Annotated in this window: 196 protein-coding genes, 1 tRNA gene and 6 pseudogenes (1 of these 203 cut by a window edge); 97 read left to right on the top strand and 106 right to left on the bottom strand. The window is 70.4% G+C overall.

Annotated elements, in window-relative coordinates; translation table 11 throughout:
- Together ACW4TU_RS37035 and ACW4TU_RS37030 are read left to right on the top strand one after the other, a co-directional pair.
- A protein-coding gene (locus ACW4TU_RS37035) for a FadR/GntR family transcriptional regulator (protein ID WP_457420570.1) crosses the window boundary here: on the top strand, positions 1-570 show its 3' portion. 165 nt of this gene lie to the left of the window's left edge; 570 of the gene's 735 nt are visible here — the last part of the coding sequence; the start codon falls outside the window, past its left edge; its stop codon occupies positions 568-570.
- A 104-nt stretch (positions 571-674) separates the two neighbouring features.
- On the top strand, positions 675-1,403 hold the full coding sequence (locus ACW4TU_RS37030; protein WP_457420568.1) for a gamma-glutamyl-gamma-aminobutyrate hydrolase family protein: 729 nt from the start codon (positions 675-677) through the stop codon (positions 1,401-1,403).
- A 110-nt stretch (positions 1,404-1,513) separates the two neighbouring features.
- Here ACW4TU_RS37030 and ACW4TU_RS37025 read toward each other — a convergent pair whose 3' ends face one another.
- Positions 1,514-2,437, bottom strand: a complete 924-nt coding sequence (locus tag ACW4TU_RS37025; RefSeq protein WP_457420566.1) for a LysR family transcriptional regulator — start codon at positions 2,435-2,437, stop codon at positions 1,514-1,516.
- A gap of 70 nt (positions 2,438-2,507) precedes the next feature.
- Between ACW4TU_RS37025 and ACW4TU_RS37020 the strand changes: the two genes are divergently transcribed.
- The gene (locus tag ACW4TU_RS37020) at positions 2,508-3,665 is read left to right on the top strand and encodes a TDT family transporter (RefSeq protein WP_457420564.1); all 1,158 of its coding nucleotides are present in this window, start codon (positions 2,508-2,510) and stop codon (positions 3,663-3,665) included.
- Here ACW4TU_RS37020 and ACW4TU_RS37015 read toward each other — a convergent pair.
- The 4 genes and pseudogenes from ACW4TU_RS37015 to ACW4TU_RS37000 all read right to left on the bottom strand — a co-directional run.
- Positions 3,592-4,335 (bottom strand): helical backbone metal receptor, encoded by a 744-nt coding sequence (locus ACW4TU_RS37015; protein WP_457420562.1) that lies wholly within the window; start codon positions 4,333-4,335, stop codon positions 3,592-3,594. The two genes, ACW4TU_RS37020 and ACW4TU_RS37015, sit on opposite strands and share 74 nt — an antisense overlap.
- Positions 4,336-4,350: 15 nt before the next feature.
- Entirely contained in the window at positions 4,351-4,920 is a 570-nt protein-coding gene (locus ACW4TU_RS37010) for a helix-turn-helix domain-containing protein (RefSeq protein ID WP_457420560.1), read from the bottom strand.
- A gap of 477 nt (positions 4,921-5,397) precedes the next feature.
- Positions 5,398-6,423 (bottom strand): annotated as a pseudogene (locus tag ACW4TU_RS37005) (glycine betaine ABC transporter substrate-binding protein); the annotation flags it as partial.
- Positions 6,422-7,471 (bottom strand): annotated as a pseudogene (locus ACW4TU_RS37000) (quaternary amine ABC transporter ATP-binding protein); the annotation flags it as partial. The pseudogenes ACW4TU_RS37000 and ACW4TU_RS37005, both read right to left, overlap by 2 nt.
- Positions 7,472-7,729: 258 nt before the next feature.
- On the opposite strand from ACW4TU_RS37000, the gene ACW4TU_RS36995 reads away from it, so the two are divergent.
- The 5 genes from ACW4TU_RS36995 (at position 7,730) to ACW4TU_RS36975 (ending at position 14,648) form a co-directional block, all read left to right on the top strand.
- Complete coding sequence (locus ACW4TU_RS36995; protein WP_457430508.1) at positions 7,730-8,659, top strand: 5'-3' exonuclease; 930 nt, start codon at positions 7,730-7,732, stop codon at positions 8,657-8,659.
- A 218-nt stretch (positions 8,660-8,877) separates the two neighbouring features.
- Positions 8,878-9,726, top strand: a complete 849-nt coding sequence (locus ACW4TU_RS36990; RefSeq protein WP_457420558.1) for a siderophore-interacting protein — start codon at positions 8,878-8,880, stop codon at positions 9,724-9,726.
- A 420-nt stretch (positions 9,727-10,146) separates the two neighbouring features.
- Entirely contained in the window at positions 10,147-11,691 is a 1,545-nt protein-coding gene (locus ACW4TU_RS36985) for an amino acid permease (protein WP_457420556.1), read from the top strand.
- Between the two features lie 1,217 nt (positions 11,692-12,908).
- Positions 12,909-13,856 (top strand): terpene synthase family protein, encoded by a 948-nt coding sequence (locus ACW4TU_RS36980; RefSeq protein ID WP_457420554.1) that lies wholly within the window; start codon positions 12,909-12,911, stop codon positions 13,854-13,856.
- 567 nt (positions 13,857-14,423) lie between these two features.
- Positions 14,424-14,648: a hypothetical protein gene (locus ACW4TU_RS36975; RefSeq protein WP_457420552.1), complete on the top strand. Its 225-nt coding sequence runs from the start codon at positions 14,424-14,426 to the stop codon at positions 14,646-14,648.
- 42 nt (positions 14,649-14,690) lie between these two features.
- Here ACW4TU_RS36975 and ACW4TU_RS36970 read toward each other — a convergent pair whose 3' ends face one another.
- From ACW4TU_RS36970 to ACW4TU_RS36960, 3 genes are all read right to left on the bottom strand, one after another.
- On the bottom strand, positions 14,691-15,137 hold the full coding sequence (locus tag ACW4TU_RS36970) for a hypothetical protein (RefSeq protein ID WP_457420550.1): 447 nt from the start codon (positions 15,135-15,137) through the stop codon (positions 14,691-14,693).
- Positions 15,138-15,367: 230 nt separating this feature from the next.
- Complete coding sequence (locus ACW4TU_RS36965) at positions 15,368-15,532, bottom strand: hypothetical protein (protein WP_457420548.1); 165 nt, start codon at positions 15,530-15,532, stop codon at positions 15,368-15,370.
- A gap of 329 nt (positions 15,533-15,861) precedes the next feature.
- The gene (locus ACW4TU_RS36960) at positions 15,862-16,635 is read right to left on the bottom strand and encodes a glucose 1-dehydrogenase (protein WP_457420546.1); all 774 of its coding nucleotides are present in this window, start codon (positions 16,633-16,635) and stop codon (positions 15,862-15,864) included.
- A 510-nt stretch (positions 16,636-17,145) separates the two neighbouring features.
- On the opposite strand from ACW4TU_RS36960, the gene ACW4TU_RS36955 reads away from it, so the two are divergent.
- Complete coding sequence (locus ACW4TU_RS36955) at positions 17,146-18,087, top strand: pseudouridine synthase (protein WP_457420544.1); 942 nt, start codon at positions 17,146-17,148, stop codon at positions 18,085-18,087.
- An 18-nt stretch (positions 18,088-18,105) separates the two neighbouring features.
- On the opposite strand, the gene ACW4TU_RS36950 is transcribed toward ACW4TU_RS36955, so the two are convergent.
- The 6 genes from ACW4TU_RS36950 to ACW4TU_RS36925 form a co-directional block, all read right to left on the bottom strand.
- Positions 18,106-19,587: a cytochrome P450 gene (locus tag ACW4TU_RS36950; protein WP_457420542.1), complete on the bottom strand. Its 1,482-nt coding sequence runs from the start codon at positions 19,585-19,587 to the stop codon at positions 18,106-18,108.
- 73 nt (positions 19,588-19,660) lie between these two features.
- A complete protein-coding gene (locus tag ACW4TU_RS36945) occupies positions 19,661-20,281 on the bottom strand; it encodes a GTP-binding protein (protein ID WP_457420540.1) in 621 nt (206 codons plus the stop codon).
- Positions 20,262-20,720, bottom strand: coding sequence for a DUF742 domain-containing protein (locus ACW4TU_RS36940; protein ID WP_457420538.1), 459 nt, complete (start codon positions 20,718-20,720; stop codon positions 20,262-20,264). Before ACW4TU_RS36940 ends, ACW4TU_RS36945 begins: the two co-directional genes overlap by 20 nt.
- Positions 20,717-21,124 (bottom strand): roadblock/LC7 domain-containing protein, encoded by a 408-nt coding sequence (locus ACW4TU_RS36935; RefSeq protein WP_457420536.1) that lies wholly within the window; start codon positions 21,122-21,124, stop codon positions 20,717-20,719. Before ACW4TU_RS36935 ends, ACW4TU_RS36940 begins: the two co-directional genes overlap by 4 nt.
- Complete coding sequence (locus tag ACW4TU_RS36930) at positions 21,121-22,866, bottom strand: sensor histidine kinase (RefSeq protein ID WP_457420534.1); 1,746 nt, start codon at positions 22,864-22,866, stop codon at positions 21,121-21,123. The genes ACW4TU_RS36935 and ACW4TU_RS36930 overlap by 4 nt, the downstream gene beginning before the upstream one ends.
- Before the next feature lie 328 nt (positions 22,867-23,194).
- Positions 23,195-23,830 carry a TetR/AcrR family transcriptional regulator gene (locus ACW4TU_RS36925; protein ID WP_457420532.1) on the bottom strand — a complete coding sequence of 212 codons (636 nt, stop codon included), beginning with the start codon at positions 23,828-23,830 and terminating at the stop codon, positions 23,195-23,197.
- Between the two features lie 203 nt (positions 23,831-24,033).
- On the opposite strand from ACW4TU_RS36925, the gene ACW4TU_RS36920 reads away from it, so the two are divergent.
- The 4 genes from ACW4TU_RS36920 (at position 24,034) to atzF (ending at position 30,939) form a co-directional block, all read left to right on the top strand.
- The gene (locus ACW4TU_RS36920; RefSeq protein ID WP_457420530.1) at positions 24,034-24,858 is read left to right on the top strand and encodes an urea amidolyase associated protein UAAP1; all 825 of its coding nucleotides are present in this window, start codon (positions 24,034-24,036) and stop codon (positions 24,856-24,858) included.
- A complete protein-coding gene (locus tag ACW4TU_RS36915) occupies positions 24,855-25,475 on the top strand; it encodes an urea amidolyase associated protein UAAP2 (protein WP_457420528.1) in 621 nt (206 codons plus the stop codon). Before ACW4TU_RS36920 ends, ACW4TU_RS36915 begins: the two co-directional genes overlap by 4 nt.
- Positions 25,472-28,987, top strand: coding sequence for a 5-oxoprolinase/urea amidolyase family protein (locus ACW4TU_RS36910; RefSeq protein WP_457420526.1), 3,516 nt, complete (start codon positions 25,472-25,474; stop codon positions 28,985-28,987). Before ACW4TU_RS36915 ends, ACW4TU_RS36910 begins: the two co-directional genes overlap by 4 nt.
- A 278-nt stretch (positions 28,988-29,265) precedes the next feature.
- The gene (gene atzF, locus ACW4TU_RS36905; RefSeq protein WP_457420524.1) at positions 29,266-30,939 is read left to right on the top strand and encodes an allophanate hydrolase; all 1,674 of its coding nucleotides are present in this window, start codon (positions 29,266-29,268) and stop codon (positions 30,937-30,939) included.
- A gap of 190 nt (positions 30,940-31,129) precedes the next feature.
- On the opposite strand, the gene ACW4TU_RS36900 is transcribed toward atzF, so the two are convergent.
- The 11 genes from ACW4TU_RS36900 to ACW4TU_RS36850 form a co-directional block, all read right to left on the bottom strand.
- Positions 31,130-33,991, bottom strand: coding sequence for a DEAD/DEAH box helicase (locus ACW4TU_RS36900; protein WP_457420522.1), 2,862 nt, complete (start codon positions 33,989-33,991; stop codon positions 31,130-31,132).
- Between the two features lie 113 nt (positions 33,992-34,104).
- Entirely contained in the window at positions 34,105-35,067 is a 963-nt protein-coding gene (tatC, locus tag ACW4TU_RS36895) for a twin-arginine translocase subunit TatC (protein ID WP_457420520.1), read from the bottom strand.
- A 53-nt stretch (positions 35,068-35,120) separates the two neighbouring features.
- Positions 35,121-35,405, bottom strand: a complete 285-nt coding sequence (tatA, locus tag ACW4TU_RS36890) for a Sec-independent protein translocase subunit TatA (RefSeq protein WP_329279193.1) — start codon at positions 35,403-35,405, stop codon at positions 35,121-35,123.
- A gap of 258 nt (positions 35,406-35,663) precedes the next feature.
- Positions 35,664-35,858 carry a hypothetical protein gene (locus ACW4TU_RS36885; RefSeq protein ID WP_330292221.1) on the bottom strand — a complete coding sequence of 65 codons (195 nt, stop codon included), beginning with the start codon at positions 35,856-35,858 and terminating at the stop codon, positions 35,664-35,666.
- Positions 35,859-35,909: 51 nt separating this feature from the next.
- Entirely contained in the window at positions 35,910-36,203 is a 294-nt protein-coding gene (locus ACW4TU_RS36880) for a hypothetical protein (protein WP_457420517.1), read from the bottom strand.
- An 11-nt stretch (positions 36,204-36,214) separates the two neighbouring features.
- Entirely contained in the window at positions 36,215-37,279 is a 1,065-nt protein-coding gene (locus tag ACW4TU_RS36875) for a helix-turn-helix transcriptional regulator (protein WP_457420515.1), read from the bottom strand.
- A gap of 16 nt (positions 37,280-37,295) precedes the next feature.
- On the bottom strand, positions 37,296-38,249 hold the full coding sequence (locus tag ACW4TU_RS36870; protein WP_457420513.1) for a helix-turn-helix transcriptional regulator: 954 nt from the start codon (positions 38,247-38,249) through the stop codon (positions 37,296-37,298).
- A 200-nt stretch (positions 38,250-38,449) separates the two neighbouring features.
- Complete coding sequence (locus ACW4TU_RS36865) at positions 38,450-38,821, bottom strand: FKBP-type peptidyl-prolyl cis-trans isomerase (RefSeq protein ID WP_457420511.1); 372 nt, start codon at positions 38,819-38,821, stop codon at positions 38,450-38,452.
- A 56-nt stretch (positions 38,822-38,877) separates the two neighbouring features.
- A complete protein-coding gene (locus tag ACW4TU_RS36860; RefSeq protein ID WP_457420509.1) occupies positions 38,878-39,861 on the bottom strand; it encodes an FKBP-type peptidyl-prolyl cis-trans isomerase in 984 nt (327 codons plus the stop codon).
- Between the two features lie 198 nt (positions 39,862-40,059).
- Complete coding sequence (gene pafA, locus ACW4TU_RS36855) at positions 40,060-41,421, bottom strand: Pup--protein ligase (protein ID WP_329279181.1); 1,362 nt, start codon at positions 41,419-41,421, stop codon at positions 40,060-40,062.
- Between the two features lie 9 nt (positions 41,422-41,430).
- Positions 41,431-42,690 carry an MFS transporter gene (locus ACW4TU_RS36850; RefSeq protein ID WP_457420507.1) on the bottom strand — a complete coding sequence of 420 codons (1,260 nt, stop codon included), beginning with the start codon at positions 42,688-42,690 and terminating at the stop codon, positions 41,431-41,433.
- Positions 42,691-42,806: 116 nt separating this feature from the next.
- Between ACW4TU_RS36850 and ACW4TU_RS36845 the strand changes: the two genes are divergently transcribed.
- Positions 42,807-43,826 carry a LacI family DNA-binding transcriptional regulator gene (locus ACW4TU_RS36845; protein WP_457420505.1) on the top strand — a complete coding sequence of 340 codons (1,020 nt, stop codon included), beginning with the start codon at positions 42,807-42,809 and terminating at the stop codon, positions 43,824-43,826.
- 86 nt (positions 43,827-43,912) lie between these two features.
- On the opposite strand, the gene prcA is transcribed toward ACW4TU_RS36845, so the two are convergent.
- From prcA to arc, 6 genes are all read right to left on the bottom strand, one after another.
- Positions 43,913-44,650, bottom strand: coding sequence for a proteasome subunit alpha (gene prcA / locus ACW4TU_RS36840; RefSeq protein ID WP_457420503.1), 738 nt, complete (start codon positions 44,648-44,650; stop codon positions 43,913-43,915).
- 56 nt (positions 44,651-44,706) lie between these two features.
- The gene (gene prcB, locus ACW4TU_RS36835) at positions 44,707-45,552 is read right to left on the bottom strand and encodes a proteasome subunit beta (RefSeq protein ID WP_329279173.1); all 846 of its coding nucleotides are present in this window, start codon (positions 45,550-45,552) and stop codon (positions 44,707-44,709) included.
- On the bottom strand, positions 45,504-45,737 hold the full coding sequence (locus ACW4TU_RS36830; RefSeq protein WP_457430506.1) for an endonuclease VII domain-containing protein: 234 nt from the start codon (positions 45,735-45,737) through the stop codon (positions 45,504-45,506). Before ACW4TU_RS36830 ends, prcB begins: the two co-directional genes overlap by 49 nt.
- 408 nt (positions 45,738-46,145) lie before the next feature.
- On the bottom strand, positions 46,146-46,361 hold the full coding sequence (locus tag ACW4TU_RS36825) for a ubiquitin-like protein Pup (protein ID WP_161064777.1): 216 nt from the start codon (positions 46,359-46,361) through the stop codon (positions 46,146-46,148).
- A gap of 155 nt (positions 46,362-46,516) precedes the next feature.
- Positions 46,517-48,028 carry a depupylase/deamidase Dop gene (gene dop, locus ACW4TU_RS36820; protein ID WP_457420500.1) on the bottom strand — a complete coding sequence of 504 codons (1,512 nt, stop codon included), beginning with the start codon at positions 48,026-48,028 and terminating at the stop codon, positions 46,517-46,519.
- Positions 48,029-48,262: 234 nt separating this feature from the next.
- Positions 48,263-50,029 (bottom strand): proteasome ATPase, encoded by a 1,767-nt coding sequence (gene arc / locus ACW4TU_RS36815; RefSeq protein WP_457420498.1) that lies wholly within the window; start codon positions 50,027-50,029, stop codon positions 48,263-48,265.
- Positions 50,030-50,282: 253 nt separating this feature from the next.
- Between arc and ACW4TU_RS36810 the strand changes: the two genes are divergently transcribed.
- Positions 50,283-50,588 carry a ferredoxin gene (locus ACW4TU_RS36810; protein ID WP_457420496.1) on the top strand — a complete coding sequence of 102 codons (306 nt, stop codon included), beginning with the start codon at positions 50,283-50,285 and terminating at the stop codon, positions 50,586-50,588.
- A 121-nt stretch (positions 50,589-50,709) separates the two neighbouring features.
- On the opposite strand, the gene ACW4TU_RS36805 is transcribed toward ACW4TU_RS36810, so the two are convergent.
- Positions 50,710-51,285 (bottom strand): hypothetical protein, encoded by a 576-nt coding sequence (locus ACW4TU_RS36805; RefSeq protein ID WP_457420494.1) that lies wholly within the window; start codon positions 51,283-51,285, stop codon positions 50,710-50,712.
- Positions 51,286-51,480: 195 nt separating this feature from the next.
- Positions 51,481-52,383: a tRNA (adenine-N1)-methyltransferase gene (locus ACW4TU_RS36800; protein WP_164320531.1), complete on the bottom strand. Its 903-nt coding sequence runs from the start codon at positions 52,381-52,383 to the stop codon at positions 51,481-51,483.
- Positions 52,384-52,598: 215 nt separating this feature from the next.
- Between ACW4TU_RS36800 and ACW4TU_RS36795 the strand changes: the two genes are divergently transcribed.
- From ACW4TU_RS36795 to ACW4TU_RS36785, 3 genes are all read left to right on the top strand, one after another.
- Positions 52,599-54,047, top strand: coding sequence for a glycosyltransferase family 2 protein (locus ACW4TU_RS36795; RefSeq protein ID WP_457420491.1), 1,449 nt, complete (start codon positions 52,599-52,601; stop codon positions 54,045-54,047).
- Positions 54,048-54,125: 78 nt separating this feature from the next.
- A complete protein-coding gene (locus ACW4TU_RS36790; RefSeq protein ID WP_457420489.1) occupies positions 54,126-55,178 on the top strand; it encodes a glycoside hydrolase family 113 in 1,053 nt (350 codons plus the stop codon).
- A complete protein-coding gene (locus tag ACW4TU_RS36785; RefSeq protein ID WP_457420487.1) occupies positions 55,175-56,533 on the top strand; it encodes an acyltransferase family protein in 1,359 nt (452 codons plus the stop codon). The genes ACW4TU_RS36790 and ACW4TU_RS36785 overlap by 4 nt, the downstream gene beginning before the upstream one ends.
- A gap of 169 nt (positions 56,534-56,702) precedes the next feature.
- On the opposite strand, the gene ACW4TU_RS36780 is transcribed toward ACW4TU_RS36785, so the two are convergent.
- Positions 56,703-58,166, bottom strand: coding sequence for a site-2 protease family protein (locus ACW4TU_RS36780; protein WP_457420485.1), 1,464 nt, complete (start codon positions 58,164-58,166; stop codon positions 56,703-56,705).
- Between the two features lie 178 nt (positions 58,167-58,344).
- Between ACW4TU_RS36780 and ACW4TU_RS36775 the strand changes: the two genes are divergently transcribed.
- On the top strand, positions 58,345-59,223 hold the full coding sequence (locus ACW4TU_RS36775) for a RecB family exonuclease (RefSeq protein WP_457420483.1): 879 nt from the start codon (positions 58,345-58,347) through the stop codon (positions 59,221-59,223).
- 107 nt (positions 59,224-59,330) lie between these two features.
- Positions 59,331-60,002: a response regulator gene (locus ACW4TU_RS36770; RefSeq protein WP_006375930.1), complete on the top strand. Its 672-nt coding sequence runs from the start codon at positions 59,331-59,333 to the stop codon at positions 60,000-60,002.
- Positions 60,003-60,078: 76 nt separating this feature from the next.
- Here the strand turns inward: ACW4TU_RS36770 and ACW4TU_RS36765 are convergent, their stop codons facing one another.
- The 4 genes from ACW4TU_RS36765 to metH form a co-directional block, all read right to left on the bottom strand.
- Positions 60,079-61,659 (bottom strand): ABC transporter substrate-binding protein, encoded by a 1,581-nt coding sequence (locus ACW4TU_RS36765; RefSeq protein ID WP_457420481.1) that lies wholly within the window; start codon positions 61,657-61,659, stop codon positions 60,079-60,081.
- 83 nt (positions 61,660-61,742) lie between these two features.
- The gene (locus ACW4TU_RS36760; RefSeq protein ID WP_457420479.1) at positions 61,743-63,347 is read right to left on the bottom strand and encodes an ABC transporter substrate-binding protein; all 1,605 of its coding nucleotides are present in this window, start codon (positions 63,345-63,347) and stop codon (positions 61,743-61,745) included.
- 653 nt (positions 63,348-64,000) lie between these two features.
- Positions 64,001-64,699 carry an HAD family hydrolase gene (locus tag ACW4TU_RS36755; protein WP_457420478.1) on the bottom strand — a complete coding sequence of 233 codons (699 nt, stop codon included), beginning with the start codon at positions 64,697-64,699 and terminating at the stop codon, positions 64,001-64,003.
- A 116-nt stretch (positions 64,700-64,815) separates the two neighbouring features.
- The gene (metH, locus tag ACW4TU_RS36750) at positions 64,816-68,331 is read right to left on the bottom strand and encodes a methionine synthase (RefSeq protein WP_457420476.1); all 3,516 of its coding nucleotides are present in this window, start codon (positions 68,329-68,331) and stop codon (positions 64,816-64,818) included.
- A gap of 308 nt (positions 68,332-68,639) precedes the next feature.
- On the opposite strand from metH, the gene ACW4TU_RS36745 reads away from it, so the two are divergent.
- The 4 genes from ACW4TU_RS36745 to ACW4TU_RS36730 all read left to right on the top strand — a co-directional run bounded on the left by ACW4TU_RS36745 (position 68,640) and on the right by ACW4TU_RS36730 (position 73,750).
- A complete protein-coding gene (locus ACW4TU_RS36745; protein ID WP_457420474.1) occupies positions 68,640-69,404 on the top strand; it encodes an IclR family transcriptional regulator in 765 nt (254 codons plus the stop codon).
- 304 nt (positions 69,405-69,708) lie between these two features.
- A complete protein-coding gene (locus tag ACW4TU_RS36740) occupies positions 69,709-70,494 on the top strand; it encodes an MIP/aquaporin family protein (protein WP_457420472.1) in 786 nt (261 codons plus the stop codon).
- An 81-nt stretch (positions 70,495-70,575) separates the two neighbouring features.
- The gene (glpK, locus tag ACW4TU_RS36735; protein WP_457420470.1) at positions 70,576-72,126 is read left to right on the top strand and encodes a glycerol kinase GlpK; all 1,551 of its coding nucleotides are present in this window, start codon (positions 70,576-70,578) and stop codon (positions 72,124-72,126) included.
- Positions 72,127-72,133: 7 nt separating this feature from the next.
- The gene (locus ACW4TU_RS36730) at positions 72,134-73,750 is read left to right on the top strand and encodes a glycerol-3-phosphate dehydrogenase/oxidase (RefSeq protein ID WP_457420468.1); all 1,617 of its coding nucleotides are present in this window, start codon (positions 72,134-72,136) and stop codon (positions 73,748-73,750) included.
- Between the two features lie 57 nt (positions 73,751-73,807).
- Here ACW4TU_RS36730 and mtnK read toward each other — a convergent pair whose 3' ends face one another.
- From mtnK to ACW4TU_RS36710, 4 genes are all read right to left on the bottom strand, one after another.
- Entirely contained in the window at positions 73,808-74,977 is a 1,170-nt protein-coding gene (gene mtnK, locus ACW4TU_RS36725) for an S-methyl-5-thioribose kinase (protein ID WP_457420466.1), read from the bottom strand.
- A gap of 11 nt (positions 74,978-74,988) precedes the next feature.
- The gene (locus ACW4TU_RS36720; protein WP_457420464.1) at positions 74,989-76,029 is read right to left on the bottom strand and encodes an ABC transporter permease; all 1,041 of its coding nucleotides are present in this window, start codon (positions 76,027-76,029) and stop codon (positions 74,989-74,991) included.
- 64 nt (positions 76,030-76,093) lie between these two features.
- The gene (locus ACW4TU_RS36715; protein WP_457420462.1) at positions 76,094-77,659 is read right to left on the bottom strand and encodes a sugar ABC transporter ATP-binding protein; all 1,566 of its coding nucleotides are present in this window, start codon (positions 77,657-77,659) and stop codon (positions 76,094-76,096) included.
- On the bottom strand, positions 77,646-78,743 hold the full coding sequence (locus ACW4TU_RS36710) for a substrate-binding domain-containing protein (RefSeq protein ID WP_457420460.1): 1,098 nt from the start codon (positions 78,741-78,743) through the stop codon (positions 77,646-77,648). Before ACW4TU_RS36710 ends, ACW4TU_RS36715 begins: the two co-directional genes overlap by 14 nt.
- Before the next feature lie 592 nt (positions 78,744-79,335).
- Between ACW4TU_RS36710 and ACW4TU_RS36705 the strand changes: the two genes are divergently transcribed.
- The 3 genes from ACW4TU_RS36705 to mtnB are packed head-to-tail and all read left to right on the top strand — an operon-like array spanning position 79,336 to position 81,310.
- Complete coding sequence (locus ACW4TU_RS36705) at positions 79,336-79,935, top strand: 1,2-dihydroxy-3-keto-5-methylthiopentene dioxygenase (protein ID WP_457420458.1); 600 nt, start codon at positions 79,336-79,338, stop codon at positions 79,933-79,935.
- Positions 79,932-80,705, top strand: a complete 774-nt coding sequence (gene mtnC, locus ACW4TU_RS36700) for an acireductone synthase (protein WP_457420456.1) — start codon at positions 79,932-79,934, stop codon at positions 80,703-80,705. Before ACW4TU_RS36705 ends, mtnC begins: the two co-directional genes overlap by 4 nt.
- Positions 80,702-81,310 carry a methylthioribulose 1-phosphate dehydratase gene (gene mtnB, locus ACW4TU_RS36695; protein WP_457420454.1) on the top strand — a complete coding sequence of 203 codons (609 nt, stop codon included), beginning with the start codon at positions 80,702-80,704 and terminating at the stop codon, positions 81,308-81,310. Before mtnC ends, mtnB begins: the two co-directional genes overlap by 4 nt.
- Positions 81,311-81,375: 65 nt before the next feature.
- Here mtnB and mtnA read toward each other — a convergent pair whose 3' ends face one another.
- On the bottom strand, positions 81,376-82,416 hold the full coding sequence (gene mtnA / locus ACW4TU_RS36690) for an S-methyl-5-thioribose-1-phosphate isomerase (protein ID WP_457420452.1): 1,041 nt from the start codon (positions 82,414-82,416) through the stop codon (positions 81,376-81,378).
- A 316-nt stretch (positions 82,417-82,732) separates the two neighbouring features.
- On the opposite strand from mtnA, the gene ACW4TU_RS36685 reads away from it, so the two are divergent.
- From ACW4TU_RS36685 to ACW4TU_RS36645, 9 genes are all read left to right on the top strand, one after another.
- Positions 82,733-83,785: a BMP family ABC transporter substrate-binding protein gene (locus tag ACW4TU_RS36685; RefSeq protein WP_457420450.1), complete on the top strand. Its 1,053-nt coding sequence runs from the start codon at positions 82,733-82,735 to the stop codon at positions 83,783-83,785.
- On the top strand, positions 83,763-85,313 hold the full coding sequence (locus ACW4TU_RS36680) for an ABC transporter ATP-binding protein (protein ID WP_457420448.1): 1,551 nt from the start codon (positions 83,763-83,765) through the stop codon (positions 85,311-85,313). The genes ACW4TU_RS36685 and ACW4TU_RS36680 overlap by 23 nt, the downstream gene beginning before the upstream one ends.
- A 1-nt stretch (position 85,314) precedes the next feature.
- Complete coding sequence (locus ACW4TU_RS36675) at positions 85,315-86,424, top strand: ABC transporter permease (protein ID WP_457420446.1); 1,110 nt, start codon at positions 85,315-85,317, stop codon at positions 86,422-86,424.
- On the top strand, positions 86,424-87,332 hold the full coding sequence (locus tag ACW4TU_RS36670) for an ABC transporter permease (RefSeq protein WP_457420444.1): 909 nt from the start codon (positions 86,424-86,426) through the stop codon (positions 87,330-87,332). Before ACW4TU_RS36675 ends, ACW4TU_RS36670 begins: the two co-directional genes overlap by 1 nt.
- Positions 87,329-88,114 carry a nucleoside phosphorylase gene (locus tag ACW4TU_RS36665; protein ID WP_457420442.1) on the top strand — a complete coding sequence of 262 codons (786 nt, stop codon included), beginning with the start codon at positions 87,329-87,331 and terminating at the stop codon, positions 88,112-88,114. Before ACW4TU_RS36670 ends, ACW4TU_RS36665 begins: the two co-directional genes overlap by 4 nt.
- Positions 88,111-89,412: an amidohydrolase gene (locus tag ACW4TU_RS36660; protein ID WP_457420440.1), complete on the top strand. Its 1,302-nt coding sequence runs from the start codon at positions 88,111-88,113 to the stop codon at positions 89,410-89,412. Before ACW4TU_RS36665 ends, ACW4TU_RS36660 begins: the two co-directional genes overlap by 4 nt.
- 218 nt (positions 89,413-89,630) lie before the next feature.
- Positions 89,631-90,302 (top strand): FadR/GntR family transcriptional regulator, encoded by a 672-nt coding sequence (locus ACW4TU_RS36655; protein WP_457420438.1) that lies wholly within the window; start codon positions 89,631-89,633, stop codon positions 90,300-90,302.
- Positions 90,303-90,493: 191 nt separating this feature from the next.
- Positions 90,494-91,498: a PAC2 family protein gene (locus ACW4TU_RS36650; protein ID WP_457420436.1), complete on the top strand. Its 1,005-nt coding sequence runs from the start codon at positions 90,494-90,496 to the stop codon at positions 91,496-91,498.
- A 317-nt stretch (positions 91,499-91,815) separates the two neighbouring features.
- On the top strand, positions 91,816-92,139 hold the full coding sequence (locus ACW4TU_RS36645; protein ID WP_457420434.1) for a hypothetical protein: 324 nt from the start codon (positions 91,816-91,818) through the stop codon (positions 92,137-92,139).
- 118 nt (positions 92,140-92,257) lie between these two features.
- On the opposite strand, the gene mshC is transcribed toward ACW4TU_RS36645, so the two are convergent.
- From mshC to ACW4TU_RS36625, 4 genes are all read right to left on the bottom strand, one after another.
- Complete coding sequence (mshC, locus tag ACW4TU_RS36640; protein ID WP_457420432.1) at positions 92,258-93,487, bottom strand: cysteine--1-D-myo-inosityl 2-amino-2-deoxy-alpha-D-glucopyranoside ligase; 1,230 nt, start codon at positions 93,485-93,487, stop codon at positions 92,258-92,260.
- Positions 93,488-93,620: 133 nt separating this feature from the next.
- Positions 93,621-94,457: an SCO1664 family protein gene (locus ACW4TU_RS36635; RefSeq protein WP_457420430.1), complete on the bottom strand. Its 837-nt coding sequence runs from the start codon at positions 94,455-94,457 to the stop codon at positions 93,621-93,623.
- The gene (locus ACW4TU_RS36630) at positions 94,421-95,011 is read right to left on the bottom strand and encodes a DUF3090 family protein (protein WP_164408796.1); all 591 of its coding nucleotides are present in this window, start codon (positions 95,009-95,011) and stop codon (positions 94,421-94,423) included. The genes ACW4TU_RS36635 and ACW4TU_RS36630 overlap by 37 nt, the downstream gene beginning before the upstream one ends.
- Positions 95,012-95,103: 92 nt before the next feature.
- Entirely contained in the window at positions 95,104-95,790 is a 687-nt protein-coding gene (locus tag ACW4TU_RS36625; RefSeq protein ID WP_457420427.1) for a histidine phosphatase family protein, read from the bottom strand.
- A gap of 77 nt (positions 95,791-95,867) precedes the next feature.
- Here ACW4TU_RS36625 and corA point away from each other — a divergent pair, with 77 nt between their 5' ends.
- Complete coding sequence (gene corA / locus ACW4TU_RS36620) at positions 95,868-96,872, top strand: magnesium/cobalt transporter CorA (protein ID WP_457430504.1); 1,005 nt, start codon at positions 95,868-95,870, stop codon at positions 96,870-96,872.
- A gap of 43 nt (positions 96,873-96,915) precedes the next feature.
- On the opposite strand, the gene ACW4TU_RS36615 is transcribed toward corA, so the two are convergent.
- Together ACW4TU_RS36615 and ACW4TU_RS36610 are read right to left on the bottom strand one after the other, a co-directional pair.
- A complete protein-coding gene (locus tag ACW4TU_RS36615) occupies positions 96,916-97,704 on the bottom strand; it encodes a ferritin-like domain-containing protein (RefSeq protein WP_457420425.1) in 789 nt (262 codons plus the stop codon).
- Between the two features lie 303 nt (positions 97,705-98,007).
- Positions 98,008-99,063, bottom strand: a complete 1,056-nt coding sequence (locus ACW4TU_RS36610) for an LLM class F420-dependent oxidoreductase (RefSeq protein WP_457420423.1) — start codon at positions 99,061-99,063, stop codon at positions 98,008-98,010.
- 343 nt (positions 99,064-99,406) lie between these two features.
- Here ACW4TU_RS36610 and ACW4TU_RS36605 point away from each other — a divergent pair, with 343 nt between their 5' ends.
- Complete coding sequence (locus ACW4TU_RS36605; RefSeq protein ID WP_457420421.1) at positions 99,407-100,390, top strand: aldo/keto reductase; 984 nt, start codon at positions 99,407-99,409, stop codon at positions 100,388-100,390.
- A complete protein-coding gene (locus tag ACW4TU_RS36600; protein WP_457420419.1) occupies positions 100,387-102,690 on the top strand; it encodes a helix-hairpin-helix domain-containing protein in 2,304 nt (767 codons plus the stop codon). The genes ACW4TU_RS36605 and ACW4TU_RS36600 overlap by 4 nt, the downstream gene beginning before the upstream one ends.
- A gap of 92 nt (positions 102,691-102,782) precedes the next feature.
- Here the strand turns inward: ACW4TU_RS36600 and ACW4TU_RS36595 are convergent, their stop codons facing one another.
- Complete coding sequence (locus ACW4TU_RS36595; RefSeq protein ID WP_457420417.1) at positions 102,783-103,505, bottom strand: hypothetical protein; 723 nt, start codon at positions 103,503-103,505, stop codon at positions 102,783-102,785.
- 47 nt (positions 103,506-103,552) lie between these two features.
- Between ACW4TU_RS36595 and ACW4TU_RS36590 the strand changes: the two genes are divergently transcribed.
- Positions 103,553-103,741 carry a DUF5703 family protein gene (locus tag ACW4TU_RS36590; protein ID WP_018549191.1) on the top strand — a complete coding sequence of 63 codons (189 nt, stop codon included), beginning with the start codon at positions 103,553-103,555 and terminating at the stop codon, positions 103,739-103,741.
- 114 nt (positions 103,742-103,855) lie between these two features.
- On the opposite strand, the gene ACW4TU_RS36585 is transcribed toward ACW4TU_RS36590, so the two are convergent.
- The 3 genes from ACW4TU_RS36585 to ACW4TU_RS36575 form a co-directional block, all read right to left on the bottom strand.
- A complete protein-coding gene (locus ACW4TU_RS36585; RefSeq protein ID WP_457420415.1) occupies positions 103,856-105,076 on the bottom strand; it encodes a chaplin in 1,221 nt (406 codons plus the stop codon).
- Positions 105,077-105,212: 136 nt separating this feature from the next.
- Positions 105,213-105,446, bottom strand: a complete 234-nt coding sequence (chpH, locus tag ACW4TU_RS36580; protein ID WP_457420413.1) for a chaplin ChpH — start codon at positions 105,444-105,446, stop codon at positions 105,213-105,215.
- 222 nt (positions 105,447-105,668) lie between these two features.
- Positions 105,669-107,003 carry a M20/M25/M40 family metallo-hydrolase gene (locus ACW4TU_RS36575; RefSeq protein ID WP_457420411.1) on the bottom strand — a complete coding sequence of 445 codons (1,335 nt, stop codon included), beginning with the start codon at positions 107,001-107,003 and terminating at the stop codon, positions 105,669-105,671.
- Between the two features lie 188 nt (positions 107,004-107,191).
- Here ACW4TU_RS36575 and ACW4TU_RS36570 point away from each other — a divergent pair.
- The 5 genes from ACW4TU_RS36570 (at position 107,192) to ACW4TU_RS36550 (ending at position 114,809) form a co-directional block, all read left to right on the top strand.
- Positions 107,192-107,276 (top strand) — tRNA-Leu (locus tag ACW4TU_RS36570).
- Between the two features lie 251 nt (positions 107,277-107,527).
- Complete coding sequence (locus tag ACW4TU_RS36565) at positions 107,528-108,691, top strand: ricin-type beta-trefoil lectin domain protein (RefSeq protein WP_457420409.1); 1,164 nt, start codon at positions 107,528-107,530, stop codon at positions 108,689-108,691.
- 271 nt (positions 108,692-108,962) lie between these two features.
- Positions 108,963-112,838: a Pls/PosA family non-ribosomal peptide synthetase gene (locus tag ACW4TU_RS36560; protein ID WP_457420407.1), complete on the top strand. Its 3,876-nt coding sequence runs from the start codon at positions 108,963-108,965 to the stop codon at positions 112,836-112,838.
- 92 nt (positions 112,839-112,930) lie between these two features.
- Complete coding sequence (locus tag ACW4TU_RS36555; RefSeq protein WP_457420405.1) at positions 112,931-114,331, top strand: M1 family metallopeptidase; 1,401 nt, start codon at positions 112,931-112,933, stop codon at positions 114,329-114,331.
- A 31-nt stretch (positions 114,332-114,362) separates the two neighbouring features.
- Positions 114,363-114,809 carry a YchJ family protein gene (locus ACW4TU_RS36550; RefSeq protein WP_457420403.1) on the top strand — a complete coding sequence of 149 codons (447 nt, stop codon included), beginning with the start codon at positions 114,363-114,365 and terminating at the stop codon, positions 114,807-114,809.
- Here the strand turns inward: ACW4TU_RS36550 and ACW4TU_RS36545 are convergent.
- A complete protein-coding gene (locus tag ACW4TU_RS36545; protein ID WP_457420401.1) occupies positions 114,806-115,507 on the bottom strand; it encodes a FadR/GntR family transcriptional regulator in 702 nt (233 codons plus the stop codon). The two genes, ACW4TU_RS36550 and ACW4TU_RS36545, sit on opposite strands and share 4 nt — an antisense overlap.
- Before the next feature lie 96 nt (positions 115,508-115,603).
- On the opposite strand from ACW4TU_RS36545, the gene ACW4TU_RS36540 reads away from it, so the two are divergent.
- Genes ACW4TU_RS36540 through ACW4TU_RS36525 form a run of 4 tightly spaced genes read left to right on the top strand, consistent with a single transcriptional unit; the run spans position 115,604 to position 119,492 of the window.
- Positions 115,604-116,173, top strand: a complete 570-nt coding sequence (locus ACW4TU_RS36540) for a gluconokinase (RefSeq protein WP_457420399.1) — start codon at positions 115,604-115,606, stop codon at positions 116,171-116,173.
- A gap of 45 nt (positions 116,174-116,218) precedes the next feature.
- Positions 116,219-117,646 (top strand): GntT/GntP/DsdX family permease, encoded by a 1,428-nt coding sequence (locus ACW4TU_RS36535; RefSeq protein ID WP_457420397.1) that lies wholly within the window; start codon positions 116,219-116,221, stop codon positions 117,644-117,646.
- 10 nt (positions 117,647-117,656) lie between these two features.
- Complete coding sequence (locus tag ACW4TU_RS36530) at positions 117,657-118,415, top strand: SDR family oxidoreductase (RefSeq protein WP_457420395.1); 759 nt, start codon at positions 117,657-117,659, stop codon at positions 118,413-118,415.
- Between the two features lie 48 nt (positions 118,416-118,463).
- The gene (locus tag ACW4TU_RS36525) at positions 118,464-119,492 is read left to right on the top strand and encodes an L-idonate 5-dehydrogenase (RefSeq protein WP_457420393.1); all 1,029 of its coding nucleotides are present in this window, start codon (positions 118,464-118,466) and stop codon (positions 119,490-119,492) included.
- Between the two features lie 308 nt (positions 119,493-119,800).
- Here the strand turns inward: ACW4TU_RS36525 and ACW4TU_RS36520 are convergent, their stop codons facing one another.
- The 4 genes from ACW4TU_RS36520 to ACW4TU_RS36505 all read right to left on the bottom strand — a co-directional run bounded on the left by ACW4TU_RS36520 (position 119,801) and on the right by ACW4TU_RS36505 (position 123,868).
- Complete coding sequence (locus tag ACW4TU_RS36520) at positions 119,801-120,427, bottom strand: cytochrome b/b6 domain-containing protein (protein ID WP_457420391.1); 627 nt, start codon at positions 120,425-120,427, stop codon at positions 119,801-119,803.
- On the bottom strand, positions 120,411-121,178 hold the full coding sequence (locus ACW4TU_RS36515; protein ID WP_457420389.1) for a molybdopterin-dependent oxidoreductase: 768 nt from the start codon (positions 121,176-121,178) through the stop codon (positions 120,411-120,413). The genes ACW4TU_RS36520 and ACW4TU_RS36515 overlap by 17 nt, the downstream gene beginning before the upstream one ends.
- Before the next feature lie 112 nt (positions 121,179-121,290).
- Positions 121,291-122,847 carry an APC family permease gene (locus tag ACW4TU_RS36510; RefSeq protein WP_457420387.1) on the bottom strand — a complete coding sequence of 519 codons (1,557 nt, stop codon included), beginning with the start codon at positions 122,845-122,847 and terminating at the stop codon, positions 121,291-121,293.
- A 70-nt stretch (positions 122,848-122,917) separates the two neighbouring features.
- Positions 122,918-123,868: a hypothetical protein gene (locus tag ACW4TU_RS36505; RefSeq protein ID WP_457420385.1), complete on the bottom strand. Its 951-nt coding sequence runs from the start codon at positions 123,866-123,868 to the stop codon at positions 122,918-122,920.
- Between the two features lie 353 nt (positions 123,869-124,221).
- Here ACW4TU_RS36505 and ACW4TU_RS36500 point away from each other — a divergent pair, with 353 nt between their 5' ends.
- The 4 genes from ACW4TU_RS36500 to ACW4TU_RS36485 are packed head-to-tail and all read left to right on the top strand — an operon-like array spanning position 124,222 to position 126,398.
- Positions 124,222-125,142: a DMT family transporter gene (locus ACW4TU_RS36500; RefSeq protein ID WP_457420383.1), complete on the top strand. Its 921-nt coding sequence runs from the start codon at positions 124,222-124,224 to the stop codon at positions 125,140-125,142.
- Entirely contained in the window at positions 125,099-125,659 is a 561-nt protein-coding gene (locus ACW4TU_RS36495) for an NUDIX hydrolase (protein ID WP_457420381.1), read from the top strand. Before ACW4TU_RS36500 ends, ACW4TU_RS36495 begins: the two co-directional genes overlap by 44 nt.
- 11 nt (positions 125,660-125,670) lie before the next feature.
- The gene (locus tag ACW4TU_RS36490) at positions 125,671-126,063 is read left to right on the top strand and encodes a YidH family protein (RefSeq protein ID WP_457420379.1); all 393 of its coding nucleotides are present in this window, start codon (positions 125,671-125,673) and stop codon (positions 126,061-126,063) included.
- Entirely contained in the window at positions 126,060-126,398 is a 339-nt protein-coding gene (locus tag ACW4TU_RS36485) for a DUF202 domain-containing protein (RefSeq protein WP_457420377.1), read from the top strand. The genes ACW4TU_RS36490 and ACW4TU_RS36485 overlap by 4 nt, the downstream gene beginning before the upstream one ends.
- Positions 126,399-126,424: 26 nt before the next feature.
- Here ACW4TU_RS36485 and ACW4TU_RS36480 read toward each other — a convergent pair whose 3' ends face one another.
- Positions 126,425-127,375 (bottom strand): NADP-dependent oxidoreductase, encoded by a 951-nt coding sequence (locus ACW4TU_RS36480; protein WP_457420375.1) that lies wholly within the window; start codon positions 127,373-127,375, stop codon positions 126,425-126,427.
- A 160-nt stretch (positions 127,376-127,535) separates the two neighbouring features.
- Between ACW4TU_RS36480 and ACW4TU_RS36475 the strand changes: the two genes are divergently transcribed.
- The 3 genes from ACW4TU_RS36475 (at position 127,536) to ACW4TU_RS36465 (ending at position 130,264) form a co-directional block, all read left to right on the top strand.
- Complete coding sequence (locus ACW4TU_RS36475) at positions 127,536-127,838, top strand: hypothetical protein (protein WP_457420373.1); 303 nt, start codon at positions 127,536-127,538, stop codon at positions 127,836-127,838.
- Positions 127,839-127,999: 161 nt separating this feature from the next.
- A complete protein-coding gene (locus ACW4TU_RS36470; protein WP_457430502.1) occupies positions 128,000-129,043 on the top strand; it encodes a phosphotransferase family protein in 1,044 nt (347 codons plus the stop codon).
- A 6-nt stretch (positions 129,044-129,049) separates the two neighbouring features.
- Complete coding sequence (locus tag ACW4TU_RS36465) at positions 129,050-130,264, top strand: acyl-CoA dehydrogenase family protein (RefSeq protein WP_457420371.1); 1,215 nt, start codon at positions 129,050-129,052, stop codon at positions 130,262-130,264.
- 240 nt (positions 130,265-130,504) lie between these two features.
- Here the strand turns inward: ACW4TU_RS36465 and ACW4TU_RS36460 are convergent, their stop codons facing one another.
- From ACW4TU_RS36460 to ACW4TU_RS36450, 3 genes are read right to left on the bottom strand one after another with little or no spacing between them, the layout of a single operon-like run.
- Entirely contained in the window at positions 130,505-131,098 is a 594-nt protein-coding gene (locus ACW4TU_RS36460; RefSeq protein WP_457420369.1) for a TetR/AcrR family transcriptional regulator, read from the bottom strand.
- Between the two features lie 49 nt (positions 131,099-131,147).
- Entirely contained in the window at positions 131,148-132,851 is a 1,704-nt protein-coding gene (locus tag ACW4TU_RS36455) for a class I adenylate-forming enzyme family protein (protein WP_457420367.1), read from the bottom strand.
- Entirely contained in the window at positions 132,848-133,612 is a 765-nt protein-coding gene (locus tag ACW4TU_RS36450; RefSeq protein WP_457420365.1) for an SDR family oxidoreductase, read from the bottom strand. Before ACW4TU_RS36450 ends, ACW4TU_RS36455 begins: the two co-directional genes overlap by 4 nt.
- 186 nt (positions 133,613-133,798) lie before the next feature.
- Here ACW4TU_RS36450 and ACW4TU_RS36445 point away from each other — a divergent pair, with 186 nt between their 5' ends.
- A complete protein-coding gene (locus ACW4TU_RS36445) occupies positions 133,799-135,037 on the top strand; it encodes an exo-beta-N-acetylmuramidase NamZ family protein (protein ID WP_457420363.1) in 1,239 nt (412 codons plus the stop codon).
- A 78-nt stretch (positions 135,038-135,115) separates the two neighbouring features.
- Entirely contained in the window at positions 135,116-136,480 is a 1,365-nt protein-coding gene (locus tag ACW4TU_RS36440) for a serine-threonine protein kinase (RefSeq protein ID WP_457420361.1), read from the top strand.
- A 54-nt stretch (positions 136,481-136,534) separates the two neighbouring features.
- Here ACW4TU_RS36440 and ACW4TU_RS36435 read toward each other — a convergent pair whose 3' ends face one another.
- Complete coding sequence (locus ACW4TU_RS36435) at positions 136,535-139,339, bottom strand: penicillin acylase family protein (RefSeq protein WP_457420359.1); 2,805 nt, start codon at positions 139,337-139,339, stop codon at positions 136,535-136,537.
- A 416-nt stretch (positions 139,340-139,755) separates the two neighbouring features.
- On the opposite strand from ACW4TU_RS36435, the gene ACW4TU_RS36430 reads away from it, so the two are divergent.
- The 3 genes from ACW4TU_RS36430 (at position 139,756) to ACW4TU_RS36420 (ending at position 142,303) form a co-directional block, all read left to right on the top strand.
- The gene (locus ACW4TU_RS36430) at positions 139,756-140,361 is read left to right on the top strand and encodes a hypothetical protein (RefSeq protein WP_457420357.1); all 606 of its coding nucleotides are present in this window, start codon (positions 139,756-139,758) and stop codon (positions 140,359-140,361) included.
- Positions 140,362-140,450: 89 nt separating this feature from the next.
- Positions 140,451-141,176, top strand: a complete 726-nt coding sequence (locus ACW4TU_RS36425) for a 3-keto-5-aminohexanoate cleavage protein (protein ID WP_457420355.1) — start codon at positions 140,451-140,453, stop codon at positions 141,174-141,176.
- A gap of 59 nt (positions 141,177-141,235) precedes the next feature.
- Positions 141,236-142,303 carry an RNA ligase (ATP) gene (locus tag ACW4TU_RS36420; protein WP_457420353.1) on the top strand — a complete coding sequence of 356 codons (1,068 nt, stop codon included), beginning with the start codon at positions 141,236-141,238 and terminating at the stop codon, positions 142,301-142,303.
- On the opposite strand, the gene soxR is transcribed toward ACW4TU_RS36420, so the two are convergent.
- On the bottom strand, positions 142,257-142,772 hold the full coding sequence (gene soxR / locus ACW4TU_RS36415) for a redox-sensitive transcriptional activator SoxR (RefSeq protein WP_457420351.1): 516 nt from the start codon (positions 142,770-142,772) through the stop codon (positions 142,257-142,259). The two genes, ACW4TU_RS36420 and soxR, sit on opposite strands and share 47 nt — an antisense overlap.
- Before the next feature lie 135 nt (positions 142,773-142,907).
- Here soxR and ACW4TU_RS36410 point away from each other — a divergent pair, with 135 nt between their 5' ends.
- On the top strand, positions 142,908-143,369 hold the full coding sequence (locus ACW4TU_RS36410) for a MaoC family dehydratase (RefSeq protein ID WP_457420349.1): 462 nt from the start codon (positions 142,908-142,910) through the stop codon (positions 143,367-143,369).
- Here ACW4TU_RS36410 and ACW4TU_RS36405 read toward each other — a convergent pair.
- The 3 genes from ACW4TU_RS36405 to ACW4TU_RS36395 all read right to left on the bottom strand — a co-directional run bounded on the left by ACW4TU_RS36405 (position 143,360) and on the right by ACW4TU_RS36395 (position 145,701).
- Positions 143,360-144,007, bottom strand: a complete 648-nt coding sequence (locus ACW4TU_RS36405) for a TetR/AcrR family transcriptional regulator (RefSeq protein ID WP_457420347.1) — start codon at positions 144,005-144,007, stop codon at positions 143,360-143,362. The two genes, ACW4TU_RS36410 and ACW4TU_RS36405, sit on opposite strands and share 10 nt — an antisense overlap.
- A 132-nt stretch (positions 144,008-144,139) precedes the next feature.
- Positions 144,140-144,427, bottom strand: coding sequence for a YiaA/YiaB family inner membrane protein (locus ACW4TU_RS36400; RefSeq protein ID WP_189146418.1), 288 nt, complete (start codon positions 144,425-144,427; stop codon positions 144,140-144,142).
- An 86-nt stretch (positions 144,428-144,513) separates the two neighbouring features.
- The gene (locus ACW4TU_RS36395) at positions 144,514-145,701 is read right to left on the bottom strand and encodes an acyl-CoA dehydrogenase family protein (protein ID WP_457420345.1); all 1,188 of its coding nucleotides are present in this window, start codon (positions 145,699-145,701) and stop codon (positions 144,514-144,516) included.
- Between the two features lie 105 nt (positions 145,702-145,806).
- Between ACW4TU_RS36395 and ACW4TU_RS36390 the strand changes: the two genes are divergently transcribed.
- From ACW4TU_RS36390 to ACW4TU_RS36380, 3 genes are all read left to right on the top strand, one after another.
- Positions 145,807-146,448 (top strand): TetR/AcrR family transcriptional regulator, encoded by a 642-nt coding sequence (locus tag ACW4TU_RS36390; protein WP_457420343.1) that lies wholly within the window; start codon positions 145,807-145,809, stop codon positions 146,446-146,448.
- A 58-nt stretch (positions 146,449-146,506) separates the two neighbouring features.
- Positions 146,507-147,238, top strand: a complete 732-nt coding sequence (locus ACW4TU_RS36385; protein ID WP_457420341.1) for an ArsR/SmtB family transcription factor — start codon at positions 146,507-146,509, stop codon at positions 147,236-147,238.
- Positions 147,239-147,313: 75 nt separating this feature from the next.
- Complete coding sequence (locus ACW4TU_RS36380; protein WP_457420339.1) at positions 147,314-148,282, top strand: DMT family transporter; 969 nt, start codon at positions 147,314-147,316, stop codon at positions 148,280-148,282.
- Between the two features lie 46 nt (positions 148,283-148,328).
- On the opposite strand, the gene ACW4TU_RS36375 is transcribed toward ACW4TU_RS36380, so the two are convergent.
- The 6 genes from ACW4TU_RS36375 to ACW4TU_RS36350 all read right to left on the bottom strand — a co-directional run bounded on the left by ACW4TU_RS36375 (position 148,329) and on the right by ACW4TU_RS36350 (position 155,852).
- Positions 148,329-149,258: a class F sortase gene (locus ACW4TU_RS36375; RefSeq protein WP_457420338.1), complete on the bottom strand. Its 930-nt coding sequence runs from the start codon at positions 149,256-149,258 to the stop codon at positions 148,329-148,331.
- The gene (locus ACW4TU_RS36370; protein ID WP_457420336.1) at positions 149,239-149,910 is read right to left on the bottom strand and encodes a hypothetical protein; all 672 of its coding nucleotides are present in this window, start codon (positions 149,908-149,910) and stop codon (positions 149,239-149,241) included. Before ACW4TU_RS36370 ends, ACW4TU_RS36375 begins: the two co-directional genes overlap by 20 nt.
- A gap of 92 nt (positions 149,911-150,002) precedes the next feature.
- Positions 150,003-151,223 carry an MFS transporter gene (locus ACW4TU_RS36365; protein ID WP_457420334.1) on the bottom strand — a complete coding sequence of 407 codons (1,221 nt, stop codon included), beginning with the start codon at positions 151,221-151,223 and terminating at the stop codon, positions 150,003-150,005.
- Positions 151,224-151,274: 51 nt separating this feature from the next.
- A complete protein-coding gene (locus ACW4TU_RS36360; RefSeq protein ID WP_457420332.1) occupies positions 151,275-152,717 on the bottom strand; it encodes a CitMHS family transporter in 1,443 nt (480 codons plus the stop codon).
- Positions 152,718-152,839: 122 nt separating this feature from the next.
- A complete protein-coding gene (locus tag ACW4TU_RS36355) occupies positions 152,840-155,107 on the bottom strand; it encodes a molybdopterin oxidoreductase family protein (protein WP_457420330.1) in 2,268 nt (755 codons plus the stop codon).
- Between the two features lie 127 nt (positions 155,108-155,234).
- Positions 155,235-155,852, bottom strand: coding sequence for a TetR/AcrR family transcriptional regulator (locus ACW4TU_RS36350; protein WP_457430500.1), 618 nt, complete (start codon positions 155,850-155,852; stop codon positions 155,235-155,237).
- Between the two features lie 119 nt (positions 155,853-155,971).
- On the opposite strand from ACW4TU_RS36350, the gene hmgA reads away from it, so the two are divergent.
- Genes hmgA through ACW4TU_RS36335 form a run of 3 tightly spaced genes read left to right on the top strand, consistent with a single transcriptional unit; the run spans position 155,972 to position 159,268 of the window.
- A complete protein-coding gene (hmgA, locus tag ACW4TU_RS36345) occupies positions 155,972-157,288 on the top strand; it encodes a homogentisate 1,2-dioxygenase (protein ID WP_457420328.1) in 1,317 nt (438 codons plus the stop codon).
- Between the two features lie 27 nt (positions 157,289-157,315).
- Complete coding sequence (locus ACW4TU_RS36340; RefSeq protein WP_457420326.1) at positions 157,316-158,065, top strand: GntR family transcriptional regulator; 750 nt, start codon at positions 157,316-157,318, stop codon at positions 158,063-158,065.
- Between the two features lie 27 nt (positions 158,066-158,092).
- Positions 158,093-159,268 carry a type ISP restriction/modification enzyme gene (locus ACW4TU_RS36335; protein ID WP_457420324.1) on the top strand — a complete coding sequence of 392 codons (1,176 nt, stop codon included), beginning with the start codon at positions 158,093-158,095 and terminating at the stop codon, positions 159,266-159,268.
- A 91-nt stretch (positions 159,269-159,359) separates the two neighbouring features.
- Here the strand turns inward: ACW4TU_RS36335 and ACW4TU_RS36330 are convergent, their stop codons facing one another.
- Positions 159,360-160,073, bottom strand: a complete 714-nt coding sequence (locus ACW4TU_RS36330) for a TetR/AcrR family transcriptional regulator C-terminal domain-containing protein (protein WP_457420322.1) — start codon at positions 160,071-160,073, stop codon at positions 159,360-159,362.
- A gap of 64 nt (positions 160,074-160,137) precedes the next feature.
- Between ACW4TU_RS36330 and ACW4TU_RS36325 the strand changes: the two genes are divergently transcribed.
- The 3 genes from ACW4TU_RS36325 (at position 160,138) to ACW4TU_RS36315 (ending at position 163,322) form a co-directional block, all read left to right on the top strand.
- A complete protein-coding gene (locus ACW4TU_RS36325) occupies positions 160,138-161,082 on the top strand; it encodes an ATP-binding cassette domain-containing protein (RefSeq protein WP_457420320.1) in 945 nt (314 codons plus the stop codon).
- Between the two features lie 56 nt (positions 161,083-161,138).
- On the top strand, positions 161,139-161,891 hold the full coding sequence (locus tag ACW4TU_RS36320) for an ABC transporter permease (RefSeq protein ID WP_457430498.1): 753 nt from the start codon (positions 161,139-161,141) through the stop codon (positions 161,889-161,891).
- A 228-nt stretch (positions 161,892-162,119) separates the two neighbouring features.
- The gene (locus ACW4TU_RS36315) at positions 162,120-163,322 is read left to right on the top strand and encodes a CaiB/BaiF CoA transferase family protein (protein ID WP_457420318.1); all 1,203 of its coding nucleotides are present in this window, start codon (positions 162,120-162,122) and stop codon (positions 163,320-163,322) included.
- A 104-nt stretch (positions 163,323-163,426) separates the two neighbouring features.
- Here ACW4TU_RS36315 and ACW4TU_RS36310 read toward each other — a convergent pair whose 3' ends face one another.
- The 3 genes from ACW4TU_RS36310 to ACW4TU_RS36300 form a co-directional block, all read right to left on the bottom strand.
- Entirely contained in the window at positions 163,427-163,696 is a 270-nt protein-coding gene (locus ACW4TU_RS36310) for a hypothetical protein (RefSeq protein ID WP_389357649.1), read from the bottom strand.
- A gap of 115 nt (positions 163,697-163,811) precedes the next feature.
- Positions 163,812-164,660 (bottom strand): anti-sigma factor, encoded by an 849-nt coding sequence (locus ACW4TU_RS36305; protein WP_457420316.1) that lies wholly within the window; start codon positions 164,658-164,660, stop codon positions 163,812-163,814.
- Positions 164,657-165,199: an ECF RNA polymerase sigma factor SigK gene (locus tag ACW4TU_RS36300; RefSeq protein ID WP_164317835.1), complete on the bottom strand. Its 543-nt coding sequence runs from the start codon at positions 165,197-165,199 to the stop codon at positions 164,657-164,659. The genes ACW4TU_RS36305 and ACW4TU_RS36300 overlap by 4 nt, the downstream gene beginning before the upstream one ends.
- A 236-nt stretch (positions 165,200-165,435) precedes the next feature.
- Between ACW4TU_RS36300 and ACW4TU_RS36295 the strand changes: the two genes are divergently transcribed.
- From ACW4TU_RS36295 to ACW4TU_RS36280, 4 genes are all read left to right on the top strand, one after another.
- Positions 165,436-166,974, top strand: coding sequence for a DUF4331 domain-containing protein (locus tag ACW4TU_RS36295; RefSeq protein WP_457420314.1), 1,539 nt, complete (start codon positions 165,436-165,438; stop codon positions 166,972-166,974).
- Between the two features lie 156 nt (positions 166,975-167,130).
- Positions 167,131-169,206 carry a tetratricopeptide repeat protein gene (locus ACW4TU_RS36290; RefSeq protein ID WP_457420312.1) on the top strand — a complete coding sequence of 692 codons (2,076 nt, stop codon included), beginning with the start codon at positions 167,131-167,133 and terminating at the stop codon, positions 169,204-169,206.
- Entirely contained in the window at positions 169,203-170,960 is a 1,758-nt protein-coding gene (locus ACW4TU_RS36285) for a nickel transporter (RefSeq protein ID WP_457420310.1), read from the top strand. Before ACW4TU_RS36290 ends, ACW4TU_RS36285 begins: the two co-directional genes overlap by 4 nt.
- A 92-nt stretch (positions 170,961-171,052) precedes the next feature.
- On the top strand, positions 171,053-172,702 hold the full coding sequence (locus ACW4TU_RS36280) for a serine/threonine-protein kinase (protein WP_457420308.1): 1,650 nt from the start codon (positions 171,053-171,055) through the stop codon (positions 172,700-172,702).
- Positions 172,703-172,729: 27 nt separating this feature from the next.
- Here ACW4TU_RS36280 and ACW4TU_RS36275 read toward each other — a convergent pair whose 3' ends face one another.
- Positions 172,730-173,536: an SGNH/GDSL hydrolase family protein gene (locus tag ACW4TU_RS36275; RefSeq protein ID WP_457420306.1), complete on the bottom strand. Its 807-nt coding sequence runs from the start codon at positions 173,534-173,536 to the stop codon at positions 172,730-172,732.
- Between the two features lie 310 nt (positions 173,537-173,846).
- Between ACW4TU_RS36275 and ACW4TU_RS36270 the strand changes: the two genes are divergently transcribed.
- The 7 genes from ACW4TU_RS36270 (at position 173,847) to ACW4TU_RS36240 (ending at position 183,686) form a co-directional block, all read left to right on the top strand.
- Positions 173,847-175,058: a S8 family peptidase gene (locus ACW4TU_RS36270; protein ID WP_457420304.1), complete on the top strand. Its 1,212-nt coding sequence runs from the start codon at positions 173,847-173,849 to the stop codon at positions 175,056-175,058.
- Between the two features lie 218 nt (positions 175,059-175,276).
- Complete coding sequence (locus ACW4TU_RS36265; protein WP_457420302.1) at positions 175,277-175,726, top strand: hypothetical protein; 450 nt, start codon at positions 175,277-175,279, stop codon at positions 175,724-175,726.
- A 13-nt stretch (positions 175,727-175,739) separates the two neighbouring features.
- Positions 175,740-176,867 (top strand): GNAT family N-acetyltransferase, encoded by a 1,128-nt coding sequence (locus tag ACW4TU_RS36260; RefSeq protein ID WP_457420300.1) that lies wholly within the window; start codon positions 175,740-175,742, stop codon positions 176,865-176,867.
- 394 nt (positions 176,868-177,261) lie between these two features.
- Positions 177,262-178,101: a glycosyltransferase family 2 protein gene (locus ACW4TU_RS36255; protein ID WP_457420298.1), complete on the top strand. Its 840-nt coding sequence runs from the start codon at positions 177,262-177,264 to the stop codon at positions 178,099-178,101.
- A complete protein-coding gene (locus ACW4TU_RS36250; protein ID WP_457420296.1) occupies positions 178,098-179,096 on the top strand; it encodes a glycosyltransferase family 2 protein in 999 nt (332 codons plus the stop codon). The genes ACW4TU_RS36255 and ACW4TU_RS36250 overlap by 4 nt, the downstream gene beginning before the upstream one ends.
- Entirely contained in the window at positions 179,093-179,902 is an 810-nt protein-coding gene (locus ACW4TU_RS36245) for a polysaccharide deacetylase family protein (RefSeq protein ID WP_457420294.1), read from the top strand. Before ACW4TU_RS36250 ends, ACW4TU_RS36245 begins: the two co-directional genes overlap by 4 nt.
- Positions 179,895-183,686, top strand: coding sequence for a lipopolysaccharide biosynthesis protein (locus ACW4TU_RS36240; protein ID WP_457420292.1), 3,792 nt, complete (start codon positions 179,895-179,897; stop codon positions 183,684-183,686). Before ACW4TU_RS36245 ends, ACW4TU_RS36240 begins: the two co-directional genes overlap by 8 nt.
- A 34-nt stretch (positions 183,687-183,720) precedes the next feature.
- Here ACW4TU_RS36240 and ACW4TU_RS36235 read toward each other — a convergent pair whose 3' ends face one another.
- Positions 183,721-185,148, bottom strand: a complete 1,428-nt coding sequence (locus ACW4TU_RS36235) for a GH39 family glycosyl hydrolase (protein ID WP_457420290.1) — start codon at positions 185,146-185,148, stop codon at positions 183,721-183,723.
- A gap of 175 nt (positions 185,149-185,323) precedes the next feature.
- Between ACW4TU_RS36235 and ACW4TU_RS36230 the strand changes: the two genes are divergently transcribed.
- Positions 185,324-186,418 carry a DUF5925 domain-containing protein gene (locus tag ACW4TU_RS36230; RefSeq protein ID WP_457420288.1) on the top strand — a complete coding sequence of 365 codons (1,095 nt, stop codon included), beginning with the start codon at positions 185,324-185,326 and terminating at the stop codon, positions 186,416-186,418.
- Positions 186,419-186,559: 141 nt separating this feature from the next.
- Here ACW4TU_RS36230 and ACW4TU_RS36225 read toward each other — a convergent pair whose 3' ends face one another.
- The gene (locus ACW4TU_RS36225; RefSeq protein ID WP_457420286.1) at positions 186,560-186,928 is read right to left on the bottom strand and encodes a GntR family transcriptional regulator; all 369 of its coding nucleotides are present in this window, start codon (positions 186,926-186,928) and stop codon (positions 186,560-186,562) included.
- A gap of 71 nt (positions 186,929-186,999) precedes the next feature.
- On the opposite strand from ACW4TU_RS36225, the gene ACW4TU_RS36220 reads away from it, so the two are divergent.
- Both ACW4TU_RS36220 and ACW4TU_RS36215 read left to right on the top strand, forming a co-directional pair.
- Positions 187,000-187,929 (top strand): GNAT family N-acetyltransferase, encoded by a 930-nt coding sequence (locus ACW4TU_RS36220; protein WP_457420284.1) that lies wholly within the window; start codon positions 187,000-187,002, stop codon positions 187,927-187,929.
- Entirely contained in the window at positions 187,910-188,428 is a 519-nt protein-coding gene (locus ACW4TU_RS36215) for a ribonuclease FAU-1 family protein (RefSeq protein ID WP_457420282.1), read from the top strand. The genes ACW4TU_RS36220 and ACW4TU_RS36215 overlap by 20 nt, the downstream gene beginning before the upstream one ends.
- Positions 188,429-188,487: 59 nt before the next feature.
- Here the strand turns inward: ACW4TU_RS36215 and ACW4TU_RS36210 are convergent, their stop codons facing one another.
- Positions 188,488-189,075, bottom strand: coding sequence for a class I SAM-dependent methyltransferase (locus ACW4TU_RS36210; protein WP_457420280.1), 588 nt, complete (start codon positions 189,073-189,075; stop codon positions 188,488-188,490).
- A 136-nt stretch (positions 189,076-189,211) separates the two neighbouring features.
- Here ACW4TU_RS36210 and ACW4TU_RS36205 point away from each other — a divergent pair, with 136 nt between their 5' ends.
- Complete coding sequence (locus tag ACW4TU_RS36205; RefSeq protein WP_334592328.1) at positions 189,212-189,346, top strand: hypothetical protein; 135 nt, start codon at positions 189,212-189,214, stop codon at positions 189,344-189,346.
- Positions 189,347-189,493: 147 nt separating this feature from the next.
- Positions 189,494-190,525: a lytic polysaccharide monooxygenase auxiliary activity family 9 protein gene (locus ACW4TU_RS36200; protein ID WP_457420278.1), complete on the top strand. Its 1,032-nt coding sequence runs from the start codon at positions 189,494-189,496 to the stop codon at positions 190,523-190,525.
- 75 nt (positions 190,526-190,600) lie between these two features.
- Here ACW4TU_RS36200 and ACW4TU_RS36195 read toward each other — a convergent pair whose 3' ends face one another.
- On the bottom strand, positions 190,601-191,509 hold the full coding sequence (locus ACW4TU_RS36195; RefSeq protein WP_457420276.1) for an esterase/lipase family protein: 909 nt from the start codon (positions 191,507-191,509) through the stop codon (positions 190,601-190,603).
- 188 nt (positions 191,510-191,697) lie between these two features.
- Here ACW4TU_RS36195 and ACW4TU_RS36190 point away from each other — a divergent pair.
- A pseudogene (locus ACW4TU_RS36190) lies at positions 191,698-191,787 on the top strand (carbon monoxide dehydrogenase); the annotation flags it as partial.
- A gap of 49 nt (positions 191,788-191,836) precedes the next feature.
- Here the strand turns inward: ACW4TU_RS36190 and ACW4TU_RS36185 are convergent.
- Positions 191,837-192,490, bottom strand: a pseudogene (locus tag ACW4TU_RS36185) (helix-turn-helix domain-containing protein); the annotation flags it as partial.
- Between the two features lie 452 nt (positions 192,491-192,942).
- On the opposite strand from ACW4TU_RS36185, the gene ACW4TU_RS36180 reads away from it, so the two are divergent.
- The gene (locus tag ACW4TU_RS36180) at positions 192,943-194,199 is read left to right on the top strand and encodes an MFS transporter (RefSeq protein ID WP_457420274.1); all 1,257 of its coding nucleotides are present in this window, start codon (positions 192,943-192,945) and stop codon (positions 194,197-194,199) included.
- A gap of 183 nt (positions 194,200-194,382) precedes the next feature.
- A complete protein-coding gene (locus ACW4TU_RS36175; RefSeq protein ID WP_457420272.1) occupies positions 194,383-194,796 on the top strand; it encodes a (R)-mandelonitrile lyase in 414 nt (137 codons plus the stop codon).
- Positions 194,797-195,208: 412 nt separating this feature from the next.
- Here ACW4TU_RS36175 and ACW4TU_RS36170 read toward each other — a convergent pair whose 3' ends face one another.
- The 6 genes from ACW4TU_RS36170 to ACW4TU_RS36145 form a co-directional block, all read right to left on the bottom strand.
- Entirely contained in the window at positions 195,209-195,748 is a 540-nt protein-coding gene (locus tag ACW4TU_RS36170) for an NAD(P)H-dependent oxidoreductase (RefSeq protein WP_457420270.1), read from the bottom strand.
- Between the two features lie 81 nt (positions 195,749-195,829).
- Positions 195,830-196,810 (bottom strand): aldo/keto reductase, encoded by a 981-nt coding sequence (locus ACW4TU_RS36165; RefSeq protein WP_457420268.1) that lies wholly within the window; start codon positions 196,808-196,810, stop codon positions 195,830-195,832.
- A gap of 181 nt (positions 196,811-196,991) precedes the next feature.
- A complete protein-coding gene (locus ACW4TU_RS36160; RefSeq protein WP_457420266.1) occupies positions 196,992-197,438 on the bottom strand; it encodes a nitroreductase family deazaflavin-dependent oxidoreductase in 447 nt (148 codons plus the stop codon).
- 10 nt (positions 197,439-197,448) lie between these two features.
- Entirely contained in the window at positions 197,449-198,294 is an 846-nt protein-coding gene (locus ACW4TU_RS36155; protein ID WP_457420264.1) for an SDR family NAD(P)-dependent oxidoreductase, read from the bottom strand.
- Between the two features lie 120 nt (positions 198,295-198,414).
- Entirely contained in the window at positions 198,415-198,549 is a 135-nt protein-coding gene (locus ACW4TU_RS36150) for a hypothetical protein (RefSeq protein WP_457420262.1), read from the bottom strand.
- A gap of 50 nt (positions 198,550-198,599) precedes the next feature.
- On the bottom strand, positions 198,600-199,178 hold the full coding sequence (locus tag ACW4TU_RS36145) for an ester cyclase (protein WP_457420260.1): 579 nt from the start codon (positions 199,176-199,178) through the stop codon (positions 198,600-198,602).
- A gap of 214 nt (positions 199,179-199,392) precedes the next feature.
- Here ACW4TU_RS36145 and ACW4TU_RS36140 point away from each other — a divergent pair, with 214 nt between their 5' ends.
- A complete protein-coding gene (locus ACW4TU_RS36140) occupies positions 199,393-200,355 on the top strand; it encodes a helix-turn-helix domain-containing protein (RefSeq protein WP_457420258.1) in 963 nt (320 codons plus the stop codon).
- A 112-nt stretch (positions 200,356-200,467) separates the two neighbouring features.
- On the opposite strand, the gene ACW4TU_RS36135 is transcribed toward ACW4TU_RS36140, so the two are convergent.
- The 9 genes and pseudogenes from ACW4TU_RS36135 to ACW4TU_RS36095 all read right to left on the bottom strand — a co-directional run bounded on the left by ACW4TU_RS36135 (position 200,468) and on the right by ACW4TU_RS36095 (position 213,669).
- Positions 200,468-201,454 carry a DNA polymerase Y family protein gene (locus tag ACW4TU_RS36135; protein ID WP_457420256.1) on the bottom strand — a complete coding sequence of 329 codons (987 nt, stop codon included), beginning with the start codon at positions 201,452-201,454 and terminating at the stop codon, positions 200,468-200,470.
- Positions 201,451-204,915, bottom strand: coding sequence for a DNA polymerase III subunit alpha (locus ACW4TU_RS36130; RefSeq protein WP_457420254.1), 3,465 nt, complete (start codon positions 204,913-204,915; stop codon positions 201,451-201,453). The genes ACW4TU_RS36135 and ACW4TU_RS36130 overlap by 4 nt, the downstream gene beginning before the upstream one ends.
- A 294-nt stretch (positions 204,916-205,209) precedes the next feature.
- Positions 205,210-205,917, bottom strand: a pseudogene (locus ACW4TU_RS36125) (S1 family peptidase).
- Between the two features lie 57 nt (positions 205,918-205,974).
- Entirely contained in the window at positions 205,975-206,910 is a 936-nt protein-coding gene (locus ACW4TU_RS36120) for a slipin family protein (protein ID WP_457420252.1), read from the bottom strand.
- A gap of 241 nt (positions 206,911-207,151) precedes the next feature.
- Positions 207,152-208,060 carry a S1 family peptidase gene (locus tag ACW4TU_RS36115; protein WP_457420250.1) on the bottom strand — a complete coding sequence of 303 codons (909 nt, stop codon included), beginning with the start codon at positions 208,058-208,060 and terminating at the stop codon, positions 207,152-207,154.
- Positions 208,061-208,263: 203 nt separating this feature from the next.
- On the bottom strand, positions 208,264-209,064 hold the full coding sequence (locus ACW4TU_RS36110) for a DUF1684 domain-containing protein (protein WP_457420248.1): 801 nt from the start codon (positions 209,062-209,064) through the stop codon (positions 208,264-208,266).
- A gap of 133 nt (positions 209,065-209,197) precedes the next feature.
- Entirely contained in the window at positions 209,198-210,541 is a 1,344-nt protein-coding gene (locus tag ACW4TU_RS36105; protein WP_457420246.1) for an NtaA/DmoA family FMN-dependent monooxygenase, read from the bottom strand.
- 16 nt (positions 210,542-210,557) lie between these two features.
- The gene (locus ACW4TU_RS36100) at positions 210,558-211,643 is read right to left on the bottom strand and encodes an LLM class flavin-dependent oxidoreductase (RefSeq protein ID WP_457420244.1); all 1,086 of its coding nucleotides are present in this window, start codon (positions 211,641-211,643) and stop codon (positions 210,558-210,560) included.
- Positions 211,644-211,695: 52 nt separating this feature from the next.
- Complete coding sequence (locus ACW4TU_RS36095; protein ID WP_457420242.1) at positions 211,696-213,669, bottom strand: FAD/NAD(P)-binding protein; 1,974 nt, start codon at positions 213,667-213,669, stop codon at positions 211,696-211,698.
- 897 nt (positions 213,670-214,566) lie between these two features.
- Between ACW4TU_RS36095 and ACW4TU_RS36090 the strand changes: the two genes are divergently transcribed.
- On the top strand, positions 214,567-215,010 hold the full coding sequence (locus ACW4TU_RS36090) for a cell division protein SepF (protein WP_457420240.1): 444 nt from the start codon (positions 214,567-214,569) through the stop codon (positions 215,008-215,010).
- Between the two features lie 38 nt (positions 215,011-215,048).
- Here ACW4TU_RS36090 and ACW4TU_RS36085 read toward each other — a convergent pair whose 3' ends face one another.
- Together ACW4TU_RS36085 and ACW4TU_RS36080 are read right to left on the bottom strand one after the other, a co-directional pair.
- A complete protein-coding gene (locus ACW4TU_RS36085; RefSeq protein WP_457420238.1) occupies positions 215,049-216,245 on the bottom strand; it encodes an acyl-CoA dehydrogenase family protein in 1,197 nt (398 codons plus the stop codon).
- A 494-nt stretch (positions 216,246-216,739) separates the two neighbouring features.
- Positions 216,740-218,350, bottom strand: coding sequence for an MFS transporter (locus tag ACW4TU_RS36080; RefSeq protein ID WP_457420236.1), 1,611 nt, complete (start codon positions 218,348-218,350; stop codon positions 216,740-216,742).
- 262 nt (positions 218,351-218,612) lie between these two features.
- On the opposite strand from ACW4TU_RS36080, the gene ACW4TU_RS36075 reads away from it, so the two are divergent.
- Both ACW4TU_RS36075 and ACW4TU_RS36070 read left to right on the top strand, forming a co-directional pair.
- The gene (locus ACW4TU_RS36075; RefSeq protein WP_457420234.1) at positions 218,613-219,788 is read left to right on the top strand and encodes a hypothetical protein; all 1,176 of its coding nucleotides are present in this window, start codon (positions 218,613-218,615) and stop codon (positions 219,786-219,788) included.
- A gap of 220 nt (positions 219,789-220,008) precedes the next feature.
- Complete coding sequence (locus ACW4TU_RS36070; protein ID WP_457420232.1) at positions 220,009-221,046, top strand: phosphatase PAP2 family protein; 1,038 nt, start codon at positions 220,009-220,011, stop codon at positions 221,044-221,046.
- Positions 221,047-221,071: 25 nt separating this feature from the next.
- Here ACW4TU_RS36070 and ACW4TU_RS36065 read toward each other — a convergent pair whose 3' ends face one another.
- Positions 221,072-221,284, bottom strand: coding sequence for an I78 family peptidase inhibitor (locus ACW4TU_RS36065; RefSeq protein ID WP_457420230.1), 213 nt, complete (start codon positions 221,282-221,284; stop codon positions 221,072-221,074).
- Between the two features lie 398 nt (positions 221,285-221,682).
- On the bottom strand, positions 221,683-222,687 hold the full coding sequence (locus ACW4TU_RS36060; protein WP_457420228.1) for a helix-turn-helix transcriptional regulator: 1,005 nt from the start codon (positions 222,685-222,687) through the stop codon (positions 221,683-221,685).
- Between the two features lie 314 nt (positions 222,688-223,001).
- Between ACW4TU_RS36060 and ACW4TU_RS36055 the strand changes: the two are divergent.
- Positions 223,002-223,189 (top strand): annotated as a pseudogene (locus tag ACW4TU_RS36055) (hypothetical protein); the annotation flags it as partial.
- A 208-nt stretch (positions 223,190-223,397) separates the two neighbouring features.
- Here the strand turns inward: ACW4TU_RS36055 and ACW4TU_RS36050 are convergent.
- Positions 223,398-224,102: a transglycosylase family protein gene (locus ACW4TU_RS36050; protein WP_457420226.1), complete on the bottom strand. Its 705-nt coding sequence runs from the start codon at positions 224,100-224,102 to the stop codon at positions 223,398-223,400.
- A gap of 539 nt (positions 224,103-224,641) precedes the next feature.
- On the opposite strand from ACW4TU_RS36050, the gene ACW4TU_RS36045 reads away from it, so the two are divergent.
- Entirely contained in the window at positions 224,642-225,415 is a 774-nt protein-coding gene (locus tag ACW4TU_RS36045; RefSeq protein WP_457420224.1) for a hypothetical protein, read from the top strand.
- A 177-nt stretch (positions 225,416-225,592) separates the two neighbouring features.
- Entirely contained in the window at positions 225,593-226,066 is a 474-nt protein-coding gene (locus ACW4TU_RS36040) for a hypothetical protein (protein WP_457430497.1), read from the top strand.
- A gap of 92 nt (positions 226,067-226,158) precedes the next feature.
- On the opposite strand, the gene der is transcribed toward ACW4TU_RS36040, so the two are convergent.
- The 3 genes from der to cmk all read right to left on the bottom strand — a co-directional run bounded on the left by der (position 226,159) and on the right by cmk (position 229,127).
- Entirely contained in the window at positions 226,159-227,640 is a 1,482-nt protein-coding gene (der, locus tag ACW4TU_RS36035; RefSeq protein ID WP_457420222.1) for a ribosome biogenesis GTPase Der, read from the bottom strand.
- Between the two features lie 90 nt (positions 227,641-227,730).
- Positions 227,731-228,492, bottom strand: coding sequence for a lysophospholipid acyltransferase family protein (locus tag ACW4TU_RS36030; RefSeq protein ID WP_457420220.1), 762 nt, complete (start codon positions 228,490-228,492; stop codon positions 227,731-227,733).
- A complete protein-coding gene (gene cmk / locus ACW4TU_RS36025; protein ID WP_457420218.1) occupies positions 228,450-229,127 on the bottom strand; it encodes a (d)CMP kinase in 678 nt (225 codons plus the stop codon). The genes ACW4TU_RS36030 and cmk overlap by 43 nt, the downstream gene beginning before the upstream one ends.
- Positions 229,128-229,371: the final 244 nt, after the last annotated feature.

Below are 229,371 nucleotides of genomic sequence, written 5' to 3'. Positions count from 1 at the left end.
GAGCGGCTCGGGATCAGCCGGGTGACACTGCGCGAGGTGCTGAAGGTGCTCCAGGACCAGGGGCTCGTGGAATCGCGGCGCGGCCGGTACGGCGGCACGTTCGTGCTCCCCCGGGACGGCGCGGGCGGCGAGGTCGAGCTGCGGCGGCGGATCAGCGCGGTCGACATCGAGGACGTCCTTCGCTTCCGGGAGGTGCTGGAGGTGGGCGCGGCTGGCCTGTGCGCGCAGCACGGCCTGTCACCCGAGCAGGCGGACCGGCTGAGGGACGCCCTGTCCCGCACGCAGGACGCGCCGCTGCCGGACTACCGCCGGCTGGACACGCTGCTCCACCTCACCCTCTCCGAGCTGTGCGGCTCCCCGACGCTGACCTCGCAGTACGCGGCGGTACGGGCGACGGTGAACGACCTGCTGGACTGCATCCCGCTGCTGGTGCGCAACCTGGAGCACTCGCAGCGGCAGCACGCGGCGCTGGTGGACGCGGTGCTCGACGGGGACGCGGACGGGGCGCGGGAGATGATGCGGGAGCACTGCTCGGGGACGGCCGCGCTGTTGCGGGGGTTCCTGGCGTGACGCGGTGAGACATGGGTTGCCAGCCAGGACGAGGGTCGGCAAAGGTATGGCCGTACGCCATTGAAAGCCGCACCGATTGCCCGCTGGATGCCAGGGAGACCCTCGTGACGACGACCGGACGACGACCGCTCATCGGCGTCAGTACGTACCTGGAGTCCAGGACGCGCTGGGGTGCGTGGGAGCTGCCCGCGGCGCTGCTGCCGGCCGGGTATCCGCTCCTCGTGCAGCGGGCCGGGGGCATCGCCGCGATGCTCCCGCCGGACGACCCGGCACACGCCGCCGCGACGGTCGCCCGGCTCGACGGTGTCGTGATCGCGGGCGGCCCGGATGTCGATCCCGCCCGGTACGGCGAGGAGCGCGACCCGCGCACCGGCCCGCCCGCCGAGGCCCGGGACGCCTGGGAACTGGCCCTGATCGAGGCGGCGTTGGCGACCGGCACCCCGTTGCTGGGCATCTGCCGGGGTATGCAGCTGCTGAACGTCGCCCTGGGCGGCACGCTGGTCCAGCACCTCGACGGCCACGCGGAGACTCCGGGCGTCTTCGGCCACCACACCGTGAAACCGGTACCGGGCACGCGGTACGCGGAGGCGGTACCGGAGGAGACATCGGTACCGACGTTCCATCACCAGGCGGTGGACCGCCTGGGGCGGGGGCTGACGGCATCGGCCTACGCGGAGGACGGCACGGTGGAGGCGGTGGAGCCGGAGGAGACGGACCGTTGCGGGTGGGTTCTGGGCGTGCAGTGGCACCCGGAAATGGGCGAGGACATGAGGGTGATGGAGGCGCTGATCCATTCAGCACCGGCCCGCATCCCCAGCCCGTCCGGCGCTTGAGGACAAGGCCCCTTCAGGGCCGAAGCGGGGGTCTGGGGGCGGCAGCCCCCAGGAACGGGACGGGACGGGTAAGGGCGGCGGGGGCGAAACGACCCACCGCCGACCACCCCTCACCCCCGTGTCAACCCCAACAACTCCCGCGCCGGCCCCACCGGCCGATGCCCCGTGGGCCACACCGCCCGCAGCTCCCGATCCAACCGCACCCCGTCCAACGGCACACACACCAACCGCCGCGTCGCCAACTCCTCCCCCACCGCCAGTTCACTCAGCACCGCGGGCCCCGCCCCACCCACCGCCGACGCCTTCACCGCGGTCGTCGACGACAGCTCGATCAGCGGACGCGCCAACCCACCCAACGCCGTGTTCAGCACCTGCCGCGTCCCCGACCCCTCCTCCCGGAGGATCAACGGCGTCACCGCCAGCTCCTCCGCCCCCACAGGCTTCCGCCGCCGCGCCCACGGATGCCCCGGCGCCGTCACCACGATCAGCCGGTCCTTCGCGACGACCACCGAGTCCAGCCCGCTCGGTACGCCCGTCCCCTCCACGAAACCGATGTCGGCCTCGTCCGACAGGACCCGTTCGGCCACCGCCGCCGAGTTCCCCGCGAGCAGCGACACCGCCGTCTCGGGCCGCAGCACACGCAGCGCCAGCAGCCAGCCCGGCAGCAGGTACTCGGCGATCGTCATACTGGCCGCCACCCGCAGCCGGGAGTCGCGTCGCGTACGCAGGGCCTGCGCCCCGGCGTCGAACGCCTCCGCCGCCTCCACGACCCGCCGGGCCCAGTCGGTGACGAGCACACCCGCGTCCGTGAGCCGGGATCCGCGCGGCGAGCGGTCCAGGAGGGCCACGCCCAGCTGGCGTTCCATGGACCGGATGCGGCTGCTGGCGGCGGGCTGGGTGACGCCCAGCTCCTGCGCCGCCCGCCCGAGACTCCCCAGCCGCGCCACGGCCAACAGCAGCTCCATCGCCCCGAGGTCCGGCACCCGCCGCGCGACCCCCGACGGCTGCACGGCCCTGCCCTCCACATCACCCATAGATCCAGCTTATGCCCTCATTCACCGAAACCCCCTGGTGACCGCCCGCACCCCGCGCGACCGTAAGGACATGGCCACCGCAGCCCCCGCCCGTCCACTCCCCAGGACCCAGCCCCACCAGCCGCACGTCCCCGGCAGCCTCCGTCATCTCGGCCCCAACTGGTACGCCCCCGTCATGGGCACCGCCATCGTGGGCACCGCGGGCGCGGGTCTCCCCGGCGCGGACGGCATCCCCGGACTGCGTACCGTCTGCACGGCCGTGTGGGCCCTCTCCCTCGCCCTCCTCCTCGCGGTTCTCTGCGCCCGCGCCCTGCACTGGGCCCACCACCGCGACCAGGCCCGCGCCCATCTCCTGGACCCGGCGACGGCGCCCTTCTACGGCTGCCTCGCCATGGCCCTGACGGCTGTCGGCGGCGGCGCCCTCGTCGTCGGCCGGGACTGGATCGGCCTCCCGGCCGCCCTTGCCCTGGACGCGGTCCTGTTCACCGCCGGTACGGCCGTCGGACTCGTCGCCGCCGTGGCCGTGCCGTACCTCCTGGTCGTACGCCGTGGGACGCCCAGCCCCGTATGGCTGCTCCCCGTCGTCGCACCCATGGTGTCCGCGGCACTCGGTCCGCTTCTCGTCCCCCATCTCCCGCCCGGGCAGGGGCAGAAGACGCTTCTGTTCGCCTGCCTGGCCATGTTCGGGCTGAGTCTGCTCGCGACCCTCGTGATGCTGCCGGTCGTCTTCGCGCACCTCGTCACGACCGGCCCGCTGCCGCTCGCCCTCACCCCGGCCCTGTTCCTGGCCCTGGGGCCGCTCGGCCAGTCCACCACCGCCGCCGGCCACTTCGCCGACCTCGCCCCCGGCGTCGTACCCGTCCCGCACGCAACCGCCGTTGCCGCCGCCGTCCTCTACGGCGTTCCCGTCATGGGCTTCGCGCTGCTGTGGCTCGGGCTCGCCGGTGCGCTGGTGGTGCGCGCCCGGCGCCGGGGCATGGGCTTCACGATGACGTGGTGGGCCTTCACCTTCCCGGTGGGCACCTGTGTCACCGGCGCGGAGAGCCTCGGCCGGCACACCGGGCTCGCCGCCTTCGACGTCCTCGCCGTCGCCCTGTACGCGCTGCTCGTCGCGGCCTGGGCCGGCGCCGGCGCCCGTACCGTCCGGGGCCTGGTCAGCGGTGAGCTGCTCGCAGGGCCTCGCCCAGTACCCGTGGCGCCGCCGCCAGTGACGGCCCGTACCAGGTGAGGTGGCGCCCGCTGACGAGTGCGCAGGGCAGCCCTTCGAACGCCTCGGGGCCGTCCTCGGCCGTGAAACGGTACGGCTCGTCCGGCAGGACGACCAGCCCGGTCCGCGCGGCGGCCCGCAGCTCCTCGACCGGTACGCGCGGATAGCGTTCGCCGTGGTCCGCGTACGCGTTGTCGACGCCCAGCCGCGCCAGCACGTCACCCGCGAAGGTGTCCCGGCCGAGCACCATCCAGGGGCGCCGCCAGATCGGCACGACAGCGGTCGTACGACCGTCGGCTGCCGTTCTCCACCAGCGCTCCGGCGCCGACCACGCCGTCTCCGCCTCGTCCAGCCACCGGGGGCGTGATCCCGCGCCGCACGCCGTCAGCACCCGCTCCAGTTCCCGGAACGCCTGCGGCACGTCCCGCACTTCGGTGAGCAGCACCTCGATACCCGCGGTGCGCAGGGCGGCGAGGTCCGGTGCGCGGTTCTCCTCCTCGTTGGCGACGACCAGATCGGGCGCGAGTTCGACGATCCGCTCGACCTTCGGGTTCTTGGTGCCGCCGACGCGTGCGACGCCGTCGCCGAGGTCGGCAGGGTGGCTGCACCAGTCCGTGGCCCCGACCAGAACACCGGGCACCGTGACCGCCACCGCCTCCGTCAGGGACGGCACCAGCGAGATCACCCTCATGGTCGACCGGTCATCTCAGCGCCGCCCGTCCTGCACCGCCTCGATGTGTTCGGCCACCGCCACCACGATCACCCGGGTGTCCGGCACGGTCGCCCGCCAGCGGTGCCGCACCCCGCCCGTCAGATACAGCGTGTCGCCGCGGCCGAGCCGGTGTGCGCGGCCCTCCGCCTCGATCTCGACAGCGCCGTCGGCGACGTACATCAACTCGTCGTTGCGGTGCTGGAACTCGCGGCCGGTGTCGTGGTCGCCGGTGAACTCCATGGCGTGCAACTGCTGGTGGCCGCGGACGAGGGAGCGCTCGCGGGGCTCGTCGGGGGTGGGTTCGAGGGCGTCCGCGCGGACGACGTCGACGCTGCACGCCGGGTCGGCCGCCGCGAGGAGTTCGACCGCGGTGGTGCGCAGGGCGTCGGCGACCTTCTCCAGGGAGCTGCGGCTGGGCCGCGCCCGCTCGTTCTCGATCTGGCTCAGGAAGGGCACCGAAAGGCCACTGCGTTCGGCCACGACGGCGAGGGTGAGCTCCAGCGTCCGGCGCCGCCGCCGGACGGCCGCGCCCACCCGCAGGGGCTGTTCTTTGTGGTCGCCCATGGGTCCGGCTCCCTCCTCGGCTCGTCGTCGCGTCCCGGTGGTGTACGTCCCATCACAGCGCATCGCGCCGCGTGTTCGGTGGCTGTTCGCCAGATCGTCTCCGAACCATGCACGACGCGTTGTCTGATGACGTTCCCTGACGGGTTCCTTGCACCCTACGCATGTTCGTCAAACTGTTTCACGCGCCCGTCACATCGGTGTCACCCCCCGTCGGGTACGACCTCATGGTTCGCGCCAGCGGTTGAGCCGCCCGGCCCTCCCCGTGACCGTCCACGCGCGCGGGCGGGCGGAGCTGACCAGCGGGACCCACCGACGGGGCGGCCGAGCCGGGGGATGGCCTGGCGCTCCGTGGTTGGCCGGATCCCTCTCGTACGCGGAACGTGACCGTCCGGGAACGCCGCGAGGGGTGGGCCGCACCGGAGACACCCGCACGCGCGCGTGCCTCCCGGCTCGACCCACCCCTCCTGAGCGGCTCCCTCAGTTGTTCGATACCCCGTTCGCACCGCTCTTGCCCTTGGAATCGCCGACCGGTGCCCATTTCTCGGCGAGCCCCGGGTTCGCCTTCAGCCAGGTACGGACGGCGTCCTGTTCTCCGCCCTTGCCCGCCCGCTGGATGCGCGCCTCCAGACCGGTGAGCTGTTTCTCCGTCATGGCGAAGTTCTTCAGCCAGCCGCCGACCTCGGGGTTGTCGTCGGCGAAGCCCTCGCGGGCGAGCGTGTGCACGCCGTCGCCCTTGCCCCAGGCGCCCTTGGGGTCCTTGAGCTTCTTCAGGTCGTAGTCGCTGTACGCCCAGTGGGGCGACCACAGGGTGACGGAGACGGGTTCCTTCTTGGCGTACGCGCGCTTGAGTTCGGCGAGCATGGCCGGGGTGGAGCCGTCGACGACCTGGTACTCGCCGTCGAGGCCGTACTCCCCGAGGACCTTGTCCTTGAGGAGGCCCATCATTCCGGCGCTGGGTTCGATGCCGACGATCCGGCCCCTGAACCTCGACGACTGTCCCTTGAGGTCGGCGAGCGAGTCGACGCCCTTGACGTACGAGGGGACGGCCAGCTCCAGGGAGGTGGGGCCGTACCACTTGCCCAGGTCCTCGATCTGGTCGCGGTACTTCTTCCAGTACTCGGCGTGGGTGACGGGCAGCCAGGAGTCCGTCTGGAAGTCGATCTGGCCGGTGGCCAGGCCCGTGTACAGCGGGCCGGCCGCGTACTGGGTGGTCGTGACGGAGAAGCCGCGCTCCTCCAGGAGCTCCTTCCACAGGAAGGTGGTGGCGATGCCCTCGTCCCAGGGGATGTAGCCGATGCTGACCTTCCTGCCCCGGCCCACGTCCGTCCCGGTGGCCCCGGTGGTCCGCGCGGACGAGCCGAAGATACCGAGGCCGCCGGCGACGAGCGCCAGGACGACCACACCGGCCAGCGCGACGACCGGGCTGGGGCGGTGGGTCCAGAGCTTCGGAGTGCCCGCGGTACGGGCCTTGGCGGCGGCGCGGCGGCCCAGCGGGGACACCCGGGCTGCCGCAGGGCTCGGGGGCGCCCTGCCGGTCGCCCAGGAAGCCGACGAGGCGCTGTCGCCGTACGACGCCGACCAGTTCGCCGTCGTCGGTGAGCACCGCGACCGGGTGGGACAGCCGGGCGCTCAGCGCGCAGAGTTCGGTGAACGGCGTGTCGGGGGTAGCCGTCGGGCAGTCGCAGTCGGCCTCGTCGCCGCGGGTCCGCGGGTCCATGACGGCACCCGCGGTGAGCACGCGGGATCGGTCGACGTCCTTGGTGAAGGAGGCGACGTAGTCGTCGGCGGGCCGGACGAGGATGTCCTCCGCGGTGCCGGTCTGGACGATGCGGCCGTCGCGCATGACGGCGATGCGGTCGCCCAGGCGCATTGCCTCGTTGAGGTCGTGGGTGATGAACACGATGGTCTTCTTGAGGGACTTCTGCAGCTCCAGGAGCTGATCCTGCATGTCCCGGCGGATCAGCGGGTCGAGCGCGCTGAACGACTCGTCCATGAGCAGCAGGTCGGCGTCGGTGGCGAGCGCCCGGGCCAGGCCCACCCGCTGCTGCATGCCGCCGGACAGCTCGTCGGGCCACGAGTCCTCCCAGCCGGCCAGCCCGCACAGGGCGAGCGCCTCGCCGGCGCGACGCTCGCGCTCGGCGCGGGGCACGCCCTGCACGGCCAGGCCGTAGGCGGCGTTCTCACGGACGCTGCGGTGCGGGAAGAGCGCGAAGTGCTGGAAGACCATGCTGATCCTGTTCGCCCGCAGCGCACGCAGTTCGCGGTCGCCGAGCGCGGTCATGTCCTGGCCGTCGAAGCGGACATGTCCGGCGGTGGGTTCCAGCAGGCCGTTGAGCATGCGCAGCAACGTCGACTTGCCGGAGCCGGACAGGCCCATGACGACGAAGATCTCGCCGGGCTCCACGGTGAAGGACGCGTCGATGACAGCGGCGGTGGTGCCGTCTTCTCGTAGCTCGTCGCGGTCGGCTCCCTCTTCGAGCCGTGTCACCGCGTCGCCGGGTCGTCTGCCGAACACCTTGTACAGATGCCCGGCCTCAAGCCTGGATGACAAGGGTGCTCCTCGTGTACTTCGGTCGTGCTCTTTCGGTCGTGTCACTTCGTCGTGTCACTTCGGTCAAGCTCTTCGCTTTCGACGGTTGCGCGAACAACCGGGTTTGCCAGTGGCCGTACCTGCCCCGGCCCCACATGGGCAAACGGAGAAGTGGGCCAGTTCACAAGCCTTCGCATACGTAATGTGATGACCTGCGGGAAGGCCCCTGGAGTTGCCTGGAAGTGGCGCGCGGGGTGACTGTCAGTGGCGTACGGCATGATGCGAGGCGTGACCGGACGACTGATGCTTCTCGACACCGCCTCGCTCTATTTCCGCGCCTATTTCGGCGTCCCGGAGTCCGTGAAGGCTCCGGACGGCACGCCGGTGAACGCCGTGCGCGGGCTGCTCGAATTCATCGACCGGCTGGTCAAGGACCACCGGCCGGACCTCCTGGTCGCGTGCATGGACGCGGACTGGCGTCCACAGTGGCGGGTCGACCTGATCCCCTCGTACAAGGCCCACCGCGTCGCCGAGGAGCGCGAGACGGGGCCGGACGAGGAGGAGGTGCCGGACACCCTGTCGCCACAGGTACCGATCATCGAAGCGGTGCTGGACGCGGTGGGCATCGCGCGCGTGGGCGTCGCCGGATACGAGGCGGACGATGTGATCGGCACGTTCACCGGCCGGGCCGAGGGCCCCGTCGACATCGTCACCGGCGACCGGGACCTGTACCAGCTGGTCGACGACGCGCGCGGGGTGCGTGTCCTGTACCCGCTCAAGGGCGTGGGCACCCTGCAGCTGACCGACGAGGCGTGGCTGCGCGAGAAGTATGGGGTGGACGGGAAGGGGTACGCGGATCTGGCGACGCTGCGCGGCGATCCGAGCGACGGACTGCCGGGCGTGCCCGGTATCGGCGAGAAGACGGCGGCGAAGCTCCTGGCCGAGTTCGGTGACCTGGCCGGGATCATGGCCGCGGTCGACGACCCGAAGGCGAAGCTGACACCGTCGCAGCGCAAGCGGCTCGACGAGTCACGGCCGTACGTCGAGGTCGCGCCCAAGGTCGTCCTGGTGGCCGGCGATGTGCCACTGCCGGACGTCAACACAGCGGTGCCGCGCACTCCTCGCGACCCCGCGATGCTCGACGCGCTCGCTGCCCGCTGGGGACTTGGGGGATCACTGGAGAGATTGCTCACGACACTCGGACACTGAGGCGCCCGCCCGACGTCCCTGAGGCACGATGCACTCGCAGCACTCGCACCTCAGCACCAGGCACGAGGCCCTACCCGGCGCGAGCGACATCGCCGCTCCAGAGAACGCCGCTCTCGTTTTGAGGCATCTTTGCGAAATCGATCGCCTCGGATACCAGGGTTTCACCAGGGGGAGATGCTAACTTAGGTAAGCCTAAGCAGAGGAATAAGGAGGCCGTCATGGCAGAGCGCCCGGAACGCAGGGCTCCGAAGCTCCACTCCGCGCAGGTCGTCCGCACCGAGCGACTGACCCCACACATGCAGCGTGTGGTCCTGGGCGGCGACGGCCTCGCCGAGTTCTCGGCCGGCACCCGTACCGACCACTACGTGAAGCTGCAGTTCCCGGCCGAGGGCGTCACCTATCCACAGCCCTTCGACATGCAGCGCGTCCGCGAGGAGTTCCCGCGCGAGCAGTGGCCCGTGTCCCGCACGTACACGGTGCGCGCCTGGGACCCCGAACTGCGCGAGCTGACCCTCGACTTCGTCCTGCACGGCGACGAGGGCCTGGCCGGCCCCTGGGCGATGCGCGTCCAGCCGGGCGAGACCGTGGTCTTCGGCGGCCCCGGCGGCGCCTACGCCCCGGACCCCGACGCCGACTGGCATCTGCTCGCCGGTGACGAGAGCGCGCTGCCCGCGATCGCCTGCGCCCTGGAGGCACTGCCCGACGGCGCCAAGGCGTACGCCTTCGTGGAGATCGCCGGCCCCGAGGAGGAGCAGAAGATCGACTCCGACGTGGAGGTCCGCTGGCTGCACCGGGGTGAGCGAACCCCGGGCGAGGCCCTCGTCGAGGCCGTACGGGCCCTGGAGTTCCCCGCGGGCCGGGTGCACGCGTTCGTGCACGGCGAGGCGGCCTTCGTCAAGGAATTGCGCCGGCTGCTGCGGGTGGAGCGCGAGGTCCCGCGCGAGGATCTCTCGATCTCCGGCTACTGGCGCCTCGGTCACAACGAGGACGGCTGGCAGGCGTCCAAGCGGGAGTGGAACGCGCAGGTGGAGGCGGAGCAGGAGTCCGCCGAACCGGCGACCTCCTGATCCTCCGCGAGTTTCCGGGGCCCACGACCATCCGGCCCCCACCGGCCCGGCCCCTTGTGGAGCCGGGCCGACGGCGCACCGCCCCGACCGAGCGGGTTTCCCCGGTCGCGGCGACCAGGCGGCCTTGAACTCCCCTCCCCCAGCGCCAGGTTGGCGTTTTCGCTGTTTTCGCCGGCGCAGACGGCGTCGACTGCGCACACCCCCGCATCACACCTTCGCCGTGCGCCGAAGGCACCACGTGAGAGCGTCGCCCAAGCCGGCACGACGCAGCCGAACCTCATCACATCGCCCGGTCGGCGAGCCGCCGCCGGTACGTGAGGACTTGGGTCCCGACTCGACACGGCCGCGACATCCCTGCGAAACAGCGCCTCCCTAATTTCTGTCACCCGACAGGAATTCGCGCCGAAGGCAGGTCCCGCCGTGACCACGACCGCTCCCACCGACGTACGCCCCGATCCCCCGGACCCGTCCGCCGACCGTTCCCTGACCGAGTTCGGCTACCGCCAGGAACTGCACCGGAGCCTCGGCCGGTACGCCTCGTTCGCCGCCGGTTTCTCCTTCATCTCGGTGCTGACGACCGTCTTCCAGTTCTTCGCCTTCGGGTACGCCTTCGGCGGCCCCGTCTTCTTCTGGGCCTGGCCGGCCGTGCTGATCGGCCAGCTGCTGGTCGCCGCGTGCTTCGCGGAACTGGCCGCGCGCTATCCGATCTCCGGCGCGATCTACCAGTGGTCCTCCCGGCTCTCCAACCTCACCTTCGGCTGGTTCGCCGGCTGGATCATGGTGATCGGGCAGATCGTGGTGGTCGCGGCGGCGGCACTCGCGCTCCAGGTCGTCATGCCGGCCATCTGGTCCGGCTTCCAGCTGGTCGGCGACGACCCGGCCCCGACCTCGGCGAGCGGCGCGGCCAACGCGGCGATACTCGGCGTGCTCCTGCTGGCCCTGACGACCCTGGTGAACGTCCTGGACAACCGCGTGATGTCCCTGATCAACCGGGTCGGTGTGACCGCCGAGATCATCGGCGCCGTCCTGATCATCGTCCTCCTGCTCACCCACTCCGAGCGCACTCCCGGCATCACCTTCCACACGGGTACGGCCCTGGAGTCCGGCCTGACCGGGGCGCTGCTGGTGGGCTCGTTCACGGCGGCGTACGTGATGATCGGGTTCGACAGCGCGGGCGAGATGAGCGAGGAGACGCACAATCCCCGGCGCACCGCACCCCGCACCATCCTCACCGCGCTCGCCTCGGCAGGCCTGCTGGGCGGCCTGATCATCCTCGCCGGACTGCTCGCCGCGCCGAGCCTCACCGACGGCCGGCTCGGCGTCGAGGGTCTGAGCTACGTCCTGACGAGCAGTCTCGGTGACGGGGTGGGCCGCGCCCTGCTGGTCGACGTGGTGGTGGCCATCGCGGTGGCGACCCTCGCGATCCAGACGGCGGCCTGCCGGATGCTGTTCTCGATGGCCCGCGACAGCCAACTTCCCTACTCGGCCCGCCTCGCCAAGGTCAACCCGCGCACGGGCATGCCGAGCGCCCCGGCCGTGGTCGTCGGCGTCCTGGCGGCGGCGCTGCTGCTCCTCAACTTCGCCTCCCCGGAAGCCTTCCTGGCCATCGGCACCACCTGCATCGTGATGCTGTACCTGGCGTACGCGATGGTGACCGGCCCGCTCCTGATCCAGCGCCTGAAGGGCACGTTCACCGCCGACGGCACCGACGAAACCGGCAAACCCCTCTTCTCCCTCGGCCGCTGGGGCATCCCCGTCAACGCCCTCGCCCTCCTCTACGGCCTCTTCATGACCATCAACCTGGCCTGGCCCCGCGCAGCGGTGTACGACCCGGCGGGCGGGCACTGGTACTTCCAGTGGTTCACCGTGCTGTTCCTGGTGGTCACGGTGGGGGGTGGGGTGGTGTACCGGGCGGTGAGGGCGCGACGAGGTGCGCTCGGTTCACTTGTCGAGCGTGATGAGTGAGGAGACCGAACGGAATTTTGAACCCGTGGCTGAGGCTTGAGAGATTGGATCAGTCCAGGCCCCTCAACTCCGTGGACCCAGTTGTGGTCATCCGTGCACGTTCAAAGACCATGGCACACAACTCTGGGGCCAGTCCTGCTCTGTCCTGATGCTCAACAGGCCACATCAGCGCGCCACCATGTTCGAGGTCGAGATGCGCCGCCATCCCAACCAGCGTGATCGCACGCCCTGACGAACACCGAGCGGGGCAAACAGGGCGCGCCTGGCAGTACCGGTCGTCCGCGGTCGCTCGTGGTCCCGGAACACCTTCCTGGCGAGGAGAAGTACGGGACCTTCATGCACCACATGGCGGGATGCTCGGACTGCGGATGCGGAAAAGTCCAGTGCGAGGAGGCGACCGAACTCCGGCAGGCGTACACGAGAGCGAGAACCGACGCGATGAAGGTTGGGGTGACGTCCAGTTACCGGAGTGCAGCACGCCAGGGCCCGCCGAGATCGAACGTACCGCCTCAGCAACGTTCCGCTGCCCCGACTGCCGCCGAACAAGCCTGACACAGGCGGCGCAACGGGCGGAGTGGGATCTAGGGCCGCGCATGCGCCCGCTCCATGCGCCGGGGCATACGCCCTTTCCGATGACCGAAAGCCACCGCATCCTGCGAAGCAATGGGCTGTCAGGGCAAGTTGGCGACATGCTCGGGTGTCGCACCTGGGCCCGTGGGGGTGATGCCCGGATGCCCTCGACAGTCGGCAGTGTGCTCCGGGTTCGGCGCGACAAGCTGATCAAGCCGGGCGGGACCGGGTGGCCCATATGAGCAGCACAAATAGGCGTGCCGGGGATGCGACTCTGGAGATGGACCCGATGCGGTTGTATCGTATGGGGGTGCGAATCCGTCCGGGAAGGACGATCTGCTCACCCAGCGAGGCCATCCGGATGTTCGCCAAGGATGCAGTACTTGCTCAAACTCTGGTCTGTGGCGACCGGCGGGTGTCTTCGCACCGGTCGAATATGCGTCGCCGGGCGTACGTTTCGTACACCACTCGCAAGGTCCTGGCCAACATCTCCGCTGAACGTGAGCGTTACGAGGCCCCCTGCCCGACCACCGACGACGCGGCCGCTGCGGCAGTGAGGCGCCTGTCCAGTTCCGGGCTTCTATGCACTGCATTCCAGGGATGCCCACCTCAAGTTCGTCAGCTACTCGTCGTGAGGAGACATCGCTATGCCACCTCTTGAGCTCGACGTTCCATTCGCCCTACGAACAAACCCACGACTGGCGCATGCTCTGCCAGAACATGTGCAGCGGCTGCGGAACTTCTGTCTGCCGGAGAAGGTCTATCTGGCCCAGCGGTGCCCCGACATCGTCGGAGGGTGGTGGCCTGAGGCAAACGGAGAAGAACTGGACCTAGGGCTGGACTTCTTCGCCTGGCTGTTCCTGGTCGACGACGCCTTCGACGGCCTCAATGCTCAGGACGCAGAGAAACTGATCAAGACATTCACCGGCGTCATAGAGGGTGCTGGCGGCAACGGCGATGGCCGGGTCGACTTCTTCGCCGATGTGTGGGACCGCCAGTGCAAGGGGATGTCAGCCCGATACCGCAGGCGCGCGGCAGACAACTGGACAAAGGTGTTCGACGCCCTCCTGACGGAGGTTGTCAACATCGCGGAGAATCATTTCCCCACGATCGAGGAGTACCGAGATATCCGGTACCGGTCCGGATACATGCCCCCCATACTCGACATGACTGAGCGCCTACGAGGTTTCGAGTTGACGCCCGAGGTCTACGCCGATCCAGTGTTCCGAACCCTCTACGACGCGAATGTGTGGTGTCTCAACCTGGTCGATGACCTGTTCTCGTTTGAGAAAGAGGCAGCTCAGGGAGAGCCTCACAACATGGTGCTCGTCATCGAGCGTGAGCGTGGCTGCCCACGGCCGGAGGCAGTCAATGCGGTGGTGTCCATGCTGGGTGGACACCTCACTGACTTCCTCACAGCGGAATCCCATCTGTCTGCCGCGCTGGAAACTCGTGGCGTTTCGCTGACGGACAGGGCGAAGACCTACGCTTTCGTCGACGACCTGCGATCGAGCTGCGCGTCCTCCTACTACTGGTGCCGGAGTTCCCCCCGCTACACCGGGGAGATGGAGTGGCTGAGCTTCCGCGACGAATGAGCCAACACTGTTGATATCCGCTGACATCACTGGTCGGCCGCCCCCAACCAAACGCGGCCGACAACATTCGGGATCGCAACCAGCGACGTGCCACCGTCGGTACAAGGCCACGTATTGCTCGTCCTCAGGGCAGCATCGCAGGAGGTACTGACGGCTTGGGTACACCTACCCGGGCCCGCGGCCTCGCGCCGACTGCACACCTGGCCTGCTTGGACGCCCGGAAGGGGAAGCCCGACCCTGCCCCTGGCCGGGGCCGGAATGTCAGCCGATGCACGGGCTCAGAACCAGGTTCGCAGCCCTACGGCACGAGCGAGCGACCTCATCTGCGGCCGGGCCTCAGTGGAGGTTCACCCCCGCCCCGTCGGTGAACGTTTGCGCTGCCGGGACCGCGGACAGCCCGATGCGCGAGCGCCGGCCGGTACCCGACGGATACGACGGACGTCGAATCGGTCGTCGTGTGCCCGCTGCTGCCCGTGCCGGGTCGGATGTGTGGCCGGGTCGGCCGGCCCGAAGGCGGCGTTCTGCCACTGGCTCGATGGGAACCACCAAGGGGAGGGTGGAGATGCGATGCGCGTACAGAGGGTGCTGACACCCGAGTCGACGACTGAGTCTTGGACGCTGCTGGGGGATGATCTGCGGCCGGTCGGTCCGGTAGAGCCGTTCCTGGCCTACCTGACGGCGATCGAGCAGTCACCGAATACCGTCAAGGCGTACGCCCATGATCTGAAGGACTGGTGGATCTGTCTCGACGGCCGCGGTCTGGGCTGGAAGGCGGCGGAACGAACGCAGTGATCGACCCCTGCTGAACCTCAAGGAGTGCCCGCACCACTCACATCAAAGGGCCCACCAGCAATACAAGCGACATCCTGCCGAGCGTGCGCGACTGGCCAGGCCCGAAAGAAGGTACAACACCCCGGTCGCGGCTTCGGTGGTGAGTCCGTACTGCCGAAGCTCGTCGGTCTCAGACCACGGCCCGGCGGCCTCGGCCAGGGAGACATGCGTTGCCGAGGCCAGCGCCTCCTGGAGGGTGTCGGACACACTGACGATGAAGGCGCTCTCGGCTTCGGGGGAGGAGAGCAGTTGACCAGAGCGGGGACGCTCGGTTGCCTCGTCATAGGTGCAGCCGGTCAAAATCGATTCGAGCTGAACCATCACAACGACCGGATCGACGCCCTTGAGCGGCACTACGTCAAACCTTGCCGTGTCCGGACCGCCAGGCTGGTCAAGAACGCGGACAGCCGTGCCGTCGTCGGAGGCCGAGAAATATTCGCACATCACCATGCGGTGATCCTCGCATCCAGGACTGACAGGGTCGCAGTCGGCAGCAACGCCACCAACTACCGCCAGTCCGCCCAGCGACTCGCACCCGGCGACACGCCGGGCAGCTGAATTTCATGACCCCGAGCACGGGCGTGTTCTGTTGCGTCGAAGACAATATCCGCATCGCATCGCCGCAGCTCGAACGAATGGTCATCGGACAGGCTCAAGGCAACGGCCGCAAGCGGCACGTCTCAGTCGACCCGCTCGGCCCGCTGCTGGGCGTGCCGGTCACCACCGCGGATGTCGGCGACGCCGCCCGGATTCTGCTTGAGCAGGTGGCCGACGCGCACCAGGTCGGCTCTCGATCCGGGCCGCTGGCGCCACACCGGCAGACTTGTCGAGTGCTGTCTGGCCACGCTCGTCCTGGGTCGTGTCGATCGTCAGGCGCAGCGACGACATGCGCGGCTTTGTGGCGATGTCCAAACGGCGGATCGTTGAGCAATTCTTGGTCCACATGATGCGCACCCGCCGCCTGGCACGCCCATGCCCCGGGCGAGCGTGAACTGGCCCGGTGCCGACTCGACCGCTGAGCCACGGACGACCAGGCGTATCACTCGGGTGACTTCGGCGCCTCCACGCTCCCGCGGAATCACCGAACCTATACCTGACCACCGGAAACGCCGCCATCAGGTTCGGAAGACACCAGCCGCTCAGGAGAGTCCCGATCCATTCAGCTTCAGGTGCGTCATGCCGCGGTCGCGCCCCCGTCTGCTGCCAGAGCTTGCCCCGTGATGAAGGAGGCGTGATCCGAACAGAGCCAGGCTGCGGCCTGCCCGATTTCATCGGGACGGCCAACCCGGTCCAACGGCTGCATGGCGCGGGCCTGTTCCTCGCTGAGAGCGCCCAGCCGAATGGCGTCGTCAAGCATCGGAGTACGGACCACTCCGGGGCATATGGCATTCACCCGGATTTCCTGAGAAGCACACTCGAGCGCCGCGGCCCGAGTGAGCCCGACCACCCCGTGTTTAGCCGCAACGTACGCGGAAAGCCCCAAACCTAATCCGACCAGGCCGGCGAGGGAGGAAGTATTGACGATGGCGCCGCCCGTAGCGGACATCTGGCGGATCTCAGCCCGCATACACAGCCACACTCCAGTGAGGTTGACTCCGATGACCTCCTGCCAGTTTTCCATCGAGGAATCAGCCAGTGGCTTGATCTGGCCATCGATCCCGGCATTGTTGAACGCGCAGTCCAAGCGGCCGAAGTGTGTCACGGCGGCCTCGACCATGGCGGCGACCTCGTCGGGCTGCCGTACATCGGTAGTGATGAAGTGGGCCTTGCCGCCTGCTCGTTCCACGAGTTCGACGGTCTTCTTGCCGCCCGCGGGGTCGATGTCTGCCAGCAACACCTGAGCTCCATGGGCGGAGAAGACCTGTGCTGCCGCACGGCCAATGCCCGAGCTTGCTCCGGTGATGAGGGCTGTCTTGCCTTCCAACAACTGGCTCTTGTCCGAATCCATGGAATACCCCTTCGCTGCGGTGGAGGCTCAAGAGTTGCCCCATCGCTCTGGAGAGCTATTGGCAAGCACGTTCCAGGGGATTGACAGATGTGGTCAGCGGTGGCTGCGGTCGTGCCAACGCGGAGTGGCGTCTCTGGAAGACCGTGGCGGACGCGGCACCAAGGACATGCCCAACAACGGATGGTCAAAACGGCTCAGCCCTCGCCTTCCAGGGGCACTGGGCGTGTCCGGACGGCGTGCAAGATCGCCGAACGCCAGAGCACGCGGCGCATGAGCTCGTAACACGATCTTATCGAGGTGCCCTGGTCGGGCGGGACTGGTGTGACGATCCGGCATTCGTGAGCTGTGAGTACTCGGCCGTTACCTCGGCCGGCAGGATGGCTCCGTAGAACCCCACATCTCATGGGGATCGTCAGCTGGAGGTGTTGTGCAAGGGCGTCTGCGCGAGGGCGCGACGCTTTTCGACATCGCCTCGCTCCCTGTCAGTGCACCCTCGTACGCTTGATCGTGATGAGACGCAGAAGCCCGATCCCTCCATCCCCCCTGCCGCAGCACGAGGGGGTGGATCCGGTGCGCGTACGGTTGCCTGCCGGGGACGAGTGGGCGACCGTGCGAGATCATCTCGTGGCGCGGCTGGCGGCCGAGGCCGGGGTGATCGACGGAATGCTCGACGCGGGGCGGATCGTGGACGTCGCCGGTCATCCGGTGCCGCGAGACATGGCGTACGTGCCGGGTATGTTCCTGTGGTTCCACCGGGACCTGCCCGACGAGGAGCGCGTACCGTTCGAGGTCGGCATCGTGTACCGGGACGAGCACGTGGTGGTGGCCGACAAGCCGCATTTCCTGGCCACAACCCCGCGTGGAAGCCACGTCGCCGAGACGGCCTTGGCACGACTGCGGAAGCAACTGGGCGTCCCGACACTCGGCGCGGCACACCGGCTGGACCGGCTGACGGCCGGGCTGGTGCTGTTCATCGTCCGGCCCGAGGAGCGCGGCGCGTACCAGTCGCTGTTCCGGGACAGGCGAGTGGCGAAGGAGTACGAGGCCGTGGCATCGTACGACCCGGAGCTGGCCCTTCCCCGTACCGTGCGCAGCCGGATCGTCAAGGAGCGTGGGGTCTTGGCTGCCCGCGAATGCGACGGTGAGCCCAACGCCGTCAGCCGGATTGAGGTTCTGGAGCACCGGAACGGGCGTGCCCGGTACCGGCTGACACCGCGTACCGGGCAAACGCACCAGCTGAGGGTGCACATGAGCACGTTGGGGGTGCCGATTCTCGGCGATCCCCTTTACCCCGTGGTGACCGGCCCCGTAGCGGTCGGCGACTTCCGGCGCCCGCTCCAACTGCTCGCACGGGTGCTGGAGTTCACCGATCCGATCACAAGGTGCGAGCACCGGTTCGTCAGCCCGCGCGTGCTGCGGGCCCACTCGTCGTACGACGAGTGGGCCGGGTAGCCCCGGCGCCCGGTCGGCTCAGTCGCCGCGCCACCAGCGAAGGAGGCGCCGGAACACCCCTGGCCGGCGGGCCGGTTCGGGCGTCGCCGCCAGCGTCGAAGCGGCGGACTCCGAAGTTGTGAGCCCTGAAGCGGCGGGCTGTGACTGCACCGTTCCGACCTGCATGTTCTTCGAATGCTGCGGCGCGGCAGGGTTGATGGAGGGCTTCTGCGTGACGTCCTGCTGGGGCTTCGGCGCGAACTTCACAGGCAGTTCCGCCAGGTGCCGGTTCGAGATGGACGCTCGCCAGCGCAGCTCGTGCTCTTCGCAGTCGAGTTGAATGTCTGGAAGGCGGGTCAGCAGCGCATCGACGCCGACGTCGGCGATGGCGCGGCCGATGTCCTGGCCCGGACATTCATGGGGACCCCCGCTGAAGGCGAGATGGGAGCGGTTGCCCTGCATGTTGGCCTTGAGGTTGGGACGCACGCGTGGGTCGACGTTGCCCGGCGCGATGCCCAGGAGGAGGCCGTCTCCCTTGCGGATTCGCTGTCCACCCAGCTCGGTCTCCTGCTTGGCGAAGTAGCCCAGGATGGAGCTGAACGGTGGCTCGTCCCACAGGGACTGCTCGACCGCCTGGGGCACCGTCATCTGGCCACCGTTGAGCTGGGCGCGGAACCCCGGGTCGGTGAGCACGACCCGCAGTACGTTGGCGAGGAGGTTGGCGGTGGTCTCGTACGCGACGATCAGGACGACGCGCAGGTGCTGACCGACCTCCTTGTCGTTGAGCTGCGCCGGGTGGTTGATCAGCTGGCTGGTGAAGTCCTCTCTGGCTTCGGCTCGGCGGCGGACCGTGAGCCGCGTCAGCACGTCCATGATGTACGCGTTACTGGCGATGGCGGTCTCAGTGCCCTTGAGCATGTCGCGAGCGGCATGCACGATCCGGTTGTTGTACTCGTCGGGCATGCCGAGGATCTCGCACATCACCGCCATCGACAGGTGCTCGCAGAACTGGCTGACCAGGTCGGCGCTGCCCTCCTCGCAGAATTTGTTGACGAGGAGCTGAGTCGCGCGGTTGATGTGGCGGCGGAGGCCCCGGTGGTCGATGGTCGACATGGCGCCGGTGACCGCTCCGCGCAGCCGCAGGTGCTCGTCGCCCTCGGCGTGGCAGCAGATGGGCTCCCAGGCGATGTGCGGCATGAGCGGGTGATCGGGCTTGACCGTGCCGTCCTGCAACGCGGTCCACAACCGGGTGTCCCGGCTGTACTGCGAGGGGCTGCGCACCATGTGCATGTTCTCGCCATGCCCCAGCACCACCCAGATCGGCACATCGTCATGCAACAGCGCAGGCGCCACCGCACCGTGCTCGGCCCGTAGTTTCTCGTACACGGCTCCCAGGTCCTCCGCCTCGGGGCCGTACAGCCGGCGCAGTCCGCCGGGGCCGGTGCCGTGGGCGGGGCAGCCGGGGGGTGGGCTGAGGGCGGTGTCGTCCGTGTCGGTCAGGGAGTGGGGCTCAGGCGTCACAGTGATCGCTCCGAAACTGAAGTGGATCCGGGGTCAGAAGAGTTGGTGGATTGCTGGGTGCGAGGTGTCGCCCTCAGACAGACGCCTTCGTCAGCTCCAGCGAGTGCAGAAACCGCATCAGCGTCATGAGCGTGTCCCTGCTGGAGGCCCGGCGGCGCGCGTCGCACTCCACGATGGGGATCTCCGGGGCCAGGTCGAGAGCCGAGCGCAGGTCCTCGACCGGGTAACGGGGCGCGTCCGGAAAGGAGTTGACGGCGATGACGAAGGGCACGCCCCGCTCCTCCAGTCGCCCTATGACGTCGAAGCTCACTTCCAGGCGCCGGGTGTCGATCAGGACGACCGCGCCGAGGGCACCTTCGAACAGGCCGTTCCACAGGAACCAGAAGCGTTCCTGGCCCGGGGTGCCGAACAGGTACAGCACCAGTTGGTCGGTGATGCTGATGCGGCCGAAGTCCATGGCCACGGTGGTGGCGGTCTTGGAATCGGAGCCGTAGTTGTCGTCGACACCGATGCCGGCCTGCGTCATGGTCTCTTCGGTGGTCAGCGGCCTGATCTCGCTGACCGAACCGACCATGGTCGTCTTGCCGACACCGAACCCGCCCACGATCACGATCTTCACCGCGGCCCGGGTGCTGTGCGGCAGGCGGTCCTCGGTCCGTGGACCTGTGATGGTGTCAGAGCTTTTGGAGTCCATGCATCACCGCTTCGAGGAGGGAACGGTCGGCCAGCGACTGACGGATGAGCGGATCGCGCGCCTGGACCAGTTCGGCCGTCAGCAGCTCGGTGAGCAGGACGGTCACCACGCTGAACGGCAGGTTGAGGTAAGCCGAGAGCTCGGCCACCGACAGGGGTGCCTTGCAGAGGCGGAGCAGCGCCGACTGCTCCGGCGGGGCGGCGGGCGGGGGTTCGGCGCACGCCACGATTAACGTGACGAGGTCGAGCGAGGCGCGCTCGCCGCCGGGGGCCGCGCCGGTGAGCACATAGAGGCGTTCGGGGTTCTTCCGCTCCCTTTCCTTGCCCTTCGTGCCTTCCTGGCCCGTTCCGCCCTCCGCACCGGGTGCGCTCTGCTGGAGCTGCTCGGGCGGAGGTTCCTGCTTGATCGGGTAGCGCCGTCGGCGCTGCGGAGGAGTCATACGGTCTGCCCGTTCCTCCGGGGCGGACTGGTGAGGTGCTCGCCGATACGGACGACGAGGTCGCGCATGTGGTTGCTCATATTGCCGGGCTCGGCGATCACGTTGGCGAGGACCGCGAGGTAGGCGTTGGGGCCGGCTGCCATCAGGTAGAAGTAGCCGCCCTTGACCTCGATGATGACCATGCGCATGGTGCCGTCGCTGTCCGGGATCTCGTGCGCGACGGCGCCCGCGAGACTCTGCAGCCCAGCGCAGGCGGCGGCGACACGGTCGGCGGCGTCGGGGTCGCCGCCGTAGCGCGCGATGCGCAGACCGTCGGCGGAGAGCACCACGATCTGCTGGATACCTGGTACGCCGTCGGCGAGCTCCTTGAGCATCCAGTCGAAGTTGGCTCGCTGCGAGATCACTTGAGGTCCCCCTCGTCGTCGGCCTCGGCGTGGGCCGGCTGCTGGTTGGTCGCGCTGGCTGCGGTCGGGTCTTCCCGGTGGCCGCCGAAGGCCGCCCGGTCGTCCGGGTGGCCGTCGAGGCCCCTGGAGCCGGCGGCCGGGAACCCGGTGAAGTCGACCGCGTCGTCCGGATGACCCGAGAACGTCGTCGGGTCGTCGGGGTTCCTGGTAAAAGCCGTGGGGTCCGGGTCGCCCTTGAGGCCCTCCATGAACGCCTCGACCCACAGGCCCGGCAGGGGCTCCTCGTCCTGATCCTGCTTCTGCGACTCGGGCTCCCACAGCTTCCGGAGCTCCGGGTCTGCGTCCATCTCGGCCTCGGCGGCCCTGGAGCGGGCGTACCGCTCGCTGAGCGGGGTCTTGACCCGGCTGCGGCGCTGGGGCAGACCGTTCTCGGTCCACTCGGTGACCTCCGGGACGTCGTCCTCCATGGAGACCGACGCCGGGATCCGCGGGCCCGTCGTGGGGCGGCGCTTCTTGGGCGGGCGCTTGGGGCCTTCCAGCGCGCCGAGCTCGATCTGCGGTGCGGCGGTGGCGCCGATGCCGTGCGCGAGGCCCGGGGCGGGGTCGCTGGTGAGCATGTCGGACGGCACGACCAGAACGGCGCGGACACCGCCGTACGCGGACTGCCGGAGCGAGATCTGCATCTTGTACGACTCACACAGGCGCCCCACGACAGCGAGGCCGAGGCGCGGGGACTCACCGAGGTCGTTGAGGTCGAAGCCGGCCTGTGCGCGGGCGATCATGACCTCGGCGCGCTTGCGGGACTCCTCGCTGAGGCTGACGCCGGCGTCCTCGATCTCGATGGCGATGCCGGTCTGCACCTCGGTCGCGGTGACGTGCACCTTGGTGTGGGGCGGCGAGTAGCGCGTCGCGTTGTCGAGGAGTTCGGCCGCCGCGTGGATGAGCGGTTCGACGGAGTTGCCGTCGACGTTGACCTTCGCGATGGAGGTCAGCTCGATGCGGCGGTACTCCAGGATCCGGGACATCGCACCGCGCAGCACGCTGTACAGCGCGACGGGCTGGGGCCACTGGCGTCCGGGCCGGCCGCCGCCGAGCACGGAGATGGAGTCGGCGAGGCGGCCGATCAGCGCGGTGCCGTGGTCGATGCGCAGGAGGTCGTCGAAGACCTCGGGATTGCGGCCGTGGTCCTCCTCCATCTCCCGGAGTTCGTTGGCCTGCTGGTGGACGATCGCCTGAACGCGCCGGGCGATGCTGACGAACGCGCGCTGCGCGCCGTCCCGCATGGCCTCCTCGCGGTCGATGACCTCCAGGATCTGCTCCAGCAGCTTGCGCTGCGGTACCGGGAGTTCGCGGTACGGGGAGTCCGGCCCACGCAGTTCGCGAATCACCCCTGTGGGTGAACCGGCACCGCGCAGCAGATGGAGCCCGTACGGCAGGACTTCCTTGCCGAACCGGTCGAAGTCCTCGTCGTGGGCGGCGATGCGCCGCTCCAGATACGCGGTGTGACGGGCGTGCTCGGCCCGCAGGGTACGGACGGTGCGGCCACGGCGGACCACTTCGGCGGCGACCGCGACGACCAGGACCGTGGCGATGGCTCCGCACCAGCCGACGGCGGCGCGGGCCGGCCCCGTCACCAGGGCCGCAGCGGTGCCGGTCGCCCCGGCCATCGCTATGGCGGGTAGCAACAGCACGCGCGCGTAGGGAAGTTCACGGCCACCGGGAGGCGATTGAACACTCACCATGTATGCCCTCTGAGACAAATCGGCTGGGGTTGGGGGAGCTTGCTGTGGGGTACGTCTGGGGATTGTCTGGATCTTCGGTATTTTTGGGAACAAGCGCACGAATACATCCCAACTCGGTGCGCTGCGGGCGAGCTTAGTCCGACCGGATCAACGCCGTGTCATATTCGGCAAGCCTCTGAAATGCCCTTCACGGGTGGAGTACTCTCAACCCATTTACACGCTGCGGATGCAATCACACACACTGCGTCACGACATACAGGCGTACGAAAGCCACTCACCGTGATGGGTGAACGCGGGCTTCCGGAAACTCCGGGTGCCGCCGCGGGCCTCAGATACCGGCGATGCGCAGCGCCGCGTCCGCCGTGGCTTCCGCGAAGACCGAGACCGGACGCTCGGGGTCGGAGCGGTGCACGAGGATGACACCCTCGATGAGCCCGAAGAGCAGATCCGTCCGCAGGTCCAGCTCACTCTTGGCGAGCGCACCCCCGGCAGCCGTCGCGGCGAGCAACTGCCGGTAGGCGTCCTTGAGTTCGGCCCGCACCGCGTGGAAGCCGGCGAAGCGTTCGGCGCGCACCTCGGGCAGGAGGTAGAGACCGCCGAGGTTGTGCGGGCCGCCACAGAGCAACTCGACGTCGGTACGGCACAGCTCCCACAACCGGCCCTCGGCCGGGACCGCGTCGTCGGCGAGCAGCCTGCGGGCGTACGCCAACGAGGGGGTGACGGTGGACTCCAGGAGCTCGGCGAGCAGCTCCTCCTTGCCGGAGACGTAGTGGTACATGGATGCCTGGCGCATCCCCGCCCGCTCCGCGATGGTCCGGGTGGTGGTGGCCGCGTAGCCGCGGGTGGTGAACAACTCGGCGGCTGCGGCGCGCAGTTCCGCCCGCGGGGTGAGACCACTGTCCGGCCGCTGTGAGACCCGCGGCCTGCCGACCCGCCGTCCGCCCGGCCCACCCGTCGTTCCCATGTGTTCGATCCTCGCATACCGCCCGGTTCGATGATCTCGGTGAGCAATCGGTAACCGGGTGGCAACACCCGGGCAATTCCAGCGTCTCGCCCCCCGCCTAATTTCTGTCGCGCGACAGAAATTAGGCAGCAGGACAGGCACAAGCACTACGAGACGCAGTACGAGAAGCAGAAGCAGTACGACTTCGGAGCCGGAGGACCCCGATGGGGACATCGACCACGTACGGAGCCCGCGACCACGCCCGTGCCCAGGAGGGCGCCCGGGCCGAGGCCATGCCCGTAGTCCCGGCCGCCGACTGGCCGGCGCCGCCCTGTGCGGCGGGCCATCTGGTGTGGGCCGAGACGGTCGCCGGCGGCAACTACACGCACCGGGTGCTGGCCCGCGGCACCGAGCTGCGCCTGACCGATCTGCGCGGCGACGCCTGCGCCCATCTGCTGCTCTTCGCCGCGGACCGGCCCTGGGAGCGGCTGAACGTCGCCGACACGGTCAAGGTCCAGTGGAACGCCTACCTCGGCGAGGGGCAGCTGCTCCTGTCCGACCAGGGCCGTGTCCTCGCCTCGCTGGTCACCGACACCTCCGGGCGCCACGACGCGCTGTGCGGCACCTCGACCCTCGTACGCAACACGAGCCGGTACGGCGACGGCACCCCGCAGTCGCCCTCCCCGTCCGGCCGGGAGCTGTTCAAGCTGGCCGCGGCCAAGAACGGCCTGGAGCCACGCGATCTGCCGCCCTCGCTGTCCTTCTTCCAGGGCGTGGAGGTACGCGAGGACGGCGCCCTCGACTTCACCGGCTCGGCCGGACCGGGCGGCAGTGTGACGTTGCGCGCCGAGCAGGACGTCACCGTGCTGATCGCGAACGTCCCGCACCCCGCCGACCCGCGCGACGAGTACGTCAGTACCCCGCTGGAGGTGCTGGCCTGGCGTGCCGAGGCGACCCGCCCCGGCGATCCGCTGTGGGAGGCCACGCCCGAGGGCCGCCGCGCGTTCCTGAACACCGCCGAATTCCTTGCCGCGAGGGGGCTCGCATGACCACACCGATCATCCGGAAGACCGTCGTTCCGGCCCGCGCCGCCTGGTCGTCCGTCGTGCGCGCCGGCGGGACACTGACCATCACCGACCTGCACGGCAACCAGGCCGTCGACTTCCTCGTGTACGACGCCCACGACACGTCCGTGCGCTACAGCGCGCCCGACACGATCCACGCGCAGGGCGGCATCTTCCTCACCACGGGCAGTGTCCTGATGTCGAACGAGCACACGCCCCTGATGACCGTGGCCGCCGACGACGTCGGCCGGCACGACACGGTCGGTGGTGCCTGCTCCAAGGAGTCGAACACCCTGCGGTACGGCCACCACACCTGGTCGCAGCACGCGTGCGTAGACAACTTCCTCGCCGAGGGCGCCCGACACGGCCTGGGCAAGAGGGACTTGGTCTCCAACATCAACTGGTACATGAACGTGCCCGTGGAGAAGGACGGCACGCTCGGCATCGTCGACGGCCTCTCCGCGCCGGGACTCTCACTCACGCTCCGCGCCGAGTGCGACGTGCTGGTCCTCGTCTCCAACTGCCCCCAGATCAACAACCCCTGCAACGGCTTCGACCCGACCGAGGTGGAGATGACCATCACCGAGGCGGGCACGCGATGAGCTTCGACACGCTGCTGGTCGCCAACCGGGGCGAGATCGCCGTGCGCATCATCCGTACGGCACGGGAGCTGGGCCTGCGCACGGTCGCGGTCTACTCCGACCCCGACCGCTCCGCCCCGCACGTCCGGCTCGCCGACCAGGCGGTACGGCTCGGTCCGGCGCCCGCGAAGGAGTCGTATCTCGACGCCGGCCTGGTACTGGCGGCGGCCAAGGAGACGGGCGCGGGGGCGATCCATCCCGGATACGGATTCCTGTCCGAGGACGCCGACTTCGCACGGCGCTGCGAGGACGCCGGGATCGTGTTCGTGGGGCCTACGCCGGGGCAGCTGGAGCTGTTCGGCGCGAAGCACACGGCCCGGGCCGCGGCCGAGGCGGCGGGCGTGCCCCTCGCACCCGGCACAGGGCTGCTGGCCTCCCTCGACGAGGCGTACGCACAGGCCGCCGCCATCGGCTACCCCGTGATGCTCAAGGCGACCGGCGGGGGCGGTGGCATCGGCATGTCCGCCTGTGCCTCGGCCGCCGAACTCGCCGACGCCTGGGAGCGCGTACAGCGCGTCGCCGCCGCGTCCTTCTCCTCGGCCGGTGTCTTCCTGGAGCGGCTCGTCGAACGCGCCCGCCATGTCGAGGTGCAGGTCTTCGGCGACGGCGAGGGCCGGGTCGTCACCTTCGGCGACCGCGACTGTTCGCTCCAGCGCCGCAACCAGAAGGTGGTGGAGGAGGCCCCGGCACCCGGGCTTCCCGACCATGTGCGTGCCCAACTGGCCGACTCCGCACGCACGTTGTGCGCGTCCGTCGGATACCGCTCCGCCGGAACAGTGGAGTTCGTGTACGACGCCGCTCGCGAGGAGGCGTACTTCCTGGAGGTCAACACCCGCCTCCAGGTGGAACATCCGGTCACGGAGGAGATCTACGGCGTCGACCTCGTCGCCTGGATGCTGCGGCTGGCCCGCGGCGAGCGCGATGTCGTACGGGACCCGGGCACGCCCCGCGGTCACGCCGTCGAGGCACGCGTCTACGCCGAGGACCCCTCGCGCGAACACCGCCCCAGCGCGGGCCTGTTGACGCGAGTGGAGTTCCCGGGCGGGGTGCGGATCGACGGCTGGGTGGAAACGGGCACCGAGGTGACCACGTCGTACGACCCGATGCTCGCGAAGGTGATCGCGTACGGCGCCGACCGGGAGCACGCGCTGCGCCGGCTCGACGAGGCGCTGGCCCGCACCCGGGTCGACGGCATCGAGACGAACCTCGGGCTGGTGCGGGCGGCGCTGGCGAACCGGGACTTCCGCTCCGCGACGCATTCGACGGCGACCCTCACCGGGGTGAGCGATCCGACTCCGCGCATCGAGGTCGTCTCCGGCGGGACGCTCACCACGGTCCAGGACTGGCCGGGCCGCACCGGCTACTGGCAGGTGGGCGTGCCTCCGTGCGGCCCGATGGACGACCGCTCGTTCCGCCTCGGCAACCGCGCCCTGGGCAACGACGAGGGCGCCCCCGGCCTCGAATGCACCCTCCAGGGCCCGTCGTTGAGGTTCACGCATCCCACGACGGTGTGCGTGACCGGGGCCCCGGCGCCGGTCACGCTGGACGGCACGCCGGTCGCGCAGTGGGAGCCGGTGACGGTGCCGGCGGGTGCCGTACTGGCGATCGGCGCCCCGGCGGAACAGGGCCTGCGGACGTACGTGCTGTTCGCGGGCCGGGGCCTGGACGTGCCGCCGTTCCTCGGCAGCGCGGCCACCTTCACGCTGGGCAGGTTCGGCGGGCACGGCGGCCGGGCACTGCGCACGGGCGACGTTCTGCACGGCGGGGCGACGACGGCGTCGGGCGCCCCGGTCCCCCCGACCGACCGCCCGGAGTTCGCCTCCCCCTGGCACATCGGCGCCGTCGAAGGCCCGCACGCGGCACCGGAGTTCTTCACCGAGGAGGACATCCACGACTTCTACGCGGCCGACTGGAAGGTCCACTTCAACTCGGCCCGCACCGGCGTACGACTGGTAGGTCCCAAGCCCCGCTGGGCACGCACCGACGGCGGCGAGGCGGGCCTGCACCCGTCCAACATCCACGACACGCCGTACTCCGTGGGCGCCGTCGACTACACCGGCGACATGCCGGTCCTGCTGGGCCCGGACGGCCCCTCCCTCGGCGGCTTCGTGTGCCCGGCGACCGTTCTCAGCACGGAACGCTGGAAACTGGGCCAGCTGCGTCCCGGAGACACGGTCCGCTTCGCACCGGTGGACACAACGGGCGTACGACGGGCGGCGATTGTGGACGGGGGCGTACTGGCCCGGGACGGCGACATCACGTACCGCCGCAGCGGCGACGACAACCTGCTGGTCGAATTCGGGCCCATGCAACTGGACTTGGCTCTCCGGATGCGCGTCCACGCGCTGATGGAGGCGGTGACGGAGCTGGACCTGGCGGGGGTGACCGACCTGACGCCGGGCATCCGCTCCCTCCAGATCCAGGCGGACCCGGCCCTGCTCCCCCAACCGGAACTGCTCGCTGCGATACGGCAGACGGCGACCGCACTGCCTCCCGCGGACCGTCTCACGGTTCCTTCCCGCACGATCCACCTCCCCCTCTCCTGGGACGACCCGGCGACCCGCGAGGCCATCGCCCGCTACATGGCGGGCGTCCGTGACGACGCGCCCTGGTGCCCCTGGAACATCGAGTTCATCCGCCGGGTGAACGGTCTCGACTCGGTCGACGACGTGTACCGCACGGTCTTCGAGGCGGAGTACCTCGTACTGGGCCTGGGGGACGTCTACCTGGGCGCCCCGGTGGCCACCCCGCTGGACCCCCGCCACCGCCTGGTCACGACGAAGTACAACCCGGCCCGTACCTGGACCGCGGAGAACTCGGTGGGCATCGGCGGCGCCTACCTCTGCGTCTACGGCATGGAGGGGCCGGGCGGTTACCAGTTCGTCGGCCGTACGACCCAGGTGTGGTCGGGCTGGCAGCAGCGTGGCGCGTTCGAGCCGGGTTCCCCGTGGCTGCTGCGGTTCTTCGACCGCATCAAGTGGTACGCCGTCGAGCCGGACGAACTCCTCGACCTGCGTGCCGACATCACCTCGGGCCGCTTCGTCCCCCGTATCGAGGAGGGCCTCTTCTCGCTGGCGGAGTACGAGGAGTTCCTGACGGAGAACGCCGAGTCGATCGCGGAGTTCCGCTCCCGTCAGGGCGCGGCCTTCTCGACGGAACGGGACGCGTGGGAGGCGGCGGGCGAGTTCACGAGGGCGGAGGCGGCAACGGCACCCCCCACCGCGTCCCCCGAGGTGACGATCCCGGCCGGAGGGCATCTGATCGAGGCCGAATTCGCGGCGTCGGTGTGGCAGTTGAACGTCTCGCCGGGCGACGAGGTGACAGCGGGCCAGCCGCTCCTGGCCTTGGAGGCGATGAAGATGGAGTCCCGGATACACGCCCCGATAACAGGGGTGGTCCACGAAATCCTGACCAGGCCCGGCGCACAGGTGGAGGCGGGCACGGCGCTGATCGTCCTGACACCGACCGCCTGACATGCGGCCTGCGTAATTGTCCGCCCCCGCCGCCCCTACCCGTCCCGTCCTCGGGGGCTCCGCCCCCGAACCCCCGCTCCTCAAACGCCGGAGAGGCTGAATATTCAGCCCGTTGGGGGTCCCCCCTCTGGGGGAGTTTGAGGACGAGGCCCCTTCAGGGCCGAAAGCGGGGGTCTGGGGGCGCAGCCCCCAGGAACGGGACGGGTAGGGGCGGCGGGGGCGAAACAACTCACCGCGCACCCGCCGCCGACAGCACGACCCCACCCCAAGGAGCACAGATGTCGACCCTGACCCGAGTCCGCCTGGCCTACGCCCGCATCGACGCCGTAGCCCGCCCCGAGGTCTGGATCGACCTACGACCCCAGCCCGAGGTCGAGGCGGAAGCCACCCGCATCGACGAACGCCTCGCCGCAGGCGACCACCTCCCCCTCGCCGGCAAACTCTTCGCCGCCAAGGGCAACATCGACGTCCAGGGCCTCCCCACCACCGCCGGCTGCCCCGCCTACGCCTACCACCCCGAGGCCGACGCCCCGGTCGTCGCCCGCCTCAAGAACGCCGGCGCCCTCCTCCTCGGCACCACCAACCTCGACCAGTTCGCCACCGGCCTGGTAGGCACCCGCTCCCCCTACGGCCCCGTCCGCAACGCCCACGACCCCACCCGCATCAGCGGCGGATCGAGCTCCGGCTCAGCCACCGCCGTGACACTGGGCCTCGTCGACTTCGCCCTCGGCACCGACACCGCCGGCTCCGGCCGCGTCCCCGCCGCCTTCAACGGCATCGTCGGCCTCAAGCCGACCCGAGGCCTGGTCCCCACGACCGGCGTCGTCCCGGCCTGCGCCTCCCTCGACTGCGTGACCGTCTTCGCCCGTACGCTCCCCGAGGCCGAGCAGGCACTCGCGCACATGGCGTCCCCGTCCGCCCGCGACCTCCCGCCCCTGCCCCAGCGCGCCCCCGGCCCCTGGCGCGTGGCGGTCCCACCGATCGGCCAACTCGGCGAACTCGACCCCGGCTGGGCGCAGGCGTACGAGGCCGCGGTGACCCAGCTCCGCACCGCGGGCGTCTCCGTGCGCACGCTCGACCTCAAGCCGTTCACGGAGGCCGCCGCGATGCTGTACCAGGGCGCGTTCGTCGCGGAGCGCTACACAGCAGTGGGCACCTTTGTCGACAAGTTGCTCGCCGAGGGCGGTGAAGCGGGCGCGTCCCTCGACCCCACCGTCGCCGGCATCATCACCCGCGCCCGCGACATCCCCGCACACCAGCTCTACGCGGACCAGGAGCGGCTGGCCGCCCTGCGCACCCGCGCCCTCGCCGAACTGGCCGACGCGGACGCCCTGTTGCTGCCCACTGCCCCCGGCCACCCCACCCTCGCCGAGGTCGCCGCCGATCCACTGGGCGCCAACGCCCGGCTGGGCCGCTTCACCAACTCCACCAACCTCTTCGACCAGGCCGCGGTCGCCGTACCCGCGGGCCAGGTGGACGGTCTCCCGTTCGGCGTGATGCTGATCGGCCCGGCGTTCACCGATGACCGGCTCGCCACGATCGCCCGCCTGCTCCAGCCCGAGGCCCGCCTCGCGGTGGTCGGGGCGCATCTCGCGGGCCAGCCGCTCAACCCCCAACTCCTCGCCCTGGGGGCCCGGTTGGACCGTACGACCACGACGGCACCCGTCTACCGCCTGCACGCGCTCCCCACGACCCCGCCGAAGCCGGGCCTGGTCCATGTCGGCGAGGGGGAAACCGGCGGGGCGTCCATCGAGGCGGAGGTGTGGCGTCTTCCCGCCGAAGGCCTCGGCCACTTCCTGGCCGCCCTCCCCCGCCCGATGGCCCTTGGCCGTGTCGAACTCGCCGACGGCACCCACGTATCCGGCTTCCTGTGCGAACCGGCGGCCCTCGAAGGCGCCGAGGACATCACGGCGTACGGCGGCTGGCGCGCGTACCTGAACAGCCGCCCCTGAACCGCCACGGCCCCGAGAGCGCGACCGCGACCAGCACGTGGTCACCCGGGAGACCGGCAGACAGCACAGGCGGGCCCCGATGGGACGCGACACCGAGGCCACCTACGACGCACCGGGGTGGGCGCGAACGGCCACAGGGAACCCGCACGCACCCACCGAGCCGAACCACAACCCGCCGAACCACCGACGGCTACCCCACGGACGAGTACGCCACAACCCCCCGCAGCAGTCCCTCCACGGCCTTGCGCGCGTTCTTCGCGACCGTTGACCCCTCTACGCCGGAGACCGGTGCCGCGGCCGAGATCTGCCCGAGGACGTCGATGACCTGCTTGCACCACCGGACGAAGTCGCCGGCCGGCATCTCCGCCTCGCGCAGCACCTCGTCGAGGCCCTTGCCGGAGGCCCACTCGTAGGCCGCCCAGGCGAAGCCGAGGTCCGGCTCGCGCTGGCCGACGCCCTCGCTCTGGGTGATCCGGAACTCCTCCTCCAGCGCGTCGAGCCGGCCCCAGATGCGCACCATCTCGCCGAGCGCGGCCTTGGCCTTGCCGGACGGCACCTTCGGTGCCATGGCGTCGTCCGCGACCCGGGACTCGTACACCAACGCCGAGACGCAGGCGGCGAGTTCGGCGGGGGACAGTCCCTCCCACACGCCCGCGCGCAGGCATTCGCTGGCCAGCAGGTCCAGCTCGCCGTAGAGACGGGCGAGCCGCTTGCCGTGCTCGGTCACCTCGTCGGCCCGCAGATAGTCCAGCTCGGTGAGCAGGGCGACGATGCGGTCGAACGTACGGGCGATGGTGTTCGTGCGGCCCTCGATGCGCCGTTCCAGCTGCGAGGTGTCGCGCAGCAGCCGGTGGTAGCGCTCGGCCCAACGGGCGTGGTCCTCACGGTCGTTGCAGCCGTGGCAGGCGTGGGCGCGGATCGCGGTGCGCAGCCGGGCGATCTCGCGGTCGTCCGCCGCCTGGGCCCGCTGCTTGCGGGCCCGCTCGGGCGGGATGTGCCCGGCCTTGGTGCGCAGCGCGGAGGCGAGGTCGCGACGGGACTGCGGCGAACGCGGGTTGAAGGACTTGGGGACCCGCATCCGCTCCAACGGCTCGACGGGCACCGGGAAGTCCATGGACGCCAGGCGCTTCACCTGTCGTTCGGACGTCAGCACCAGCGGGCGTGGGCCGTCGTGCTGCTCGAAGCCGCGGTGGCCGTTGGACCGGCCGGCGGGCAGTCCGGGGTCGAGGACGAGCGCGAGGCCCGCGTACTTGCCCGTGGGGACGTGGATGATGTCACCGGGCTTGAGCTTCTCCAGCGCGACGGCGGCCTCGGCGCGCCGTTGGGCGGCGCCCTGCCGGGCCAGGTCGGTCTCACGGTCCTTGAGGTCGCGGCGCAGTGCCGCGTACTCCTCGAAGTCGCCCAGGTGGCAGGTCATGGACTCCTTGTAGCCGTCCAGGCCCTCCTCGTTGCGCTGCACCTGCCGGGAGATCCCGACGACCGACTTGTCGGCCTGGAACTGCGCGAACGAGGTCTCCAGCAGCTCGCGCGAGCGGTGCCGCCCGAACTGGTCCACGAGGTTGACCGCCATGTTGTACGACGGCTTGAAGCTGGAGCGCAGCGGGTACGTGCGTGTGCCGGCCAGTCCCGCCAGGTGGTCGGGGCTCATGCCGCGCTGCCACAGCACGACGGCGTGGCCCTCGACGTCGATGCCACGACGGCCGGCGCGGCCGGTCAGCTGGGTGTACTCGCCGGGGGTGATGTCGGCGTGCTGTTCGCCGTTCCACTTGACGAGCTTCTCCAGCACGACCGAGCGGGCGGGCATGTTGATGCCGAGCGCGAGGGTCTCGGTGGCGAACACGGCCTTCACGAGGCCTCGCACGAAGAGTTCCTCGACGACCTCCTTGAACGTGGGCAGCATGCCCGCGTGGTGGGCGGCGATGCCTCGCTCCAGGCCCTCCAGCCACTCGTAGTACCCGAGGACGTGCAGGTCCTCGTCGGGGATGGAGGCGGTGCGCTCCTCGACGAGGGCACGCACCCGCTCCCGCGCCTCGTCGTCGTTCAGCCGCAGTCCCGCGTACAGGCACTGCTGTACGGCGGCCTCGCAGGCCGCGCGGCTGAAGATGAACGTGATGGCGGGCAACAGGCCCTCGTTGTCGAGCCGTTCGATGACTTCGGGGCGTCCCGGCGTCCACACGCGTGAGCGCGATCTGCGCTCCCGCTCACGGTCGGCCTCGCGCATGGCACGCCCGCGTTTGCGGTCCTGGAAGGAGGGCCGCTGGGCCTCCATCCGCGCGAGCCTCGTGAGGTCGGGGTTGACGGCCTTCCTGCTGCCCTCGCCCTCCTCGAAGAGGTCGTACATCCGGCGCCCGGCGAGCACGTGCTGGAACAGGGGCACGGGCCGGTGCTCGGAGACGATCACCTGGGTGTCGCCGCGCACGGTGTCGAGCCAGTCGCCGAACTCCTCGGCGTTGGACACGGTCGCCGACAGCGAGACGAGGGTGACCGACTCGGGGAGGTGGATGATCACTTCCTCCCACACGGCGCCGCGGAAGCGGTCGGAGAGGTAGTGCACCTCGTCCATCACCACGTAGCCGAGGCCCAGGAGGGTCTGCGAGCCCGCGTACAGCATGTTCCGGAGCACCTCGGTGGTCATCACGACCACGGGGGCATCGGAGTTGACGCTGTTGTCGCCGGTGAGCAGGCCGACCTTGTCCGCGCCGTAACGACGGCACAGGTCGGAGAACTTCTGGTTCGACAGGGCCTTGATGGGCGTCGTGTAGAAGCACTTCTTGCCCTGCTGGAGGGCGAGATGGACGGCGAACTCGCCGACGATCGTCTTGCCCGAACCGGTGGGGGCGGCCACCAGCACGCCCTTCCCGGCTTCGAGCGCCTGGCAGGCCTCGATCTGGAAGGGGTCGAGGCCGAAGTCGTACATCTCGCGGAAGGACGCGAGTGCGGTGGCCTGCTCGACAGCGCGCTTGCGTGCTGCCGCATACCGCTCGGCCGGTGAGAGGTCCTCTGTCATCGTGCTTTCGAGACTACCGGCCCCCACTGACAACAGGACGATCATTATCCGGATCGATGTCCGTGAAACCCGGGATCGGCGCAGCTCAAGCAACATGAAAGCGGCCGGGGCGCCGGGTGGGCGCCCCGGCCGCCTCCGCGTCGGGGTGAGAGGAAGCCTCAGGTCACGTCGTCATAGCCGTTGACCCGTTCCGTGCCCGGCTGTTCGGGAAGTCCGGTGCGGCTGGCGGAGACGGTCTCGATCTCGCCGATGTCCTCGGGGGTGAGGTCGAGGTCGGAGGCCTCGTCGTCGTCCGGGCCCTCCGCCTCGCGGCGGCGCTTGCGCCGGTCGTTCGTCAGCGAGAAGGCAACCGCGCCGAAGTACAGGATCCAGATCGGTCCGGCGAGCGCCAGCATGGTCAGCGGGTCCGTACTGGGCGTCGCGATCGCCGCGAACACCGTGATGCCCATGATCATGCCGCGCCACCAGCCGGCCATGCGCTTGCCGGTGAGAATCCCGGTGAGATTGAGCATGATCAGCAGCAGCGGCAGCTCGAAGGAGAGACCGAAGACGAGCACCATACGCGTGACGAGGTCGAGCAGGTCGTCCAGCGGCAGCAGGTTGTCGACGCCGAACGGCGTGAACTCGATCAGCACCTTCGCGGTGGTGGGGAGCACCCGGTAGGCGAAGTAGGCGCCCCCGAGGAACAGCGGGACACCGGAGGCCACGAACGCGTACGCGTACTTCTTCTCGCTCTTGTGCAGACCCGGAGCGACGAACGCCCAGAGCTGGTAGAGCCAGATCGGCGAGGCGAGCACGACGCCGGCCATGAGCGACACCTTCAGCGCGAGCGTGAAGGGCGCGAGCAGGCCGTTGATCGTGATCTGCGCGCAGGGGTTGTCCCCCGCGCTCTGCTGCCTCGCCAGCTCGGAGAACGATGTCGGGCATCCGACCGAGTCGAGCACCGGCTTCGTGAAGAAGTTGATGATGTCGTTGTAGAAGAAGGCGGCCACGACCGTGACGATCACGATGGCCAGCATGGCCTTCGCGACCCGGTTGCGGAGCTCGCGGAGATGCTCCACGAGGGGCATCCGCCCCTCGGGATCCCTCTCCTTCTCCTTGTTGCGGGCAGACTTGAGCAACCCACGTCCTCATCTCGTGCGGCAGGCCGGAGGCATCCGGCCTTGCGTCAGCGTCAGCGCTTGGTCGTGTCCGTGGGCTCGGTGACCGGGCGCGCGCTCGTCACGTCACCGGGGGCGGCCTGGATGGTGCGCTGCACCGGGGGCTGCTCCTCGGTGTACGGCGGAGCCGCGGGGGCGGGTTCCTGACCCTCCGACTTCATCGCCTTGGCTTCGCTCTTCAGGATGCGCGCGGACTTGCCGAGCGAGCGCGCCATGTCCGGAAGCTTCTTCGCGCCGAACAGCAGGATGATGACGACGAGGATGAGAATGATCTCGGGGGCTCCGAGCCTTCCGAACATAAGTCTTTACCTTCTCACCGAGGCGGCTGGGTGGGGGTGCTGTCCGATCGTTCGGACAGGCGTCCGACCGTCGTGTTCACAGCGATCGTAACGCTCGGGGGTAAACCTGAGGCAATCCCTGTGCGTACTCCCGGTTTGCGGTCCGGGCCTCGTTTTCCGGCCGCGATCAGCAGCGTACCTGCCGACACCGACAAGGTGACAGGGCGAAGTCGCCCAAAACACATCAACCCGAGGACTCACAGGAGAGCCGTCGGACAGTCACAGTGCGTCCACAGAGCGTGCCGTGTGCGCGGCGGCCCGTTCGAGGTCCTCGGCGGCCCGGTTGATGCGCCGCGCCGAGTCCGTGACCTGCCTTCCCAGGCGCTGCGCCTCCAGGAAGACCCGGACGGCGAGCACCCCGAGAACGGCGAGTCCCAGGAACCCCACAGCGATCGCGAACATCGGCCAGAACATGGCGCCGAGCCTAGCCCCTCACCGGGCCCCGGCCGTGGGCCGCCCAGGGCCTCACGACGGCCCGGCCAGCCGCAGTGTCCTGACGCCGCCGCCGGTGAGCAGTTCGACCACGCGCTCGCCGGCCGGTTTGCGGACGGTCACGTCGCAGTCGGGGCAGGTGAAGGAGTAGAAGGTGGTACGGCTGGTGGCGCCGATGGCCAGGCGCAGGGCGCCCGCGGTGAGCTCGAAGTTGCCGCGGCAGTCCGGGCAGGCGGCCCGGAACACGACGGGGGCCACCCTTCTCATTCCGGCGAAGGCCGCGGCCACGGTCATGTCCCGGATACCTGACATCGGAGATCCTGACATCGGAGACTCGCTCAACGCCCCTGCTCCCGCCTGTCGTACAGCCCGTCCTCAACTCCGTGCGCCCCGGACGTCCGCGACCGCGTCCCATCGGCCTCCGGGGCGTCGTACGCCGCCAGCGCCTCCTGGGCGGCCTGCCGGGCGCTGTCCGCCAGGTCCTGCGGCGAGACGATGCGCCCGTCACGGCCGAGCCGCAGAGCCAGGCGCCGCAGCGACGCCGGATCGGGGGTGCGCAGGGTGATACGCAGCCCGCCGTCGGGAAGCTCATCCGCGCTGTCGTGCGGGTAGTACTCGGCGACCCAGCGCCCGCCGGGCCCGACCTCCACGACCACCTCGGGATCCTCGGCGGCGGGCTGCACCAGGCCCTCCGACAGGTCCCGCAGTTCTATCTCGGGCGGGGCGGCGGGTTCGTCCAGGATCCTGATCTCGGCGACCCGGTCGAGGCGGAAGGTACGACGCGCCTCGGAGCGCCGGCACCAGGCCTCCACGTAGGTGTGTCCGACGCTGACCAGGCGGATCGGGTCGATCTCCCGTTCGGTGAGCTCGTCGCGGGCGGGCGAGTAGTAGCGGATCCACAGACGACGGCGCTCGGAGATCGCCCGGTCGACGTCCGCGAAGACCCCGCCCTCGGACTCGAAGGTCACCGACAGCCGTGCGCTGGCCCCGGCGGCCTCGCCGGCCGCCGTCTCCACCTTTGCGGTGGCCCGCAGCAGCGCCTGCCGGTCGCCCTCGCGCAGCCCGGGCAGGGTGGACACCGCGCGGGCGGCGACCAGCAGTGCGGTCGCCTCGTCGGCGGCGAGTCTGAGCGGTTCGGCGGCCTCCTCACCGAGGGCGGCGGGGTTGTGCCACCAGATCCGCTCGCCGTCGGTGTCGATGTCGAGCAGGTCGCCGCCGCGGAAGCTGGTGCCGCACATGGGCAGCACGTCCAGGTCCGAGACCAGCTCGTCCTCGGTGATCCCGAACGCGCGGGCGACGTCGCCGACGCGCGCGCCGGGCCGCTCGCGCAGATACGTCACCAGGGACAGCATCCGCCGCGTCTGGTCGATGGCGTTCACGGGCCTGGCCGGTTTGCCTGCCACTTGTTTGTGCTCTCCCTCAGCCCTTGGCCACGGCGCGCAGCCGGTCCACCACGTCGGCACGCAGCTCGGCCGGTTCCAGGACCACCACGTCCGGCCCGAACTCCACCAGCCAGGCATCCAGCCCGTGCCCGTACGGAATCTCCAACTCGTCCCAGCCGTCGCCGAGTTCCCGCACCTGGGACGCCTTCGCCCGAAGGGGGTAGCCGGCGCTCGCCCGCAGCCGGATCAGCGCGGAACGGTCGGCGCTCTCCCCCGCCCAGCTGGCGACGGTCTCGCGGACCGTGACGACATCGGGCACATCGGCGGTGAACTTCGCGCTCCGACTGCGGACCTTGCCGGTGATCCTCGACAGCCTGAACACGCGTTCGGCGCCCCGGTCGCGGTCCCAGCCCGCCAGATACCAGTGCCCGCGCCAGCACTCCAGCGCCCACGGCTCCACCTGACGGGGCTCCGGGCGGGCGGCTGTGGCCTTGCGGTAGTCGAAGGCGACCGGGCGGCGGTCCCGGCAGGCCAGCATCAGCGGCTCGAAGGCGGCCTCGTGCACCGGAATACGCGGTTCCAGGGCGCCATGGGGCTCGTAGGGGTCGACATCCTCGGGCAGCCCGGCCGCACGCAGCTTCTGCAGCGCGCCGCTGGCCGCACCGGCGAGGCGGGCCTGCTGCCAGACCTTCGCGGCCAGGCCCAGGGCGGCGGCCTCCTCGGCGTCGAGGGTGATGGGCGGCAGCCGGTTGCTGTCACGGCCGGCGCGGTAGCCGACCTCACCGTCGAGGTTCTCCACCGTCTCGATGACGAGCCCGAGTTCGCGCAGATCGTCCTTGTCGCGCTCGAACATCCGGTTGAAGGAGTCGTCGCTGCCCGCTTCGAGGTAGGCCTCGATGGAGTCACGCAGCTCGCGCTTGCTCAGCGGCCTGCGCGTCCCGAGCAGGCACAGCGCCAGGTTCATCAGCCGCTCTGCCTTGGCAATGGCCATCGACGCCCTTCGTCTTCCCTATGGTGCTTACGACGGATGACCGTACCGCCCCGAAGTGGCGCGGCAAAAGCCGAGGGTCCATGCCCGGACAGGCATGGACCCCAAATGATCAAATCCGGTCGAACCCCGTACCTATTTCATACGACGATCCGACCCAATCCCGATCACATTCGACTGTCGTACGACGATCGGATCGGAGGTCAGACCGCGACCAGGTCCACCACGAAGATCAGCGTCTCGCCCGGCTTGATCGCCGGCGTGGGGCTCTGGTTGCCGTAGGCAAGGTGGGCCGGGATGGTCAGCTCACGCCGGCCGCCGACCTTCATGCCCTGGACACCCTGGTCCCAGCCCTTGATGACCCGGCCCCCGCCCAGCGGGAACTTGAACGGGGTACCCCGGTTCCAGCTGGCGTCGAACTCCTCGCCCGTGCTGAAGGAAACTCCCACGTAGTGGACGGTGACGTTCTGACCCGCCACCGCTTCGGCGCCGTCGCCCTCCCAGATGTCCTTGATCTGGAGATCCGCCGGGGGCTCGCCGCCGGGGAAGTCGATCTCGGGCTTCTCGATGCTCACTTCATCACTCCTTGTTACGTGACCTGCGTCGGGAACAGTCTCACAGACGAGCGCGCTCAGACGGTGCCGAGGATGTCCACCACGAAGACCAGCGTGTTCTTGGCCAGCTCACTGCTCGGGCTCGCGCCGTAGCCGAGGGAGGGCGGGATCACCAGCAGCACCCGGTCGCCCACGTTCTTGCCGACCAGGCCCTTGTCCCAGCCTGTCACCACCGAGCCGGTGCCGATCTGGAAGGCGGTGGCGCCACCGTGGTCCCAGGAGGAGTCGAACTTCTTCCCGTCCTCCCACTTGACCCCGGTGTACTGGGCGACGAGCCCCTGACCGGCCTCGACCTTCTTGCCGCTGCCCTTGATCAGCACCTGCTGCTCAAGACCTTTGGGAGCCTTGACGCCCTTGGGGATGGTGATGACCGCCGCCTTCTGCGACGGGGCCTCGACCTTGGGCAGGCCCGCCTCGGAGGCCGCCTGCTCGCCCTTGGCCTCGGCCTTGACGTCGATGGTGCCCGCACCGACCGTGTCGACCACCCACACCAGCACGTCCGTCGCGGCGAGCCCGGCGGACGTGTTCAGGTTCTGGCCGATCAGGTCACCCGCGGTGCCCTGCACCAGGATCCGGCTGCCGGGCTTCTTGCCCTTCACCGCATCGAGGATCTTCTCGGGCAGCTGCTGGCTCTGCTTGCCGACCTGCTCGACGGACTGCCTTCGGGCCGTCGCGCCGTCTGCCGCGGCGGCCCAGGTGCCACCGAGTTCCTCAGCGCCGCCCCACTTCTCAACGGTCCAGTCCAGCCGGACGAAGTCGGAGGCCTTGATCGGACTTCCGCTGCCCTCCGTAACCGTCTTGACCACGGTCTTCCCGGCCGGCTTATCGCCCTTGGGCACAGAGATCTCGGGCTTCTCCCCGACCTTCCCCTTGATCTCGGCGACGCCGCCCACCACCGCCTCGTCCTTCTTCTTGTCGTCCGATCCGCACGCGGCGGCGGTGAACAACAGGGCGGGAACGGCCAGCAGCGCGACCATGCGTCGTTTCGTGTTGTAGTTCATCAGTCCAACTGGGATCGGGGGCGGGGACAATCGCCGCCACTCTACGACCTACGCGCCCCCCGGCACGGAGCGGCACAGGACACGCCGTCGGACTGCACAGGGTCATGGCAGCGCGAGTAAACGCCGGTGCCCGGAGGCGCGAACGCCTCCGGGCACCGGGATCCCACACGGTCTACGCACCGGCCGACCAGCAGCCGGTCACATTCCGGCGATCAGTTTCTCCACCCGCTCGTCCACCGAACGGAACGGGTCCTTGCACAACACCGTGCGCTGCGCCTGGTCGTTGAGCTTCAGATGCACCCAGTCGACCGTGAAATCACGGCGCTGTTCCTGAGCCCGCCTGATGAAGTCACCGCGCAGCCGCGCCCTGGTGGTCTGCGGCGGAACCGACTTGCCCTCGAAGATCTTCAAGTCGTTGCAGATCCGCGCGGCTTGGTTCTTTCTCTCCAGCAGGTAGTAAAGACCCCGCCTGCGGTGAATGTCGTGATAGGCGAGGTCGATCTGGGCGACGCGCGGATGCGACATCGTCATGTTGTGCTTGGCCCGGTACCGCTCGATGAGCTGGTACTTCATCACCCAGTCGATCTCGGTGCCGATCCGGTCCAGATCCTCGGCCTCGATGGAGTCGAGCACCCGGCCCCACAGCTCCAGCACCTGAGCGACCGTGCCCGTGCGGATACCCCGCCGGTCGACGAAGTCCACGGCCTTCTCGTAGTACTCGCGCTGCACATCCAGCGCCGAGGCCTCCCGGCCGCTGGCCAGCCGCACCTTGCGGCGGCCCGTGATGTCATGGCTGACCTCGCGGATCGCCCGGATCGGGTTCTCCAGGGTCAGGTCCCGCATCACCGTGCCCGCCTCGATCATGCGCAGCACGAGGTCGGTGGCACCGACCTTGAGAAGCATCGTCGTCTCGGACATGTTCGAATCGCCGACGATGACATGCAGCCGGCGATAGCGCTCGGCGTCCGCGTGCGGTTCGTCACGCGTGTTGATGATCGGCCGGGACCGGGTCGTCGCCGAGGAGACGCCCTCCCAGATGTGCTCCGCCCGCTGGCTCACGCAGTACACGGCACCGCGCGGCGTCTGCAGCACCTTGCCCGCACCGCACAGAAGCTGACGGGTGACGAGGAACGGAATGAGGATGTCCGCGAGCCGGGAGAACTCCCCATGGCGGGCCACCAGATAGTTCTCGTGGCAACCGTACGAGTTGCCCGCCGAGTCCGTGTTGTTCTTGAAGAGGTAGACGTCGCCCGCGATTCCTTCCTCGTGCAGGCGTCGTTCGGCGTCCACCAGGAGTCCTTCGAGAATGCGCTCGCCGGCCTTGTCGTGAGTGACGAGTTCCGTCAGGTCGTCACATTCCGGTGTCGCGTATTCCGGATGTGACCCCACGTCAAGATAGAGGCGTGCGCCGTTTCGCAGAAAGACATTGCTGCTACGGCCCCATGACACGACACGGCGGAAGAGGTACCGAGCCACCTCGTCGGGAGACAGACGCCGCTGTCCCCTGAACGTACACGTGACGCCGTACTCGTTCTCCAGCCCGAAAATGCGGCGGTCCATGACTGAACATTACGCCCGATCCACCGAGCTGAAACGGGATCCGGCAGCACGGTTTGGATCATTTTCCGATGAGACCGCAACCACCGCACCCCCAACGGGAGCCGCCAGCACCCGCCCGGTGACCAGCAGAACCAGCAACGACACCGCCCCCGCGCCCCCCGGCACGACGAACCCCCACAGCGTTCCGCCCCACTCCACGACCGGCCCCGTGAGCCCCGTGCCCAGCGACGAACCCACGGTGAACGTCGTCACAAGCCAGGAGAAAGCCTCGGTGACCGTCCCCCGCGGAGCATGCCGGTCCACCAGCACGAACACACACGCGAGAGCCGGCGCCAGGAACACACCGGCGAGCACCATCAGCAACGTCATCGCGACCGCACCCGGCATCAGCGTCAACGGCAGATAACACACCGCCAGAAACCCCACCAGCACCGTCAACCGCCGCTCCGCCGGCCCACCCCACTGCCGCGCCCCGTACACCGACCCGCCCAGCAGCGCGCCCAGCCCGACCGCCGCCATCAGCCAGCCGTACACCGTGTCACCACCGTGCTCGTCCGCGTACGACACCGACGCCACCGTGATCGACCCCAGCGCGATCCCCACGAACAGGAACGCACCCAGCATCACCAGCAGCCCCGGCGACCGCAGCGCGCCCAGCCAGTGCGCCTCACGCGGCGCCGAACGCCACTCCCGCGAAGGCGGCGACAGCACCACGGAGAGCGCCCCCAGGACCCCGATCACGTTCAGCACGAGCAACGCAACCTGCGCCGACCACAGCGACGCGCACACCGTCACCAGCAACGGCCCCACCGTGAACAGGACTTCCTGCGCCACCGCGTCCATCGCGTACGCCGTGTGCACCTGCCCCTCCTTACGGAGGACAGAGGGCCACAGCGCCCGCAGACCGCCCTCCAGGGGCGGCGTGAACAGCCCGGCGACCGCCACCGCGGCATACGCGAACGGCAGCGGACCGGTGCCCGCGAACGCGAACGCCGCCATCCCGAACGCCGAAACGAGCGCGGACGACAACTGGACCCGAGGCTGCCCGTACAGGTCGACCAGCCGCCCCAGCAGCGGCTGTCCCACGGCATTGGCCACCCCGTAGGCCGCGGCGAGCCCGCCGGCGAGGCTGTAGGTGCCGCCCTCGGCCCGGACGAACAGCACGATCGCGATCGCCGCCGTGGCGTTCGGCAACCGGCCCACCAGGGTGCCCACGAGCAGCCGCGCCGCATGCCGTGCCCTGAGGATCTCCAGGTATCCCGCCGCCATGACCAGCCCTTCCCGTCAGCCGCGACGCCGGAAGTGTTACGTATAACGTCGCCCGTCATACGTACCATGTGCCCAGTCCACACGTCCACACATCCACCCGAAGGAGCAGGCCCACGGTGGCACGAGGCAGCACCCGACCCACCAGCCGTGACGTCGCCCGGGCCGCGGGCGTCTCCCAGGCCGCCGTCTCCCTCGTCCTCGGCGACAAATGGCGCGGTCGCGTCTCCGAGACCACCGCCGAACGCGTCCGCACCGCCGCCCGCGACCTCGGCTACCGCCCCAACCTCGCCGCCCGCAACCTACGCCTCGGCCACACCCGCACCGTCCTCCTCGTCGTCCCCGCCCTCACCACAGAGTTCTTCGCCGGCGTCTACACCGGAGCCGCCCGCATCGCCGCCGAACACGGCTTCGGCGTCGTCCTCTACCCCTCCCCCGAAGGCATCGGACCCGCCCGCGACCCCTTCCACTCCGCCCGGGCCGCCCTCGACGGCGTCCTCGCCTCCTCCATGGCCGCCGACGCCCTCACCGCCATCCGCGGCGACCAACTCCCCCTCGTCATGCTCGACAGCGACCCCCACGGCAGCCTCGGCGCCGCCACCGTCAACCTCGACATCGCCGACGGCGTACGCCAGGTCGCCGACCACCTCCTCGCCCTCGGCCACCGCCACTTCCTCCACCTCGCCGCCGACATCCCCTCCTGGACCTTCGCCGTACGCGCCCACGAACTCGCCACACGGCTCGCCACCGCCCGGGACACCCACGTACGCACCATCCACGCCCCCATCTCCATCGAAGGCGCCCAGCAGGCCACCACAGCCGCCCTCACCGGCCCCGGCCCCCACCCCACCGCCCTAGTCTGCGACGACGACAAACTCGCCGCCGGCGCCTACAAGGCCATCCGCCGCCTCGGCCTGCGCGTCCCCGACGACCTCTCCGTCACCGGCCTCGACGACCTCGCCCTCGCCACCGCCATCGACCCCGAACTCACCACAGTCCGGCTCGACGCCGAACTCTTCGGCGAACGCGGCATGCAGGCACTCCTCGCCGTACTCGACGGCCGCACCCCCACCCAGGGCGACATCCCCGTCCAACTCGTCGTACGAGGCTCCACAGCGCCGCCCCGCAGCCACCCCTGAACCCGCCAACGCCCGCACCCCGGCCGCCACAGGCAACCGGGGTGCGAAAAACAACAACACAAGGCGGAACACAACCGCCCGGCGGACTACTCCTCTTCGGCGCTCTCCGCCTCCGTGGTCGCCCCACCGGCCTCCAGCAACCGCCCCAGCTGACGACCGACGATCCGCTTGAACTTCCGCTTCTGCGGACGCGTACGGTCCAGCACCGCCACCTCCAGCCGCTCCGCCGGAATCTCCCGCTCGGTGCCGTTCGTATCGCGCGACAGAGCCTGAACCGCCAGCTTCAACGCCTCGGCCAAGGACATCCCGTCCTGATGACGCTGATCCAGATACGTGCTGATCTGCTCGGCATTACCACCGACCGCCACCGAACCATGCTCGTCGACGATCGAACCGTCATGCGGCAGCCGGTAGATCTGATCACCGTCGGCCGACTCACCGACCTCCGCGACAACCAACTCCACCTCGTACGGCTTCTCCGCCGCCGAAGAGAAGATCGTGCCCAGCGTCTGCGCGTACACGTTCGCCAGACCACGGGCCGTCACATCGGCACGGTCATACGTGTACCCGCGCATATCGGCATACCGCACACCACCGATCCGCAGGTTCTCGTACTCGTTGTACTTACCGGCGGCCGCGAAGCCGATCCGGTCATAGATCTCGCTGAACTTGTGCAGCGCACGGGACGGGTTCTCGCCGACGAACACGATGCCATCGGCATACTGCAGCACAACCAGGCTGCGACCACGGGCGATGCCTTTACGGGCATACTCCGCCCGGTCGGCCATCGCCTGCTGGGGTGAGACATAGAACGGCGTCGACACCGGATTAACCGTCCCTTTCTGTCGAAGTCACTGGACCACCTGAACAGCGAGAGGCACTACAGCAGCTCGGCACGCGGGCCGTCGGGCTGCTCCAGACGCCGCTCCAGAATCGAACGGGCGATCTCAGCACCCTCATCATCCGTCAGCCTGCGGAAACCGTCCTCGGTGATCACGGTGACAATCGGGTAGATCCGACGCGCGACATCGGGACCACCGGTCGCCGAGTCGTCGTCCGCCGCGTCGTACAACGCCTGGATGACCAGCGTCGTCGCGTCCGCCTCACTCAGATCACGGTGGTACAGCTTCTTCATCGCACCGCGCGCGAAGATCGACCCCGACCCCGTCGCGGCATAACCGTGCTCCTCGGAACGCCCACCCGTCACGTCGTACGAGAAGATGCGCCCCTTCCCCCGGTCCACATCGAACCCGGCGAACAACGGCACCACGGCAAGACCCTGCATGGCCATACCGAGGTTCGAACGAATCATGGTGGACAGCCGGTTCGCCTTGCCCTCCAGCGAGAGCTGCGCACCCTCCACCTTCTCGAAGTGCTCCAGTTCCAGCTGGAACAGCTTCACCATCTCCACGGCGAGACCGGCGGTGCCGGCGATGCCGACAGCCGAGTACTCGTCCGCCGGGAACACCTTCTCGATGTCCCGCTGCGCGATGACGTTCCCCATGGTCGCCCGCCGGTCACCGGCAAGAACCACACCACCCGGGAAGGTGACGGCCACGATGGTCGTGCCGTGGGGCGCCTCGATCGCACCCTGGGTGGGCGGCAACTGCCGCTTACCCGGGAGCATCTCGGGCTGATGGTCGGACAAGAAGTCCATGAAGGACGACGACCCGGGCGTCAGGAAGGCAGCCGGTAGACGCCCGGTGCTACGAGTGTTGGCTTCCACGCGTTTCCTTCCAGGTAATCGGCAGCTCGGTGCATCGCGTCAGGGTCATCCCTCAACAGGCCGAGGCCGGAATTGCAGTTGAAGCACACTACGCCTCGGACCCTACCCGTCTTGTGGCAGTGATCAACCTGGACAGCTGACGCTGCCAAACAGATACAGCAGACGCCCTTTTGAGAGGCGATCATCTCGTCACGCCCTGCTTCGGTGATGCCATACTTCCGACGGAGGTGGCCAGCTGGCCCGGCGGCCGCCTTGCAAGTCTTACAGCGGCTCGCCAGACCGTCGGGAGTACTGTTTCTTCGATGCCAGTCACTGTGCGGCTTGACCTCGTCGCAGCCCCGACAGTGCTTGGAGCCGGGCGGGACGGGCACCTTTGCTCGTACCAGGCGCCCTTTCGCCTCCTGGCGCTGCCGGTAGTACTCAGCAGAGCACTCCCGGCAGTACGCCTGGAGACCGTCACGCATGGACTTGTTGCTCGCGAAGACGGTTCGCGGCTTCTCCTTCTGACACCGCGAACATCGCTTCGATTCCTGCTCGTTTGCCACTCGCAAGCTCCCCCGCAGCCCTACCTTCGAATCGAAGGAAAAACGGGCTCACTGCCCACCTTTTTGCACAAATGAGCGAACGAAATCCTCGGCGTTCTCCTCAAGTACATCATCGATTTCGTCCAGGACAGAGTCCACGTCGTCGCTCAGCTTCTCCTGGCGCTCCTTGAGGTCTTCGGATACCTGTGCCTCAGGTGCCTCCTCGACCTCCTCGGTGCTGCGCGTCGCCTTCTGCTGTCCGCCGCCGGTGTCCTTGGTCGCCATAACCCTCACCCCGCTCGGTTCGACGTTCTTGATCAGACCCTACAAGCAGGGTCCGACATTGGCCCCGTTGTTGCCACAACGTCCGGGAACCACCTCGATGATTCCCGGACGCAGCACTTTCCACCCTGCCGGACCGCCTCGGCCCAGAGGCCCGCTCAGTGCCCCGACAGGACCCTGACCAGGTCTTCTGCCGTGCGGCAGCGGTCCAGGAGCTCTTTCACGTGATTACGCGTTCCGCGAAGCGGCTCCAGGGTTGGGACGCGTTGGAGCGAGTCCCTGCCCGGCAGATCGAAGATCACGGAGTCCCAGGAGGCCGCGGCGACGTCGTCCGCGTACTGCTCCAGGCAGCGTCCGCGGAAGTAGGCGCGCGTGTCCTCCGGAGGCTTCGTGCGGGCCCGCTCGACCTCGTCCTCGTCCAGCAGGCGCTTGATGCGTCCACGGGCCACGAGGCGGTTGTAGAGGCCCTTCTCGGCCCGTACGTCGGCGTACTGGAGGTCGACCAGGTGCAGCCGGGCGGCGTCCCAGTCGAGGTCGTCGCGGCGCCGGTAGCCCTCCATGAGTTCCCGCTTGGCGACCCAGTCGAGCTCGCCGGCGAGGCTCATGGGGTCGTTCTCCAGGCGGTTCAGGGTGTCTTCCCAGCGGACCAGGACGTCCTTGGTCTGGTCGTCGGCGTCGGCCCCGTACCGCTCCTCCACGTACTTGCGCGCGAGTTCGAAGTACTCCATCTGAAGCTGTACGGCGGTCAGTGTGCGTCCGCTGCGGAGCTTGACGAGGCGCTTGAGTGTCGGGTCGTGGGAGACCTGGTGGAGGGTGCGTACGGGCTGGTCGACGGCCAGGTCGACAGCGATGAAGCCGTCCTCGATCATGGACAGGACGAGGGCCGTGGTGCCCAGTTTCAGGTAGGTCGAGATCTCGGAGAGGTTCGCGTCACCGATGATCACGTGGAGGCGGCGGTACTTCTCCGCGTCCGCGTGGGGCTCGTCCCGGGTGTTGATGATCGGGCGCTTGAGGGTGGTCTCCAGGCCGACCTCGACCTCGAAGTAGTCCGCGCGCTGGCTGAGCTGGAAGCCGTGTTCGTGGCCGTCCTGGCCGATGCCGACGCGTCCGGCGCCGGTGACGACCTGGCGGGAGACGAAGAACGGCGTGAGGTGGCGCACGATGTCCGAGAAGGGGGTCTCCCGCTTCATCAGGTAGTTCTCGTGCGTGCCGTAGGAGGCGCCCTTGTTGTCGGTGTTGTTCTTGTAGAGGTGGATCGGCTGGGCGCCGGGGAGCTGTGCGGCGCGTTCGGCTGCTTCGGCCATGATGCGTTCGCCGGCCTTGTCCCAGAGGACGGCGTCGCGGGGGTTGGTGACTTCGGGGGCGCTGTACTCGGGGTGTGCGTGGTCGACGTACAGCCGCGCGCCGTTGGTGAGGATGACGTTGGCCAGGCCGATGTCCTCGTCGGTGAGCTGGCTGGAGTCGGCGACCTCGCGGGCGAGGTCGAAGCCTCGCGCGTCGCGCAGCGGGTTCTCCTCCTCGAAGTCCCAGCGGGCCCTGCGGGCCCGGTGCATCGCCGCCGCGTAGGCGTTGACGATCTGGGACGAGGTGAGCATGGCATTGGCGTTGGGGTGGCCGGGGACGGAGATCCCGTACTCCGTCTCGATGCCCATTACTCGCCGTACGGTCATGCGGCCCTCCTTGCCCGGCGGCGTCCTCGGTCGGGGACGCCGCTCAAGTACCGGTGGTGCTCCGGTGCGTGTGCGGTGCCCGTCCCCGCACTGCGCGACTCGGCGGTACGGAAGAGCCTAGAACGCCTTTGCGCTGGTGGGGAGATCATTTGCGTCATTGCCTCGCTCCGGCTGTGGCCTGAAAAACAGTTGGCTGCGGGTACCCGGTGAGGGCACCCGCAGCCACCCCGTTTTTTACAGGTACTGACCGGTGTTGGCCACCGTGTCGATGGAGCGTCCGGTGTCCGCGCCCTGTTTGCCGGTGATGAGCGTACGGATGTAGACGATCCGTTCGCCCTTCTTTCCGGAGATCCGGGCCCAGTCGTCGGGGTTGGTGGTGTTGGGGAGGTCCTCGTTCTCCTTGAACTCGTCCACACAGGCCTGGAGGAGGTGGGAGACGCGGATGCCCTTCTGCTTCTTGTCGAGGAAGTCCTTGATCGCCATTTTCTTCGCGCGGCCGACGATGTTCTCGATCATGGCGCCGGAGTTGAAGTCCTTGAAGTAGAGGACTTCCTTGTCACCGTTGGCGTAGGTGACCTCCAGGAAGCGGTTCTCGTCGGATTCCGTGTACATGTGTTCCACGGCCGTCTGAATCATGCTCTGGACGGTGACGGCCCTGTCGCCGCCGTGCTCACCCAGGTCGTCGGGGTGGAGCGGGAGGCGCGTGGTGAGGTACTTCTGGAAGATGTCCTTGGCCGATTCGGCGTCCGGGCGTTCGATCTTGATCTTCACGTCGAGGCGGCCGGGGCGCAGGATGGCGGGGTCGATCATGTCCTCGCGGTTGGAGGCACCGATCACGACCACGTTCTGCAGGCCTTCCACGCCGTCGATCTCGGCGAGCAGCTGCGGGACGATGGTGTTCTCCACGTCCGAGCTGACACCGGATCCGCGGGTGCGGAAGAGGGATTCCATCTCGTCGAAGAAGACGATGACGGGTGTGCCCTCGCTGGCCTTCTCCCTGGCACGCTGGAAGACGAGGCGGATCTGCCGCTCGGTCTCACCGACGTACTTGTTGAGGAGTTCGGGGCCCTTGATGTTGAGGAAGAAGCTCTTGCCGGTGGCCTGTCCGGTGACCTCGGCGACCTTTTTGGCCAGCGAGTTGGCGACGGCCTTGGCGATGAGCGTCTTTCCGCATCCGGGGGGCCCGTACAGCAGGACGCCCTTGGGCGGCCTGAGTTCGTGCTCCTTGAAGAGGTCGGGATGGAGATACGGGAGTTCGACCGCGTCGCGGATCATTTCGATCTGGTTGCCCAGGCCGCCGATCTGCTCGTAGCCGATGTCGGGGACTTCTTCGAGGACGAGTTCCTCGACCTCGCTCTTCGGTACGACTTCGTAGACGTACCCGGAGCGGGGTTCGAGCAGGAGGGCGTCGCCGGGGCGGATGACGACGTCCAGGAGCGGCTCGGCGAGCCGTACCACCCGTTCCTCGTCGGTGTGCCCCTGTACCAGGGCGCGCTCGCCGTCCTCGAGGATCTCCTTGAGGGTGACGATGTCGCCGACGCTCTCGTACTCCATGGCCTCGACCACGTTGAGAGCTTCGTTGAGCATCACTTCCTGGCCGCGTCGGAGCTCTTCGAGCTCGACGCTGGGGCTGACGTTCACGCGGAGTTTGCGGCCTCCGGTGAAGATGTCGGCCGTGTCGTCCTCGTTGGCCACGAGGAAGACACCGAAGCCTGCCGGGGGCTGTGCCAGCCGGTCGACTTCCTCCTTGAGGGCCACGATCTGGTCGCGGGCCTCGCGGAGTGTGTTGGCGAGCCGCTCGTTCTGTGCGGACACGCCGGCCAGATTGGTCTGCAGTTCGACGATCCGCTCTTCGAGAATCCTCGTGTGTCGCGGAGAGTCGGCGAGCTTGCGCCGCAGGACGGCGATCTCCTGCTCAAGATAGGCAATCTGCCCGGACGGGTCGTCGGACCCTCGTCCCGGGCGGATGCCGCGGTTCATGTCGTCGTCGTGGGCTGCCACGGTCCTCACCTCCTCCAAGGGGAGCTGGACGCTTCCAGACCCTACCTGGGTGGGTGTCGATTGAAACCCCTAGATCACAAAGACTCTCGAGGTGTGTCCGATCTTCACCCTTGCGCTCTCCCTCACGCCAGGGGAATACCCACAGAACATGATTGGGAAGCGGCCGGAGGTAGGGTCGAAGTGTTCAACACCCGTCAGAGCTGGGCCGACTTGCCGTCGGATTGTCTTGCTCGGGACAGAAACGGCAGGAGATGTGACCGTGCAGGAGGAGGCCGTGGCCGGCGGTGAGGCGTTGGAGGTCTGGATCGACCAGGACCTGTGCACGGGGGACGGAATCTGCGTCCAGTACGCGCCGGAGGTGTTCGAGCTGGACATCGACGGGCTGGCGTACGTGAAGAGCCCGGGGGACGAGTTGTTGCAGGCCCCGGGGGCGACGACGCCGGTGCCGCTGCCGTTGCTGACGGATGTGGTGGACTCCGCGAAGGAGTGTCCGGGCGACTGTATTCACGTACGTCGGGTTTCGGACAGGGTCGAGGTTTTCGGCCCGGACGCGGAGTGACGGTCCGACCACTCCACGCCACTGTTGGCTGATTTCGCGTGTTCGGCGTTGTCTGGTTTCTCACAGGGTCGCGGTCGTACGTACGTCCCATGATTGCCGGTCGATCAATTGTTCCCGCGCGTCATGCGCTCTGCGCGCCGGCGGGTGTCGAGCGGAGGAACGCGCCGTTCTTCCACTGCCACTTGGCGCGCTCGTCGACGTCGGGGCAGCACCGGGGGATGTCGAGGGACGAGTAGCCGAGGAGGGTGGCCGTGACGGCGCCGTCGCTGATTTTCAGGTCGGTGACGGTGAGGCGGTCCTTGGGGTCGACGAGGGTCGCGACGATGCGCGGGTGCCCGGCGTCGGCGGCCCGGGTGAGGACGTAGACACCGTTGGGCGGGGTGCCGGAGCCGGCGTCGCAGCGGACGGAAGCGACCGTTTCGGGTCTGCCGTCGCCGTCGAGGTCTCCGGTGGCCCTGTTCTGCACGAGGGTCGGGAGCGGGCCGCACTGGAGGGGGAAGTCGATTCCGGTGGGGTCGGGGGGTGCTATGGCCGCGGCGGGTCTGCCTGCGGGACCGGCTGCCTGGGCCGCGGTGGCGGAGCCCGGCTGAAAGGCCGAGGAGAGGGCGACCACACCGGCGAGAGCGGTGGCGGTGGCGAGCCAGTGGATGGGGCGGGTGTGCGTGTGTGCCAGTTCCGGGACGGCGGATTGCTGCACTCGGAGTGTCTCCCGTGGAGGGCTGTGCCGGTGGGGTGTCCCGCATAGTGCCACACGTCACAGTGCGGGGGAACGGCGGGGTCAGAGGTGTTCGGTGTCGGCATCGGTGCCGTTGTGGCGTCAACGGGAAAGCGTTGTGGCCGGGTTCCCGGCGTGCTGCGGGAACCCGGCCACGGTGTCGGTGCGTTGACGCGGTCAGCGGCCGTTGCCGCCGTCGGCGTTGGGGCCGGTGTAGTCCTCGCCGTAGGAGCCCTTGGAGGGGCGGCGGCGGCGCATGGGCGGCTCGACGCCGTCCGCGAGGCGGCGGGCGGTGAGCAGGAAGCCGGTGTGGCCGATCATGCGGTGGTCGGGGCGGACTGCGAGACCCTCGATGTGCCAGTTGCGGACCATCGACTCCCAGGCGCTCGGCTCGTTGAAGCAGCCGATCTCACGGATGGACTCGACGGTCCGGGCGAGCTGGGTGGTGGTCGCGACGTAGCAGCAGACGATGCCGCCGGGGACGAGTGCCTTGGAGACGGCCTCCAGGCATTCCCAGGGGGCGAGCATGTCGAGGACGACGCGGTCGACCTCGGTGTCGCTGAGGTTGTCCTGGAGGTCGCCGACGGTGAGCTGCCAGGCGGGGTGGGGGCCGCCGAAGTAGCGCTCGACGTTCTGCTGGGCGATCTCGGCGAAGTCCTCGCGGCGCTCGTAGGAGTGCAGCATGCCCTGGTCACCGATGGCGCGCAGCAGGAAGCTGCTGAGTGAGCCGGAGCCGACGCCCGCTTCGACGACGCGTGCGCCGGGGAAGATGTCGGCGAAGGCGAGGATCTGCCCCGCGTCCTTGGGGTAGACCACGGCGGCGCCGCGGGGCATGGACAGGACGTAGTCGGGGAGCAGGGGGCGCAGCGCGAGGTAGGCGACGTTTCCGGTGGTGCGGACAACGCTGCCCTCGGGTGCGCCGATCAGCTCGTCGTGCGGGAAGGAACCTTTGTGGGTGTGAAAGTTCTTTCCGGCTTCGAGCGTGAACGTGTAGTGGCGGCCCTTGGGGTCGGTCAGCTGAACCTGGTCCCCGACCTTGAAGGGCCCGCGCCTGCGGGCGGCACCGGTCGGTTCGGACATGTGAAGAGCCTACCGGTGTTGCCGGGAGCCGCTGACCATCGGGCTTGCCGGTGCGGGACCGGTCTCGGGAGTCCCGGCCTGTGACGGGAATCATCTTCACAAAATCTACAATCGGCATGCATGGTTCCGCTTAGTACTTCCCGTACTTCCCGTACTTCCAGGGTGTTACGGCCCTTGGTGACGAGTCGTTCCTTTACGTACGCAAGTGGGTGATCATGGCTGCCTCCGCAGACGGCGTCGACCTCTTCCGGTCCCGCCGCACCGCGCGGATGGTGAGGCGTCAGGCGGTCTGGAAGCCGGGCTTCCTGTCGTTCCTGGTCACCGCGGGCCTCGCCTACGCCTTCTCCTTCACGCTGTACTCCTCCGAGCACACGCTGATGGGCTGGGTGGTCACCGTCCTGTGGACGCTGCCCGTCGTCAGTTCGTTCGTCGGCGTGGCCGGTGCCCTGCTGACCCGGCGCCGTATCGCGCGCCAGCGCGGCTGGACGGAGGCCGCCCCGGCGCTGCACGACCGGCTCGTCGTGCTGGTTCCGACCATCGGCCGTGACGACACGTATCCGGCGCTGGAGCGGTCGGTGCTGTCGTACTGCGCGTTCCTCCCCAGCTGGTTTCCCGCTCTGCGCGTCGACGTCCTGACGGAGGAGGGCTGCGAGGCCGCCGGCCGCATCGACGCGCTGGCCGCGCGCAGTCCCCTGATTCGCGTGGTGACCGTGCCGAAGGCCTACCGCACTGCCAACGGCACCCGTTTCAAGGCCCGCGCCAACCACTACGCCCATGAGTTGCGCATCGCCGAGGGTGAGGCGCTGGACGACGTGTGGGTGCTGCACATGGACGACGACACCGGCGTCGGTCCGGACACGGCCGAGCAGCTCGCGCGCTTCATCAACGCCCAGCGCCGCGCCGGTCCCGAGGGCAAGCACCTGGCCCAGGGCATGCTGACGTATCCGCGTGAGAACGCCGTCAACCGCCTGACGTGGCTGGCCGACGCGATCCGCCCCGCCGACGACATCGCCCGCTTCGCCGTCCTCACCGGCGGCGGTACTCCGCTGGCCGGGCTGCACGGTGAGCTGCTGCTGCTCAGGGCGTCCGTCGAGGCCACGATCGGCTGGGACTTCGGCCCGGACTCCATCTGCGAGGACGCTCATCTGGCGCTGGTCTTCGCCAGCCGTTACAAGGGGCGCAGCGACTGGTTCTCCGGCCGCAGTTACGGTGCGTCCCCGGCGACCATGCGGGACTTCCTCAAGCAGCGGGAGCGCTGGTCGTGGGGTCTGGTGGGGCTGGCCTTCAACCGCGGCCTGCCGCGCCGGTCCAGGGCGCTGCTCATGTACAGCGTGACGACCTGGGTGATGGGCCCGTTCCAGCACGTCGGCGTGGTCCTGGCGGTCGGCGCGCTGCTCGGCGATCTCAACACCTCGCCGGTCACGCCGTGGATCCTGCCCCTGTGGGCGGTGACCATGGGCTACGCGGTGTGGATGTACTGGGAGGGCCTCAAGATCAACGCCTCGGTGTCGGCCAACGGCCGCCGTCTGTGGTGGGAGCCGGTCGCGGTGGTCGCCCTGATGCCGTTCTTCGCGCTGTGGGAGGCGGTCGGTTCCTTCCGGGGGCTGCTGCGGTGTCTGCGCGGCGTGGAGAACCAGTTCGTCGTGATAGCGAAGCCGGCCTGAGGGATGCGTACACGTCTTCGAAGTCTTCGTGGCCTGGTTCTTCTGCCTCTTCTGCCCCTCCTGTTGACGGCCGGGTGTGTGTCCCCGGGCGCCGGATCGCCGGCGTCGACCACGGCGTCCGCGTCCGCTGCCGGCAACCCGGCCCCCGCGCGGGTTGCCCGGCCCTGGCGGCGCGGGGACCCGCAGCTCGGGGCGCAGGTGCTCTGGTACGCCTACCGGGGCGAGACGGACTCGTCCGTACGGGCCAACGCGCTGCGCGTGGTGAACTACATGGTCGGCAGGCACATGAACGCGGTCTCGGTGACTTTGCCGTTCGCGACCACCGGCCCGACGGCGAACCGGGTCGGCGTCTCGGCCTCGACACCCTCCGTACGGCAGCTGGGGATGTTCTTGGACACCGCTGCGGCGGCCGGGCTGCGTATCACCGTGCGTCCGCTGCTCGATGAACGGAGCCTGGTGGCCCGGGATCCGCTGGCCTGGCGCGGCTCGCTCGCCCCTGCCGACAGGGCGGCCTGGTTCCGGTCGTACGAAGCCTTCCTCACGCCGTATCTCGCCCTCGCGGCCCGCCATCACGTGCGCACCTTCGTCGTGGGAGCGGAACTGACGTCGTTGGAGGACGATCCGCGCTGGCGTTCGCTGATCACCACGGCGCGCAAATCGTTCCCCGGTGAGCTGTCCTACGACGCCAACTGGGACGACTACGTCTCCCGGCATGTTCCCGTCCCCGTCGACCATCTGGGCATCGACGCGTACTTCCCGCTCACCCGGCTCGGCGACGACGCCTCCGTCGCGGAGATCGTCGAGGGCTGGCAGCGCTGGCTGGACCGCAAGAGCACCGGGAAGCTGCCCCGGATCGTCCTGAGCGAGGTCGGCATCATCGCCGAGGACGGTGCGTATCGTCACCCGGCCGTGTGGAGCGGCGGGGAGAAGCTCGACCCGACGGTGCAGCAGCGCTGGTTCGAGGCCGCCTGCCGGGTCGCGCGGGACCGGGACATGGCGGGCCTGTACTGGTGGAACCTCGACTTCCACGCCGACCCCGAGGCCGGTGCCCCCGCCGGCTCGCACACCTCCTTCCTCGGCCGTCCCGCCGAGGCCGTCATCACCTCCTGCTTCCGGACCTGGCCGCGATGAACGAAGAGCGCTACGGGCACCTGCCGCCGAACCCGGCCGGGTCGTCCCGGTACGAGAACGGTCCCCTCCCCCGGCCGCACGCCGGCCCGGCGCCATGGGGCGCAGGGTGGCCCCATGGCGGCAAGGCGGGACGGATCGTGGATCCGCGTCCGATCACCTGGCCGACGCCGGGCGCCGAGGGGGTGCCGGCCACGCTCGGAGGATCGGTCGCCGGTTCTCCCCCGGCGGACGACGGTGGACTCCCTGCCCCACTCGTCGGGCCGAGGTCGGCGAGTGGGCCGGGGCAGGAGTCGGGTGGGCGGCGGTTCTCCGCCGTGGACGGTCTGCGGGGAGCGGCTGTGCTGGCCGTTCTGTTGCACGACACCGGCGTGGACGGGCCGTATGTCTCCTGGTCCGGTGCGGGCGTCGATGTCCTGCTGGTGCTGACGGGTTTCCTCGCCACCCTGCCTCTCGTCCGCAGAGCGACGGCCACCGGCGGGACCGGCGTGGTCGGCTTCCTGGTCCGTAGGGCGAAGCGGCTGGTTCCGGCCCTGCTGGTGGCGGTCGCCCTGATCCTGACGGTGTGTTGGGCGCTGGGTTCCGCGCGCGCCGTCCGTGACCTGGCGGGGCGGATCGGTCACGGGGGCTGGGCGGAGTGGTGGCACGGGCGACCGCCGGGTGCCGTCCCCACGCTGGACTCGCCGACGGCTCCGCTGTGGTTGTGGGGCATCACCGCGCTTTCCGTGCCGGCGTGGTCACTTCTGCTGGCGTGCCTGGGCCTCGTGGTCCGGCGCCGGCTCGCTCCGGTGGCGTTCGTCTTCGCCCTGCTCGGCGGGGCGGTGGCCGTCGCTTCGGCGAACGGGGCACTGCCCGGCGTCGGCGTCGTCACCGGTGTGCGGGCGCTCGCCCTGGCGGCCGGTGCCGGTGCCGCTTGCCTCGTACACCTGGCCGAACGCGGTGGGCGTGCGGTGACCCGCCGGGTCGCCGTGCCGCTGGTGGTGACCGGCTTCGCCGCGGCGGCGGCCCTGGGGGTGTCGGCCGTCCTGCGCGGCGGCGGGGAGGGCGAGATCCGGTACGGGGTCGCGGTCGTGCTGGGCGCCGCCGCGCTGACGGCGGTGCTCTGCGGCGGCCGGGGCCCGTTGGCGCGGCTGCTGTCGGGCGACCTGCTCACGGAGGTCGGCCGGATGTCCTACAGCCTCTTCCTGCTGCACCTTCCCGTGTACTGGCTGCTGCGGCGCGGCCAGCCCGGTCTCGGCTCTCTCGGCCTGTTCCTGGTCGGGGGCGTGGTGACCTGGTTCCTGTCGCTGCTCGTCCACTACCTGCTCGTCGAGCGCCTGGCCGCCCGCCCCTGGCGTCGCGGGCGGGTGTCCCGCTGACCCTCGCGGGAGTGCCGCGCCAGGCCCTGTCCGGCGGATCCTGCCGGAGACGCGGGGCTCGGCACGTCCGTCTACGGCGTTGCCGTCGGTTGGCGACTCCCTCGTTCGCCCCGCTCACCTGCGTTTTTCGGCGCTGTGGCGGTCCTCCGGCCTGACCGCAGGACAGGCCCTAGTTCGGGCGTGCCATCGCCTTCACGAAGGCGCGTTCCACGTCGGCCGCCGAGAGGACTCCGTAGATCTCGCCGGAATCCTCCACGACCAGGTATTCGGTGGCGGGCGTCGAGCGCAGGGCGTCGAGGAGTTCCTCGCCGGAGAGTTCCGCGGAGACCCGCATGCCGTCGGTGAGGTCCTGGGCCAGGCCGCTGACGGAGACCCAGGGGCGGCGGTGTTCGGGTACGCCGACGATGGCGGCCTCGCGGACGAGGGAGAGGGGTTCTCCGTCGGGGTCGACGACGACGAGGGCGCGGGCCCCGGCGTCGTTGGCGCGGCGCAGGGCCTCGGAGAGGGGGGTGTTGGTCTCGACGGGGACGGCGCGGCGGGTGAGGTTGCGGGCGCGCAGTTCCGGGAGGTGTTCGCGCAGGCGGGCCATACGGAGGCTGTTGCCGGCGCCGGTCCAGATGATCGCGGCGAGGATCGCGGCGAGCAGGGCGTCGGTGACGGTGTCCATGCCGACGCTGTCCTCGGCGGTGGAGCCGAGGGCGCCGGACTGGGTGAGCAGCGGGAGCCCGATGAGGACGGAGACGGCGAGGGCGCGGCCGACCCAGGCGGCGGCGACCGTACCGGTCATGGGTCTGCCGGTGATCTTCCAGACGACGGCGCGGAGCATCCGGCCGCCGTCGAGGGGCAGGCCGGGCAGCAGGTTGAAGGCGGCCACGATGAGGTTGGAGATCATCAGGCCGGCCAGCAGGACGCCGGGGACGGTGCCGGGTTCGACGGTCTGGAGGGCGAGGTAGAAGACGCCCGCGAGGACCAGGGAGAGGAGCGGGCCGACGAAGGCGAGGACGAATTCGCGGCCGGGGGTCTCGGACTCCTTCTCGATCTCGGAGACGCCGCCGAAGAACTGGAGCTGGATGCGGCGTACCGGGAGTTTGAAGCGGAGGGCGGCGACGGTGTGGGCGAGTTCGTGGACGAGGACGGAGGCGTAGAAGGCGACCGCGAAGAAGAGGGAGACGAGGTAGCGGACGGCGCCGAGTTCGGGCAGTACGCGGTCCAGCTGACCGCCGAAGACCCAGGTGATGAGGGCGGCGACGAGGAACCAGCTGGGGGCGACGTAGACGGGTACGCCGAAGGGGCGTCCCATGAGGAGGCCGCCGCCGGGGTCCTTGGGTCTCCGGGGGGCGCGGGACTTGGCGAGGCGGGGGGTGGCGCCCGTGCGGCCGGGGGTGTCGGCGGGCTCGTCGGCTTCTGGGGGTTCGGCGGGTTCCGTGGCGGCCGGTTCGCCGGTGTCGGTGTGCTCGTCGGTCCGCGTGGGCTCGGGTTCCGCTTCGGGTGTCCCGGTCTCCGCGAGTCGGGTGTCGGTCGTCGTGGGTTCGGCGTGTGCGGAGTCGGTGGTCGGCGCCGTACCGCCGGTGTGGCGGTCGGTCGACTGGTCGTTGCCGGAGCGCGGCTGTCCGCTCCCGCCGCTCTCGTCCACGGTGTCCCCTTGTCGGATGCGTCTCCCTTTTCCGCTCCGGGGCGGAAGGGCCTCGGGTCGATGGTATGCGGCGGTCGCCAAGGGTTCCGCCCCGGCACCCCCTGTGTTCGCCGGGGTGCTGTGGCCGGGCGTGGCGGTGGCTGGGTCACTGTCAGTGGCGGGCCGTATGGTCGTCGTCATGGAAATGAGCACCGAGGGCGCCGCCGAGTCCGTCTCGCCGGTCGTGCTGCCCTCCGCGCCGGCGTCGCTGTCGCCCTCGCGGGCCAATGACTTCATGCAGTGTCCGTTGCTGTACCGGTTCCGGGTGATCGACCGGTTGCCGGAGAAGCCGAGTGAGGCGGCCACGAGAGGCACGCTGGTCCACGCGGTGCTCGAGCGGCTGTTCGACGCGCCGGCGGCGGAGCGGACGGCGCCGGCCGCGAAGTCGCTGATCCCCGGCCAGTGGGACCGGCTGCGGGAGTCGCGGCCGGAGGTGGTGGAGCTGTTCGCGGACGATCCGGACGGGGAGCGGCTGGCGCGGTGGCTGGGTGAGGCGGAGCGGCTGGTGGAGCGCTGGTTCGGCCTGGAGGATCCGACGCGGCTGGAGCCGGCCGAGCGTGAGCTGTTCGTCGAGGCGGAGCTGGATTCCGGGCTGAAACTGCGCGGGATCATCGACCGGGTCGACGTGGCGCCCACCGGTGAGGTGCGGATCGTCGACTACAAGACGGGGAAGGCGCCGCGTCCGGAGTATTCGGAGAGCGCGCTGTTCCAGATGAAGTTCTACGCGCTGGTCGTGTGGCGCTTGAGGAACGTGGTGCCGCGGCGGCTTCAGCTGGTGTATCTCGGCAGTGGGGATGTGCTGACGTACGACCCGGTCATGGCCGATCTGGAGCGGGTGGAGCGGAAGCTGCTGGCGTTGTGGGAGGCGATCCGGGAGGCCACGGAGACGGGGGTGTGGCGGCCCCGGCCGACGAAGCTGTGCGGTTGGTGCGATCACCAGGCGGTGTGTCCGGAGTTCGGAGGGACTCCCCCGGTCTATCCGTTGCCTGTGCGGGCGGCTCCGCCGGGTGCGCGGTGATGGACCCGCGGGCCGGTGGGGGCTGGTCGTGCCCCGCGGTGGAGCCGCGGACACGGCCCCGCGCCCCTGGCAGGGCAGAATGGGGCTGACGAGCGAAGGAGACTTACGTGGCCATCCGCGTCCTACTGGTCGACGACCAGCCGCTGCTGCGTACCGGGTTCCGGATGATTCTGGAGGCCGAGCAGGACATCGCGGTTGTCGGCGAGGCCGGAGACGGTCTTCAGGCGATCGACCAGGTGCGTGCCCTGCAGCCCGATGTGGTTCTGATGGACATCCGAATGCCGCGGATGGACGGTGTGGAAGCGACTCGGCAGATCACCGGGCCGGGGCGGGACGGGCCGGCGAAGGTGCTGGTGCTGACGACCTTCGATCTCGACGAGTACGTGGTCGAGGCCCTGCGGGCGGGTGCCAGCGGCTTCCTCCTGAAGGACGCGCCGGCGAACGAACTGGTGCAGGCGATCCGGGTGGTGGCCTCGGGTGAGGCGATGCTCGCGCCGAGCATCACGCGTCGCCTGCTGGACAAGTACGCCGGGCATCTGCCGTCGGGTGACGAGCCCGTGCCGGACGCGCTGCACACGCTGACCGAACGTGAGGTCGAGGTGCTGAAGCTGGTGGCGCGGGGGCTGTCGAACGCGGAGGTCGCCGCTGATCTGTTCGTCAGCGAGACGACGGTCAAGACGCATGTCGGTCATGTGCTGACGAAGCTGGGGCTGCGCGACCGGGTGCAGGCCGCGGTGTACGCGTACGAGAGCGGGCTGGTGCGTCCCGGCGCGCAGTAGCCGGGCAGATGTGTACGACGACGAGGGCGCCCCTTTCCGGGAACGGCGGGGGCGCCCTCGTTCGTGTGCGGCCGGCTCAGCCCTTGGTGATCTCCCAGAAGCGGAAGACGGTCGAGGCGTCGAGGCAGTACTCCAGGCCGTAGACGTTGTCGCGGACGACGGCGTACTGCTTGCCCTGCCAGATGGGGAGGACGGGGATCTCCTTGGCGACGATGTCCTGGAGTTCGCCGAAGTCCGCGTCGGTCGCGCCGCGGTCGCTCTGGGCGGCGGTGCCGGGGATGAGGGTGTCGGTGATCGTGCTGTTGGTGAAGTTGTTGCCGAGTACGTTGCCCTGGCCGAAGAAGGGGGCGGTGAAGTTGTCGGCGTCGGGGTAGTCCGGCACCCAGCCCTTCACGTACACGCCGTACTTGCCGGCCTCGATGTCCTTCTCGTACTGCGCGAAGGGCACGGACTTGACGGTCGCCTCGAACAGGCCGCTGGCGTTGAGCTGCTTGGCGATGGCCCTGAACTCGTCGTCGGTGGCGGGGCCGTAGCGGGACGGGGTCGACCAGAGGGTGAGCTTGACCCTGTCGGTGATGCCGTCGGCCTTGAGGGCCGCCTGGGCCTTGGCCCTGGAGGGGCGGGCGCCGTAGGTGTCGAAGAAGGCGGTGTTGTGACCGGCTATGCCGGCCGGGATGATCGAGTAGAGGGGGGTCGCCGTGTCCTCGTAGACCTGGTTGACAAGGGCCTCGCGGTCGAGGAGGTAGGCGATGGCCTTGCGTACGCCGATCTTTCCGGCGACCGGGTCGTCCATGTTGAAGACGAGGTGCTGGACCTCGGCGCTGGTGCCCTCGACGACGTCGATGCCCTCGTTGCCGCTGTCGTTCTCGATGTCGGCTATGTCGCCGGCGTTGAGGCCTCGGTAGGCGATGTCGATGTCCTTGTCGACGATCGCGTTCTTCAGCTTGGTCTGGTCACCGTGGAAGAACTTGAGGGTGACGCCGGAGTTCTTGACCTCGGCGGTGCCCTTGTAGTTGGGGTTGACGGAGAAGACCGCGCTGTCGTCGCCGAACGAGTCGAGCTTGTAGGGGCCCGAGCCGACGGCTTCGCCGTCCTTGCGCAGGCCGTCCTCGTCGTACTGCTCGTGGTCGACGATCGAGCCGGCGCCGGAGGCGATCTTGCTGGGGAAGGTGGCGTCGGGCACCTTGAGGCGGAAGACGACGGTCTTCTCGTCCGGGGTGTCCACCGAGCCGAGCATCGGGAACATGATCGCGGGACCGGCGTCGTCGTTGATCTTCAGCATGCGGTCGAAGGAGAACTTCACGTCCTGCGAGGTGAGCGCGTCGCCGTTGCTGAACTTCAGGCCGTCGCGCAGGGTGCACTTGTACACCTTGGTCCGCGCGTCGCTGAAGGCGCACTCCTTGGCCGCCTCGGGCTGCGGTTCGGTGCCCCCGTTGGGGAAGCTCAGCAACGACTGGAAGACGTTGTTGAACAACAGCCAGGAGCCGGGGTCGTAGCCGGAGGCGGGGTCGGTCGCCAGGACGTCGTCGGACATCCCCATGACCACGGTGGAGCCGTCGGCCCCCAGATCGCCGTTCTCCGAGCCGCAGCCGGTCAGCAGGCCGGAGGCCAGCCCCGCCACGATGGGCAGGACTGGCCAGTGGTTGCGCAGGTTCACGTGGAAGTGCCTTGTCGTCAGGTCGTGGATACCTGGGGCCCCCAGCCCCGGGTCGGGATGTGTGCGTCGGACGGGAGTGCGGGTCAGTTGCCCACACCGCGGCCCAGCTCCCAGAGCTGGAGCGTGGAGGAGGAGTTGAGGGCCCACTCGGCGCCGGTGATGCCGTCGCGTGCGGCGATGTACTGGTTGCCCTGCCACAGCGGCAGCACGGGTACGTCGTCGGCCACGATGTCCTGGATGTCCGTGAGGCTCGTGGAGGCTGTCAGGCGGTCGGCCTCGCGACGGGACTCGGGGATCAGGCTGTCGCGGATCCTCGCGTTGGCGTACGGCAGGTTGAGGAAGTTGTCCTTGTCGAGGAACGGCGCGAGGTAGTTGTCGGCGTCGGGGAAGTCGGGGAACCAGCCCATCCCGTAGACGTCGTACTCGCGCTCCTTCTCGGCCGGGCGGAAGGTGGCCCAGGGGGCGCCCTTGACGGTGACCTTGAACAGTCCGCTGGCGTTGAGCTGCTTCTGCAGTTCCTCGAACTCCTGCTTGGTGGCCGAGCCGTAGTGGTCGGTCGTGTAGTGCAGGGTCAGTTTCACCGGCGTGGTGATACCGGCGCTCTCCATCAGGGTTTTGGCCTTGGTCTCGTTCGGCTCGCCGTACTTGTTGAAGAAGGAGTTCGAGTGGCCGGTGATGGTGGCGGGGACCAGCGAGTAGAGCGGCTGGGCCTCGTCGCCGTACACCTTGGAGACGAGTTCGGCGCGGTTGATGATCTGGGCCATCGCCTGGCGGACCGCTTTCGTCTTCACCGTCGGGGCGTCGGTGTTGAAGGCGAGGTAGCGGATTTCGAGGCCGGGCATCTCGACGAGGTCGATGTCGCCGGTCGAGGCCGCGTCGAGCTTTTTGATCTGCTCCGGGGACATCGTGCGGGTCATCAGGTCGATGTCGCCCTTGGCGAGCGCGTCGCCCATGGCGGCGGCGTCCTCGAAGGAACGCATTTCGACCTTGTCGTTCTTCGGCGTCAACTGGCCCTTGTAATACGAGTTCTTGGTGAAGACGGCCTTGACGAGTTCGTCGTTCTTGACCTCGGCGTGGAGCGTGTACGGGCCGGAGCCGTCGACGTCGAAGCCGTCCCGCAATTTGTCCTTGTCGTAGTCGGCCGGGTTGACGATGCCCGCGACCGGGGTGGACAGCTTGAACGGGAAGGTGGCGTCGGCGGTCTTGAGGTGGAAGATGACCTCGCGGTCGCCCTGGGTCTCGACGGTGTCGATCGTGGACAGCAGGGCGAACACACCGCTGTCGGCCTGGATCCGCAGGGCCCGGTCGATGGAGAACTTCACATCGGACGCCTTGACGGCCTCGCCGTTGGAGAACTTGAGGTCCTTGCGCAGGGTGCAGACGTAGCGCTCGTTGCCACTGTCCGTGAACCCGCACTTCTCGGCGGCCTCGGGTACCGGTTCACCGTCGCCGCGCGGCTGGACCATGAGGGTCTGCACGGTCTGGCGCAGGATGTTCCAGGTGCCGACGTCGTAGGCGTAGGCCGGGTCGATCGGTGCCGGGGCCTCCTTCGAGGCGGTGAACGTGTCCGTGGTGCCGACGACGATCGCATCGCTGCTGCTTCCCCCGCCGTCGACTCCGCCGCAGGCGGCCAGCACCGGAGCGAGCAGGCCGACCACTGTCGGCAGCACCAAGGTCTTGCGGTTCATGCTCGGGGTTCTCCAGGCTGTCGATCCCAGTGGACCCGGCGGGCGTGGGGTGGTGCGCGCGGGCAAGGGATTGTGGCGATGTTCTCCCAATGAGGTTAGTCCGGACCGCGGAGGGGCCCGCATCCAGCAGGAGTTGGGGGCTCATCACGCTGCGAAACCAGGTGTGGACGCACCGAAAAAACCGACACCGGAAGGATTCCGCGCAGGATCTCCCCAAACGGGACACAAGGGCGCGCCGAGCACCTCCGAACGAGGTGAATGTACACAGCACTCGTCTTCTGTCGAGCCCCTGACGCGTGGCGAACCTCACACGTTCTCAACTGTTGGCGCTTAGACCGACCGGCAAATGGGGGGTGGGAGAAGGAGCGGGGCTGGGTGCGTGCAGCTGCAAGGCGGAGGATTGAGGCATGGCGGAGCCATGGTGATTGACGACAACGCGGCAGATGCGCGTGCCCAGCCCCGCGACGCCACCCCCCATTTGCCGGTCGGTCTTACGTGAATTCGCCGCCGTCGGAGATCGGCAGAAGGCCGTAATTCTCATGCGACGGCCTGCCTGTTCATCCGCGCGTTATCCCGCATTCGATCGGACACACTCGGTAAACGCGTCAGGGCATTTCCGTCAGCGGTCGTCGCCGTCAGTCGCTCGCTCGCCCTCAGCCGTTCCTCATCAGCCCGTGCAGAAAGGGCAGGTCGACTTCTTCCAGCGAGGTCACGATCGTGCGGCGCGCGCCGGGTGCGATGGGCGCGACCGACGGCACGGCCACCACGTGGCAGCCGGCGGCCTCGGCGGCCGCGACCCCGGTCGCCGTGTCCTCGACGACGGCGCATCTCGCCGGGTCGGCGCCGAGTCCGGCGGCGGCGATCAGATAGGGGTCGGGGAAGGGCTTCGTTCGCTCCACCTCGTCGCCGGCGATGCTCAGGGCGAAGTGCTGCGGGCCCAGGGAGGCCAGGACGCGGTCGATGATCCGGCGGTGCGAGGCGGAGACGAGGGCCGTCGGGATCTCGTGCGCGGAGAGTTCGGCGAGGAGGCGGGCGGCGCCCGGCATCAGGGGCAGGGCGCGGCCGATACGGTCCTCGAACCCGTCGTTGAGCAGTTCCGAGAGTTCGCCGAAGGTGATGTCGGCGCCGGTGGCCTCGATGAGGAACCCGGCGCTGCGGGTCATGGGGCCGCCGACCACGACGTGCCGCCAGGAGTCGTCGAGGGTGTGACCGAGGCCTGCGAAGATCTCGACCTCGACGTCCCACCAGAAGCCCTCGGTGTCCACCAGGGTGCCGTCCATGTCGAGGAGTACGGCCTGCAGTGCTGAGCCTTCGGCCGTACGGGTTCCGAGCGCGGGGACCGTGCTGGTCATCCTGGCGCACCTCCTTGAGGGACGATCAGGCCGGTTGCCCCTGAGTGCACAGAGGGCAACCGGCCTGCGGTGGACCGTCAAGTGTACGTCCTGTCCGATCAACGTGCGCTGGAAGCTCAGCGGGCGTTGAAGTACTTCGCCTCGGGGTGGTGGATGACGATGGCGTCGGTGGACTGTTCGGGGTGGAGCTGGAACTCCTCGGAGAGGTGGACGCCGATGCGCTCGGGCTCGAGGAGGTCGGCGATCTTGGCGCGGTCCTCCAGGTCGGGGCAGGCGCCGTAGCCGAGGGAGAAGCGGGCGCCCCGGTACTTGAGGGCGAACATGTCTTCCACGTCGGTGGGGTCCTCGCCGGCGAAGCCCAGTTCGGAGCGGACGCGTGCGTGCCAGTACTCGGCGAGGGCCTCGGCCAACTGGACGGACAGGCCGTGCAGTTCGAGGTAGTCGCGGTAGGAGTTCGACTCGAAGAGCTTGGCGGTCTCCTCGCCGATCCGGTTGCCGACCGTGACGATCTGGAGGCCGACGACGTCCGTCTCGCCGGACTCCTCCGGGCGGAAGAAGTCGGCGAGACACAGCCGGCGGCCACGGCGCTGGCGCGGGAACGTGAAGCGCGTACGCTCGTTGCCCTGGTCGTCGAGGATGATCAGGTCGTCGTCCTTGGAGACGCACGGGAAGTAGCCGTAGACGACGGCCGCCTCCAGCAGGCTCTCCGTCTGGAGCTTGTCCAGGAGGCCGCGCAGCCTGGGGCGGCCCTCGGTCTCGGCCAGTTCCTCGTAGGTGGGGCCGTCGCCGGTGCGGGCCTGCTTGAGGCCCCACTGGCCCTTGAAGAGGGCGCCCTCGTCGAGCCAGCTCGCGTACTCCTTGAGCTGGATGCCCTTGATGACACGGGTGCCCCGGAAGGGCGGGGTGGGAATGGGGTTGTCGATGGCGACGTCGGAACGGACGTGGCCCTCTTCAGGGCGCTCCTCGACCTGTACGGCGGCGCTGGGGCGGACGCGGCGCTGCTTGAGCTCGGGGAGCTTGGCGCCGGGGACGCCGCGCTTGACGCCGATCAGGGCGTCCATCAGGCGCAGCCCCTCGAAGGCGTCGCGGGCGTAGCGGACCTCGCCCTCGTAGATCTCGTGGAGGTCCTGTTCGACGTAGGCGCGGGTGAGGGCCGCGCCGCCGAGGATCACCGGGTAGTCGGCGGCCAGCTTGCGCTGGTTGAGCTCCTGGAGGTTCTCCTTCATGATCACCGTGGACTTGACCAGGAGTCCGGACATGCCGATGACGTCGGCCCTGTGCTCCTGGGCGGCTTCGAGGATCGCGGAGACCGGCTGCTTGATGCCGATGTTGACGACGTTGTAGCCGTTGTTGGTGAGGATGATGTCGACGAGGTTCTTGCCGATGTCATGGACGTCGCCGCGGACCGTGGCGAGCACGATCGTGCCCTTGCCGTCGTCGTCCGTCTTCTCCATGTGCGGTTCGAGGTAGGCGACGGCCGTCTTCATGACCTCGGCGGACTGCAGGACGAACGGGAGCTGCATCTGACCGGAGCCGAAGAGCTCGCCGACGACCTTCATGCCCTCCAGGAGGGTGTCGTTGACGATGTCGAGGGCCGGGCGGGTCGTCAGCGCCTCGTCGAGGTCGGTCTCCAGGCCGTTCTTCTCGCCGTCGATGATGCGGCGCTGCAGTCGCTCGTCCAGCGGGAGGGCGAGGAGTTCCTCGGCGCGGCCGTCCTTCATCGACTTGGTGTTGACGCCCTCGAAGAGGGCCATCAGCTTCTGCAGCGGGTCGTAGCCCTCGGTCCGCCGGTCGTGGATCAGGTCGAGGGCGGTTCCCACCTGTTCGTCGTCGAAGCGGGCGATCGGCAGGATCTTCGAGGCGTGGACGATCGCCGAGTCCAGACCGGCCTTGACGCACTCGTCGAGGAAGACGGAGTTCAGCAGGACGCGGGCGGCCGGGTTCAGGCCGAAGGAGATGTTGGACAGGCCGAGGGTGGTCTGGACGTCCGGGTGGCGGCGCTTGAGTTCGCGGATCGCCTCGATCGTGGCGATGCCGTCCTTGCGGGACTCCTCCTGACCCGTGCAGATGGTGAAGGTGAGGGTGTCGATGAGGATGTCCGACTCGTGGATCCCCCAGTTCGTCGTCAGGTCCTCGATCAGGCGCTCGGCGATGGCGACCTTGTGCTCGACGGTACGGGCCTGGCCCTCCTCGTCGATGGTGAGCGCGATCAGCGCGGCGCCGTGCTCCTGGGCCAGCTTGGTGACCTTGGCGAAGCGGGACTCCGGTCCGTCGCCGTCCTCGTAGTTCACCGAGTTGATGACGGCCCGGCCGCCGAGCTTCTCCAGGCCCGCCCGCAGGACGGGAACCTCGGTGGAGTCCAGCACGATCGGCAGCGTGGAGGCGGTGGCGAAGCGGCCCGCGAGCTCCTCCATGTCGGCGACGCCGTCGCGGCCGACGTAGTCCACGCAGAGGTCGAGCATGTGCGCGCCCTCGCGGATCTGGTCGCGGGCCATCTCGACGCAGTCGTCCCAGCGGGCGTCGAGCATGGCCTCGCGGAACTTCTTGGAGCCGTTGGCGTTGGTGCGCTCGCCGATCGCCATGTAGGCGGTGTCCTGGCGGAAGGGGACGGTCTGGTAGAGCGAGGCGGCGCCGGGTTCCGGCTGCGGGCGGCGCTCGACGGGCGAGGCACCCTGCACTCGCTCCACGAGCTTTCGCAGGTGCTCCGGGGTGGTACCGCAGCAGCCGCCGACCAGGTTCAGGCCGTAGTCGTGCACGAAGATGTCCTGGGCGTCGGCCAGGCCCTCGGGATCGAGCGGGAAGTGGGCGCCGTCCTTGGTGAGGATCGGCAGGCCCGCATTGGGCATACAGAGCAGCGGGGTGCGCGAGTGGCGGGACAGATAGCGCAGGTGCTCGCTCATCTCGGCTGGGCCGGTCGAGCAGTTCAGCCCGATCATGTCGATGCCGAGCGGTTCGAGCGCGGTCAGCGCGGCACCGATCTCCGAGCCGAGCAGCATCGTGCCGGTCGTCTCGAAGGCCATCGAGACCAGCAGAGGCACGTCGAGGCCGGTGGCCTCCATCGCGCGGCGGGCGCCCACGACCGACGACTTCGTCTGGAGAAGGTCCTGCGTGGTCTCCACGATCAGGGCATCCGCGCCACCGGCCAGGAGTCCCTCGGCGTTCGCCTGGAAGCCGTCGCGGAGGGTGACGTAGTCGATGTGTCCGAGGGACGGCAGCTTGGTGCCGGGGCCGATCGAGCCGAGGACCCAGCGCTGACGGCCGTCGCGGGCGCCGAACTCGTCGGCGGTCTCGCGGGCGATGCGGGCACCGGACTCGGACAGCTCGTACACGCGCTCCGCGATGTCGTATTCGGCCGCCGCCGTGTGGTTCGCACCGAAGGTGTTCGTCTCGACGCAGTCCACGCCCACCGAGAAGTACGCCTCGTGCACGGAGCGGACGATGTCGGGGCGGGTGATGTTCAGGATCTCGTTGCAGCCTTCGAGGTTCTCGAAGTCCTCGAGTGTCGGGTCCTGCGCCTGCAGCATGGTGCCCATCGCACCGTCGGCCACCACCACTCGGGTGGCGAGTGCGTCCCGGAGGGCGGACACACGGGTCCTGTTGTCGGTGGAAGGGGCGGACGACGAGGCGGCCATGTAAGGGCTCCCTGGAGTGCGACGGCTGTCGGCTTTGCGGCTTCTTTGGGGAAGGCGCACGCGGCCAGGGTAGCCCGCTGCGGGGCCGTATGGTCAGGGCGTCCACGGGACGGACCTACGTGGCGTGTGTGACGTGGCCGAAAGCCACCGGGTGTACGCAAGGGATCCACCCGGATGTACGCGGGATGTAACAGGTGTCGACCAGCCATTGGCGGGTGGTCGACATGGAACGGTAGTGTTCGACATTGCCGAACGGCGGCAGCGAACGCCGGGTGCGGGCGGTCGAAGGGGACGGAGGCAGGACGGCGATGGCACGGAACATCCAGTCGCTCGAACGGGCGGCGGCGATGCTGCGGCTCCTCGCGGGCGGCGAGCGTCGGCTCGGCCTCTCGGACATCGCCTCGTCCCTCGGCCTCGCCAAGGGCACCGCCCACGGCATCCTGCGCACCCTCCAGCACGAGGGCTTCGTCGAGCAGGAGGCCACGTCCGGCCGCTATCAGCTGGGCGCCGAACTGCTGCGCCTGGGCACCACCTATCTGGACGTCCACGAGCTGCGCGCGCGTGCCCTGGTGTGGACCGACGACCTGGCCCGCTCCAGCGGCGAGAGCGTCCACCTGGGCGTCCTGCACCAACACGGCGTGCTGATCGTGCACCACGTCTTCCGCCCCGACGACAGCCGGCAGGTGCTGGAGGTCGGGGCCATGCAGCCCCTGCACTCCACGGCGCTGGGCAAGGTCCTGTCGGCCTACGACCCGGTCGCCCACAGCGAGGTCCTGGAGGTCGAGCGCAAGTCGTTCACCGACCGGACGATCAGCGACCTGGAGGGCTTCGAGGGCGTACTGGACCTCACCCGCGCGCGTGGGTACGCGGCCGACGTGGAGGAGACCTGGGAGGGCGTCGCGTCGATCGCCGCCCCCATCCACGACCGGCGGCGGATGCCGGTCGGCGCGGTGGCCGTCACCGGCGCCGTGGAACGGCTCCGCCGGGAGGGCGAGCTGCGCCCGGAGCTGATCGCGGCGGTGCGGGACTGCGCCCGCGCGGTGTCACGGGATCTGGGCGCCGGGCGGTTCTGAGCCCCCGTACGAAATCTGCGCCTTCACACGAAAGCAGCCGGGACATCTTGGATGTTCCGGTCTTTTCGTGCGCGGGGCGTGTGCGGGCGGACGCGGGTCGCGACCGGTTCAAGATCGATAGCTCACAGCAATCAATAACGATCGTGTTTTCGATAACAGAGCTCTTGACGCGCCTGTAACACCACGGCAAGACTCCCGTCCATCGGTCGACATTGTCGAACACCGACCGGCAATGGGCGTTAGAGTGTGACAACGCCAAGGGCCGGCAGCTCTTCCCCTGGAACGAAGGACAAAGGAGTCGCGGGTGTCCAGCTCCGACATCTTCATCGGCGAGACCATAGGTACCGCCATACTCATCCTGCTCGGCGGCGGCGTCTGTGCCGCCGTCACGCTGAAGGCCTCCAAGGCCCGGAACGCCGGCTGGCTCGCCATCACCTTCGGGTGGGGTTTCGCCGTACTGACGGCCGTATACACCTCGGCGCCGCTCTCCGGCGCCCATCTCAACCCGGCCGTGACCCTCGCGCTCGCGCTCAAGAAGGACGGCATCGACTGGAGTGACGTCCCGGTCTACTGGGGCGGGCAGCTGCTCGGCGCCATGATCGGTGCCTCCCTGGTCTGGGTCGCCTACTACGGCCAGTTCCTCGCACACCTGACCGACAAGGAGATCGTCGGCGCTCCGGCCGAGAAGGCCGTCGAGGCGCAGGAGAAGGGCGCCGGGCCGGTCCTGGGCATCTTCTCCACCGGTCCCGAGATCCGCGTCGCCTGGCAGAACATCGCCACCGAGGTCATCGGCACGGTCGTGCTGGTGCTCGCCGTCCTCACGCAGGGCCTCAACGACAGCGGCAAGGGCCTGGGCGTCCTGGGCGCCCTGATCACCTCGCTCGTCGTCGTCTCCATCGGTCTGTCCCTCGGTGGCCCGACCGGCTATGCGATCAACCCGGCCCGTGACCTCGGTCCGCGCATCGTGCACGCACTCCTGCCCCTGCCCAACAAGGGCGGCTCCGACTGGTCCTACGCCTGGATCCCGGTGGTCGGTCCGCTGATCGGCGGCGCCATCGCTGCGGGCATCTACAACGTCGCTTTTGCTTAGAGCAGCCGGAACAATCAACGCAGCCCCGAGCAGCAACGCCGTAAGCCAGCCCTTCATCCACGGACCTCTCAGGAGCACACAGTGACCGACGACGCGCACACCGCCGGCCCGTTCATCGCGGCCATCGACCAGGGCACCACCTCCAGCCGCTGCATCGTCTTCGACCGGGACGGCCGGATCGTCTCCGTCGACCAGAAGGAGCACGAGCAGATCTTCCCGAAGCCGGGCTGGGTGGAGCACGACGCCACCGAGATCTGGACGAACGTCGAGGAGGTCGTCGCCGGAGCCATCTCCAAGGCGAACATCACCCGCGACGACATCAAGGCCATCGGCATCACCAACCAGCGCGAGACGACGCTGCTGTGGGACAAGAACACCGGTGAGCCCGTCCACAACGCCATCGTCTGGCAGGACACCCGTACCGACACGCTCTGCAAGGAGCTGGGCCGCAACGTCGGGCAGGATCGTTTCCGCCGTGAGACCGGCCTGCCGCTGGCCTCGTACTTCGCCGGCCCCAAGGCCCGCTGGCTGCTCGACAACGTCGAGGGCCTCCGCGCACGCGCCGAGGCCGGGGACATCCTCTTCGGCACCATGGACAGCTGGGTCATCTGGAACCTGACGGGCGGTGTCAACGGCGGCAAGCACTACACCGACGTCACCAACGCCTCCCGCACCATGCTGATGAACCTGCACACGCTGGAGTGGGACCCGAAGATCGCCGAGTCGATCGGCGTCCCGCTGTCGATGCTCCCGGAGATCCGCTCCTCCGCCGAGGTCTACGGCGAGGTCACCGGCGGCAAGCTGGGCGACCTGCTCGGCGGCATCCCGGTCGCCTCGGCGCTCGGCGACCAGCAGGCGGCCCTGTTCGGCCAGACCTGTTTCGCCGAGGGCGAGGCCAAGTCGACGTACGGCACCGGCACGTTCATGCTGATGAACACCGGCGACAAGATCATCAACTCCTACAGCGGCCTGCTGACCACGGTCGGCTACCGCATCGGCGACCAGGCCCCGGTCTACGCCCTGGAGGGCTCGATCGCGGTCACCGGTTCGCTGGTGCAGTGGATGCGCGACCAGATGGGCCTCATCTCCACCGCCGCCGAGATCGAGACGCTCGCGTCGTCGGTCGAGGACAACGGCGGCGCCTACTTCGTGCCGGCCTTCTCCGGTCTGTTCGCCCCGTACTGGCGCTCCGACGCCCGCGGTGTGATCGCCGGCCTGACCCGGTACGTCACCAAGGCGCACCTCGCGCGCGCCGTGCTGGAGGCGACCGCCTGGCAGACCCGTGAGATCACGGACGCCATGACCAAGGACTCGGGCGTCGAGCTCGCGGCTCTCAAGGTCGACGGCGGCATGACCTCCAACAACCTGCTGATGCAGACCCTCTCGGACTTCCTGGACGCCCCCGTGGTGCGCCCGATGGTCGCCGAGACGACCTGCCTCGGTGCCGCCTACGCCGCCGGTCTCGCCGTCGGCTTCTGGACCAACACCGACGACCTGCGCGCCAACTGGCGCCGGGCCGCCGAGTGGACCCCCAACATGGACGCGGAGAAGCGCGACCGTGAGTACAAGAGCTGGCTCAAGGCCGTCGAGCGGTCCATGGGCTGGCTCGAAGACAGCTCTGTCGAGGAGTAAGAAACACATGACCAGCCAGTCCACCCTGCAGTCCGTGCCTGCCCTCGGTACGCACCCGGCCTTCGGATCCAACCCGAGCCGTGCCGAGACCCGGGAGCAGCTCTCCAAGGCGACGTACGACCTTCTCGTGATCGGCGGTGGCATCCTCGGCATCTCGACGGCCTGGCATGCCGCGCAGTCCGGTCTGCGGGTGGCGCTGGTCGACGCCGGTGACTTCGCCGGCGCCACCTCCTCCGCTTCCTCCAAGCTTCTCCACGGCGGTCTGCGCTATCTGCAGACCGGCGCGGTGAAGCTGGTCGCGGAGAACCACTTCGAGCGCCGTGCGGTGTCCCGTCAGGTGGCTCCCCACCTGGCGAACCCGCTCACGTTCTACCTCCCCGTGTACAAGGGCGGGCCGCACGGCGCGGCGAAGCTCGGGGCGGGCGTCTTCGCCTACTCCGCCCTGTCGGCGTTCGGTGACGGTGTCGGCCACCTGCTGTCGCCGGCCAAGGCCGCGCAGGACGTGCCCGAGCTGCGCACCGAGAACCTCAAGGCCGTGGCCGTGTACGGCGACGGTCAGATGAACGACGCGCGTATGGCGCTGATGACGGTCCGTGCGGCCGTCGAGGCGGGCGCTGTCGTGCTCAACCACGCCGAGGTGTCGGGTCTGCGCTTCACCAACGGCCGGGTCACCGGTGCCGATCTGCGCGACCGGCTCTCCGGCGACGACTTCGGCGTCAACGCCCGGCTCGTGCTCAACGCCACCGGCCCCTGGGTCGACCACCTGCGCAAGATGGAGAACCCGGACGCGGCGCCGTCCATCCGGCTGTCGAAGGGCGCGCACCTGGTCCTGAAGCGGACGTCTCCGTGGAAGGCCGCGCTGGCGACCCCGATCGACAAGTACCGCATCACCTTCGCCCTCCCCTGGGAGGACATGCTGCTGCTCGGCACCACCGACGAGGTGTTCGAGGGCGACCCGGCGGATGTCGCGGTCACCGAGAAGGACACGGCGCAGATCCTCGACGAGGCCGCGTTCTCCGTGCGCGACCAGCAGTTGTCCCGGGACCTGATCACGTACTCCTTCGCGGGTCTGCGCGTGTTGCCGGGTGGCCCCGGTGACACGGCGAAGGCCAAGCGGGAGACGGTCGTGACCGAGGGCAAGGGCGGGATGCTGTCCGTCTCGGGCGGCAAGTGGACGACCTTCCGGCACATCGGCCGTACGGTCATGGAGAAGCTGGAGACGCTGCCGGGCCGTCCGCTGGGCGACGACTTCGAGCCCGTCTCGTCCCTGCCGAAGCACCTGCCGCTTCCCGGCGTCGCCAACCCGCGCGCTGTCGCGCACCGGCTGCTGGTCGACAGCCCGGCACCGGGTCCGCGCATGGCGGCCGACACGGCGAAGCACCTGGCGACGCACTACGGTTCGCTGGCGTTCGACATCGCGCGGCTGGCGAACGAGAACCCCGAGCTGGGTCAGCGGGTGCACGCCGATGCGCCGGAGATCTGGGCGCAGGTCGTGTACGCGCGGGACAGCGAGTGGGCGGAGACCGTTGACGACGTGCTGCGCCGCCGGACCACGCTGACGATTCGGGGACTTGCCACGGACGACGTCCGTGCGAAGGTTCAGGATCTGCTCGACAAGAAGTAGGGGTACGGCGTGAAGGGGCGGCTCCTCGTAGAGGGAGCCGCCCCTTTGCGTTTGTCCCTAAACGCCCTCCACTACCGCCCGTACGTCGTTCGGGGTGGTCAACTCCGCGCGGCGGAGGATCAGTTCGCGGCCGATCAGAAGTGCCCGGCGTGAGGCCGGGACCGGGTCCGGGAGCGTCGTCAGGTCTGTCAGGTGGGCGAAGCCGATGATGCGGCGGATGATCTCCGTGCCCGCGTAGCCCACCGCCTCCGTCCAGACCCTGCGCAGGAAGCGGTCCAGGTACGCGTCGTCGAAGAAGGTGTCGGTCCTCGTCGGCCACAGGGCGCGGAACTCGGACGCGAATGCCTCCCAGGACAGGGCCAGTTGGTCGGCGTGGTCGCTCGACAAGCCCAGTGCGCGCGCCCGTTCCTCCGAGACCAGGGCGTTCGCCCAGTAGAGGCCGAGGTCGTAGCCGATCGGGCCGACGAAGGAGAACTCGGGGTCGAAGACCCGTACCACCGGGGCGCCTTCGCGTTCGCCGACCATGACGCTGCCGGTGTGCAGGTCGCCGTGGAGGAGCGCCTGGGCGCTGGTCATGAAGGTGTGGCGGAGGTCGGCGACCTCCGTGCGGAGCCTCGCATCGGCGCGGAACTCCCTGGCCAGGTCGTCCACACCCTCGTGCCAGTGGTTGTGTTCGTGCTCGATGTACGGCTCGGCGAGGACCACGTCCTCGGTGATCTTGCACAGCTCCGGGCTCACCGAGGCCGCCAGCAGTGCCTTGCGGTTCGCCGACTCCATGCCGAAGTCGCTGGTCGTGAACGTCAGTTGGGCCACGAACTCGCCGATGCGGGCGGAGGTGTGGGGGCCGTACGCCGTGCCCTCGTTGAGGAGGGTGCGCAGGACCTCCAGGTCCGACATGTCCTCCATGACGAGGGCGTAGTTCTCGGGGTCGTAGCCGAGGATCGCCGGGATCTTGTCGGGGGCCACCTTCGCGACCTGCTCGTACGCCCTCGCCTCGGCGTCGGCGCGCTCCGGGCTCATCGGCCAGGAGGGGCCCGCCACCCGGACCCAGGGCAGGGCCTGCTTGACGGCGAGGCTGCGGGTGCCGTCGGTGGACCTGGCGAGGAACACGCGGTTCATGTTGCCGTCGGAGACCTCGCGGACCTGGATGTCCGACGCGTCGGGCCAGTAGCCGCGCTCGTTCAGGTACGCGGGGATGTCGGCCGGCTCCAGGATGCGGTAGCCCATCGTGAACTTCCTTATGCGGTGCGGCGCTTGGACAGGGTGAAGCTGAAGACCAGGGCGAGGATGAGGACGGCGCCCTCGACCACGTCCTGCGTGTAGTACGGCAGGCCCTTGATGGTCAGGCCGGTGGTGATGATGCCGATGAGGACCGCGCCCAGGGCGGTACCCCAGACGTTCGGTCGGCCCCGGCCGAGGACGGAGGTGCCGACCAGGGCGACGGCGACGGCTTCGAGGAGTTGCGAGGTGCCCGCGGAGACATCGCCCTGGCCGATGCGCGCCGCCAGGATCAGGCCGCCGATCGACGCGAGGACCCCGGAGAGGACGTACGCCAGGGCCCGGTACGCGCCCACGCGGATGCCCGCCAGGCGGGAGGCCTCGGGGTTGGCGCCGATCGCGTACAGCACGCGGCCCCAGCGGGTGCGGGCCAGGAAGACCCAGGCCACGACCGTCAGGGCGCCGAAGATGACCACGGAGACGGGGATGCCGAGGACCGTGCCCCGGTCGATGCGCAGGAAGCCCTCGGTGAATCTGCCGGGGGCCGTCGTGCCGTCGGACCGGGTCATGCCCGGGGTGATCGACTGGCCGTCGACCAGGATGAGTTTGGTGCCCTGGATGACGAACATCGTGCCCAGCGTGGCCAGCATGTCGGGGATCTTGAGGACCACGATGAGCAGGGCGTTGAGCAGGCCCGCGAGTGCGCCCGCGACGATCACCGCGACGATCGCGACCACGCCGACCTGGTTGTAGGTGACCATCGTCTTCGCGGCGACGGTCACGCCGAGGCCGGCCACCGCGCCGACCGACATGTCCATTCCGCCGACGGCCATGGTGAGCGTGACGCCGAGGCCGAGGATCGCGGCGACGGACACGTACCGCAGGGTGTCGAGGAGGGTCGCGGAGTCGCGGAAGGACGGCTCGCTCAGCGCGAAGTACGCGAAGAGGGTGACGGTGACGAAGATGAAGCCGTACTTGATGACCGCGTTCTGGATGCGCGGACCGGCGGCGAGCGTGGACGGGGTCGCCGTCTTCACGGGGGCGCTCTGGGTGGTGGTCATGGCGTACTTCCTGGGGTGACAGGCATCGGCGGGCGGGCGCGGAGGTGGGAGCGGGCGGCGGCCATCACACCGACGCCGAGATGGTCCGGATGACGCGGTCGCGTTCCGCGTCCTCGCCGTACGCGTCGAGGTGGATCTCGCCGGCCGCGAGGACGACGACCCGGTCGGCGACCTCCAGGACCTCGTCGACGTCGGCGGACAGGACCAGGACGGCGGCGCCCTCGGCGGCCAGGGCGCGGGCCCGGCGGCCGATGTCGCGCCGGGCGCCGATGTCCACGCCTCGGAACGGCTCGTCCAGGATGAGGACGCGGGGTCGTTCGGCGAGCCAGCGCCCGACGACGACCTTCTGCTGGTTGCCGCCGGACAGCTCCTCGACGGTGCTGTGCTCGTCGCGGGCGACGACGCCGAGGGCCTCGATGGTGTCGCGGCCGAGGGCGTCCTCCTTGGAGCGGTTCACCAGCCCGGCCGTCGAGAGCGACCTGAGGAACGGCAGGGAGATGTTCTGGGCGAGCGACCAGCCGGGGACCAGGGCGTCCGCGTGCCGGTCCTCGGGGACGAGGTGGATGCCGGCCCGGATCGCGTCGGCGGGGCGGCGGGGCGTGTACGGCCTGCCGTCGAGTTCCACGGCTCCGGTGGCGAAGGGTTCCGCGCCGAAGAGGCCGCGGGCCAGCTCCGTCTTGCCGGCACCCAACAGACCGACGACGCCGGTGACTTCGCCCGCGCGCAGGTCCAGGTCCTGGGGAGTACGGCCGTCCAGGAGCCGTACTCCGCGCAGGGAGAGCAGAATCTCGCCCTGCTCCCCCGCGGGCTGCGGACGGGCGGTGGTCACCTCCTGGGCCTGGGCGAGCATGGCGCGCAGGGCGCTGTCCCAGTCGAAGGGCTTGACCTGGTCCTCGGTGAGACGGCCGTCTCGCAGGACGACCAGCCGGTCCGCCAGCGCGTCGATCTCGCCGAGGCGGTGGGAGACGTAGAGGACCGCGATGCCGTCGTCACGCATCCTCTCGACCAGCGCGAACAGGCGCTCCGCCTCCGCCGCGGAGAGCGCGGACGTCGGTTCGTCGAGGATCAGGAGCCTCGGGCGGGTGGCCAGGGCGCGGGCCAGGATCAGCAACTGGCGGTCGGAGATGCCGAGTTCGGTGACGTCCCGCTTGAGCAGGGCGTCGCTCCAACCGAGGTCGAGGGCCGACTGGATCTCGCGGGCGCGGGCGAGCACGCGGCGCCCGTTCAGGAACGGGTTGCCGCGTGCCTGGGCCAGCTCCTCGAAGACCAGGTTCTCGGCGACGGTGAGGCCGGGCACGATGCCCTCGCCGATCCGCTGGTGCACCGTCTGGATGCCCAACTGGCGGGCGGCGAGCGGTGATGGGAGGGCGGCCTGCGCCCCGTTCACCGTCACTTCGCCGCCGTGGTCCGTGTGGACGCCGGACAGGATCTTGATGAGCGTGGACTTGCCGGCCCCGTTCGCACCGAGCAGCGCGACCACGCTGCCCGGTGCGATGTCCAGCGAGACGGACTCCAGGACCGTCTTCCCGCCGAAGGCCATGCTGACGTCCCGCAGAGCGACCGCCGGTGAGACGCCGGTCCGCTCGGACGGTTCCGGTTCGGACGGCTCAGTCGCCTCAGTGGGCGACATTGGCGATCCAGTCGGCCGTGCTGACCTGGGAGAGGTTCAGCGCGGGCAGCGCGGTGCGCAGCTGGTCCATGTTCTGGATGTTCTTGCTCTTCAGGAAGTCCTGGGTGATGGCGACGGCCGGGAACTCGACCGAGGTCTTGTTCAGCTGGCCGGCCAGCTCCAGGGCGGCCGTACGGACGACCGCGGCGCCGACGGCGGACGGGTCGGTGCCCGCGGTGGCGACCCAGGGGCTGCCCGCGGCGGTCATGTTCTGGATGTCGGCGTTGGAGACGTCCGCGCCGAACACCTTCACCTTGCCCGCGAGCTTCTTGTTCTGCACGGCGAGGACGGTGCCCTTGGCCAGCTCGTCGTAGGGGGCGAAGACGCCCGTCACGTCCGAGTGCTGGGTGAGCGCGGCGGAGACCAGCGGCACGTTGTCCGTGGCGGTGGAGTCGGTGACCTTGCCGACCTTGAAGGCCTGCTTCCAGCCGTTGGCGTCGACCGCCGACTTCCAGACACTGTCGCGCTTGTCGAGGGCCGCGTAACCGGCGACGTTGACGTAGCCGACCTTGGCGTTCTTGCCGAGGTCCTTCGCCATCACGTCGAGGACGGCCTGCGCCATGCTCGCGTCGTCCTGCTTGGTGCTGACGACGCCCTTCGTGGCGGTCTCGACGTCGTAGACGACGACCTTGATGCCTTGCTTGACGGCCTTGTCGATCTCGGGCTGGATCGTCGACGGGAAGCCGTGGTCCACGATGATCGCCTGCGCGCCGGAGTTGATCGCCGAGGACAGGTCGGTGGCCTGCTTGGCGTTGTCGGCCTGGGCGTCGTACACGGTCAGGTCGATGCCGAGGGCCTTGGCCTGCGCCTTGGCACCGTTGCCCCACTGCTCGAAGTAGTCACCGGCGCCGCTCTGGCGGACCAGCGCGACCTTCACCGTGCCCTTGTCGAAGGGCGCGGGCTTCGTGCCGGTGGCGGCGGACGCGGAGGCGGACGTGTCGCCGGTGTCCTTGGAGGCGTTCGTCGACTGCGAGCAGCCCGCGAGGAACAGCGCCGACACGGAGGCCAGCGAGAGCGCGGCAAGGGGGAGACGGGTGCGGGACATGCGGGACTCCAGGTGCAGGGCAGTACGGGAGGAAGAGAGAGAGGGGGCAAACAAGGGAGAGAGGCGAGCAAGGATGAAGGAGCGCGATGGCCGGAAGGCGTGGGCGCGGGAGTGTCCGGCCCTGGGCGCGAGGTGGCGGCGCGAGGTGGTGGCGTGCGGTGGATATCCACGGCACGGCCGGGGCGTCCCCGGTACTCCGCTTCAGGTCAGCGACAGCGGGCTGTGGTCGACCGGAGCAAGTCCACGTACAGCCGCCGCACGAGCAGCAGCGTCTTCATAGGGAGATCATGAGAACGTTTCCAGCCATTCGTCAAAGGCTTGGACACCAGATCTCAGTATATGGAACGCCGGATTCGTCACACTCTGCCGACCCTCCGACGGGAGTTACCATCACGGAACCGGCACCCGACCCGGGACAGTGAGGCTTCCGATGACGACGACACCCTGCGCCACAGCGGTACGACGCTGTACCGACGCGCTGTGTCGCGGCTGTCGCGACTGACGACCGGCCCCGGCCCCTCCTGCTCCTCCCCCACCCCCCTTGCCTTCGTTTTCGTTGTCGCATCCCTTCCAGCCATCTGGAGTTGCTCCCATGACCCTGCTGACGACCTGGCCCGAGTCCGGCCCGGAGACCGTCGTGCGCCGTACCTCCGACCCGGCCGAGATCGCCGCCGCGCTGGCCCCGATCGGGGTGCGCTACGAGCAGTGGCCGATCCGCGAGGACGTGCCCGCGGACGCCGACAGCGACACCGTGTTCGCCGCGTACGGCCCGGAGATCGACAAGCTGAACGCCGAGGAGGGCTTCACCACCGTCGACGTCCTCGGGCTGCACCCCAGTGACGACCCGGAGTTCCCCGCGAAGGCGAAGGCGGCCCGCGCGAAGTTCCTCCAGGAGCACACCCACGACGACGATGACGAGGTCCGCTTCTTCGTCTCCGGCTCCGGCATCTTCTATCTGCACGTGGGCGGCGAGGTGCACGCCGTGTACTGCGAGAAGGGCGACCTGCTGGGCGTGCCGCGCGGCACCACACACTGGTTCGACATGGGCACCAGCCCCGCTTTCACCGCGATCCGCTTCTTCCACGAGGAGGACGGCTGGATCGGCAACTTCACCGGCTCGACCATCGCCTCCCGCTTCCCTGACTACGACACGATCGACGCCGGGTTCCAGCAGGACAGGGCCGCCGCGTGACCCTGCCGGGCACGGTGTTCGACGTGGACGCCGTGGACGCAGTGGTGCTCGACATCGAGGGCACCACGAGCGCCACGGGGTTCGTCGTCGACGTGCTGTATCCGTACTCCCGCTCCCGTTTCGGAGCACTGCTCTCGGAGCGGAGCGGTGATCCGGAGGTGGCGCGGGCGGTCGCGCAGGTGCGCGAGCTGATCGAGGAGCCCGGCGCCGACGCCGTACTCGTCGAGAAGACCCTCAACGCCTGGCTCGACGAGGACCGCAAGGCGACGCCCCTCAAGACCCTCCAGGGCGTCATCTGGTCCGAGGGCTTCGCGCGCGGCGACCTCGTCTCGCACTTCTACGACGACGTCCTGCCCGCCTTGCGCACCTGGCACGCGGCGGGGCTTCGGCTGTACGTCTACTCCTCCGGGTCGGTCGCCGCGCAGCGCGCGTGGTTCGCGTCCACCCCGGAGGGCGACCTGCTGCCGCTCGTCTCGGGCCTGTACGACACCGAGAACGCGGGGCCCAAGCAGGAGCCGGAGTCGTACCGCCGTATCGCGGCGGCGACCGGGAGCACGGACCCGAGCCGTCTGCTCTTCCTGTCCGACCGGCCGGGCGAGCTGGACGCCGCGCGCGCCGCCGGGTGGCGGACCGTCGGGGTCCGGCGGCCCGGGGAGCCGTACTACGAGCAGGGCGTCGGGGACCACGCGCAGGCGGGGTCGTTCGACGAGATCAGCATCACCAGTTCCGCCGGCGCCACCGGTTCCACCGTTTCAAGGAGCACCACGTGACCGCCGACATCAGCCCGCTCGACCTTGAGGACGCGGGGGCGGTACTCGCCGCCGAGTCCGCCCGTTTCGCCTCCTTCGGCTGGATGCGGGGCACCTCCGGGAACCTGTCCGTGGTGCTGTCCCGGGATCCGCTGCTTCTCGCGGTGACCGCGAGCGGCCACGACAAGGGTGAACTGACGCCCGGCGACGTGGTGTTGGTGGACGCGCGGGGCGCGGCGGTGAACGGCGGCAAGCCGTCCGCCGAGGCCGAGCTGCACGCCCGGGTCGCCGCGCTGACCGGGGCCGGCGCGGTGGTGCACGTGCACACCGTGGCGTCCGTGGCGATGGGCCGGCGCGAGCCGGGCGGGATCGTGTTCAAGGACGTCGAGATGCTCAAGGGCGTGGGCCAGCCCGCCCACGACGTCGAGGTGACCCTGCCGGTCATCACCAACAGCCAGGACATGAAGGTGCTCGGCGACCGCCTGGAGGCGGCACGCGATCCCCGGATGCCGGCCGTCGTGGTCGCGGGACACGGGCTGTACGTGTGGGGGAACGACCCCCGTCAGGCGCGGCACCACACCGAAGTCGTGGAGTGGCTGCTGGAGTTGGAGCTCTCGCCGCGCTGAGGTCCGGTGCGGAACAGCGGGAAGGGGGTCCTCGGTGTCCGAGGACCCCCTTCCCGCTGTTGCCTCTACTTCAGGTACTCGCCCGGGAGTTCACCGGAGGACACCTCCAGCACCCCCCGCTCCGTCACCAGCCCCGTCACCAGCCGTCCCGGCGTCACGTCGAACGCCGGGTTGTGGCCGCGCGACTCGGCGGGTGCCGTCCGTACGCCCGACCACTCCAACACCTCGTCCTCGCCCCGGAGTTCGATGTGGATGTCGTCGCCGGTTGCCGTCGCCAGGTCGACCGTGGTCGTGGGCGCGGCCACCAGGAACGGGATTCCGGCGTCCGCGCAGGCCAGCGCGACCCCGACCGTGCCGACCTTGTTGGCGGTGTCGCCGTTCGCGGCGATCCGGTCCGCGCCGACGATCGCCGCGTCGACCTCGCCGCGCAGGATCGTGCCCGCCGCGGCCCCGTCGGCCTGGACGTAGTGCGGGATGCCCTCCTGGACCAGCTCCCAGGCGGTCAGCCGCGAGCCCTGGAGCAGCGGGCGCGTCTCGTCGGCGTACACGACCTCCAGCCGGCCTCGCGCGTGCAGTTCACGGATGACACCAAGTGCCGTACCCCATCCGGCCGTTGCGAGCGCGCCGGTGTTGCAGTGGGTGAGGATGCGCAGCGGGCGGTCGCCGGCGCTCGCGGCGAGGCGCTCGATCAGCCAGTCGGCGCCGTGCGCGCCCATCGCGCGGTTGCCCTCGACGTCCTCGCGCTGAACGGCTGCGGCCTCTTCGAGCACCGCCTCCAGGCCCTCGTCGAAGCGGGTCATGACCCGGTCCACGCACACCATGAGGTTGACCGCGGTCGGCCGGGCCTCGCGGATCCGTGCCACCGCCGCCCGCACCTGGTCCTCGGTCCAGCCCTCGCGCTCGCCCTGGAGCAGCGCCAGGGCGACCCCGTACGCGCCCGCCGCGCCGATCGCGGGCGCGCCACGTACGACGAGCCGCTGGATCGCGTCCACCAGGGTGTCCACATCGCGGACATCCCTGGTCTCGTTGCGGTGCGGCAGCAGGGTCTGGTCGATGAGCGCGAGGCTGTTTCCGGTCCAGCCGACGGCGCGCAGTTCCTGGGGCATGACGGGACGCTCCTGAAGTTCCGACGGTGCGCGACACCGTACATGACCTCGGCGAACCACAGTTCGAGACAGCTGGGCCGGTGGCCGAATGACGGTGTTAGAGTCCAGCACCCACACCCGTAGGGCCCATGTGAAGGAGGACGCGTGCCACTCACCTTGCGCCGCTTCCTCGACCACGGCCGGTGTGCGAGCGACGGCTGTCGACACTGACCCGTCCCCCTCGGCGTCCCTGTTCCGTCCCGCCTTCGCCACTCCCCCCTCCCGTGCTCAGCGCAGAGCGCGGGCTGTGACTGACGTACCTCCGGAAGGTCCCCCGATGCCTCGCAGATCCCGTCGCACGATCCCGCTCGCCGCCATGACCGTGCTGCTCGTCGCCGGTGCCACGGCCTGCAACGCCGCCAAGAAGGACAACGCGTCCTCCGACAGCAGTGCGGGCAGCGCGTCGTTCACGCTTGTCACGCCGGACGCCGTCGGACAGAACGAGTTCCTCAAGCTGGCCGTGACCGGCGTCAAGGCAGCCGCGAAGGCACACAACGGGTCCGAGAAGGTGTTCGAGTCCACCGACGCCGCCTCCCAGCAGCAGAACGTGCAGGCCGCCGTCGACGCGAAGCCCGATGTCGTCGTGCTGGTCGGCTTCGAGTTCGCGGACCTGGTCGCGAAGCAGGCCGCCGCGCACCCCAAGCAGCAGTTCCTGATGATCGACGCGTGCACGACGAGGGCGATCGACAACGTCAGCTGCGAGGTCTTCCGCGAGCACGAGGGCGTCTTCCTCGCCGGTGCGGAGGCCGGGCTGCTGAGCAGGAGCGGCAAGGTCGGCGCGGTGGACGTGCTGGACACGCCCGTGTTCCGCCGCTTCAGCGACCCGTTCGCGGCCGGCGCCCAGCATGTCGCCGCGAAGACGGAGACCGGCACCCGCTTCGTCGGCGGCCAGTCCCCGTTCGACGACTCGGCGCGTGCCAAGGAGCAGGCGAACGATCTGCTCTCCAAGGGCTACGACCAGCTGATGGCGGCTGCCGCGGCCGGCAACTACGGCGTGTTCGAGGCGGCGAAGGCCAAGGGCGCGTTCGCGTACGGCGTCGACGTCAACCAGTGCCCCTCGGCGCCCGGCACGGTCGTAGACAATGTGATCAAGCGCACGGACATCGCCGTGGAGAAGGGCGTCGAGCAGGTCCTCGCCGGTCAGACGGGCACGACCACCTCGTACGGCCTGAAGGAGGGCGGCATCAGCCTCACGGGCCTGGAGAAGGGCGTCGACTCGTCCCAGTGCGTGATCGCGAAGCACCCCGACGTCCTGAAGAAGATCGAGGCGCTGCGCGACCAGATCGTGTCCGGAGAGCTGACGGTCGATGACCCCGCCGCCGTCGGCTGACCCGGAGGCGGCGGCTGTCGAGCTCCGGGGAATCACCAAGCGGTTCCCCGGCACGCTCGCCAACGACGCCGTCGACCTGACCGTCCGGCGCGGCGAGATCCACGCCCTGATGGGCGAGAACGGCGCCGGCAAGTCGACGCTCATGTCCGTCCTGTACGGGATGGAGCGCCCGGACGCCGGTTCGGTACGGATCGACGGGCGTGAGGTCGCGTTCTCCGACCCCGGTGACGCGTTGGCCGCCGGGCTCGGCATGGTCCACCAGAGCTTCAAACTGTTCGACTCGCTGACGGTCGCCGAGAACGTGGTGTACGCCGCCGAGCCGCGCCGTTTCGGCCTGGTGGACCGGGGTGCGGCCCGCCGCCGGGTGCGTGAGCTGGCCGCGGAGCACGGGCTCGCGGTCGATCCGGACGCCCGGGTCGGTGACCTGCCCGTCGGGCTGCGCCAGCGCGTGGAGATCCTCAAGCTGCTGCACCGCGGTGCCCGCACGCTGATCCTCGACGAGCCGACCGCCGTCCTCACGCCCACCGAGGCGGACGCCCTGTTCGCGGTCCTCAAGTCCCTTGCCGCACAAGGCCGTACGGTCATCCTGGTCACACACAAACTCCGCGAGGTACTCGAAGGCAGCGACAACGTCACGGTGTTGCGGGACGGCCGGGTCGTCGCCCGGCTGGTCACCGCCGAGACGTCCGCCGCCGAGATCGCCGCCGCGATGACGGGCCGCGCCGTGGAACTCGACCGCGTCCACGCCCCCGGCACCCCGGGCGACGTGGTCCTGGACGTCACCGGCCTCGCGACGGACGGCGTACGGGATGTCCGGCTCACCGTGCACGCAGGGGAGATCGTCGGCATCGCGGGCGTCGCCGGCAACGGCCAGAGCGAGCTGGTGGAGGCGCTGGCCGGTCTGCGCCCGGTGCACTCCGGCCGGGTCGCGCTGCTCGGCGACGACATCACGCACGCCTCGGCGACCGAACGCCGCGCCAAGGGCCTCGCGTATGTCCCCGAGGACCGGCACGCGGTCGGTACGGCGCCCGCCGCGTCGGTCGCGGACAACCTCGCGATGGGCCACCACCGTACGTCGCTGTCGTCGCGCGGACTGCTGCCGCCCGCCGCCGTACGAGGTCACGCGCGGCGCCTTGTCGAGCGCTCCGGCATCAAGGCGGCGTCCCCGGAGGTGCCCGCGTCCGCGCTGTCCGGCGGCAATCTGCAGAAGCTGCTCATCGGGCGTGAACTCGCCCATGAAGCCCCGCTGTTGCTCGTCGAGCAGCCCACGCGCGGGGTCGACATCGGCGCCGTCCAGAACATCCACGACCAGCTGATCGCCTATCGCGACGCCGGCCACGCCGTCCTGCTCGTCTCGGCGGAGCTGAGCGAGGTCCGGGGGCTCGCGGACCGGGTCCTGGTGATGTACGAGGGCCGCGTCACGGCGTCGTACGAGAAGGCCGAGGCGGACGAGCGGACGCTCGGGCTCGCGATGGCGGGCGGCGCCGGCAGCTCGGCTGCCCCGGCCCCGGTGGAGGTCGGGGACTGATATGGAACAAGCAACCCGAATATCGCCAGTTGCCCGGATAACGAAGGCCCTCCGCTCCCCCGTCGCCTTCTCGGTGCTCGCCGGGGTCGTCATCGGCGCCGTGTTCCTCGTCGGTACCGGCGCCGATCCGGTCGCCGCGTACGGCGCGGTGCTCAGCGGTTCGCTCGGCGCCGACGGCATCGGGTCGACGCTGACCACCCTGACGAGCGTGCTGGGCCTGGCCCTCGCGCTGGCCGTGCCGCTGCGCGCCGGGCTCATCAACCTGGGCGGGGACGGGCAGATGGTGCTCGGCGGGATGGCGGCGGCCGTGACCGGGCTGTACTCGCCGCTGCCCGCGCCGCTCACGGTCGTCCTCGCGGTGCTCGCCGGCATGGCGGCCGGTGCCGGGTACGCGGCCCTGGCCGCCCTGTGCGAGAACCGGTTCGGGGTGCCGCTGCTGGTCAGCAGTCTGCTGCTCAGCTACCCGGCGGCGTCCTTCGCCTCCTACCTGGCCCGCTACCCGCTCAAGGAACCGGGCTCCAGCCTCCCCCAGACCCGGCAACTCCCGGACGGGGTCACGCTGCCCGCGTTCGGTTCGTCGACCGTGACGGTCGGGCTGCTGCTGGTCGTCGTGGCCGCCGCCGCGTACTGGTTCACCGACCGGCGCACCGCGTTCGGCTACGAGATGCGGATGACCGGCCTCAACCCCCGTTTCGCCGCGTACGCGGGCGTCGAGCGCAAGGGCCTCACGCTCCGGCTGATGGCGGTCTCGGGCGCGCTGGCCGGACTCGTGGGCGCCATAGGCGTGTTGAGCTTCCCGTACCGCTTCCTCGACGGCTCGCTCACCGCGTCCGGCTACACCTGGACGGGTCTGACAGCGGCCCTGCTGGCCGGCGCCGCACCCGTCGGGACGGTCCTCGCCTCCTTCTTCTTCGCCGTGCTGCAGGTGGGCGGGCTGTCGATGGAGCGGACGACCGAGGTACCGCGCGAGCTGACGCAGGTGCTCCAGGCGATCGTGATCGTGTTCCTGGCGGCCCGACTGCGCTTCCCGCGCTTCACCCGCAGACCCGGCAGACCCGGCAAACCCATCCACAAGCCCGTGGCGGAACGCCCGCAAGAGGAGTTGGTCTGATGTTCTTCGACTCCGATCTCCTCATGTCGGCGCTGCGCGCGCTGACGCCCATCCTGCTGGCCGCGCTCGGCGGGGCGATCTGCGAACGGGCGGGCGTCTTCAACATCGGCCTCGAAGGCATGATGCTGATGGGCTGCTTCACCGCGGTGGCCACGAGCTGGTTCACCGGCAGTCCCTGGCTCGGCGTACTGGCGGCGGCGCTCGCCTCCGCCGCGTACTCCCTGATCCTGGCCGTGGGCGCGGTGACCCTGCGCGGAGACGCGGTGGTGCTCGGAATCGCCCTGAATCTCCTGGCAGTTGGCCTGACCAGCTTCCTCCTCCGTACCGTCTTCGGCGTGCAGGGGACTTTTGACGATCCGTCACTGGCCGGGCTGCCGTTGGTCGGTGGCTTCTCGCCGCTCGCGTATCTGGCGTGGGCGGCGGTCGGCGTGGCCGCGCTGATGCTGTCCCGGCATGTGTGGGGGCTCAGGCTGCGCGGGGTCGGCGAGGCACCGGACGCGGCGGCCACGCTCGGCGTGAGTCCGGTCAGGTACCAGTACGGGGCCGTGCTCGTGTCCGGTGTCCTGTGCGGGCTCGCGGGAGCCCAACTCGCCCTCGGCAATGTGACGTTGTTCTCCGAGAACATGACGGCGGGGCGCGGCTGGATCGCGGTCGTCGCGGTCATGCTCGGCCGTGCGCTGCCGCTGGGTGTGCTGCTGGCGGCGCTGCTGTTCGGCCTCGCGGAGGCGGCCGGTTTCCGTCTCCAGGGCCTCGGTCTGCCGCAGCAGGCGACCGACGCCGCGCCGTACGTCGTCACCCTCGGCGCCCTCTTCCTGACGACGGCCCGCCGCCGTCGCCGGACACCGACCACCTCACTCTCCACGACCTCTTCCCCGTCCCCGTCCCCTTCCACCGGAGCCGTCTCATGACGCAGGACCTGTTGCCCGTCACCCGGATACCCCGCACGGGGCTGCCGCCGCGCGCGCTGGTCGTCGGCGACCCGCAGCGCGCCGCTCTCGTCGGCGCCAAGCTGGAGGGCGCGCAGGAGGTGTCGTACCACCGCGAATACCGTGTGTTCAGCGGGAGTTGGAAGGGCGTGCCGGTGGTGGTCGCCTCGCACGGGGTGGGCGCCCCGGGTGCGATCCTGCTGTTCCAGGAGCTGGCGGACGCCGGTGTGCGGACCTTCCTCCGGTTCGGTACGGCCGGTGCGATGAAGCCGGGGATCGGCGACGGCGACCTCGTCATCGCCGAGGCGGCCATCCGGGACGACGGTGTCACCCAGCAGTTGCTGCCCCCGGAGTACCCGGCGGTGTCCTCCCCCGAGGCGGTGCTCGCGCTCCAGCGGGCGGCACGCGCGGCGGGCGCCCCGCACCACCGGGGCATCGTGTGGACGCGGGCCGCCTTCCAGCCCGGCCTGCTCCCCCTCTTCTCCTACGAGGGCGCCGGACTCGCCGCCATCGAGATGGAGTTGAGCGCACTGCTGGTGACGGCCTCGCTGCGTGGACTGGTCGCGGGCGGAGTGGTCGTCATCGACGGGGCGAACGCCGACGAACTCGTCGACGAGACCGCTCCCTTGTCGACAGGTCGCTACGACCCGCACCGGGAGATCGTGGCGGAGGGCGTCGAACGCGGCGCGGTCGTGTCGCTGGAGGCGCTGCGCCTGCTGGCGGAGAACGAGGCCGGCGCCGACGACGAGGAGTGCGGGGTATGAGCGAGCGGATCGACCTGCTGGTGCACGGCGGTGACGTGCTCACCGTGGACCAGGCCGGAACCGTCGTACCGGACGGGGCGATCGCCGTGCGGGACGGCGAGATCGTGGCCGTCGGCCCCACCGAGGAGTTGACAACCCGGTTCACAGCCGACGAGTCCCTTGACGCCGCGAACTGCCTCGTCCTCCCCGGCCTGGTCAACACGCACACCCATCTCGCGATGACTTTTCTGCGCGGCCGGGCCGACGACGTCACCCTCCAGGGCTTCCTGGAGCGCGTGCTGAAGTGGGAGGCCCAGCTGATCTCGCCGGAGAACGTCGCGGCGGCCGTCCGGGTCGCGGTGGCCGAGAGCGTACGGGCCGGGGTGACCTCCGCGCTCGACATGTACTGGTTCCACGAGGCGGCCGAACAGGTCGCACGCGAGACGGGCTGGCGGCTGCACACCGGCCCCACCTTCATGGACGTACCGCAACCGCCCGACGGCATCGCCTACGAGGAACGGCTGGCCTGGGCCCGGCAGGACCTGGCCGCCCGTGGCACCCCCCGCCCCGGCCACCGACCGATCCTCTTCGCGCACTCCACCTACACCCTCTCCCCCGACCAGCTCGTCGAAATCGCCGCCCTGGCACGGGAGTTCGGCGCCCTGCTGCACATCCACGCATCCGAGAACGCGACTGAGGTCGCCACCGTCGAGGTCCGGTACGGCAAGCGCCCCGTGGAACTCCTCGACTCCCTCGGCCTCCTCGGCCCCGACCTGCTGCTGGCCCACGCCGTGGACCTGACCGGCCCGGAGATCGCGGCGCTGGCCCGCACCGGCACATCCGTCGCCCACTGTCCGGTCTCGAACCTGAAGCTCGGCTGCGGCATCGCGCCCGTACCCCGGCTGCTCAGCGCCGGTGTGACCGTCGGGCTCGGCACGGACGGGGCCGTCAGCTCCAACACCCTGGACGTGCTGGGGGCGGTGCGGCAGGCGGCCCTCGTGCACAAGGCGGACGGCGACCCCACGGCCGTCGGCGCGGAACAGGCAGTACGCATGGCGACCACCGAGGGTGCGAAGGCGCTGGGCCTGGGCGACCGGCTGGGCTCCCTGGAGGCGGGCAAGCGGGCCGACCTGATCGTGCTCGACCTCGGCGCACCGCATCTGCGGCCCCGGCACGACCCCTGGTCGACGCTCGCGTACGCGGCGCACTCGGCGGACGTCCGGGACACCGTGGTGGACGGCAGGGTCCTGATGCGGAACCGGACCCTCACCACCCTTGACGAGGCCGCCGCGCTCGCCGACCTGGAAGCACTGGCCTGACACCCGCGAGGGAGGGCGGCCCGACATCCGTACGGACTGCCGGGCCGCCACCCGAACGTGCTGCCGAACCAGCAGCCCGCAGGTACCGTTCCCGCCACCCGTAGGGCACTCTCGTACGGGCTGACATCGCATTTTGCGTGCCGTTCAGCCCACTGAACCCCCATAATGGCCTGAGACATCGGATGTCTAAACAGGTCTGAACGGCAGGGAGGCCCGCCATGGCAGTCACCGACGAGGCGATCGAAAAGATCAAGGGAATGATCGTCTCCGGGTCGCTGCGCCCCGGCGACCGGCTGCCGAAGGAGAGCGAGCTGGCCGCCGAACTGGGACTGTCCCGCAACTCCCTGCGGGAGGCGGTGCGCGCCCTGTCGCTCATCCGGATTCTCGACGTACGGCAGGGCGACGGCACCTACGTCACCAGCCTGGATCCCCAACTCCTGCTCGAAGCACTGAGCTTCGTCGTCGACTTCCACCGCGACGACACGGTCCTGGAGTTCCTGGCCGTACGCCGCATCCTGGAGCCGGCCGCCACCGCGATGGCGGCGGCACGCGTCAGCGAGCAGCAGCTGGACGCGCTGTCCGCCCAGTTGGACCGGCTGGGCGGGGAGCCGTCGGTGGAGGAACTGGTCGCCGCCGACCTGGAGTTCCACCGGGGGATCGTGCAGAGCTCCGGCAACTCGGTGCTCTGTTCCCTCCTCGACGGTCTGTCCGGGCCCACCACCCGGGCGAGGATCTGGCGCGGTCTGACCCAGGAGGACGCGGTCAGCCGCACCCTGCACGAGCACCGGGCGATCCTGGGCGCCCTGCGCGACCGGGACGCGGAGGCGGCGCGGTCATGGGCGACGGTGCACATCGCGAGCGTGGAACAGTGGCTGAGATCGACCCTCTAGGCCTGGCCCAGCCCCCTCCCGACCGCTCGGATGAATGCGGGGGTGGTGAGGGGTGACTCACGGATGGTGTTTCGGGGGGTCTATCGGGGCAGTGATCCGTTCACTCCCCCGTGCAAGGGGGCTGCGAGCGCCCCCGCCGCACGCCGTAAGGTTGGGTGGTCAAGCGAGGGCACGTCGGAAGGAGGCGCTGGGTGATCGAGCTGGAGGGGGTTCCCGAGCTGATCGACCCAGTCATGGTGGCCGCGTTCGAGGGTTGGAACGACGCAGGCGACGCCGCTTCCAGTGCGGTCGCGCATCTGGACCGGGAGTGGAAGGGCGAGGTGTTCGCGGCGCTCGACGCCGAGGACTACTACGACTTCCAGGTCAACCGCCCCACGGTGTGGTTGGACAACGGCGTACGCAAGATCACCTGGCCGACGACCAGGCTGTCCGTGGTCAGGGTCGGCGGCGACAAGCCCCGTGACCTCGTGCTGGTCCGGGGTATCGAGCCGTCGATGCGCTGGCGCTCGTTCTGCAACGAGCTGCTGGGCTTCGCGCACGAACTGGGCGTGGAGCTGGTGGTGGTCCTGGGCGCCCTGCTCGGCGACACCCCGCACACCCGTCCGGTTCCGGTCAGCGGGGTCACGTCCGACGCGGATCTGGCCCAGCGGATGGATCTGGAGGAGACCAAGTACGAGGGCCCCACGGGCATCGTCGGCATCCTCCAGGAGGCGTGCACACACGCGGGCGTACCGGCGGTGTCGCTGTGGGCGGCGGTCCCGCACTATGTGTCGCAGCCGCCCAACCCGAAGGCGACGCTGGCCCTCCTGAACCGCCTGGAGGATCTGATCGACATCCGCATCCCGCTGGGCGAGCTGCCCGAGGACGCGCGTGCCTGGCAGGTCGGTGTGGACCAGCTGGCCGCCGAGGACAGCGAGGTCGCGGAGTACGTGCAGACGCTGGAGGAGGCCCGGGACACCGCCGAGCTGCCCGAGGCGACGGGCGAGGCGATCGCCCGCGAGTTCGAACGCTATCTGCGCCGCCGCGACGGCACCGGCCCGGCGGGCCCCGGCCCGGCCCCCGGCGGCCACGCCACCGCGGACGGCACCGACAGTGCGTCGTACCTCCGGGACAACCCGACGGCCCGCCCGAAACCGCAGCCGCCGAAGCCGCCCCAGCTGCCGAGCACGGACGACGAGGACTCCCCCGAGGAGTGAGTGGTCAGGTACGGGGAAGGGCCGGTGCGCACCACGCGCACCGGCCCTTCCCCGTACCCCCGCAAGTCACGCCCAGGCGACCGTCGGCGCTCCACCGCGACCACTGCGTACGTCGTCTCGGGCGGCGTTCTCCCAGGACAGGGCCCGGGTGGACGCACAGGGCTGGGGCCACGAGGTGACGGCCACCGGCAGCTGCCGAAACCGGCCCGGCGATCTCCAGGGCGGCCACGAGGAGATCGCCTGGTACACGGACACGTTCGCCGGGACCTCCGCCGCCGTGCCGATGGTGGCAAGGCGCCCCGGCCGCCCCGCAGGGCATGCTCAAGGCCGCGTCCCAGCCCCCGCTGACCCCCGGAGCCGCTCGTGCGGTGCTGCGGGCCACCGGTTCCCCGCAGCCGGACGCGCAGGCCCGGCCCGCGTCCCAACGGATCGGCACCCGGCCGGACATGAGCGCGGCGGTCGCGCGTCTGCTGCCGGAGGCGGTCGGTTCGGGGAGCACCGAGCGCTACGGGGACGGTCTGCTCCCCTGCCCGGGCGAACTCCCGCCCAGGCTCCGGCTGTTCGTGTCCGGCGCCCGGCGCCCGGCGCAACCTCACCCGTGTGGGTCTGGCTCTCGGGCGACGAGCTCGTCGGCCTGGTGATCACTGGCTGACCTCGCGTCCAACCTCGACGGGCTCCCATGGGGCCGTGGGCCCACGCACAGGGGCGCCGGGCGGTTGAACCCGCCCGGCGCCCCACCCGCTCTCTACGGGAACTCCGTTACAACGCCACGCCCAGCAGGGCGTCCACGGCACGGGACGCGACGCCGGGCGCGCCCTCGTCCGTGCCGCCCTGCTCCGCCTGGAGGGCCGCCCAGCGGTCCACGGCGGCCAGGGCGGCCGGGGCGTCCAGGTCGTTCGCGAGAGCCTCGCGCAGCTCCTCGACCAGCGCGTCGGCGGACGGCCCGTCGGGCCGGGACACGGCGGCGCGCCAGCGCCCGAGCCGCGCGACGGCGTCCGTCAGCACCTGGTCGGTCCACTCCCAGTTGTCCCGGTAGTGGTGGGCGAGCAGGGCGAGCCGTATGGCGGCCGGGTCGACCCCGTCGCGGCGCAGGGCGGACACGAAGACGAGGTTGCCCTTGGACTTCGACATCTTCTCGCCGTCGAGCGCGACCATGCCGGCGTGGACGTACGCCTTGGCCATGGGGAACTCGCCGGTCAGCGCCTGGGCGTGGGAGGCGCCCATCTCGTGGTGCGGGAAGACGAGGTCGGAGCCGCCGCCCTGTACGTCGAAGCCCATACCGAGGTGTTCGAGGGCGATGGCGACACACTCGATGTGCCAGCCGGGGCGACCGCGGCCCAGCGAACCGCCGTCCCAGCTCGGCTCACCCTCCCGGGCGGCCATCCACAGCATCGGGTCGAGCGGGTTCTTCTTGCCGGGCCGGTCGGGGTCGCCGCCGCGCTCGGCGGACAGCAGGCGCATGGCGGCGGCGTCCAGGTGGGACACCTTGCCGAAGTTCGGGTCGGCCTCGACGGAGAAGTAGACGTCCCCTTCGAGCTCGTAGGCGGCACCCGCGTCCCGGAGCCGCTCGACGAGCGGGACGATGCCGGGTATCGCCTCGACGGCGCCGATGTAGTGCTTCGGGGGCAGCATCCGCAGCGCGGTCATGTCCTCCCGGAAGAGTGCGGTCTCCTTCTCGGCGAGCCCCACCCAGTCGATCCCGTCGCGCACGGCCCGCTCCAGCAGCGGGTCGTCGACGTCGGTCACGTTCTGGACGTAGTGAACCTGCCGCTTGGTGTCGAGCCACACGCGTTGTACGAGGTCGAACGCGTTGTAGGTCGCCGCGTGACCCATGTGGGTCGCGTCGTACGGGGTGATGCCGCAGACGTAGATACGGGCGACGGGACCGGGGTCGAGGGTCACCAGAGCACCGGTCGCGGTGTCGTGGATCCTCAGGTCGCGGCCCTGACCAGTCAGGGCGGGGACCTCGGAAGCGGGCCAGGCATGCATGTCATGAGCGTAACCGGACGGATGTTCCGTATACGAGCCGGACCGGGTCCAGATGGCCGGGAAGAGGGTCTTGTGAGATTCCTCCCTATGTGCAGGTGGGGCTACGAGCCGCCCGCACCGGCCCCGCGGACCCTCACACGGGCGGCCACGGGATCGCCGGCCACTCCCCACTGGGCTCCGGATGCCTCCCGGACTCCAGCAGGGCGTCCACACGCGCGCGCGTGGCCTCGATCTCGTCGCCGGTGACCAGCTCCGCCAGCCGCACGGCCAGCGCTCCGCCCTCACCCAGCGCGTCCTTCAGCCCTGTCAGCACCTCGACGGCCTCCGGCGTCAGAGGCTCCCCGGCCCACCCCCACAGCAACGTCCGCAACTTGTTCTCGGCGTTGAAGGTGACCCCGTGGTCGATGCCGTACAGCCGCCCCTCGTCGCCCGGCAGCAGATGCCCGCCCTTGCGGTCCGCGTTGTTGATCACCGCGTCGAGGACAGCGAGCCGCCGCAGCCGCTCGTCGTCGGCGTGGACCAGCAGTGCCGTCTTCCCCTCGCCGACCTCGGCGAACGCGATCGCCTTCCACCCGGGCCCGGGTTCCTCACCGTCGACCAGGGCGAGCAACCGGCCGCCCTCGTCCGCCTCCGCCTCGATCCACAGCTGGCACATCCCCTCGCCGTACGGCCCCTCGCGCAGCACGGTCGGCGGTACGAGCCCCCAGCCGGTCGCCTCGGACACCTCGAACGCCGCCATCTCGCGCTCGGCCAGGGTCCCGTCGGGGAAGTCCCACAGGGGCCGCTCACCGGCCACGGGCTTGTAGATGCAGGCGGCCTCCTGGCCCTCGTACGAGACCGTGCAGTACAGCGCCGCGTTCGACGCCTCACTGATCCGCCCGCGCACGGTCAGCTCACCCTCGGCGAGCAGTTCGGCGGGCGTGCGGGTGGCCGTCACGCTCCGCGGCGGTATCCGTTCTGGCGCGGACATACGTGTCCTTCCGGGTCGAGCGGGAGGCTGCACAGGGGGCACGGCGGCCGGCCGGCGTTGACGACATCGAGGGCGCGCCTGGCGAAGGCACGGGCCTGCGCGCCGGTGAGCCGGACGCGCAGCATCGGGGGGCCGTTCTCCTCGTCCTGGAGGAGCCGCTCCTCGGCCTCGACGAGGTCCTCCTCGGACTCGGCGTCCAGTTCCACCAGGGCCTGCGCCTCGACGATCATGCGCTGCTCGTCGCCGTCCCAGGCGAGCGCCATGGTGCCGACCCGGAACTCCTCCTCGACAGGGGTGTCGAGGGGACGGGTGTCGGACACCTCGGTGGGGACCACGGCCGGGACGGCGGCGTTGCCCCCGCTACGGCGTACGACCTCGTCGAGCAGTTCGTCCATGCGTTCGGCGAGCGCGGCGACCTGGGTCTTCTCCAGGGCCACGCTGGTCACCCGGGGGCCGGCGGTGGCCTGGAGGAAGAACGTACGGCGCCCGGGCAGTCCGACCGTACCGGCCACGAAGCGGTCCGGCGGGTCGTAGAGGAACACCTGACGGGACACGTCCTGTCTCCATTGAATCGAATGATGTGAATCGAATGATTTTCAGCATCCGCGGCGCTGCCGCGACCGCTTCACCCTACTGCTGCCGACGATCACGGTGCGCCCGCACCACCCCCGACCGCGGCCTCCTCGCCCGGGGGTACCTCGCGCGGCGCCAGGGAGGCGAAGTCGCCGGTGTCACCGAGGCGGACGAGAAACGGCCTGAGGCGGGTGTAACGGATCGCGGTGATGGAACACGGATCTACGGACACCCGTTGAAAGAGGTCGAGATGAAGCCCGAGCGCGTCCGCGACAAGAGACTTGATGATGTCGCCGTGGGAGCACATGAGGTAGACGGCGTCGGCGCCGTGGTCGGCCTCCACACGCGCGTTCCACTCGCGTACGGCTTCGGCCGCGCGCGTCTGCATGGCCCGCATGGACTCACCGCCGGGGAAGGCGGCGGCGGTCGGGTGGGCCTGGACGACCTGCATCAGGGGCTCGTCCGTCAGCTCGGCGAGCTTGCGCCCGGACCAGTCCCCGTAGTCGCACTCCGAGATCCGCTCCTCGGTGTGCGGGCTCAGTTCCGGCCTGGCTTCGAGAAGGGGCCGGATCGTCTCCTGGCAGCGCTGGAGCGGGCTGGTGACGATTTCGGAGATCGGCAGCTCGGCGAGGCGCCCGGGCAGCGCGGCGGCCTGCGCGGCGCCCCGCTCGTCGAGGGCGACGCCGGGTGTACGGCCGGCGAGCACTCCCGAGGTGTTGGCGGTGGAACGTCCGTGCCGGACAAGGATCAGCGTGGGCATGCGGCCCAGGGTAGGCGTACGGCACCCGGCGGGAGCCCCGGGTGCTTTTCCGGCCGGACGGCGGGAGAATGCGCATCGTGATCGTCGACTGCGCCATCTACCGCGACGGACGCCGGACGGAAGGGCCCGCGGACTTCTCCGACGCCCTCGACGAGTGCCGTGCGCACGACGTCGGTGACGCCTTCGTCTGGGTGGGGCTGTACGAGCCCACGGAGAAGGAGTTCGAGCTGGTGACGGAGGAGTTCGGACTGCACCCGCTGGCTGTCGAGGACGCCCTCAAGGCGCATCAGCGGCCGAAGCTGGAGGTGTACGACGACTCGCTGTTCATGGTGCTCAAGCCGGTCGGGTACGAGCCGAAGGCCGACATCGTCTCCTCCGGCGAGATCATGGTCTTCATCGGCGACTCCTTCGTGGTGACCGTGCGGCACGGCGAGGAGGCGCCCCTCGCGGCCGTACGGCACCGCCTGGAGGCGGAGCCCGAGATGCTGCGGCACGGCCCGACGGCGGTGCTCTACACGATCGCCGACGCCGTCGTCGACCACTACGTGGAAGTGGCGGACGAACTGGGCACCGACCTGGAGGAGCTGGAGGCGGAGGTGTTCTCACCGTCCGCCGGGGGCTCGCGCCACACGGCGTCCCGCATCTACACCTTCAAGCGGCAGATCCTGGAGTTCCGCCGCGCCACGGGCCCCCTGGCGGCACCGCTCGGCAAGCTCTCGGGGGCAGGCGTCTTCGGCTCGCGGGTGCCCTTCGTGCACGGGGAGGCCGAGCCCTTCTTCCGGGACGTCAGCGACCACCTCACGCGCGTGAACGAGTCCGTGGAGGGCCTGGACCGCCTGGTCTCCGACGTCCTGTCGGCCCACCTCGCGCAGATGAGCGTCCGGCAGAACGACGACATGCGGAAGATCTCCGCGTTCGCCGCCATGGCGGCCTTCCCCACGATGGTCGCGGGAATCTACGGCATGAACTTCGACCACATGCCGGAACTCCGCTGGGTGTGGTCGTACCCGGCGCTGATCGCGACGATGGCCGTGGTGGAGGTCCTGCTCTACCGCATGTTCAAGCGCCGGGGCTGGCTGTAGCGCGGTCGCCGTGCTGCCCTTGGGCGGCCCGGCTCAGGCGAACTCAGACGAACTCGGCTGACATGGTCGCCGGGCCGCCCAGGGCGTCGCGCCGCTCGGGCATCCGCAGGGAGACCATGCGCCGCCGGCCGACCGCGCGCTCGTGGACGTACACCGCGTGGATGACCGCCGCGAGGAGCGCCGTCCTGGGCCTCGGCCAGCCCAGGACGCGCCCCATGTGGGCCATGACCGCGAGGCTGACGTCCCGGTGGACGCGGATCTCGGCCAGCGCGCACTCGCGCAGCGCCCGCTGGATGGCGCGGCCGTGACCGGCCGCCGCGAGGCGCAGGAGTTCCTCGTGGCAGTAGGCGAGGTGGTTGTCCTCGTCACGGGAGATCATCCGCACCGCGCGGCCGAGGTCGGGGTGGTCGCCGAAGTGCCTGCGCAGCAGCTCCATCTCCTCGGAGGCGCGCTGCTCGGTGACACGGCTGTGGGCCAGGTAGGTGACGATGTCCCGCACGGTCAGCGGTTCGTCGCTCCTGAGCCTGTCGTGCGGGGGACCGATGCCCCGCCGTTCCAGCAGCATCGTGTAGTCGGTGTCGGCCGGGACGTCGACGGGCTGGAGGCCGCGCTTCTTCATGAGGGCGTTGAAGATCCGCCCGTGCTTGTCCTCGTCCGCGCCGTGGCGGCTGATCCTGGGGGCCAGTGCGCGTTCGCTCGCCGGGACGGGCGCGGCGATCCGGACGTTCTCCCAGCCGCCCTGGGACTCCCCGCCGGCCGCGATGGAGCAGAAGAGGCGGAAGGAGTCGTCGTTGTCGACGATCTCCTGGAACAGGCTCCTGGCCGAAAGCATCGAGGCACCTCTCGCAGGTCGGCGGCGTCCGCGAACATGGAAGAACGTTCAGGAACGCGGAAGAACGAATCCGCCGACGAGTCAAACGCGGTGCCGGGAACGCTGTAACAGCTGTGCCGGACGACTCCGCCGAAAGAAGGACCGGCCGGGGGGCGTCGGGACGTGAGTACGAGTGCCCGGCGGGCGCGGGGGCCGTAACCGCCGGGTCCACGGCGCGTTGTGCTCCGTGACGGCCGTGGCGGGGAAGACCCCCGAGCCCCCACCACGGCCGCGGAACTTTTCTGCCTCCGCCGCTTACGTCCCTTACGCGAGCCCGGCGCGCTCCAGGGCGTCGGTGCCCGCCCGGAGCGAGGCGAGCCGCTCGTCGAGCGTGAAGCCGGCCGGGGCGAGGGTGAGCGTGGTGACACCGGCCGCGGCGTAGGCCCGCATCCGGTCGGCGATCCGGTCCACCGAGCCGAGCAGCGTCGTCTGGTCGATCAGGTCGTGCGGAATGGCCGCCGCGGCGCCCGCCTTGTCGCCGGACAGGTACTTGTCCTGGATCTCGGCGGCTTCCTTCTCGTACCCCATGCGCTGGGCGAGCTGGTTGTAGAAGTTCTGCTTACGGCTGCCCATGCCGCCCACGTACAGGGCGGTGTACGGCCGGAAGGTGTCGGCGAGCGTCGCCACGTCCTTGTCGTCGCCGACGGCGAGCGGCAGCGTCGGGCAGACGTCGAACCCTTCCAGGGTCTTGCCGGCCTTCTCACGCCCCGCGCGCAGGTACTTGATGGCGGTGTCCTCGATGTGCGCGGCGGACGGGAAGATGAGCAGCGCCCCGTCGGCGATCTCGCCGGTCTGTTCGAGGTTCTTGGGGCCGATCGCGGCGATGTAGAGCGGGATGTGCTCGCGCTCGGGGTGCACGGTCAGCTTGATGGGCTTGCCAGGCCCGCCGGGCAGCGGAAGCGTCCAGTGCTCACCGTCGTGGGAGAGCCGTTCCCGGCTCATCGCCTTGCGTACGATCTCCACGTACTCGCGGGTACGGGAGAGCGGCTTGTCGAACTTGACCCCGTACCAGCCCTCGGAGACCTGTGGCCCCGAGACACCGAGACCGAGCCGGAACCGCCCACCGGAGAGCGAGTCCAGCGTCGCGGCGGTCATCGCGGTCATCGCGGGCTGCCGGGCCGGAATCTGGAAGATGGCCGAGCCCACGTCGATGCGCTCGGTCTGGGCGGCGACCCAGGTCAGTACGGTGGCCGCGTCCGAGCCGTAGGCCTCGGCGGCCCAGCAGACGGCGTACCCGAGGCGGTCGGCCTCCCGCGCGACAGCCAGATTGTCCGCGTCCATTCCGGCGCCCCAGTAGCCGAGGTTGATCCCGAGCTGCATGGCCGATTCCCCTTACCGATCAGTAACGTCCCTTGTACGACCGACACTAGCGCGTGGGTGGGTGAGTGGAGGTGGGGCGTTGATCTCCCTGGTCCGGCGTTTACGAGGCGAGGTCGGTGCAGCCTAAACACTGATTCCCACCCACCAGGCGCCCTTGAACCTCTTGATGCCGGCCCGCGTTTCCAGCCCGTCCGGCGTTTGAGGACGAGGCCCCTTCAGGGCCGAAGCGGGGGTCTGGGGGCGGCAGCCCCCGGGGACGGGACGGGTAGGGGCGGCGGGGGCGAGGAAACCGTTGTCCACAGGCAACCCACTTGGTCAGCTCTGGCCAGTAATCTCGGCGTCCATGGAGCAGAGGCATCTCGGCCGTACCGGCCTGCGCGTGTCCCGGATCGGACTCGGCACCCTGACATGGGGCCGGGACACCGACGAGCATGACGCCGCGGCCCTGTTGAAAGCGTTCTGGGAAGCGGGCGGAACCCTCGTCGACACCGCGGACGTGTACGGCGACGGAGAGGCCGAGTATCTGCTCGGGCAGCTCATGGAAGGGCTCGTGCCGCGCCGCGACCTGGTCATCTCGACCAAGGCCGGCAGCGTCCCCGACCCCGACCGCCGCGTCGACGGCTCCCGCGGCCACCTCCTCGCCGCCCTCGACGCCTCCCTCACCCGCCTCGGCACGGACTACGTCGACGTCTGGCACATCCACGCCTACGACCCCGACACCCCCCTGGAGGAGACCCTCCAGGCCCTCGACCTCGCCGTCAGCAGCGGACGCGCCCGATACGTCGGCGTCTCCAACTTCTGCGGCTGGCAACTGGCCAAGGCGGCGACCTGGCAGCTCGCGGCACCGGGCATACGTACGCGCCTGTCCAGCACCCAGCTGGAGTACTCCCTGCTCCAGCGCGGCATCGAACGCGAGGTGCTGCCCGGCGCACTCGACCTGGGTGTCGGCCTCCTGCCCTCCTCGCCGCTCGGCCGCGGCGTCCTCACGGGCAAGTACCGCCACTCGACCCCGGCGGACTCCCGGGGCGCCTCGGAGCATCTGGCACCGTTTGTCGCGCCGTATCTGGACGACACGGCGAGCCGCATCGTGGACGCGGTGCAGACGGCGGCGGACGGTCTGGCGGTGACACCGTTGCAGGTGGCGCTCGCCTGGATCCGCGACCGGCCCGGCGTGGCCGCCCCCATCGTCGGCGCGCGCAACGCGCAGCAGCTCACGGCCGCATTGTCAGTGGAGACCCTTAGTCTTCCTGACGAGATCTGCCGGGCGCTCGACGACGTGTCAGCGCCCGTGCACCGCTATCCCGATCACGACTGGAGCACGCTGTGACCACGGAGCCCGACACCACGGAGGAAGCCGAGCCGGGGACCCCGGGCGCCCCCGAGGAGGCCGCCCAGGACACGGCGGACGATTCGTCGACGGAGAACACCGAGACCGCCGAAAACACCGAGCAGACCGAGACCACCGAAACCGCCGACGCCAGTGGTGGCGACTCCGCGCCGCTGTCCGAGGCAGCGGCCGAGCTGGCCGCGCAGCGGGAGCTCCGGGAGCGGATCGAGCGGCGCAAGGCGGAGAAGCAGGGACCGATCGCGAGCGGCACCAAGCTCAGCGGTACGGCCGCCGATCTGATGGCGGCCGTACGGGCCGTGGAGAGCGGGGAGAAGCCCGCGGCGGCCATCGCCTTCCGCGCACCGGAGTCCAAGCCCTCGTCCGGCTCCGGGGCCCCTGCCGCACGCCCCCCGGTCTCCCCGCCCCCCGCTCCCTCCCCGTCCTCCTCCGTTCCCGCGCGGCGGCCCCAGCCCGCCGCGCCGGTCGTCGGCGACCCGGATGCCGTCGAGGCCGTGCGGGGCGTCCTGGCGGAAGGCGGCGCGCCGGACACGCTCGCGCCGCAGGTCGTCTCGGCGCTCGGCGACAGCGCGGACGGACAACTGCGCGCGGATCCCTGGCAGTTGCTCCGGGTCGCCGGGGTGCGGCCCGAGCAGGCCGACGGCTTCGCGCGGGCGTTGCTCGGCGCCGGGTGCGGTCCGGACGACGAGCGGCGGGGCCGGGCGCTCACGGTGTGGCTGCTGGAGCAGGCCGCCCTGGCCGGACACACGGTGCTGGACGCCTCCGCCCTGACCGCCGCGCTCACCCAGCGCGGCGTGCCCGACCCGGACACCGCCGTGCAGAGCGCGGTCGCGGAGGGCGAGGCCCTGGAGTTCCAGGACGCGGTCGAGGAAGCCGCAGGGGTCGCCGCGGACAGACAGGACGCCGAGGACGACACGGACGACACGGACGACGAGGACGGCGAGGCCGCCGAGCGCCCTGTCCGCGTGCTCATCGGGCTGGAGCGGTACGCGCTCGCCGAGGAGAGCCTCGCCGACGGACTCGCCCGGATCGTCAACTCGCTGCCCAAGGAGGCGTCCGAGGACTGGGAGTCGGCGGCCGGGGCGTCGGGCTCGGGTTCCGCGGCCCAGTTGATCCGTGCCGTCGCCGGGCACGGCCTCGTGCTGCACACCGGCGGTGACGCGGCGCGCGCCGAGCCGGCCGCCCTCGTCGCCGCGGCCCGTTCCCTGGGCCTGCGGGTCTGCGCGGCGGCCCACACACCCGACGGGCGCCGCCGTTTCACGGCCCTTCTCGCGCCCGAGAACACCTCCGACGCAAGCTCGGAGTCGAAATCGGGGTGGGAGTCGGAGTCCGTCGTCACCGTCGCCGGGCTGCTGGCCGGGGCTGAAGGGCCCGGACGGGACGCGGACGGGACGTTCGCGCTCGATCTGCTGGTCGTGCTGGACGCACCGCAGCTCGACGTGGAGAGCGCGGCGATGCTCGTGGAGTCGCTGCCCGACGGCGCCAGGCTGCTGCTGAGCGGTGATCCGGCGGTGCTGTGGTCGGCCGGGCCGGGGCGGGTCTTCGCCGATCTGCTCGCCGCACGCGCGTGCCCGCACATCGTCTCGCGCACGCCCGATCCCGGCCCGATCGGCGAACTCGTCTCGGGCGTCTCCGTCGGCGAGCTCACCCAGGTCGAGGCACCCGGCAAGGAGGTCGTGATCGTCCCGGTGCGGGACGCGGGCGAGGCGGTGCACCGGACCGTGCAGCTCGTCGCGGACTCGGTGCCCAGGGCGCTCGGCGTACCACCGGAGCAGACCCAGGTGATCACACCGGGACACGGGGGCGCGGCGGGCACGCGCGCGCTCAACTCGGCCCTCAAGGAGCGCCTGAACCCCGGCCCGGGCCGCTTCGGCGGCTTCGACCCGGGTGACCGGATCGCGTACTCGCCCACGCCGGGACGGACGGTGCCCGGGCAGGTCGTCAAGGCCGACGCGGAAGGGCTCCACCTGGAGTGCGGCGGCGCCCCCGTCGTCGTACCGAAGGAGCGGGTCGAACTGAGCGTGCGGCACGGGTGGGCGCTCACCGCGCACCAGGCGGTCGGGCTGCACTGGCCGGCGGCCGTCGTGGTGCTGCCCGGGGACGCGGCTTCGTCGTTGACCCGGCCCTGGGTCTACACGGCCTTCGGCCGCGGGGAGCGTCATCTCTCCGTGGTGCACGGCGTGGACCAGGCCCTGGCCCGCGCGGTCGCGGAGGTCCCGGCGAAGGCCCGGACGACGCGGCTGCCGGGCCTGCTCACAGCCCAGGTGCCGCCGGCCGCCTGAGCGGGCGGGCGAACCCGGACGAACGAGAGCGGGGGTCATGGGAAGCGCTGCTTCCCATGACCCCCGCTCTCGTTCGTCCGGTCGCCGGCCGGCTATCGCAGACGATCGGCGTCCAGTGGTTCCAGGTCCTCGTCCCCGTCCAGGCCCGCTGCCACCAGGTCCGGATCGAGTTCGTCCTCCAGCAGGTCGTCGTCCTCGATCACGTCGTCGGCGTCGTCGTCGAAGACCGCGCTGACGTCGAAACGGCAGACCACCCGCTCCGCGTCGACCTGGTCGAAGGGTGCCTCCAGCCACTCACCGGGATCGGCCGGCTCGTCCGCGGCCGTCACCCACAGTGTGGAGTCGGCCTCCTCCAGGCCGAACTCCTTGTGCCGGGAGGCGATCTCGTCGGGCTCGAACTCGCCGAACAGGATGCCCAGCGCCCCGTGCACCGTGCCGGCGGCCTCGGCGCCCGTGCCGTCGTCGTCCACGGCCTCCACCCGCTGTGCCTGCGCCAGCAGTCGTTGCGGCTCCACCACGGCGTAGTCGCGGCGGATGAGCACACTCAGCGCGTTCGGCTCCTCGGGGCCCGCGTACGGCGGCAGCGCGTCGTCCGTACCCGGGATCTCGAAGGGGGTGACCTCGTCATAGCGGTCGTAGAGCAGCTCGTCGTACACCTCGGCGGCAGCGGCCAGCTGGTTGAACGCCTCATAGACATCGGGGTCGTCCTCCCCTGACCGGCGTTCGACCGCCGCCAGGTGGCGGTCGAGCGCGGTCTTCACCGCCTCGGCGGCGGCGCGTACCTCGGCAGCGGTGGGCTGCGCAGCATCAGACATAGTGCAGACGCTATCCGTACCGGGCCTCTGCCCGCACAATAGATGCGATGCCGGAATACGAATTTGTCGACGTGTACGTACCACGCGGGGTCACCCGCAAGGAGGCGACACGTCTGCTCACGGACCATGCCGAGTACGGACACTGGGAGTTGGACCGCCTGAGCCTGCTGCGCGACGGCAGCCGCAGGGTGCGGTTGCGTCGGCGGATCATCCGCCAGGTACGGGCCACGTGGTGAGGTGACGCCGCGGAAACGGAGCGGGCCCCGCGTCTGCGGGGCCCGCTCCGTTCAGCACGCCACCGGGTGACCATGTGGCGATTTACTCCCGTTCGTACGGATTTTCCGTACGGTCTACGCCGAGGGGCGTGACTTGCGGTAGAGGACGGTGCCCGCCAGCAGCATGCCCGCGCCCATCGGCAGTGCGACGCCCAGCGGCAGGTCACCGCCGGTGTGCGCGAGCTGGGCGGCGGCCCGCGGCTGCGGAACGGTCCGGGCACCGCTCTGGTCGACGTACGTGGGGCCGGCCGGAGGGGTCACACCGTGCGCGGTACTGGGCGGCGTGAGCGGCGACGCCGGCCTGACGGGAGTCCCCGGGTGGGCCGGGGTCCCCGGGTGGTGCGGGGTGGTGGGCTGCTCCGGGTGTCCGGGCGTGTGCGGGGTCCCCGGAAGCTGGGGGCTTTCCGGCTGCTGCGGCTTTCCGGGCTGCTCGGGACCGCTCGGCCGGGGCGGGGGCGGGGTCTCGGGCCCGCCGCTGGAGTGCGTGCACGGCTCGTCGGTCTCCGGCGGCGGCGCCGGGTGGCCGCCGCCCGCGTGGTCCCCGGTGTTCGAGCAGTCGTTGCCCATCGCCGGGTTGAGCAGACCGACGACGTCGACGGTGTTGCCGCAGAGGTTGACCGGTGCGTCGACCGGGGCCTCCACGTGGTTGCCGGACCCGACCCCCGGGGAGTCGGTGGCGTACCCGCCGGCGTACGAGCCCTCCCAGCCGTGCCAGTCGGCCCAGCCACCGGAGCCACCGGGGCTGCCCGGGTACCCGAAGCCACCCGGGGCACCCGAGTCGCCGTACCCACCGTACCCACCCTGGCCGCCGTACCCGCCGTGACCGCCGCCGTATCCGCCAGGCGACCCGTGTCCGCCGTAACCACCGTCGTCGCCGTACCCACCGGACGAGCCGTGACCACCCTGGCCGCCGTAACCACCGTGGTTGCCGTAACCGCCGTGCCGGCCCTGGTCGCCGTACCCACCGGACGAGCCGTGACCGCCCTGGTCGCCATGACCACCGTGCCGGCCCTGGTTGCCGTGTCCGCCCGGTGAGGCGTGGCCGCCGCCTCCGCCGTTGGCGCACTTGTTGCCCATCGCCGGGTTGAGCAGACCGACGCCGCTGATGGTGTTGCCGCAGGCGTTGACCGGCACGCTCACCGGCGCACTCACCGAGTTCCCGGACAGCACGCCGGGTGAGTTGGCGGCGACGGCGCTGGAACCCGAGTCCGCGTGCGCCTGGGCTCCGCCGGCGGCGGCCATCACGCCTGTCGCGGCCGCCATCGTCATCAGGCCCTTGCGGGTGACCTGTCGCATTGCTGCATCCCTGCCTTCACATGATGTGTCGTGAACCTTCCGGAACGACCTGTCGGCCCCGGGGCGCACGAAGCGTTCCGGGGCCGACAGGCTCAGACTCGCTGGGAGTCAGAACCTCACGAGGTGAGGTGCAGCATCAGTTGTTGACGCAGGTGTTGCCGAAGGCGGGGTTCAGCAGCCCGATCACGGAGACCGTGTTGCCGCAGACGTTCACCGGGATGTGAACGGGAACCTGAACGACGTTGCCGGACAGGACACCCGGGGAGTGCACGGCAGCACCCTGGGCACCCGCATCGGCGACGGCCAGGCCCGCACCCGCGAGAACCAGACCACCAGTGGCAGCCGCAGCGGCGACGATCTTCTTGATCATTATTTTCTCCTTGTTGGCAATGCGATCCCGAGTAGCGGACCGCATCACCAGTAACGAGGAGGGGGCATTAGGGCTACGACCCTATGAGCGCATTCACTCTTCTCAGTCAGCCACGCACATGCGGACGATTGTTGGAGTGTCGTTCAATCGGGTAATTCCGGGCGGATTCGTGGGTGTTGAGCGCCCGGCCGAACCCCCGGGAACCCAGGCCCGGCGCGGGATTCAGGATGCCCCGATGAAGCGGTCGAGCACACGCACCCCGAATTTCAGCGCGTCGACCGGCACGCGTTCGTCAACACCGTGGAACATGCCCGCGAAGTCCAGCTCCGGCGGCAGCTTCAGCGGCGCGAAGCCGAAGCAGCGGATGCCGAGGTCCGCGAAGGACTTGGCGTCGGTGCCGGCCGAGAGCATGTAGGGCACGGCCCGGGCGATCGGGTCCTCGGCGACCAGCGCGGTCTGCATGGCGTCCACGAGCGCCCCGTCGAAGGAGGTCTCCAGGGCCTTGTCCGCGTGCACGTCCTCGCGCTTCACCTTCGGGCCGAGGATGCGGTCCAGGTCGGCGAGGAACTCCTCCTCGTAGCCGGGCAGGTAACGGGCGTCGATGTGCGCGGTGGCCTGGCCCGGAATGACGTTGACCTTGTAACCGGCGCCCAGCTGGGTCGGGTTGGCGGTGTTCTGCAGCGAGGCGCCGATCAGCTTGGCGATACCGCCGAGCTTGGCGAGCGTCGCGTCCATGTTCTCGGGGTCCAGCTCGGTGCCCAGCGCGTCACCGAGTTCGTCGAGGAAGTGCCGGAGCGTCTTGGTGACCCGGACGGGGAACTTGTGCCGGCCGAGGCGTCCGACCGCCTCCGACAGTTCGGTGATCGCGTTGTCCTTGTGGATCATCGAACCGTGTCCGGCGGTGCCGTCCACGGTCAGCTTCATCCAGTGCATGCCCTTCTGGGCCGTCTCCACCAGATACAGCCGCAGGTTCTCGTTGACGGTGAAGGAGAACCCGCCGACCTCGCCGATCGCCTCCGTCACGCCCTCGAACAGGTCGGGGTGCTTGTCCACGAGGTGCCGCGCGCCCCACGTGCCGCCCGCCTCCTCGTCCGCGAGGAAGGCGAGAACGATGTCGCGCGGGGGCTTGCGGCCGGTACGCAGCCGGTCACGGACGACCGCGAGGGTCATCGCGTCCATGTCCTTCATGTCGACCGCGCCCCGGCCCCACACGCACCCGTCCGCGATCTCGCCCGAGAAGGGGTGGTGGGTCCAGTCCGCCGCGTTGGCCGGTACGACGTCGGTGTGGCCGTGGATGAGCAGCGCCGGCCGGGACCGGTCCTCACCCTCGATACGCGCCACGGTGGAGGCGCGCCCCTGGTGCGACTCGAAGATCTGCGGCTCCAGGCCCACCTCGGCGAGCTTCTCGGCGACGTACTCGGCGGCCTTGCGTTCACCCGGCCCCGAGTGGTCGCCGAAGTTGCTGGTGTCGATCTGGATGAGCTCGCGACAGAGGTCCACGACCTCGTCCTCGCCGGTGACGCCCCTGGCCGTGTCTGTCCTGCCCGTCCCGCTCACGGTGCTACCTCCCACTGTTCCTGCTGGTGGTCATCCCTCATCCTCCCTCTCCGACCCGTCGCGCCCCAAGGCCGGTCCGGGCCCGTCACACACCGTTCACGCGGCGACAGGGGGTGACCGGCCACCCCGGAAAGCCTGGTAATGTTTCCTTCGTCGCCACGGGGGGAACCCCGCGCGACAGACACCTTGTCCGGGTGGCGGAATGGCAGACGCGCTAGCTTGAGGTGCTAGTGCCCTTTATCGGGCGTGGGGGTTCAAGTCCCCCCTCGGACACTTTCTTTCGCCGGTCGCTGAAACCCCACTCGATGTGGGGTTTTTTGCGTTTCACCACCCTGCTCCGAGTGCCTCGCGGTGGCCGCGCTCGGGGCGCCCGCCCTCGGTCGGGATATCGTGATCGCGACTGGGGCCGGACCGAACACCCGTACGGCTCCATACCTGTGCAGCTCCGCAGCCATCCCCGGACCCGGCGCCCCGGCACTCGGTGCTCCGGTCCCCCCACACTGCCGCTCCGCCAGGAGGACGTCATGACCGCCGCCCAGAGCGCCCCCCAAGGGCAGTCCGCAGCCGCCGAGCCGGACTCCGGTGCCGCCGCTCCGGCGCCGGCCCCGACCGCAACCACGCCCGCCCCCACGGCCGTTGCCCCGCCCGTGGCCGAACCGGCACCGGAGGCGGTGACCTCGCCGGAGCCTGACGCCGAGTCCGAACCACGCACAGCCGCCGCCGACGGAACCGGTGAGTCGGAGGGCGAGGCCGTGGCAGGCGCTGCCGCCGTCCCGGACGTGGTCACCGTCGGTGGCAACTCCGACGGTGGCGCCGCCGACACCGCACAGGACGGCCACCCCGGCCGTCCGTCCCGGCCGATGCTGGCCGCCGCGGCCATCGTGGGCGCACTCCTGGTGTCGGTGCCGTTCCTGATCAGCACCCGTGGCAATGACGACACCGCGGCCCGCACCGCCGCCGCGGGCAGCACGGCGGACACCGTGCTGGGCGACCCGCTGGACGGGGTGGCTCCGGACGCCTTCGAGACGGCCTCACCGAAGCCGGACGCGGTCAAAGCGACGCCGTCGAAGAAGGCCTCGAAGAGCCCCGCGACCAGCGGTGGCAAGCGCTCGACGGGCGGCGGCCCGGCCTCGGGCACCGGAACGACCGGAAGCAAGAAGCAGGCCGCGGGCTCCGGCACAGGCGGCTCCAGCACGCCCAAGAAGTCCTCCGGTTCGAAGAGCACCAGCTCGGGATCCGGCTCCAAGAACACGACCAGCGGCGGCGGCACCACCACGAAGCCCAAGACCACCCCGGCCGTCGTCCCCGGTGCGATCATCATCAGTCACGCGTCCAACAAGTGCATCGACGTCGTCGGCGACAAGGGCAAGGACGGCGCCCCGCTGGAGATCTGGTCGTGCAACGGCAAGGCCCAGCAGAAGTGGATATTCAAGTCCGACGGCACCGTGCGCGCCATGGGCCTGTGCATGGACGTCGCCTGGGGCTCCAGCGCGGACGGCGCGGTCATCCAGCTGGCCACGTGCAGTGGCAACCCGGCCCAGCAGTTCATCCTCGCCGGGCCCAACGACCTGGTCAATCCGCAGGCCAACAAGTGCGTCGACGTCAAGGACCAGAAGACCGGCAACGGCACCCGGCTCCAGCTGTGGACGTGCAACGGCCAGGACAACCAGAAATGGACCGCCCGCTGACCTGAAAGCCCGTTTTCCGCTGGGTGTGGGCGATATCTCGTCCGTCCGCGCGCCCACGAAGATCGCCAGGTCAGGGCGTCGGCCACGGTTCCGGCACCCCTGGCGCACCCCCCGCGCGGCGCTCTCATCTGGCAGGCGTACTGGCGCGAGCCTAGGCTGGTACTAAAATTTCCGGCTTGTTACGGAACGGAGCTGGAGCCGGACAACCCCAGGCATACCTGCGGGCCCCGCCAGCGACCCGGAGGTTTCCGGGAACGAGACGCGAGGACTGATGGCAGCCACACACGAGAGCAGTGCTCTCGGTCTGCTCGAAGAAGAGATCCGCGAGCGGTTCGGCGACACGGCACGTTTCTCCGCGGGGCCCGCCGCCTCGCCACGCACTCTCGTCGACGTTTTCGACGCCGCCGTACGTTCGTACCCGAACGAGCCGGCCCTCGACGACGGCACCACCGCGCTCACCTACCGGGCGCTGGCCGCCGAGGTCGAGGCCGTACGGCGCCGCCTGAGCGCCGCGGGTGTCGGGCTCGGAGACCGCGTCGGCATCCGGGTGCCGTCCGGCACCAATGACCTCTACGTCGCCATCCTGGCCGTCCTCGCCGCCGGTGCCGCCTACGTTCCCGTGGACGCCGAGGACCCGGACGAGCGGGCCGAGCTGGTGTTCGGCGAGGCGGACGTACGAGCCGTCGTCGGCGTCGACTACGAGATCACCGTTCCCGGGGCCCGCAGTGAGCTGCCCGCGCGGCGGCCCGGGGTCGAGCACGACGCCTGGATCATCTTCACCTCCGGCTCCACCGGAAAGCCCAAGGGCGTCGCCGTCAGCCACCGCAGCGCCGCCGCCTTCGTGGACGCCGAGGCCGCACTGTTCCTCACCGAGGATCCCGTGGGGCCCGGCGACCGGGTCATGGCGGGGCTCTCCGTGGCCTTCGACGCCTCCTGCGAGGAGATGTGGCTGGCCTGGCGCTACGGGGCCTGTCTGGTGCCCGTGCCGCGCTCCCAGGTCCGCAGCGGCGCCGATCTGGGGCCCTGGCTGGTGGAGCAGGAGATCTCCGTGGTCTCCACCGTGCCCACGCTGGCCGCGCTGTGGGAGCCCGAGACCCTCAACGACGTACGGCTGCTGATCTTCGGCGGGGAGGCCTGCCCGCCCGAGCTGGTGCAGCGGCTGGTGACAGAGGGGCGCGAGGTGTGGAACACCTACGGGCCCACCGAGGCCACCGTCGTCGCCTGCGCCTCCCTGATGACCGGGGAGGAACCCATTCGCATCGGGCTGCCCCTGGGCGGCTGGGAGCTCGCCGTCGTCGACGAGGCCGGGGAGCCCGTCGCCATGGGCGCCAGCGGCCAGCTGGTGATCGGCGGCGTCGGACTCGCGCGGTACCTCGACGCCGAGAAGGACGCCGAGAAGTACGCGCCGCTCGAATCCCTCGGGTGGGAGCGGGCCTATCGCAGCGGTGACCTCGTCAAGGCCGAGCCGGAGGGGCTGATCTTCCTCGGGCGGGCCGACGAGCAGATCAAGCTCGGCGGACGCCGTATCGAGCTGGGCGAGGTCGACTCGGCGCTCCAGGGGCTGCCCGGTGTCGCCGGTGCCGCCGCCGCCGTACGGACCGCACGCAGCGGCAACCAGCTGCTCGTCGGCTATGTCGTGACGCAGGAGGGCTGGGACCAGGCCGCCGCCGTGGAGCGGCTGCGCGCCGAGCTGCCCGCCGCCCTGGTGCCGATGCTCGCGCCGGTCGCCGAACTGCCGACGCGCACGTCCGGCAAGGTCGACCGCAACGCCCTGCCCTGGCCCCTCGAAGGGCTGGAGACCGGTCCCGCCGCCGTGCTGTACGGCACCGAGGCCTGGGTCGCCGAGCAGTGGAGCGAGATCCTCGGCATCCCCGTGGGCAGCGCGGACGACGACTTCTTCGCGATCGGCGGCAGCAGTCTCGGCGCCGCCCAGCTGACCACGCGGCTGCGCACGCGCTATCCGAGCGCCGCCGTCCTCGACATCTACCAGCAGCCCGTGCTGCGCAAGCTCGCCCGGCATCTGGAGGAGTCCGCGCAGGACGACACCAGCGGTCGGGTCATCGCGCCGGTTCCCCTGCGCGCGAAGGTCGTTCAGCTTCTGGTGCTGGTCCCCCTGTTCACGCTGCTCGGGCTCCGGTGGGCGGTCGCGCTGGCCGCCGCCGGGAACGTGCTGCACCTGTTCGGGGCCTATCCGTGGGCGCCGGTCACGTCGTGGTGGGCGGTGGCCGCCGGGGCCGCCGTGCTCTTCTCCCCGCCCGGGCGGCTCGCGCTCGCGGCCGGTGGGGCGCGGCTGCTGCTGCGGGGCGTGAAGCCCGGTCGGTATCCGCGCGGTGGCAGTGTGCATCTTCGCCTCTGGACCGCCGAGCGGCTCGCCGAGTTCAGCGGGGCGACCTCGCTGACCGGCGGGTGGCTGGAGCGGTACGCGCGGGCACTGGGCGGCAAGGTCGGCGCGGACGTCGACCTGCACTCGCTGCCCCCGGTCACCGGCATGCTCAAGCTGGGGCGTGGGGCCGCCGTCGAGTCCGAGGTGGACCTGTCCGGGCACTGGCTGGACGGGGACCGACTGGAGATCGGGCAGGTCAAGGTGGGTGCCGGCGCTGTCGTCGGGACGCGCAGCCTGCTCTTCCCGGGAGCGCGGGTCGGCAAGCGGGCCGAGGTGGCGCCGGGTTCGGCGGTCGTCGGAACGGTGCCGACCGGGCAGCGCTGGGCCGGGGCGCCGGCCGTCAAGCTCGGCAAGGCCAAGCGGAACTGGCCCAAGGAGCGTCCGCGGCGCGGGCGGGCCTGGGGGGCGATGTACGGCATCGCCGGGTTCGCGCTGAGTGCGCTGCCATTGCTGGCGGGGGCGGTCGCGCTGCTGGTCGCGGGCCTGTTCGTCGCCCCGGACGCCGGGCTCGGGACCGCTCTGCGGGGCATCGCGCTCGCGCTGGTACCGGCCACCCTTGCGTTCGGTCTCGCGTACGCGCTGATGCTCCTGATCGCCGTACGGCTGCTGAGTCTGGGCCTGCGCGAGGGTACGCATCCCACGCACAGCCGGATCGGCTGGCAGGCCTGGACGGTCACGCAGCTCATGGACCGCTCCCGCGAGACGCTGTTCCCGCTCTACGCCGGACTGATCACGCCGGTGTGGCTGCGGCTGCTGGGGATGCGGATCGGGCGCGGCGCCGAGGTGTCGACGGTGCTGGCGCTGCCGAGCCTGACGACCGTCGGCGAGGGCGCCTTCCTGGCCGACGACACGCTGACCGCGCCGTACGAGCTCGGTGGTGGCTGGCTGCGGATCGGGCGGGCCGAGATCGGCCGGCGGGCCTTCCTGGGCAACTCCGGGATGACCGCGCCGGGCCGGTCGGTGCCCGACGGCGGGCTGGTCGGGGTCCTCTCGGCCACGCCGAAGAAGGCCAAGAAGGGCAGCTCGTACCTGGGCCTGCCGCCGATGAAGCTGCCCCGTTCGGCGAGCGGCGGCGACCAGAGCCGTACGTACGATCCGCCTGCCCATCTGCTGTGGGCACGAGCGCTGGTCGAGCTTTTCCGGATCGTGCCGGTGTTCTGCTCGGCGGGGCTGGCCGTGCTGACGGTGGCCGCGTTCAGCGTGCTGGGCGCATGGTTCTGGCTGGCCGGCGGACTGGTGCTGCTCGCTGTCGGCGCCCTCGCCTGTGTGCTGTCCATCGTCGCCAAGTGGGCGCTCGTGGGGCGCCACCGCGCCGGTGAGCATCCGCTGTGGAGCGGGTTCGTGTGGCGCAACGAGCTGGCGGACACCTTCGTCGAGGTCGTCGCCGTACCGTGGCTGGCGGGTTCCGTGCCGGGTACGCCCGTGCTGTCGGCGTGGCTGCGGGGGCTCGGCGCGCACATCGGCAAGGGGGTCTGGGTGGAGAGCTACTGGCTGCCCGAGACCGACCTGGTGACCCTGGGCGACGGGGCCACCGTGAACCGGGGATGCGTGCTCCAGACACACCTCTTCCACGACCGGATCTTGCGGACGGATACTGTGGTCCTCCGTGAGGGCGCGACGCTGGGTCCTGGCGGGATCGTCCTGCCCGGTTCCACGGTCGGGGCCCGGTCCACTCTGGGTCCCGCGTCGCTGGTCATGGCGGCGGAGTCCGTTCCCGACGACACCCGCTGGCTGGGCAACCCGATCGAGTCATGGCGTTCCTGAAAGCGGTGCGCGCGGCTCGTTCGGGTACCGGAGCGGGGGTGGGTTCATCTCCGGCACCTCGTACGAGCACAGCGCAGGGAGCAGACTCAGTAGTGAGCGTTCAGCAGACAGTGGGTTCGGACCCGTACTTTCCGGCCAACGGTGATCCCCGTTACCGGGTGCACCGGTACGAACTCGCGCTGGACTACCGCCCCGGCCCGAACCGGCTGGCGGGTACGGCCCGTATCAACGCCATAGCGGGCCGGTCCTCGCTCGCCGAATTCCAGCTGAACCTGGGCGACTTCAAGATCGGCCGGGTGCGGGTCGACGGCAAGGCCGCGCACTACACGCACCGGGGCGGCCGGCTGCGCATCCGCCCCGCGAAGCCGCTGCGGACGGGGGCCGCGTTCACCGTCGAGGTGCACTGGGCGGGCAACCCCAAGCCGGTCAGCAGCCCCTGGGGCGGGATCGGCTGGGAGGAACTGGAGGACGGGGCGCTGGTGGCGAGCCAGCCGGTCGGGGCGCCGTCCTGGTACCCGTGCAACGACCGGCCGGCCGACAAGGCGTCCTACCAGATCTCGATCACGACGCCGTCCGCGTACTCGGTGGTGGCGGGTGGGCGCCTGCTGACCCGGACGACCAAGGCGTCGACCACCACGTGGGTGTACGAGCAGTCCGCGCCCACGTCGAGCTATCTCGTCGGGCTGTCGATCGGGAAGTACCAGACCGTCCTGCTCGGCGACCCGGGCCTGGGCGGGGTGCCCCAACACGGGCATATTCCGGCCGAGTTGCTCCCCGAGTTCTCCCGGGACTTCGCGCGCCAGCCCGCCATGATGGAGCTCTTCGAGGAACTGTTCGGGCCTTATCCGTTCGGCGAGTACGCGGTCGTGGTGACCGAGGAGGAACTCGATGTGCCCGTCGAGGCACAGGGGTTGTCACTGTTCGGCGCCAACCACGTGGACGGCGCCCGGAGTTCGGAACGGCTCGTCGCGCACGAGCTGGCCCACCAGTGGTTCGGCAACAGTGTGTCCATCGCGGACTGGCGGCACATCTGGCTGAACGAGGGGTTCGCCAAGTACGCGGAGTGGCTGTGGTCCGAGCGCTCCGGCGGGCGCAGCGCGCAGCAACTCGCGGCGGTGGCCCATCGGTTGCTGTCCGGACGGCCGCAGGATCTGCGGCTCGCGGATCCCGGTCGCAAGCTGATGTTCGACGACCGGCTGTATCAGCGCGGCGGACTCACCGTGCACGCGGTGCGGTGTGCGCTGGGCGACGAGGTGTTCTTCCGGATGCTGCGCGGGTGGGTCGGGCTGCATCGGGGCGGATCGGTGAGTACGGCCACGTTCACGTCGTACGTCGGGCGGTTCACGACCGAGCCGCTGGACGAGATGTTCGCCGCGTGGCTCTACGAGGGGGCGCTGCCCGCGCTGCCCTCACCGAGGACACAGGTGCCGCCGCCGGCCAAGGGAGGACCGCGGGTGCCTGCGCGGCCCTCCTATCCGCCCTCCACCGCATAGCGGGTACATGCGGTGCGGGAGAATGGCGGGCATGGCCCGACGTACTCCGCATCCCCGACGGCAACGCCCCTCCACCCCTGCCCAGAGCTCCGCGTGTCCGTGCGGTCTCACGGAGACGTACGAGAAGTGCTGCGGCCGGTTCCACCGGAGTGAGGCGGCGGCGCCGACCGCCGAGGCCCTGATGCGCTCCCGCTACAGCGCCTTCGTGCGGCGGGACGAGCCCTACCTCCTGCGCACCTGGCACCCGCGCACCCGCCCCGCCGGCGTCGAGTTCGATCCCGGGATGCGGTGGACGGGCCTGGAGATCATCGAAACGGGCGACGGTACGGCGTTCCACACGACCGGGACCGTGACGTTCCGGGCCTCCTACCGGGGCGGTTCGCTGGAGGAGCGGAGCCGGTTCGAGCGGGTCGACGGGGCGTGGGTGTACGTCGACGGGGACGTCAGCCCGAGCGAACAGGGCGACCGGACCGTCTAGGGCGCGAGGATGTCCAGTTCCTGAAGGGCCCCGACCGCGATCTCCCGGGTGAGCCGCTCGGCCCGCTCGCCGTCGCCCTCGCGGACCGCCTCGGCGACCTGGACATGCAGGGTGACGGCGGCCGGGTCGGGGTCCTCGAACATGACCTCGTGGTGGGTGCGGCCGGCCAGGACCTCCGCGACGACATCGCCGAGGCGGGCGAACATCTCGTTGCCGGAGGCCTCCAGGATCACCCGATGGAAGGCCATGTCGTGGACCAGGTAGCCCTCCAGCTGATGGCCGCGCGAGTTGGCCACCATGCCCAGCGCGCACTCCGTGAGCCGCGCGCACTGTTCGGCGGTGGCGAACTTGGCGGCCAGGCCGGCGGCGACCGGTTCGATCGCGGAGCGCAGCACGGTGAGGGAGCGCAGCTGCTGCGGGCGGTCGGTGCCCGCCAGACGCCAGCGGATGACCTGGGGGTCGTAGACGTTCCACTCGGCCTTGGGGCGGACCGTGACGCCGACCCGGCGGCGGGACTCGACCAGGTGCATCGACTCCAGGACCCGGACCGCCTCCCGCATCACCGAGCGTGACACGTCGAAGCGCTGGGCCAGTTCGTCCGTGCGCAGAACGCTGCCCGGCGGGTACTCGCCCGCGGTGATCGCGGGTCCGAGGGTGTCCAGTACATGGCCGTGCAGCCCTCGGCCGGGTGTGCTCATGCACTCAGCGTACGGGGCACGTCACACTCACAAAAAGTCAGACTTATTGATGCGGAGGGCTTGAATTTGTCGTACCTAATGCGTTTCATTGCGTCCATGCAGAAGACGCGTACCCCCCACGTCGTCGTGGTCATGGGCGTCTCGGGCACCGGGAAGACCACGATCGGTCCCCTGCTCGCGACACGGCTCGGCGTTCCGTACGCCGAGGCCGACGACTTCCACCCCCCGGCCAACATCGACAAGATGTCGGCCGGGACCCCGCTGACCGACGACGACCGCCGGCCCTGGCTGGACGCCATCGGCGAGTGGGCGCACGGCCGGGCCGGGCTCGGCGGGGTGGTGAGCTGCTCGGCGCTGAAGCGGTCGTACCGGGACCGGCTGCGGGCCGCCGCGCCCGACGTCGTCTTCGTGCACCTCGCCGGTGACCGGGCGCTCATCGAGGACCGGATGGCGCACCGGCAGGGTCACTTCATGCCGACGGCGCTGCTCGACTCCCAGTTCGCCACCCTCCAGCCGCTCGAAGCGGACGAGTCGGGCGTCGTGGTGAGCGTCTCCGGCACCCCCGAGGAGATCACCGCCCGCGCCGTGGCGGCGCTCGGTGAGCTGGAGGGCCCGCACGGCCCGGACGGCCCCGAGGCGCCTGGGAAAGCCGCACCTTCGCAGTAGCCCCATCACCCCCGAAAGTCCCTCTTCAGAAGCAAGGGAACCACCGTGACCAGACTCAGCGTCGAGATGCTGGCAGCGGACACCGTCGAGCCGATCACCTCGGCCGGCCATGCCCAACTGGGCGTCGCCGTGCTGGCGGGCATCGCGCTCATCGTCCTGCTGATCACCAAGTTCAAGCTGCACGCCTTCCTGGCCCTGACCATCGGCTCGCTCGCGCTGGGCGCCTTCGCGGGCGCGCCGCTCGACAAGGCCATCGCCAGCTTCACCACCGGCCTCGGCTCGACGGTGGCCGGCGTGGGTGTCCTGATCGCCCTGGGCGCGATCCTCGGCAAGCTGCTCGCCGACTCCGGCGGCGCCGACCAGATCGTCGACACGATCCTGGCCAGGGCGTCGGGCCGGACCATGCCGTGGGCGATGGTCCTGATCGCCTCCGTGATCGGCCTGCCCCTGTTCTTCGAGGTCGGCGTGGTGCTGCTGATCCCGGTCGTCCTGATGGTCGCCAAGCGCGGCAACTACTCCCTGATGCGCATCGGCATCCCGGCGCTCGCGGGCCTGTCCGTGATGCACGGCCTGGTCCCGCCGCACCCCGGCCCGCTGATCGCGATCGACGCGGTCGGCGCCAACCTCGGCGTGACACTGGCGCTCGGTGTCCTGGTCGCCATCCCGACGGTGATCATCGCCGGCCCGCTGTTCTCGCGGGTCGCCGCCCGCTGGGTCGACGTGTCCGCCCCGGACCGCATACTGAGTTCAACTGGGGGTTCCCCCCAGACCCCCGCGCAGCGCCCCTCCGAGGACCTGGCGAAGCGTCCGGGCTTCGGCGCCACCCTGGCCACCATCCTGCTCCCCGTCGTCCTGATGCTGTCCAAGGCGCTGGTCGACATCATCGTCGACGACCCCACGCACATGATGCAGCGCGTCTTCGACGTGGTCGGCTCCCCGCTGATCGCCCTGCTCGCCGCCGTCCTCGTGGGCATCTTCACGCTCGGCCGCCCGGCCGAGTTCACCAAGGAACGCATCTCCCGGATCGTCGAGACGGGCCTCGCGCCCATCGCGGGCATCCTGCTGATCGTCGGCGCGGGCGGCGGCTTCAAGCAGACGCTGATCGACTCCGGGGTCGGCAGGATGGTCCTGGACATCTCGGAGGACTGGTCGATCCCGGCCCTGCTGCTGGCCTGGCTGATCGCGGTGGCGATCCGGCTGGCGACAGGCTCGGCGACGGTCGCCACGGTCTCGGCGGCCGGCCTCGTGGCCCCGCTCGCGGCCGACATGTCGACGACCCACGCAGCCCTTCTGGTGCTGGCCATCGGCGCCGGCTCGCTCTTCTTCAGCCATGTCAACGACGCCGGGTTCTGGCTGGTCAAGGAGTACTTCGGCCTGAACGTCGGCCAGACCCTCAAGACCTGGTCGGTCATGGAGACGATCATCTCCGTGGTCGCGGGCGGCCTGGTCCTGCTGCTGTCACTCGTGATCTAGGGGTACGGAAATGAGCCACCCTCTGTTCGACATCAGCGGGCGTACGGCCCTGGTGACCGGGTCCAGCCGGGGCATTGGTCTCGCCCTGGCCCGGGGGCTGGCGGAGGCGGGCTGCACGGTCGTCCTCAACGGGCGCGACGGCGACCGGCTGACGAAGGCCGCCGCCGAACTCCCCGGGAACATCCGCACCGCCGCCTTCGACGTCACCGACGGCCCCTCGGTCGCCGCCGGGATCGCGGACATCGAGGAGCGGGTCGGCCCGCTCGACATCCTGGTCAACAACGCGGGCATGCAACTGCGGGCCCCGCTCCTGGAGTTCACCGACGCCGACTGGCATCGCATCCTCGACACCAATCTCACCAGCGCGTTCCTCGTGGGCCGGGAGGCGGCCCGGCGGATGACGGAACGCGGCCACGGCAAGATCATCAACATCTGCTCGGTACAGAGCGAGGTGGCCCGCCCGGGCATCGCGCCCTACACGGCCACCAAGGGCGCGCTGAAGATGCTCACCAAGGGCATGTGCGCGGACTGGGGCCCGTACGGAGTCCAGGTCAACGGCCTCGGCCCCGGCTACATCGAGACCGAACTCACCCAACCCCTGGTCGACGACCCGGAGTTCAGCGCCTGGGTGCGGAAACGGACCCCGGCCGGGCGGTGGGGGCGTACGGAGGACCTGGTGGGCGGGGTGCTGTTCCTCGCCTCCCCGGCGGCGGACTTCGTCGGCGGACAGATGCTGTACGTCGACGGCGGCATGACCAGCGTCCTGTGACGCGGACACGAAATCCGACACCGAAGCGGACACGAAAGGGGTTCTCCGATGCTCGGTTGCGTGATCCACGGCGAGGGTGACCTACGGGTCGACGAGCTGCCGGTGCCGTCCCCCGGCCCCGGACAGGCGCTGGTGGCCGTCCGGTACGGCGGGGTCTGCGGCTCGGACCTGCACTACTGGCGGCACGGCGGGGTAGGCGACTTCCGCCTCAAGGAACCGATGGTGCTGGGCCACGAGGTCGTGGGGACGGTCGTGTCCTACGGTGACGGCTCGTCAGGTCTTGCTGTGGGTAAGGAGGTTGCCGTGCATCCGGCGACCCCGTGCGGCGCGTGTCCGGAGTGTGTGTCCGGCCGGCGCAACGTCTGCCGGGACACGCGCTACCTCGGCAGCGCCGCCCGCACACCCCATGTCCAGGGCGGCTTCGCTGCCCGACTGGTCGTCCCCGCCGACCAGTTGAGGCCGCTGCCGGCGGGCCTGCCGCTGCGCCTGGCCGCCCTCGCCGAACCCCTCTCGGTCGCCCTGCACGCCGTCCGCCGGGCCGGGGACGTCTCCGGCCGCCACGTCCTCGTCACCGGCGCCGGGCCCATCGGGTGCCTGGTCGTCGCGGCGGCGAAGGCGGCCGGCGCGGCCCGGGTGACGGCCACGGACCTGCTCCCGCAGGCCCTGCGCTACGCGGCGGTCGCGGGCGCCGACTCGGCCGTACGGGCGGATGATCCCGGCGATCCCGGGTGGCCGGCCGAGGTGGATGTGGCCGTCGAGGCGTCGGGGGTGGCCGCCGGTCTTGACACCTGCCTGCGTCTGGTGCGCCGGGGCGGGGTCGTCGTACAGCTCGGTCTGCTGCCGCCCGGGCCCAGCCCTTTCGCGGGCAACCTCGTCGTCGCTCGGGAGATCGAACTGCGGGGCGCCTTCCGCTTCGACACGGAGTTCGACGACGCGCTGACGCTGTTGGCGGCCGAGCCGGCGCTGGACGGGCTGGTCAGTGCGGTGGTCCCGGTCGAGGAGGCGGAGTCGGCGTTCGCGTTGGCGGCGGACCGGGGCAGGTCGTGCAAGGTGCTGCTTGATTTCGGGGATACGTGAGGGGGCGCTCCGCTGGTGGGGCGGGGGTTGTCTCGGGGACATGATCTGCGGGTCCGTCGTGACTGGTCGCGCCCACGCGGCGGAGTCGCAGGTCGGATACGGCCCCGCGCCTCTTTCTGGTCACGTTGCGGCTGGGCGGGTCCACCCGGCGAAACCCCGGATCGGACACAGCCCCGCGACCCGTCAGGCGCCCGCTGAGGCTGGGCGGGCCCACCCGGAGCAGCCGCCGGCCGGATACGGTCCGCGGACCTTCAGGGCACGTCGAGCGCTCGCCCGGCACCCCGGGCACCGCGGCCCGGCCGTCGGGTTCAGGGGCGCCACAAGGGGTGCTCGGTGTCCGCCCATCTCTTGCTCACCGAGCCCGTTCTGAGGCCTCGGCGGGCCTCCGGGTCGCCCAGGGCCATGCCGATGTGGCCGGCCAGGACGATGCCGATGGTGAGCGCCAGCCAGTCGTGGACGAAGGTCGCGCTGGTGCGCCACATCAGCGGGGTGAGGTGGGTGAACCACATGAGCAGGCCCGTGCCGAGCATGACCAGGGTGGCGCCCGCGATCCAGGACGCGTAGATCTTCTGGCCCGCGTTGAACTTGGCCGCGGGGCGCGAGGTGCTGCGCCTGTCGCGCCGTAGGGCCGCGCGCAGCCAGACCCGGTCGTGCGGGCCGAAGCGGTTGAGGTGGCCCAGGTCGGCGCGGAGGGCACGGGAGGCCAGGCCGGCCAGGAGGGGTACCGGCAGCGCGAGGCCCGCCCACTCGTGGACGCGGACCACCAGTTCGCGGCGGCCGACCAGCTCGGCGAACACGGGGATGTACAGACAGGCAGCCGTCACCACGCACACGCCCATCAGCGCGGCCGTCGCGCGGTGCACCCACTTCTGGGAGCGGCCGAAGCGGACTACCTCCGTGCCGGCGGTCGCCGGGGCGTCAGCTCGTAGGCTCATCGTCGCGTCCGTTCGATTTGCCGACCCAGGCGTCGATGTCGTAGCCGCGGTTCTCCCAGTAGCCGGCCCGTACGTTCTCGGTGACCGTGATGCCGGAGAGCCACTTGGCGGACTTGTAGAAGTACATGGGGGCGACGTAGAGGCGGACCGGGCCGCCGTGGCTGTGGCTCAGGTTCTTGTCCTGCATGCGCAGCGCGACCAGGACGTCGGCGCGGCGGGCCTGGTCGAGGGTGAGGCTCTCGGTGTAGGCGCCGTCGAAGCAGGTGAAGCGCACAGCCCCGGCCGAGGAGCGCACTCCCGCCGCGTCCAGGAGCCGGGACAGCCGTACCCCTTCGAAGGGTGTGCCGGGCACCCGCCAGCCCGTGACGCACTGCACGTCCTTGACCATTCTGGTCTGGGGCATCGCACGCAGGTCGGTCAGGGTGTAGGTGGCGGGCCTGTCGACGAGACCGTCGATCTTCAGCTGGTAGTTCTCCGCGTCCTTGTGGGGTACGGAGGACGTCACCGAGTAGTAGCGGAAGCCGCCGCCGTTCGGGAGGAGGCCGGTCAGGCCGGTGGGGTCCTTCTCCGCCGCGCCGGCCAGGAAGGACTCCATGCCGCGCTGGAGGGTGGGCGCGGCGACCACGCCGAGGGCGCCCAGACCGAGGGTGCCGAGCAGCACGCGGCGGCCGATGGGCGTACCCCGGTCCCGCCCGTCGAGCCCTTCGGGTTGTTCGGGTTCTTCCGGTTTTCCGGGTTGTTCGGAGTTCACCCATCCATTCGAACACCCGCGACCCCTGTCGAGCCAGGGATCGCGGGTGCGCGTCAGACTTCCGTAACCGCTTCTCACCCTCTTCTCAGGCGGCGGCCCCGAGAAAGGGTGCTCAGGAGGCCGACTCCGCCGACTCCGCCGCCTTGTCCAGCTGGAACGCCTCGTTGCCGAGCCCGATCCGGGCGTGCACCTCGGGCTTGCGGGCGCGCAGGACCAGGCCCTGGACCAGGCCGACGACCACTGCGGCACCGATGATGCCGGGCAGCACCCAGTTGAGGGCGGAGTCCGGGCCCGTGCCGACCAGGACGTCGAAGTCCTTGATCGTGTAGCCGGCGATGACGAGCAGCGCGATGCCCGCCAGCGCGGACGTCACCAGCCGCCAGGCCTGGGCGCCCACCGCGCCGCGACGGGCGAAGAAGACGATGACCGAGAGGGAGGCCGCCGCCATCAGCACGATCACGCCCAGGGCGCCGATGTTGCCCAGCCAGGTGAACAGCTTCAGCACCGGGGTGGTCGGGTCGCCCACCGGTCCGTCGTCGGAGACCGCGAAGGCGGCCACGAGCGCCACGGCCACGACGGTCTGCAGGAGCGAACCGGTGCCGGGCGCACCGCTCGCGCCGGTGGTGCGGCCGAAGGTCGCGGGCAGCAGCCCCTCGCGGCCCATGGCGAAGGCGTACCGGGCGACGACGTTGTGGAAGCTGAGCAGCGCCGCGAACATGCCGGTCACGAACAGGACGTGCAGGATGTCCGTGAAGGTGCCGCCGAGCCGGGACTCGGTGAGGGAGAACAGCAGTCCGGCGCTCTCCTTCTGCGCGGTGCCGATGATCGCGGAGGGACCGGCGGCGACGGTGAACGCCCAAGAGCTGATCGCGAAGAAGACGGCGACGAAGCTGACGGCGAGGAACATCACGCGCGGGACCAGGACGTGCGGCCGGCTGGTCTCCTCGGCGTACACGGGGGCCTGTTCGAAGCCGGTGAAGGCGGCGATGCAGAAGCACAGGGCGGTGCCGACGCCCGCGCCGGTGAGGGTGTCCGGGTTGAAGGCGTGCAGGGACAGGCCCTCCTTCGCCGGGTCGGCGACGGCGGCGATGTCGAAGATGACGACGAGGGCGACCTCGATGACGATCAGCACGCCGAGCACCCGCGCGTTGACGTCGATCTTCAGCCAGCCGAGCGCGCCGACGGCCAGCGCGGCCAGCAACGCCGGTATCCACCAGGCGACTTCGGTGTCCAGGTAGGTGGAGAACAAACCCGACACCTCGAACCCGAAGATGCCGTAGATGCCGACCTGGAGCGCGTTGTAGGCGACGAGCGCGAGCATCGCGGCGCTCGCCCCGGCGGTGCCGCCGAGGCCGCGCGAGATGTACGCGTAGAACGCGCCCGCGTTGTGGACGTGGCGGCTCATCTCGGCGTACCCGACGCTGAAGAGGACGAGGACGACGCCGAGAAGGACGAAGAGGAGCGGCTGGCCGACGATGCCCATCACCGCGAATGTGGTGGGCATGACACCCGCGACCACCATGAGGGGTGCGGTCGCGGCGAGCACGGAGAGCAGCAGCCCTCCGGTACCGAGGCGGTCGGCGCGCAGCGCGCGGTCCTGCCCCTTGAACGTGCTGATGCCGCTGCTGTCGGCACTGGGTCTGTTCGTGCTCGAACTACCCGTCGTCATCGCGGAGTTGTCCTTTCGGGCGTACGGAAATTGTCAGTGGTGCCGGAAATTCTCAGTGGTGCGTGGGGCGTTACGCCGTGCCGAGCGCGGTGTCGCGCGCGGCACGGAAGGCGGTGTGCGCGTCGCGGTCCGGGTAGGACCACGGAACGGGCGTCTGGTGCGGGCCGATCCGGTGGAACAGGGCGGCGGCCTCCGCGCCCCGGCCCTCGCAGAACTTCGCGTGCGCAAGGAAGTTGAGGTCGATCAGGCGGCGCGGATGATCGTCGCGCTCCCACTCCAGCCACCAGTCGAAGGCCGCCTTCATCACCTGGCGGGCCCGCCGTCCGACCCAGTGCCCGGAGGACGCCGGGTCGGTGGACTCCAGGCCGGCGCCGGCGAGGACGCGGTAGCGCTCGGCGTGCGCGACGACCGGCAGAATCGCCAACGGCGAGTCGGCGGGGGCCTGTTCGACGGCCCAGTGGGCGAAGTCGTACACCTCGTGCAGCGGGTCCTGCCCGGCGGAGGTACGGCGCTCGGCGAGCCGCGCGACCATCAGATGGTGGGCGTGATGGTGGTCCGGATAGCGGTGCCGGACCTCGTCGAAAAGCTGTACGACGGTCTCCTCGGCGCCCACGTTCCGCTCCAGCTGGAGGAGCCCGAGCCAGGGCGTGGGGTCGGCGGGAGCGAGCGCGGCGGCGGCGTGGCAGGCGTCGCGGGCCCGGACCGGCTTGTCCTTGCCGGCGAGGGCCCGCTGGACGGTGGCCGCGGCGAGCAGGACGGAGGCGTCGGCGGACTCCGGCTCGGCGAGGAGCCAGTCGCGGGCCCAGGCGGCGGTGCCGGACTCCAGGGCGAGGACGGTGACCCGGTGCCCCCGGCGGTCCCAGTCGTCGCCGGTGGTGGCGAGCAGTGCGCGGACGGCCTGCCAGCGCCCCTGGGCCAGCGCGGCGCGCGCGGCGACGAGTTCGGTGTCGTCGAGCGCGGCGTCGAAGGCCTGGGCGGCACGTTTGCGGCCACGGCCCAGGGGTGGTGGAGGTGGAGACACCGCGGGGAACTTCCTCACACGACGCGGTCTGTTGACGGCGATCGATCGACGGCCATCGGTTGATCACCGACAGCAAACCCTCCATGAATGCTTCACGTCAAGGCTGGATTTGTATGCGACACGTGTCAATTAAGCATCTGTGTAGGACAGTTGACCTGACGAACGACAGATCCCTGCACGCCCCATCAACCCGGCAAAGATGACGTTAAGTCGCGACACCGCCACCCCCGGACACGGGCGTGATCCTGCCGACTCCACGATTCCGTCACATCCCCGGGGCAGGACCCGCCGGGGGCGGCTACAGTCGGCCTTTACCACACCCCACAGTCCGCCCCGTCATCGAGGTACCCCGCGTGTCCGTTCTGGTTCTGACTCTCGCCGTGAGCGCCGCCTGCTGCCTGGGCCTCGGCTTCGTCCTCCAGCAGAACGTGGCCCGACAGGCCCCCCTGAGCGACTTCCTCTCCCCGCGGCTGCTCCTGGACCTGGTGCGGGTGCCGCGCTGGCTCGGCGGCATCGGCCTGATGGTGGCGGGCATGGTGCTGGGCGCGATCGCGCTGAGCCAGGGCGAGGTGTCCCTGGTCGAGCCGCTGCTCGCGACGAACCTGCTCTTCGCGCTCGCCCTCTCCCGCAAGCAGACGAAGCAGCCGCTGGGGCGACAGGGCTGGACCGGCCTCCTCCTCCTGGCGGGCGGGGTGACGGCGTTCATCGTGGCGGGCGAACCGCGCGGCGGCACCGCCGTCCCGGACCCCTGGCGCCACTGGCTGATCATCGGCGCCATGCTGGGCCTCGCCCTGCTCCTCACGACGTACGCGAAACGCTCCCGCCTCAGCGCCGGCCCGGTCCTGCTGGCTCTGGCCGCGGGCCTCCTCTACGGCGTCCAGGACGCCCTGACCCGGGTCAGCGGCCAGCGTTTCTCGGAGGGCGGCCTGACCCATCTCTTCACCGGTTGGCAGCCGTACGGCGTACTGCTCCTCGGTCTCACCGGCCTGATCCTGGTCCAGAGCGCCTTCGAAACCGCTCCCCTGCGCATGTCCCTCCCCGCCCTCACGGCGGCCCAGCCACTGGCCGGGATCATCTGCGGCGTCGGCTTCCTCGGCGACCGGCTGCGCACCGACACCGGGGCACTCGCGTGGGAGGCGGCGGGCCTCGCGGCCGTGGTCGTGGGCATCGTCCTCCTGGGCCTGCACCCGGCGATGCCGAGCGGCTGCGCGCAGGGGTCGATGGGCTTGGATGGCAGACATGAGCACTCACTCCCACGAGAGCACTCCCGCTGATCCCGCTGACGAGATCATCGACATCGTCGACGAGAACGACGAGGTCGTCGGGCAGTCCCCACGGGGCGAGGCGTACGCGCGCGGGCTACGCCACCGCTGCGTCTTCATCCAGGCCAGGGACGCCCGGGGCCGGCTCTTCGTCCACCGCCGCACGCCCACCAAGCTGGTCTTTCCCTCCCTGTACGACATGTTCGTCGGCGGAGTCGTGGGCGCGGGCGAGTCGTACGACAGCGCGGCCCTGAGGGAGGCCGAGGAGGAACTCGGCGTCACGGGCCTGCCCCGCCCCGAGCCCCTCTTCACGTTCCTGTACGACGACGGCGCCGGGCAGAGCTGGTGGTCGGCGGTGTACGAGGTCCGCTGCGAGCTGCCCGTCCACCCCCAGGTGGAGGAGGTCGCCTGGCACGCGTTCCTGCCGGAGGACGAGGTGGAACGGCGGCTCGGCGAGTGGGAGTGGGTGCCGGACGGCCTGGCGGCGTACGAGCACCTCAGGGCCTACCGGTCATCGAAGAGCCCGTAAGGTTCCTACATGTGATCGATTTTGCACGGAACGTCCGTATGTGGTTCGCCCCCCAGGAGATCGGCCAGGAGGGCCGCACCCCCGACTACCGTTTCTCCCTGGCCAACGAACGCACCTTCCTGGCCTGGCTGCGTACCGCACTGGCGCTGATCGGCGGCGGGTTCGCCGTGGACCAGTTCCTGCCCGACCTGCGGTGGGGGTGGCGCGTGGGGCTGGCGCTCGCACTGCTCGCGGCCGGGGTGCTGTGCTCGCTGCGGGCCGTCAACCACTGGGTGCGGTGCGAGCGGGCGATGCGGCGGGGCGAGGACCTGCCGGTGTCCCGCTTCCCGACATTGCTGAGCCTCGCGGTCGCCGTGGTCGCGGTCGCCATGGTGGTCGTCGTACTGGCCCGGGGGAACAGGTGAGCGAGGCGGGGGCGTGCGAGGCAGGGGTGCGGGATCCCGGGCTGCAGCCGGAGCGGACCCGGCTGGCGTGGCGGCGTACGACACTGTCCAGCACTGTCACCGCCCTGCTCGCCGGGAGGACCGCGCTGCACGGCGGGCCGTCGGCGGCCGGGGTCGCCGTCTGCGCGGTGTGCTGCGTGCTGTGGCTGTGGTTCCTCGCCGTCGCCCACCGGCGTATCCGGACTCTCGCGACGCCGGGCGACGACGGTCCGCCGGCGCTCGCCGCGCGGCACGCCACCGCGGCGACCCTGTGCGCGGTCGCCCTGGCGGTGTGCGGGGCGGCGCTCGTCCTCTGACACCGGAGCCTGCCACCGGTCGACCGTCAGGCCTCTTCGGCCCAGTCCACCGTCACCACGATCTTGCCCCTGGTGCGGCCCTCCGCGTTCAGCCGGTGCGCCTCCGCCGCGCGCGCCAGGGGGAACGTGTCGGACACGTGCAGCGAGAACACGTGCTGTTCGACCAGGTCGGAGAGATGGGCGAGGTCCACGGCGTCGGGGCGTACGAAGTAGTAGGTACCGCCGAGGTCGACGACGCCCGGGTCCGCGATCGACACCAGGCGGCCCCCGGGAGCCAGCAGCTCCACGGAGTCCTTCAGGGTGTCGCCGCCGACGGTGTCGAACACCGCGTCGACTCCGCCCGGGGCCAGTTTCCGTACCCGGTCGGCCATGCCCTCGCCGTACGTCACCGGGTCGCCGCCCAGTTCGCGTACGAAGTCGTGGTTGCGCACGCTCGCCGTGCCGATGACGTGCGCCGCGCCCAGATGGCGGCGGGCCAGCTGGACGGCGACGGAGCCGACCCCGCCCGCCGCCGCGTGCACCAGGACGGTCTCGCCCGTGCGGACGCCGAGCGACCTGGCGAGCACCTGATAGGCGGTGAGCCCGACGAGCGGCAGCCCGGCCGCCTCCTCGAAGGAGAGGTTGCGGGGCTTGCGGGCGAGGGTGCGCACCGGCGCGGCGACGTACTCGGCGAAGGTGCCGCGCGAGAGGAAGTCCTCGCGTACGTAGCCGATGACCTCGTCACCCACGGCGAACTCGGAGACGGAGGCGCCCGGGCGTACCACGACCCCGGAGACGTCCCAGCCCGGTGTCACCGGGAAGACGGATTCCAGGATGCCGTCGAGATAGCCCTCGCGGCACTTCCAGTCCACCGGGTTGACCGACGCCGCCCGCACCTTGATCAGCACGGAGTCGGGACCGACCTTGGGGTCCGGGGCGTCCTCCGTGTACTCCAGGACGTCGGGACCGCCGTACCGGCTGTAGGTGATGGCCTTCATATGTCTGGTCCTCCGGTTTCCTCACGCCCGACCCTCCGGGGTACGCGCACGCCACGCAAGTCGAATAGCCTGATATGGGTGTATTGCGTGGCAGCCTGTCCGGCGTCACCACCCGCACTTTCCACCCTTCCGCACCCGCGAATGTCCGAAGGCGAGCACCATGAGCAGCCCCACCCCGCACAAGGAACACCCGACCCACGAGCACAGCCACGGCCAGGACTGCGGCCACACGGAGGTGCCGCACGGGGACCACGTCGACTACGCGCACGACGGTCATCTGCACCGCGCGCACGGCGGCCACTGGGACGAGTGCGAGCCCGACGGGCACCTGGCACACGAGACCCACGGCCATGTGCACGGGGACGGCTGCGGACACCCCAGCGTGCTGCACGGGGACCACATCGACTATCTGCACGACGGCCACCGGCACGCGGCGCACCAGGACCACTGGGACGACCACTGACGGTTTCCGGCCACCGGCACCACTCCACGCCCCACCCGACCGGCGTCTTCTTCCCCAGACCGGAAGCGAGACGCCGGTCACTTTTCGTTCACTGACTGGACGACATACCGACCGGTCGGCATCATGAGGCACGCCATGTTTCCGCACGCGTAGGAGCGATGATGCCCCCGGACGACCTGCCAGGTCTCGATCTCGACCGGCTGCGCGCACTGCTCGACGGCGAACGCCCCGGGCTGGTGCACGGCCCCCTGACCGGGCGGCTGATCGAGGGCGGCCGTTCGAACCTCACCTACGCGGTCACCGACGGCACCACCCAGTGGGTCGTACGACGCCCTCCGCTGGGCCATGTCCTGGCCACCGCGCACGACATGCGGCGCGAACACCGGGTGATCAGCGCCCTGTATCCGACCGCCGTGCCGGTCCCGCGTCCCGTGCTGCTGTGCGAGGACCCCGAGAACGGAGCCGCGCCCGGAGCGCCGTTCTACGTCATGGAGTTCGTACCGGGCACGCCGTACCGCACGGCCGGGCAGCTCGCCCCGATCGGCCCGGCGCGGACCCGGGACGTGGTGCTGTCGCTGGTGGACACGCTGGTCGAGCTGCACGCGGTGGACCCCGCCGAGGTGGGCCTCGCGGACTTCGGCCGGCCCGAGGGCTTCCTCGACCGGCAACTGCGGCGCTGGGGCAAGCAGTTGGACGCCTCCCGCAACCGCGAGCTGGCCGGCATCGACGAGTTGCAGGCGGCGCTCGGCCGGGCCCTGCCCCACTCCTGCGCACCGGCGATCGTGCACGGCGACTTCCGGCTGGACAACGTCCTGATCGACACGGACGACAGGATCGCGGCGATCCTCGACTGGGAGATGTCGACGCTCGGCGACCCGCTCACCGACCTGGGCCTGCTGGTGATGTACAGCATGCCGCTGGGCGCGCCCGACTCCCCCGTATCCACGACCGCCGAGGCCGCCGGACACCCCTCCCCCGCGGAGCTGATCGAACGGTACGCGGCGCGCTCGGGGCGCGACGTCTCGGCGATCGCCTGGTACACGGCGTTCGCCTGGTTCAAGCTGGCCGTGATCCTGGAGGGCATCCACTACCGCTACACGCTGGGCCAGACGGTCGGCGCGGGCTTCGACCGCATCGGGGATCTGGTCCCCGTCTTCATCGAGCACGGCCTGACCACACTTCACACAGGTCTCCAGGAAGGCTGATCCGTCATGGACTTCGCGTTCGACGCGCGCACCGAGGAACTGCGCGCCAAGCTCCTCGCCTTCATGGACGAGTACGTCTATCCGGCCGAACAGGTCGAGCACGAGCAGCGCGAGCGGCTGGCCTCGCCCTGGGACACCCCGGCCGTGGTCGAGGAGTTGAAGGCCGAGGCACGCGCTCAGGGCCTGTGGAACCTCTTCCTGCCCGACGCCCGGCACGGCGCCGGACTCACCAACCTCCAGTACGCTCCCCTCGCCGAAATCACCGGCCGTTCCCCGCACTTGGCGCCGACCGCACTGAACTGCGCCGCGCCGGACACCGGCAACATGGAGGTGCTGGCGCAGTTCGGCGACGAGCAGCAGAAGAAGCAGTGGCTGGAGCCGCTCCTCGCGGGCGAGATCCGCTCGGCGTTCGCGATGACCGAGCCCGAGGTGGCGTCGTCCGACGCGACGAACATCGAGACGCGGATCCGGCGTGAGGGTGACGACTACGTCATCTCCGGCCGTAAGTGGTACATCTCCGGGGCGATGAACCCCCGCTGCCAGATCTTCATCGTGATGGGCAAGACCGACCCCGACGGCGCCGACATCCGCCGCCAGCAGTCGATGATCCTGGTCCCCCGGGACACCCCCGGCGTCACGGTCAAGCGGGCGATGCAGGTGTTCGGCTACGAGGACCACTCCCACGGCGGCCATGCCGAGGTGGTCTTCGACGAGGCGCGGGTGCCCGCGGCGAACCTGATCGGCGAGGAGGGCAGCGGCTTCGCCATCGCGCAGGCACGGCTCGGTCCCGGCCGTATCCACCACTGCATGCGGCTGATCGGGATGGCGGAGCGGGCGATCGAGCTGATGTGCCGCCGGGCCGTCTCCCGGACGGCCTTCGGCAAGTCGCTGGCCCAGCAGGGTGTGGTCCACAACTGGATCGCGGACGCGCGGGTCACGGTGGAGCAGTTGCGGCTGCTGGTGCTGAAGACGGCGTGGATGATGGACACGGTGGGCAACAAGGGGGCGCACGCGGAGATCCAGGCGATCAAGATCGCTACGCCACGGGCGGTGGTGGACATCATCGACAAGGCGATTCAGCTGCACGGGGCGGGTGGGGTGAGCCAGGACTTCCCGCTGGCGGAGCTGTGGGCGAGTGCGAGGACGCTGAAGCTGGCGGACGGGCCGGACGAGGTGCACCAGCGGTCGCTGGCTCGACGTGAGCTGAAGAAGTACATGTAGCTGTTTCGCCCCCGCCGCCCCTACCCGTCCCGTCCTCGGGGGCGCTGCCCCCGAATCCCCGCTCCTCAAACTCCCCCAGAGGGGGGACCCCCAAGGGGCTGGATGATGCCTGCCGGGGCTTGATCTTCCAGCCCGTCCGGCGTTTGAGGACGAGGCCCCTTCAGGGCCGAAGGGGGGTCTGGGGGCGCAGCCCCCAGGGATGGGACGGGTAGGGGCGGCGGGGCGAAGAGACTCGCCCCCCTACGGCCGCAGCGCTCGCAGCAGCAGGTCCGCCAGTTGCTCCGCGACCTCCGGCGGGGTCAGGGGTCCCTCCGGGCTGTACCACGTGGACAGGTGGTGGATGGAGCCGAAGTGGTAGTCGACCACCAGGTCCGCCGAGGTCGCCCGGGAGAAGACGCCCGTCTCCTGGCCCTCCTCGATCAGGGCCCGGAAGCGTTCGTGGTAACGGCGCCTCTCCGCGCGTACCTGCTTGTTCTTCTCCGGGCTCAGATGATGCATCGACCGGAAGAAGATCATCGCGTCGTCGAGGTTCTCGATGGTCGTGACCACGACATCCGCCGCCGCCCGCCGCAACCTCTCCTCCACCGGCGCGTCCGCGTTCGCGAACGCGTCCAGCCGCTCCTGCTGAACGCGCAGCACGCGCGCGTACACCTCGTGCAGCAGATCGTCCTTGGACCCGAAGTAGTGGTAGAGCGCCCCCTTGGTGACCCCCGCCGCCTCGACGATCTCCTGCACGGACGTGCGGTCGTACCCCTGTTCCGCGAAGAGCCGGGTGGCGGCGGCCAGCAGCCGCTGCGGGACGGGCGTACCGTCGCCGTCCGTCGTCCTGGGCACTACCGCCACCAGCCTTCCAAACGTTCCACCGAATTATCGAACAGGATGCCTACTGAGAGTCCCCGGAGCGGGTACGCAGTTCCCGACGGAGGATCTTGCCCGTCGCCGTCTTCGGCAGGTCGGCCAGGATCTCCACCTGCCGCGGGTACTTGTAGGCGGCCAGTCTCTCCTTGCAGTACGCGGCGAGCGCGTCCGGGTCCCCCTCCGCGCCGGGCCGCAGGCTGATGTACGCCTTGACGGTCTCCCCGCGGTACCCGTCGGGCACCCCTACGACGGCCGCCTCACGTACCGCCGGATGGGTGTACAGCACGTCCTCGACCTCACGCGGCCACACCTTGAAGCCGGACGCGTTGATCATGTCCTTCTTCCGGTCGACGACGTACAGCCACCCCTCGGCGTCCATGAACCCGATGTCGCCGGTCCGCAGCTCCCCGTCCGGGAAGGTCTCCGCCGTGGCTTCGGGGAGCCGCCAGTACCCGGGAACGACCTGTGGCCCCCGTACGAGGATCTCGCCCTGTTCGCCGAACGGAACCTCCGCGCCCTGCTCGTCGACGATCCGTACGACGGTGTCCGGGCCCGGCACGCCCACGGCGAGGGTGCCGGAGACCGGGTCGACGGGGGCCTCCAGGGCGGGCGGTACGGAGGCGCAGGGGGCGGTGCACTCGGTGAGGCCGTAACCGTTGCGGATGTACGGGCCGAAGCCGGCCCGGAACTTCTCCACGAGGGCGGGCGGCAGCGGGGCACCGCCGGAGGAGATCTGCCGGAAGGACGAGAAGTGGTCGGGGGTGCAGTCCGGGTGCGCGGCCAGGGCCATGAAGGCCGTCGACGGGCCCACCGTGTAGTGGGGGCGGTGCTCGGCGAACGCGTCCAGGACGACACCGGACTCGAAGCGGTAGGCGAGCACGAGTGTGCCCGCGCTGTTCAGACTCGCACCGAGCTGACAGACCATGCCGGTGATGTGGAACAGGGGCGCCATCGCGAAGTAGACGGGCGCCTCGGGCAGCGGGAGGCCCGTCCGCTGCCGTTCCGCGTTGTACATGAGGTTGGCGTGGGTGTTGGTGGCCCCCTTGGGGGTGCCGCTGGTGCCGGAGGTGTAGCTGATCAGCGCGATGTCGGCGGGGCGCGGATCACGGCCGTCGGCGTCGGGAGCCTTGTGGCCGTACCGGGCGACTGCCGTCAGGTCCTCGGCGTCCGGGGCCTGCGGGAGCCGCTCGAAGGCGAGCACGCGCGTGTCGCCGCGGGTCTGGAAGTCGAGCTCGCAGCCCGTGAGCACGATCCGCACCGGGGAGTCCGCGGCCGTCTCCCTCAGGTACGACTCCCAGGCCCGGTCGGAGCAGATCAGCGCGGCCACCTCGCCGTCCCGCAGGACGTGTGTGACCTCGCCCGACTTGTACATCGGGTTGACGGGGACGACGGTCGCGCCGGCCTTCCAGGCCCCCAGCACGGCGAGCACGAAGAGCGGCGAGTTCTGCAGCAGGACGGCGACCCGGTCGCCGCGCTCCAGCCCCCGGGTGACGAGATACCCGGCGACGGAGTCGCTCAGCTCGTCGACCTCACGGTGGCTGAGCCGCCCGTCGAAGTAGGCGAGGAAGGTGCGGTCCGGGACCTCGGCCGCGGTCCGGCGGAGCACGTGGACGAGTGAGTCGTCAGGGCTGACGGGCCCGCGCTGGACGTCGTCGAGGAGGGCCAGCCAGGGCTGCGCGCCGTACCGCGAGCCGGTGTCGGAGTGTGCTTCGAAGTCCGCGTCGGTCATCGGGTGGCCTCCCACTTCTGCTGGATGTGGTTCATGTTCGTCAGCCAGTGGTCGGGATCGGCGGCCCGCGCCCGGTAGTAGTCGGCGACCTCGGGGTGCGGCAGGATCAGGAACCGGTCCTCCTCGATCCCCTTGAACAGCGCCTCCGCGACCGCCTCGGGTTCGATCGCGGTCGGCGCGAGCACCAGGTCGCCCGCGCTGCCGGTCCCGGCCAGCATGTCCGTACGCACACCCTGCGGGCAGATGGCGTGCACCTTGAGCCCGCGGTGGCGGTACGTCAGCGACAGCCACTCCGCGAAGGCGTAGGCGCCGTGCTTGGTCACGCTGTAGGGCGCCGCGCCGATCATGGTGAGCAGCCCGGCGGCGGACACGGTGGACACGAAACGGCCGCTGCCGCGCTCCAGCCACTCCGGCAGCAGCTCGTGGGCCGCCCGGACGTGCGCCATCACGTTCACGTCCCAGGCGAGCGCCCAGACGTCCTCCTCGGCCGCCTCCGACCCACCCGAGGCGAGCCCGGCGTTGGCACAGTAGACGTCCACGGTCCCACCGAGGGCGGCCCGGGCTTCGGCGACGACGGCGGACGCGTCACCGGGTACCGCGATCCCGCCTATCTCGTGGGCGACCGCTTCGGCCCGCGCGGCATCCAGGTCGTTCACGACGACCCTGGCTCCTTCGGCGGCGAATCTCCGGGCCAGCGCGGCCCCGATCCCGCCTCCCGCTCCGGTGACCACCACTCCGGCACCCTGCACGACACCCACCATCGGTCTCCTTTGACACGAAACGGCTCCAACGCCCGACCAGACTAACCGGTCGGTATGTAGCAAGAAAGGGGATCCCGCAGGTACCTGGGTGCGCGACAAGCCACAACGGACCCGCACCCTACGAACAACGGGCGGAAGCACATACGGTGCCCCTACCACCCGTACCGCCTCACGGAGGGAACCCCCATGCCCCTGTCCAGACGCGGCCTCCTGACAACAGCCACCGCGGCCTCCCTGCCGGCCTGCACAGCCGCGGCCCCCACCCGGCACCGCCCGAAGACCCTCCGCACCGGATTCGAGAACCTCACCGCCGAGAACTACGCCCCCCTCACCGGCAAGAAGGTCGGCCTCGTCACCAACCCCACCGGCGTCACCAGGGACGTACGCCACATCGTCGACGTCATGCACGCGGACGACCGGGTGAACCTGACCGCCGTCTTCGGCCCCGAGCACGGGTTCCGGGGCACCGCGCAGGCCGGAGGTTCCGAGGGACGCTACGACGACCCGGCGACCGGGCTCCCCGTCTACGACACGTATCTCAAGAGCGGCCGGCCGCTCGCCGACGTCTTCACCGCCTCCGGCGTCGACACCGTCGTCTTCGATATCCAGGACGTGGGCGCCCGCTTCTACACCTACATCTGGACGCTGTACGACTGCATGGAGGCGGCCCAGCTGGCGGGCAAGCCCTTCCTGGTGCTGGACCGGCCGAACCCGGTCACCGGGCGGGCAGCCCAAGGGCCCGTGCTGCACAAGGAGTTCGCGACGTTCGTCGGGCGGCAGCCGATCGCCCAGGCGCACGGGATGACGGTGGCGGAGTTGGCGCGGCTGTTCAACGAGGAGTTCCTGGCCGCGCCGGTGGAGCTGGACGCCGTACTGATGTCCGGCTGGAAGCGGTCGGAGTTCTACGACGCGTCGGGGCTGCCCTGGGTGCCGCCGAGTCCGAACATGCCGACGCCCGACACCGCGCTGGTGTATTCGGGGACATGCCTCTTCGAGGGGACGAACCTGTCGGAGGGGCGCGGTACGACCCGGCCGTTCGAGCTGCTCGGCGCCGAGGGGATCGACCGGCGGTGGGCCGCTGCGGCGGAGCGACTCGGGCTGCCCGGTGTGCACTTCAGGGAGGCCTACTTCGCGCCGACCTTCTCCAAGTTCCAGGGGAGGACCATCGGGGGCGTGCAGATCCATGTGCACGACCGGGCGGCCTACGACCCGGTGCGTACCGGGGTCGCCCTGCTGGTGACCGCCAAGAAGGTCTGGAGCGGCTTCGCCTGGCGGTCCGACAACTGGATCGACAAGCTGACCGGATCCAGTCTGGTGCGCACGATGATCGACACGGGAGCCGGCGTCGACGAGGTCGTGGCGGGCTGGCAGGCGGAGTTGGCGGCGTTCCGGCGCATGCGTAAGAAGTACCTCATCTACAGGTGAGCGTGCCGTATGGCCAACTCCCTCCGTTAGCAGGACGATACGCCCCACATCACGACACCACGGGGGACGGGGTTTGTCATGGCGGAACCGGAGATGAGTGTTTCTCCCTACTGGGAGCTGACGTTCGACGCGGACGGCGACACCGACGGGCACAGACGCGACCGGCTGCTCGCGGAGGTGGGGCCTCGTAAGGTGCGTGACCTCATCGTCTTCGCGCACGGCTGGAACAACGACCGGTCCATGGCGACCGGGCTCTACAGCAGGTTCTTCGCGGCGATTCCCGCGCTGGCACCCGCGACCGCCAGGATCGGTTACGTGGGCGTGGTGTGGCCGTCGATGCGCTTCACGGACGAGCCCATCCCCGACTTCCAGCGGTCCATGACCGCCACCGCCGTACCGGAGGCGACCGGTCGGCCCGGGCTCGACAAGGGCACCCGGCACGCCCTCCTGGAGACCTTCCCGGGGCGGGCCACGGTCGTCGAGCAGCTCGCCCGGCTGCTGGACCGACAGCCGGACGGCGACGAGGCCCTGGAGGAGTTCGGCGGACTGGTGCGACTGCTCGTCGAGGTGTCGCCCCAGGCGCCGCAGACGGCGTTCGCGGCGGACCTCCTCGGGGACGGCGAGCCGGAGGGCGACCCCCGGATGCTCGCCGGGAGCACGGCGGCGGTCTGCGAGGAGTTCGCGCTGGCTCTGGCCGGGCCTGAATCCCCGGGCTCCGGAGCCGAGTTCGCGCTGCCCCGGCTGCCCAATCCGTGGAAGGGCGCGCAGGAGCTGTTGCGGCAGGCCACGTACTACGCGATGAAGCGGCGGGCCGGAACCGTCGGTGAGCGGGGTCTCGGGCCGGTGATCGGGCGGCTCGCCGAGGCGGCGCCCGGGGTGCGGGTGCATCTCGTCGGGCACAGCTTCGGCGCACGGCTCGTGTCGTTCGCGCTGCGCGGGCTGCCCGAGGGGGTACGCACGGTGAAATCCGTGACGCTGCTCCAAGGGGCCTTCTCGCACTACGCGTTCGCGGCCGAGCTGCCGCACGACGCGCGTGCCGGGGGTGCGTTGCGAGGTCGGCAGAGCCGTATCGACGGGCCTCTCGTGTGCTGCTACTCCCAGCACGACGGGGCACTCAGCACGTTCTATCCGCTGGCCTCACGCACGGCGGGCGACAGCCAGGGGGTCCTCGCCGCCGACCGGTCGGTCCTGGGCCTGAACGTCGCGAAGGCGCTGGGCCCCAAGTGGGGCGCGATGGGCCACGACGGTGTGCAGGCGGTACCGGGGACGGTCAGGTTGACCATCGCCGAGGCTCTGGGGGCTGCGAAGCTGCCGGTGAGCGGGTGCGTGAACGTCGACGCGACGGCGGTGGTCAAGAGCGGTGGGCCCCCGTCGGGAGCCCACAGCGACATCTGTCACTCGGAGTTGGCGCAGGTGGTGCTGGCGGCGGGCCGTATCCACTGACCCGCCGCCGCAACACCCCGGTTACTACCGGTTGTTACCGGTTGTTACCGGTTGTTACCGGTGTGACGTGAACTCGACGACCTGCTGGTAGGTCGGCCGGTTCTGCCAGCTGATGTTGTAGTGCTTGATGCCTCCCAGGGTGCGCTGGACGATCGAGTCGGCGCACCACTGGTTGCCCGCCGCGCACAGGGTGTCGCCGGGGTAGACCTGGGCGGCCGTCTTGCCCGCCGCGGTCTTCAGGGTGCTGATCAGGATGTCCCGGCAGCCGCTGAGCGTGCCGCCGCCGCAGTACTTCTGCGTCAGCCCGCCCTGTACCGGGTCACCCAGAACCGCCCTGATGTCCTTGTCGACGTAGCTCCACCAGCCGAACTGGAAGGAGCTTCCCGCGTGCGCCCCGGTCGGGCCGTGTGCGGCCGAGGGTGCCTCGTCGACGGGGAGGTTGGTGGTGATGGCGGTGTAGAGGTCGGTGCCGAGGCCCGGTTGGAACTCGGCCTGCACCAGCAGCGGCCACCAGGCGTCGAGGATGCGGATCGCGTCGGCGTTGGCGTACGTCTTCGAACCCGCCGAGGTCTCCGTGCGCTTGGCGCCGGCGGTCACCCACGCGGACAGCTTGCTGACGGCCGCCGAGGCCGTGGTGTCGGTGACCGTCGAGCTGTTGACGACCCGCAGCAGTTTCGGCAGCACGTCCTCGGCCCGCAGATCGGCGAGCGCGGCGTCGGCCATGGCCTTCACCAACTGGGCCCGCGTCACTCCGCCCGCCGCGACGAGCTTCTTGACCCGGTCCTCCAGGAGGTTGCCGCGGTGGACGGAACCGTCGCCCCAGGAGGCGCTGGTGTAGTCCTTGGCCTGTTTGTTGTTCCAGGAGATGTAGTAGTCCTGGTCGATCGAGTTGGGGTGGGCGGAGGCCGGCGTGTAGTCGGCGGTGTTGGTCGTCGGGTTCCAGTTCCGCCACTCGTACGCGGACTGCGCCCAGACCGGGAACTCGGCGTCGACGCCGCTCGCGCGCACCGGGTTGTCGCCGCTGTTGTAGTACGCGGTGTGCGTGGAGTCGGCGTAGAACCAGTTGAAGGTGTAGTTGATGTGCTGCACCGCGGCCTGGAAGGTCGCCGGACTCTTCACGTAGTCGGGGTCGTTGAGCATCTGGAAGCCGATGATCGAGTCGGCCTCGTGCAGGTAGGAGGAGCGCAGGGTGGTGTAGGCGACCTTCTTGCCGCCGACCGTCGCCCGATGGCTCACCGGGCCGTACTTGGTGCGGTAGACCTGCATCCGGTAGGAGCCGGCGGCCGTGGCGTCGGCCGTGGTCGGCTTCCAGGCGTTGGTCTGCTCGAGCTTCTCCATCGCGGTGCAGGTGCCGTGGTAGAGGTAGTGGACGTCGTCCTGGCAGAGCTCGACCGCGTAGGAGTCGATGATGTCCTGACCGGAGGTCGTCGCACTCCACGCGTAGTCCTGGCCGCGGCCGAGTTCGACGTACATACTCAGTCCCGCGAAGGAGGCGCCGCGCGCGCTGAGGCCCGGGCCCTGGATCTCCTGCAGCATGAGCAGCTGAGGGGCGAAGTAGCCCGTCTGCGGGCCGAAGACGGCGATCGGGTGGCCGCTGGCCGTCTTGGCACCGCTCACCACCAGGGCGTTGGACATCCCGCGCTTGGCGGAGGTGAGGGCGGTGGCCGCGGCGGTGGTGGAGGCAGTGGTCGCGGTCGTGGTGGCGGCGCTGCCCGTACGGTCGTACACCAGCGGTTCCTCGGCGACCGTGCCGGCGTCGGGCAGGGCCTCGCCCTGCGGGTCGGCGGGCGTGGACGCGTAGGGGAAGCTCTCGCCGTTGTGGACGGTGAGGGCGGCCTCGGGGTCGTTCCGCTCGCGGAAGGCCTCCCAGACCTTGGTGCCCTGGACGACGCCGTACTGGGACTGGGCCGCCATCAGCGAGATCGCGTTGTTGACCTCGCCGCCGCCGCCCGAACCGAAGAGCGCGCCGATCACGGAGGCCAGCGCGACCAGGTCGGTGGTCTTGAAGTGCTGGATGGTGCCCGCGTTGGTGACGGAGTCCTTCCAGCCGGTCAGGACGTACTCGCCGGGGAAGGTGCGGGCGCTGTCGGAGGCGTCGATGTACGCGTTGATGCCCGCGACATAGGCGTTGACGTCGCCGAGCGCCTGCTGGCCGCGGGTGCCGTTGGTGGCGACCGCGTTGTCTATCTGGGCCTGGAGGTCGGCCTCGGTGTACGGGGCGTGGCGCCAGAACTCCTGTTCAAGGCCCTGGTTGGAGGGGTCGCCGCCCGCGAAGGGCGTGAGCTGTCCGCGTCCGACGTGCCGGAAGACGTCCATCAGCCACAGGCGGTCCTGGGCGGCGGCGTACCCGGCGCCGAACTCGGTGCCGTAGCGGGTGGTGCCTGTGATGTGCGGCACGCCCGTCTTCTTGTCACGGACGATCGTCACGTCGGTGCGGCCGGCCGGCGCCAGAGTGGAGGCGACCTGGTCGGCGGCGACCCCGAACGAGGCGTCGTTGAAGAAGTTGTTGATCGTGGTGTTGGTGAGACCGGAGTAACCCGTGGCCAGGTTGGCATAGGGCCCGAGCTGGTCTTCGGCGTGGTCCGGCTGCGAACCGAAGGCCTGGTTCAGCAGGATCTGCGCGAGGGTCGCGTTGCCGTTCTCGCCGGGCGGCAGGATGTCGGAACACTGGGCGCCGCAGTAGTCGTTCGCCGCCGCCGCCTGAGCCTCGGTCGCCGGGGAAAGCGGAGAAAGCGGCGACAAAAGACCGGCTATGAGTGTGCATACAGCCGCGGTCTTCAGGAACCCGAAGAGTCCGCGGGGAGTTCTCAGTCTGTCGAAGGTTCTATCGACGGTGTTGCCTGGGGTGCGCCGTGACATGGCAGCTCCTCCGGACCGGGGGGTGGGCCACTCCGAACGGAGTGGGCCAGAGGTTACCGCCGGTATCCCCGCGATTGAAGATGAACATGCGTCACTTTTGAACAACGTGGTACAGCAATTGCGTTGGAGGGGTGCGGGGGCACTTCGAGGCGCTGGACGCACACACGGTCCGGCTCCGTGCTCAACAGGTGTTGCACAGACGGCCGACAGTTTCGGGAGGTAACCGTGAAGGGTGGTCCGGCGGACGGCTTAGAGCCGTTGACGTCGGTCCCAAGGGGGCCCGGCGAACGGCTTATGGCCGTCATCGGAAAACGGATGGAGCCGAATGGCGTGTCGATACGTCTATTCGACGACGTCCGTTCGACGACGCCGAAGTGACCGAAGTACAGGTGCAGATGTGACGGAGGTGCAAGGCGATGGCCGGTTTCCGGAGTCTGGCGAGACAGGTGCGGGACCCGCGGTGCGATCTGGCACTGCGGCGGTACTCGCTCCGCAAGTGCCTTGAGCGATTCGCCCCTTACGGGCACAGGGCGACCTGGGACCATCTCTGCTCCCGGGCCGGGTTCGGCCCGGAGGACCGCTCCCCCGATCCAGCGCGGCTCGTGGCCGCACTGGACGAGCTGGAGGAAGCGCGCTCGGTCTGGATGGCCTACGAGGTGGAGTTCGCGAAGCGCCGCAAGAAGGAGAAGTTCGACGGGCTGCGCCGGCCCGGAAGCGTGGACGACTGGCATCGGCTGACCTGGGGTGGGTTCGGGGTGGCCTGGTGCGACGACCCGGGGGTGCACCCCCATGAATCGCTGGCCGAGGTGCTGCGACGGCTGATCGCCGCCCTGGAGCGCGAACCGGGCTCGGTGTGCCCGGTGTGCGACGGGGAGCGCCTCTCCTGGAAGTACGACCTGGCCCATGAGCCGTCGTCGGGTCCCGTCTGCACGGAGTGCGGCATCGTGGTGCCGCGGCCCGTCCTGACCCCCGAGGCCCTGGCGGAGTCCAGGCGCGGACGGCTGCTGCTCGCGTCGGCCTGAGCACGGCGGGGGTGCGCCGGGGATGCCGCACCCCCGATCGAACCGGATGGCCGGCGCCTGTTGTCCGTGGTGACTGGCACCATCGGGGCATGATGCAGGTGTGTCTCAACGGGTCCAGGGGTGCCGCGGACGGCGCGCTGGTGCCGATGTCGCCGGGAACGATGGCCGACTCCGCGGCCGATGCCGTCCTGGCCGGGGCCACGGACGTCCACGTCCATCCCAAGTCCCCCTGCGGACAGGACACCCTGTCGCCGCGCGCGGTCTCGGCGACGCTGACGGAGATCCGGTCGCGGGTCACCGTGCCGGTCGGCGTGACCACGGGCGCCTGGACCGAGCCGGATCCGGCACTGCGGCTGGAGCAGGTCCGGGGCTGGACGGTGCTGCCCGACCACGCCTCCGTCAACTGGCACGAGCCGGGCGCGGAGGAACTGGCGGCCCTCCTCATCGACCGCGGGGTGGGCGTCGAGGCCGGCATCTGGTCCGGCACGGACGGAGCGGCACGGTTCGCGGCCTCCCCCCTCGCCCCCAAGGTGCGGCGCGTCCTCGCCGAGGTGACGGACACCGACCCGAACACGGCCACGACGACCGCGCACACCCTCCTCACCGACCTCGGCGCGTCGCCGCACGGCCGCCCGATCCTGCTGCACGGCGAGGACGGCGGCGCCTGGCCGGTACTCCGCCTCGCGGGCCGACTGGGCCTGGCGACCCGGATCGGCGTCGAGGACACCCTGTACCTGCCGAACGGCGAACGGGCGTTGTCCAACGCCGAGTTGGTGAAGGCGGGCCTGACCGTATACCAGCGACAAATCCCGTAGCTCCACCCCTTTCCCGTAGGGAGAGTTGGCGACGATGAAATCCAACTGAGGAGCCGCTGATGTCGACGCTGCGCGTCACCGCCGAAGTGCTGACCGTCCACGAACACCCCAACGCCGACGCGCTCGAACTGGCCCAGGTGGGCCTGTATCGCGCCGTCGTCGCCAAGGGCGCGTACCGGACCGGCGAGGCGGCCGTCTACATCCCCGAGCAGTCCGTGCTGCCGACCGAGCTGGTCGACGAGCTGGGCCTGACCGGGCGGCTGGCCGGGAGCAACTCGGACCGGGTCAAGGCGGTACGGCTGCGCGGCGAGCTCTCGCAGGGCATCGTCTGCCGGCCTCGCGCGCTCGACGGCGTCGACCTCGCACAGGCGGCAGCCGACGGCACCGACTTCGCGGAGGGGCTGGGCATCGTCAAATGGGTGCCGCCGGTCCCGCCCACCATGAACGGCGACGTCGAGTCCGCGCCCGACCTCCTGAGCTGGGTCGACATCGAGAACATCCAGCGCTATCCCGGCATCTTCACACCGGGTGAGCCGGTCGTCCTCACCGAGAAGCTGCACGGCTCGGCCTGTCTGCTCACGTATCTCGCGGACGACGGGCGCGTCCAGGTCTCCTCGAAGGGGTTCGGCGCCAAGTCCCTTGCCCTGAAGGAGGATCCGCGCAACCTGTACTGGCGTGCGGTGACCGCCCACGGCGTCGCCGAGACCGCGGCCCACCTCGCCGAGCGGCTCGGGGCACGCCGGGTCGGCATCTTCGGCGAGGTCTTCGGGGCGGGCGTACAGGACCTGACGTACGGCGCGGACGGCCGACGCGAGACGCTGGGGTACGCCGTGTTCGACGTGTCGGTGGAGGTCGACGGGGAGGTGCGCTGGCTGGACGCGGAGGCGCTGCTGGAGGGCCGACTGCCGCTCGTACCAAGGCTGTTCGAGGGCCCGTACGACATCGACCGGGTCCTGGAGATCGCGAGCGGGCGCGAGACGGTGTCCGGGCGGGGGCTGCATCTGCGGGAGGGTGTCGTGATCCGGCCGGCCGTCGAGCGGTACAGCGCGGTGACCGGCGGGCGGGCGATCGCCAAGGCGGTCAGTCCGGCATATCTGACGCGCAAGGGCGGGACGGAGTACGAGTAGCCGGACGGGCGCCCTTCCTCTCCACCATCAGGCGGGATCCCGCCTGGCGTTCGCCGAAGACGTCGTCCGGGTTGGACAGGACGCAGCCCTCCAGGGACAGACAGCCGCAGCCGATGCAGTCGGTGAGATGGTCCCGGAGCCGGTTCAACTGTTTGATGCGCTCGTCGAGTTCGGAGCGCCAGTTCTCGGAGAGGCGGGACCAGTCCTCGCGGGTGGGCGTGCGTTCCTCGGGGAGTTCGGCGAGCGCCGCGCGGATCGTGGCGAGCGGGATGCCGACGCGCTGCGCGGCCCGGACGAAGGCGACCCGGCGCAGCGCGTCACGGCCGTAGCGGCGCTGGTTGCCCGCAGTGCGGCGGCTGGTGATGAGGCCCTTGGACTCGTAGAAGTGCAGGGCGGAGACGGCGGCGCCGCTGCGGGTGGCGAGCTGGCCGACCGTGAGTTCGTGGATCTTCTCGGGAATCTGGGGCACCCCTCGAACCCTACCGACAGCCCCTGCCCACAACGGCCGGCCGTGGTCCGTTGACAGGGAAACCCCGGCCGACCATGCTAAGCAGTTGCTTAGACATACTGCGGTTACTGGGACACAGTGGCGAGGAGGCCGGGAATGGCAGAGCCGAGGATCTTCACGGGTGCGGACGACCTGAAGGCGGCGGTGGGCGAGCAGTTGGGGTACACCGACTGGCTGGAGGTCGACCAGAAGCGGATCGACCTGTTCGCCGACGCGACCGGCGACCACCAGTGGATCCACGTGGACCCGGAGAAGGCCGCCACCGGCCCCTTCGGCACGACCATCGCGCACGGCTATCTCACCCTGTCTCTGCTGCCGCTCTTCGGGCCGCAGCTGATCAACGTCGAGGGCGTGAAGATGGGCGTCAACTACGGGACGAACAAGGTCCGTTTCCCCTCCCCCGTCCCGGTCGGCTCGCGTCTGCGCGCCACCGCCCGGATCGCCGGGGTCGAGGACGTGACCGGCGGTGTGCAGGTGTCCGTCGCCTTCACCGTGGAGCGCGAGGGCGGCGAAAAGCCGGTGTGCGTCGCGGAGTCGGTGTCGCGGTACTACCTCTGAGCCGCTGAGCGGGAGCTGCCCGGCTCCACCATCCGCAGCACGAGGTCGGCATAGAGCGCGCCGACCTCGTCCGGTGTGCGCGAACCGTTGACGTTGAACCAGCGGGCCACGTCGACACACAGCGACAACACGGCGAGGGTCGTACCCGGCACGTCGGGCACGTCGAACTCGCCCGTCTCCATCCCGTCCTCGATGATCCCGCGCACTTCGGCGTCGCACTGGCGGCGCAGCGCGAGGATCTCGGCGCGGGCGCCGGGGCCGAGGGAGTCGAGTTCGTACTGCACGACCCGTGCGGTGGTGCGCCCCCCGGCGTGCCAGCGGACGAAGGAACTGACGGCCTCCGCCAGCCGTTCCGTCGCGGTGCCCTCGGCCCGCGCCGCCGTACGCAGGATGTCGACGGCCTTCTCGTGGCCGATCCTGCTGATCCGGTGGAGCAGCTCTTCCTTGGTCTTGTAGTGGATGTACAGCGCGGCCGGGCTCATCCCCGCGCGGCCCGCGATGTCGCGGGTCGTCGTCGCGTGGTAGCCACGCTCGGCGAAGGCCTCCACCGCGGCGACGAGCAGCCGCCGGGCCGCGTCGGGGGTCACCTCACCCCACGGCGCCGCCTCGCCGCCGACCGTCTCCTCCGCCGTACTCATCGCCCGTTCGCCCCTTCCACCAACAGTGACCTCCCACTGTACCGCTGCGGGTGAGCGAGCGCTTAGAGTGCCCGCTCAGGGCTTTCCGGATCAGTACTTCTGGATCAGCGTTCTGGGATCAGCACTTCGGGATCAGTGCTTCTCGAAGGGGTCGTACTCGGCGAGCAGTTTCTCCAGCCGGGCCTGGTCGACCCGGCTGACGATCTGGCCGGCCTCCTGGCGGTCACGGATGACCTTGGCCAGGGTGAAGGCGGAGGTCACCAGGTAGAGGACGGCGATCCCGAGGAATCCGCGCACCCAGGCGTCGGCCTGGAGCCGGAAGATGCCGATGGCCGTCGCCCCCATGGCGATACCGAAGGACGCGACGGCCTGGCCGTAGAAGGCCGCCGTGCTCTGCTGCTTGACCGGTGTCTCACTCATGGGGACAAGAGTGCGCGGACCTGCCCCGCGTCACATCCGCCGAAGTACTCAGACAGGTACTCAACCCGGCTCGGAGGGAGCGGGCCTCAGAAGGCCGACACGCCCGTCAGCGCACGGCCGATCAGCAGTTTCTGGATCTGGCTCGTGCCCTCGTAGAGGGTCATCACGCGGGCGTCGCGCAGGAGTTTGCCCGCCGGGTACTCGTCGATGTAGCCGTAGCCGCCGAAGACCTGGAGGGCGTTGTTCGCGGCACGGACGGCGGCCTCCGAGGCGAAGAGCTTGGCCTTGGAGGACTCGGTGGCGAAGGGCAGGCCCCGGTCGATCAGGTCGGCGACACGCCAGGTCAGCAGCCGGGCCGCATCGACGTCCACGGCGATGTCGCTGATCAGTTCCTGCACCAGCTGGTGCCGCGCGATCGGCCCGCCGAACTGCTCGCGCTCGCCCGCGTACCGGACGGCCGCGTCCAGGGCGGCCTGGGCTATCCCGACGCACCCGGCGGCGACCGACATCCGCCCCTTCGCGAGCGCCGACATGGCCACGGAGAAGCCCTTGCCCTCGGGGCCCAGCATCGCTGAGGCGGGCACGCGCACGTCCTCGAAGACCAGTTCGGCGGTGGCCTGACCGCGCAGGCCGAGCTTGCCGTGGAGGGTGCGGCGGGTCAGTCCTGGGGTGTCGGTCGGCACGAGGAAGGCGGAGACGCCCTTGTGTCCGGGGGCGTCGGTCGAGCGGGCGAAGAGCAGGACCACGTCGGCCCAGGTGCCGTTGGTGATGAACATCTTGGTGCCGTTGACCACGTAGTCTCCCCCACTCTCGGCTCCGCTCGAGCGGGAGGTGCCCCCATTTTCGCGCACCGCCCGCGTGGTGAGGTTGCCCGCGTCGGACCCGGTGCCCGGCTCGGTCAGGCCGAAGCAGCCGACGTACGCGCCGGAGGTGAGCCCGGGCAGCCAGCGGCGTTTCTGCTCCTCGGTCCCCCAGTGCGCGACGGTCTTGGCCACCAGCCCCAGGGACACGGAGACGATTCCGCGCACGGAGGAGTCCCCGCGGCCGAGCTCCTCGGTGACCAGGCAGTACGTGAGGTGGTCGCCGCCCGAGCCGCCGTACTCCTCGTCGACGGTCAGCCCCAGGAAGCCCACGTCGCCGAGCTTCTTCACGATCGACCGGTCGACGTCCTCGGCGCGGTCCCAGGCGATGACGTTCGGGGTGATCTCGCGCTCGACGAAGTCCCGGGCGAGCCGCTGGACGGCGGTCTGCTCCTCGCTCAGTTCCAGGTTCATGACGAGCCACCCCACAGACACCCATAGACGGCCATAGACATCGGTCCGCGAACCCCCTTTAAATTAGCACTGCTAGTTTAAAGTCGCAGCCCTACTATGTGCGCCATGGCCCGACCGCGCAAGCCCCTCCTCAGCACCGACCTGATCGTCGAGACGGCACGGGCACTGGTGGACACGGAAGGCCTGGCAGCCCTGTCGACGCGCCGGCTCGCGGCCGAGCTGGGGGTCAGCGGGCCCTCCCTCTACAACCACTTCCGGACGAAGGACCTGATCCTGGAGGCGGTCGCGGACTCGGTGAGCGTGCTGGTGGACCTGTCGATGTTCGACGACGGACGGGACTGGCGTACCGCGCTGCACGACTGGGCCGTCTCCTACCGGGCCGCGCTGCGCGATCACCCGAACATCGTTCCGGTCATGGCCCGCGGCCCCGGCCGCCGCCCCGCGGGCCTGCGCCTCGCCGACGCCGTCTACGGCGGGATGGTCGACGCGGGCTGGCCGCCCGCCCAGGCCACGTCGATCGGCGCGCTGATGCGGTACTTCGTCATGGGCTCCGCGCTCGGTTCCTTCGCCGGTGGCTTCGTGGACGACGAGAGCGCCTACGACCCGGCCGACTATCCCCACCTCGGACAGGCCCACCTCCTCGCCGAGCAGCAGGAGAAGATCGACGAGCGGGCCTTCGAGACCGGCCTCACGGCACTGCTGGACGGGCTGGCCCAGCAGTACGAGCAGCTCAGGCGCCCCGAGTAGACAGCTCGCCGCACACACTTCGGTGGGCACCGAAGTGTCCGTACCCCATGCTGGGCCCATGACCACGAGGGCTGCGAGGAGTACGAGGAAGCCGGGCCGCGCGTCCGGTCTCGCGGCGCTGGCCGGGCTGATGGCGGACGAGACGCGGGCCGGTTTCCTGCTGGCGCTGCTGGACGGGCGGGCGTGGACCGCCGGCGAACTGGCACGCGATGCCGGGGTCGCCGCGTCGACCGCCAGTGAACACCTGGGCAAGCTCGTGGCCGGGGGGCTGCTCACCGAGGAACGCCAGGGACGGCACCGTTATGTCCGGCTGGCCGACTCCGGCGTGGCCCAGCTCGTCGAGGACCTGGCCGCCCGCGTCGGCCCCTCCGCGGTCCAACGCCCGGGCTCCCTGCGGGAGTTCGGCACCGGGTCCGCGATGGCACGCGGTCGTACCTGCTACGACCACCTCGCCGGACGGCTCGGCATCGCCCTCACCGACGCCCTGACCAAGCGGGGGCTGCTCCGCCAGGACACCGGATTCGCGCTCACGGACGCCGGGCTGCGCTGGTTCGCCGGCGCGGGCATCGACCTCGACCGCACCGGCCGCCGCCCCCTCACCCGCTCCTGCCTCGACTGGACCGAACGCCGCCCCCACCTCGCGGGCACCGCGGGCGCGGCCCTGTGCCGGCACGCCCTGAACGCCCGCTGGTGCGTACGCATCGGCTCGGAACGGGCGGTCAGGGTGACCCCGGAAGGGGAACACCGCTTCGCGCAGCTCCTGGGCATCGAGGCGACGGACTTGCACTGAACCCTCGTACGTCCGTACAGCCGCACGTCCGAAAATCGCGAGCCCTCGCCGTCCGTCCTGCCTAGCCTCTGGAGCATGATGACCTCTTCCCCGTCCTCCCGCCGGGCTCCGCGTGCGGAGGTGCTGGCCGCCGTCGCGGCTTGTGTGACCGTGGTGCTGTGGGCCTCCGCGTTCGTGTCGATCCGCAGTGCGGGGGCCGCCTACTCGCCGGGCGCGCTGGCCCTCGGGCGGATGCTCGCCGGGTTCGTGACGCTGGGGGCGATCTGTCTCGTACGGCGGGAGGGGCTGCCGCCCCGGTCGGCCTGGCGGGGAATCGCGATCTCGGGCGTGCTGTGGTTCGGGGTGTACATGGTCGTCCTGAACTGGGGCGAGCAGCAGGTGGACGCGGGGACCGCCGCCCTCCTCGTGAACGTCGGCCCGATCCTCATCGCCCTGCTCGGCACCCGGCTGCTCGGCGACCCGATGCCGCCCCGGTTGCTCGCGGGCATGGCGGTGTCGTTCGCGGGCGCGGTGACCGTCGGGCTGTCGATGTCGGGCGGGGGCGGCACGTCGGTGCTCGGGGTGGCGCTGTGCCTGCTCGCGGCGGCCTCGTGGGCCGCGGGTGTCGTCGCGCAGAAGCCTGCCCTCGGCCGGGCGAGCGCCCTCCAGGCGACGACGTTCGGCTGTCTGATCGGGGCCGTGACCTGTCTGCCGTTCGCCGGGCAACTGGTGGGCGACGTGGCCGACGCGCCACTCTCCGCCACCCTCAACATGGTCTACCTGGGCGTCTTCCCGACCGCGCTGGCCTTCACGACCTGGGCCTACGCCCTGGCCCGTACGACGGCCAGCCGCATGGGCGCGACCACGTACGCGGTCCCCGCCCTGGTCGTCCTGATGTCCTGGCTGGCGCTGGGCGAGGTGCCGGGGCTGCTCACCCTGGCGGGCGGCGGGCTGTGTCTGGCGGGGGTGGCGGTGTCGCGGTCCCGATCCCGGGCGCGGGTGGCGGGGCCCGTGGCCGCGGAGGAGGTCCTGGAACCGCGGCCACGGCCCGGGAAGGCCGGTTAGCCGGCGTGCACGGGCCCGTCCCCGAACGACGGAAGGGCCGGCTGGTTCATCGCGTCGCCGTCAGACGCGCGTACACGACGATGTTGCCTGTGTAGCCGGTCCGTCGGTCGTAACCGCCGCCGCAGGTGATGAGCCGCAGCTCGGGGCGGGCGCGGGCGCCGTACACCTCCCGACTGGGGAAGTTCGCCTTGTCGTACGTCTTCACCGCGTAGACGGTGTAGACGGCGGTACGCCCGTCCGCGCGCCGGAGTTCGACCCGCCGTCCGGGTGTGACCTCGTCGAGGCCGATGAACACGGCGGGCCCGGCACGGGTGTCGCGGTGCCCTACGACGATCACCGTGCCGTTCTCCCCCGGTGACGGTCCGTCCGCGTACCAGCCGGCCAGGTTGGAGTCGTCGTCCGGGGGCGCGCTGAGCTGCCCGTGGCGGTCGAGGCGCAGATCCACGACCGGCGCCTCGACATCGAGGTACGGGAGGGTGAGCTTGGTGGGACGGGAGCGCGGGAGGAGGGCGGGTCCCCCGGGCGTGGCCTGCACACTCGGGCGGGCCGTCGGGCGGGCGGATCCTGGCCGTCCCCGCGCGGGGACGGCTGGTGCGGCCGGGAGTGCTGCCCCGGCGGACTCCGACCGTCCCTTCGCGGGTCCGGCCGCCCGGGTCAGCTCGGTGGGCGGCGCTGACCCGGCGGGCCCCGGCCGTCCGTTCGCGGGCCCGGCCGCCGGTGTCGGCGCGGTCGGGGCCGGGCTCCGCTCCCGTACCGGCCTCGCCGGGTCGGCGTGCTCGGCGTTTCCGGTGGGCGGTGCGACCGGCGTGCCGTCGGTGGCGGTGACGGGTGCGGAGGTGGGCTCGTCGACCCGGGCCCACCAGACGCCGCCCACCGCCAGAGCGACGGTCAGGACGACCGTGCGGGTCAGGCGGTAGGCGCGCGTCCGGCGCCACGGCCGGGGCCGGCGGGCGCGGTCAGGCAGTGCCGTCGGCACGTCGGCGCGTCCGGAAGTAGACCACTCCCCCGACCACGATCAGGCCCACGGCCGCCGCACCGGCGACCGGTGAGAAGGCCTCCGCCCGTGCGACCCCGCCGCCGCCCGCGGGAACCCCGCCGTGCGGGCCGCCCGGACCGCCGGGACCTCCACCGGGGCCACCCGGACCACCGGTCGGGGGCGGTGTGGTGGGCGGGGTCGGTGTCCCGGTCGGGTTGCCGGTCGGGCAGTCGACCTTGAACACCTTGTGCTTGCCCGCGCCCTGGCCGCCGACGATGTTCCACGTCAGCTTGTACTGGCCGTCCGGCAGGGCGAGGGGCAGGGTGTGGCCGGTGCCGTCGGGCTCCAGTTCGAGGGTGTCGCCGAGGGTGGCACCGTTCGCCTCCAGGGGCTGGGTCTCGATGGACCACTCGATGTCCTGGCCGGCGTCGAAGTTGAACGCGGCGAGGTAGAAGTCGCAGACCTTCGGCTCGTTGCGCTGGTCGCTGAAGGGCGTACCCACCTTGTGGATCTTGACGTCCCCGTTGTCGCCGGGCGCTGCCGGGGCGGCGACGGCGGCGGTGGCCCCGATGAGGGTGGTGCCCGCGAGGGTGAGGGCCGCGAGCGCGGCGGTACGGACGCCGGTCCCGCGTGGACGGAGTGAGGTGGTCATGCGCAATTCCTCCGAGTCAGGTGATTTTCATACAAATCTCGCTTCTTCTGACTCTCTTTCACATAAACACCCACAAAGACGGAAGCCCCGCCCTACGACCCGTCGGACATCACCCTTCCGGACGTCTCCGGCTTCTTCACCGACACCTGCGGGACCGACGAGCGCACCGCTGTCCCCGCCGCCAGCAACAGCAGCGCGCCGAGCATCACGAACGGCGCCGCCACGCCCGTGACCCCGGCGGCCAGACCGGCCGTGGCGGGCGCGACGACCTGGCCGAGCCGGTTTCCGGTCAGGCGCAGGGCGAGGGCGGTGGACCGGGCGCCGGCCGGGGCTGCCTGGACGACCGTCGTCATCGACAGCGGCTGCCCGACGCCCAGGCAGAAGCCGAGTGCCGCGAGCATGAGGGCCAGCCCCCACACCGGCACCGGCAGCGCGATCCCCGCGCACAGCACCGCCGCCAGCAGACAGGTCACGGTGAGCAGGAGGCGCCGGCCGAGCAGCCGGAGCAGGGGTGTCAGCACCAGACGGCACGCGATGGTGGCCGCGGCGCGCAGTCCGAGCAGTACGCCGATCACCGCGGGCGCGATGCCCCGGTGCTCGCCGACCACCGGAAGGTAGGCGGTGAGGATGTCGGTCGCGGACAGTACCGCGAGGCTGACGAAGATGCCCGCGGGGACACCCCGGGTGCGCAGGATGCGGTGCACGGGGACGCGATCGCCCTGCTCCGTACGGGACTTGACGGCCGCAGGGTCCTCGACGCGCCACAACGACGTGAACGACAACGCGGCGACACCGCCCGCGACCAGCAGGGCGCGGGCGCTGGTGGCCGCCATGTCGTGGCCGCCGATCAACGCGCCCGCCGCGATCGGGCCGATGAACTGGCCGAGCGAGACGCCGATGGTGAAGTGGCCGAAGTTGCGGTCCTGCTCGTGCGGGGCGGACCGGCGGGCGACGAGCGACTGGCCGCCGATGACGAAGCAGAGGTGGCCGAGGCCCGTCACCCCGCTCCACGCGGCCATCGCGGCAAGGGAGTTCGCGGTGGCGCCGAGGGCGCAGCCGCCGGAGATCAGGACGGCGCCGACGGTCAGCAGGGGTGCGCAGCGGCCGTGGTCGGTGCGGCGGCCCAGCGGTACGGCGGCGAAGAGCGGGAGGAGTGCGTACGCGGCGGCGATCACGCCGATCGCCCGCTCGTCGGCGCCCAGCGCGAGAGCCCGGTAGGAGACGGCGGGCCGGGCCATCGACACCGCCCCCTGCGTGAAGCTGAAGGCGATGACGAGGCGGAGCAGCCAGCCGCGGTTCCCACCGGGCCTCATGGTGTTGTCCTTCCGGACGGATGCGCGGATCAGTTGCGGTGGGGATGCCGGTCAGATGATGCCGAACAGGATGCCTGCCCCGAGGATGGCCAGCGAGGTCAGTACGGCCCACTTGACCACGAACCTGGTGTGGTCGCCGAACTCGACCTTCGCCATGCCGACGAGAACGTAGACGGCCGGGACCAGGGGGCTGGACATGTGCAGGGGCTGCGCGATGAGGGAGGCGCGGGCGATCTCCAGGGGGGAGACGCCGTGGGCCGCGCCGGCCTCGGCGAGCACCGGCAGGACACCGAAGTAGAAGCCGTCGTTCGACATGAAGTAGGTGAGCGGGATACTCAGCAGGCCGGTGACGAAGGCCATGTGCGGGCCCATGCCGTCGGGGATGTTGTCGACGAGCCAGCGGGCCATGTGGTCGACCATGCCGGTGCCTTTGAGGACGCCGGTGAAGACGGCGGCGGCGAAGACCATGCCGGAGACGTTGAGGACGTTCTCGGCGTGGGCGCCGAGGCGGGCCTTCTGGTCGGGCATGTGCGGGAAGTTGACCGTGAGAGCGAGCGCGGCACCGAGCAGGAACAGCACCGGGATCGGCAGCCACTCCATGATCATGGCGGTGAGCAGGGTGACCGTGAGGAGCGCGTTGAACCAGTAGAGCTTGGGGCGCAGGGTGGTGCGGTTCGGGTCGAGGACCTTCAGCAACCGGTCGTCGTCATCGTCGGTGGTGCCGCTGCCGGTGGTGCCCTCGGTACCCGCACCGCCGGTGGGCGCGGCCGAGTCGCCCGCGCCGGATCCCACGGCCGACTTCACGCCCGAACCGGCGCCGACGAGCACGGTCTCCGACTTCTGCTCCGGCTCCTCGACCAGGACCGCGTCCAGGGTGAGCACGCCGAGCCGATTGCGCTCGCGGCGGCCGAGGACGTACGAGAGGGCGATGACGAAGGCCAGGCCGACGGCGAGTGCCGGGATCATCGGGACGAAGATGTCGCTGGCGTCCAGCTTCAGGGCCGTCGCGGCACGGGCCGTCGGTCCGCCCCAGGGCAGGGTGTTCATCACACCGTTGGCCATCGCGGCGACGCCGGTCATCACGACGAGGCTCATCTTGAGACGCTTGTACAGGGGGTACATCGCCGAGACCGTGATCATGAAGGTGGTCGAGCCGTCGCCGTCGAGGGACACGATCGCCGCGAGGATCGCCGTGCCGACGACTATGCGCAGCGGATCGGCCTTGGCGAACTTCAGGATCCCCCGGACGATCGGGTCGAAGAGGCCGACGTCGATCATCACACCGAAGTAGACGATCGCGAACATGAGCATCGCCGCGGTGGGGGCGAGGCTGGTGACGCCGTCGATGACGTAGTCACCGAGCTTGGCGCCCTTCCCGACGAAAACGCAGAAGAGGGCCGGGATCAGTACGAGCGCCGCGATCGGCGACATCTTCTTCAGCATGATCAGGACCAGGAAGGTCGCGATCATCGTGAAGCCCAGGATGGTCAACATGAGTGGGTTACCTAACGTTCGCCCTTGAACTCCCACCGGAGTCGGCAGTGCGTTGACGTTAGGTCGGCCCCACAAGTCTTAACAAGATGTTGACGCGCGAGCAATAAGCGCAAAACTCCAGGTCACAGCGTTGTGCCTGCTGGCGCCAGTTCGATGGGTACACCATTCAGTACGGCGTTGCCCGACAGCGGGTCGAGAAGACTGCCGTCAAGGACCTGGTTGACGTTGACACCGGGGTCGACGGCGGCGTGCGAGAGGCGGGTGCCGGGCCGGTCGTGTCCCCACCCGTGGGGCAGGCTGACGACCCCACGCCGTACGACGTCGGTGATCTCGGCGGGGGCCACCACCTCTCCCCCGGCGCCCTTGATCCGCACGGGGGCTCCGTCGAGCACGCCGAGGCGGGCGGCGTCCTCGGGGTGGATGTGCAGGGTGCAGCGGTTGGTGCCGCCGGTGAGCGCGGGGATGTTGTGCATCCAGCTGTTGTTGGAGCGGAGATGCCGGCGCCCGATGAGCACGATCCCGGCGGGGCGTTCGCGCAGGGCCTCGCGCAGACGCGGCAGGTCGTCGGCGATGGGCTGCGGCAGCAGTTCGATCTTCCCGCTGCGTGTCTTGAGCGGCTGCGGCAGGCGTGGCTGGAGCGGCCCGAGGTCGATGCCGTGCGGGTGGGCGAGCACTTTCGCCAGGTTCAGACCGTCCGGCCGTACGCCGAAGCCGTCGCCGTACGGGCCCAGGCGCAGCATCAGGTCGAGGCGGCGCTCGGGGCCGGTGTCGCCGTCGAGTTCCTTGGCGAGCTGCTGGGGGTCGCGGCCGTGGACCGGGGAATGGCGTTCCTTGACGGCCTTGCCGAGGGTCTGGTCGATGACCATGGCGTCCACGGCGGCGGGGTCGGCCCCGTGCATACCGGTCGCGGCCAGGACGATCCGCGCGAGGATCTCGGTCTCGGCCATCCTGTCCGGCTCCAGGGGGACGGCGGGGCGGTTGTAGCGGACCTGGTTGCGGACGGCGAGGGTGTTGAAGGCGAAGTCGTGGTGGGGGCTCTGCGAGGGCGGGGGCGGCGGCAGCACGACGTGCGCGTGCCGCGAGGTCTCGTTCAGGTAGGGATCGACGCTGACCATGAAGTCCAGCGAGTCCAGCGCCCTGTCGAGCCTGTTGCCGTCGGGTGCGGACAGGACGGGGTTGGCGGCGACGACGACGAGGGCGCGGATCGGCTCACCCTCGGCCGTGGTGGTGTCGATCTCCTCGGCGAGCACGGAGAGCGGCAACTCGCCCTTCGCCTCCGGGTGCCGACCGACCCGTGAGTGCCAGCGGCCCAGCGCGAACCCGTGACTGGGTCCGGCCGGCCGGGGTGTGCGGTCGGTGGCCGCCTGCGGGAAGAGGGCGCCGCCGGGCCGGTCGAGGTTGCCGGTGAGGATGTCGAGGACGTCGACCAGCCAGCTGGCGAGGGTGCCGTGCGGGACGGTGCAACTGCCGATACGGCCGTAGACGGCGGCGGTGGGCGCGGCGGCGAGTTCACGGGCGAGGGCGCGGATGGTGTCGGCGTCCACGTCACATGCCTCGGCGACGGCGTCGGGCGTGAAGTCCCTTACCGATGCGGCCAGTTCGTCGACGCCCTGGACGTGCGGCGCCAACTCGCCCAGGTCGACGAGCTGTTCGTCGAAGAGGACGTAGGTCATCGCGGCGAGCAGCAGGGCGTCCGTGCCGGGGCGGATCGCGATGTGCCGGTCGGCGAGCCCGGCGGTGCGGGTGCGGCGCGGGTCGATGACGGTGAGCGTGCCACCGCGCGCCCTGAGGGCCTTGAGCTTGCCGGGGAAGTCGGGCGCCGTGCACAGACTCCCGTTGGACTCAAGGGGGTTGGCGCCGATGATCAGCAGGTGGTCGGTGTGGTCGAGGTCGGGTACGGGGATCGCGTTGGCGTCGCCGTAGAGCAGCCCGCTGGAGACGTGCTTGGGCATCTGGTCGACCGTGGAGGCGGTGAAGACGCTGTGGGTACCGAGGCCGGCGAGCAGCACCGGCGGGTAGAGCGCCCCGGCCATGGTGTGCACGTTCGGATTCCCGAAGACGGTTCCGACGGAGTGCGGCCCGTACCGCTCGACCACGCCCCGGAGGCCGGCGGCGACGGCGTCGAAGGCCTCCGCCCAGCTCGCCTCGCGCAACTCGCCGTCCCGGCGCACCAGAGGGGTGCGCAGCCGGTCGGGGTCGCTGTCGAGGGCTCCGAAGGAGGCGCCCTTGGGGCAGATGAACCCCTTGCTGAACACGTCGTCGCGGTCACCGCGAGCCCCGGTGACCCGGCCGCTCTCGATGGTGAGCGTCAGTCCGCAGGTGGCCTCGCACAGGGGGCAGACGCGCAGGGCGGTGCGGGACTCGGTACGGGAGTCGGTGGGGCTGGACACGGGTCCTCCCGGGTGGGTGGCGGCAACGGTGACGCACGGATGGAGCCGAGCATACCGACCGGTAGGGATGGAGGGGAGGGGTTACGCGTACCCACCTCGGCCGGCCCGGGCGAGCCGGCCGGGAGCCTCAGTCGAGCACCCGCGCCAGATACGCCCGCAACAGTTCCCGCGCCTCCGTGATGATCCGCTCGTCCCCCTCCGGGGCGACCCGGAAGGCCAGGTGGACCAGGGTGTCGGCGGTCTCGACGGCGACCAGGAACATACGGCGCAGGTCGTCGTCCGGTTCACGGTCGATGACGTCGGAAAGGAGGGCGGTGAGGGTGTCGGCGACCCGGTGGTTGGGGCCGGCGTCGCGTTTGCCGACCGGGATCTGGTTGCCGAAGTCGACGAGCGAGAAACCCGGCGCGGTCCGCTTCATGGCCAGGTACTCGTCGAGCACGGCGTCCATGGCCCCGCGCCAGCCACCCCCGGTCTCCTGCCCCAGGCGCTCGGTGACGCGCGTGATGTAGCGCTCCAGGTTCCGCTGGGCCAGCGCGTCCGCCATGGCGCGCTTGTTGCCGAAGAAGCGGTACACGGAGCCTATGGGGACGCCGGCGCGTATCGCCACCGCCCGGGTGCTCAGGGCGTCGTAGCCGACCTCGTCGAGAAGGTCGGCGCAGGCGTCGAGGATTCTGGTCAGCCGTTCGGCACTGCGCCGCTGTACGGGCGCACGACGTAGCGAGGTCGCTGGGGGCACGGGATTCATCATGCCGTTCCCCGACGATCCGGTGAACCTCACCCCTGACTTTCCCCCCCCTTGCGCCCGCGAACGCCGAATCCTACGGTGAAGCATAGGAATGAGGGTCAGGGAACGAGGGAGCACAGATGAGCGGGGACGCGAGGAAGGCAGCCGGGGAGCTGGACTGGCTCTCCGGTTTCGGCAACGAGCACAGCTCGGAGGCCGTCCCCGGCGCTCTGCCCGAGGGCCGCAACTCGCCGCAGCGCGCCCCCCTCGGTCTCTACGCCGAGCAGCTCAGCGGTACGGCGTTCACCGAGCCCCGCGCCCACAACCGCCGCTCCTGGCTGTACCGCATCCGCCCCTCGGCCGCGCATCCCCCGTTCACCCCCACCGACAACGGCTCGATCCGCACGGCACCCTTCACGGAATCCGTGCCCGATCCGAACCGGCTGCGCTGGGATCCGCTGCCCGAGCCCCCGGCCGGGACGGACTTCCTGGCGGGCCTGTGGACCCTCGGCGGCAACGGCGACGCCACGCAGCGCAGCGGCATGGCCGTGCACCTCTACCACGCCGACTCCTCGATGGAGCGGGTGTTCAGCGACGCCGACGGGGAGCTGCTGATCGTCCCGGAGGCCGGCGGGCTGCTGCTGCGCACCGAGTTCGGGCCGCTGTTCGTCGAGCCCGGCCATGTCGCGCTGGTCCCTCGCGGGGTGCGCTTCCGGGTGGAGCTGATCGACGCCTCGGCCCGCGGTTACGTGTGCGAGAACTACGGCGCCCCCTTCCGGCTCCCCGACCTCGGCCCGATCGGCGCCAACGGGCTGGCGAACGCACGGGACTTCCGGGCGCCGGTCGCGGCGTACGAAGACGTCGAGGGTCCGGTGGAGGTGGTCAACAAGTTCTGCGGCAACCTCTGGACGGCCGTCTACGACCACTCCCCGCTCGACGTCGTCGCCTGGCACGGCAACCATGTCCCGTACGTGTACGACCTGCGCCGCTTCAACGTCCTCGGCAGTCTCTCGTACGACCACCCGGACCCGTCGATCTTCACTGTGCTGACGTCGCCGTCGGACACTCCCGGACTCGCGGGCATCGACTTCGTCGTCTTCGCGCCGCGCTGGCTGGTGGGCGAGGACACCTTCCGGCCGCCGTACTTCCACCGGAACGTGATGAGCGAGTACATGGGGCTGATCGAGGGCGCCTACGACGCGAAGGCGGAGGGGTTCCGGCCCGGGGGCGGCTCGCTGCACAACATGATGTCCGCGCACGGGCCCGACCGGGAGACCTTCGACCGGGCCAGCGCGGCCGAGCTGCGGCCCCAGAAGGTCGATGACGGGCTGGCGTTCATGTTCGAGACACGGTGGCCGCTGACCCTGACGGCACAGGCGGCGCGGGCGGAGCATCTGCAACCCGGGTACGACGACGTGTGGTCGGGCCTCCAGCGGCACTTCCGTCCGTTGCGCTGAGCGTTGCCGACCGGTACGGATACCTCCGTGACCTCCTTCGCCCCGGACTCGATCGTCCTGAACCGCAAACTGCCGCTCTGGTACCAGGTTTCGCAGTCCCTGCGCGCCTCGATCCTCGGCCGCTCGGCGCGGGACCCGCTGCGGCTGCCCACCGAGGAGCAGTTGGCGGAGCACTACGGCGTGAGTGTGCTGACCATGCGGCAGGCGCTGAAGGAGCTGGAGGACGAGGGGCTGATCAGCCGCCACCGCAGGCGCGGCACGTTCATCGAGCCGGACGCCCGACGCGGCGCTCCCGTACGGCTCCTGGGCTCGGTCGACGCGATCGTCGCCCAGCAGTCCGGCATGACCACCGAACTCCTCGGCCACGGCAGCGCACCCGTCCCCACCGAACTCGCCGAGTACTTCCCGGATCTCGTGGAGGTGGCCACGTACCACCGGCTGCGCGGCGACGAGGAGACCGGCGAACCGACCAACCACGCCCGCAACTACGTCCGTCCGGAACTCGCCGAGCGCATCGACCGGCGCGACCTGCTCCGCCGGCCGATGACCAAGGTGCTGCGGGACGTGGTGGGCGTGGACATCAGCCGCATCACGGACACCGTCCAGGCCCGCCTCGCGGACCCCGAGACGGCCCGGCTGCTCCGGGTCCCGCTGCTCAGCCCGATCCTGCACTACACGGGCGTCGCGTACGACGGGACGGGCCGGGTCGTGGACGTCGCGGTCATCCACTACCGCGGCGACCGCTTCTCGTTCACGGTGACTCTGGACGCGACCTAGAACAGAGCGAGGAGGCGGCGTCGTACGATGCCGAGCGTGACGCCCGACGACGACGCCGCGCTGCTCGCGGACCTCATGCCGTGGTCCGTCGCACCGCCACGGCTGGGCCGGGGGTGGCCGGCGGCCCCCGACGCCGCATCCTTGAAGGCCCGCTGGGACGCCCTTCTGAAGTCCGAAGGGCCGGACCGCGAGGCCCTGTTCGAGCCGACACGCTCACGCACCACGCATTCGGCGGTCGGGCAGCTCCCGGGCCGGCCCAGCGGCACGGAGAAGCTCGCCCGCGCCACCGGCCCCTGTGCGGAGCCGGTACGGGTCCTGCGGGCGCCCTTCGACGAGCAGTGGCTGATCCCGGACCACCGGCTGATCGACGCGGCGCGCCCTGAGTTGTGGCGGGTGGCGGACGAACGGCAGGTGTTCGTCGTCGAGGCGGCGAGTACGGCGACGGACTCCGGCGGGCCCCTGCTGGTCACCTCGGGCCTGCTGCCGCTGGTCCGCCCAGGCCGGATCCGCCCGCTCTACCGGCGCCCCGACGGCGCCGAACCCAACCTGGCCCCGGGCCTGCTGGACCACCTCACCGACCGCCTCGGTCACCGCCCCGACCCGCTCGACATCCTCGCCTGGACCCTGGCGGCGGTACGCCCGGGCCTCACCGTCCCGCTCACCGCCGACCCCGAACTCTGGTCCCGGGGCGTCGGGCTGGGCCGCCGGGTGCTGTGGCTGACGCGCCGGGACGGAGACCGACCCAAGCTGCCCGGCGGACGTCGCCCGTACGTACGCGCGCCGCTGCCCTCCCGCCCGGTCACCGTCCACTACGACCGCGCCGAGGAGACCCTCCAGGTCGACGACGGCCGGATCTCCCCCGTACCGCCCGAGGCGTGGGACTTCGAGGCGGGTGGAGTGCGGGTGCTGGAGCAGTGGTTGGCGGTGCGGGTGCCAGGTCCCGCCGAGCCCGGGACCCTGGAGGCGATCCGTCCGGCGACCTGGCCGCAGCCCTGGACCTCCGAGCTGCTGGAACTGATCACGGTACTGGCGCTGCTGGCGGAACTGCGCCCGCAGCAGGCCGAGTTGACGGTGACGGACCCGATCACGGCGAGCGAGCTGCGGACGGCGGGCGTGCTCCCGGTACCTGACAGGTCACGCCGGCCGGCATCGGTTCTGGACCATCACGAAGAGGGCCCGGAAGGCCAGTTCACGCTCATCTGACCGAACGATCAGGGCGCGGAGTCGTGACATCGTGCGGCTCCGCCGCGTGGGCGCGACCGACCACGACGAATCCGCACCCCGCAAGGAAACCTCACTCCCGCGGCGTGAACCCGTCAAGCACCCGCAAGAGCATCCGCTCGAACACCGCCTCCAGATCAATCGGCCCCGCGTCCTGCATGAACGCCGCCGCCAGCCGCGGATACGCCCCGCTCGCCACCCGCCCCCCGAGATATCCGATCCGCATCGCGTTCTCCTGCTCCTCCGACCACGGCAGGGACCGCGCCCGCTCGGCCGTCGCCAACTCGTTGCCGACGTACGTCGTCACCAGGCCGTTGAGCATCGCGATCAGCTCGAACTTCGTGCCGTAGGGGGCGTCGAACGAGTCGAGGCAGCTCAGACAGTGTTCGAGGTAGCGCAGGGCGTTGGGGCTGAAGCCGTAGACCGGGGACATCAGACGCGGCAGCCAGGGATGGCGCCGCATGAGAGCGCGTGTCTGATGGGCCACCCGGAGCATGTCGGCGCGCCAGTCGCCCGACGGCTCCCACAGCTCGTGCTCGCCACTGATGGCGTCAACCATCAGCTCGTACAGGTCCTCCTTGCGGGGGACGTAGTTGTACAGCGACATCGTGCCGCAGCCGAGTTCGGCCGCGACATGCCGCATCGAGGCCGCGTCGAGCCCCTCCGCGTCCGCGATCCGCACCGCGGCGGCCGCGATGTCCGCGCGGCTGTACGCGGCCTTCGGACCCCGGCCCGCACGTTCGGGACGCGTCCAGATCACTTCGGGTACGGCGGCTCGGCCGGCCATTGATCATCACCTCGACCACCCATCGTAGTTACGTACGGCGTACGTAGTGCGCTATGGTCACTCCATGAAAACTACGTACGCTGTACTTAGTGAGGGGCTGGAGAAGACCTTCGGAAAGGTCCATGCCGTGCGCGGGCTCGACCTGGCCGTGGAGAAGGGGTCCGTGTGCGGCCTGCTCGGGCCGAACGGAGCGGGCAAGACCACGGCTGTACGGCTGCTCACCACGCTGCTGCGGCCCGACGCGGGCTCGGCGCGTATCGCGGGGCACGACCTCGTGCGGGAGGCGGCTGCCGTAAGGCGCCGGATCGGCGTCACCGGGCAGAACGCGTCGGTGGACGGGGACCTCACCGGACGCGAGAACCTACGGCTCTTCGCCCGGCTGCACCGGGTCGGGGGGCCCGTCGCGCGCGCCGACGAACTGCTGAGCCGCTTCGGACTGGCGGAGGCCGCCGACCGGCCCGCGTCCACCTACTCGGGCGGCATGCGCCGCCGCCTCGACCTCGCGGCGAGCCTGGTGAAGCGGCCCGAGGTGCTCTTCCTGGACGAGCCGACGACGGGGCTCGACCCCGCTGCCCGCAACCAGATCTGGGCGGCCGTGCGCGGGCTCAAGGACGAGGGTACGACTGTGCTGCTGACCACCCAGTACCTGGAGGAGGCCGACCAACTCGCCGACGAGATCGCCCTCGTGGAGCACGGCAGGGTCGCCCACACCGGATCACCGGCCCAACTCAAGGCGCTCATCGGCTCGTACGCCGAGGTCGTGGTCGCCGATGCCGGTGCGCTGCTCGACGCCGCCGGGATCCTCGACCAACTCACCGGTAGCGAACCCGCGCTGGACCAGGACCGGCTCACCGTCGGCGCGGTCACCACCGACCCGACGCTCACCCTTCCCCGGCTGGTGCGCGAACTCGACACCGCGGGCGTCGCGTTGCTCGACGTGAGTCTGCGCCCGCCGACCCTCGACGACGTGTTCCTCCGGCTGACGGAACGCAAGGAGCTTGCCGCGTGAGCACGTTGACATCCGCGACGTCCGCGGCCTCGGCCCTGGCATACGACGGTACGGCCATGCTGGGCCGGCATCTGCGGCGGCTGCGGCACAACCCGGGGCTGTTGATCCTCACCCAGTCCATGCCGATCACCATGCTGCTGTTCTTCGGGTACGTCTTCGGCAGCGCCCTCGCGATGCCCGGCGAGGACTACCGGGCCTTCCTGGTACCGGGGTTGCTGGTGGCGACCGCCGCCAACGGCATCATGACCGGGATGTTCCAGGCGGCCCAGGACACCCACCGGGGCGTGACCGACCGGCTGCGTACGCTGCCGATCAGCCGGGCCGCCGTACCGATGGGGCAGGCTCTGGCGGACCTCGTGGTGACCGCCGCGGGGACGGTGCCCCTGCTCCTCGTCGGGCTCGCGGTGGGGTGGCGCGTCGAGGGGTCTGTGCTGCGGGCGGCGGGTGCAGTGGGGCTGTTGCTGCTCTTCCGGTTCGCCACGACGTGGATCGGGATCTACCTCGGGCTGCTCTCCCGGAGCGAGGAGGCGGCCGGTCAGCTGGGCGGGGCGACCTTCGTCCTGCCGCTGCTGTCGAACGCGTACATCCCGACGGACGGTCTGCCGGGGTGGTTGCGGACGTCGGCCGAGTGGAACCCGATCAGCGCGGTCGCGACGGCGATGCGGAGTCTGTTCGGCAACGCGGAGGTCCCCGGGGACGGCGCGTGGCCGGTCGTCCACCCTGTCGCCGGGGCGCTGGTGTGGTGCGGGGTGCTGGTCGCGGTGTTCCTGCCCCTGGCTGTACGGCGGTACGCGGACGGTGAAGGCTGACCGTCCAGGCGTTCGTTCTCGCCCCCGCCGCCCCTACCCGTCCCGTCCTCGGGGGCGCTGCCCCCGAACCCCCGCTCCTCAAACGCCGGAGGGGCTGATTTTCAGCCCGTTGGGGGTCCCCCCTCTGGGGGAGATTGAGGACGAGGCCCCTTCAGGGCCGAAGCGGGGGTCTGGGGGCGCAGCCCCCAGGTACGGGACGGGTAGGGGCGGCGGGGGCGAAAAACCGACATGATCCCCCGCATGGAACCCCTCCCCCTCACCGGCCTCACCGTCATCGCCCTCGAACAAGCCGTCGCCGCCCCCTTCGCCACCCGCCAGCTCGCCGACCTCGGCGCCCGGGTCATCAAGATCGAGCGCGTGGACGGCGGCGACTTCGCACGGGCGTACGACACCACCGCCCACGGCCTCGCCTCGCACTTCGTGTGGTGCAACCGCGGGAAGGAGTCCCTCGCCCTCGACGTCAAGGATCCTCGCGGGCTCGCCGTCGTACGGCGGCTGATCTCCGACGCCGACGTGTTCGTCCAGAACCTCGCCCACGGCGCCGCCGCCCGCCTCGGCCTCGACGCGGCCACCCTCTGCGCCGCACACCCCCGGCTGATCGCCGTGGACATCTCGGGATACGGGCCGTCGGGACCGTACGCCGGCAAACGGGCCTACGACATGCTCGTGCAGTGCGAGGCCGGGCTGGTGTCGGTCACCGGGACGCCCGAGCAGCCGGTGAAGGCCGGGATCCCGGCGGCGGACATCGCGGCCGGCATGTACGCGTTCTCCGGGGTGCTGGCGGCCCTCGTACGGCGGGGCGTGACCGGGCGGGGCGGGCCGGTGGAGGTGTCGATGCTGGACTCGCTCGCCGAGTGGATGGGGCACCCGCTCCACCATGCGATGCACGACGGCACTCCCCCGGCGCGCACCGGCCTCGCGCACGCCGTCATCTCCCCGTACGACGCCTACCCGACGGCGGACGGCGGCCGGGTACTGCTGTCGGTGCAGAACGACCGGGAGTGGCGGCGGCTGGCCGAACAGGTGCTGGGGCGGCCCGAGTTGGGCTCCGATCCGGCGTACGCGACGAACGCGGCGCGGGTCGGGAACCGGGAGCTGACCGACGCCCTCGTGGCCGCGGCCCTCGGCGCGCTGGAGGTCGACGAGGCACTGGAGCGGCTGGAAAGTGCCGGGATCGCGTGCGCGCGACTCCGGGACGTACAGGAGGTGGCCGAGCATCCGCAGTTCGCGGCGCGGGACCGGTGGCGGGAGGTGGGGTCACCGGTGGGGCCGTTGCGGGCGCTGCTGCCCCCGATCACCCTGCCGGGCGGGGTCGAGGCGCGGATGGGTGATGTGCCCGCGCTCGGGGAGCACACCGAGGCGCTGCTGCGTGCCGTGGGGATGACGGGCGAGGAGATCGCAGCGCTGCGCCGGGACGGTGTGGCCGCCTGAGCACGGGCATGGAACGACGGGACGAACGACCGGACGACAGACAGCAGACGGAGTCGGTGAACCGTTGACGGCGTATGGACGCCGGTACGGTCCGTTCAGCCCGCTCAGCGACCGCCGAACAGGGTGCGGCTCAGGCGGCGCAGCGGGGCGAAGAGCGAGAGCCTGCTGACACGCGTGCCGAGGTCGCTGCGCTGCTTCACGGTGTCCCGCGAGGTGAGTTCGCGCATCAGCGAGGTCGCCTCCGCCGTCTCACGCTGCGGGACGGCGGGTCCCGACAGCACCGAGAGATGGCGGTCGAGGCGCGCCTTGGTCGCACTGCTCCCGCACGTGATCGCAGGGACGCGTGCCCTGCTGTGCATCGTTATCTGTTCCATGTCACTCCCCACCCGTACAAGTCCACCCGGCCCGGGCAGGTTAACCCTATCGCTCCCCCGGGGCACTCGTGTATCTCGGTCACAGGATTCACCTTCCCCACAAGGGCGTTGACGATTACTCTCCGAATCCAACCGATTCCAGGGCGAGTTGGACAACTGGTGCGCTGGTGGGCTGCTCTGAGCCCCCGTCCGGCTCGACGGTCACAGCGAGTGATGTGGCCGACTTGTCGAGACCGGTCGCGACCAAGGGCGTGTCGCCCTTGAAGAGTCCCAGGGAGCGCGGTTGCACATCAGGGCGCATGAGCCACAGTTGGTGCACGCGGTCGCTCGGCAATTCCCCGTACCCACTGAGGGTCACCACCGCGCGCCCCTCGGAGGCGGAGGCGATCGCGGTGATCCCCTGGCCCTTCGCGTCCCGGTCGGTGGTCGATCGCGCGTCGGGAGCCGACAGAACGTCGGCAATCTCACGTGCCTGGGCCTGCGCGGTGTCCAGCTTGTCCTGGGTCTGCGTGTTCTGCACGGCGAACAGCGCGGCGACGACGAGGGCGGCTGCCGCCGTGAGCGTGGCCAGCGGGGCGAACATGGGGCGCACGCGGGGCGCACGGCGGACGGGTGGCGGCTCGGTGCCCCACACGTGCGCCGGCAGTTGGTGGCTCCGCCTGCGGGGCGCCTCGGCGGAGCGGCCGGGGGCACGCACCGGGGAGTGGCCCGGAGACTCCTGCGGAGTCACGCGTACGGCGGACAGGACCCGGTCGCGCATGGCGAACGGGGGCGGCGCGGCCGTGGACCAGGCCAGCCGGACCGCGTCCTCGGACAGCAGCCGCACCTCGGCCGTACAGGCGTCGCAGCGGGCCAGATGCTTGTCGAAGCGGCGCCGCTCGTCGGGATCCAGGGCGTCGAGGGCGTAGGGGGCGGCGAGCGAATGGAGATCCTCGCGGCGGAACAGTCTGCCGAGCACGCTCATGCGACACCTCCCAGGCATTCGCGCAGCCGGGTCAGTCCGTCGCGCATCCGTGTCTTCACCGTGCCCAGTGGGAGCGAGAGCCGCTCCGCCACCTCACGGTATGTGTAGCCGTCGTAGTAGGCGAGGGTGACCGACTGGCGTTGCAGGGTGGTCAGCCGGTCCAGGCAGTGGCGCACCCATTCGCGTTCGAGGCCGGCCTCGACCTCCTCGGCGACATGGTCGAAGGCGGGACGGTGGGAGCGCTCGGCGTCGCGCTGCTCGCGCTCCCCGGCCGCGCGGGCGCTGCGCACCCGGTCGACGGCCCGGCGGTGCGCGAGCGTGAGTATCCAGGACAGGGCGCTTCCCTTCCTGGGGTCGAACCGGGGCGAGGAGCGCCAGAGTTCGAGCAGGACCTCCTGGGACACCTCCTCCGACTGCGCCGGGTCCCGCACCACGCGCCGCACCAGTCCGAACACCGGCCCCGACACGATCCCGTACAGCTCCTCGAAGGCCTTCTGGTCTCCCCCGGCCACGAGAACCAGAAGCTCGTCCGCTCCCACCCGCGTCCCCTCTCTATGGCCGCACACGGCCCCTCCCCGCTCCATCACGCTTGTCACCGTCACCTTAGGCATTCGAAGCGAACCCGTGTCCGGATGGGTACGGATCTGCCGGCCCGGAACGCGGGCCGGTCGCCTCCCAAACGTTTTCAAGAAAGTTTTCAGATTCGACCAATCCGCATCCGGGAGGGCTCCGAATCCTCGTCGTCAGGCAAGTTGACACGGTGAGGACGGACGGTATGACGACAACCATCTCCAAGGGCGGCGCGCGGCGCAGGAGCATCGCGACCCTGATTTGTGGTGCGCTGGCCGCCGGTGGGCTCGCAGCCGCCGGCGTCACCGCGCTCGTACCGGGTGCGGCATCCGCCTCCAGCCACCGCGAGGCTCCGCTGATCTCGGGCACACCGCAGTACGACAACACGGACGTGTACGCGTTCGTGAGCCCGGACAAGAAGGACACGACGACGATCGTCGCGAACTGGATCCCGTTCGAGGAGCCGGCCGGCGGCCCGAACTTCTTCCAGTTCGCCGAGGACGCGCAGTACGACCTCCACATCGACAACGACGGTGACGCGCAGGACGACATCCTGTTCCGCTACACCTTCAAGACGCATGTGAAGAACAAGAAGACGTTCCTGTACAACACGGGTGCGGTCGACAGCCTGTACGACCCGGACCTCAACATCACGCAGACGTACGACATCGAGCTGATCAAGCTCAAGAACAAGCACGAGAAGTACAAGACGAAGATCGCCGACGACGTTCCGGTCGCTCCGTCGAACGTCGGCAAGGCGTCGATGCCGAACTACAAGAAGCTGCGCGACCAGGCCATCCACAAGCTGACGAACGGTTCGACCACGTTCGCCGGCCAGGCCGACGACCCGTTCTTCCTGGACCTGCGCGTCTTCGACCTGCTGTACGGCGGGAACCTCTCCGAGGTCGGCAACGACACGCTCAAGGGCTACAACGTCAACTCGATCGCGCTCCAGGTGCCGACGCACATGATCACGGAGTCGTCGAAGCAGCCGATCGTCGGTATCTGGTCGACGACCCAGCGCAAGAACGCCAGCGGTTACTACTCCCAGGTCTCGCGACTGGGCATGCCGCTCGTCAACGAGGTCGTCAACCCCATCAAGGACAAGGACAAGTTCAACGCGTCCTCGCCGTACGACGACGCCCAGTTCCTGAAGAACGTGACCAACCCCGAGCTGCCGAAGCTCATCGAGGCGATCTACAAGATCCCCGCGCCCAAGGAGCCGCGCAACGACCTGGTGGACGTCTTCCTCAAGGGTGTGAAGGGTCTCAACCAGCCGCCGTACGTGACTCCGGCCGAGGAACTGCGTCTCAACACCTCGATCGCCCCGTCCATGCACCCCAAGCGTCTCGGTGTCCTCGACGGTGACAACGCGGGCTTCCCGAACGGCCGTCGTCTGACGGACGACGTGATCGACGCCTCGCTCCAGGTCGTCGAGGGTGAGCTGGTCGGCGCGAAGAACGACCTCGGCGACGCGGTCGACAAGAACGACAAGAGCTTCGAGAAGTACTTCCCGTACGTGGCTCTGCCGACCGAGGGTTCGCGCGGTCCGCTCGCCAAGGGCACCACCGGCACCAACGACGTCCGCAGCCAGCTCGGTGACGCGCTGCAGCCCGCCGGTACCTCCGGTGGCACCGACACCATGCTGATCGCCGGTTCGGCGGCGGCCGGTGCGGCAGGGTTCCTGCTGCTCACCGCTGGATTCGTGTGGTGGCGCCGGAACATGGGGAACCGGGCTTACTGACCCGCGATCCGTTCTCACCCCCGCATACTGGCGCGGCCCGCTCGTATCCATCCCCCACGGCGCGGGCCGCGTCACACCCGTCAACTCCCGGCCCCACCCGGGCGGTTGACCCGCTTCCCCCGCAGATGACCCGCCCAGGAACCTTGAGGAGAGGGCATGCCCCCGCGTACGAACGACAACGCACCGGACCGCGAGCAGGCGCCGCAGGCGCCACTCACGCGACCGGGCCGTGAGCTCGGCAGCCGGCCGACCGACACGGCGGGGGCGGCCGACATCCTCGCCACGGTGAAGGCCGGCGGCACCGATGGACGCGCCGACGCGGCGCTTCGCGGCCCGGGCAACACCGGGCCGGCCGGCGTCCCCACGGACACGGCCTCGCCGGGCGTGGGCCGCCCGGCCGGCACCACCGAGGCAGCCAAGGCAGGGCCGGACGCCGACCACACACATGCGCTGCCTGCCGGGCCGGCCGACGAGCGCGACGGCTCCGTGCAGGGGGCCGGTGACACGCACACGACCGGGCGGACCAAGAGCGAACCGGGCAACACCACCGAGGCAGCCAAGGCAGGGCCGGACGCCGACCGCGCACACGCGCTGCCTGGCGGGCCGGCCTCCGAGCCGAACAGCTCCGTGCAGGACTCCGGAGTCCTCGCCGCGTCCGCCGCCGGTCGAAAGACCCCGGCGGCCGAAGCCGCTCCGGAGTCCCGGAAGGCGCCGCAGGCCGACCTCGCGCCCAGCACCCGCGAGGCGTCCGCGGCCCCCGGCGCCGAAGCCTCGCCCGAAGGCGCGGGCGACACGGCGGCCGAGGACGCGCCGGACGTCTCCCCCGACCGGTCGTCCCCCACCCCCGCCTCCGACGAGCGGGTCGCCGCTGTCCGGCGGCTCGGGGACTCTTCGCGACGGTGGCGGGCGGTGCAACTCGGCGCCTGTGCCGCCGCGTTGGCGGTGGCGTTCACCGCCGGGGCCGTGGTCCTGGGTGCCGTTCGGGACGGGGGCGGAACCGCCACCGTCGCGTCGGCGCCGGCCGCGATGTCTCCGGCGCTGCTCGCGAGTGGGGACATCGGCGCGAGCATCGCGTCCCTCCAGGCCCATCTCCGGGCGCAGCCCAAGGACTTCGGCAGCTGGGCCACTCTCGGCCTCGCGTATGTCGAGCAGGCCCGTACCAAGGGCGATCCCTCCCGGTATCCGCAGGCCCAGCAGGCGCTGAACCGGTCACTTGAACTGGAGCCCGGCAACGACCCCGCTCTCGCCGGGCGCGCCGCCCTCGCCGCCGCCCGCCATGACTTTCCCGGCGCCCTCAAGTACTCGGACCAGGCCCTCGCGCAGAACCCCTACAGCGAGCGCGCCCTGTCCACCCGTATCGACGCTCTGGTCGAACTCGGGCGCTACGACGAGGCGTTGAAGGCCACCGACGAGGCCGACGCCAAGCGGCCCGGGGTGCCTGTCTTCACCCGGTACGCGTATGTGCGCGAGCTGCGCGGGGACGTCAGCACCGCCCGGCGCGTGCTGGAGCAGGCACTCGACTCCGCCACCTCCCGCGGGGACATCGCGTACGTGTCCACCGCGCTCGGGCAACTCGCCTGGAACCAGGGCGAGTACAAGTCCGCCCTGGAGCACTACGCCCGCGCCCTGGCCGCCGACGACAACTACCTTCCGGCGCTCGAGGGCCGTGCCCGCGCCCAGTTCGCCGACGGCGACCGGGCCGGGGCGATCAAGGGCATGGAGGACGTCGTCTCCCACTATCCGCTGCCCGGTCCGCTCGTGGAACTCGGCGAGCTGTACGAAGTCCGGGGCGGCGAGGGCGACTTGGCCAAGGCCCGCGACCAGTACGCGCTCGTCAACGCCTGGACGGCCATCGCCCGCGCCAACGGCGTCAACGCCGACCTGGACACCGCGCTCGCCGCCGCCGACCACGGCGACCGGAAGTCGGCGCTGCGCGCGGCCCGCGCCGAGTGGGCCCGCCGCGAGACCGTGCACACGGCCGACGCCCTCGCCTGGGCACTGCACGTCAACGGCCAGGACGAGAAGGCGCTCCCGTACGCCCGCCGCGCCACCGCGACCGGCTACCGCAACGCCTCCTTCATCTACCACCGCGGCATGATCGAGCAGGCCACGGGCCACCCGAAGGATGCCCGCGCCTCGCTCTCCGCCGCCCTCGAACTCAACCCCGGTTTCTCTCCGTTGGGCGCCCGCAAGGCCCGTACGGCTCTCAACTCCCTGGAGGCGGCGAAGTGAAGCCCCGTCGTTCGGCCGCCGCCGGTGCCGCCGTGTTCACGGCCGCCTGCGCGCTCGTACTGGTTCCTGCCTCGGCCGCGAGCGCGCATCCGCTCGGCAACTTCACCGTCAACCGGTACGACGGTCTCGTCGTCGCCCCGGGGCAGCTGCGGGTCGCTCATGTCGAGGACCTCGCGGAGATCCCGGCGACCCAGGCCAAGCCCGACATCGCGAAGCTGGGCCTGACCGACTGGGCCGGGCAGCGGTGCGCCACCGCCGCGCGGGGCAGCAAGGTCACCGTCGCAGGCCGTACGGTCCCGCTCTCCGTCGGCAGCGCCAAGGCGAGCGCGCGCCCCGGTCAGGCGGGCCTCAACACCCTGCGCGTGGAGTGCGAACTCACGGCCACCCTCCCCGAGGTCGCCGACGGGGACACCCTCGCCGTCGGGTTCCACAGTGCGGGGATCGAGTCGGGGCCCGGCTGGCGGGAGATCACCGCGCGCGGCGACCGGATGACGCTCGCCGAGTCCGACGTACCGAAGAAGTCGGTGTCCGGTGAACTGACCAGCTATCCACAGGAGTTGCTCTCCTCGCCGGCCGACACCGCGACGGCGGCCGTCCAGGCGCGCCCGGGCGGCCCGGCCCTCGCCGAGAGCGGCGAGAAGGCGGCACCGGCGTCCTCCGTGCTCCCGCGCGGCGCCGACCGGTGGACGCGCGCGCTGGACTCCCTGGTGGCCCGGCACGACCTCACGGTCGGTTTCGCCGCGCTGGCCCTCGTCATCGCGATCTTCCTCGGCGCGATGCACGCGCTCGCCCCGGGCCACGGCAAGACCCTGATGGCGGCCACGGCAGCCGCCCGGGGCGGCAAGGCCCGCCTGCGCGACGTCATGCCGCTGGCGGCCTCGGTGACGGTCACCCATACGCTGGGTGTGGTCGCCCTGGGCCTGCTGGTGACGGCCGGTTCGGCGGCGGCGCCCTCGGTGATCGCCTGGCTGGGCGTGGCGAGCGGTGTGCTGGTGACGGGGGCGGGCCTGACCCTGACACGGCGGGCCTGGCGCCAGCGCGCACACGAGCGCACGCACGTCGCCCCCCAGCCGCACCCTCATCCGCACGACCACGACCACGACCACGGTCACGACCACCCCCACAGCCACACCCACGCCGACAAGGCACCGGAACGCGAACTGGTCCTCGCCCACGCATCGCACGCCCACGCGCACTCGGACACCGCAGCCACCCCCGCACCCGCTGCAGCTCCCGCACATGTGCACGACCCCGGGCATGACCATGACCACCAGCACGACCACGGGCACGGGCATGAGCACGGCCACGACCACGACCACCACAGCCATGACCACAAGGACAAGCACAAGCACGACCGCACCACCCTCGAACACGCCCACGGCGGCTTCACCCACACGCACGACATCGCACCCACCCTGCGCGGCACGATCCTGCTCGGGTTCGCCGGTGGGCTGGTGCCGAGTCCGTCGGCCGTGGTCGTGCTGGTCGGGGCCGCCGCGCTGGGGAAGGCGTGGTTCGGGTTCCTGCTCGTGCTGGCGTACGGGGTCGGGCTCGCGCTCACCCTCACCGGGGCCGGATTCCTCGTCGTGCGGCTGGGGAGCGGGGCCAACCGGCTGCTGGACCGGCGCCCGGGGCTGGCCGGCGGTCCGATGCTCGCGCTCGTCCGGCGTACCGCGCCGCTGGCGTCCGCGTTCCTCGTTGTCGCACTGGGAGCCGGATTGGTGCTCAAGGGGGCGGCATCCGCACTCGGCTGAGCTACTTTTGGTAAGAAATCAGGCGGAGTGCAGAAAATCGGCGTGCAATGAGACCGAATCCGTGAACGCGCGGCTGCGATGGGGGGACGTCCGTGTCCGAGGAACCGGGCAGTGAACGTGTGATCGCGGGCCGCTACCGGCTGCTCTCACCGCTCGGCGAGGGCGGTATGGGCACGGTGTGGCTGGCCCGCGACGAGGTGCTGCACCGCGAGGTCGCCGTCAAGGAGGTGCGCGCGCCCGCCGGACTGGCCACCTCCGAGGTCGAACGGCTGTATGCCCGACTGGAGCGCGAGGCCTGGGCCGCGGCCCGCGTCTCCAACCGGAACGTCGTGACGGTGTACGACGTGGCGACCGACGGGGGCCGGCCCTGGATCGTCATGGAGGTGGTCCGCGGGCTCTCGCTCGCCGATCAGCTGGACGCCGAGGGCCCGTTGTCCCCGCAGCGGGCCGCGCACATCGGCGCCGAGGTGCTCTCCGCGCTGCGGGCCGCGCACGAGGCCGGAGTGCTGCACCGGGACGTGAAGCCGGCCAACGTACTGCTGTCCAACGACGGCCGGGTGGTGCTCACCGACTTCGGGATCGCGACGGTCGAGGGCAGTTCGGCCCTCACCATGACCGGCGAGCTCATCGGCTCCCCCGAATTCCTCGCGCCCGAACGGGCGTTGGGGCGCACCCCCGGCCCCGAGTCAGACCTGTGGTCGCTCGGTGTGCTGCTGTACGCGGCGGTCGAGGGCAACTCGCCCTTCCGGCAGAACACCCCACTCAGCACCCTGCGCGCCATCGTGGACGAGGAGTTGCCGCCGCCGCTCCGGGCGGGGCCGCTGACGCCCGTCATCGAGGGGCTGCTGCGCAAGGATCCGGCCGACCGTCTTCCCGCCGGGCAGGCCGAGCAGGATCTGCGGATCATCGGGGCCGGAGGCGCCCTGCACGCGGACACCCTCCGGACGGCCCCGTACACGCCGCCGATCGCGGCGGCCTTCCCGCAGCACCCGGCGACGCCCCCGCAGCCGATGCCCGTTCCCACGGCCGCGACCGGGCCCGTGCCGCCTCCCTCGGACACTCCCCCGACCACCCGCCCGGGCGAACGGGATCGCAACCGCCGGGCGGCCGTCGTCCTGGTCGCGGGCCTCGCCGCCATCGCACTGGCGATCGCCGGACTGACGTACGCGCTGCTGAACCGCGACAAGGGCGGGGACGGTACCGATGCCGGCGCCGGCAGCAGCACACAGCAGAGCAATCACGGTACGGGCGCGGCGAGTTCACCGAAGAACAGCCCCAGCGACTCCGGCGACGAGGAGACGAGCCCCACTCCGAGCAGCAGTGACAGCGAGGAGACCTCGCAGCCGCCGCAGACCGTGGAGGTCGACGTGGTCGGAACGGGCACCGACTACTCGGGGACCTGTCCGCCGCCCGAAGCCCAGGCGCCCGCCTTCACGGCGACGTTCACGGTGGGCAACGTGCCCACGAAGGTCTTCTACCGCTGGGTGACGGAGACGGGCAAGGCTCCGGAGGAGGGCTGGCGGACGCTGTCGTTCCCGGCGGGCGGCGGGAAGACCAAGGAGAACAAGGTCTTCGTGACGACGTACGACGAGAGCGGGACGATCGAGAACGCGATCGGCGTGGAGGTCCGCGACCCGGTGAGCGTGAAGTCCAACTCCGTGCCGTTCTCGGTGACCTGCGAGACGGGGACCCCGACGGACGGGGTCCCCTCTCCCGCTGTCACTCCCTCCGGTACGCCCTGAACGGACGCCGGTCGGGCAGTCAGGCTGTCAGGCGGCGCTGGTGAACGTCGGCAGATAGCCGCCCGACTGGCCGGCGGCCGTCGGGTGGTAGGACTCGCCGATGTTGAGCAGGTTGAGGCTGTGCAGCCACGAGCTGCCCGAGCAGAGTTCGTGACCGGTGAAGGCCGCCTTGATGTCACCGAAGGTGAAACCGTGGTCGGCGGCCCTCTTGGCGAGCGCGCTGTTCAGGTAGTCGGACGCGCCGTTGATCGCGGAGCGCTTTGCCTCGGAGAGGCCCAGGCAGGTCTGCCCGAGCTTGTAGAAGCGCGGGTAGCCCAGGACGACCACATGGGCGCCCGGCGCCCGGGAGCTGATGGCGTCGTACACGGCGTCGAGCTGACCGGGGAGGGTCGAATCGACGTACGCCCGCGCGGTGTTGATACGGGCGAGGCAGGAACTGTCGGACTGGAGCACACAGGTCGACATGACGTCGGCGAAGCCCGCGTCGTTGCCGCCGACGCTGATCGAGACGAGGCCCGTGGAGGCGCCGAGCGGGGTCAGCTGGTTCGCCAGAACATCACCCGTTCGGGCGCCCGAGCAGGCCGTGAAGTTGAAGCTCGAGGGTGAATGGGCGGCGGCCCAGAGGTACGGGTACGCCTTCGTGCTGCGCTTGCAGTCGCCGCTGGAGCCGATGTAGCTGCCCGAGCCGACCCCAGAGGAGTAGGAGTCGCCGAGGGCCACATAGCCGGTGGGGGCGGCGAGTTGGGACGCCTGCGCCGATGTTGCCCCTGTGAGGGCGGCGGCGCCGGCGAGGAGGAGCGAGATCATGCATGCCGTGATTCGGGAATGTCTCATGAAGCCTCCATTAGCAGGATCTCTGCCACAACGTTCGTATCAACTACGCGTGTTGACCGGAAGTGTCCATGCCAAGACTTTTCCGCCACTAAAGGGGTGGATCACCCGCACCCACATTGCCTTCGATTGCCTGCTCATGACATGCATGTGACAAGCCGCTCAGCCCCTTGAGCAACTCCCGTTCATGACCGAGCCTTTACCTCAGCCCGGGCGGAACGCGACGCTCCGGGTTGTGCCCGCACCCGCGGGCATCCCCCACAGACGCGCCCCCACCCAGGCGTGTGCTGCCCCAGAGGAGGACTCCCTCGTCATGGCACAACTGCGCAGCAAGAAGATCAGGACCGCCGCGACCACCGTCGCCGCAGCCGCCGCTCTCGTCGGCGGATTCACCGCGCTCCCCGCCCAGGCAGCCCCGGCACCCGCCGAGGGCAAGGTGCTGGCCGCCGGCTCCCCCACAGCCGTCAAGGACAGCTACATCGTCACGCTCAAGAAGACGGCGGGCCTCAAGTCCGCGTCGAGCGCCGGCAAGAGCCTGATCAAGGAGTACGGCGGCACGGTGAAGAAGACGTTCAGCACCGCGCTGAACGGCTACACGGCGACCCTTTCCGCGGCCGAGGCCCGCAGACTCGCCGCCGACCCCGCGGTGGCCGCCGTCGAGCAGAACCAGACGGTGCACGTCGACGCCACGCAGTCCAGCGCCCCCTGGGGCCTCGACCGCATCGACCAGGCCGCCCTGCCGCTGTCCGGCACCTACACCTACCCGGACACGGCCGGCGCCGGGGTGACGGCGTACGTCATCGACACCGGCGTACGCATCACGCACTCCCAGATCAGCGGCCGGGCCGCCAACGGCTACGACGCCGTGGACGGCGACAGCGTCGCGCAGGACGGCAACGGCCACGGCACGCACGTCGCCACCACCATCGCGGGGTCGACGTACGGTGTCGCCAAGGCGGCGAAGATCGTGGCGGTCCGGGTGCTCGACAACGCCGGCTCGGGCACCACGGCCGGTGTCATCGCGGGCATCGACTGGGTGACCGCCAACCACAGCGGCCCCTCGGTCGCCAACATGTCCCTCGGCGGCGGCGCCTCCACCTCGCTGGACACCGCGGTCTCCAACTCCATAGCCAGCGGCGTGACCTACGCGGTCGCGGCCGGCAACAGCAGTGCCAACGCCTCCTCCTACTCCCCCGCGCGGGTCGCGGCGGCCATCACGGTCGGCGCCACCACCAGCACGGACGCCCGGGCCAGCTACTCCAACTACGGCTCGATCCTGGACATCTTCGCCCCAGGTTCCTCGATCACGGCGGGCTGGAACACCAGCGACACCGCGACGAACACGATCTCGGGTACGTCGATGGCCACCCCGCACGTCGCGGGTGCGGCGGCGGTCTACCTCGCGGGCCACACCTCGGCCACCCCGGCCCAGGTCGCCACGGCCCTCACGGGCGGCGCCACCACCGGCAAGGTCACCAGCCCGGGCACCGGCTCCCCGAACCGCCTGCTGAAGCTCGTCTCCTGACACCCGTCCCACACCGGTAACCCGCCCATCCCGAACGGCAGTTCCCCGGAGGCAGTCGGCGCCTCCGGGGAACCCGTCCGTTCACCTCTTCGTTCCCCTCCGGGGAACGCCGTGTACGCATTCGGGCCGGGTGGCGCAGGGTTGCGCATCTTGACTCGTCCGTCCCGCTGCGCGACATTGAAGCCCGGCATCCGGCGCGTCGGGGGGCAAAGTCGCCCATGCGGACCATACGTATCAAGCCGCCTTCGTCCGGGAGCGGACCTGGCGGCGGTCAGTCTTCGGAACAGGGCCTGGGAAAGGACCTGTTCCCGCTGCTCACGGGCGTGGTCGTGGCCGTAGCGGCCTTCGGCGCGGCCCTCGCGCTGACCGACACCGCCTCGCCGCTGCGCGGCCCCCTCACACTGTTCTTCCTTCTCGCCGCGCCGGCGGTCGCCGTGGGAGCCGCGCTGCGCGGACTGGAGCCGTTCGGCAGGATCGTGACGTCCGTGGCGGCGGCGGTCGCACTCGATCTCCTGGTCGCCCAGGGCATGCTGGCGACACACCGGTGGTCGGTCCGCGGTGGCGTCGTGGCCGTGACCGTGATCAGCGCGCTGATCCTCCTGCTGGTTCTGGCTCTGGTTCCGGTACGGCGACAGCGCGGCCGTACGGCGAGAAGACGGACCCCCTGACGTGGCTGGTGACGTGGCTCGCAATCCGACTCCCGATGTGACCCTCACCGTGCACCGGCCCGGTGAACTGACCGCCGCCGACCGGGCCGCCTGGACTGCGTTGCAGGCCAAGGCCCATCTGCACGGCTCGCCCGAACTGGCCAACCCCTTCCTGTCCCCGGAGTTCACGCTCGCGATCGGCCGCTGCAGACGCGGCGTACGCATAGCGGTGCTCCACGAGGGCGGGGAACCTGCCGCGTTCTTCCCGTTCCAGAGATCCACCGGCGGCGTCGGCCGGGCGATCGGGCTCGGCGTCTCCGACTGCCAGGGGCTGGTCCACCGTCCCGGATTCGACTGGGACGCACGGGAGTTGCTGCGGGCCTGCGGGCTCGCGGTGTGGGAGTTCGACCATCTGGTGGGGGGTCAGGCGCCGTTCGAGGCCGGGGCCTCCGCCACCTTCCCGTCCCCGGTGATGGACGTCGACCAGGGGTACGAGACCTATCTGGCCGGACTCCGGGCACGCTCCCCGAAGTTCACGCGCACGACGCTCGCCAAGGAGCGCAGACTCGGCCGGGACGTCGGCGAGGTCCGCTATGTGCACGACGAGCGCGATCCCGAGGCGCTGACCAGGCTGATGGCATGGAAGTCCGCCCAGTACCGCAGGACCGGCCGCAGCGACCGGTTCGCGCACGCCTGGATCACCCGGCTCGTGCAGCAGCTCTTCCACACCCGTTCCGACCCGTTCGCGGGCATCCTGTCGGTGCTCTACGCCGACGGCAGGCCGATCGCCGCCCACTTCGGGCTGCGTACGGAACGCGTACTGGCCTGCTGGTTCCCGGCGTACGACCCGGCGTACTCGAAGTACTCGCCGGGGCTGATCCTGCATCTGCGGATGGCGGAGGCGGCAGCCGCCGACGGTATCGCGTACCTGGATCTGGGCCGGGGGCAGAAGGAGTACAAGGACTCCCTGAAAACACGTGAACTCATGGTGTCCGAGGGGTGGGTGACACGTCGTCATCCCGTGGCGGCCGGACATCGGGCCCGGCGCGCTCCGGTGCGGGCGCTGCGCAACGTGGTGCTGTCACGGCCGGAGCTCTTCGGGCCGGCGGACCGGGCACTGAAACGGATGGGGCAGCTCCGTTCCAGAAATCGATCAAAGTAGTTGCGTAACGGTCAAACCAACAAAAACGTGCGACCTCTTTTCAGGTCTTGCCATAAGGGCGCAATCGTCAATACCGTCATACTCTTACCCGCATCGGTACGTCGTCCTGTGACTCAGGGGAGGGCTCAGGGTCCACGGCGACCGTCGGAGCGGGGCGCGGTAGGGGGGTGCCGTGCCCGGTGGACGTACGTCTCGCCGGGCCGTGCCGCGAAACCGACCACCGGGTCACGGTGTTCGGCCAGCTTTGCCAGCTCACCCGGCGTGTATGAGCACGGCCAGAGACTGATACGGAGAGTCCATTCGGCATGCCGTAAGTGAGAACCCCCCTTTCGAACCGGACAAAAGCCGGGCTGCCCAGGGGCGGGCGGTCTACCGGACGAGAGGGTCCAGAGTCATGAGTTCCGTTCTGCGACCGGCGATACCGGGTCAGTCGCCCGCGATCGCCGACCAGCAACCGATCACGGCCGACGTGTACCGGCCGATCTCCTCCCACCTGGCGATCACGCCACCGGTGAGCGTGGTGATCCCCGCCATGAACGAGGCGGAGAACCTGCCGTACGTCTTCAAGAGCCTGCCCGACTGGATCCATGAAGTGGTCCTGGTCGACGGCAACTCCACCGACGACACCGTCGAGGTCGCCCGCGGGCTGTGGCCCGGCGTCAAGGTCGTCGAACAGCGGGGCAAGGGCAAGGGGGATGCCCTGATCACCGGCTTCGAGGCCTGCACCGGCGACATCATCGTGATGGTCGACGCGGACGGGTCGGCGGACGGCCAGGAGATCGTGTCGTACGTCTCCGCGCTGGTCTCGGGCGCCGACTTCGCCAAGGGCTCGCGCTTCGCCAACGGCGGTGGCACCGACGACATGACGCCGATCCGCAGGCTCGGCAACTGGGCGCTGTGCACGGTCGTCAACAAGAAGTTCGGCGCCCGCTACACCGATCTCTGCTACGGCTACAACGCGTTCTGGCGGCACTGCCTCGACGAGATCGACCTCGACTGCACCGGCTTCGAGATCGAGACCCTGATCAACATCCGGGTGGTCAAGGCGGGGCTCAAGGTGCAGGAGATCCCGAGCCACGAGTACCTCCGTATCCACGGCGCGAGCAATCTGCGGGCCGTGCGCGACGGGCTGCGCGTCCTGCGGGTGATCCTGGAGGAGCGCTCCAACCGGCGTGCCCTGCGCCGCCGTTCGCACTCCCGCGTCCTCAGCACGAGCCGGGGAGAGGTGTCTTGAGCGAGCCGGACGTCTCGGTGGTCGTCTGCGTCTACACCGAGGACCGCTGGGAGGACATCCTCGCGGCGGTCGCCTCGGTGCGGGCGCAGTCGCGGCCGGCCCTGGAGACACTCCTGGTCGTCGACCACAACCATGCTCTCCTGGAGCGGCTGGCCAAGGAGTACAAGGAGACCGGCGAGGTACGGGTGCTCGCCAACGCGGGCCCGCGCGGCCTGTCGGCCGGCCGCAACACCGGGATCGCCGCCTCGCACGGGGGGATCATCGCCTTCCTCGACGACGACGCCGTGGCCGAACGCGACTGGCTGCGCCACCTCGCCGAGGGGTACGCGGACCCCCGGGTGATGGCCGTCGGCGGCCGGACGATGCCGATCTGGGCGTCGGGCCGCCGGCCGGCCTGGTTCCCCGAGGAGTTCGACTGGGTGGTGGGCTGCACCTACAAGGGGCTGCCCGGGGGGCGCGTCAGGGTCCGCAACGTGCTCGGCGGCAACGCCTCCTTCCGGCGTACGGCCTTCGACGTGGCCGGCGGTTTCGCCACCGGTATCGGACGGGACGGCGACAAGCGGCCGTTGGGCTGCGAGGAGACGGAGCTGTGCATCCGGCTCACCCGGGCCGGGCCCGACGCGGTACTGCTGATCGACGACCGTGCGGTGATCCACCACCGGGTGCCCGAGGTCCGCGAACGCTTCGGGTACTTCCGCACCCGCACCTACGCCGAGGGTCTGTCGAAGGCGCTGGTCGCCCGAAGTGTGGGCGCGGGCAGAGGACTTGCGTCGGAACGCCGGTACACCACCAGGGTGCTGCCCGCCGGGGTCGCGCGCGGTCTGCGCGACGCCCTGCTGGCCAGGCCGGGCGGCGCGGGCCGGGCGGGCGCGATCGTCGCCGGGGTGCTGACAGCGGCCGGCGGGTACGTCCTCGGGAGCCTGCGGGCGCGCCGGGGCGGGGCCACGTTCACGGTGGTGGAGATCGAGCGGAGCGTCGAAGGGGGTACGGCATGAATGCGCCCGTGCCCGTCCTGATGTACCACTCGGTCACCCGGACGCCCAGTCCCCTCACGCGTACCCTCTCGGTGACGCCCGAGGCGTTCACCGAGCAGATGGCGCTGCTCGCGAACCGGGACTTCCATCCGGTCACCACGGCCCAACTGGCCGACTCCTGGCGCCGCCCGTTCTCGATGGAGCGGGTACTGCCCCCGCAGCCGGTCCTGATCACCTTCGACGACGGATACGAGGGGGTGCACCGGCACGCGCTGCCGGTGCTGGCCGAACACGGCTTCTCCGCCTCGCTGTTCGTCTCGACGGGCTGGCTCCGGGGCGCGCACCGCACCGGCGGCGCTCTCGACACCATGCTCGACTGGGACCAGGTGCGCGAACTCGCGGAGGTGGGCGTCGAGATCGGCGGCCACAGCCACACGCACCCGGAGCTGGACCAGCTCGACGACGACGCGCTGCGCTTCGAGCTGACGCGCTGCAAGGAGATCGTCGCGGACGAACTGGACACCGTGCCCGTGTCGTTCGCCTATCCCTACGGCTACTCCAGCCGCCGGGTGCGCACCGCTGTCCGCGAGACGGGGTTCGCGCAGGCGCTCGCGGTCGGCAACGGTCTCGCACGCCGGGCACAGGGTCCGTACGCCCTGAAACGCGTCACCGTGCGCCGCAGCACCAGTATCCAGGAGTTCGAGCGGCTGATCGAGGGCCGAGCGATCGCCCGCAACTTCGCCCGGGACCGTGCCCTCACCAAGGGGTACGCCATCGTCCGCAGCGCACGTCAGGTCCGCCTGAAGGCCGTCCGTTCCCGTGTCTGACACGACGACCACACCCGCGACCGAGGCCACTGGGATCCCCGGGGCCGAGACACCCGAGCAGCGTCCGGGGCGGCGGCTGCGGCTGCCCGGCCTGGGCAGGGGCCAGGGGGGTGGCAGCCAGCTGTTCCGCAACGCCTACGCGCTGATGCTCAACACCGGCATCTCCGCCGTGCTCGGGCTCGGCTTCTGGCTGGCCGCCGCCCGCTACTACACCGAGTCGGCGGTCGGCCAGAGCTCCGCCGCGATCGCCGCCATGAAGCTCCTCGCCGGGCTCACGGCGGTCACCCTGACAGGCGCCCTGGCCCGCTTCATCCCGGTCGCGGGCCGCGCCACCGGGCGGCTCATCTTCCGTACGTACGCGGGCAGTTCGGTGATCGTCGCGCTGGCCGGCGGCGTCTTCCTGCTCACGCTGGACAGCTGGGGACCGTCGTACCGGTTCCTGCACGGGCCGGTGCCCGCCCTGGGGTTCGTCGGCGCCGTCGTCCTGTGGAACCTGCTCACCCTCCAGGACGGGGTGCTGACCGGGCTGCGCAGCGCGCTGTGGGTACCGGTCGGCAACACCGCGTTCTCGGCGGTCAAGCTGGGGCTGCTGGTCGCCTTCGCGGCGGCGATCCCGACGAGCGGTGTCTTCGTGTCGTGGGTCGCGGCGATCGCCATGTCGGTACTTCCGCTGGGCTGGCTGGTCTTCCGGCGGCTGGTGCCCCGGCACGTCAGGGCGACCGAGGCGCACGCGAAACCGCCGACGCCGAAGGAGATCGGCCGGTTCCTGGCGGGCGACTACACCGGGTCGCTGTTCTCCCTCGCGGTGGTCTACCTGGTGCCGGTGATCGTCGCCTCGCAGGTCAGCTCCGCCGACAACGCGTACTTCTACATCACCACCACCATCGGCGGCACGGTCAACCTGCTCGCCATCAACATGGGCGCCTCCCTCACCGTCGAGGGCTCGCACGATCCGGCCCGGCTGGCCGCCAACACCCGGGCCGCCCTCAGACGCATGGCACGGATCATGCTGCCGGTCGCCGGTGTGCTGTTCTTCGGCGCGCCCTGGATCCTGGGCGTCTTCGGCTCGGGCTACGCGGACGCGGCGACCCCGCTGCTGCGCTGGTTCGCGGTCGGCGCGGTGCTGCGGGTCGTCATGGAGACGTACTTCGCGGTGCTGCGCGCCCAGAGCCGCACCGGTGGACTCGCCTGGATGCAGGGCCTGTTGTGTGTCCTGGTGCTCGGTCTGACGCTGCTGCTGCTCCCCCGGACGGGGCTGACCGGCGCGGGCGTCGCGGAGATCTCGTCCCTCGCGGTGATCGTCGCCATCGCCGCGCCCAGGCTGTACCGGACGGTCAGGGCGGCGCCGGAGGACGCCGTCCCCGAGGGCCCGGCACCGGACGGCGACCTCGCCGACCTGGGGACGCGAGATGTCCTGGCGGTCAACTCCCGCAGGCACGGGCAGGGTTGGGCGCGGGACTCGGACACCCTCGCGCTCGGCGTCCACGTCGACTTCGACCATCTGGAACGCCGCCCGGACGTCCGCCCGGGGCCGGGAACCCCGCCCACGGGGACACCGGCGCCGCGTGCGGACCACCGGCCGGCCTGGGCCCTGAAACAGACGGGGCCGCAGGTCGCGGGGCTGCCGGTGGAGGGCGCCTTTCGGGACCTCGCCGTCCCGGCGGGCGCGGACGCCGAACTCGTACACGCCGTACGGGCCTCCCTCGTACGGGAGTCGCGGACTCCGCACACCTCACCCGAACCGCCTCCGCTCCCCCTGCGCGCACGTCTGCTGCCCACCCGGGGCGGACTGGTCCTCGGCGGTCTGCTGATCGCCGCGCTCCTCCTCTACTGGGTGCCGGCGTCCCACCTCGGCGAGGCCGACCTGGACCGGATGGGCGGGCTCGGGCTGGTCTCCGTACTGCCGCTGCCGACGTTGATCGGGGCCGCGCTGCTGGTCGTGGTGTTCGCGTCGCTGCTGTGGGGGAACCGGGAACACCGGACGCTGCTGGCTCTGACGCTGCTCGCGACCGTCGTGTCGCTGCACGCGCTGCCCGCGGCGATCGAGGCCGAACCGCGGTTCGCGACAGCCTGGCAGCACCTGGGGTTCATCGACCACATCGACCGGACCGGGACCGCCGTACCGGACCTGGACGCGCGCTGGAGCTGGCCGGGCTTCTTCGCGGGCGCCGCGTTCGTGGCGAAGGCCTGCGGGGTCAGTGATCTCACCGAGGTCATCCGCTGGTGGCCGCTGACCATGCAACTGCTCTACCTGGCACCGCTGTTGCTGCTGACGCGCTCCCTGCGGGCGAGCTGGCGCGCTAAGTGGACCGGCGTGTGGATCTTCGTCCTGAGCGGCTGGGTGGGCCAGGACTACTTCTCCCCGCAGGGCTTCACCTACCTCCTCTATCTGGTCTTCGTGGCGATCCTGCTGGTGTGGTTCCGGGCGCCACGGGTGCTGTGGGCGAAGATGCGGCCCGGCGAGGCGGAGGTCGAGCCGACGGACCGCCGCCAACAGGCCGTACTGCTGGCCGTGTTGATCGCCCTGTTCGCTGCGACGGTCCCGGCCCACCAGCTGACGCCGTTCGTGATGCTGGGCGTGCTGGCCGTCCTGGTCCTGATCGGCCGGTCCGAACTGCGGGGCCTGCCCATCCTGTTCGGCGTCATCGTCGCGGCCTGGGTCGGATTCATGGCCGAGCCGTACTGGTCGGGGCACTTCGACGAACTCTTCGGCGGGATGGGCGGAGTGGGCGGCAATGTGTCGTCGAGCGTCTCCGGCCGTATCGAGGGCGGCAGTTCGACGCACAAGTTCGTCCTCTACACGCGTGTCCTGCTGGCCGGCGGGGTCATGACCCTCGCCTGCTGCGGCTGGTGGCGCCGCCGCGACCACAAGTACCGCGAACGTTCCCTGCTCGTCCTCACCTTCGTCCCGTTCCTGGGCTTCGGCATGCAGTCGTACGGCGGCGAAATGGCCCTGCGCGTCTTCATGTTCGCCCTGCCCGGCGCGGCCCTGCTCGGCGCGCTCGCGCTCTTCCCGCGCACCGGGGTCACCCCGAAGGAACAGGAGCGGGACCGGATCAGCCTCGCCCCGCTGGCCGCCCTGCTGGCGGGCCTGGTCCTCATGGGCGGCTTCCTGGTGGCCCGTTGGGGCAACGAGTCCTTCGAACGGACCCGCCCCGGCGAGGTCGCCGCGATGAACTACGTGTACGCCCACGACACTCCGACCGTACGGCTGCTGTGGCTGAGCAACGACCTCGCCGACAACGTGACACCGGCCCTGCCGTGGGGCGCCCGGGACATGGAGAAGGTGCGGTACGAGCCGACGCTCGCACCGGCCGACCCGGTGCTGGTGTCGGGGCTGGTGAAGGCGCTCAAGGACGCGGGCCCCCAGTCGTATCTGATGGTCAACCGCAGCCAGGTCGTGTACCTCCGGCTGGACGTGGGCTACTCGGCCGCCTGGGAGCACCGGCTGCTCCAGAACCTGGACGGCCGCGACGAGTTGAAGCAGGTGTTCGTCAACTCCGACGTCACGATGTACGCGCTGCGGCAGCAACCGGAGGGCAGGGTCCCGAAGGCCGATCCCGGCCCGATCGGTCCCCAGGTGACGTGGACACCGTGGTCGGTGGTGGGCGGCCTGGCTGCCGTCGCGTTGATCCTGCTGCTCACCGTCCGGGAGGCGGTACGGGTCGCGGTGCGGCCGGGGGTCCGCCAACTCCGTTGGCTGCAGAGCAGCTTCTGGTTCTCGCTGCCGCTGCTGGCGGTGTTGCCGGCCGCACTGGTGCAACGGTTCCTGACGATGAAGTGAGGCTGGGGGTGGGGCGGCTCACCGGTTGAGTGGCTCAGCGGCTGAGCCACCTCACCTCGTACGCGCCCATCCTGAACCGTTTGCCGTCGACCCGCGCGTCGATCGGCCGGTCCAGGACGTTGACGACGAGGACGGCCTTGTCGTCGGCCAGCACGCGCACGTTGGGCCGGTCGTCCGGGGCCACCGGGACGGTCCGGTACCGCGTGCCCGGCGGGAACGCGGCGCCGAAGCGGGAGACCAGCTCGTACATGGGAAGTGCCGCTCCGCCGCCGCCACTTGAGGTGGGCGTCCACAGGCAGCCCGCGCAGTCGGTGCCCTTCTCCTCCTCGGGGTTCCAGTAGAAGCCGGAGGAGGCGCCGCCCTTGGCCATCGCGATCAGGCCGGCGGCCTGGACGGCCTCGCGGCGGGTCTCGGACCAGCCGGTGCGGTCGTCGTTGCCGTCGGCGGGCTCGACGTAGTACTCGGCCCACCACAGCGGCAGTCCGTCCGTCCGTGCGCGCACCCACTTCCCGACGGCCGTGAACTTTTCGGTCGCCGTGAACTCGTCGGGCAGCAGTTCGTCGTCCTTGGTGTAGCTGGAGCCGTCCACGACGACGAAGTCGGCGCCCGCCCTGTGCGTGTTCCAGTAGTCGAAGGCGTCGAGGATCCGCTGGTCCATGGCGCCCCAGGGCCCCTTGAAGGTCGTGGAGGCGTCCGGCTTCCGCCGCGGGTCGAGGCTGTCCATGACGAGGTACGGACCGCCGACCATGATGTCCTCGTCGACCTTCTTCAGCGCCTTGTAGACCAGGTTGTACAGGTCGGTGTAGCCCTCGTAGTCCCAGCGCGCCCCGGTGTTGTTCCAGAAGCCCTTGAACTCGTTCCACACGATGAAGTGGCGCACGTCGGGATAGCGCTTGGCGACGGTCGCGGCGAGCGCGGCGAAGTCCTTGTAGTGCGCGCGCTCCGGGGCGGTCTCCAGGGCGGACCGGCTCCAGTCGGTCCGGTCGGAGCCGGACCTGCCGCCCTTCATCCAGTCCGGGGCGCAGCACAGGGTGACGACCGGGGTGGCGCCGGAGGCACGCATGAAGTCGATGCGGCGGTCCATCTCCGTGAAGTCGTAACGCCCCTTCACCGGCTCGGGGTTGCCGGCGCCCCAGCCCATGATGTGCTGGTTCTGCGGCAGCCCGGCGTCCTTCGACAGCAGCCCCTCGACCCGGTCGACGGCCGACGCGTCGCCCTCGTCGGCGCTGAACCGGGTGTGGGTGAAGCCCCATCCGACGTCCGGCTCGGACGACCCGGGCGAGGACGCGGGGGGCGTGCCGTGCACCTTGTCGCCGTCGCGGGAGGTACCCGCGGTGCTGCCACCGTTCGACGGCAGTGTGCTGAACAGGGTCAGGACCAGGGCCAGGGCGGCGGCCCCCACCCCGAGCAGGGCGGTGAGCCGCCACCACCGAGCCGCCGAATTCCACCCATGACGTCCCATCAAGGGCAACAGTAACGGCGGGGTACGGGCGGAGGGCAGACCTCCGCAGCGCACAGCCGGATAACAGAACATGGACGTATCGGACGCGCGGGCCGCAGACACCGTACGGGGTGACACTCGGCGCGCACCACGGAAACCGGGTGCACTCGGCGGCCTGGTGCCGGATCATGGCGGCATGTCCGCGAACCCGTACGACGCGCTGCCGATCCGGCTCAACGTCGACGACAGTGACTCCCCGTCCGACGTCGTCGACGCGCTGTTCCTCGGCCGCTTCGCGACGGGCGAGCAGCCGTACTCCCACGCGGCGAACATCGACCGCGTACGGTCCGGGGCGACGCTCCTCCCGCCGGGCGCCCGCGTCCTGCGCAGCGCCCGCGACGCCGACCGCAGCGCGACCCTGGCGGAGGGCGACGGCTGGACCCTCCTGGTGTCCCGCTGGAACCGGGGCGCCGACGTCACGGTGACGGCGACCACGCCGGAGCTGGCCGCGAAGGTCCTCGACCAGGCGACGGACGGCGCGGCGGACGAGCCCGAACCCCAGCCGGAGAACGTGACGATGGGCTTCTGGTACGTGTCCCCGCGCCGGGGCCCGCACCGCACGACCCGCCAGATCTCGGCGGGCACATGGGACGAGGTCCGCGCCAACTACACCGCGCCGGTGGCGGACGCGATGGACGGCCTGATGAAGACGACGCCGGAGGACATCGCCGGCCGGCTGCTGCTGCTCCACGGCCCGCCGGGCACCGGCAAGACGTCCGCGCTGCGCACGCTGGCCCGTTCCTGGCGGGACTGGTGCCAGGTGGACTGCGTACTGGACCCCGAGCGTCTCTTCTCCGACGTCGGCTATCTGATGGACATCGCGATCGGCGAGGAGGACGGCACGGGCAAGGGCCGCTGGCGGCTGCTCCTGCTGGAGGACTGCGACGAACTGATCAGGGGCGAGGCGAAGCACACGGCGGGCCAGGCCCTCTCCCGTCTCCTGAACCTGACGGACGGCCTCCTCGGCCAGGGCCGCAACGTCCTGGTGGGCGTCACCACCAACGAGGACCTGGAACGCCTCCACCCGGCCGTCGTGCGCCCCGGCCGCTGTCTGGCCCGCATCGAGGTGGGCCCCCTCACCCGCCGCGAGGCGGCAGCCTGGCTGGGCACGGAGGAGGGAATCGCCCGCGAGGGCGCCACCCTCGCCGAGCTGTACGCCCTACGCCGGGGCACAACCCCGACAACGGTCCCGGACCAGCGGGAGGGAGCGGACGCGGGCCTGTACTTGTAATCGGGGGCACGGCTGCGAACCTGTGCAGGTAATCGCCGGGTGGGAGGCGCACCGTCAGGGGCGCGGGGCTGTGTCAATCTGCGGCTCCGCCGCGTGGGCGCGACAAGCCCCCACCGAGCCGCAGCCGAAGAACCACCCCGCTCACCCCTGATGAGCCGCCCGCAGGGCATCCTTCACCGCGGCCAACGCCACATCCTCCGCCAGCCCAAGCCGCCGAACCCGCTCCACGTAAGCCTGCGCAGCAGACGCCGCCTCCCTCTCCGCCGCCGAGCCCGCCGCAGCGACGAACGTTCCGTTGCGCCCCCGCGTCTCGATCACCCCGTCCGACTCCAGCGCCCGATACGCCTTCGCGACCGTGTTCGCGGCGAGACCGAGCGACTCGGCAAGCCCCCGCACGGTGGGCAACCGGTACCCCACCGGCAGCGTCCCGGCCCGGGCCTGCTCGGAGATCTGGGCGCGCACCTGCTCGTAGGGCGGCGCGCTGTCGTCGATGCGGATCTTCAGGGTCACGCTGTGATTGTCCCGTACCGGCCGGAAAATGGGAGGCAACCGCTGTGTCTCCCCGCGTAACGTCCGAGCTCATGACAGTGACCGTGCGAACTCTTCGCACCGAAGACCAGGCCGGCGTCGAAGCCTTCGCCCGTATCCGGCACGTAGCGCTCCCCTTCCTCCTGTTCACACCGGACAGCGTCGCGTACGACATCGCGCACGCCCACCCCGACGCCCGCTTCCGGGCGCTGATCGCCGAGGAGGACGGCGAGGTCCTCGGCACCGCCCAGACCGGAGTCGTCCACGACAGCGCGGAGCCCGGCCAGGGGTACGTCAACGTGTATGTGCACCCGGAGCGCACCCGGCGGGGCGCCGGGGCGCTCCTCGTCCGTACCGCCGAACAGCACCTCGCCGCCGCGGGGGTGACGAAGTCCTTCTCCTGGGTGCTGGACGCCCCCGACAACCGCGCCTTCGCCGAACGCCGCGGCTACCGATCCAGCCGCAACGCGCACTTCCTCCGTCTGGACCTGGCGAACGGCAAGCTGCCCCCGCTCCAGGACCCCCCGCCCGGCGTCGAAATCCGCCCGGCCTCCGACTTCGCCGCCGACCCGCGCCCGCTGTTCGACCTGGACGCGGAGGCGTCGTCGGACGAACCGAGCGATGTCGACTACGAGTTCACGGACTACGAGGCCTGGCTCCGCGAGACCTGGCAGCACCCGCTGCTCAGCCACGAGCTGACCTCGGTCGCCGTCGTCGACGGCCGCCCCGCCGCCTTCAGCGCGGCCCGTACCGACGGCGCCACCCGCTACGGCACCGTGATGACCGGCACCGCCCGCGACTTCCGTGGCCGGGGCCTCGCGAAGCTCGCCAAGAACGACTCCCTGCACCGAGCCCACGCCGCCGGTTACACGGAGGCCCTGACCGGCAACGACGCCGGGAACGGCCCGATGATCGCGATCAACAACTGGTTCGGATACGAGATCTGCGCGACGGAGGTCCGCTATGTCCGCGAACTCACCTGAGGCCACAGCCCCGTCCCCCTCCCCACCCACGGTGAACGTCGTCCTGGTCAAGGCCGGCCGCACGAAGATCAGTTACCCCGCCGAGCTGCTCCACGACGACGGCACACGCCTCGCCGTACGCGCCCCCTGGGCCGGTACCGGAGTCCGCGACTTCGGCTTCGTCCGCTTCGAGCCCGGTGACGTGTTCACGGAGTACTACTGGCGGGACCGCTGGTACTCCGTGAAGGAGGTCCGGGACGCGACAGGCACGCTGAAGGGCTGGTACTGCGACATCGCCCGCCCCGCCACGCTCGCCGGCCCCGACCTGGTCGTCGAGGATCTCGACCTGGACCTGTGGCGCTCCGCCGACGGCACGGACGTACGACGGCTGGACGAGGACGAGTTCGAGGAGAGCGGTCTGGCGCAGTCGGACCCGCGTGCGGCGTCAGCCGCCGTGGCGGCCCTCGACGAGTTGGAGTCGCTGGCGCGCGAGGGCCGCTTCGAGTCACTGCTCGACTGAACCTGCTCGTTCTCAATTCGCTCGTTCTGAACCGGCTCGTTCTGAACCTGCTCGTGTGCCTACGGCTGGGCCAGTACCGCGTACCGCTCGTCCTCGACCTCGCGCCCCCACAGCCGCGCGTCGCCGGACAGCCGCTCCACACGGACGTCCGCGGCGAGGGGCGCGAGCAGCGCGGTGAGCGTGTCGGCGGATATGCCGGCCGGGCTGACCGTCCCCCACACCCCCTCGACCAGTACCAGCCGTCCGCCGGCCCTGAGCAGCCCCTGCCAGTGGCGCAGCACCCGCGCGGGGTCGGGCAGCGTCCACAGGACGTGCCGTACGAGCACCACGTCGAAGCGCTCCTCCCCGACCGGTGGCGCCACCGCGTCGCCCACGAGGAACACCGCGGCTCGCCCGGCCAGTTTGCTCCGGGCGTGCTCGACCATGGCCGCGGACGCGTCCACGCCGGTGACGCGGTGCCCCTGTTCGGACGCGAGGAGCGACAGGCTGCCGGTGCCGCAGCCCAGGTCGAGGACGTCGGCCGGGCGGTCCGGCAGCCAGGAGCGCAGCCGGGCCGCCCAGGCCTCGCGCACGAGCGGGTCACGCAGGCCGTGGTCGGGCTCGTCGTCGAAGGTGGCCGCTTCCGCGTCCCAGTCGGTGTGGGTCATGGGCCAAGAGTGACACCCACCACTGACAATGGAATCGTGACGGCCGCCACTGACAGACCGGCTCCGATGAGTCACTCTCCCGGAAATGGTCTATCTCCGTGAAAACGCGGAACCCGGTGGACCGAAGGAGGCAGCCATGCGCCGCGTAACCGTGCAGAAGCCCCTGAAGAAGTCGGACGCCCGCCGTGTGCGGGAAGAGGCCGACGAACGCACCACCGAGCGTCCCGAGGTCCGCAAGGACATCGCGCGCACCTGGTGGCCGGACGGCTGAAGCCGGCCGTCCTGCCTGAGCGCAGTCCGAACCCTTCCTTAAGCCGACCATAAGGATCTCCCTCACCCGCCTCCAACAGGCGATTCAGCGGTTTCCTGGGGCTAGTTCGCCGAGTGCCCCCGATTGACCGTCGCGAGGAGATCCCGCATGCCCGCCCGCCGCCGCACGGCCGCCGCGATCACCACCGTCACCACCCTCGGGGTCGCCGCGTTCGCCCTGGGCGCCACGCCCGCGTCCGCGCACGGCTCGATGGGCGACCCGGTCAGCAGGGTCGCCCAGTGCTACGCGGAGGGTCCCGAGAGACCGGTCTCGGCCGCGTGCCGGGCGGCGGTCGCGGCAGGCGGTACCCAGGCGCTCTACGACTGGAACGGCATCCGCATCGGTGACGCGGGCGGGCGTCACCAGGCGCTGATCCCGGACGGCGAGCTGTGCAGCGCGGGCAACGAGGAGTTCAAGGGCCTCGACCTGGCCCGCACCGACTGGCCCGCGACGAGCGTGCGCGGCGGCTCGTACACCTTCAGGTACCGCGTGACCGCCCCGCACAAGGGCACCTTCGTGGTGTACCTCACCAAGCCGGGCTACGACCCGGCCCAGCCCTTGTCCTGGGCCGACCTGGACCTCGGACACCCGGTCGCAGTGGCGACGGACCCGGCCGCGGCGGGCGGCTTCTACACGTTCTCCGGCACTCTGCCGCAACGTTCCGGCAGACAACTCCTGTACGCGATCTGGCAGCGCTCGGACAGCCCTGAGGCGTTCTACTCATGCTCCGACGTGACGTTCGGCGCGGGTTCGGGGGCGGGCGAAGGTACAGGCGAGGGGGCAGACGGCGGTGCGTCGAGCAGCGCCTCCGCGCCCTCCGAGGAGCAGATCGAGGACGGTGCCGACAAGTCGACGGTCGGGCATGCGGGGCATGCGGGGGCGGAGGCCGGTACGTCCGCCGGCACATCTCCCGACTCGTCCCCCACCTCGTCCCCCGGCACACCCTCCGCCACGTCCGGCAGCGCGCCGGTCACGCGGCCGAAGGCAGCGGGTGCCGCGGTGAATCTCGCCGAGACCGGCGGCACTTCCGGTACCCCGTACCTCGTGGTGGGCGGCGCGGGCGCCCTGGCGCTGGGCGCCGCCGCCCTGTTCCTGTCGGTCCGCCGACGTGCGGTGGGCGGCGGGCGGTCCGGCCGCTGACCTGTCACTCCGTTCGCCGGGGCCTGGCCGGCGGCTCAGGTCGGCCAGGCCCCGGCGAACGATCCCCGACCGGCGTCAGCCGACCGCCGACAGACAGGTGGTGGCGGTGGCGTGCGCCGGGTCGAGGGCGTTCGTCACCTCGTGGAACGCGATCCGGTCGAGCAGTCCGATGGCGGCATGCTCGGAGAGGTCCAGCGGGCACAGGTCCTGGATCAGGACGTTGTGCACGTCGGAGCCGCTCAGGAACTGGCTCCGGTACGGCGTGACCACCTCGTCGTACCGGGTCGCGAGGACCGTGTAGCTGACACCCGGGACGGTGTCACCGCCCGCGTTGAGCTTGGCGAGGAAGGGGGACCCGGCGACCTGTTCGGCGAGAGCGGGGGTGGCCGTGGTGAGCAGGTCGTCGGCCCCGGGGAAGTACTTCAGCAGGTTGGTGAGGCCGTTCAGGGTGGTGCCGTGGTTGCTGGGCGCGATACCGACGAAGGTGTGCACCTCGGCGGCGCCGCCGAGGAACCTGAGGTAGTAGCGGGGCATCAGACCACCCTGCGAGTGGCCGACGAGGTCGGTCTCGGCGGCGCCGGTCGCGGCGAGCACCTTGTCGACGAAGGCGGCGAGTTGCTCGGCCGACTTGTCGATGGGGCCGAGGCCGTAGAAGAGGGGTACGCCGGGCAGTTGGCCGTAGTCGAGCGAGAAGACGCAGTAGCCCCGGTTCACCAGGTACGGCGCGAGGGTGAGCCAGTTGTCCACTCCGTTGGCGAAGGTGCCGTGGACGAGGACGACGGGGCGGGGATGGGCGGCGGACGGCTTGCAGGAGAAGTCGTTCCAGCCCCTGCTGGAGGCGGACTCGGCTTGCGTTTCGGCCTGTGATCCGGTCTGTGACTCGGTCTGTGACTCGGCTTGCGCGGTGGCGACGGGCACAGCGGTGGCCGCGGCGGCCAGCAACAGTGCGGCGAGGGGTCTGAGTACGCGTTTCCAGGGCAGCATCGAGTGATCTCCTTGCGGCTCAAGGGAATTGCGACGGCTCTACGCCCTGTGATCCGGATCACTGGATGTCGTTCACTCGTCAAGTTACGGGCGAGTAGTCAACGAGGGAAGTTACGGGTCGGTAAAAAATTCACACCACACCCCGAGACCGTGATAGTGGGCAGCCACACCCCGCCCGGCACATCGTTATCCGTTCGTGGATGAGCGGCAGCATCTGCCGCTGCGGCTGTTACGTGAAGATCGTGCGCGCGGTCGAGCAGACCACCCACGGGAAATGAGACCCGCCTCCCATGCATCCCTTCACCTTCACCTTCACCAAGGCCTCCGGGCGGCCCACCGCTCCCGGAACTGAGGATCCTTTTCGGACAGCTCCTCGACGAGTGCGGTCATGCCGGGATTCGTTCGGGTTGACCGCTGCTTCCATCCTCAGAAATGCCACGTTGGTACGCGCGACGGTTTCCCAGTCCGCGTACAACTCCCTCATAGCGGGATCAGTGAAGAGCAGCCGCACAGAATTGCGCTGCCCTTCCGGAATCTGGGAGAAATCCGCGAACACGGCGGCAGCAAGATCATTCCAGGCGAGAATGTCCATGCAACGGCCGAGAACGAAGGAAGGGGTGTCGGTGAGATTGTCGAGGAGCCGTCGCGTCGACGGCCGGACCTTCTGCGCCGCGTGCCGATGTGGCCGCCGCGGGTTCTCCTTCCCGGCCAGTTCGAACAGGTAGTCACACTGGCCATCGTCCAAGCGCAACACCCGGGCCAGGACGCTCAGGACCGGAGTAGAGGCCTCGATGCGCCCCTGTTCCAGGCGGGTGTAGTAGACGGTGCTGATCGCGGCCAGCTGCGCCAGCTCCTCCCGGCGCAGGCCCGGAACCCGACGCAGCGCCCCGCTCTCGGGCAGACCCATCGCACGGGGCTCAGCTCGGTGCGCCGGGCCTTGAGGAATTCACCCAGCTCGCTCAGGTGTGCGTCCCTGCTCATGCCGGACACGGTACTGCGGAAGCCACTACGGGACAGCTCGGCTGGGGGGTGAGATCTGTACCCGGAACACGAATTCCCGTCAATCGCATTCCGAAGCGACGAACCCCGCGTGACCACTGGTCCTCACAACCGCACCGTCCGCATTCCCGTGGCCGACGCGAACATACGGATAGAAAACCCTACCCTCCTACACTCGAGCGAATTCATTTGTCGCCAACTGCACACTGTGCGCTGGACAGCCGATGCGGCCAGCGGACCATGACGGACGGGGCCGCGCCTCTCACGGCCAGGCGTCCCTCTTCCAGAAATTCGTTGGGGGGAGAGTTTTTTACCCGGAAAGTTTTCTCCCATTGTCGCGTTCAGGAGCCGATGGCACGGTTGCATCCGTGCCATCGACACGGTCGAGGACGGTTTCTGCCCCACCAACCACTTGCAAGGAGCGAGGCACACGTATGCCTTCCACAGCCGGGACCTCCCCTGGCAAGCTGCCCTTCGTCGTCTGGGTGCTCGCCGCCTGTACATTCCTGATGGGGACCACCGAGTTCGTCATCGCCGGCCTGCTGCCGGAGATGGCCGGTGACCTCGGTGTCAGCGTGTCTCAGGCCGGCCTGCTGATCACCGCTTTCGCGATCGGCATGATCGTCGGTGGACCCACCATGGCCATGGCCACCCTGCGCCTGCCCCAGCGCCGGACACTGATCATGGCCCTGGCCGTCTTCGCCCTCGGGCACGTCGTCGCCGCGCTGAGCAGCTCCTTCACGATTCTCCTCATGGCCCGCGTCGTCACCGCCCTGGCCACCGGAGCTTTCTGGGCGATCGGATTCGTCATCGCCACCGCTGCCGCGGGCCCCGGCAACTCCACCAGGGCTGTCGGCGTGATGATGGGCGGCCTGACCCTTGCCAACGTCGTGGGCGTACCGATCGGCTCCTTCGCCGGCCAGTTCACCGGCTGGCGCGGCCCGTTCTGGGCCCTTGCCGTGCTCTCGGCCCTGGCCGCCGCGTTCGTCGGCCGCTTCATCCCCACCGTCGAGCAGCGCGCCGAGGTATCGGTGCGGGCCGAGCTTCGTGCTCTGCGGCAGAGCCGGCTGTGGCTGGCACTCACCGCCGCCGTGCTGATCATGGGTGGTGTCCTGGCGACCTACACCTACATCACCCCGCTGCTGACCGACCGCGCCGGCATTGCTGAAGGGGCCGTGCCGCTGGTCCTGATCGGCTTCGGTGCCGGCGCGCTGGGCGGCACCGCCATCGGCGGACGCATGGGTGATCGCCGCCCGATGGCCACGACCCTCATCGCCGCCGCGGCCACCTCCCTGACGTTGTTCCTGCTGATCCCACTGTCGAACAGCCCGGTCGCGGCCATCGTCCTGGTGTTCCTCATGGCCCTGACCGGGTTCACCGTTCCCCCGGTCGTCACTTCGCTTGCCGTCCGGTTCGCGGGCGACGCACCCACCCTCACCTCGGCGCTGACGACCTCCGCCTACAACACGGGCATCGCCGTCGGGTCGGCCATCGCCGGCCGAGCCATGGACTCCTCTCTGGGCCTGACCGGACCGGCCCTGGTCGGCGCGGTCTCCGCCGCCCTGTCTCTGTTGCCGTTCATCGCTCTCGCTCTCAGCGGCGCACCCCGCAGAGCGCGGATCGTGACCCGGCACACGAACTCCTCCCACGCGCAGGACGACGCGGCCACACCAACACCGTCGCGGCACTGACGGGCGCCCGCATCCCGCAAAGCTCTCGTTGGGAGACCGCCTGAAGCCAACCCAAGGCTTCTGCCGCTACCACACGCCTTCGAGGCCGTCCTGAGCGCGGCCACGAGGGAACTCACCGACGCAGGTCACTAACGTCGGCCCAGTAAGCAAAACCAACGCACCAAGAGAGTTCAGAGAGACATCATGGAATTCATCAAGCAGCAGCCCAGCAGCAAGGCCCCGGCGGACTGGTTCACCGGTGACGTGTGGTGGGACGTCATCGTGGCCGGCCAGGAGCCGTCCCGGATGCGCGCCAACCTTGTCCGCTTCTCCCCGGGCGCCCGCACCAACTGGCACACCCACGCCCTGGGCCAGACCCTGCACGTCGTCTCCGGCATCGCCCTGATCGGCACCCGAGACGGCACCGTCCTGGAAGCCCACCCGGGCGAAACGGTCACCTGCCCGCCCGACGAGGAACACTGGCACGGCGCCACCCCCGACCGGTTCATGGAACACATCGCCATGTGGGAAGGCAGGGGCGACGGAACCACCGAGACCACCTGGGCCGAGCCGGTCACCGACCAGCAGTACAACGGCCCCCGCACCCGCAGCCGGTAACCACAGCGCAAGAGCTGGAACAGGTGGCCGTAGTCGACCCCGACGAAGCGCGCAGCGGTGCGCGCCGGCGACCAACAAACCTGCTGACGATACGGTTTGGCGGTGCGTTCAGGGCGGGCGGCGGTGACGCAGCACATGGTGGTCTGCTCGGGGTGATGATTTGTTCAGAGGAGAGTCCCTCCAGCTCATCGACAAAGTCTGCGGCGAGGTCACTGTGGAATGAGTGCTCACTGCACGAGCACGACCCGACGTAGGGATCTCGCCAGCGCTCAACCTCGGCATGGTCAGCATCCATCAGGACCTCGCTGACGCAGACCAGTCACCCACCCACGAGTCTCCGGACACGCGCTGTGGGCGCCCTCAGCTGATGTCCGGTACCTCAAGGACAGCGGCCGCGGTGGTGAGCGCGCGGTCAGGCGGTGAAGGAGGCGAGCAGTTCGTTGTACTGCTTGGCGGAGGTGGCCAGGTCCTCGTCGGAGAGGCCGAAAGCGGTGCCGTACAGCTTGACCATCGGCTGGATGTCGAACTGGCACAGCCGCAGGGTCGCGTGCCAGTTGCTGAGGAGGGTCTCGATGGTGGCCTTGTTCGAGCCTTCGGGGGTGTAGTGGTCGGCGGGGACGCCGGTGGTGACGGCGACGACGGCCTTCTTGCCGGCCAGCTGCGAGGCGGATCCGTCGATGGTGAAGGCCCAGCCGAAGGTGAAGACCTTGTCCTGCCACTGCTTGAACAGAGGGGTGGTGTTGTACCAGAACACCGGGTGCTGGAAGACGATCACATCGTGCTCGGCCAGCAAAGCCTGCTCGGCGTCGACGTCGATCTGGAAGTCGGGGTAGGTGGCGTAGAGGTCGTGCACGGTGACATGGGGCAGATCGCGGACGGCGTCCACGAGCGCGGCGTTGGCCTTCGACCGGGCCAGGTCGGGGTGGCCTACGACAAGGAGAACCTTGGACATGATGAGAAACCTTTTCAGTGATCGGTGAACCGGGTGGGGTGAATGGACGCGGGTTGGTCGGGTGTGACGGGGCAGGAACGGTCAGCGGTCGATGCTGGCCATGTTCGCCTCGTCGTGGCGCTCGCCCGCGGCCGGCGTGAGGTTGTTGAGGCGGTCGAGCTGAGCGGCGCTGAGTTCGACGGCGTCGGCGGCGGTGTTCTCTTCGACGCGTGAGACCCGCCGGGTGCCGGGGATGGGGGCGATGTCGTCGCCGCGGGTCAGCAGCCAGGCCAGTGCGGTCTGGGCCGGGGTGGCGCCGATCTCGGCGCCGATGGCCCGTACTTCGTCGACGATGGTCAGGTTGCGCTGGAAGTTCTCGCCGGTGAAGCGGGGGTTGGTCTTGCGCCAGTCGTCGTCGGTGAAGTCGTCGACGGTGCGGATCTGCCCGGTCAGCAGGCCGTGGCCGAGCGGGGAGTAGGGCACGAATCCGATGCCGAGTTCGCGCAGCAGCGGGAGGATCTCGGCCTCGACGTCGCGGGTCCACAGGGAGTACTCGGTCTGCAGTGCCGCCACCGGGTGTACGGCGTGTGCCCGGCGGATCGTCTCGGGGCCGGCCTCGGAGAGTCCGATGTGGCGCACCTTGCCCTCGGCGACCAGCTCGGCCAGCGCACCGACCGTCTCCTCGATGGGTGTCTTCGGGTCGACGCGGTGCTGGTAGTAGAGGTCGATGTGGTCGGTGCCGAGCCGCAGGAGCGAGCCTTCGACCGCGGTCTTCACGTTGCCGGGGCTGCTGTCGATGACGCCGGGCCCGTCGCCGGCGTGGGAGACGAGACCGAACTTCGTCGCCACGACGACGTCGTCGCGCCGGCCCTTGATGGCCTTGCCGACGAGTTCCTCGCTGTGGAAGGGGCCGTAGATCTCGGCGGTGTCGATATGGGTGACCCCGAGGTCCAGCGCCCGGTGGATGGTGCGGATCGACTCGGCGTCGTCGAGGCCCCCGCCCGTGGTGTAGACGCCGGCCATGGTCATGGCTCCGAGACCGATGCGGGAAACATCGAGCCCGCCCAGTGATACGTGCTTCATCAGGTACTCCTTGTCGTGACGGCCGTCAGGCCCGGTCGGTGGTCGTGACCAGTGCGGTACGCCACCATCCGGCGGTGCGTGCTTCGGGGCGTACCGCTCAGGCGCGGACGTCGCCGTAGCCCAGGCCGGTGTTGCCGGTGACGGACGGCGGGGATCGGTAGGCGGAACCGGCTGTGCCGGGTCAGTGCTCTTGGGCCGCGGGTTCCAGGACGAGGACCGGGATTTCACGGTCGGTGTTCTTCTGGTACTCGGCGTAGCCCGGGAAGGCCTCGACGGCTCGGGCCCACCACGCGGCCTTCTCGGCCCCGGTGACCTCGCGGGCCAGCATGTCCTGGCGTACGGGGCCGTCCTGGAGCTCGACCCGGGGGTCGGCCACCGTGTTGTGGTACCAGACCGGGTGCTGGGGGGCTCCTCCGGCGGAGGCGACCACGGCGTAGGAGCCGTCGTGCTCCACCCGCATGAGCGGGGACTTGCGGATCTTGCCGCTCTTCGCGCCCAGGGTGGTCAGGACGACAACGGGCAGGCCCTGCAACGTCGTTCCCTCCGTGCCACCAGAGCTCTCGTACAGCTCCACCTGGTCACGTACGAACTGCGCCTTGCTCGGCTCGTACTCACCTTTCAGTGGCATGTTGTCCCTCTCAGGCGTGGGTGTCGTCGTAGGCGAGGTTGTCGCCCAGTTCGCGGGAGGCGTCGGCCTGGGCGAGGAGTTCCTTCGCCTTGGCCTCGACGGCCTCGATGGCGTCCGCGCCGGCGACGAACCGCTGCAGGGGCTTCTCCTGGTCAACGATGATCAGCAGGGCGCGGGCGAGTTTGGCGGGGTCGCCGGGCTGCTGGCCGTTCATGCTCTTCATGCCCTCGATCCTCGGGGCGGTGCGCGGGGCGTAGTCGTCGATGGACAGCTCGGGCCAGGTGGTGGAACCGTCCACGAGGAGTTCGGTGCGGAAGTATCCGGGCTCCACGGCCGTGGTGTGGATGTTGTACGGCTCGACGTCGTAGCGCAGGGACTCCATCCAGCCCTCTTCCGCGAACTTGGAGGCGGCGTAGGCGGAGGTGAACTCCATGCCGACCAGGCCGGCGGTCGAGGTGATGGTGATGATGTGCCCGGCGCGCTGCTTGCGCATGACGGGCAGGACGGCGCGGGTGACGTTCATCGGGCCGAAGAGGTTGGTCTCGAACTGCCGGCGCATCTGCGCGGGCGAGATCTCCTCGAAGTAGCCGGTGAACAGGTTCCCGGCGTTGTTGATCAGGACGTCGATACGGCCGAAGCGGTCGACGGCTGCCTGCGCGGCGGCCTCGGCGTCCTCCAGGCTGGTGACGTCGAGCTTGGTGACCAGCAGGTTGTCCTGCGGTCCGCCCAGGGTCTTCTCGACCTCCTCGGGACGGCGGCCGGTGGCGACGGCCTGGTGGCCGGCCGCGAGGGCCTCGCGGGCGATGTCCGTGCCCAGACCGCGTCCGGCACCGGTAACGAGAATGACCTTGCTCATGAGGGATTTCCTTTCAGGCGCCGTGATTTGGCACCCGGTATCTGCGGTGGTGATGCGCCGTGCCCGTCCCGGCGGCCGGCCGGGCGGTGGACGAGGAAGGACTGGGTGGGCCGGACGGCGTCAGGCCTGGACCGTGGGCATGATCCACAGCTCGGCGACGGAGGCGTGGCGGGGCCGGGTGACCATGTGGGCGACGCCGTCGGCGATGTCCTCGGGGGCGAGGATCTCGGTCGTCCCGGGGAAGGGCTGGATCATCTCGCTGTGGATCTCGGGCTTGTTGGCGGGTGAAGTACAGAGCCTCGCTGCTATGCGGCGGGGATGGCGCCCATCTGCCGGAGGATGCCGAGCATGTCGAGCTGGGCGCGTTCCTCGACGATCTTGCCGTGGGACAGGCGGTAGAACGCCATGCTCTCCGAGCGGATGGACTTGCCTGTCGCCTCGACCCCGGCGAAGGGTCCTTCGTGGGTGCCCGTCATGGAGTAGCGGATGGCCACGGTGTCGCCCTCGGCCCGCATGTCCTGCACCGTCCACTTGAGGTCGGGGAACGCCTTCAGGTTCGCGGCGACGATGCCGAGATACGTGTCCCGGCCCTGCCATGTCTGGCCCCCGGAGTGCACGACGATGTCCGGGCTGACGAACCTGCTCGCCAGAGCGGGATCGCGACCGGGCAGATACTCGCTGGTGTAGCGCTGCATGATGCGCTTGTTCACCTGAGCCGTCCCGTGGTTCCAGGAGACGGATTCCGCCGTGACTCGGGACGGCGACCCGGAACCGGTGCCGCGGTCGGCCGTGCCGACCGCGTCCGCGGCTCCCGATCCGAAGGCCGCGAGGCTGAGCGCTCCCAGCGCCGTGACTACGGCGGCCGGCCTGGTGTACCGACGCATGATCGTCCTTCTGACCTCGGTGATCACGGCGCCGACGGCGCCGCAGAAGAGCTGGTGACCGGCGGCACGAGCGCCGCCGTATCCGGGCCGTTCACACCGTCGTGGGCGGTGCACCACCAACAAAACCGGCTGTCACGCGAGTGTGGGAGTCCCTGATGAGGGGGTCACTGACAGGGACCCCCAACCCGGCGGAAGCGCTCGTAGAGTGAAACGCATGGCAGGCAGAAAAGGCCCCTACAGCACAAACCGCGACATCCGTGATGATCTCCGCGCGGAGATCCGGGAATTCCTCGGCACTCGACGGGCCAAGGTCACCCCCGAGCAGGCCGGACTGCCGGTCTACGGCGGAGAGCGCCGACGGGTCACCGGGCTGCGCCGCGAGGAGGTCGCCCTGCTCGCGGGCATCTCCAGCGAGTACTACACCCGGCTGGAGCGCGGCAACGCCACCGGCGTCTCCGAGAGCGTCATCGACGGCATCGCGCAAGCACTCCAGCTCGACGAGGCCGAACGCATCCACCTGCTCCACCTCCTGCGCGGCGCCGCCACGACCCGTCCGCCACGCCGCAGGCCGGCCCAGCAGCGCGTGCGGCCCGCGGTGCAGCGCGTCCTCGACTCGATGAGCGGCACACCCGCGTTCGTCCTGAGCGGACGCGGGGACATCCTGGCCGCCAACCACCTCGGGCGCGCCCTGTTCTCCCCGGTCTACGCCGCCGACCCCTCACGGCCGCCCAACAACGCCAGGTTCGTCTTCCTCAGCCCGCACGCGACCGAGTTCTTCCGCGAGTGGGACCAGGTCGCAGGCGACACTGTCGCCATGCTGCGCGCCGAGGCCGGCCGCGATCTCTACGACCGGCGGCTGACCGACCTGATCGGCGAACTGTCCACCCGCAGCGAGGAATTCCGTCATCGCTGGGCCGCCCACAACGTCCGGATGCACACCACCGGCGTGAAGCTCCTCCACCACCCGGTCGTCGGCGACCTCGACCTACCGTTCGAGACCTTCCCGGTGGGCGGCGACTCCAGTCAGGTCCTCCTCACCTACACCGCCGAGCCCGCCTCACCCTCGCAGGACGCACTGAACCTGCTGGCCAGCTGGGCCGCGACCAACGACGACATCGAACGGACCGAGTCGGCCGACGACTCCGCGCCGGCCGACTCGTCCGAGACACCCGACTGATCGACCTGTGCGCCCCCTCCCCGACGATGCCACCGCCACAAGAGACGGGAGCCGCCCCTCACGCCCCACCCGACCGCCTTCGCCAGGAACCGGTGGTTCTCGGCAATAACAGTCAGTCAGCCAGAGCGGCTGGACGCACAGCCTCCGGCCCGAAGCGCCGCCGGGCACGGTCTGCGGCGGCTTCGGCGGCACGGGCACGGACATCCCCAGGATCCAGAGAGAGCTGGCGGTAGGCGCTGTCGGCCGACAGCAGGTCGTCAGCGCGGATCGCGAAGGCGCGAACTCGTGCTCGCTGCAGCCCCAGGACGGTCAGCAGACCCAGGGCAGCGGTGGCGAGTGCGGGCGAGTGGTTGGCGGGTTCCGGCAGGGTACGAGAACGCGTGGTGGAGCTGCGGTCGGCGTACCGCACCGTGAGGGCGAGCCGGCCGGCGAGCTGGTTTTCACCGCGCAGGCGCTGGCCGATCCGCTCGGCAAGCCCCAGGACGGCTCGGTGATGCTGTGCCGGGTCGAGGCAGTCCCGCTCGAGTACGAGGTCGTCCACCAGACGCGCTGCCGGTTCCGATCGGGTGACCGGGCGGGGATCGTGGCCGCGGGCGCGTTCTGCCAGCAGCCGGGCAGCGCCGGCTCCGAGAAGTCGCTGCAGGGTTGCCGGAGGTATCTCGACGATCTGCCCGATGGCGTGCAGTCCGTATCTGCTGAGTGTGTCCGCTGTGGCGCGGCCGATCCCTGGCAGTGCGGTGACCGGGCGGGGGTACAGCCAAGCGGCGGCCTGCCCGTCGGGGACCCAGGTGGTGTCGCCCGGCGCGGACGCGTCGGCCGCCATGGCAGCCAGCATGCGGTTGTTCGCGAGCCCGGCGCTGCTGTCGATGTCGTAGAAGAGCTTCAGCCGCATGTTCGCCAACTGGACCACGTCGTAGGGAGACAGGTCGAAGTACCTGAGCGCTGAAGTCAGGTCAAGCTGGACGGCGTTGGGCGGGACGGCCTGGACATGAGGCGTGATACCGGACATCAGTTCGATTGCGTCGGCGTACCGAGCCTCACTCGGTGCAGCGTGCAGATGGAGATGGAGGTGGGCAATGTGCCGCTGCCGTGTGGTCATCCCGCGCTCCCCGGACTGGCGTAGCCGAACTTCTTCAGGTCGGCCGAGCGGGTGCCGGCGGGCTGCAGGTCGGCGTACGGGTGGAGGCGGGCGCCGGTGGTGCCGTTGGCCAGGGTCCGCCGCGACTGGGCCGGGGTCGGGTACGGGCGGCTCTCGCCGAGGAGGGCGAGTGCGGCCTGGGGTCCGTTGTCACGGCGGGCGGCGGCGATCTCGTCGAGATCCCAGGCCATGGAGCCGACGACGGTACGACGGGTGCCGCGCACCTGGACCGTGCCGCGCACCAGCAGCAGCCCGCTGTGGAAGACGGTGTACGCGCACGCCGGATGCGAATCCTCGAAGAACGCCAGGTCGACCAGGCCGGAGCCGTCCTCCAGCGTCACGAAGATGACCCGCTTGCCGCTGGCGATCGGCGGGGTCTGGGTGGAGGCCCGTACCCCGGCGACCAGCACCTGCTGACCGGCACGCAGCCCGGCCAGATGGGCGGCGTCGGTCGCGCCGATCTCGCGCAGGAGGCGGTGGTGGTGCTCCATCAGATGCCTGGAGACGTCGATGCCGAGGGTGTTCAACTCGGCGCTGAGTGCTTCGCGTCCGGTCATCTCCGGCAACCCGCTCGGCTCCGCCCCGCCCACCGCGCCTGCCTCGATGGGCAGTTGACCCTTGGGCGCGGAACGGTTGCGGGACTGCCGGTGCAACTCGGCGATCTGGAGCAGCAGATCGCGCCGGGTGAGGCGGCCGTCGTGGAGACAGTTCAGGGCGCCGATCTCGGCGAGGCGTTCGGCGACCGGCCTGCTGGGCCTACCCCGCTGCCAGAGGTCCGACAGCGATCCGTAGGGCTGGCCCTCCTCGATCCGGGCGCACTCCTCCTCGCCGATGCCGTGCACCCCGGACAGCGCGAGCCGTACACCCCACCGCTCTCCGTCGGTCTTCTCCACGGTGTGCTTCACCCGGGAGCGGTTGATGTCGACGGGCAGGACCTGTACGCCGCCCCGGCGGGCGTCGGCGACGAGGACGCGCTTGGGCCACATCCCGGGGTCGTGTTCGAGCAGGCCGGCCAGCAGGAACGCCGGGTAGTGGGCCTTGAGCCAGGCGCTCTGCAGTGCGGGTACGGCGAAGGCGACCGCGTGGGCGCGGCAGAAGCCGTACGCGCCGAAGGCCTCGACGGTCCTCCAGACCTCGTCCCGGACAGCCGCGCTGTAGCCACGCGCACGTGTCCGGTCGTGGAACCACTCCTTGATCCTGGGCAGCAGGTCCTTGTCACCGAGCGCCCGTCGGGTGATCTCCGCGTAGGCGCGGTCGCAGCCGGTCAGGACGGACAGCGTCTCGATGATCTGCTCGTGCCAGATGGTCACGCCGTAGGTGTCGGCGAGCACCGGCTCCAGGTCCGGATGAGCGTACGCCGGTGTGCCGCCGTGCCGGGCGGCGATGTACCGCTCGGGCATGCCACCCGCGACCGGGCCGGGGCGGAAGAGGCTGATGTCGGCGATGACGTCCTGCGGGTCGCGGGGCTGCAACCGGGAGAGCAGGTCCTGCTGGCCGGGTGACTCCAGCTGGAACAGGCCCAGGGTCCGGCTCTCCTGGATGAGTCTGAACGCGAAGGCGTCGTCGAGCGGGACCTGCTGGGGGTTGTCGAGGTCGATGTGGTTGCCGGTGGTGCGTTCGATCTCGGTGACGGCGTGCGCCATCGCGGACTGCATCCGCACCCCGAGGACGTCGAGCTTGATGTTGCCCAGCGCCTCGATCTCCTCCTTCGCCGCCATCGCCATGGGGTAGTCGCCCTGGGGCGTGGGCTGCACCGGCAGCCGGTCCAGGAGGGTGGCGTCGCTGATGACGACTCCGCAGGGGTGCATGGCCATGCCGTGGACCAGGGAGTCGAGTCCTTCCGCCAGCTCCCAGAGCGGTCCGAACCGGTGCGCCTCGGCGGCGAGTTGACGCAGTTCGGGCAGTTCGGCGAGGGCGCCGGTGATGTCGGAGGCGCGCAGGTGCGGGAAGCTTTTGGCGATCCGGTCGACCTCGTCAGGCGGGACCCCCAGTGCGAGGCCGGTGTCCCGCAGAGCCCTGCGTGCCCGGTAGGTCTCGGGCATCGCGGTGACCGCGACCCGTTCCTTGCCGAACCGTTCGAAGATCGTGTCGTAGCACTCCAGGCGCCGGGCGGACTCCACGTCGATGTCGATGTCGGGCAGCGAGGCGCGGCGCACGCTGAGGAAGCGTTCGAACAGCAGGCGGTGGTCGAGCGGGTTCGCGGTGGCGATGTCCAGGGCGTGGCAGACCAACGAGCCGGCCCCCGAACCACGGGCCGCGACGCGGATGCCCCTGGCCCGGATGTCGGCGACGACCTGGCCGACGGCGAGGAAGTACGAGTCGTAGTCCAGGTGGGAGATCACGGCGAGCTCCTGGTCCAGCCGGTCGAGCGCCTCACTGTCTCGGTCGAGGCCGCGTCGGGCCAGGCCCTCCTCGCACTGCCGGCGCAGCAGCTGTGCGGCTCCGTCCGCTCGATGCGCTCGGTGTTCGGCGCCGAAGAGCGACGGTTCCGGGAAGTGCCGGGTGCCGAGCCCGAGGTCCGACACCGGGTCGAGGCGGCACGCGGTCGCCGTGTCCGCGGTGTCCGCCATCAGGCGGCGGGCCCTTTGGACGTCCGCTCCGGCGCACTCGGCGACCATCCGCGCGACGACCGCCATTCCTCCCTCGTCCTTGAGCCACCGCTGTCCGCTGTCGAGGCGGCGCCGGTCGATGGGCCGCAGCAGCCGGGCGGCGTCCAGGACGTCGGCGAGACGGTGCTGGTCGGGATCGGCGTAGCGGACGGCGTTGGTGAGGACGGCGGGGGTGCGGGTGCGGTCGGCCAGGGCGAGGGTGCGGGCGGCCAGGCGCAGGGATCCCGGACCTGTGCTGAAACGTTTCTGCGCAACGGCTTCCAATCGGACCCCTCTCCCGAAGATCTCCTTCCACGGCGCCAGCAACCGCACCGCGACATCCGCCCGGCCCACCGCCAGCGCCCGCACCGGCTCCGAGAGCGGGCCGAGCAGCACGGTCAGACCGGGGCCGCCGTACTCGCGCAGCGCCTCCCACGGCACCACCACCGGCGCCGCGCCGGACGCCGTACCGACATGCGCGGCCGAGGTGATCCGGCACAGCCGCGCCCAGCCCGCCCGGTTCTGCGCGAGCAGCGTGAACCGCAGCGGCGGCTCGACCACATGGGCGCCGCCGCGCACCGGGGTACGGCGCCGCCGCACCGGGGGCGGCGGCGCGAGGGCGGCCACCGCCAGGTCGACGCCGAAGACCGGCCGCACCCCTTCCTTCGCACAGGCCCGGGCGAACCGTACGGCGCCGGTGACCGTGTCCCGGTCGGTGAGGGCCAGCACCCCCATGCCGCGTTCGGCGGCCCGCCGGGCGAGCTGCTCGGGGTGGGCGGCGCCGTAGCGGGCGGAGTAACCGGACGCGACGTGCAGATGGGCGAAGCCCGTCATGCCGCACCTCCATCACTCCACCCCTTTTCAGCCATTTAATCGATCAACAGTTCGATAGCTGACTCGCGCCGATTCGTACTTCCGTTCGATTGATTCGTTCACTCTAGCCCCATCGGCCCCGGTCAGCGACCTGATCAAGGGCGAGTGCGGACCGTCCAAGATCGTCGAAACCGCCACAGCCCCTTCCCTGCCCGCTCCGTACGGCCTCACGGACGACGAAATCCCGCCCCCGGAAACCAGGGGCGGGACCGCCCCGGACCGATCGGCCCGGGGAAGGGGTGGTGCGGAGAGGCCTCAGCCGATCTGCGTACCGCCTGCCGACAGCGCCTCCGTGACCGACCGGAAGAAGACCTCCCCGCCGGAACCGCAGTCACCGCTGCCGCCGGAGGGTCAGGCCGATCGCACTGTTGCCCGAAAAGAGCGAGCCGGCCACTGTCACCGGGCTCGGCGCGGACGCCGGTCCGGATGAGCCCGTTCAGCTCGCCGCCCTTGACCACGTTGAAGCCGAGCGAGCAGCGTGCCACCGTCGGTGATCGCGTCGCCGCCGACGATGAAGGTCCTGAACTCCCCCTTCGTACCGTGGAGTTCGGCCGTGCCGTCGAGGCCGCAGACGACCTTGGTGAGCTTGGTCCACTCGGCCGCGGAGACCGTGCGGTTGACGGTGATCACGACCTTGTCGGTCGTCGGGTCGATCGCCCACGAGGTGCCGGGGATGGTCGCGCCTCCTGCTTCAGGGTCGTACGGGCGCTGTCGAGTTCGGTGACCGAGTTCTCGACGATGCGGGCCCGGGCGCCGGCCGACCCGAAGCGGCGGCCCGGACGGTTTCGCGTCAAGTACGTTCCCGCGGCATCGGTACGGCGGCCCTTACCGGGCGTCGAGGCGACTTCCCGGCCCCAGGGCTGAAAGGGCCTTGGGTTCGGGGACCTTGCCGACCTCGCTCGCGTTCGCACTCCGGAAGGTCACTCCCGCGGCGACGAGTACGGCGATGCCCGCACCCACCACGGCGGCACTCGCACCGCGAACGCTGTGCGTGAGTAACGAGTGGGCGGACCGCGAGGTCTACTCCTGCCTTGAATTCGCCCCTTCGGCGTTCAGATCCAACAGGGACGCGGCGGACGGCAGTTGCTCCCGCACCGATTGCTCGGATCGCTCGGCTCGCTCAGCGATCTCCACCTGCGCCGGCGCCGAGGGCGCGACCGACTGTGCCGCCGCTGGTGCGGCCGGTGGCCCGGACGGCTGCTGGGCCCGTTCCAGGAAGCGGAGCAGTTCCACCGGGAAGGGCAGGACGAGCGTGGAGTTCTTCTCGGCCGCGACCGCCACCACTGTCTGGAGCAGCCGGAGTTGGAGTGCGGCGGGCTGCTCGGACATCACCGCGGCGGCCTCCGCGAGCTTCTTCGAGGCCTGCAGCTCGGCGTCCGCGTTGATGACCCGGGCCCGTCGCTCCCGGTCGGCCTCGGCCTGCCTGGCCATCGAACGCTTCATGGTCTCCGGCAGCGACACGTCCTTGATCTCGACCCGGTCGATCTGCACGCCCCACCCCATGGCCGGACTGTCGATCATCAACTCCAGGCCCTGGTTGAGCTGCTCCCGGTTGGACAGCAGATCGTCCAGGTCGCTCTTGCCGATGATCGAACGCAGCGAGGTCTGCGCCATCTGGGAGACCGCGAACCGGTAGTCCTCGACCTGGACGACCGCCTCGGCCGCGTCGACGACCTTGAAGTAGACGACCGCGTCGACCCGGACCGTGACGTTGTCCCGTGTGATGCCCTCCTGCGCGGGCACGGGCATCGTCACGATCTGCATGTTGACTTTGCGGATCTTGTCCACGAAGGGCACGATCACGGTGAACCCCGGCCCGCGCACATGCGACGAGAGCCGCCCGAGCCGGAACACCACGCCCCGCTCGTACTGTTTGACGACCCGCGCCGCAGCCGCCACGTACAGCACTCCGGCGGACAGGGCAGCGGCTCCCGCCGTCACCAGCTCCTCGACCATGCCGGCCCCCAGGGTCCGAAGTGGGCGTACGCAGGGGAGATTTCCTGTCCTGCCGGTGCTTCCCGTACTGCCGGTGCTTCCCGTACTGCCGATGCTTCGCGTACTTTCTTCCCGCACTCCGAAGGTAACTCCGCCGGGCGGACAAGGGCGAGCCCCCGTACGCGAGTTGCGTACGAGGGCTCTCCTGCTGCTGCCGGCTGCAGGTCAGGCCGTGCGGAAACCGATGGTGGCGCGGCCTGCCCTAGAAGACGCTGACGCCGTAGGCGCTCAGGGCCTCCGTGACGGGCTGGAAGAAGGTCGTACCACCGGAGGAGCAGTTGCCACTGCCGCCCGAGGTCAGACCGTAGGCGACGCCGCCGTTGGAGTAGAGCGGGCCGCCGGAGTCGCCCGGCTCGGCGCAGACCGTGGTCTGGATCATGCCGTAGACGACGTCGCCGCCGCCGTAGTTCACGGTCGCGTTCAGCGCGGTGACCCGGCCGCTGTGGATGCCGGTGGTGGAACCGCGACGGTAGACCGTGGTGTTCACGGACGGGGTGGCGGCACTGGTGATGTCGACGCTGCCGACGGTGCCCGAGATCGAGCTCGTGGGATAGCTGCTCGCGTACTTGACGATCCCGTAGTCGTTCGTCGGGAAGCTGGAGCCCGAGGTCGCGCCGAGCAGTGTCGTATGAGCGGAGTTGGACCACCAGTTGCCCGCGCCGTCGGTGCAGTGACCGGCGGTCAGGAAGTAGTAGGTGGAGCCGCTGCGGACGTTGAAGCCCAGGGAGCAGCGCCAGCTACTCGCATAGATTGCGTCGCCGCCCGAGATCAGTTTGCTGAACTTGCCCGGGGTCCTCTTGATGGTGATGGCGTCGGCGGTGGTGCCCGCCTGGCGCTTGATCTTCGCGATCTCCGCCTTGGAGACCGTGCTGTCGACGGTGAGGACAACGCGGTTCGTCTTGGCGTCGACGGCCCAGGCGGTGCCCGGGATGTCGGCCTTGAGTACCGAGCCGCTCGCCTTGGTGAGCTGGGCCGCGCTGAAGGTGTTGACGTCGGCGGCGGTCGCATTGGGGATCGCGATGGCGGCCGCGGCCACGAGTCCGGTGCTGACGGCGATCAGCCGTGTCCGTCTCGTGATGCCACTGCGGGGGGTGGTGCGCTTGATCCTCACTTGTCGTTCCTCCACATGGGAAGTCGGGGGCCCGCGTGGGGTCGGGGCCCGTGAGGCGCAGTCAGGGGCTGTTCCGTCCGGATTCCGAACATGCTGTGACCCTGACAAGCGCTGGGTGGGAGTATTCGGCCGTTCAACCGGTCGACGCAAGGGCGCCTTTCGGCCTCACGTTGTTCAACCCCCGTACAGCCCGCAGGGGTTGATCAAGGAACCACGGCGTTCTGACGAAGGTCGCGCTCCCCTGCGGCTATCGCGACGCCCAGCGTATTGCCCTGCGGGGGAAAGGGGCAGACGAAGTGGTCGGCGAACGCACACGGTGGGAGCAGGGACCGGTTGAAGTCCACCGTTGTGCGCCCCTCGGCGTCCGGGGCCGCGGGGCGCGGGAACCGGAAGCGGTAACTGCCGTCACCGCTGGTCGAGTCGGCTGAGACGGCCCGCAGTGTGCCGTCCTCCTCGACGGTCACGCGCAGCGTCTGCTCCTGTCCGTCGAGCGAGAACGTCAGTTCACCGCCGAGCCCGAGCCCACGCTCCCGCCCGTCCGCGTTCGCGACGCGCACGGTGCGCCGCCCGCCGTACGGCGCGAACCGGCCGGGTACCGACCAGCGCGGGTCGTACGGGGTCGCCTCGACGCCCTTGAACGCCGTGCGCGTCTCCGCGTAGGGGTCGAAGTCGCGTACACCCCAGCTGCCCTCGCGCACCAGTACGACCAGGTGTCGCTCACCCAGCCGGACCCGGGCCAGGCCCGCCTGACCGGCGTCGGCGGGCAGCCGGACCTCCCCGGCGAAGGGCTTGCCGTCGAGTGGCAGCCCGTCCTCGGCCCCGGCGGCCAGGACGATCCCGTCGCCGTCGGCCGTCCACCGGCCAGGGATGGCCGGAAGCCGACCGTCCGGAAAGTCCTCGAGCCAGGGTGTACCGACGAGTGAGAGGGGCCCGTAGGGCGCCGACACCGTCTCGATGCGCCGTTCGTGGCACTTCCGCCATGCCTCGGACGCGTCCGCCGTCATGAAGCCACTCCAGAACCCACGCCAGCTCACTCCCTGGAACCCACTGCGCCGTCTCGGCACACGCCCCGGACCACGCGTTCCGCGAACGGCCCGTACACAACCTGTATGTCATCTTTGTAAGTGCGGCGCCCAGTCAGCCCGTCCATACGGGTTCGCCCAGCCCGAGGTGCGAGCGCAGCGTGGTCCCCGCGTATCGCGTACGGAACGCGCCACGTTCCTGGAGCAGCGGCACGACCCGGTCCACGAACTCGTCCAGGCCGCCCGGGGCGGGATACGGGACGAGGACGAACCCGTCGGCCGCCCCCTCGCGTACGAACGCCCCGAGTGCGTCGGCGACCGACTGCGGGGTACCGACGAAGGAGTGCCGGCCGCTCGCCTCGGCGACGGTCTGCCGGATCGACAGCCCCCTGGTCCGGGACAGGGCCCGCCACTGCTCGGCCACCTGCACCGGGTCGGCGGTCCCGACCCGTCCCCGCACCAGGGCGGGCTCCGGCACCGGGTCGAAGTCGGGCAGCGGACCGTCGGGGTCGTAGGAGGAGAGATCGGTGCCCCAGATCTGCTCCACGGCGAGGATGGCCTGCTCCGGCGAGACCTGTTGCCGGCGGATCACGGCGGCCTTCTCCCGCGCCTCGGCGGCGGTGTCCCCGAGCACGAAGGTCACCCCGGGCATGATCTTCAGGTCCCGGGGCGCTCGCCCGTACTTCGCGAGCCGCCCCTTGACGTCGGCGTAGAAGGCGCGCCCGGCTTCCAGGCTCCCGTACCGCGTGAGGACCACGTCGGTGGCCGACGCGGCGAACTCCCGCCCCTGCTCCGAGTCCCCCGCCCGGATCACCACCGGATGCCCCTGCGGTGAGCGCGGTACGCCGAACTCGCCCGCGATGTCGAAGTGCTGCCCCTGGTAGGCGAAGGGCCCAGGCACCCCGTCCGGTGTCCAGGAGTCCCACAACTCCCGCGCGGCGTCGAGGAATTCGGCCACGTACGGGTACCTCTCGGCCTGGTGGAGGAAGCCACCGCGCCGGAAGTTCTCGCCAGTGGAGGCACCGGGGAAGGAAGCGGAGGAGGTCACCACCTGCCAGGCGGCCCGGCCACCGCTGAGCTGGTCCAACGTGGCGAACCTGCGAGCCAGTTCGTACGGTTCGTTGAAGGTCACGTCGGCCGTGGCGGCGAGCCCGATCCGCTCGGTGACGGCGGCGAGCGCGTCCAGGACGGTGATCGGCTCGGGCCGCCCGGCCACGTCCAGGCCATGGACCCGGCCCAGGTGGTCGTGCGGCCTCGGCCCCTCCGCGAGGAGGAAGAAGTCGAACAGCCCGCGCTCGGCGGTCCGGGCGAGCCGCTCGAAGGAGGAGAACGAGGAGAAGGAGGAGAACCCGACCTGCGACCCCGCCCTCGGACCGGCCCGCCGCACGGCTGTGCCGTCCACGCCCGGAAAGCACGCCGCGAGGTGCATCTGCCCACGCCCCGGCGCCCGTACGGTCATGAGGCGCGCCCGGCGGTCACGACCGGCCCGCGTACTGGTTGGCCGGCCGGGCCAGGCCCAGGTGCTCCCGGAGTGTGCGGCCCGGATAGAACGTGCGGAACAGGCTCCGGTGCTGGAGCAGCGCCACCGTTCCGTTGACGAGCCGCTCCAGGTCGCGGCGCGGCTCGACGGGGACCAGATGGAAGCCGTCGACGACACCGGACGTGTGCCAGGCGGTGATCAGTTCGGCGAGGTCGACGGGCCCGCCCCGGTACAGCGGGCCGTGCGCGCTCGGCCGGGGGCCACCGCCCCCGTGTCCCGGCTCGGCCGCGTGCTCGCCGCCGCCCAGGTCGACGACAAGGCTCGCGAGGACCCGCAGCTCGTCCGGGTCACGCCCCAGGTCCTTCGCGGCAACCCGCAGTTCGTCCCGTACGGCCCCCGCCTGCGCGGCGCTCGCCGCCCGGACGAGCACCACGTCGGCGTACCGGGCAGCGGTCTGCCGGGCCTGTCCCTCGGTGGCGTCGACGACACGGACGGGATGGCCCTGCGGTGGCCGGGGCACGGCGGACGGGCCCTTGACGGAGAAGGTGGCGCCCTCGAAGTCGACGTGGTGCAGCTTCTCCCGGTCGACGAAGCGGCCGGCCGCCACGTCCCGGGTGTCGGCGTCGTCCTCCCTGCTGTCCCACAACCGGGCTGCCACGTCGGCGACTTCACCGGCCTCCCGCCACAGTTCGTCGCCGGGTGCGGCGCGGCGACGGCCGAAGAGCCGGGCCTCGGCCTCGGTCGCCGACACGTCGAGCTGCCAGCCGGCCCGGCCGCCGCTGACCCAGTCGAGGGTCGCCACGGCCGCCTGGACGTGGAAGGGCTCGGTGTGCGTGGTGGTCACGGTGGGCACCAGCCCGATCCGCGCGGTGGCGGGCGCGACCCGGGCGAGCACGCCGAGCGCGTCAGGACCGGGGCGCGCGAAGGAGTCGCCGAGCGTCACGAAGTCGAGCCCGCCGCTCTCGGCGAGTCTCGCCGACTCGACGTACAGGCCGGCGTCGAAGAGGGCCTGGTGGCCGGCCGCGGGCTGGTCGACGGCGGCGGCCAGGTGCAGCAGGCCCCGGCCGTGCGTTGAGGTCATGAGGATGAACCTTTCGTCGGTGCCTCACAGCACGCGCGTCGTAAGGGAGGCTTCATGCGGCGGTGTCGTGATCGGCCACCGGTTGGGCACCGCGCACGGAAACACGACCGGCAACCCGCTCGTCACGGTGCTCGGCATCGCGATAGTCGAGGTGTTCTGCATCGCGGTCCTCGCCGTACTCGCGGTCCTCGGCATCGCGCCGGCGAACGTCCAGCGCGCCCAGAAAGGTCAGCGCGGCGCGCGCGGTCGCGTCGTTCTGCCGGAAGGCGGGACCGCCGGTGCGCGGCCGGGTGAACGCGCCGGAGCCCCGCGCCTCGGTGTGCGGCCCGAGCGCGAAGCGGCGTGGATGCGGCCGGCCGGCCCGGTCCAGGAGCCGCCCGTCACCGGGGTCCACGGCGAGCAGCCCCTCGGGGGTCACACCGGCCCCGTCGTTGTACAGCTCGCGCAGCAGGGTGTCGCGGGCGCGCTCCAGGGTGGGTTCCGGCAGCCGCGCCTCGACGAGCGCGCGGGCCTCCACCGAGGCACCGGGCACACTGGCACCGCTCGCCCGGAAGACCCCGTCCGCCGCGGTGACGGTCGTGTCGGCTCCGAGGAAGTTGAGGATGCCGGCCCGGGACAGCGCGAGCATCTGCCGCAGCCGGGGTCCGGGCGGCCCGGAGGCGAGATAGCTGAAGAAGCCGTGCCACCACGACCCGATGTCGCCGAGCCGCACCAGTTGCCCGTAGACGGAGAGCAGCCCGAGAAAGACAGCCAGGTCCGGGCTGTACGTCGGGTCGTGACGTCGGGTCAGATCGTCCTGTATGTACCCCCGCAGCCCTTCCTGGAGCGCTTCGTACGACGGATAGCTCACCCCCTCCAGCGGACGGTCGAGGGCGTCGAGGTCCAGCCGGTCGGCCGGATCGGGCACGGTGGAGGCGACCAGCGTCTCCCGCTCCGCCCGGTCCGCGACGGCGTACTTCTCCTCGAAGTCCGTCCAGGCGCCGCCGGTGCGCTCCGGGTGGACGGTGAACAGCCGGTGGTAGTGCGCGAACCCCAACTCCTTCTCCACCAGCGGCCATACGTCCCGTCGGAAGTCGAAGCCGTCCGGACGCGCGAGCAGGGCGTCCACCTCGCCGGGCCCGAAGAACCTTGGCAGGGGCGGCCGTTCGCCGGTCCAGTCGTAGCCGATCTTCGAGTGATACGGCACCCCGCGCCGGGAGCCCACGTACAACACGGGCTCCCGCCCGGACGGCCGGTAGACCAACTCCCCCTCGCCGTCTTCCTCATAGCGCCCGCCGCGTCCCTCCGTGAGGAGCACCATCAGGTCGACGAAGGCGAGCCCGAACCCCCGCACGAGAACGGGTTCACCGGGCCGCAGCGCGGACAGGTCGCTGTCGGCGGTGAAGTCGGGCGGCAGATGGACCAGCCCGTTGGCCTGCGCATAGGCGGCCAACTCACTCTGCTCGTGGTCGAGTTCGGCGTCGAGATGCCCGAGCGTCAGTACGACGAGGTCGGCGTGCAGTGGCCGGGCGCGCCCCTCCAGCCACACCTGCTGGCGTCCCTCGCGCGGCCCGTCGACCCGCAGGGCGCGCCCGACGTGGTGCTGAACGCGGATGCCGGGCGGCAGGGCGCCCAGCGTGTCCTCGTAGACCCAGTTCAGGTAGGCGCCGAGGCGCCGGCGGTCCGAGAAGACGCGGCCGTCGATGTCCGCCCACTCGTGCAGCGTGGGGCCCGAGCGCACCGGGCCCGCCATGGCCACGGTCTCGTCGGTGAACATGGTGACGTCCTGGGCCTGCGAGTTCATCCACAGCAGCGGGGACTGCTCCTCGCGCCAGATCCGGCCGCCGCCCGGCGGATAGGGGTCGACGAGATGGATGTCGAGGCCCGAGTCCCCGTACAGCTCGGCCGCGTTGGCAGCGATCCGCTCCAGGAGACCGGTCCCCCGCGGACCGGCCCCGACGATGACGAGAGTCGGCGACGACGCCGCGTCACGCGGCTGTTCCGGGTCTGTGAGTGGGGCCGATCCGGCCAGGGGCTCTGAGGACATGCAAAGGCTCCGCGACGCGATAGGTCGAACACGGTGATGCCTTCACACGGGTGTCGCAGGACGCGTTACAGCCGTCCATGCGTACGGTACGGCCGAGCCCCTCAGCAGAGCCGTCCACCGACTGTACGGGGACGTTTCCCCTCACTGTCAAGGCTGTCCGAACTGTGAGCGGTTCGTCTCACGTCGTTGACGCCACACCGAATGCCTGTTCCACTTGCCCCATGCATCCACAGCAGTGGCTGGTCAAACGCTCCCACATCGACCTCGGTCGAGTGTGGTCCTCCTCCTGTTGAGCTGACCCCCTGCCCGCCCGCTCACCCGGGCGCATTTTCGCGTTCTCCCGTCACACCTCACGTCTCATCCGCGCCTTCACACTCACGCACACCCCTCCCCTCAAGCACCCCCCTTTTTCCTTTTCCCGCCCTTATCCCTTCCGTCATCCCTTCGCCATTCCTTCCGTCACCCCCTCCGTCCGCTCTTGCCCTTCCGCCTGCCCAAGGAGACCGCCCCAGGAGCGCACTGCCGCCCACCGCGCACGGCTCGGGCTCGCGGATCTCCCCACCGGAGATCAGGGACTGACCCGACGTCAGGTGTGATCCGGACGGGACTGGGCACCCGCTGACCGTGACTGAGCATCCGTCAGGAAAGCGGGCAGGACGCCCATTCACCCATACGTCCCAACGGTCACCCATACGCCATGAAGAATCATATTTCACTCTCAGTCAGCAGTCGGACACAGCAAGACCCTTGCGGCGCGGGGCCTCTCGACGAAATGGTTGTGCACCAGTACCGTCACGAAACCCCCGCGCGGCGTCTATTCACTTGGCGCGCCATCCGCATCATGGATGACCATAGGGATGCGGAATGCATGAGAGACCGCTGTGAGAGGAGGCGTCCATGGGATCGGTACGCAAGGCGAGTGCCTGGCTTGGCCTCGTCGACGACAACAACGATGACGAGCGTTACTACGACGACGAGTACTCCGAGGGGACCGAGCAGCCCGGGGATGCCTGGGTCACGGACCCCCGGGTCAAGGTCGCCGGCGAGGTGGCCGAGGAGAAGGGCCGCCGGATCGGCACGGTCACCCCGGACAGCTTCCGGGACGCCCGCGCCATCGGCGAGCTCTTCCGGGACGGCGTCCCGGTCATCATGAACCTCACCGCCATGGATGCCGCCGACGCCAAGCGCGTCGTCGACTTCGCCGCAGGCCTCATCTTCGGCCTGCGCGGTTCCATCGAGCGGGTGTCCAACCGCGTGTTCCTGCTGACCCCCGCCGACACGGAGATCGTCAGCGGGGAGGCCCAGCCGCACCGCGCGGACGGCTTCTTCAACCAGAGCTGAGCAAGGCCGCTCACCGGCCCCGCCGTCCGTTGTTCAGGTCAGCGGAAGGCGTCAAGTCCGGTGAGCGCCTTGCCCAGCACCAGCTGGTGCATCTCGACGGTGCCCTCGTACGTGAGCACCGATTCCAGGTTCGTCGCGTGCCGCATCACGGGGTATTCAAGCGAGATCCCGTTGGCGCCGAGGATCGTCCGGGCCGTACGACAGATGTCGATGGCCTCTCGTACGTTGTTCAACTTGCCGAAACTGACCTGCTCGGGACGCAGGCGGCCGGCGTCCATCCGCCGCCCCAGATGGTGGGCGAGCAGAATCCCCTTGTGCAGCTCGACCGCCATGTCGGCGAGCTTGGCCTGGGTGAGCTGGAACCCGCCGATGGGCCGCCCGAACTGTTCGCGCGTCTTCGCGTAGTCGACAGCGGCCTCGAAACAGGACCGGGCCGCGCCCATGGCGCCCCAGACGATCCCGTAGCGGGCGTGGGAGAGACAGCCGAGGGGTCCGCGCAGTCCGGTGACCTCGGGCAGTACGGCATCGGCGGGCAGCCGCACGTCGTCGAGCACCAGCTCGCTGGTGACGGAGGCGCGCAGCGACCACTTGTGCTTGATCTCGGGCGCGGAGAACCCGGGGGTGTCGGTGGGCACGACGAAGCCGCGGATGCCGTCGTCGGTCTGCGCCCATACGACGGCCACGCCGGCCACGGACCCGTTGGTGATCCACATCTTCCGGCCGCCCAGCACCCAGTCGCCGCCCGCGCCGTCGCGCTTGGCGTACGTGCGCATGCCGGCGGGGTCGGAGCCGTGGTCGGGCTCGGTCAGCCCGAAGCAGCCGATGACGTCGCCGGAGGCCATCTGCGGCAGCCAGTGCTGTTTCTGCTCCTCGCTGCCGAAGCTGTGGATGGCGTACATGGCGAGCGAGCCCTGCACGGAGACGAGGGAGCGGATTCCGGAGTCGGCGGCCTCCAGCTCCAGACAGGCGAGGCCGTACTGCACGGCGGACGCGCCGGCGCAGCCGTACCCGGTGAGGGACATCCCGAGGGCGCCGAGGCCGCCCAGCTCACGGGCGAGCCCCCTGATGTCCGGCAGCTCCCCCGCCTCGAACCACTCGGCGACATACGGCAGCACGCGGTCCGCCGCCCAGGTCCGCACGGTGTCCCTGATCGCCAGGTCCTCCGCGTCCAGCTGGTCGTCGAGGCCGAGCGGGTCGGCGGGGTCGAAAGGGGGGAGCTTCGCGAACACGGCCACAGGGAGCCCTCCGGCAACTCGGTTAAACTAGCACCGCTAGTTACGACACTGGTCCCGACGGTACGACGGAGCGTGCCGCACGTCCAGCGAACGCCCACGCACGCCGGTGCGGCCCTGTCGACAGATCCACATGACCCGCGAGGCGACCCCACCGTCAACGCCTCCCGCTCACAGCTTTCCGCACCCCGCCCACCCGTGCGACCCAACCGACAGACTCACGTCACCCGCGGGGGCTAGGCAGCGTCGACGCCTGCCGGTCACCGCCTATCGACGGCGGCAGCCAGGCCCAGTGGTCCGCCGACCCAGGACAACGCCCCGCACCCGTCCACCCACCGCGTCACCCACACCCGCACCCCACACCCAACGCGCACCCCCGGACCCACCCGCCACCCGCCACCCGCCACCCGCCGACGCTCCCGTACCCCCCACGGGAAACGTCCACCCCTCAAGGGACCGTCACGGGTGGTGCGTGGGTGGGAGACACCCCCCGGCGTTCACACCGACACACGGGACCCCGCGACCTCCCGAGGACCAGGCACGGCAACCGCCTCAGCGGCACCGCCACACTGCATCACCCGCGGCAACCGCAACGCCATCACCGCCCCCAGCAGCAACAACCCCGCACTCACCAGCAACGTCACATGCAACCCGTGCACAAACGCGTCCCGAGCCGCCGCCCGCAGGGCAACCCCAGGCGACCCCCCGAGCCGCCCGGCAACCTCGTACGCCTCGCCCAGCGAACGCCCCGCCGCAGCCGACGCCGACGCCGGAACCCCCGGCACCGACCCCACCCCCGGCGCGTACGCCGCGTTCATCACGCTTCCCAGGAGCGCGATCCCGATCCCCGCGCCCAGCTGGTACGACGTCTCGCCGATCGCCGCCGCCCCGCCCGCCTGCGCCGCCGGAGCCTCGCTCAGCATCGACTCGTACGCCCCGAAGAGCGTCGTCTCCAGGCCGAAGCCCAACAACACGAACCCGGACAGCATCAGCCCCGCGTTGTCCTCACCGCCCATCGCCGTCAGCAGCACGACCGCCGCCGCGGTGAGGCAGAACCCGGCGCACACCATCGTCCGTGGCCCGAACCTCCGCAGCAGCCGCGCCCCGGCGAGTCCTGCCGCCATGGCCGCCAACGTCAGCGGCAGCAGCCGTAGCCCCGTCTGCAACGGCGAGAGCCTCAGCACCAGTTGCAGATACTGCGCCGCGATCAGCTCAAGTCCGACCAGCGCGAGCATCGCCAGCACGATGCATCCGACGGACGTACTGAACGCGGGCCGCGCGAACATCCCCAGGTCGACCAGCGGATGCGTACGCCGCCGCTGCCTCCGTACGAAGAGCACCAGCAGCACCGCGCCCACCACCAGCGGCGCGAGCGTCAGGAAGTTCCCGGCCCCTTCCCCGCCGCCCAGCCGTTTCACACCCAGCACGACGCCGAACAGCCCGGCGGCCGCCGTCAGCGCACCGACCACGTCCCACGGGCCGTCGCCCCCCTCGCCGCGCGACTCGGGCAGCAGCAGCCGCCCGATCGGCAGGCTGACCAGCATCAGCGGGATGTTGACGAGGAAGACCGAACCCCACCAGAAGTGCTCCAGCAGGAAGCCGCCGAGCAGCGGACCGACCGCCGCGCCCACCGCGGCCACCGCGCTCCAGACACCGATCGCCACCGCTCGTTCGCGCCGTTCGGGAAAGACCTGGCGCAGGATCGACAGCGTCGCCGGCATGATCATCGCGCCGCCGACGCCCAGCAGCGCCCGCGCCAGGATCAGTACCGGGGCACTGTCGGCGAGGGCGGCCAGGCCGGAGGCGACGCCGAACAGCCCGTAGCCGAGGAGCAGGATCCGTCTGCGGCCGACCCGGTCGCCGAGCGTGCCGAAAAGGATCAGCAGTGAGGCGCAGACCAGCGGATAGACGTCGACGATCCAGAGCAGCTCGATCGCGCCGGGCCGGAGGTCCTCGCTGACGGCGGGCACCGCCACGTGCAGCACGGTCGCGTCGACCGCGACGAGCAGCAGGCTCGTACAGAGGACGAACAGGACGACCCAGCGGTTGGCACGCGCCCCGGCCGCCCGACGGCGCAGCGCGGCGGCAGCCGTGGTCGTCCCGGACATGTACGTACCTCCAAGATTCCCTCGCGTTCGGCGGTCCGCGGGGTGGGGACTCCCCGGGGGCTCCGGCTTCGGCCGAGGAGGAGCGGTGTCCTCGGTCCGCGCGGCGAAAAGCGAGTGGTCCGACAGCGTACGCGAGTTCACAGCGGCGAAAAGTGGCGGACCTCTCACCCGCCCACGGCACCCGTGTGTCGTACACCACGCACCCGGCGGGCCGCCCGCCTCCACGCCCGTCCTCGTTCCGTACGCCGCCGATAATCGACCGGTGACAGATCCTGGCACCCGCCCGCTCCCCATGCCGCCCACGCTCCGCCGAGCGGCGCCCGCCCTCCTCGGGTACGCGGCCGTCCGCATGCTGGGCCTGGTCGCGCTGGCCCTGTGGAGCGCGGCGCGGGACAAGAGCGCGTACACGCTGCTGACGGCCCGCTGGGATTCTCTCTGGTACACACGGGTCGCCGAACTCGGCTACGGCTATGAGGTACGCCTCCCCAACGGTGACGTGCACTCGAACCTCGCCTTCTTCCCGCTGCTGCCCTGGCTGGAGCGGCTCCTGGCAGCGGTGACCCCGATGTCGTACGCCGACGCGGGCTTCGCGGTCAGCGCCCTCGCGTCGCTCGCCGCCGCCTGGGGCGTGTTCGCGGTCGCGGACCACGTCTACGGCCGCCGGGTCGGCATCTGCGCCGTACTGGTGTGGGCGGTGCTGCCGGTCGGGATCGTCCAGTCGATGGCGTACAGCGAGTCACTGTTCACCGCCCTGGCCGCCTGGTCCCTGTACGCGGTCCTCACCGGCCGCTGGCTGACGGCAGGCACCCTGGCCCTGCTGGCGGGCCTGACCCGCCCCGTGGGACTCGCGGTGGTGGCGGCGGTGTGGGTGACGGCCATCGCCTCGTTCGGTACCTCGTACGTGCGGGACCGAAGCGTGCCCGGCTCGCACGGCGCACCCGTCTGGCGGCGCGCCCTCGGCATGCTGATCGCGCCGCTCGGCGCCGCCGGCTACGTCCTGTGGGTCGGCCACCGCACCGGCAGGGGCCCCCTGGGCTACCTGGACGTCCAGGCCGGCTGGCGCAACGGTTTCGACGGCGGTGCCGCGTTCGCCCGCTTCGTCGCCGACAAGTTCACGTCGTTCCCGTCGGCACTCGCCGGCGTCGGGCTGATCATCGGTGTGGGCCTGCTGATCTGGCTGTTCGTCACCTGCGTACGGCAGCGCCAGCCGCTGCCACTGCTGGTGTACGCGGGTGTCGTCACCGTGCTCGCCCTGTGCGCGTCGAGCTACTTCGGCTCGAAACCACGCCTGTTGCTGCCCGCGTTCCCTCTCCTGCTGCCGCTCGCCCAGGCGCTGGCCCGGCCGCGTACCAGCAGGTCGGTGCTGGTGACGGCCGTGGTCGCGGTGGCCTCCGCTGCCTACGGGGCCTCCTGGCTGAACGGCTCCGGTCCCCCCTGAGCGACCGTCCGGCGAATTCCGGACAACCATCTGGTGAACCAATTCAAAAGAGCCATAAAACAACACCGCCGCATGATCAATGAAAATGGGGGAAGGAGAGTCGCCGAATAGGGATTCCGGGGAATTAAACATGACCCTGAGAGGAATCCCACATCACATCGTCATTACAAAGCCGTGGATTGGGCGGAGATCCGAGCTCACTCGCTGTAACGTCGATTGGGTGCGTACCGAAGGAAACCTCGCCCGTCTGGACCGGGTGTTCGCGAGGCTGGACCGTGAACCGGGACGGCCGACCCACATCGATGTGCCGAAGATGAGCCGGCACAGGATCGCGCTCCTTGTCGCGACCCTGGCCTTCTATCTCGCCACCGTGTGGGCCGTCGTGATCACCTCATGGCTGGTCCGGCTCGACTGGCAGGTCATGTTCTTCCGGCCCTACCAGCAGTGGCCGAAGATCCACGCGTTCCTCGACTACTACGTGGTGCTCGGTCAGCGCGGCCCCACCGCCGTGATGATCTCGGCCTGGCTGGGCTGGCGCGCCTGGCGTCAGCACACCCTGCGCCCGCTGCTCACGTTCGGCGCCGCGCTGCTGCTGCTCAACGTCACGGTCGGCGCCGCCAAGATCGGCATGGGCCGCCTCGGACCGCACTACGCGACCACCATCGGCTCGAACGAGATGGGGATGGGCGGGGATATATTTCCCAGCGGTCACACCGCGAACGCCGTGGTGACCTGGGGCATCCTGGCCTATCTGGCCTCCACCCCGTGGACCAGGCGCTGGCTGTCCGCGGGTTCGGCCCTGATGTCGCTCGGCGTCGGCCTCACCACGGTCTATCTGGGTACGCACTGGCTGAGCGATGTCATCCTCGGCTGGGTCGCGGGCCTGCTGGTCCTGCTGGCGCTGCCGTGGTGCGAGCCGCTGATCACCCGCACCGAGACCTGGATCCTGGACCTGCGCGACCGCAGGCGCGCCCGTGGCCCCAGCACCGCGCCCGTCCCGGCCCGGGTCGGCTCCCCGGCGCTGTTCAAGCCGTACGCGACCGCCGAGGAGGAGGTCACGGCCCGCGAGAACACCACTGCGGCGGCCCGTTCGTCCCGGGCTCCCGCGCACCCCGCACATCCGGCCCCGGGCACCCACGCGATCCGCTCGGAGCGCAGCCCGGTCACCCCCGTCGGCAGCCGCCGCCCGCCGCACGCGGACCGTGCCCCGCGAGCCACCGGCAACCCTTCGGCCCGCCCCCTGCCCGGAAACGGCTGAGCCACCGGGGGCGTGCCGGCCGGCCTCAGCCCTTCCAGCAGCGTGTCACCCTGCCGTCGGCGACCTCGAAGTTGAGCCGCCCCGACCGGTACTCCATGGTGATGATCGCCCCGGGCGGCAGCGACCGCACCGCGGACCAGCCGCGCTCCCGGGCGAGCCGCTCGGCCCCCGCCGCGCCGAGGCCGATATAGCTGTCCGGGCTGTCCTGGGGTTCTTCGGGCCTGGGAATCGATGACATGCCCGCCACGGTAGGCGCACACCGACGGCCGGGGAACCCCGGACCCCGGCCCCACGCATCACTCGGTACAACTCCGGTCACGCTTCTGTCACAAGATCACGCCATCCATTCCGGGCGATAATCATCATGCACCGGCACGCACAAGGGCTGGTCACCCATACTTCCGACGGCCATTCGAACGTAATTCGCCGACTCTCCGCGAGCCCCCATAAACCCCGTCCGAGATGGCCGGAAGGTCAACTCGATGACCGTGAATTACACCGGCCGCCCCCACTCCGACGTCTTACGCGCCTCTTACACACGTCATACGTGTTGATGCCACGTGTCTCGGCCGCCACCCCTGCGACAGAACGTATAAAACACCCACGGCTTCCCCACATAACCTCCGCATCACATCTTCACGACGGTGCCTGTGAGCTGCTCCGAGTTCGCGGCGAACGCTCCACCGCGCGAGACAGCCGGTCCCGGGAGGTCATGATCACGTCGACGAGTTCCGCGGGCTCCAGCACCTCGAACTCGAAGCCCATGAGCATCACGTGGATGACCATCACATCGAGGTTCGCCGCCCCGGTCCGCAGCAGACACGCCTCGTCGCCGTCCGGCTCCAGCGTCCCGGCGGAGGGCGAGATCCGCTCCGCGGCCTGTGCGAGGGGCACCAGCAGCCGTACGACGGCATGCGAGGCGTACGCGCGCGTGGACACCCCTCGGGACACGTAGGCGGCGAGATCGTCCGCAGGGGGCGTACGAGGGGCGAAGCGCGGTCCGTGCGGCGGCTTCGGCGTGATGCGGTCCACCCGGAACGTACGCCAGTCGGCGCGGTCGACGTCCCAGGCGACCAGATACCAGCGCCGCTCGGTGCACACCAGCCGGTGCGGTTCGACGGTACGGCGAGCCATCGACGCAGCCCCCTCGTGTCCCTGGTACTCGAAGCGCAGCAGCTCCGTGTCCCGGCAGAGGTGGGCGAGTTCGGTGAGGACGGCCGGGTCGACGGCGGAGGGCTGCGGCCGGCGCAGCATGGGCACGGTGAAGGCGTTCAGGGCCCCCACCCGTCGGCGGAGCCGGTCGGGCAGCACCTGTTCGAGCTTGGCCAGTGCCCGTACGGAGGTCTCGCCGATGCCCTCGATGCCCTGCCCGGCGGCGGTCCGCAGCCCCACTGCCACGGCGACCGCCTCGTCGTCGTCCAGCAGCAGCGGCGGCAACTCGGCCCCGGCGCCGAGCCGGTAGCCGCCCCCGGTGCCCGGACTGGCGTCCACGGGATAACCCAGCTCGCGCAGCCGGTCCACGTCCCGGCGGACGGTACGCGGGGTCACCCCGAGGCGGTCCGCCAGGTCGGGGCCGGACCATTCGCGGTGGGCCTGGAGCAGCGAGAGCAGTCGCAGCAGCCGTGCCGAGGTCTCCAACATGGGAGCGAGTCTGCCAGCGGTCGCGGACAACCACCGTCCTCAACGATCGGGGCCGGTACGCCGACTGCGGTACGTCGCCGCGCAGTCGAGGGCGGTGGTGACGACCAGGGCGACGACTTGTTCCCGTCGTTCCCGTCGGTCAGCCGGTACACGCACTCGTTGTTGCCGACGCCGCTGCCGCCGTCGCCTCACCGCCGGACCTCGACCGTGCGGCACCTTGGCGCCGTCGCGCGGGCCGGTGACGGTGGTGGCGCCGACCGGGCTGATCGCGCTGGTGATGAGGCCGGCGCGGATCGGTGCCGTACCGGCCGCCGGTGCTGAACGGCATCGACGCGGACCGCCGGGCCGCGGCGGGCTGGGCGTCCGGCTCATTCACCGCGGGCCTGACGGGCGTCCCGCCGGCTCCGTACGTCCGGCTGGACCCGTCCGGCAGCCGCTGCCGGTCATGGCGGTGATCGCCGTCGCCGTGGCGGCCCGGATCCGCAGCCTCCCGGTGGCGGTGCCGGGCCCGACGGTGCCGGGAAGAGCACCCTTGCCGCCCGTCCTGCACGGCCGCCGGGCTCTCGTGTACGAACTCCGCCGGGGCGCTGTCGTGTTCAGCGGGGAGGCGGCCGAACCGGCCGGCCCCTCGGGATGACCGCGCGGGACGCCGGTGCCCCACCCGGTCCGAGGAGCGGGTGGGGCACCGGGCCCGAAGCAGGGGGAACGGCTCAGAAGTCGAGCCTCTGTCCGGGCACGATCAGGTCGGGACTGTCGCCGATGACAGCCTTGTTGGCGGCGTAGAGATGCTGCCAGGTGGTCGTGTACCGGGCGGCTATACCGCTCAGGGTGTCGCCCGCGCGAACCGTGTAGTCGCCGCGGGACGAGCTGCGCCCGACGTGGGCCGTCGAACGTTCAGGTGCCTTCGACGGAGCCTCGGACGCGGCGGACCCGCCGGAACCGTTCGTCTTCCCGGCCGACTGCCCGGTGGACGGCTTGGCCGACTTCTTCGTCGACTTGGTCGTGGCCGAACCGGAGCCCGAGTCGGAGCCCGAAACCGCGGGAGCGCTCCCGCCGGCCCCGGCGCGTGCCGAACAGGTCGGCCAGGCACCCCAGCCCTGGGCGCCCTGGACCTTGGTGGCGACGGCGATCTGCTGGGACCGGCTGGCTCCGTCGGCGGTGGCCGCGTAGGCCGTGCCGCCGTAGGCGCGCCAGGTTCCGGCGGAGAACTGGAGTCCTCCGTAGTAGCCGTTGCCGGTGTTGATGTGCCAGTTTCCGCCGCTCTCGCACTGGGCGATGCGGTCCCACACCCCGCTGTCCGCTGCCGCGGCGTTGCCGGTCGCGGCCAGCAGGCCGAGCGGAGCGAGCAGTGCCGCTCCGGCGAGGACCGCCGTCTTGCGCGTCTTGCGGGTGTAGCTATCGGCACATTCGGACATGTAGATCCCTCTCCACAGACCCGGGCTCCCCCTGACCGGAACATGTCGGCCGCACACAGACGCGGTCGGCACACTCCGCCCCGTCCGCCGACGGTGGTGCTGCGCGATGTCTGGTTCTGCGCTGCCGGCGGACGTACCCAAGCGGTGCTAGGTGCACTCGGCGGAGGAATCTATGGACCCTGACGAGGTGATATCAACCAACTCCCTGTTGTCCCAGGCCAGTTCATAGTTACCGTGGGTATCGGCGAATTCCGGCCACCCACTTAATTCGCGCATTTCCCGATTTATCAACCAGCTACTCGGACAAACTGTGAGTCAGTTCACCAAACCAACTTCCGTAACCCGCCCGTTACTTGACATGGAGTGCCCGATTCCGCACCCAGTGTGACCGTGTGCGCCGGATGGTTCGATTACGTTCGCCGTGCAGCGTGACCCCTGACACAGATCGCCGTTGTCCTCTTTATGAGCCCGGACTGTCCGGACTCACCGGCCGGGGGCGACCCGGTCTCGCCACGCACCGCATCCCGAGGGAGCCACCCGTGCCGCGCATGCTCGATGTCAGCGACGAGGTCCGCGCCGAGATCGGCGACGAAGAAGCCGACCGCCTGCTCGTCGGCGACAACGCCCCGGGCAGTTACGACTGCACGTCCTGCCGCACGCCGGGCGACTCCGCCCAGGAGCGCACCAGCACCGTCCTCTTCATCGGGGACGAGACCGCCGTCCTCGCCTTCGCCCACGCGGGCTGCCTGCCTTCGCAGGTCGTCCAGGTCACCGAGGAGCAGCTCCAGGGCGCGGTCCGCTCCATCAACGCCGACGAGGAGGCCCCGATGGCCGCACCCGAACAGGCCGTACTGGGCGTCACCAGCGGACTGGTCCTGATCGAGGGCGAGTTGCACCCCGCCCTGGTCGTCGAACCGACCGCCCCGATCGTCCGCCCCGGCGCGACCGGCGTGGGCGACGACTTCCTGCCGCTCCTCATCGAGCAGGGCTTCATGCCGCTGACCGAGCTGACGGAGGTGCCGCCCGTGCTGCACGGCTGGTCGGTGCTGCTCGCGGCGGGCCAGCTGCACGCCGTACTCCAGCCGGGCCCGAACGGCGGCTCCGCGGTGGCCTGGTGGCAGGCGCACCAGCCCCTCCAGGTCACCGAGAGCTGGCGCGCCGCCGCCAACAAGCACCAGCAGGTGCTGATGTTCGCGGCGCCGGTCGGCTCGATCGGCCGCCAGCCCCGCGAGGACCTGCTGCGGGACGCGCTGGACAAGGCGGCGGGTATCGGCAAGCTGGTCGCCAGTGCTTTGCCTCTGGCGGGTACGTGAGCGCTGTAGACCGGGGGCGCCCCAGTAGGTTGGCGGCCATCGGTTGAGTGTGGCTCGTCGCGCCCACGCGGCGGAGCCGCGAATGTGACAGCCCCGCGCCCCTGCAGGGGCGCTCGCGCGCCCCGCAAAACCCGTCGTCGGCCGCATCCGATGAACGGTGGGGTCGTTTGGACGTATGTGCACACCTACGACGTCCCCCGCCGCCAGTCCTACCAGTCGATCCCGTCCGCGCGGTCGACCCAGGACTACCCCAGCGGCCCATCGGCCACGCCGATCTACGACTCGCTCTACGCCGAGTACGGCAAGTCCTTCCGCTCGCTGCCGGGCGACCGCAGTGGCGAGGACGAGCTGGACTTCTCGGCCTTCGGCACCAGCCCGAACGGCCTCACCCCGTACGGCGGCTCGTACGGGTCGGGCACGGGCTCGTACAGCGCCTACAGCGCGGGTGCGTTCAGCGCGCGCAACGGCGGTCAGGGCAGCCAGGGCGGCGGGCAGCAGTCCGTGTGGCAGCGGGTCGGTCAACTCGACGCACAACAGGGGCAGACGGCGACCCCGACCGCCGTATGGCCGACGGGCGGACGGCAGCAGCACTACACCGGGATGACCCACATCCCGGCGGCACTGCCACCGGGCCCCCGCCGGAGTGTGTGACCACGACACCTGCACGTGGCTGAGGGCGGCTCCCATCCGGGGCCGCCCTCAGTCACGCAGAAGACGTACGACTGCTGGTTCCGCTCGTTCAGCTAGTTCTTCCTGCCGCGCTTCTCGCGCACCCGGACCGAGATGTGGATCGGCGTGCCCTCGAAGCCGAACTCCTCGCGCAGCCGGCGCTCGATGAAGCGGCGGTAGCCGGCCTCGATGAAGCCGGAGGCGAAGAGCACGAACCGCGGCGGCTTGGTGCCCGCCTGGGTGCCGAACAGGATGCGCGGCTGCTTTCCGCCCCGGACCGGGTGCGGGTGGGCGGCGACCAGTTCGCCGAGGAAGGCGTTCAGCCGGCCCGTCGGGACCCGGGTCTCCCAGCCCGCGAGGGCGGCCTCGATCGCCGGGACCAGCTTCTCCATGTGACGGCCGGTGCGCGCCGAGACATTGACGCGGGGCGCCCACGCCACCTGGGCGAGCTCGGTCTCGATCTCCCGCTCCAGGTAGTAGCGGCGCTCCTCGTCGAGCGTGTCCCACTTGTTGTACGCGAGGACGATCGCACGGCCCGCGTCGACGGCCATGGTGACGATGCGCTGGTCCTGGATGGAGATGTTCTCCGAGCCGTCGATCAGGATGACCGCGACCTCGGCCTTCTCCACGGCGGCGGCCGTGCGCAGCGAGGCGTAGTAGTCGGCGCCCTGCTGGAGGTGGACGCGCTTGCGGATGCCCGCCGTGTCGATGAACTTCCAGGTGACGCCGCCGAGTTCGATGAGCTCGTCGACCGGGTCACGGGTGGTGCCCGCGACCTCGTTGACGACCACGCGCTCCTGGCCCGCCACCTTGTTCAGCAGCGAGGACTTGCCGACGTTCGGGCGACCGATGAGGGCGATACGGCGCGGGCCGCCGACCCCGACGCCGAAGGTCTGCGCGGGTGCCTCGGGCAGCGCCTCCAGGACGGCGTCCAGCATGTCGCCGGTGCCACGGCCGTGCAGCGAGGAGACGGGGTGCGGCTCGCCGAGCCCGAGGGCCCACAGGGACGTGGCGTCGGCCTCGCCGCTCAGCCCGTCGACCTTGTTGGCGCACAGGACGACGGGCTTGCCGGCCTTGCGCAGCAGCCGCACGACCGCCTCGTCGGTGTCGGTCGCGCCGACCTTGGCGTCGACGACGAAGACGACCGCGTCGGACGCCTCGATCGCGTACTCGGCCTGCGCGGCCACGGAGGCGTCGATACCGAGGACGTCCTGCTCCCAGCCGCCGGTGTCGACGATCTTGAAGCGCCGCCCGGCCCATTCGGCCTCGTAGGTGACGCGGTCGCGGGTGACGCCGGGCTTGTCCTCGACGACGGCCTCGCGGCGCCCGATGATGCGGTTGACGAGCGTCGACTTGCCGACGTTCGGCCGCCCCACGACGGCGAGGACGGGCAGCGGCCCGTGCCCCGCCTCGTCGAGCGCGCCCTCGACATCCTCGGCGTCGAAGCCCTCGACCGCGGCGAGCTCCATGAACGCTGCATACTCGGTGGCGTCGGCGTCACCAAGCTCTCCGTGCTCGTACTCTCCCGAGCCCTCGGAGGGAATGTGGTCGTTCATGAAGTCCGTACCTCGTTCATCGTGGTGATCGGTGGAACCTCCCGGTATCGGGTGATCCACTACTGAATCGCTCAAGTACTCAAGTGTCGCTCAGCGCTCAGCGGGGCGCCCGGCGTTTTCCGGCCGGCCGGTGAGCCGTCTGGCGTTCTCCAGGTGCGCGGTGAGCTGCTTCTGAATGCGTACGGTCGCCTCGTCCAGCGCCGCGCGCGTACGCCGCCCGGTGCCGTCGCCCGCCTCGAACGGGTCACCGAAGACCACGTCGACGCGGCTGCGCAGCGGAGGCAGCCCCTTTATCAACCGTCCGCGCCGGTCGGTACTTCCCAGAACGGCCACGGGAACCACCTTGGCACCGCTGCGCACGGCGAAGTAGGCGAGACCGGAACGCAGCGAGGCGAAGTCGCCCTCGCCGCGGCTGCCCTCGGGGAAGATCCCGAGGACCCCGCCCCTCGCCAGCACACCCAGGGCCTGGGTGATCGCCGTACGGTCGGCGGTCGAGCGGTCCACCTCCAGCTGGCCGGTGGCGCGCATGAACGAGGCGAGCGGGCCGATGAACGCCTCCTTCTTGACCAGGAAGTGCGACGCCCGGGGCGCCACGCCGATGACCATCGGGCCGTCGATGTTGTGCGAGTGGTTGACGGCGAGGATCACCGGACCGGTCGCGGGGACCTTCCAGGCGCCCAGGACGCGCGGCTTCCACAGCCCGTACATCAGGCCGACGCCGATGCGCCGCCCGACCTCGGCACCCCGCTCGGTGGGAATCCCGGCCGCCTTCGACACCTGCGACGGCTGCGGCGCCTTCGATGGAGCGCTCACTTCGCGTCCCGCTTCTCCTCGACGAGGGTGACGACGCACTCGATGACCTGCTGCAGGGTCAGCTCGGAGGTGTCGACCTCCACCGCGTCGTCCGCCTTGGCGAGCGGCGAGGTCTTGCGGCTGGAGTCGGCCGCGTCCCGCTTCAGCAGCGCCTCACGGGTGGCGTTGACGTCGGCCCCCTTCAGCTCACCGCTGCGGCGGGCGGCACGCGCCTCCGGGGAGGCGGTGAGGAAGATCTTCAGGTCGGCGTCGGGCAGCACGGTCGTCCCGATGTCCCGGCCCTCGACGACGATCCCCTTCTCGGCGGACCCGGCGATGGAACGCTGCAACCCGGTGATCTGGGCACGCACCTCCGGGACGGCGCTCACCGCGCTGACCTTGGAGGTGACCTCCTGGGTACGGATCGGGCCGCCGACGTCGGTGCCGTCCACGGTGATCGTCGGGTGCTCCGGGTCCGTGCCGGAGACGATCTCGGGCTTGCCTGCCACGGCGGCGATCGCGGAGGGGTCCGTGATGTCGATCCCGTTGGTCACCATCCACCAGGTGATCGCCCGGTACTGGGCCCCGGTGTCCAGGTAGCTCAGCCCGAGCTGCGCGGCAACAGCCTTCGACGTGCTCGACTTGCCTGTGCCGGAGGGCCCGTCAATGGCGACAATCACTGCGGCGCGATCCACTGTGGAGGCACCTTCCTGGTCCGGGGTGGTGGGGCGGGGGCGCTGGGTGCCCCGGACAAGGTTACTGGGTGCGAGTCACTCATCCGGCCGCAAGCCCCTTCGGCCCGCACGGCGCCTCATCAACGCCGGTTCCGGCATCTTCAGCCCGTGCCTTGCCTCTTCGACGCCGGTCCCGGCAACTCCAGCCCGTCCGGCGTTTGAGGACGAGACCCCTTCAGGGCCGACCGGGGGTCTGGGGGCGGGG

This window comes from Streptomyces kryoterrae, assembly GCF_054072135.1.
Note: the sequence above shows the minus strand (reverse complement) of the source record. Positions and strands in the feature narration are given on the sequence as shown.

Coding starts and splice junctions, on each gene's coding strand:
- ACW4TU_RS37025 (WP_457420566.1), bottom strand. CDS start 2,437: ATGGGTGATGTGGAGGGCAGGGCCGTGCAGCCGTCGGGGGTCGCGCGG.
- ACW4TU_RS37020 (WP_457420564.1), top strand. CDS start 2,508: ATGGCCACCGCAGCCCCCGCCCGTCCACTCCCCAGGACCCAGCCCCAC.
- ACW4TU_RS37015 (WP_457420562.1), bottom strand. CDS start 4,335: ATGAGGGTGATCTCGCTGGTGCCGTCCCTGACGGAGGCGGTGGCGGTC.
- ACW4TU_RS37010 (WP_457420560.1), bottom strand. CDS start 4,920: ATGGGCGACCACAAAGAACAGCCCCTGCGGGTGGGCGCGGCCGTCCGG.
- ACW4TU_RS36995 (WP_457430508.1), top strand. CDS start 7,730: ATGCGAGGCGTGACCGGACGACTGATGCTTCTCGACACCGCCTCGCTC.
- ACW4TU_RS36990 (WP_457420558.1), top strand. CDS start 8,878: ATGGCAGAGCGCCCGGAACGCAGGGCTCCGAAGCTCCACTCCGCGCAG.
- ACW4TU_RS36980 (WP_457420554.1), top strand. CDS start 12,909: ATGCCACCTCTTGAGCTCGACGTTCCATTCGCCCTACGAACAAACCCA.
- ACW4TU_RS36975 (WP_457420552.1), top strand. CDS start 14,424: ATGCGCGTACAGAGGGTGCTGACACCCGAGTCGACGACTGAGTCTTGG.
- ACW4TU_RS36970 (WP_457420550.1), bottom strand. CDS start 15,137: ATGGTGATGTGCGAATATTTCTCGGCCTCCGACGACGGCACGGCTGTC.
- ACW4TU_RS36960 (WP_457420546.1), bottom strand. CDS start 16,635: ATGGATTCGGACAAGAGCCAGTTGTTGGAAGGCAAGACAGCCCTCATC.
- ACW4TU_RS36955 (WP_457420544.1), top strand. CDS start 17,146: ATGAGACGCAGAAGCCCGATCCCTCCATCCCCCCTGCCGCAGCACGAG.
- ACW4TU_RS36945 (WP_457420540.1), bottom strand. CDS start 20,281: ATGGACTCCAAAAGCTCTGACACCATCACAGGTCCACGGACCGAGGAC.
- ACW4TU_RS36940 (WP_457420538.1), bottom strand. CDS start 20,720: ATGACTCCTCCGCAGCGCCGACGGCGCTACCCGATCAAGCAGGAACCT.
- ACW4TU_RS36930 (WP_457420534.1), bottom strand. CDS start 22,866: ATGGTGAGTGTTCAATCGCCTCCCGGTGGCCGTGAACTTCCCTACGCG.
- ACW4TU_RS36925 (WP_457420532.1), bottom strand. CDS start 23,830: ATGGGAACGACGGGTGGGCCGGGCGGACGGCGGGTCGGCAGGCCGCGG.
- ACW4TU_RS36920 (WP_457420530.1), top strand. CDS start 24,034: ATGGGGACATCGACCACGTACGGAGCCCGCGACCACGCCCGTGCCCAG.
- ACW4TU_RS36915 (WP_457420528.1), top strand. CDS start 24,855: ATGACCACACCGATCATCCGGAAGACCGTCGTTCCGGCCCGCGCCGCC.
- ACW4TU_RS36910 (WP_457420526.1), top strand. CDS start 25,472: ATGAGCTTCGACACGCTGCTGGTCGCCAACCGGGGCGAGATCGCCGTG.
- atzF (WP_457420524.1), top strand. CDS start 29,266: ATGTCGACCCTGACCCGAGTCCGCCTGGCCTACGCCCGCATCGACGCC.
- ACW4TU_RS36900 (WP_457420522.1), bottom strand. CDS start 33,991: ATGATCGTCCTGTTGTCAGTGGGGGCCGGTAGTCTCGAAAGCACGATG.
- tatA (WP_329279193.1), bottom strand. CDS start 35,405: ATGTTCGGAAGGCTCGGAGCCCCCGAGATCATTCTCATCCTCGTCGTC.
- ACW4TU_RS36885 (WP_330292221.1), bottom strand. CDS start 35,858: ATGTTCTGGCCGATGTTCGCGATCGCTGTGGGGTTCCTGGGACTCGCC.
- ACW4TU_RS36880 (WP_457420517.1), bottom strand. CDS start 36,203: ATGTCAGGATCTCCGATGTCAGGTATCCGGGACATGACCGTGGCCGCG.
- ACW4TU_RS36870 (WP_457420513.1), bottom strand. CDS start 38,249: ATGGCCATTGCCAAGGCAGAGCGGCTGATGAACCTGGCGCTGTGCCTG.
- ACW4TU_RS36860 (WP_457420509.1), bottom strand. CDS start 39,861: ATGAACTACAACACGAAACGACGCATGGTCGCGCTGCTGGCCGTTCCC.
- pafA (WP_329279181.1), bottom strand. CDS start 41,421: ATGGACCGCCGCATTTTCGGGCTGGAGAACGAGTACGGCGTCACGTGT.
- ACW4TU_RS36850 (WP_457420507.1), bottom strand. CDS start 42,690: ATGGCGGCGGGATACCTGGAGATCCTCAGGGCACGGCATGCGGCGCGG.
- ACW4TU_RS36830 (WP_457430506.1), bottom strand. CDS start 45,737: ATGATCGCCTCTCAAAAGGGCGTCTGCTGTATCTGTTTGGCAGCGTCA.
- ACW4TU_RS36825 (WP_161064777.1), bottom strand. CDS start 46,361: ATGGCGACCAAGGACACCGGCGGCGGACAGCAGAAGGCGACGCGCAGC.
- dop (WP_457420500.1), bottom strand. CDS start 48,028: ATGACCGTACGGCGAGTAATGGGCATCGAGACGGAGTACGGGATCTCC.
- ACW4TU_RS36800 (WP_164320531.1), bottom strand. CDS start 52,383: ATGTCCGAACCGACCGGTGCCGCCCGCAGGCGCGGGCCCTTCAAGGTC.
- ACW4TU_RS36795 (WP_457420491.1), top strand. CDS start 52,599: ATGGCTGCCTCCGCAGACGGCGTCGACCTCTTCCGGTCCCGCCGCACC.
- ACW4TU_RS36785 (WP_457420487.1), top strand. CDS start 55,175: ATGAACGAAGAGCGCTACGGGCACCTGCCGCCGAACCCGGCCGGGTCG.
- ACW4TU_RS36775 (WP_457420483.1), top strand. CDS start 58,345: ATGGAAATGAGCACCGAGGGCGCCGCCGAGTCCGTCTCGCCGGTCGTG.
- ACW4TU_RS36760 (WP_457420479.1), bottom strand. CDS start 63,347: ATGAACCGCAAGACCTTGGTGCTGCCGACAGTGGTCGGCCTGCTCGCT.
- ACW4TU_RS36755 (WP_457420478.1), bottom strand. CDS start 64,699: ATGACCAGCACGGTCCCCGCGCTCGGAACCCGTACGGCCGAAGGCTCA.
- metH (WP_457420476.1), bottom strand. CDS start 68,331: ATGGCCGCCTCGTCGTCCGCCCCTTCCACCGACAACAGGACCCGTGTG.
- ACW4TU_RS36745 (WP_457420474.1), top strand. CDS start 68,640: ATGGCACGGAACATCCAGTCGCTCGAACGGGCGGCGGCGATGCTGCGG.
- ACW4TU_RS36730 (WP_457420468.1), top strand. CDS start 72,134: ATGACCAGCCAGTCCACCCTGCAGTCCGTGCCTGCCCTCGGTACGCAC.
- mtnK (WP_457420466.1), bottom strand. CDS start 74,977: ATGGGCTACCGCATCCTGGAGCCGGCCGACATCCCCGCGTACCTGAAC.
- ACW4TU_RS36720 (WP_457420464.1), bottom strand. CDS start 76,029: ATGACCACCACCCAGAGCGCCCCCGTGAAGACGGCGACCCCGTCCACG.
- ACW4TU_RS36715 (WP_457420462.1), bottom strand. CDS start 77,659: ATGTCGCCCACTGAGGCGACTGAGCCGTCCGAACCGGAACCGTCCGAG.
- ACW4TU_RS36710 (WP_457420460.1), bottom strand. CDS start 78,743: ATGTCCCGCACCCGTCTCCCCCTTGCCGCGCTCTCGCTGGCCTCCGTG.
- ACW4TU_RS36705 (WP_457420458.1), top strand. CDS start 79,336: ATGACCCTGCTGACGACCTGGCCCGAGTCCGGCCCGGAGACCGTCGTG.
- mtnA (WP_457420452.1), bottom strand. CDS start 82,416: ATGCCCCAGGAACTGCGCGCCGTCGGCTGGACCGGAAACAGCCTCGCG.
- ACW4TU_RS36685 (WP_457420450.1), top strand. CDS start 82,733: ATGCCTCGCAGATCCCGTCGCACGATCCCGCTCGCCGCCATGACCGTG.
- ACW4TU_RS36680 (WP_457420448.1), top strand. CDS start 83,763: ATGACCCCGCCGCCGTCGGCTGACCCGGAGGCGGCGGCTGTCGAGCTC.
- ACW4TU_RS36675 (WP_457420446.1), top strand. CDS start 85,315: ATGGAACAAGCAACCCGAATATCGCCAGTTGCCCGGATAACGAAGGCC.
- ACW4TU_RS36670 (WP_457420444.1), top strand. CDS start 86,424: ATGTTCTTCGACTCCGATCTCCTCATGTCGGCGCTGCGCGCGCTGACG.
- ACW4TU_RS36665 (WP_457420442.1), top strand. CDS start 87,329: ATGACGCAGGACCTGTTGCCCGTCACCCGGATACCCCGCACGGGGCTG.
- ACW4TU_RS36660 (WP_457420440.1), top strand. CDS start 88,111: ATGAGCGAGCGGATCGACCTGCTGGTGCACGGCGGTGACGTGCTCACC.
- ACW4TU_RS36655 (WP_457420438.1), top strand. CDS start 89,631: ATGGCAGTCACCGACGAGGCGATCGAAAAGATCAAGGGAATGATCGTC.
- ACW4TU_RS36645 (WP_457420434.1), top strand. CDS start 91,816: ATGCTCAAGGCCGCGTCCCAGCCCCCGCTGACCCCCGGAGCCGCTCGT.
- mshC (WP_457420432.1), bottom strand. CDS start 93,487: ATGCATGCCTGGCCCGCTTCCGAGGTCCCCGCCCTGACTGGTCAGGGC.
- ACW4TU_RS36635 (WP_457420430.1), bottom strand. CDS start 94,457: ATGTCCGCGCCAGAACGGATACCGCCGCGGAGCGTGACGGCCACCCGC.
- ACW4TU_RS36625 (WP_457420427.1), bottom strand. CDS start 95,790: ATGCCCACGCTGATCCTTGTCCGGCACGGACGTTCCACCGCCAACACC.
- ACW4TU_RS36615 (WP_457420425.1), bottom strand. CDS start 97,704: ATGCTTTCGGCCAGGAGCCTGTTCCAGGAGATCGTCGACAACGACGAC.
- ACW4TU_RS36610 (WP_457420423.1), bottom strand. CDS start 99,063: ATGCAGCTCGGGATCAACCTCGGCTACTGGGGCGCCGGAATGGACGCG.
- ACW4TU_RS36605 (WP_457420421.1), top strand. CDS start 99,407: ATGGAGCAGAGGCATCTCGGCCGTACCGGCCTGCGCGTGTCCCGGATC.
- ACW4TU_RS36595 (WP_457420417.1), bottom strand. CDS start 103,505: ATGTCTGATGCTGCGCAGCCCACCGCTGCCGAGGTACGCGCCGCCGCC.
- ACW4TU_RS36590 (WP_018549191.1), top strand. CDS start 103,553: ATGCCGGAATACGAATTTGTCGACGTGTACGTACCACGCGGGGTCACC.
- ACW4TU_RS36585 (WP_457420415.1), bottom strand. CDS start 105,076: ATGCGACAGGTCACCCGCAAGGGCCTGATGACGATGGCGGCCGCGACA.
- chpH (WP_457420413.1), bottom strand. CDS start 105,446: ATGATCAAGAAGATCGTCGCCGCTGCGGCTGCCACTGGTGGTCTGGTT.
- ACW4TU_RS36565 (WP_457420409.1), top strand. CDS start 107,528: ATGACCGCCGCCCAGAGCGCCCCCCAAGGGCAGTCCGCAGCCGCCGAG.
- ACW4TU_RS36560 (WP_457420407.1), top strand. CDS start 108,963: ATGGCAGCCACACACGAGAGCAGTGCTCTCGGTCTGCTCGAAGAAGAG.
- ACW4TU_RS36550 (WP_457420403.1), top strand. CDS start 114,363: ATGGCCCGACGTACTCCGCATCCCCGACGGCAACGCCCCTCCACCCCT.
- ACW4TU_RS36545 (WP_457420401.1), bottom strand. CDS start 115,507: ATGAGCACACCCGGCCGAGGGCTGCACGGCCATGTACTGGACACCCTC.
- ACW4TU_RS36540 (WP_457420399.1), top strand. CDS start 115,604: ATGCAGAAGACGCGTACCCCCCACGTCGTCGTGGTCATGGGCGTCTCG.
- ACW4TU_RS36530 (WP_457420395.1), top strand. CDS start 117,657: ATGAGCCACCCTCTGTTCGACATCAGCGGGCGTACGGCCCTGGTGACC.
- ACW4TU_RS36525 (WP_457420393.1), top strand. CDS start 118,464: ATGCTCGGTTGCGTGATCCACGGCGAGGGTGACCTACGGGTCGACGAG.
- ACW4TU_RS36520 (WP_457420391.1), bottom strand. CDS start 120,427: ATGAGCCTACGAGCTGACGCCCCGGCGACCGCCGGCACGGAGGTAGTC.
- ACW4TU_RS36510 (WP_457420387.1), bottom strand. CDS start 122,847: ATGACGACGGGTAGTTCGAGCACGAACAGACCCAGTGCCGACAGCAGC.
- ACW4TU_RS36495 (WP_457420381.1), top strand. CDS start 125,099: ATGGCAGACATGAGCACTCACTCCCACGAGAGCACTCCCGCTGATCCC.
- ACW4TU_RS36480 (WP_457420375.1), bottom strand. CDS start 127,375: ATGAAGGCCATCACCTACAGCCGGTACGGCGGTCCCGACGTCCTGGAG.
- ACW4TU_RS36475 (WP_457420373.1), top strand. CDS start 127,536: ATGAGCAGCCCCACCCCGCACAAGGAACACCCGACCCACGAGCACAGC.
- ACW4TU_RS36470 (WP_457430502.1), top strand. CDS start 128,000: ATGCCCCCGGACGACCTGCCAGGTCTCGATCTCGACCGGCTGCGCGCA.
- ACW4TU_RS36465 (WP_457420371.1), top strand. CDS start 129,050: ATGGACTTCGCGTTCGACGCGCGCACCGAGGAACTGCGCGCCAAGCTC.
- ACW4TU_RS36455 (WP_457420367.1), bottom strand. CDS start 132,851: ATGACCGACGCGGACTTCGAAGCACACTCCGACACCGGCTCGCGGTAC.
- ACW4TU_RS36450 (WP_457420365.1), bottom strand. CDS start 133,612: ATGGTGGGTGTCGTGCAGGGTGCCGGAGTGGTGGTCACCGGAGCGGGA.
- ACW4TU_RS36445 (WP_457420363.1), top strand. CDS start 133,799: ATGCCCCTGTCCAGACGCGGCCTCCTGACAACAGCCACCGCGGCCTCC.
- ACW4TU_RS36440 (WP_457420361.1), top strand. CDS start 135,116: ATGGCGGAACCGGAGATGAGTGTTTCTCCCTACTGGGAGCTGACGTTC.
- ACW4TU_RS36435 (WP_457420359.1), bottom strand. CDS start 139,339: ATGTCACGGCGCACCCCAGGCAACACCGTCGATAGAACCTTCGACAGA.
- ACW4TU_RS36430 (WP_457420357.1), top strand. CDS start 139,756: ATGGCCGGTTTCCGGAGTCTGGCGAGACAGGTGCGGGACCCGCGGTGC.
- ACW4TU_RS36425 (WP_457420355.1), top strand. CDS start 140,451: ATGATGCAGGTGTGTCTCAACGGGTCCAGGGGTGCCGCGGACGGCGCG.
- ACW4TU_RS36420 (WP_457420353.1), top strand. CDS start 141,236: ATGTCGACGCTGCGCGTCACCGCCGAAGTGCTGACCGTCCACGAACAC.
- ACW4TU_RS36410 (WP_457420349.1), top strand. CDS start 142,908: ATGGCAGAGCCGAGGATCTTCACGGGTGCGGACGACCTGAAGGCGGCG.
- ACW4TU_RS36405 (WP_457420347.1), bottom strand. CDS start 144,007: ATGAGTACGGCGGAGGAGACGGTCGGCGGCGAGGCGGCGCCGTGGGGT.
- ACW4TU_RS36400 (WP_189146418.1), bottom strand. CDS start 144,427: ATGAGTGAGACACCGGTCAAGCAGCAGAGCACGGCGGCCTTCTACGGC.
- ACW4TU_RS36395 (WP_457420345.1), bottom strand. CDS start 145,701: ATGAACCTGGAACTGAGCGAGGAGCAGACCGCCGTCCAGCGGCTCGCC.
- ACW4TU_RS36390 (WP_457420343.1), top strand. CDS start 145,807: ATGGCCCGACCGCGCAAGCCCCTCCTCAGCACCGACCTGATCGTCGAG.
- ACW4TU_RS36385 (WP_457420341.1), top strand. CDS start 146,507: ATGACCACGAGGGCTGCGAGGAGTACGAGGAAGCCGGGCCGCGCGTCC.
- ACW4TU_RS36380 (WP_457420339.1), top strand. CDS start 147,314: ATGATGACCTCTTCCCCGTCCTCCCGCCGGGCTCCGCGTGCGGAGGTG.
- ACW4TU_RS36370 (WP_457420336.1), bottom strand. CDS start 149,910: ATGACCACCTCACTCCGTCCACGCGGGACCGGCGTCCGTACCGCCGCG.
- ACW4TU_RS36365 (WP_457420334.1), bottom strand. CDS start 151,223: ATGAGGCCCGGTGGGAACCGCGGCTGGCTGCTCCGCCTCGTCATCGCC.
- ACW4TU_RS36360 (WP_457420332.1), bottom strand. CDS start 152,717: ATGTTGACCATCCTGGGCTTCACGATGATCGCGACCTTCCTGGTCCTG.
- ACW4TU_RS36350 (WP_457430500.1), bottom strand. CDS start 155,852: ATGAATCCCGTGCCCCCAGCGACCTCGCTACGTCGTGCGCCCGTACAG.
- hmgA (WP_457420328.1), top strand. CDS start 155,972: ATGAGCGGGGACGCGAGGAAGGCAGCCGGGGAGCTGGACTGGCTCTCC.
- ACW4TU_RS36335 (WP_457420324.1), top strand. CDS start 158,093: ATGCCGAGCGTGACGCCCGACGACGACGCCGCGCTGCTCGCGGACCTC.
- ACW4TU_RS36330 (WP_457420322.1), bottom strand. CDS start 160,073: ATGGCCGGCCGAGCCGCCGTACCCGAAGTGATCTGGACGCGTCCCGAA.
- ACW4TU_RS36325 (WP_457420320.1), top strand. CDS start 160,138: ATGAAAACTACGTACGCTGTACTTAGTGAGGGGCTGGAGAAGACCTTC.
- ACW4TU_RS36320 (WP_457430498.1), top strand. CDS start 161,139: ATGCTGGGCCGGCATCTGCGGCGGCTGCGGCACAACCCGGGGCTGTTG.
- ACW4TU_RS36315 (WP_457420318.1), top strand. CDS start 162,120: ATGATCCCCCGCATGGAACCCCTCCCCCTCACCGGCCTCACCGTCATC.
- ACW4TU_RS36310 (WP_389357649.1), bottom strand. CDS start 163,696: ATGGAACAGATAACGATGCACAGCAGGGCACGCGTCCCTGCGATCACG.
- ACW4TU_RS36305 (WP_457420316.1), bottom strand. CDS start 164,660: ATGAGCGTGCTCGGCAGACTGTTCCGCCGCGAGGATCTCCATTCGCTC.
- ACW4TU_RS36295 (WP_457420314.1), top strand. CDS start 165,436: ATGACGACAACCATCTCCAAGGGCGGCGCGCGGCGCAGGAGCATCGCG.
- ACW4TU_RS36290 (WP_457420312.1), top strand. CDS start 167,131: ATGCCCCCGCGTACGAACGACAACGCACCGGACCGCGAGCAGGCGCCG.
- ACW4TU_RS36275 (WP_457420306.1), bottom strand. CDS start 173,536: ATGAGACATTCCCGAATCACGGCATGCATGATCTCGCTCCTCCTCGCC.
- ACW4TU_RS36270 (WP_457420304.1), top strand. CDS start 173,847: ATGGCACAACTGCGCAGCAAGAAGATCAGGACCGCCGCGACCACCGTC.
- ACW4TU_RS36265 (WP_457420302.1), top strand. CDS start 175,277: ATGCGGACCATACGTATCAAGCCGCCTTCGTCCGGGAGCGGACCTGGC.
- ACW4TU_RS36255 (WP_457420298.1), top strand. CDS start 177,262: ATGAGTTCCGTTCTGCGACCGGCGATACCGGGTCAGTCGCCCGCGATC.
- ACW4TU_RS36245 (WP_457420294.1), top strand. CDS start 179,093: ATGAATGCGCCCGTGCCCGTCCTGATGTACCACTCGGTCACCCGGACG.
- ACW4TU_RS36235 (WP_457420290.1), bottom strand. CDS start 185,148: ATGGGACGTCATGGGTGGAATTCGGCGGCTCGGTGGTGGCGGCTCACC.
- ACW4TU_RS36230 (WP_457420288.1), top strand. CDS start 185,324: ATGTCCGCGAACCCGTACGACGCGCTGCCGATCCGGCTCAACGTCGAC.
- ACW4TU_RS36220 (WP_457420284.1), top strand. CDS start 187,000: ATGACAGTGACCGTGCGAACTCTTCGCACCGAAGACCAGGCCGGCGTC.
- ACW4TU_RS36215 (WP_457420282.1), top strand. CDS start 187,910: ATGTCCGCGAACTCACCTGAGGCCACAGCCCCGTCCCCCTCCCCACCC.
- ACW4TU_RS36210 (WP_457420280.1), bottom strand. CDS start 189,075: ATGACCCACACCGACTGGGACGCGGAAGCGGCCACCTTCGACGACGAG.
- ACW4TU_RS36205 (WP_334592328.1), top strand. CDS start 189,212: ATGCGCCGCGTAACCGTGCAGAAGCCCCTGAAGAAGTCGGACGCCCGC.
- ACW4TU_RS36200 (WP_457420278.1), top strand. CDS start 189,494: ATGCCCGCCCGCCGCCGCACGGCCGCCGCGATCACCACCGTCACCACC.
- ACW4TU_RS36195 (WP_457420276.1), bottom strand. CDS start 191,509: ATGCTGCCCTGGAAACGCGTACTCAGACCCCTCGCCGCACTGTTGCTG.
- ACW4TU_RS36180 (WP_457420274.1), top strand. CDS start 192,943: ATGCCTTCCACAGCCGGGACCTCCCCTGGCAAGCTGCCCTTCGTCGTC.
- ACW4TU_RS36175 (WP_457420272.1), top strand. CDS start 194,383: ATGGAATTCATCAAGCAGCAGCCCAGCAGCAAGGCCCCGGCGGACTGG.
- ACW4TU_RS36170 (WP_457420270.1), bottom strand. CDS start 195,748: ATGTCCAAGGTTCTCCTTGTCGTAGGCCACCCCGACCTGGCCCGGTCG.
- ACW4TU_RS36165 (WP_457420268.1), bottom strand. CDS start 196,810: ATGAAGCACGTATCACTGGGCGGGCTCGATGTTTCCCGCATCGGTCTC.
- ACW4TU_RS36160 (WP_457420266.1), bottom strand. CDS start 197,438: ATGCCACTGAAAGGTGAGTACGAGCCGAGCAAGGCGCAGTTCGTACGT.
- ACW4TU_RS36155 (WP_457420264.1), bottom strand. CDS start 198,294: ATGAGCAAGGTCATTCTCGTTACCGGTGCCGGACGCGGTCTGGGCACG.
- ACW4TU_RS36150 (WP_457420262.1), bottom strand. CDS start 198,549: ATGATCCAGCCCTTCCCCGGGACGACCGAGATCCTCGCCCCCGAGGAC.
- ACW4TU_RS36145 (WP_457420260.1), bottom strand. CDS start 199,178: ATGCGTCGGTACACCAGGCCGGCCGCCGTAGTCACGGCGCTGGGAGCG.
- ACW4TU_RS36140 (WP_457420258.1), top strand. CDS start 199,393: ATGGCAGGCAGAAAAGGCCCCTACAGCACAAACCGCGACATCCGTGAT.
- ACW4TU_RS36135 (WP_457420256.1), bottom strand. CDS start 201,454: ATGACCACACGGCAGCGGCACATTGCCCACCTCCATCTCCATCTGCAC.
- ACW4TU_RS36130 (WP_457420254.1), bottom strand. CDS start 204,915: ATGACGGGCTTCGCCCATCTGCACGTCGCGTCCGGTTACTCCGCCCGC.
- ACW4TU_RS36120 (WP_457420252.1), bottom strand. CDS start 206,910: ATGGTCGAGGAGCTGGTGACGGCGGGAGCCGCTGCCCTGTCCGCCGGA.
- ACW4TU_RS36110 (WP_457420248.1), bottom strand. CDS start 209,064: ATGACGGCGGACGCGTCCGAGGCATGGCGGAAGTGCCACGAACGGCGC.
- ACW4TU_RS36105 (WP_457420246.1), bottom strand. CDS start 210,541: ATGACCGTACGGGCGCCGGGGCGTGGGCAGATGCACCTCGCGGCGTGC.
- ACW4TU_RS36100 (WP_457420244.1), bottom strand. CDS start 211,643: ATGACCTCAACGCACGGCCGGGGCCTGCTGCACCTGGCCGCCGCCGTC.
- ACW4TU_RS36095 (WP_457420242.1), bottom strand. CDS start 213,669: ATGTCCTCAGAGCCCCTGGCCGGATCGGCCCCACTCACAGACCCGGAA.
- ACW4TU_RS36090 (WP_457420240.1), top strand. CDS start 214,567: ATGGGATCGGTACGCAAGGCGAGTGCCTGGCTTGGCCTCGTCGACGAC.
- ACW4TU_RS36080 (WP_457420236.1), bottom strand. CDS start 218,350: ATGTCCGGGACGACCACGGCTGCCGCCGCGCTGCGCCGTCGGGCGGCC.
- ACW4TU_RS36065 (WP_457420230.1), bottom strand. CDS start 221,284: ATGTCATCGATTCCCAGGCCCGAAGAACCCCAGGACAGCCCGGACAGC.
- ACW4TU_RS36060 (WP_457420228.1), bottom strand. CDS start 222,687: ATGTTGGAGACCTCGGCACGGCTGCTGCGACTGCTCTCGCTGCTCCAG.
- ACW4TU_RS36050 (WP_457420226.1), bottom strand. CDS start 224,102: ATGTCCGAATGTGCCGATAGCTACACCCGCAAGACGCGCAAGACGGCG.
- der (WP_457420222.1), bottom strand. CDS start 227,640: ATGAACGACCACATTCCCTCCGAGGGCTCGGGAGAGTACGAGCACGGA.